At 42.8% G+C, this 230,686-nt stretch carries 208 protein-coding genes and 1 tRNA gene (2 of these 209 running past the window's edge); 63 read left to right on the top strand and 146 right to left on the bottom strand.

Features of this window, described 5'->3' with window-relative positions; genetic code table 11:
* The 20 genes from der to serB all read right to left on the bottom strand — a co-directional run.
* Nucleotides 1-1,371: the 5' portion of a ribosome biogenesis GTPase Der gene (der, locus tag QR722_RS05610; protein ID WP_286286067.1), read on the bottom strand. Its footprint begins 75 nt before the window's first position; only the first 1,371 of its 1,446 coding nucleotides appear in the window; its start codon is at nucleotides 1,369-1,371; its stop codon lies off the left edge, out of view.
* 118 nt (nucleotides 1,372-1,489) lie between these two features.
* Nucleotides 1,490-2,734, bottom strand: coding sequence for an outer membrane protein assembly factor BamB (gene bamB / locus QR722_RS05605; RefSeq protein WP_502872464.1), 1,245 nt, complete (start codon nucleotides 2,732-2,734; stop codon nucleotides 1,490-1,492).
* Nucleotide 2,735: 1 nt separating this feature from the next.
* Nucleotides 2,736-3,350: a YfgM family protein gene (locus QR722_RS05600; RefSeq protein ID WP_286286064.1), complete on the bottom strand. Its 615-nt coding sequence runs from the start codon at nucleotides 3,348-3,350 to the stop codon at nucleotides 2,736-2,738.
* 48 nt (nucleotides 3,351-3,398) lie between these two features.
* Nucleotides 3,399-4,676 carry a histidine--tRNA ligase gene (hisS, locus tag QR722_RS05595; protein WP_286286062.1) on the bottom strand — a complete coding sequence of 426 codons (1,278 nt, stop codon included), beginning with the start codon at nucleotides 4,674-4,676 and terminating at the stop codon, nucleotides 3,399-3,401.
* A 102-nt stretch (nucleotides 4,677-4,778) separates the two neighbouring features.
* Complete coding sequence (gene ispG, locus QR722_RS05590) at nucleotides 4,779-5,897, bottom strand: flavodoxin-dependent (E)-4-hydroxy-3-methylbut-2-enyl-diphosphate synthase (protein WP_286286059.1); 1,119 nt, start codon at nucleotides 5,895-5,897, stop codon at nucleotides 4,779-4,781.
* 15 nt (nucleotides 5,898-5,912) lie between these two features.
* Nucleotides 5,913-6,830, bottom strand: coding sequence for a RodZ domain-containing protein (locus QR722_RS05585; protein ID WP_286286058.1), 918 nt, complete (start codon nucleotides 6,828-6,830; stop codon nucleotides 5,913-5,915).
* A gap of 2 nt (nucleotides 6,831-6,832) precedes the next feature.
* A complete protein-coding gene (gene pilW, locus QR722_RS05580; protein WP_286286056.1) occupies nucleotides 6,833-8,002 on the bottom strand; it encodes a type IV pilus biogenesis/stability protein PilW in 1,170 nt (389 codons plus the stop codon).
* A 46-nt stretch (nucleotides 8,003-8,048) separates the two neighbouring features.
* Nucleotides 8,049-9,185: a dual-specificity RNA methyltransferase RlmN gene (gene rlmN, locus QR722_RS05575; protein ID WP_286286054.1), complete on the bottom strand. Its 1,137-nt coding sequence runs from the start codon at nucleotides 9,183-9,185 to the stop codon at nucleotides 8,049-8,051.
* Nucleotides 9,186-9,294: 109 nt separating this feature from the next.
* Complete coding sequence (gene ndk, locus QR722_RS05570) at nucleotides 9,295-9,726, bottom strand: nucleoside-diphosphate kinase (protein WP_286286052.1); 432 nt, start codon at nucleotides 9,724-9,726, stop codon at nucleotides 9,295-9,297.
* Nucleotides 9,727-9,905: 179 nt separating this feature from the next.
* Nucleotides 9,906-12,425: an esterase-like activity of phytase family protein gene (locus QR722_RS05565; protein WP_286286050.1), complete on the bottom strand. Its 2,520-nt coding sequence runs from the start codon at nucleotides 12,423-12,425 to the stop codon at nucleotides 9,906-9,908.
* Between the two features lie 360 nt (nucleotides 12,426-12,785).
* Nucleotides 12,786-13,124 carry an ISC system 2Fe-2S type ferredoxin gene (gene fdx, locus QR722_RS05560; RefSeq protein ID WP_286286048.1) on the bottom strand — a complete coding sequence of 113 codons (339 nt, stop codon included), beginning with the start codon at nucleotides 13,122-13,124 and terminating at the stop codon, nucleotides 12,786-12,788.
* Nucleotides 13,125-13,144: 20 nt separating this feature from the next.
* Nucleotides 13,145-15,010 (bottom strand): Fe-S protein assembly chaperone HscA, encoded by a 1,866-nt coding sequence (gene hscA / locus QR722_RS05555; protein WP_286286046.1) that lies wholly within the window; start codon nucleotides 15,008-15,010, stop codon nucleotides 13,145-13,147.
* Nucleotides 15,011-15,074: 64 nt separating this feature from the next.
* Nucleotides 15,075-15,602, bottom strand: a complete 528-nt coding sequence (hscB, locus tag QR722_RS05550; RefSeq protein ID WP_286286045.1) for a co-chaperone HscB — start codon at nucleotides 15,600-15,602, stop codon at nucleotides 15,075-15,077.
* 52 nt (nucleotides 15,603-15,654) lie between these two features.
* A complete protein-coding gene (gene iscA, locus QR722_RS05545; protein WP_286286043.1) occupies nucleotides 15,655-15,978 on the bottom strand; it encodes an iron-sulfur cluster assembly protein IscA in 324 nt (107 codons plus the stop codon).
* 20 nt (nucleotides 15,979-15,998) lie between these two features.
* On the bottom strand, nucleotides 15,999-16,385 hold the full coding sequence (gene iscU / locus QR722_RS05540; protein WP_286286041.1) for a Fe-S cluster assembly scaffold IscU: 387 nt from the start codon (nucleotides 16,383-16,385) through the stop codon (nucleotides 15,999-16,001).
* A gap of 87 nt (nucleotides 16,386-16,472) precedes the next feature.
* On the bottom strand, nucleotides 16,473-17,696 hold the full coding sequence (locus QR722_RS05535) for an IscS subfamily cysteine desulfurase (RefSeq protein WP_286286040.1): 1,224 nt from the start codon (nucleotides 17,694-17,696) through the stop codon (nucleotides 16,473-16,475).
* 12 nt (nucleotides 17,697-17,708) lie between these two features.
* A complete protein-coding gene (gene iscR, locus QR722_RS05530; protein WP_286286038.1) occupies nucleotides 17,709-18,197 on the bottom strand; it encodes a Fe-S cluster assembly transcriptional regulator IscR in 489 nt (162 codons plus the stop codon).
* Between the two features lie 116 nt (nucleotides 18,198-18,313).
* Complete coding sequence (gene cysE, locus QR722_RS05525) at nucleotides 18,314-19,123, bottom strand: serine O-acetyltransferase (protein ID WP_286286036.1); 810 nt, start codon at nucleotides 19,121-19,123, stop codon at nucleotides 18,314-18,316.
* Between the two features lie 2 nt (nucleotides 19,124-19,125).
* Nucleotides 19,126-19,875, bottom strand: a complete 750-nt coding sequence (trmJ, locus tag QR722_RS05520; RefSeq protein WP_286286034.1) for a tRNA (cytosine(32)/uridine(32)-2'-O)-methyltransferase TrmJ — start codon at nucleotides 19,873-19,875, stop codon at nucleotides 19,126-19,128.
* Nucleotides 19,876-19,950: 75 nt separating this feature from the next.
* Nucleotides 19,951-20,961 (bottom strand): phosphoserine phosphatase SerB, encoded by a 1,011-nt coding sequence (serB, locus tag QR722_RS05515; protein WP_286286031.1) that lies wholly within the window; start codon nucleotides 20,959-20,961, stop codon nucleotides 19,951-19,953.
* A gap of 204 nt (nucleotides 20,962-21,165) precedes the next feature.
* Between serB and QR722_RS05510 the strand changes: the two genes are divergently transcribed.
* Nucleotides 21,166-21,774 (top strand): AhpA/YtjB family protein, encoded by a 609-nt coding sequence (locus QR722_RS05510; RefSeq protein WP_286286028.1) that lies wholly within the window; start codon nucleotides 21,166-21,168, stop codon nucleotides 21,772-21,774.
* 490 nt (nucleotides 21,775-22,264) lie between these two features.
* Nucleotides 22,265-22,786, top strand: coding sequence for an outer membrane beta-barrel protein (locus QR722_RS05505; protein ID WP_286286026.1), 522 nt, complete (start codon nucleotides 22,265-22,267; stop codon nucleotides 22,784-22,786).
* Nucleotides 22,787-23,254: 468 nt separating this feature from the next.
* Here the strand turns inward: QR722_RS05505 and QR722_RS05500 are convergent, their stop codons facing one another.
* The 10 genes from QR722_RS05500 to rpoE all read right to left on the bottom strand — a co-directional run bounded on the left by QR722_RS05500 (nucleotide 23,255) and on the right by rpoE (nucleotide 31,985).
* Complete coding sequence (locus QR722_RS05500) at nucleotides 23,255-24,046, bottom strand: TatD family hydrolase (protein ID WP_286286024.1); 792 nt, start codon at nucleotides 24,044-24,046, stop codon at nucleotides 23,255-23,257.
* 34 nt (nucleotides 24,047-24,080) lie between these two features.
* The gene (pdxH, locus tag QR722_RS05495; RefSeq protein ID WP_286286022.1) at nucleotides 24,081-24,743 is read right to left on the bottom strand and encodes a pyridoxamine 5'-phosphate oxidase; all 663 of its coding nucleotides are present in this window, start codon (nucleotides 24,741-24,743) and stop codon (nucleotides 24,081-24,083) included.
* 16 nt (nucleotides 24,744-24,759) lie between these two features.
* Nucleotides 24,760-25,665, bottom strand: a complete 906-nt coding sequence (era, locus tag QR722_RS05490; protein ID WP_286286020.1) for a GTPase Era — start codon at nucleotides 25,663-25,665, stop codon at nucleotides 24,760-24,762.
* Entirely contained in the window at nucleotides 25,652-26,338 is a 687-nt protein-coding gene (gene rnc / locus QR722_RS05485; RefSeq protein WP_286286019.1) for a ribonuclease III, read from the bottom strand. The genes era and rnc overlap by 14 nt, the downstream gene beginning before the upstream one ends.
* Nucleotides 26,339-27,241 carry a signal peptidase I gene (gene lepB / locus QR722_RS05480; RefSeq protein ID WP_286286017.1) on the bottom strand — a complete coding sequence of 301 codons (903 nt, stop codon included), beginning with the start codon at nucleotides 27,239-27,241 and terminating at the stop codon, nucleotides 26,339-26,341.
* Nucleotides 27,242-29,038: a translation elongation factor 4 gene (gene lepA, locus QR722_RS05475; RefSeq protein ID WP_286286015.1), complete on the bottom strand. Its 1,797-nt coding sequence runs from the start codon at nucleotides 29,036-29,038 to the stop codon at nucleotides 27,242-27,244.
* Nucleotides 29,039-29,273: 235 nt separating this feature from the next.
* Nucleotides 29,274-29,750 (bottom strand): SoxR reducing system RseC family protein, encoded by a 477-nt coding sequence (locus QR722_RS05470; RefSeq protein WP_286286013.1) that lies wholly within the window; start codon nucleotides 29,748-29,750, stop codon nucleotides 29,274-29,276.
* A gap of 1 nt (nucleotide 29,751) precedes the next feature.
* Nucleotides 29,752-30,627: a MucB/RseB C-terminal domain-containing protein gene (locus QR722_RS05465; protein WP_286287567.1), complete on the bottom strand. Its 876-nt coding sequence runs from the start codon at nucleotides 30,625-30,627 to the stop codon at nucleotides 29,752-29,754.
* A 100-nt stretch (nucleotides 30,628-30,727) separates the two neighbouring features.
* Nucleotides 30,728-31,354: a sigma-E factor negative regulatory protein gene (locus tag QR722_RS05460; protein WP_286286011.1), complete on the bottom strand. Its 627-nt coding sequence runs from the start codon at nucleotides 31,352-31,354 to the stop codon at nucleotides 30,728-30,730.
* A 52-nt stretch (nucleotides 31,355-31,406) separates the two neighbouring features.
* Nucleotides 31,407-31,985, bottom strand: a complete 579-nt coding sequence (rpoE, locus tag QR722_RS05455) for an RNA polymerase sigma factor RpoE (RefSeq protein ID WP_286286008.1) — start codon at nucleotides 31,983-31,985, stop codon at nucleotides 31,407-31,409.
* Between the two features lie 187 nt (nucleotides 31,986-32,172).
* Here rpoE and nadB point away from each other — a divergent pair, with 187 nt between their 5' ends.
* Entirely contained in the window at nucleotides 32,173-33,792 is a 1,620-nt protein-coding gene (gene nadB, locus QR722_RS05450; RefSeq protein ID WP_286286006.1) for an L-aspartate oxidase, read from the top strand.
* Here the strand turns inward: nadB and QR722_RS05445 are convergent.
* Genes QR722_RS05445 through QR722_RS05435 form a run of 3 tightly spaced genes read right to left on the bottom strand, consistent with a single transcriptional unit; the run spans nucleotide 33,762 to nucleotide 35,342 of the window.
* Nucleotides 33,762-34,631, bottom strand: a complete 870-nt coding sequence (locus QR722_RS05445) for a MaoC/PaaZ C-terminal domain-containing protein (RefSeq protein WP_286286004.1) — start codon at nucleotides 34,629-34,631, stop codon at nucleotides 33,762-33,764. The genes nadB and QR722_RS05445 overlap by 31 nt on opposite strands.
* Nucleotides 34,632-34,657: 26 nt before the next feature.
* Nucleotides 34,658-35,104, bottom strand: coding sequence for a protein YgfX (locus QR722_RS05440; protein ID WP_286286002.1), 447 nt, complete (start codon nucleotides 35,102-35,104; stop codon nucleotides 34,658-34,660).
* The gene (locus QR722_RS05435; protein WP_286286000.1) at nucleotides 35,091-35,342 is read right to left on the bottom strand and encodes an FAD assembly factor SdhE; all 252 of its coding nucleotides are present in this window, start codon (nucleotides 35,340-35,342) and stop codon (nucleotides 35,091-35,093) included. The genes QR722_RS05440 and QR722_RS05435 overlap by 14 nt, the downstream gene beginning before the upstream one ends.
* Before the next feature lie 139 nt (nucleotides 35,343-35,481).
* On the opposite strand from QR722_RS05435, the gene ygfZ reads away from it, so the two are divergent.
* Complete coding sequence (ygfZ, locus tag QR722_RS05430) at nucleotides 35,482-36,429, top strand: tRNA-modifying protein YgfZ (RefSeq protein WP_286285998.1); 948 nt, start codon at nucleotides 35,482-35,484, stop codon at nucleotides 36,427-36,429.
* Between the two features lie 7 nt (nucleotides 36,430-36,436).
* The gene (locus tag QR722_RS05425) at nucleotides 36,437-36,922 is read left to right on the top strand and encodes an FKBP-type peptidyl-prolyl cis-trans isomerase (RefSeq protein WP_286285996.1); all 486 of its coding nucleotides are present in this window, start codon (nucleotides 36,437-36,439) and stop codon (nucleotides 36,920-36,922) included.
* A gap of 87 nt (nucleotides 36,923-37,009) precedes the next feature.
* Here the strand turns inward: QR722_RS05425 and QR722_RS05420 are convergent, their stop codons facing one another.
* On the bottom strand, nucleotides 37,010-37,348 hold the full coding sequence (locus QR722_RS05420; RefSeq protein WP_286285993.1) for a P-II family nitrogen regulator: 339 nt from the start codon (nucleotides 37,346-37,348) through the stop codon (nucleotides 37,010-37,012).
* Nucleotides 37,349-37,365: 17 nt separating this feature from the next.
* Nucleotides 37,366-38,196, bottom strand: coding sequence for an NAD(+) synthase (gene nadE / locus QR722_RS05415; RefSeq protein ID WP_286285990.1), 831 nt, complete (start codon nucleotides 38,194-38,196; stop codon nucleotides 37,366-37,368).
* 249 nt (nucleotides 38,197-38,445) lie between these two features.
* Between nadE and QR722_RS05410 the strand changes: the two genes are divergently transcribed.
* Nucleotides 38,446-38,994 (top strand): GspH/FimT family pseudopilin, encoded by a 549-nt coding sequence (locus QR722_RS05410; RefSeq protein WP_286285987.1) that lies wholly within the window; start codon nucleotides 38,446-38,448, stop codon nucleotides 38,992-38,994.
* 15 nt (nucleotides 38,995-39,009) lie between these two features.
* On the opposite strand, the gene QR722_RS05405 is transcribed toward QR722_RS05410, so the two are convergent.
* Nucleotides 39,010-39,273, bottom strand: a complete 264-nt coding sequence (locus QR722_RS05405; RefSeq protein WP_286285985.1) for a DUF3081 domain-containing protein — start codon at nucleotides 39,271-39,273, stop codon at nucleotides 39,010-39,012.
* A gap of 86 nt (nucleotides 39,274-39,359) precedes the next feature.
* Nucleotides 39,360-39,974: an outer membrane beta-barrel protein gene (locus QR722_RS05400; protein WP_286285982.1), complete on the bottom strand. Its 615-nt coding sequence runs from the start codon at nucleotides 39,972-39,974 to the stop codon at nucleotides 39,360-39,362.
* Between the two features lie 232 nt (nucleotides 39,975-40,206).
* Between QR722_RS05400 and QR722_RS05395 the strand changes: the two genes are divergently transcribed.
* The 4 genes from QR722_RS05395 to QR722_RS05380 all read left to right on the top strand — a co-directional run bounded on the left by QR722_RS05395 (nucleotide 40,207) and on the right by QR722_RS05380 (nucleotide 44,051).
* The gene (locus tag QR722_RS05395) at nucleotides 40,207-40,653 is read left to right on the top strand and encodes a hypothetical protein (RefSeq protein ID WP_286285980.1); all 447 of its coding nucleotides are present in this window, start codon (nucleotides 40,207-40,209) and stop codon (nucleotides 40,651-40,653) included.
* Nucleotides 40,654-40,679: 26 nt separating this feature from the next.
* A complete protein-coding gene (locus QR722_RS05390) occupies nucleotides 40,680-41,798 on the top strand; it encodes an S-(hydroxymethyl)glutathione dehydrogenase/class III alcohol dehydrogenase (protein ID WP_286285979.1) in 1,119 nt (372 codons plus the stop codon).
* Complete coding sequence (gene fghA / locus QR722_RS05385) at nucleotides 41,798-42,649, top strand: S-formylglutathione hydrolase (protein ID WP_286285978.1); 852 nt, start codon at nucleotides 41,798-41,800, stop codon at nucleotides 42,647-42,649. The genes QR722_RS05390 and fghA overlap by 1 nt, the downstream gene beginning before the upstream one ends.
* Nucleotides 42,650-43,025: 376 nt before the next feature.
* The gene (locus tag QR722_RS05380) at nucleotides 43,026-44,051 is read left to right on the top strand and encodes an IS110 family RNA-guided transposase (protein ID WP_286283064.1); all 1,026 of its coding nucleotides are present in this window, start codon (nucleotides 43,026-43,028) and stop codon (nucleotides 44,049-44,051) included.
* A gap of 514 nt (nucleotides 44,052-44,565) precedes the next feature.
* On the opposite strand, the gene QR722_RS05375 is transcribed toward QR722_RS05380, so the two are convergent.
* The 3 genes from QR722_RS05375 to QR722_RS05365 form a co-directional block, all read right to left on the bottom strand.
* Complete coding sequence (locus QR722_RS05375) at nucleotides 44,566-46,683, bottom strand: PQQ-dependent sugar dehydrogenase (protein ID WP_286285977.1); 2,118 nt, start codon at nucleotides 46,681-46,683, stop codon at nucleotides 44,566-44,568.
* A 135-nt stretch (nucleotides 46,684-46,818) separates the two neighbouring features.
* Nucleotides 46,819-47,664, bottom strand: a complete 846-nt coding sequence (locus QR722_RS05370; protein WP_286285976.1) for a hydrolase 1, exosortase A system-associated — start codon at nucleotides 47,662-47,664, stop codon at nucleotides 46,819-46,821.
* Nucleotides 47,661-48,452 carry an alpha/beta hydrolase family protein gene (locus QR722_RS05365; protein WP_286285975.1) on the bottom strand — a complete coding sequence of 264 codons (792 nt, stop codon included), beginning with the start codon at nucleotides 48,450-48,452 and terminating at the stop codon, nucleotides 47,661-47,663. Before QR722_RS05365 ends, QR722_RS05370 begins: the two co-directional genes overlap by 4 nt.
* A gap of 220 nt (nucleotides 48,453-48,672) precedes the next feature.
* Here QR722_RS05365 and QR722_RS05360 point away from each other — a divergent pair, with 220 nt between their 5' ends.
* The 9 genes from QR722_RS05360 to QR722_RS05320 all read left to right on the top strand — a co-directional run bounded on the left by QR722_RS05360 (nucleotide 48,673) and on the right by QR722_RS05320 (nucleotide 58,242).
* Nucleotides 48,673-49,830 (top strand): PLP-dependent aminotransferase family protein, encoded by a 1,158-nt coding sequence (locus QR722_RS05360; protein ID WP_286285974.1) that lies wholly within the window; start codon nucleotides 48,673-48,675, stop codon nucleotides 49,828-49,830.
* The gene (locus QR722_RS05355) at nucleotides 49,827-50,849 is read left to right on the top strand and encodes a GNAT family N-acetyltransferase (RefSeq protein WP_286285973.1); all 1,023 of its coding nucleotides are present in this window, start codon (nucleotides 49,827-49,829) and stop codon (nucleotides 50,847-50,849) included. Before QR722_RS05360 ends, QR722_RS05355 begins: the two co-directional genes overlap by 4 nt.
* Nucleotides 50,850-50,859: 10 nt before the next feature.
* Nucleotides 50,860-51,810 (top strand): glycosyltransferase family 2 protein, encoded by a 951-nt coding sequence (locus QR722_RS05350; RefSeq protein WP_286285972.1) that lies wholly within the window; start codon nucleotides 50,860-50,862, stop codon nucleotides 51,808-51,810.
* A 62-nt stretch (nucleotides 51,811-51,872) separates the two neighbouring features.
* Entirely contained in the window at nucleotides 51,873-52,838 is a 966-nt protein-coding gene (locus tag QR722_RS05345; protein ID WP_286285971.1) for a glycosyltransferase family 2 protein, read from the top strand.
* Nucleotides 52,839-52,868: 30 nt separating this feature from the next.
* A complete protein-coding gene (locus tag QR722_RS05340; protein WP_286285970.1) occupies nucleotides 52,869-54,125 on the top strand; it encodes a glycosyltransferase family 4 protein in 1,257 nt (418 codons plus the stop codon).
* On the top strand, nucleotides 54,115-55,086 hold the full coding sequence (locus QR722_RS05335; protein WP_286285969.1) for a glycosyltransferase: 972 nt from the start codon (nucleotides 54,115-54,117) through the stop codon (nucleotides 55,084-55,086). The genes QR722_RS05340 and QR722_RS05335 overlap by 11 nt, the downstream gene beginning before the upstream one ends.
* Nucleotides 55,086-56,198, top strand: coding sequence for a glycosyltransferase (locus tag QR722_RS05330; protein ID WP_286285968.1), 1,113 nt, complete (start codon nucleotides 55,086-55,088; stop codon nucleotides 56,196-56,198). Before QR722_RS05335 ends, QR722_RS05330 begins: the two co-directional genes overlap by 1 nt.
* Nucleotides 56,199-57,101 carry a sulfotransferase family protein gene (locus QR722_RS05325; protein ID WP_286285967.1) on the top strand — a complete coding sequence of 301 codons (903 nt, stop codon included), beginning with the start codon at nucleotides 56,199-56,201 and terminating at the stop codon, nucleotides 57,099-57,101. It begins immediately after the preceding gene.
* Nucleotides 57,076-58,242 (top strand): glycosyltransferase family 4 protein, encoded by a 1,167-nt coding sequence (locus QR722_RS05320; RefSeq protein WP_286285966.1) that lies wholly within the window; start codon nucleotides 57,076-57,078, stop codon nucleotides 58,240-58,242. The genes QR722_RS05325 and QR722_RS05320 overlap by 26 nt, the downstream gene beginning before the upstream one ends.
* 12 nt (nucleotides 58,243-58,254) lie before the next feature.
* Here the strand turns inward: QR722_RS05320 and QR722_RS05315 are convergent, their stop codons facing one another.
* Nucleotides 58,255-59,694 carry an oligosaccharide flippase family protein gene (locus QR722_RS05315; RefSeq protein ID WP_286285965.1) on the bottom strand — a complete coding sequence of 480 codons (1,440 nt, stop codon included), beginning with the start codon at nucleotides 59,692-59,694 and terminating at the stop codon, nucleotides 58,255-58,257.
* Between the two features lie 448 nt (nucleotides 59,695-60,142).
* On the opposite strand from QR722_RS05315, the gene QR722_RS05310 reads away from it, so the two are divergent.
* Complete coding sequence (locus QR722_RS05310) at nucleotides 60,143-61,603, top strand: hypothetical protein (RefSeq protein ID WP_286285964.1); 1,461 nt, start codon at nucleotides 60,143-60,145, stop codon at nucleotides 61,601-61,603.
* Here QR722_RS05310 and QR722_RS05305 read toward each other — a convergent pair.
* From QR722_RS05305 to QR722_RS05225, 17 genes are all read right to left on the bottom strand, one after another.
* A complete protein-coding gene (locus QR722_RS05305) occupies nucleotides 61,600-62,667 on the bottom strand; it encodes an acyltransferase family protein (protein ID WP_286285963.1) in 1,068 nt (355 codons plus the stop codon). The two genes, QR722_RS05310 and QR722_RS05305, sit on opposite strands and share 4 nt — an antisense overlap.
* 71 nt (nucleotides 62,668-62,738) lie before the next feature.
* On the bottom strand, nucleotides 62,739-63,671 hold the full coding sequence (locus QR722_RS05300; protein ID WP_286285962.1) for a polysaccharide deacetylase family protein: 933 nt from the start codon (nucleotides 63,669-63,671) through the stop codon (nucleotides 62,739-62,741).
* Complete coding sequence (locus QR722_RS05295; protein ID WP_286285961.1) at nucleotides 63,664-65,391, bottom strand: asparagine synthetase B family protein; 1,728 nt, start codon at nucleotides 65,389-65,391, stop codon at nucleotides 63,664-63,666. Before QR722_RS05295 ends, QR722_RS05300 begins: the two co-directional genes overlap by 8 nt.
* A 31-nt stretch (nucleotides 65,392-65,422) precedes the next feature.
* The gene (locus QR722_RS05290) at nucleotides 65,423-66,898 is read right to left on the bottom strand and encodes an oligosaccharide flippase family protein (protein ID WP_286285960.1); all 1,476 of its coding nucleotides are present in this window, start codon (nucleotides 66,896-66,898) and stop codon (nucleotides 65,423-65,425) included.
* On the bottom strand, nucleotides 66,891-67,880 hold the full coding sequence (locus QR722_RS05285) for a hypothetical protein (RefSeq protein WP_286285959.1): 990 nt from the start codon (nucleotides 67,878-67,880) through the stop codon (nucleotides 66,891-66,893). Before QR722_RS05285 ends, QR722_RS05290 begins: the two co-directional genes overlap by 8 nt.
* A 16-nt stretch (nucleotides 67,881-67,896) precedes the next feature.
* Nucleotides 67,897-68,589, bottom strand: a complete 693-nt coding sequence (locus tag QR722_RS05280) for a tetratricopeptide repeat protein (protein ID WP_286285958.1) — start codon at nucleotides 68,587-68,589, stop codon at nucleotides 67,897-67,899.
* 6 nt (nucleotides 68,590-68,595) lie between these two features.
* Nucleotides 68,596-69,936, bottom strand: a complete 1,341-nt coding sequence (locus tag QR722_RS05275; protein ID WP_286285957.1) for a putative O-glycosylation ligase, exosortase A system-associated — start codon at nucleotides 69,934-69,936, stop codon at nucleotides 68,596-68,598.
* A 79-nt stretch (nucleotides 69,937-70,015) separates the two neighbouring features.
* Nucleotides 70,016-71,374 carry a phenylacetate--CoA ligase family protein gene (locus QR722_RS05270; RefSeq protein WP_286285956.1) on the bottom strand — a complete coding sequence of 453 codons (1,359 nt, stop codon included), beginning with the start codon at nucleotides 71,372-71,374 and terminating at the stop codon, nucleotides 70,016-70,018.
* A gap of 15 nt (nucleotides 71,375-71,389) precedes the next feature.
* Nucleotides 71,390-72,589, bottom strand: a complete 1,200-nt coding sequence (locus QR722_RS05265; RefSeq protein ID WP_286285955.1) for a glycosyltransferase — start codon at nucleotides 72,587-72,589, stop codon at nucleotides 71,390-71,392.
* On the bottom strand, nucleotides 72,586-73,788 hold the full coding sequence (locus QR722_RS05260) for a TIGR04063 family PEP-CTERM/XrtA system glycosyltransferase (RefSeq protein ID WP_286287565.1): 1,203 nt from the start codon (nucleotides 73,786-73,788) through the stop codon (nucleotides 72,586-72,588). Before QR722_RS05260 ends, QR722_RS05265 begins: the two co-directional genes overlap by 4 nt.
* 12 nt (nucleotides 73,789-73,800) lie before the next feature.
* Entirely contained in the window at nucleotides 73,801-75,699 is a 1,899-nt protein-coding gene (locus QR722_RS05255; RefSeq protein WP_286285953.1) for an XrtA/PEP-CTERM system amidotransferase, read from the bottom strand.
* Between the two features lie 10 nt (nucleotides 75,700-75,709).
* Nucleotides 75,710-76,867 (bottom strand): TIGR03088 family PEP-CTERM/XrtA system glycosyltransferase, encoded by a 1,158-nt coding sequence (locus tag QR722_RS05250; RefSeq protein WP_286285951.1) that lies wholly within the window; start codon nucleotides 76,865-76,867, stop codon nucleotides 75,710-75,712.
* Complete coding sequence (gene xrtA / locus QR722_RS05245; protein ID WP_286285949.1) at nucleotides 76,857-78,302, bottom strand: exosortase A; 1,446 nt, start codon at nucleotides 78,300-78,302, stop codon at nucleotides 76,857-76,859. Before xrtA ends, QR722_RS05250 begins: the two co-directional genes overlap by 11 nt.
* Entirely contained in the window at nucleotides 78,302-79,495 is a 1,194-nt protein-coding gene (locus tag QR722_RS05240; protein WP_286285947.1) for a TIGR03087 family PEP-CTERM/XrtA system glycosyltransferase, read from the bottom strand. Before QR722_RS05240 ends, xrtA begins: the two co-directional genes overlap by 1 nt.
* A gap of 6 nt (nucleotides 79,496-79,501) precedes the next feature.
* Nucleotides 79,502-80,548, bottom strand: coding sequence for a FemAB family XrtA/PEP-CTERM system-associated protein (locus QR722_RS05235; RefSeq protein ID WP_286285945.1), 1,047 nt, complete (start codon nucleotides 80,546-80,548; stop codon nucleotides 79,502-79,504).
* Entirely contained in the window at nucleotides 80,548-81,360 is an 813-nt protein-coding gene (locus QR722_RS05230) for an XrtA system polysaccharide deacetylase (protein WP_286287563.1), read from the bottom strand. The genes QR722_RS05235 and QR722_RS05230 overlap by 1 nt, the downstream gene beginning before the upstream one ends.
* A 28-nt stretch (nucleotides 81,361-81,388) precedes the next feature.
* On the bottom strand, nucleotides 81,389-82,801 hold the full coding sequence (locus QR722_RS05225; RefSeq protein WP_286285943.1) for a TIGR03013 family XrtA/PEP-CTERM system glycosyltransferase: 1,413 nt from the start codon (nucleotides 82,799-82,801) through the stop codon (nucleotides 81,389-81,391).
* 157 nt (nucleotides 82,802-82,958) lie between these two features.
* Here QR722_RS05225 and QR722_RS05220 point away from each other — a divergent pair, with 157 nt between their 5' ends.
* From QR722_RS05220 to QR722_RS05205, 4 genes are read left to right on the top strand one after another with little or no spacing between them, the layout of a single operon-like run.
* Nucleotides 82,959-83,594: an XrtA/PEP-CTERM system exopolysaccharide export protein gene (locus tag QR722_RS05220; RefSeq protein ID WP_286285940.1), complete on the top strand. Its 636-nt coding sequence runs from the start codon at nucleotides 82,959-82,961 to the stop codon at nucleotides 83,592-83,594.
* Between the two features lie 43 nt (nucleotides 83,595-83,637).
* Nucleotides 83,638-85,242 carry an XrtA system polysaccharide chain length determinant gene (locus QR722_RS05215; RefSeq protein WP_286285938.1) on the top strand — a complete coding sequence of 535 codons (1,605 nt, stop codon included), beginning with the start codon at nucleotides 83,638-83,640 and terminating at the stop codon, nucleotides 85,240-85,242.
* Nucleotides 85,239-86,252, top strand: coding sequence for an XrtA-associated tyrosine autokinase (locus QR722_RS05210; RefSeq protein ID WP_286285936.1), 1,014 nt, complete (start codon nucleotides 85,239-85,241; stop codon nucleotides 86,250-86,252). Before QR722_RS05215 ends, QR722_RS05210 begins: the two co-directional genes overlap by 4 nt.
* On the top strand, nucleotides 86,200-87,882 hold the full coding sequence (locus tag QR722_RS05205) for a porin family protein (protein WP_286285934.1): 1,683 nt from the start codon (nucleotides 86,200-86,202) through the stop codon (nucleotides 87,880-87,882). Before QR722_RS05210 ends, QR722_RS05205 begins: the two co-directional genes overlap by 53 nt.
* Nucleotides 87,883-87,893: 11 nt before the next feature.
* On the opposite strand, the gene QR722_RS05200 is transcribed toward QR722_RS05205, so the two are convergent.
* Nucleotides 87,894-88,046: a hypothetical protein gene (locus tag QR722_RS05200; protein WP_286285932.1), complete on the bottom strand. Its 153-nt coding sequence runs from the start codon at nucleotides 88,044-88,046 to the stop codon at nucleotides 87,894-87,896.
* Nucleotides 88,047-88,205: 159 nt separating this feature from the next.
* A complete protein-coding gene (locus tag QR722_RS05195; protein WP_286285930.1) occupies nucleotides 88,206-89,285 on the bottom strand; it encodes an XrtA/PEP-CTERM system-associated ATPase in 1,080 nt (359 codons plus the stop codon).
* Nucleotides 89,286-89,586: 301 nt separating this feature from the next.
* Here QR722_RS05195 and QR722_RS05190 point away from each other — a divergent pair, with 301 nt between their 5' ends.
* On the top strand, nucleotides 89,587-90,429 hold the full coding sequence (locus QR722_RS05190) for a mechanosensitive ion channel family protein (RefSeq protein WP_286285928.1): 843 nt from the start codon (nucleotides 89,587-89,589) through the stop codon (nucleotides 90,427-90,429).
* 89 nt (nucleotides 90,430-90,518) lie between these two features.
* On the opposite strand, the gene hldE is transcribed toward QR722_RS05190, so the two are convergent.
* From hldE to QR722_RS05175, 3 genes are all read right to left on the bottom strand, one after another.
* The gene (gene hldE / locus QR722_RS05185; protein WP_286285927.1) at nucleotides 90,519-91,946 is read right to left on the bottom strand and encodes a bifunctional D-glycero-beta-D-manno-heptose-7-phosphate kinase/D-glycero-beta-D-manno-heptose 1-phosphate adenylyltransferase HldE; all 1,428 of its coding nucleotides are present in this window, start codon (nucleotides 91,944-91,946) and stop codon (nucleotides 90,519-90,521) included.
* A 100-nt stretch (nucleotides 91,947-92,046) separates the two neighbouring features.
* Complete coding sequence (gene trhA, locus QR722_RS05180; RefSeq protein WP_286285924.1) at nucleotides 92,047-92,706, bottom strand: PAQR family membrane homeostasis protein TrhA; 660 nt, start codon at nucleotides 92,704-92,706, stop codon at nucleotides 92,047-92,049.
* 221 nt (nucleotides 92,707-92,927) lie between these two features.
* Nucleotides 92,928-93,791 carry a PEP-CTERM sorting domain-containing protein gene (locus QR722_RS05175; protein WP_286285923.1) on the bottom strand — a complete coding sequence of 288 codons (864 nt, stop codon included), beginning with the start codon at nucleotides 93,789-93,791 and terminating at the stop codon, nucleotides 92,928-92,930.
* Between the two features lie 467 nt (nucleotides 93,792-94,258).
* Between QR722_RS05175 and QR722_RS05170 the strand changes: the two genes are divergently transcribed.
* The gene (locus QR722_RS05170) at nucleotides 94,259-94,585 is read left to right on the top strand and encodes a GIY-YIG nuclease family protein (protein ID WP_286285921.1); all 327 of its coding nucleotides are present in this window, start codon (nucleotides 94,259-94,261) and stop codon (nucleotides 94,583-94,585) included.
* A 26-nt stretch (nucleotides 94,586-94,611) separates the two neighbouring features.
* Here QR722_RS05170 and QR722_RS05165 read toward each other — a convergent pair whose 3' ends face one another.
* A complete protein-coding gene (locus tag QR722_RS05165) occupies nucleotides 94,612-95,514 on the bottom strand; it encodes a DUF350 domain-containing protein (RefSeq protein WP_286285918.1) in 903 nt (300 codons plus the stop codon).
* A gap of 120 nt (nucleotides 95,515-95,634) precedes the next feature.
* On the opposite strand from QR722_RS05165, the gene glnE reads away from it, so the two are divergent.
* Nucleotides 95,635-98,517 carry a bifunctional [glutamate--ammonia ligase]-adenylyl-L-tyrosine phosphorylase/[glutamate--ammonia-ligase] adenylyltransferase gene (gene glnE, locus QR722_RS05160; RefSeq protein ID WP_286285916.1) on the top strand — a complete coding sequence of 961 codons (2,883 nt, stop codon included), beginning with the start codon at nucleotides 95,635-95,637 and terminating at the stop codon, nucleotides 98,515-98,517.
* A 6-nt stretch (nucleotides 98,518-98,523) separates the two neighbouring features.
* Here glnE and QR722_RS05155 read toward each other — a convergent pair whose 3' ends face one another.
* On the bottom strand, nucleotides 98,524-99,132 hold the full coding sequence (locus QR722_RS05155) for a TcpQ domain-containing protein (RefSeq protein ID WP_286285914.1): 609 nt from the start codon (nucleotides 99,130-99,132) through the stop codon (nucleotides 98,524-98,526).
* 31 nt (nucleotides 99,133-99,163) lie between these two features.
* Entirely contained in the window at nucleotides 99,164-100,096 is a 933-nt protein-coding gene (gene lpxL, locus QR722_RS05150) for an LpxL/LpxP family Kdo(2)-lipid IV(A) lauroyl/palmitoleoyl acyltransferase (RefSeq protein ID WP_286285912.1), read from the bottom strand.
* Nucleotides 100,097-100,179: 83 nt separating this feature from the next.
* On the opposite strand from lpxL, the gene QR722_RS05145 reads away from it, so the two are divergent.
* On the top strand, nucleotides 100,180-103,731 hold the full coding sequence (locus QR722_RS05145; protein WP_286285911.1) for a PAS domain S-box protein: 3,552 nt from the start codon (nucleotides 100,180-100,182) through the stop codon (nucleotides 103,729-103,731).
* Between the two features lie 21 nt (nucleotides 103,732-103,752).
* Here QR722_RS05145 and arsB read toward each other — a convergent pair whose 3' ends face one another.
* The 5 genes from arsB to QR722_RS05120 all read right to left on the bottom strand — a co-directional run bounded on the left by arsB (nucleotide 103,753) and on the right by QR722_RS05120 (nucleotide 108,129).
* Nucleotides 103,753-104,769, bottom strand: coding sequence for an ACR3 family arsenite efflux transporter (gene arsB / locus QR722_RS05140; RefSeq protein WP_286285909.1), 1,017 nt, complete (start codon nucleotides 104,767-104,769; stop codon nucleotides 103,753-103,755).
* A 142-nt stretch (nucleotides 104,770-104,911) separates the two neighbouring features.
* Nucleotides 104,912-105,382: an arsenate reductase ArsC gene (locus QR722_RS05135; RefSeq protein WP_286285907.1), complete on the bottom strand. Its 471-nt coding sequence runs from the start codon at nucleotides 105,380-105,382 to the stop codon at nucleotides 104,912-104,914.
* A gap of 13 nt (nucleotides 105,383-105,395) precedes the next feature.
* Nucleotides 105,396-105,731: a metalloregulator ArsR/SmtB family transcription factor gene (locus tag QR722_RS05130; protein ID WP_286285905.1), complete on the bottom strand. Its 336-nt coding sequence runs from the start codon at nucleotides 105,729-105,731 to the stop codon at nucleotides 105,396-105,398.
* Between the two features lie 161 nt (nucleotides 105,732-105,892).
* The gene (locus tag QR722_RS05125; protein WP_286285902.1) at nucleotides 105,893-106,555 is read right to left on the bottom strand and encodes an acetyltransferase; all 663 of its coding nucleotides are present in this window, start codon (nucleotides 106,553-106,555) and stop codon (nucleotides 105,893-105,895) included.
* A 908-nt stretch (nucleotides 106,556-107,463) separates the two neighbouring features.
* Nucleotides 107,464-108,129, bottom strand: coding sequence for a GNAT family N-acetyltransferase (locus tag QR722_RS05120; protein WP_286285900.1), 666 nt, complete (start codon nucleotides 108,127-108,129; stop codon nucleotides 107,464-107,466).
* A 166-nt stretch (nucleotides 108,130-108,295) separates the two neighbouring features.
* Here QR722_RS05120 and QR722_RS05115 point away from each other — a divergent pair, with 166 nt between their 5' ends.
* Entirely contained in the window at nucleotides 108,296-108,526 is a 231-nt protein-coding gene (locus QR722_RS05115; RefSeq protein ID WP_286285898.1) for a DUF2789 family protein, read from the top strand.
* A 24-nt stretch (nucleotides 108,527-108,550) separates the two neighbouring features.
* On the opposite strand, the gene QR722_RS05110 is transcribed toward QR722_RS05115, so the two are convergent.
* On the bottom strand, nucleotides 108,551-108,913 hold the full coding sequence (locus QR722_RS05110) for a DUF3192 domain-containing protein (RefSeq protein WP_286285896.1): 363 nt from the start codon (nucleotides 108,911-108,913) through the stop codon (nucleotides 108,551-108,553).
* A gap of 158 nt (nucleotides 108,914-109,071) precedes the next feature.
* Between QR722_RS05110 and QR722_RS05105 the strand changes: the two genes are divergently transcribed.
* Nucleotides 109,072-109,389, top strand: a complete 318-nt coding sequence (locus QR722_RS05105) for a hypothetical protein (RefSeq protein WP_286285894.1) — start codon at nucleotides 109,072-109,074, stop codon at nucleotides 109,387-109,389.
* A gap of 1 nt (nucleotide 109,390) precedes the next feature.
* Here QR722_RS05105 and syd read toward each other — a convergent pair whose 3' ends face one another.
* Entirely contained in the window at nucleotides 109,391-109,933 is a 543-nt protein-coding gene (gene syd / locus QR722_RS05100; protein WP_286285892.1) for a SecY-interacting protein, read from the bottom strand.
* 57 nt (nucleotides 109,934-109,990) lie between these two features.
* Here syd and queF point away from each other — a divergent pair, with 57 nt between their 5' ends.
* The 6 genes from queF (at nucleotide 109,991) to QR722_RS05070 (ending at nucleotide 116,165) form a co-directional block, all read left to right on the top strand.
* Nucleotides 109,991-110,842 (top strand): NADPH-dependent 7-cyano-7-deazaguanine reductase QueF, encoded by an 852-nt coding sequence (gene queF, locus QR722_RS05095; protein WP_286285890.1) that lies wholly within the window; start codon nucleotides 109,991-109,993, stop codon nucleotides 110,840-110,842.
* A 19-nt stretch (nucleotides 110,843-110,861) separates the two neighbouring features.
* Nucleotides 110,862-112,220 (top strand): nucleotide 5'-monophosphate nucleosidase PpnN, encoded by a 1,359-nt coding sequence (gene ppnN, locus QR722_RS05090; protein ID WP_286285888.1) that lies wholly within the window; start codon nucleotides 110,862-110,864, stop codon nucleotides 112,218-112,220.
* A gap of 131 nt (nucleotides 112,221-112,351) precedes the next feature.
* Nucleotides 112,352-112,726, top strand: coding sequence for a DUF3192 domain-containing protein (locus tag QR722_RS05085; protein WP_286285886.1), 375 nt, complete (start codon nucleotides 112,352-112,354; stop codon nucleotides 112,724-112,726).
* 35 nt (nucleotides 112,727-112,761) lie between these two features.
* Entirely contained in the window at nucleotides 112,762-114,474 is a 1,713-nt protein-coding gene (locus QR722_RS05080) for a hypothetical protein (RefSeq protein WP_286285882.1), read from the top strand.
* Nucleotides 114,475-114,622: 148 nt separating this feature from the next.
* Complete coding sequence (locus QR722_RS05075) at nucleotides 114,623-115,630, top strand: isocitrate dehydrogenase (RefSeq protein ID WP_286285880.1); 1,008 nt, start codon at nucleotides 114,623-114,625, stop codon at nucleotides 115,628-115,630.
* Between the two features lie 214 nt (nucleotides 115,631-115,844).
* A complete protein-coding gene (locus QR722_RS05070; RefSeq protein ID WP_286285878.1) occupies nucleotides 115,845-116,165 on the top strand; it encodes a ComEA family DNA-binding protein in 321 nt (106 codons plus the stop codon).
* 94 nt (nucleotides 116,166-116,259) lie between these two features.
* On the opposite strand, the gene galU is transcribed toward QR722_RS05070, so the two are convergent.
* From galU to QR722_RS04990, 16 genes are all read right to left on the bottom strand, one after another.
* Nucleotides 116,260-117,153, bottom strand: coding sequence for a UTP--glucose-1-phosphate uridylyltransferase GalU (galU, locus tag QR722_RS05065; protein WP_286285876.1), 894 nt, complete (start codon nucleotides 117,151-117,153; stop codon nucleotides 116,260-116,262).
* Between the two features lies 1 nt (nucleotide 117,154).
* A complete protein-coding gene (locus QR722_RS05060) occupies nucleotides 117,155-118,495 on the bottom strand; it encodes a UDP-glucose dehydrogenase family protein (RefSeq protein WP_286285873.1) in 1,341 nt (446 codons plus the stop codon).
* 308 nt (nucleotides 118,496-118,803) lie between these two features.
* Nucleotides 118,804-120,744 (bottom strand): polysaccharide biosynthesis protein, encoded by a 1,941-nt coding sequence (locus tag QR722_RS05055; protein ID WP_286285870.1) that lies wholly within the window; start codon nucleotides 120,742-120,744, stop codon nucleotides 118,804-118,806.
* A 119-nt stretch (nucleotides 120,745-120,863) separates the two neighbouring features.
* On the bottom strand, nucleotides 120,864-121,421 hold the full coding sequence (locus tag QR722_RS05050; protein WP_286285867.1) for a sugar transferase: 558 nt from the start codon (nucleotides 121,419-121,421) through the stop codon (nucleotides 120,864-120,866).
* A gap of 13 nt (nucleotides 121,422-121,434) precedes the next feature.
* Complete coding sequence (locus QR722_RS05045) at nucleotides 121,435-122,373, bottom strand: UDP-glucose 4-epimerase family protein (protein WP_286285865.1); 939 nt, start codon at nucleotides 122,371-122,373, stop codon at nucleotides 121,435-121,437.
* Between the two features lie 57 nt (nucleotides 122,374-122,430).
* Nucleotides 122,431-123,609, bottom strand: a complete 1,179-nt coding sequence (locus tag QR722_RS05040) for a glycosyltransferase family 4 protein (RefSeq protein WP_286285864.1) — start codon at nucleotides 123,607-123,609, stop codon at nucleotides 122,431-122,433.
* A gap of 23 nt (nucleotides 123,610-123,632) precedes the next feature.
* Nucleotides 123,633-124,886, bottom strand: coding sequence for an O-antigen ligase family protein (locus QR722_RS05035; protein WP_286285860.1), 1,254 nt, complete (start codon nucleotides 124,884-124,886; stop codon nucleotides 123,633-123,635).
* Between the two features lie 9 nt (nucleotides 124,887-124,895).
* Nucleotides 124,896-125,945, bottom strand: coding sequence for a glycosyltransferase (locus QR722_RS05030; protein ID WP_286285859.1), 1,050 nt, complete (start codon nucleotides 125,943-125,945; stop codon nucleotides 124,896-124,898).
* Nucleotides 125,935-127,002: a glycosyltransferase family 4 protein gene (locus tag QR722_RS05025; protein WP_286285857.1), complete on the bottom strand. Its 1,068-nt coding sequence runs from the start codon at nucleotides 127,000-127,002 to the stop codon at nucleotides 125,935-125,937. The genes QR722_RS05030 and QR722_RS05025 overlap by 11 nt, the downstream gene beginning before the upstream one ends.
* The gene (locus QR722_RS05020) at nucleotides 126,999-128,138 is read right to left on the bottom strand and encodes a glycosyltransferase family 4 protein (RefSeq protein WP_286285855.1); all 1,140 of its coding nucleotides are present in this window, start codon (nucleotides 128,136-128,138) and stop codon (nucleotides 126,999-127,001) included. Before QR722_RS05020 ends, QR722_RS05025 begins: the two co-directional genes overlap by 4 nt.
* Nucleotides 128,131-129,309, bottom strand: coding sequence for a glycosyltransferase family 4 protein (locus QR722_RS05015; RefSeq protein ID WP_286285853.1), 1,179 nt, complete (start codon nucleotides 129,307-129,309; stop codon nucleotides 128,131-128,133). The genes QR722_RS05020 and QR722_RS05015 overlap by 8 nt, the downstream gene beginning before the upstream one ends.
* 1,154 nt (nucleotides 129,310-130,463) lie before the next feature.
* On the bottom strand, nucleotides 130,464-131,030 hold the full coding sequence (locus QR722_RS05010; RefSeq protein ID WP_286285851.1) for an acyltransferase: 567 nt from the start codon (nucleotides 131,028-131,030) through the stop codon (nucleotides 130,464-130,466).
* A gap of 10 nt (nucleotides 131,031-131,040) precedes the next feature.
* Entirely contained in the window at nucleotides 131,041-132,066 is a 1,026-nt protein-coding gene (locus tag QR722_RS05005) for an NAD-dependent epimerase/dehydratase family protein (RefSeq protein ID WP_286285849.1), read from the bottom strand.
* A gap of 42 nt (nucleotides 132,067-132,108) precedes the next feature.
* Nucleotides 132,109-133,374 carry a Vi polysaccharide biosynthesis UDP-N-acetylglucosamine C-6 dehydrogenase TviB gene (tviB, locus tag QR722_RS05000; RefSeq protein ID WP_286285847.1) on the bottom strand — a complete coding sequence of 422 codons (1,266 nt, stop codon included), beginning with the start codon at nucleotides 133,372-133,374 and terminating at the stop codon, nucleotides 132,109-132,111.
* A gap of 13 nt (nucleotides 133,375-133,387) precedes the next feature.
* Nucleotides 133,388-134,335 carry a Wzz/FepE/Etk N-terminal domain-containing protein gene (locus tag QR722_RS04995; protein ID WP_286285846.1) on the bottom strand — a complete coding sequence of 316 codons (948 nt, stop codon included), beginning with the start codon at nucleotides 134,333-134,335 and terminating at the stop codon, nucleotides 133,388-133,390.
* Nucleotides 134,336-134,376: 41 nt separating this feature from the next.
* A complete protein-coding gene (locus tag QR722_RS04990) occupies nucleotides 134,377-137,004 on the bottom strand; it encodes an SLBB domain-containing protein (protein WP_286285844.1) in 2,628 nt (875 codons plus the stop codon).
* Nucleotides 137,005-137,540: 536 nt separating this feature from the next.
* Between QR722_RS04990 and QR722_RS04985 the strand changes: the two genes are divergently transcribed.
* The 3 genes from QR722_RS04985 to galE all read left to right on the top strand — a co-directional run bounded on the left by QR722_RS04985 (nucleotide 137,541) and on the right by galE (nucleotide 140,540).
* Nucleotides 137,541-139,076, top strand: a complete 1,536-nt coding sequence (locus QR722_RS04985) for a peptide MFS transporter (protein ID WP_286285842.1) — start codon at nucleotides 137,541-137,543, stop codon at nucleotides 139,074-139,076.
* Nucleotides 139,077-139,215: 139 nt separating this feature from the next.
* Nucleotides 139,216-139,521 carry a DUF6170 family protein gene (locus QR722_RS04980; protein WP_286285840.1) on the top strand — a complete coding sequence of 102 codons (306 nt, stop codon included), beginning with the start codon at nucleotides 139,216-139,218 and terminating at the stop codon, nucleotides 139,519-139,521.
* Between the two features lie 2 nt (nucleotides 139,522-139,523).
* A complete protein-coding gene (gene galE / locus QR722_RS04975) occupies nucleotides 139,524-140,540 on the top strand; it encodes a UDP-glucose 4-epimerase GalE (protein ID WP_286285838.1) in 1,017 nt (338 codons plus the stop codon).
* Between the two features lie 96 nt (nucleotides 140,541-140,636).
* Here galE and cspE read toward each other — a convergent pair whose 3' ends face one another.
* A complete protein-coding gene (cspE, locus tag QR722_RS04970; RefSeq protein WP_286285836.1) occupies nucleotides 140,637-140,843 on the bottom strand; it encodes a transcription antiterminator/RNA stability regulator CspE in 207 nt (68 codons plus the stop codon).
* A 398-nt stretch (nucleotides 140,844-141,241) separates the two neighbouring features.
* Here cspE and QR722_RS04965 point away from each other — a divergent pair, with 398 nt between their 5' ends.
* The 3 genes from QR722_RS04965 to QR722_RS04955 are packed head-to-tail and all read left to right on the top strand — an operon-like array spanning nucleotide 141,242 to nucleotide 145,131.
* Nucleotides 141,242-141,613, top strand: a complete 372-nt coding sequence (locus QR722_RS04965) for a gamma-glutamylcyclotransferase family protein (protein ID WP_286285834.1) — start codon at nucleotides 141,242-141,244, stop codon at nucleotides 141,611-141,613.
* Complete coding sequence (gene pulA / locus QR722_RS04960) at nucleotides 141,610-144,420, top strand: pullulanase-type alpha-1,6-glucosidase (RefSeq protein ID WP_286285832.1); 2,811 nt, start codon at nucleotides 141,610-141,612, stop codon at nucleotides 144,418-144,420. Before QR722_RS04965 ends, pulA begins: the two co-directional genes overlap by 4 nt.
* Before the next feature lie 36 nt (nucleotides 144,421-144,456).
* Nucleotides 144,457-145,131 (top strand): YceH family protein, encoded by a 675-nt coding sequence (locus tag QR722_RS04955; RefSeq protein ID WP_286285830.1) that lies wholly within the window; start codon nucleotides 144,457-144,459, stop codon nucleotides 145,129-145,131.
* A gap of 20 nt (nucleotides 145,132-145,151) precedes the next feature.
* On the opposite strand, the gene QR722_RS04950 is transcribed toward QR722_RS04955, so the two are convergent.
* The gene (locus tag QR722_RS04950; RefSeq protein WP_286285828.1) at nucleotides 145,152-146,273 is read right to left on the bottom strand and encodes a glutathione S-transferase N-terminal domain-containing protein; all 1,122 of its coding nucleotides are present in this window, start codon (nucleotides 146,271-146,273) and stop codon (nucleotides 145,152-145,154) included.
* Nucleotides 146,274-146,314: 41 nt separating this feature from the next.
* Nucleotides 146,315-147,346 carry an alpha/beta hydrolase gene (locus tag QR722_RS04945; RefSeq protein ID WP_286285826.1) on the bottom strand — a complete coding sequence of 344 codons (1,032 nt, stop codon included), beginning with the start codon at nucleotides 147,344-147,346 and terminating at the stop codon, nucleotides 146,315-146,317.
* Between the two features lie 215 nt (nucleotides 147,347-147,561).
* Between QR722_RS04945 and QR722_RS04940 the strand changes: the two genes are divergently transcribed.
* Nucleotides 147,562-148,065 (top strand): prepilin-type N-terminal cleavage/methylation domain-containing protein, encoded by a 504-nt coding sequence (locus QR722_RS04940; protein ID WP_286285824.1) that lies wholly within the window; start codon nucleotides 147,562-147,564, stop codon nucleotides 148,063-148,065.
* Nucleotides 148,066-148,114: 49 nt separating this feature from the next.
* On the opposite strand, the gene QR722_RS04935 is transcribed toward QR722_RS04940, so the two are convergent.
* Together QR722_RS04935 and QR722_RS04930 are read right to left on the bottom strand one after the other, a co-directional pair.
* A complete protein-coding gene (locus QR722_RS04935; RefSeq protein ID WP_286285822.1) occupies nucleotides 148,115-149,566 on the bottom strand; it encodes a dihydrolipoyl dehydrogenase in 1,452 nt (483 codons plus the stop codon).
* A gap of 71 nt (nucleotides 149,567-149,637) precedes the next feature.
* The gene (locus QR722_RS04930) at nucleotides 149,638-150,384 is read right to left on the bottom strand and encodes a glutathione peroxidase (protein ID WP_286285819.1); all 747 of its coding nucleotides are present in this window, start codon (nucleotides 150,382-150,384) and stop codon (nucleotides 149,638-149,640) included.
* Between the two features lie 551 nt (nucleotides 150,385-150,935).
* Between QR722_RS04930 and asnB the strand changes: the two genes are divergently transcribed.
* Complete coding sequence (gene asnB, locus QR722_RS04925; protein ID WP_286285817.1) at nucleotides 150,936-152,603, top strand: asparagine synthase B; 1,668 nt, start codon at nucleotides 150,936-150,938, stop codon at nucleotides 152,601-152,603.
* A gap of 98 nt (nucleotides 152,604-152,701) precedes the next feature.
* Here the strand turns inward: asnB and QR722_RS04920 are convergent, their stop codons facing one another.
* The 3 genes from QR722_RS04920 to queE are packed head-to-tail and all read right to left on the bottom strand — an operon-like array spanning nucleotide 152,702 to nucleotide 154,662.
* On the bottom strand, nucleotides 152,702-153,544 hold the full coding sequence (locus QR722_RS04920; RefSeq protein WP_286285814.1) for a transporter substrate-binding domain-containing protein: 843 nt from the start codon (nucleotides 153,542-153,544) through the stop codon (nucleotides 152,702-152,704).
* Nucleotides 153,544-153,966 carry a DUF6841 family protein gene (locus tag QR722_RS04915; RefSeq protein WP_286285812.1) on the bottom strand — a complete coding sequence of 141 codons (423 nt, stop codon included), beginning with the start codon at nucleotides 153,964-153,966 and terminating at the stop codon, nucleotides 153,544-153,546. The genes QR722_RS04920 and QR722_RS04915 overlap by 1 nt, the downstream gene beginning before the upstream one ends.
* A 12-nt stretch (nucleotides 153,967-153,978) precedes the next feature.
* Nucleotides 153,979-154,662, bottom strand: coding sequence for a 7-carboxy-7-deazaguanine synthase QueE (queE, locus tag QR722_RS04910; RefSeq protein ID WP_286285810.1), 684 nt, complete (start codon nucleotides 154,660-154,662; stop codon nucleotides 153,979-153,981).
* A gap of 120 nt (nucleotides 154,663-154,782) precedes the next feature.
* Between queE and queC the strand changes: the two genes are divergently transcribed.
* Genes queC through hemW form a run of 3 tightly spaced genes read left to right on the top strand, consistent with a single transcriptional unit; the run spans nucleotide 154,783 to nucleotide 157,213 of the window.
* Nucleotides 154,783-155,439: a 7-cyano-7-deazaguanine synthase QueC gene (gene queC, locus QR722_RS04905; RefSeq protein WP_286285808.1), complete on the top strand. Its 657-nt coding sequence runs from the start codon at nucleotides 154,783-154,785 to the stop codon at nucleotides 155,437-155,439.
* A 26-nt stretch (nucleotides 155,440-155,465) separates the two neighbouring features.
* Nucleotides 155,466-156,077 (top strand): XTP/dITP diphosphatase, encoded by a 612-nt coding sequence (locus tag QR722_RS04900; protein ID WP_286285806.1) that lies wholly within the window; start codon nucleotides 155,466-155,468, stop codon nucleotides 156,075-156,077.
* Entirely contained in the window at nucleotides 156,074-157,213 is a 1,140-nt protein-coding gene (gene hemW, locus QR722_RS04895; RefSeq protein WP_286285804.1) for a radical SAM family heme chaperone HemW, read from the top strand. Before QR722_RS04900 ends, hemW begins: the two co-directional genes overlap by 4 nt.
* Nucleotides 157,214-157,229: 16 nt before the next feature.
* Here the strand turns inward: hemW and QR722_RS04890 are convergent, their stop codons facing one another.
* The 9 genes from QR722_RS04890 to QR722_RS04850 form a co-directional block, all read right to left on the bottom strand.
* Nucleotides 157,230-158,021: a YggN family protein gene (locus QR722_RS04890; protein WP_286285802.1), complete on the bottom strand. Its 792-nt coding sequence runs from the start codon at nucleotides 158,019-158,021 to the stop codon at nucleotides 157,230-157,232.
* A gap of 90 nt (nucleotides 158,022-158,111) precedes the next feature.
* Entirely contained in the window at nucleotides 158,112-158,615 is a 504-nt protein-coding gene (locus QR722_RS04885; RefSeq protein ID WP_286285800.1) for an Lcl C-terminal domain-containing protein, read from the bottom strand.
* A 1-nt stretch (nucleotide 158,616) separates the two neighbouring features.
* Nucleotides 158,617-160,242: an Lcl C-terminal domain-containing protein gene (locus QR722_RS04880; protein ID WP_286285798.1), complete on the bottom strand. Its 1,626-nt coding sequence runs from the start codon at nucleotides 160,240-160,242 to the stop codon at nucleotides 158,617-158,619.
* 146 nt (nucleotides 160,243-160,388) lie between these two features.
* Nucleotides 160,389-160,880 (bottom strand): PAS domain-containing protein, encoded by a 492-nt coding sequence (locus QR722_RS04875; protein ID WP_286285796.1) that lies wholly within the window; start codon nucleotides 160,878-160,880, stop codon nucleotides 160,389-160,391.
* 3 nt (nucleotides 160,881-160,883) lie between these two features.
* On the bottom strand, nucleotides 160,884-161,879 hold the full coding sequence (locus tag QR722_RS04870) for a response regulator (RefSeq protein ID WP_286285795.1): 996 nt from the start codon (nucleotides 161,877-161,879) through the stop codon (nucleotides 160,884-160,886).
* 225 nt (nucleotides 161,880-162,104) lie between these two features.
* Complete coding sequence (locus QR722_RS04865; protein ID WP_286285793.1) at nucleotides 162,105-162,803, bottom strand: LrgB family protein; 699 nt, start codon at nucleotides 162,801-162,803, stop codon at nucleotides 162,105-162,107.
* Nucleotides 162,793-163,152 carry a CidA/LrgA family protein gene (locus QR722_RS04860; protein WP_286285791.1) on the bottom strand — a complete coding sequence of 120 codons (360 nt, stop codon included), beginning with the start codon at nucleotides 163,150-163,152 and terminating at the stop codon, nucleotides 162,793-162,795. Before QR722_RS04860 ends, QR722_RS04865 begins: the two co-directional genes overlap by 11 nt.
* Before the next feature lie 293 nt (nucleotides 163,153-163,445).
* Nucleotides 163,446-163,769: a DUF3718 domain-containing protein gene (locus QR722_RS04855; protein ID WP_286285789.1), complete on the bottom strand. Its 324-nt coding sequence runs from the start codon at nucleotides 163,767-163,769 to the stop codon at nucleotides 163,446-163,448.
* A 313-nt stretch (nucleotides 163,770-164,082) separates the two neighbouring features.
* The gene (locus tag QR722_RS04850) at nucleotides 164,083-164,412 is read right to left on the bottom strand and encodes a hypothetical protein (protein ID WP_286285786.1); all 330 of its coding nucleotides are present in this window, start codon (nucleotides 164,410-164,412) and stop codon (nucleotides 164,083-164,085) included.
* Between the two features lie 370 nt (nucleotides 164,413-164,782).
* On the opposite strand from QR722_RS04850, the gene QR722_RS04845 reads away from it, so the two are divergent.
* Both QR722_RS04845 and QR722_RS04840 read left to right on the top strand, forming a co-directional pair.
* Nucleotides 164,783-166,195, top strand: a complete 1,413-nt coding sequence (locus tag QR722_RS04845; RefSeq protein ID WP_286285784.1) for a YdgA family protein — start codon at nucleotides 164,783-164,785, stop codon at nucleotides 166,193-166,195.
* A gap of 367 nt (nucleotides 166,196-166,562) precedes the next feature.
* Nucleotides 166,563-166,639 (top strand) — tRNA-Ile (locus tag QR722_RS04840).
* Nucleotides 166,640-166,740: 101 nt separating this feature from the next.
* Here the strand turns inward: QR722_RS04840 and QR722_RS04835 are convergent.
* From QR722_RS04835 to QR722_RS04780, 12 genes are all read right to left on the bottom strand, one after another.
* Nucleotides 166,741-167,328, bottom strand: a complete 588-nt coding sequence (locus tag QR722_RS04835; RefSeq protein WP_286285782.1) for a hypothetical protein — start codon at nucleotides 167,326-167,328, stop codon at nucleotides 166,741-166,743.
* An 83-nt stretch (nucleotides 167,329-167,411) separates the two neighbouring features.
* Nucleotides 167,412-167,639: a hypothetical protein gene (locus tag QR722_RS04830; protein WP_286285780.1), complete on the bottom strand. Its 228-nt coding sequence runs from the start codon at nucleotides 167,637-167,639 to the stop codon at nucleotides 167,412-167,414.
* Nucleotides 167,608-168,075 (bottom strand): hypothetical protein, encoded by a 468-nt coding sequence (locus tag QR722_RS04825; protein WP_286285777.1) that lies wholly within the window; start codon nucleotides 168,073-168,075, stop codon nucleotides 167,608-167,610. The genes QR722_RS04830 and QR722_RS04825 overlap by 32 nt, the downstream gene beginning before the upstream one ends.
* Nucleotides 168,072-168,323, bottom strand: a complete 252-nt coding sequence (locus QR722_RS04820; protein ID WP_286285775.1) for a hypothetical protein — start codon at nucleotides 168,321-168,323, stop codon at nucleotides 168,072-168,074. Before QR722_RS04820 ends, QR722_RS04825 begins: the two co-directional genes overlap by 4 nt.
* Nucleotides 168,323-168,793: a DUF5681 domain-containing protein gene (locus QR722_RS04815; protein WP_286285773.1), complete on the bottom strand. Its 471-nt coding sequence runs from the start codon at nucleotides 168,791-168,793 to the stop codon at nucleotides 168,323-168,325. Before QR722_RS04815 ends, QR722_RS04820 begins: the two co-directional genes overlap by 1 nt.
* Nucleotides 168,794-168,824: 31 nt before the next feature.
* Entirely contained in the window at nucleotides 168,825-169,556 is a 732-nt protein-coding gene (locus QR722_RS04810) for a hypothetical protein (protein ID WP_286285770.1), read from the bottom strand.
* Nucleotides 169,557-170,642: 1,086 nt separating this feature from the next.
* Entirely contained in the window at nucleotides 170,643-172,205 is a 1,563-nt protein-coding gene (locus QR722_RS04805; RefSeq protein ID WP_286285768.1) for a DUF3987 domain-containing protein, read from the bottom strand.
* Complete coding sequence (locus QR722_RS04800) at nucleotides 172,184-172,384, bottom strand: hypothetical protein (RefSeq protein WP_286285765.1); 201 nt, start codon at nucleotides 172,382-172,384, stop codon at nucleotides 172,184-172,186. Before QR722_RS04800 ends, QR722_RS04805 begins: the two co-directional genes overlap by 22 nt.
* A 7-nt stretch (nucleotides 172,385-172,391) precedes the next feature.
* The gene (locus QR722_RS04795) at nucleotides 172,392-172,601 is read right to left on the bottom strand and encodes a helix-turn-helix domain-containing protein (RefSeq protein ID WP_286285763.1); all 210 of its coding nucleotides are present in this window, start codon (nucleotides 172,599-172,601) and stop codon (nucleotides 172,392-172,394) included.
* 286 nt (nucleotides 172,602-172,887) lie between these two features.
* Nucleotides 172,888-174,171 (bottom strand): tyrosine-type recombinase/integrase, encoded by a 1,284-nt coding sequence (locus QR722_RS04790; protein ID WP_286285761.1) that lies wholly within the window; start codon nucleotides 174,169-174,171, stop codon nucleotides 172,888-172,890.
* Nucleotides 174,172-174,603: 432 nt separating this feature from the next.
* Nucleotides 174,604-176,535 (bottom strand): methyl-accepting chemotaxis protein, encoded by a 1,932-nt coding sequence (locus QR722_RS04785; RefSeq protein ID WP_286285759.1) that lies wholly within the window; start codon nucleotides 176,533-176,535, stop codon nucleotides 174,604-174,606.
* Nucleotides 176,536-177,084: 549 nt separating this feature from the next.
* Nucleotides 177,085-177,528 (bottom strand): hypothetical protein, encoded by a 444-nt coding sequence (locus QR722_RS04780; protein ID WP_286285757.1) that lies wholly within the window; start codon nucleotides 177,526-177,528, stop codon nucleotides 177,085-177,087.
* Between the two features lie 459 nt (nucleotides 177,529-177,987).
* On the opposite strand from QR722_RS04780, the gene QR722_RS04775 reads away from it, so the two are divergent.
* From QR722_RS04775 to QR722_RS04760, 4 genes are all read left to right on the top strand, one after another.
* Nucleotides 177,988-178,239, top strand: a complete 252-nt coding sequence (locus QR722_RS04775; protein ID WP_286285755.1) for an HP1242/YdcH family protein — start codon at nucleotides 177,988-177,990, stop codon at nucleotides 178,237-178,239.
* Nucleotides 178,240-178,273: 34 nt separating this feature from the next.
* The gene (locus tag QR722_RS04770; protein WP_286285752.1) at nucleotides 178,274-178,741 is read left to right on the top strand and encodes a hypothetical protein; all 468 of its coding nucleotides are present in this window, start codon (nucleotides 178,274-178,276) and stop codon (nucleotides 178,739-178,741) included.
* Nucleotides 178,742-179,074: 333 nt separating this feature from the next.
* Nucleotides 179,075-179,845: a class II aldolase/adducin family protein gene (locus tag QR722_RS04765; RefSeq protein WP_286285751.1), complete on the top strand. Its 771-nt coding sequence runs from the start codon at nucleotides 179,075-179,077 to the stop codon at nucleotides 179,843-179,845.
* A 31-nt stretch (nucleotides 179,846-179,876) separates the two neighbouring features.
* On the top strand, nucleotides 179,877-181,052 hold the full coding sequence (locus QR722_RS04760) for a mandelate racemase/muconate lactonizing enzyme family protein (protein WP_286285750.1): 1,176 nt from the start codon (nucleotides 179,877-179,879) through the stop codon (nucleotides 181,050-181,052).
* A gap of 2 nt (nucleotides 181,053-181,054) precedes the next feature.
* Here QR722_RS04760 and QR722_RS04755 read toward each other — a convergent pair whose 3' ends face one another.
* From QR722_RS04755 to QR722_RS04705, 11 genes are all read right to left on the bottom strand, one after another.
* The gene (locus QR722_RS04755; RefSeq protein ID WP_286285749.1) at nucleotides 181,055-181,936 is read right to left on the bottom strand and encodes an amidohydrolase family protein; all 882 of its coding nucleotides are present in this window, start codon (nucleotides 181,934-181,936) and stop codon (nucleotides 181,055-181,057) included.
* 59 nt (nucleotides 181,937-181,995) lie between these two features.
* On the bottom strand, nucleotides 181,996-182,733 hold the full coding sequence (locus QR722_RS04750) for an SDR family NAD(P)-dependent oxidoreductase (RefSeq protein WP_286285748.1): 738 nt from the start codon (nucleotides 182,731-182,733) through the stop codon (nucleotides 181,996-181,998).
* Nucleotides 182,734-183,077: 344 nt separating this feature from the next.
* The gene (locus QR722_RS04745) at nucleotides 183,078-184,043 is read right to left on the bottom strand and encodes a transposase (RefSeq protein WP_286285746.1); all 966 of its coding nucleotides are present in this window, start codon (nucleotides 184,041-184,043) and stop codon (nucleotides 183,078-183,080) included.
* Nucleotides 184,044-184,172: 129 nt separating this feature from the next.
* Nucleotides 184,173-184,616 carry a hypothetical protein gene (locus QR722_RS04740; RefSeq protein ID WP_286285744.1) on the bottom strand — a complete coding sequence of 148 codons (444 nt, stop codon included), beginning with the start codon at nucleotides 184,614-184,616 and terminating at the stop codon, nucleotides 184,173-184,175.
* 314 nt (nucleotides 184,617-184,930) lie between these two features.
* Nucleotides 184,931-186,424, bottom strand: coding sequence for an SLC13 family permease (locus QR722_RS04735; protein WP_286285740.1), 1,494 nt, complete (start codon nucleotides 186,422-186,424; stop codon nucleotides 184,931-184,933).
* Between the two features lie 3 nt (nucleotides 186,425-186,427).
* Nucleotides 186,428-187,327 (bottom strand): alpha/beta fold hydrolase, encoded by a 900-nt coding sequence (locus tag QR722_RS04730; protein ID WP_286285739.1) that lies wholly within the window; start codon nucleotides 187,325-187,327, stop codon nucleotides 186,428-186,430.
* A 64-nt stretch (nucleotides 187,328-187,391) separates the two neighbouring features.
* On the bottom strand, nucleotides 187,392-190,412 hold the full coding sequence (locus QR722_RS04725) for a TonB-dependent receptor domain-containing protein (protein WP_286285737.1): 3,021 nt from the start codon (nucleotides 190,410-190,412) through the stop codon (nucleotides 187,392-187,394).
* A gap of 412 nt (nucleotides 190,413-190,824) precedes the next feature.
* Complete coding sequence (locus tag QR722_RS04720; RefSeq protein WP_286285734.1) at nucleotides 190,825-192,171, bottom strand: sigma-54-dependent transcriptional regulator; 1,347 nt, start codon at nucleotides 192,169-192,171, stop codon at nucleotides 190,825-190,827.
* Nucleotides 192,168-193,952: a sensor histidine kinase gene (locus tag QR722_RS04715; protein WP_286285732.1), complete on the bottom strand. Its 1,785-nt coding sequence runs from the start codon at nucleotides 193,950-193,952 to the stop codon at nucleotides 192,168-192,170. Before QR722_RS04715 ends, QR722_RS04720 begins: the two co-directional genes overlap by 4 nt.
* A gap of 759 nt (nucleotides 193,953-194,711) precedes the next feature.
* Nucleotides 194,712-195,554, bottom strand: coding sequence for a substrate-binding periplasmic protein (locus tag QR722_RS04710; protein WP_286285730.1), 843 nt, complete (start codon nucleotides 195,552-195,554; stop codon nucleotides 194,712-194,714).
* A 151-nt stretch (nucleotides 195,555-195,705) separates the two neighbouring features.
* Nucleotides 195,706-198,108, bottom strand: a complete 2,403-nt coding sequence (locus tag QR722_RS04705; protein ID WP_286285728.1) for a hypothetical protein — start codon at nucleotides 198,106-198,108, stop codon at nucleotides 195,706-195,708.
* Between the two features lie 432 nt (nucleotides 198,109-198,540).
* On the opposite strand from QR722_RS04705, the gene QR722_RS04700 reads away from it, so the two are divergent.
* From QR722_RS04700 to QR722_RS04690, 3 genes are all read left to right on the top strand, one after another.
* A complete protein-coding gene (locus tag QR722_RS04700) occupies nucleotides 198,541-199,959 on the top strand; it encodes a TonB-dependent receptor (RefSeq protein WP_286285727.1) in 1,419 nt (472 codons plus the stop codon).
* A 212-nt stretch (nucleotides 199,960-200,171) separates the two neighbouring features.
* Nucleotides 200,172-201,539: an oxygen-independent coproporphyrinogen III oxidase gene (gene hemN, locus QR722_RS04695; protein ID WP_286285725.1), complete on the top strand. Its 1,368-nt coding sequence runs from the start codon at nucleotides 200,172-200,174 to the stop codon at nucleotides 201,537-201,539.
* An 83-nt stretch (nucleotides 201,540-201,622) separates the two neighbouring features.
* The gene (locus QR722_RS04690) at nucleotides 201,623-202,027 is read left to right on the top strand and encodes a hypothetical protein (RefSeq protein WP_286285723.1); all 405 of its coding nucleotides are present in this window, start codon (nucleotides 201,623-201,625) and stop codon (nucleotides 202,025-202,027) included.
* Nucleotides 202,028-202,114: 87 nt separating this feature from the next.
* On the opposite strand, the gene QR722_RS04685 is transcribed toward QR722_RS04690, so the two are convergent.
* From QR722_RS04685 to QR722_RS04655, 7 genes are all read right to left on the bottom strand, one after another.
* Nucleotides 202,115-203,452, bottom strand: coding sequence for a DUF58 domain-containing protein (locus tag QR722_RS04685; RefSeq protein WP_286285721.1), 1,338 nt, complete (start codon nucleotides 203,450-203,452; stop codon nucleotides 202,115-202,117).
* A complete protein-coding gene (locus tag QR722_RS04680; protein ID WP_286285719.1) occupies nucleotides 203,449-204,498 on the bottom strand; it encodes an AAA family ATPase in 1,050 nt (349 codons plus the stop codon). The genes QR722_RS04685 and QR722_RS04680 overlap by 4 nt, the downstream gene beginning before the upstream one ends.
* Complete coding sequence (locus QR722_RS04675; RefSeq protein ID WP_286285716.1) at nucleotides 204,495-205,682, bottom strand: DUF4350 domain-containing protein; 1,188 nt, start codon at nucleotides 205,680-205,682, stop codon at nucleotides 204,495-204,497. The genes QR722_RS04680 and QR722_RS04675 overlap by 4 nt, the downstream gene beginning before the upstream one ends.
* A complete protein-coding gene (locus QR722_RS04670) occupies nucleotides 205,679-207,238 on the bottom strand; it encodes a hypothetical protein (RefSeq protein ID WP_286285714.1) in 1,560 nt (519 codons plus the stop codon). The genes QR722_RS04675 and QR722_RS04670 overlap by 4 nt, the downstream gene beginning before the upstream one ends.
* On the bottom strand, nucleotides 207,225-208,184 hold the full coding sequence (locus QR722_RS04665) for a stage II sporulation protein M (protein WP_286285713.1): 960 nt from the start codon (nucleotides 208,182-208,184) through the stop codon (nucleotides 207,225-207,227). Before QR722_RS04665 ends, QR722_RS04670 begins: the two co-directional genes overlap by 14 nt.
* The gene (locus tag QR722_RS04660) at nucleotides 208,181-208,861 is read right to left on the bottom strand and encodes an RDD family protein (protein ID WP_286285710.1); all 681 of its coding nucleotides are present in this window, start codon (nucleotides 208,859-208,861) and stop codon (nucleotides 208,181-208,183) included. The genes QR722_RS04665 and QR722_RS04660 overlap by 4 nt, the downstream gene beginning before the upstream one ends.
* Nucleotides 208,862-209,021: 160 nt before the next feature.
* On the bottom strand, nucleotides 209,022-210,152 hold the full coding sequence (locus tag QR722_RS04655; RefSeq protein ID WP_286285708.1) for a M14 family metallopeptidase: 1,131 nt from the start codon (nucleotides 210,150-210,152) through the stop codon (nucleotides 209,022-209,024).
* 142 nt (nucleotides 210,153-210,294) lie between these two features.
* Between QR722_RS04655 and QR722_RS04650 the strand changes: the two genes are divergently transcribed.
* Nucleotides 210,295-211,743, top strand: a complete 1,449-nt coding sequence (locus QR722_RS04650) for a cryptochrome/photolyase family protein (protein WP_286285707.1) — start codon at nucleotides 210,295-210,297, stop codon at nucleotides 211,741-211,743.
* 481 nt (nucleotides 211,744-212,224) lie between these two features.
* Here QR722_RS04650 and QR722_RS04645 read toward each other — a convergent pair whose 3' ends face one another.
* Both QR722_RS04645 and QR722_RS04640 read right to left on the bottom strand, forming a co-directional pair.
* The gene (locus QR722_RS04645; RefSeq protein ID WP_286285705.1) at nucleotides 212,225-214,495 is read right to left on the bottom strand and encodes a YgiQ family radical SAM protein; all 2,271 of its coding nucleotides are present in this window, start codon (nucleotides 214,493-214,495) and stop codon (nucleotides 212,225-212,227) included.
* 250 nt (nucleotides 214,496-214,745) lie between these two features.
* The gene (locus tag QR722_RS04640) at nucleotides 214,746-214,937 is read right to left on the bottom strand and encodes a zinc ribbon domain-containing protein (protein ID WP_286285703.1); all 192 of its coding nucleotides are present in this window, start codon (nucleotides 214,935-214,937) and stop codon (nucleotides 214,746-214,748) included.
* Between the two features lie 137 nt (nucleotides 214,938-215,074).
* Between QR722_RS04640 and QR722_RS04635 the strand changes: the two genes are divergently transcribed.
* Together QR722_RS04635 and QR722_RS04630 are read left to right on the top strand one after the other, a co-directional pair.
* On the top strand, nucleotides 215,075-217,210 hold the full coding sequence (locus QR722_RS04635) for an exonuclease domain-containing protein (protein ID WP_286285700.1): 2,136 nt from the start codon (nucleotides 215,075-215,077) through the stop codon (nucleotides 217,208-217,210).
* A gap of 134 nt (nucleotides 217,211-217,344) precedes the next feature.
* Nucleotides 217,345-218,502 (top strand): ABC transporter substrate-binding protein, encoded by a 1,158-nt coding sequence (locus QR722_RS04630; RefSeq protein ID WP_286285698.1) that lies wholly within the window; start codon nucleotides 217,345-217,347, stop codon nucleotides 218,500-218,502.
* 1,030 nt (nucleotides 218,503-219,532) lie between these two features.
* Here the strand turns inward: QR722_RS04630 and bamJ are convergent.
* The 6 genes from bamJ to QR722_RS04600 form a co-directional block, all read right to left on the bottom strand.
* Complete coding sequence (gene bamJ / locus QR722_RS04625; protein WP_286285696.1) at nucleotides 219,533-220,003, bottom strand: BamJ family beta-barrel-assembly machinery protein; 471 nt, start codon at nucleotides 220,001-220,003, stop codon at nucleotides 219,533-219,535.
* Nucleotides 220,004-220,116: 113 nt separating this feature from the next.
* On the bottom strand, nucleotides 220,117-220,278 hold the full coding sequence (locus tag QR722_RS04620; protein WP_286287561.1) for a LytTR family DNA-binding domain-containing protein: 162 nt from the start codon (nucleotides 220,276-220,278) through the stop codon (nucleotides 220,117-220,119).
* A gap of 101 nt (nucleotides 220,279-220,379) precedes the next feature.
* Nucleotides 220,380-220,916: a LytR/AlgR family response regulator transcription factor gene (locus tag QR722_RS04615; protein ID WP_286285694.1), complete on the bottom strand. Its 537-nt coding sequence runs from the start codon at nucleotides 220,914-220,916 to the stop codon at nucleotides 220,380-220,382.
* Entirely contained in the window at nucleotides 220,913-221,956 is a 1,044-nt protein-coding gene (locus tag QR722_RS04610) for a sensor histidine kinase (RefSeq protein ID WP_286285692.1), read from the bottom strand. The genes QR722_RS04615 and QR722_RS04610 overlap by 4 nt, the downstream gene beginning before the upstream one ends.
* A 68-nt stretch (nucleotides 221,957-222,024) precedes the next feature.
* On the bottom strand, nucleotides 222,025-223,884 hold the full coding sequence (locus tag QR722_RS04605; RefSeq protein ID WP_286285690.1) for a CIA30 family protein: 1,860 nt from the start codon (nucleotides 223,882-223,884) through the stop codon (nucleotides 222,025-222,027).
* Nucleotides 223,884-224,069: a hypothetical protein gene (locus QR722_RS04600; RefSeq protein WP_286285688.1), complete on the bottom strand. Its 186-nt coding sequence runs from the start codon at nucleotides 224,067-224,069 to the stop codon at nucleotides 223,884-223,886. Before QR722_RS04600 ends, QR722_RS04605 begins: the two co-directional genes overlap by 1 nt.
* 323 nt (nucleotides 224,070-224,392) lie before the next feature.
* Here QR722_RS04600 and QR722_RS04595 point away from each other — a divergent pair, with 323 nt between their 5' ends.
* The gene (locus tag QR722_RS04595) at nucleotides 224,393-225,010 is read left to right on the top strand and encodes a LysE family translocator (protein ID WP_286285687.1); all 618 of its coding nucleotides are present in this window, start codon (nucleotides 224,393-224,395) and stop codon (nucleotides 225,008-225,010) included.
* Between the two features lie 122 nt (nucleotides 225,011-225,132).
* On the top strand, nucleotides 225,133-226,158 hold the full coding sequence (locus tag QR722_RS04590) for a DNA topoisomerase IB (protein WP_286285686.1): 1,026 nt from the start codon (nucleotides 225,133-225,135) through the stop codon (nucleotides 226,156-226,158).
* Between the two features lie 89 nt (nucleotides 226,159-226,247).
* Here QR722_RS04590 and kynU read toward each other — a convergent pair whose 3' ends face one another.
* Nucleotides 226,248-227,501, bottom strand: a complete 1,254-nt coding sequence (gene kynU, locus QR722_RS04585) for a kynureninase (protein WP_286285683.1) — start codon at nucleotides 227,499-227,501, stop codon at nucleotides 226,248-226,250.
* On the bottom strand, nucleotides 227,491-228,348 hold the full coding sequence (locus QR722_RS04580) for an alpha/beta hydrolase family protein (protein ID WP_286285681.1): 858 nt from the start codon (nucleotides 228,346-228,348) through the stop codon (nucleotides 227,491-227,493). The genes kynU and QR722_RS04580 overlap by 11 nt, the downstream gene beginning before the upstream one ends.
* Nucleotides 228,349-228,671: 323 nt before the next feature.
* On the opposite strand from QR722_RS04580, the gene QR722_RS04575 reads away from it, so the two are divergent.
* On the top strand, nucleotides 228,672-229,712 hold the full coding sequence (locus QR722_RS04575) for an efflux RND transporter periplasmic adaptor subunit (protein WP_286285679.1): 1,041 nt from the start codon (nucleotides 228,672-228,674) through the stop codon (nucleotides 229,710-229,712).
* A gap of 2 nt (nucleotides 229,713-229,714) precedes the next feature.
* A protein-coding gene (locus QR722_RS04570; RefSeq protein ID WP_286285677.1) for an efflux RND transporter permease subunit crosses the window boundary here: on the top strand, nucleotides 229,715-230,686 show its start. Its footprint extends 2,139 nt past the window's final position; the window shows 972 of its 3,111 coding nt (coding positions 1-972); its start codon is at nucleotides 229,715-229,717; the stop codon falls past the right edge of the window.

Raw genomic sequence — 230,686 nt, 5'->3', positions numbered from 1 at the left:
TTCAAATGGGTTAGCGCCTTCACGGAATACTATTCGAATTGGCGTGCCCATTGTTTGCAGCGACTTACGGTAGTAATTCATCATATAACGCTTGTAAGCATCCGGTAAATCTTCAACTTGGTTACCGTGAATAATGATAACCGGCGGGTTATAACCGCCCGCATGGGCGTATTTCATCTTCACTCTACGACTGCGAACCATTGGTGGTTGGTGATCATCTTGTGCCATCTCCATGATACGAGTCAACATTGAGGTATTGATCCGTTTAGTGGCAGAAGCATAGGCTTCCTGCACCGACTCGAATAAGTGACCTACGCCAGTACCATGCAAAGCAGAGATAAAGTGGATACGGGCGAAATCAACAAAGCCTAAACGACGATCGAGTTCGCGCTTAATCTCTTCTTTAACATCTTTATTTAAGCCATCCCATTTATTCACCGCAATGACCAAAGAACGACCGGCATTTAACACGAAGCCTAGCAAACTCAAATCTTGCTCACTGATCCCTTCACGGGCATCAATACACAGCAATACTACGTTGGCTTCTTCGATCGCTTGTAGGGTTTTGATAATTGAGAATTTCTCAACCGCATCTGCCACTCTTTTACGTTTGCGCACACCTGCTGTATCAATCAGGACGTACTCACGACCATCGCGCTCCATCGGAATGAAAATACTATCGCGAGTGGTGCCTGGCATATCGAATACAACTACCCGCTCTTCCCCAAGGATACGATTGGTCAGGGTAGATTTACCCACATTGGGTTTACCGACTATGGCAAGTTTAATCGGTAGACTCTGCAGCCTTTCAAGCTGGGCATCAGCGTCTTCATCATCATCATTACGCACCGCTTCGGGAATATGCATATCCGGAAATAAAGCTTCTAGTGGCTGCATTGAGCGTTCCAATAACTGGGTTACGCCTCGTCCATGGGTGGCAGCTATTTGCGAGATTTCGCCCAATCCAAGCGAATAGAATTCTGCACTTTCGCTGTCACCATCAATCCCATCAACTTTGTTTGCCACCAGATAAACGGTTTTTTCTTGCTTACGTAAATGGTTAGCGATGGCCATATCATCAGGTGTTAACCCTGCGCGAGCATCAACCAGAAAGAGAACCACATCGGCTTCATCTATGGCCAATAACGACTGTTCCGCCATTTCCGCATCGATGCCTTGTTCATCACCGCTTATCCCACCAGTATCAACAACGATAAATTGCAGCCCCTCATACTTTGCCTGACCATATTTACGGTCACGGGTCAGTCCAGGATAGTCCGCCACCAAGGCGTCACGAGTATTCGTTAAACGGTTGAACAAGGTAGATTTGCCGACATTAGGTCTGCCGACAAGGGCAACAACAGGTAACATATATTTTTTCCATCAAAAACAAGGACGGCTCAAACGTTCTTATCGACCGTTGAGCCGTCTTTAAATATAGCGTCTATTTTGACTATAACCTAACCAAAATCAGGCTATTTAATCTAGACTAAAGAGCAGGTACCTCAATGGCTACCAATTCGCCATCACGGGTCTGTGCATATAATTTATTGCCGTTGGTCACTGGCTCAACATAGATACCTTCATCCTCGTCGTCACCACCAATATCCATACGAGCTACAATTTGTCCATCAGATTGATTCATCCAATGTAGGTAACCATATTTGTCGCCTACCACGACATAATCTCCAATGGGCTCAGGAGCGGTCAAGTTACGCTTTTTAAGGGCACTTTGACTCCACAGCTCTACCCCATTTCGGCGATCAATACTGTACATATTACTGTTTACATCAGTCACATAAAGGCTATTACCCGCCACGCCAATCCGGCGATACGAATTGTATTCTCGTTTCCAGATAATTCGACCGGTACGCAATTCCACTGATGCTAGCGTACCGTCAAATGAGATCACATAAATAATACCGGCCAACACGACTGGCTCACTATCGATATCAACAATACGTTCTAATTCTGTCGCGCCAGAGGGGGCAGAAATGGTTTCTTCCCAAGCGGTTTGACCGCTGGCTAGAATATTTACCACTAATTTACCTGTCGCAGTACCTACGATTGCGCCACCATTAACCGCTACAGGGGTTGAAATACCGCGTAAGCTTAGGGCTGGCACGTCGGAATCATAACTCCAAAGTTGCTCACCTGTGGTTGCATTTAACGCAAACAAGGTACCAGAGCCTGTGTTAACCACCACAACTTGCTCATCTACTGCTGGCGGGGCTATCACTTCGCCGCGAACTTTCACCCGCCACTTGGTTTCACCCGTATTGGCATCCAAAGCAAAAACCTCGCCGTCTTCAGTACCGAAAAAAACGGTTTCGTAACTGATGGTCAAGCCACCGGAGATTTTAGCTGAAATGCCTGATGACCATATATTACTGATGAAGCTAAACCAACTATCATTGGGATAGGTAGCCAAGTCACGCTTCCAGATTTCTTTACCGCTAGTTTCATCAAAAGCAGCAACTGTGCCTTGTCGACTGGCGGCATAAACCTTATCGTAAGCTAAAGCAGGACGTAATCGTGAGTAATAAAAATCTACCCCACCGGATAAATCCTGGCTCCAGATTCGTTTCGCTTCAAATTGCGCTTCAATTGGTTTTAGGGTGCGAATTTCAAGTTCTTCATCATCGGTAAACCAGCCTGATATAGTTGAACAACCGCCTAAAGACAAGACTGCAATCAGCACTAGCCCTTTGGTCCAGCTTAGTGTTGAAAACATATTACCCATTGGCAGCAACCGACAAATCATCCAGTTTCATTTTAACTAACTGATTGTTAGCGTCCGCCGCTAAAGATTCATTATAGGCTTTACGAGCGTCTTCAATTTTTTGTTGATTAACATACACGTCACCCTTGATCTCAGCCACTTGACTGACGAAAGATTCTTGGGCGATAAGCGCTAATGTTGCTAGTGCTTTATCATACTCTTTCAAATCAATCTGGATACGGGCTAAGCGCAGATTGGCGACGCTTTTTATCGCAGCATCGCTGGCATTATCTGCTACAAAAGACAGTTGCTTAGATGCTTCGACTAAATCTTTATTGTCCACGGCAAGTTTTGCTAACTGTAAAGCTGTTAACACCGAGTAACCACCAGTATGAGAATCAACAAAAGCTTTCGCATCAGCGGTATTATCAGCACTTAGGGTTAATAGCACATTTTCGTATGCCTTTGATGCACTCTCTTTCTCGGCAAGTTGTGTGTCGTTATACCAACGCCAGCCATACAGACCACCAATACCTAGCACTACGCCCGCGGCTATGGCCAAACCGTTTTCTTTCCAAAAACGTTTAATCGCTTCGACTTGTTGATCTTCTGTAACGAACTGTTCCATTGTATTTTTCCTCGTACAACACACGCCAATCAGGGCGCGTAAAATCTTTTAATTAAAATAATTTTCGATAAAGGCGATTAATTCGTGACGAACAATTGATACCTGAGGCTTATCCTCACGTAAAAATTTGATCACCACAACTTGTTCATTTATTTCGTTTTCGCCTAACACCAACACGATAGGAGCGCCGCTTTTATCAGCCCGCTTCATTTGTTTTTTAAGGTTCCCACCACCACAATGAGTTTGAACACGCAGTGCTGGAAGTGAATCTCTTAGTTCCTCAGACAATTTCATGGCGTAAAGTTCCGCCGACTCGCCCAAGGAGGTAACATAAACATTAACAGTATCAGGTACCGCTGAGGTCAAATCTAAGGTTTGCAGCATCAGCACTAGTCGCTCAATGCCCATAGCAAAACCAACTGCAGGACTGGGTTTGCCGCCTAACTGCTCAACTAAGCCGTCATAACGTCCGCCTGCACAAACGGTTCCTTGGGTGCCAAGACTATCGGTAACCCACTCAAATACAGTGCGATTATAATAATCTAAACCTCTGACCAAGCTTGGGTTAATTCGGTAAGCTACACCTAGTTGGTCAAGCTTGCTGCATAGACCTTCAAAATGCTGCTTAGATTCGGCATCTAAATGGTCTATTAATTTCGGCGCATCCAAAATGACAGCTTGTACGTCCGGGTTTTTACTGTCTAATACCCGCAGTGGATTGGTCTCTAGGCGCCTGATACTATCTTCATCTAACTGGTCCTTGCGGTCGCGCAGATAAGCTGTCAACAGCTCGCGATAGTGTGCTCTAGCCGCATTGGAACCTAAAGAATTAAGTTCCAGCGTCACATGTTCGCTGATACCAAATTGCTTCCAAAGACGAGCAGATAACATGATCACTTCAGCGTCAATGTCTGGTCCTTCGATACCGAAGGTTTCAATACCAAATTGATGAAATTGACGATAGCGGCCTTTTTGTGGGCGCTCATGGCGAAACATCGGACCCATATACCAAATGCGCTGTTGCTGATTATAAATTAAACCGTGCTCGTTACCCGCCCGCACACAGCTTGCTGTATTTTCCGGACGCAGGGTTAAGCTGTCACCGTTGCGATCAGCAAAGGTGTACATTTCTTTCTCAACAATATCAGTTACTTCACCGATAGAACGCTTAAAAAGATCCGTGCTTTCGACAACAGGCGTGCGCAGTTCTTGATAACCGTAGCCGGCAACAACCTGACGAATTTGATTTTCGACCCATTGCCATAAACCGGAATCAGTTGGCAGACAGTCGTTCATACCGCGAACGGCTTGAATTTGTTTGGTCACGTATTGAGTTCTCTAAAATCGTTTTTTCGCCACATTGGCGTTTAAAAAAAGCCCCGTATTATAGGGGCTTTGATTGCATTGATACAAGCTTAAGCTGGTTTTTTATCCCAGCTGCTTGATCGCAATTTTGCGCTTTTCATCCAACTGAGAAGCTTTAGCGCGTATGCGTTTTTCCAATTGGTCGACAAGATCATCATTTGAAAGACGTTCTTTTTGACGTTTACCGTCTAAATAAAAGCCGCTCATGTTGCGCGCTCCAGTCAATCCTAAATCAGACACTTCGGCCTCTCCAGGACCGTTGACCACACAACCAATGATAGATACATCCATTGGCGTTAAAATATCTTCTACCCGCTGTTCCAGCGCGTTGACTGTGCTGATAACATCAAACTCTTGTCGTGAACAACTAGGACAAGCAATGAAGTTTATCCCTCTGGAGCGAATGCGTAATGACTTTAGAATATCAAAGCCTACTTTGATTTCCTCTATGGGGTCGGCGGCAAGAGAAATACGTATGGTATCTCCGATTCCTTCTGCTAATAACATCCCTAATCCCACTGCACTTTTTACAGCGCCAGAGCGGAAACCGCCCGCCTCAGTGATCCCTAAATGCAAAGGTTGATCGATTCGTTTTGCCAATTCACGGTAGGCCCCAACGGCTAGGAACACATCAGAAGCTTTAACGCTGACTTTAAACTGATCAAAATTCAGTTTATCTAGAATATCAACATGACGCATGGCGGATTCAACCAGAGCCTCGGGTGTTGGTTCACCGTATTTTTCCTGTAACTCTTTTTCTAAAGAGCCTCCATTGACGCCAATGCGGATGGGAATGTTGTTATCCTTGGCACAATCCACCACGCTGCGAACACGATCCATACTACCAATATTACCAGGGTTAATGCGCAGGCAATCCACCCCGTATTCAGCTACTTTCAGGGCGATACGATAGTCAAAATGAATATCGGCAATCAGCGGAACACTAACCTGTTGTTTAATTAATTTAAACGCTTCAGCCGCCTCCATAGTCGGAACCGATACCCGCACAATCTCACCACCCACGGCTACAATACGATTAATTTGAGCAACAGTTGCGGCTACATCTGTGGTGTGTGTATTAGTCATGGATTGCACAGCAATAGGCGCGCCGTCACCGATAGGCACCGAACCCACGTTAATGCGAGTTGATTTACGTCTGATAATTGGAGACTCGGAAAACATTACACTTACCTTTAACTATTGTGTGAAGGGTAGAGAAAATTTAGCAGTCTGACCCGCTTCAATGCTGGATAAATCGACCTCAACACCATCATAACTAATTTTGACTACTTCAGGAGCACCTAGCGTCACCTCAAAGGGACTGACACCTGAAACTGTCATCACCCGACCAGATTTTTTAACACCATAAGCAATAGCTTCACCAGTTGCGTCAGTAAGATTCATCCAGCAGTTGTCAGAAAACTCAAATACCAATTCAATTACTTGTCCTTCCGTATCAGCATCTTGGCTAACCGCTTCTTGTTCGATAACTGGTTGCGCTGTTGATTCGGCCTCAATCATCTCGACGGTCTCATCCACAAATTCTTGTTGTGTATTTTGACCGCTAACAATTAAATCGTCAGGGGTTGGCTCAAGTGTCGTATCTTGTCCTTGAGCATCATCTTGTGCCGTTCGAAGTGTAGCGGTATCTGATGCTTTGACTGTGTTTTTTGCTACGCTAACACCTGTAGAACTGACTTCACTAGAATCTTGTTGTACCCACCAAATCACGATTAAGGCAATCAGCACAGCGACTATCACATAGGTCAACATCATCAAGCGATCATCATTCGCTTGTTTTGCCACCCGCTTTGAGAAACTCTGCAATTTAGCTGGCTCTTTTTGCTGTATATGCTGGCCAGCCAATGCTTCTAACACTACGTCTTCAGGCACGTTGACTTGTTTGGCATACAACTTCAAATACCCTTTAGTGAAGGTCATTGATATGGTTGTGTCATATTCATCCGTTTCTAAGGCTAAAATATTAATGACCTTAAGGTGCAATTTATTCGCTATGTCCGCTGCCGATAACCCAAGCTTTTCTCTTGCTTCTTTTAAGATAGCACCAGGACCTTTAACTTTAACTTGTTGTTGTTCTTGTTGTTCGTCCGTCATCACTACTCTACCGTTTCTGGATCCACGACAATCAGTCGCTTACCTACATAAATTGCAGCACTATCCTGCAAATCATTCCATTCCACTAATCGTTGTATTTTCACGTTATATTTTAACGAAATGCGATATAAATTCTCGCCTTTCTGGACAACATGAAATTGTGTGGCTTCATTTTCTTTGTTTGTTACTTTGCCTGCTGGCTGTTTTACCAATTCCGGTTGTTGCTGATCAGACTGAGCGACAACACCTGGCTCTGGCGCTACATTATTCAGTTGCGCTGCCGCGGGGTTCCCAGTTGCATCAGGCTGATTATCAACCTTTTCATCTTGTTGATCAATTTCAGCCGTTTCGGGTTTAAGCTGTTTGGATATTTTAGCTGTACTTGACGGTACTGTGAACTGCTGGCGGTTCTTAATATAGGATAATGTCCTTTGATGAGTGGGATACATGGCGATTAACATGTCGCCATAACCTTTGGCTAAATCGGCATTACCCAAAGCATTTTCAATATTTACTGACATCCACAATGTCTCAGCCGAGACATTAGAAATTTTTTCTAAACGACGCAAATTCTGCTTAGCTTCGGACCATTGTTGCTGTTGCATTTGTAACTGAATAAGTAACAATAATGCTTGCGAACGCGATGGTTGATGGTTCAAGGCGCTTTGCAAATACTCCATTGCATCATCTACCTGCCCTTGACTTTGACTACACAATGCCAAATTTTCATAGGTCTCAGCAGTGGAGATATAATTGTCACTATTTACCGCTTTTAAAAAATACTTTTTGGCTTGCTGATACTGCCCCTGCTGACATAAAAATGCACCATAAGAGTTGGCAATATCGGGATTATTTGGTGCGAAAGCTAAAGCTTTTTGAAATGCTTCACTGGCCAACTCAGTTTCATCAACCCGCTGATAATAATAAGCAATACCATAATGAGCATCAGCCAATCTGGGGGCAAACTGCAAGGCTTTATCTAAATTAAATTTGGCCTGACTAAAATTGCCATTTTTTAAATAGGTTAATCCCAATGAAATCCTATTTTTAGCAGCCACTACAGGATCAAAGTCATCACTGTCTTTGAATCCGTCAGGTAGGGGCTCACTGACACAGGCAGAGAGAAAAATTAGGGCGATGATAAAAAAACTGCGCATAAAACTCACTTGCATAAAGTCCTCTTAGTGCATGCTAACTGCTTGTTCAGCACTTATCCAACTAGTTGGACATTTTTACTGAAATTTGTTCACCCTTTTGCTGTTTTTTTAACAATCTTTTCGTGCGATCAACCACTTCGCCGACTAATTGACCACATGCGGCGTCAATATCATCTCCTCGCGTCTTACGCACTACTACCGTAAAACCATATTCCATTAGCACTTTTGAAAAGCGATCGATACGTGAATTACTTGAACAGGTATACGGAGAACCCGGATAAGGGTTGAATGGAATAAGGTTTATCTTACATGGCGTTTCTTTTAGCACTTTGGCTAATTCATGGGCCTGTTCCATGCTGTCATTGATACCGTTGAGCATCACGTATTCTACCGTGACCCGTCCTTGGTTAGCATTTGATTTGGCTAAATAACGACGCACACCGGCCAAAAACTCTTCAATTGGGTATTTTTTGTTTACCGGCACCAACACGTCACGCAACTCATCATTAGGAGCGTGCAATGAAATGGCTAACGCTACGTCAATCATATCACCGAGTTTATCCAGTGCAGGGACCACGCCAGAGGTACTCAAGGTGACACGGCGTTTGGATAATCCAAAGCCGAAATCGTCTAGCATGATATCCATTGCTGGCACTACATTTTTCAAATTAAGCAGCGGCTCGCCCATTCCCATCATTACCACATTAGTAATCGGACGCTTAGCGGTGTCTTTGGATAAGCCGATGGTAGTGGCCACTCGCCACACTTGACCGATAATCTCACCCACTGTGAGGTTACGATTGAAACCTTGTTGAGCAGTTGAACAAAAAGTACATTCAAGTGCGCAACCCACCTGAGACGATACACACAAGGTCGCGCGGTCAGTTTCAGGGATCCAGACTGTTTCAACTTCCTGTCCACCAGCCAGCTTGAGGGCGAATTTAATCGTTCCGTCAGTTGCATTTTGCTGATAAGCAATTTCAGGCGCGGTGATCACGCATTTGGCTTTGAGTTTTTCTCTGAGAACTTTATTGAGGTTCGTCATGTTGTCAAAGTCTGATTCGCCTTGCTGATAGATCCATTTCATTAGCTGATCAGCACGAAATGGCTTCTCACCAATAGAATCGAAGAATTCACGCAAACCCTGACGATTAAAATCTAACAAATTGATTTTAGCAGGTTGACTCATAACAGACATAAAACGATTTACCTCAAATAAACAAACAACAGATTGTACAATTTTCGAGCAGTTATTACTACGACAAAAGGGGAGCTAAGCTCCCCTTTGCGTATTATCTAAATAATACTTATCGAGTACGTGGGCAAATTTCTTCTTCAGAGAAGAAATATGCGATCTCACGTGCAGCAGATTCTGGTGCATCAGAACCATGAACTGCGTTTTCGTCGATAGAAGCTGCGTAATCAGCACGAAGTGTTCCAGCTAGCGCATCAGTAGGGTTAGTTGCACCCATGATTTCACGGTTGCGTAACACTGCGTTTTCGCCTTCAAGAACCTGAACCATTACAGGACCAGATGTCATGAAAGAAACCAAAGCGCCAAAGAAAGGACGTTCGCTGTGTTCAGCGTAGAAACCTTCAGCTTGTTCTTTGCTCAGGTGAACCATTTTAGAGGCAACGATGCGCAGACCAGCGGACTCGAAACGATTGTAGATAGCACCGATAACATTTTTTGCTACAGCGTCAGGTTTGATAATGGAAAAAGTACGTTCTAAGGCCATTTACAGGTCTCCGGTTCATAAAATATAAAGTTGATAAAATTTTCGCGCGGATTATAGCAAAAACCAGCGCAAAACCTAATTAATCTGACGTTAATTACAGATTAATTTGTTATACCAAAAAACAAGCCCGTAAATTTACTGGGCTTGTTTGAGCTCTACGTCACTATAATGGGTTTGGATTATTGGATATTGCCCAAATTAATCAATTGTATTTCACCGCTGTTATCATCGACGCCATCATTGTCATTGACAATAATCGCTTCCCCATTAATGGTCACTGCTAGGCCCTCTATTTTTTCGTAGACTAGACCATTTGGCGCTTGCAAATCTGTCATCAAGTCACGGATCAAGCTTTTACGCAGCAAATCCCCCTCTGCGGCTCCGTTAATATCTATGGCATAAATACGTTTTATCGCAGCATCTGGCCCGCCCTGATTATCTCTTTCAAGTACCCAAAATTTGCCATTCCCCATTGAGGCAATGTCTGACAAACCGACCCAACCACCGTTTTGGGATTCAACCATATCCAGGGGGTAAAACAAGAAGCTCCAGCTTTGCGCTAACTGGTCATACACACCGATACGTAAGGAGTCATCACCACTCCACACCCGTTGGAAGGCAACATATACTTTACCGTCATAATCAGCCACCCCTTCGAAACCAAAACGGATTTGTTTCCCGTTGATATCTTCAGGTAAGGTGATAGCCTGTTGGATAACGCCACTGGCATCGGTTTTAAATAGTAGGTTCAAGCTATTCACTGGGCGCTCATCATCTCCCAAAGTACCCGCGCCTTCAGAAGCAATCCAAAAGCCCCCGTCGCTGGCTTGAGCAATACCTTCAGGATCAATATTCACTGTCTTGTCAGGGTTAATCATCGCGGCTAAATCAGCTTCATCAAAGACTCCAATGCGACTAACGTGATCGTCTGCCACTGTGCTATCGGCTAGCGCAACTGTTGTCAGTCCTGCGAACACATCATTTTCGTCTTTGATATTGATTTCACCAGTTAATACCGCTGGGGTTTGCCCCACATCAATAGCAAATATACGATTGCTCTTATAGAAGCTGTCTTCTATGGAATAAACCAAGTCTGCCTTTTGCCTGTCAGCAGCTAATCCCGACAATGCAGAAAACGGAATCGGTGTGCCGTTGGTTCGATCGACCGAGACTAAGGTAGGATATTGAGGCCGGCTCTGGGTGTAGTTATATATATTTACAACCGAGCGCAATTTATCACCTCTATCATCCGCTTCACTGGCTACCACTAACAAGTTTCTAGACGGAATGGCTAGCGATCCTTCAGGTGCGGCACCTGCAGGTAACACTTGTTTAAATTTCGGTTTAGTTAAATCGGCAACATCATACACAAAGACTAAGCTCGAGCGTTCTGAATTGACAAACAAATAGCGTTCATCTCCAAATACCCCAAACTCAGCATTTTCAGGTTCGTTACCCTTATTACCAGAGCGTTCATCAGGATAATGACCCACACGGGCGGTTTGGTGCTCCAAGAAGTTGCCTGCAGCATAAATCACCTGCCCGTGGGTATTAAATACGGTAAAGCCTCGCCCGCCGCCATTTAGATCGCCTTCATCGGCGGTTGCAAAGTACTCTGTGGATAACCAAGTCACACCGTCAGGTTCTCGTAACATCTCACTTACTGATTCGGTCTGAGAGATTAATGCGCCCTCTTCTGTATTATCTACTAAGTTCAAATTAACTGTTCCAGCGCTAAAGTGATTTACGATTGAACCGTCAGTTAAATCAACCAATACTATGTGGTTGTTCTCTTGCAGAGTAATTACCGCAATATTGTCGCTATTGATATCCACGAATTCAGGCTCCGGATCATCAGGGTATAAATCGGCAATACCGGTTAATGCTACAGTCGAAGTAGCCCAGCTGTCTGGTGAACCGTTTAGCGTCACAATCTGAAGGTTTCCAGCAGGCAATTGAGGCGGAGATCCATCACTTAAGTCTTCGTCACGCTCATTTTCTATCACCACCGCAGCATAAAGCCCATCAGGACTCACTGCGACAGAATCAGGCTGACCACTTAGGTCTATGTTCGCCACTATCGTCAGAGTTGAAATCTCTACCACTTCCAATGAACCGGCAACATTGATGAAGTCTGCGGAACGATTCACCCCCACCAAGGCATAATCGCCTTTGACAGACACTGAAGTTGGCTCACCGGGCAAGGCCAATGTTCCCATGGCAATAGGATTAGCCGGATCATTGATATTAACAAAACCAATTTGCTGATTAGGGCTATCAGAATAAATCAACATAGTGCCATCAGCATTGGCAGCCACAATTTCAGCGGAAGTTTCAGTGTTGTCATCACAGGTAGCGTCGATTTGCTGACACACTGGAAATACAGCGATACGATTGAAATGTTTATTTTGCTCCAATTGAGTTGTGGCACATAGGACGGTGCTTTGTGTCACTTCTGAATCTGCTAATACAGCATCCCCATCATGGTCTAGACCAGATGCGATTTCAGTTCCACCTTGGAAACATTGTGCGTCACCGCTAAACAAAGTTGTTTGACGCACCAGACTCACTATACCTGGAGTACCCTGTGTTCCATTCGCTCCTGCAGCACCATCTTCACCATCATCCATACATCCTGATAATCCCAATGGAACGGCAAATGCCAAGCTAAGCAAACTTAAACCTTTTTTTATTCTCATGTTTTATGCCTTTATATTTTAAGGGGAGTTGACTCTTGAGCAGTAAGACAAAGATGTTGACGTTTTTAAGTGACTGTTAATGGACAATTCAGTGACAGTTTATTTGCAGTTTCATGGCGTAATTAAGACATTTAAGTGGATAGCAGACTTATTGGCTGTCCATGCTAAATACGGTGGGTGTCCATGCAAAATAATGCTAAATACGGTGGGTGTCCATGCAAAATACACGGTGGCTGTCCATGCTAAATACGTTGGCTGTCCATGCTAAATACGGTGGGTGTCCTCATAAGAGAGAACGATTAGATAATAAAAAAGGCACGGTAAGGTGCCTTTAGAATTTGCTAGCAAGAAGCTTAAAAACTAATGGCCTTCGCTCACTTGATTGACGGTATATTTGGGTATTTCTACCACCAAATCTTCGTCTTGAATAATCGCTTGGCAGCCTAGTCGAGAGTCTGGCTCTAAACCCCAAGCCTTGTCCAACATATCTTCTTCTAGCTCATCACCTTCAGGAAGCGAATCTAGACCTTCGCGGATCAAAACATGGCAGGTTGTGCAGGCACACACTTTCTCGCAAGCATGTTCGATGCCAATCCCATTTTGCAACGCTACATCTAACACGGATGTGCCTTTTTTACCTTCCAATACCGCGCCATCAGGGCACAGTTCAGCATGGGGTAAAAATATAACTTGTGGCATTTTATGATCCTCTTAAATCGTTATAATTCGTTGACTGAGTGACCCGCCAACGCCTTGTGAATAGATTTGTCCATTCGCCTTGCCGCGAATTCTTGGCTAATATTATCGACTTGTTCTATAGCCGCTTTTATTGCTGCTATATCATCTTGATTAGCTAACACAAGCATTTGAGCCATAGCATACTCAAGGGCGTTTAATTCTTCTGTACTGAGCAAATCTGCGCCATCTTTTTGTAACGCGCTGGTAAGTGACTCAGCTACCCTAGCCGCTTCTACCTGCTGCTCTTTTAACATCCTAGCTTGCATATCTTGCTGGGCATTTTCCATTGAAGATTTGAGCATGTTGGCAACTTCATCTTCTTCCAGCCCATAAGAAGGTTTAACCTGGATCTCGGCTTTAACACCAGAGGATTTTTCCATTGCGGTGACGCTTAATAAACCGTCTGCATCTACTTGGAAAGTCACACGGATATGCGCTGCACCAGCCGTCATCGGCGGAATTCCAGTCAAATTAAACTTCGCCAGCGAACGACAGTCTTTAATCAGTTCCCGTTCACCTTGTAACACATGCACCATCATCGCAGTTTGGCCATCTTTGAAGGTAGTGAATTCCTGTGCCTTGGCAACGGGAATTGTGGTATTGCGTTGAATTATTTTCTCAGTCAACCCGCCCATGGTCTCTATCCCAAGGGATAAAGGCAACACATCTAGCAACAGCATTTCGCTGTCAGGTTTATTGCCAGCTAGAATATCGGCTTGAATCGCAGCACCAATAGCGACCACTTTATCAGGATCAATCGAGGTCAATGGCATTTTGCCAAAGAACTGCCCGACTTCCGTACGCACCGTTGGCACCCGTGTTGAACCGCCCACCATCACAACCTGCAGTACTTCATCTAACTCAATTTCGGCATCTTTTACTGCACGCTTACACGCTCGCAGAGTCTTCTTAATCAATGGGGCAATCATGGCTTCAAATTTCAATGCGCTAATAACCACATTGTGCACTTGACCCTGATCATCGGTAAAACTTACTTCGGCTGCCGAATCAGAACTCAATGCTTCTTTAGCAGCTTTGGCATCATCTAACAAACGACGACGTAAGTGGATTGAAATTTCATTAGGGAGATTAGCCTGCAGGCAAATATGCTCGAATATTAGCTGATCAAAGTCATCTCCTCCTAACGCCGTGTCACCACCGGTAGACAATACTTCAAACACGCCCTTTGATAAGCGTAAAATGGAAATATCAAAGGTACCTCCACCTAAATCATAAATGGCAATAACGCCCTCTTGACCTGAATCTAAACCATAGGCAATAGCCGCAGCTGTGGGCTCGTTTAACAAGCGCAAAACATGCAAGCCGGCCAATTGTGCGGCGTCTTTGGTGCTTTGACGTTGACCATCGTCAAAGTAAGCAGGCACTGTTACTACCGCACCCGTCAATTCATCACCTAGGGTTTGCTCTGCGCGTAGCTTGAGGGTCGCTAAAATATCTGCTGAGACTTGAATAGGATTAACCCAGCGATTAGCTACCTGCATGCTGACATTTGGAGTGCTGGAATCAAATATATAGGGCAAGTTAGGATAATGTTGCTGAATATCTTGTAAACTTCGGCCGAGTAAGCGTTTCACTGAAACAATAGTGTTAGCGGGGTCTAAATTGGCAGATTGTTTAGCCTCTTCTCCAACATCAATACCACTGTCGCTGTAGTGCACTACCGATGGCAATATGGCGCGCCCTTTGTTGTCGACTAAGGTTTCAGCTTTACCGCTTATCACTGAAGCAACTAATGAATTGGTTGTTCCTAAATCGATACCAACAGCGAGTTTGCGTTGATGAGGGGCAGCGGCTTGTCCTGGTTCTGCAATTTGGAGTAGTGCCATATTCAAATATTACCTGTCATTATTTATACGCTTATCTTGTCTCTTACCTTGCCGCTGATTGGCTTTAGTAATCAAATAGCGCATCTTCTTTTAATTCAATTTCTTTTTTCATTTTTTCCAAAAACTTAAGTTTACGCACTTCCATGGCGGCGTTTTTATCTGCTTCGGCATTCTGCTGATTCAGTAACGACTCTAGTCTGCTAAAATGTTGTTTAGTTTGCGCAGCGATTTGGAGCTCTAAAGCTGCTAATGCGCGCTCTGGCTCTGATGCTTTTTCAATTTCATGCAATTCTTCGCGCCATTCCATTTGTTGCATCAAAAATTGACTGTCTTGCATAGTCTGGGTTTCGTGCTGCAACTCAAGGCCGCGTAGTTCGAGCAAATGCTCGGCACGGCTAAGTGGTTTTTTGAGGACTTGATAACCGTCATTGACTTGCGCATTTTTTTGAACTGCTAGCAGTTTTTCTTTACCACCAGCAGCTGAAAATTTATCAGGGTGAGTTACTTGTGCAAGAGATTGGTAGGTTGCAGACAACACAGCCATGTCGATATGGAACTGTTGAGGCAAACCAAAAAGTGCAAAAAAATTCATCAAGAGTCTTTAAATTTTGTTGTGAAGAAGGCAACTGGATTGACGGCAAAAGTTAAACATTAAAACTTTCACCGCAACCACATTCCCCATTAGCATTAGGGTTGTTGAATAAAAAGCCTTCATTCAGGCCTTCTTTTGCAAAGTCCAACTCGGTGCCATCAAGGTAAACCAAACTCTTACCATCAATAATGATTTTTATACCATTGTCTTCAAAAACCTGATCATCAGGATTGGCTTCATCAACAAATTCCAATACGTAAGCCAAACCTGAGCATCCCGTGGTTTTTACCCCTAGACGCAAACCCAGTCCCGAACCGCGATTGGTAAGAAAGCTACGTGCTCGTTGTGCGGCTGCATCAGATACTTTAATTCCCAAAACTGGCTCCTCGTCGATACTTAAGCGTTGCTGTGTTTTGACTTGTAGTCTTCTACTGCTGCTTTGATTGCATCTTCAGCCAAGATCGAACAGTGAATTTTCACTGGTGGCAATGCTAACTCTTCAGCAATATCGGTATTCTTAATGGTGACGGCTTCGTCTAGGGTTTTGCCTTTAACCCATTCAGTAACCAATGAGCTAGAAGCAATAGCAGAACCACAACCATAAGTTTTGAATTTAGCATCTTCGATAATACCGTTTTCACCCACTTTCAATTGCAGTTTCATTACGTCACCGCACGCAGGTGCACCTACCATGCCAGTAGCGATACTTGGATCATTCTTATCAAAACCACCTACGTTACGAGGGTTTTCATAATGATCGATAACTTTTTCACTGTAAGCCATGTTACTTACCTCTTTCATTGCGCCAAGGCGCGTTAAACTCAAAAATACTCAATTCTAGCAATGCTTGTTAAGCATTTAACCTGTCAACTAGTGGTGAACCCATTCTACTTTGCTCAGGTCCACACCATCTTTAAACATATCCCAAAGCGGTGACATTTCGCGTAATTTACCAATCGCGTTTAGCACTACTTTGATGACATGGTCGATTTCTTCTTCGGTGGTAAAACGACCGATAGTGAAACGAATTGAACTGTGTGCAAGCTCATCATTTAGGCCTAACGCTCGCAGCACATAAGACGGTTCAAGGCTCGCTGAAGTACAAGCAGAGCCTGACGAAACCGCCATATCTTTCAGTGCCATTATCAGCGACTCACCTTCAACATAAGCGAAGCTAATATTAAGATTTGCTGCCACACGGTGCTCAAGATCACCGTTTAAATAAACTTCTTCCATATCTTTTAGGCCATTCCAAAGACGATCACGCAATTTTAAAATACGTGCGTTTTCTTCGGCCATTTCTTCTTTTGCAATTCTAAAGGCTTCACCCATACCAACGATTTGATGGGTTGCCAAGGTACCAGAACGCATACCACGCTCATGTCCGCCACCGTGCATTTGCGCTTCTAAGCGAACACGAGGTTTACGACGTACATATAATGCGCCTATCCCTTTTGGACCATAGGTTTTATGGCCTGAAAAAGACATCATATCGACTTTAAGCGTCTGTAAATCGATTTCTACTTTACCGGTACTCTGAGCAGCATCAACATGAAACAACACTTTCTTATCACGACATATCTCGCCAATCGCAGCAATATCTTGGATCACGCCGATTTCATTATTCACATGCATGATACTTACAAGCACAGTATCAGGTCGAAGATTGTCTTCAAATTCAGCTAAATCCAGCAAGCCATTTGGCTTAGGATCCATGTATGTCACTTCAAAACCTTCACGCTCTAGTTGACGACAAGCGTCAAGTACTGCTTTGTGTTCAGTTTTAAGGGTAATAATATGCTTACCCTTTTTAGCATAAAAGTGCGCAGCACCTTTAATTGCCAAGTTATTCGATTCTGTTGCACCCGAGGTAAATACGATTTCACGTGGGTCAGCGTTAACCAATTCAGCCACTTGGTTCCGGGCAATATCTACTGCTTCTTCTGCATGCCAGCCAAATTTATGTGACCTAGATGCCGGATTACCGAAATTCCCTTCTAGCGTTAAGCATTCTATCATCTTCTGTGCAACACGCGGGTCAACCGGCGTTGTAGATGAATAGTCAAGGTAAATAGGTAAATTAATATTGCTCATTGCTTGCTCCACTTACAGTTGCAAACTGATTTCAATTTCGTTTGCAACAATATGATTAAGTTGTTTATTTCTGTCTTGTCGACCGGCAACTGTTTTTACGTCTTGTTGGGCCATAAGTTCACCTAAGGTGATACCATTTAGAAAAAGGCTGATCCGTTCACTCAAATCTTGCCATAGACTATGGGTAAGACAACGCTCCCCGCCTTGGCAATCTGAGTTGCCCTGACAACGTGTTGCATCCACGGATTCGTCTACCGCTTTAATAACCTCGCCAACCGCAATTTCTTCGGCTGCACGTCCAAGTTTATAACCACCACCGGGTCCACGGACACTTTGTACCAACTGCTCTTTTCTCAAGCGAGAAAACAGTTGTTCAAGATATGAAAGTGAAATTTCCTGTCGCTCGGAGATATCTGCCAATGACACTGGGCCTCTGCGAGAATGCAAAGCAACATCTAGCATAGCAGTGACGGCATATCGGCCTTTGGAAGTAAGTTTCATATAGAACACCCATAAACAAGATAGGCGTAATTGTCACATACCCTACTAAAACAGTCAAGTATTTAACCCAGTAAAACAGTCAAGTATTATTGACTGTTTTACTGGGTTAACTCCGTTCAAATGCTTGGGTCAAAAGCTTCTCTGTTCCTTTGCATGTCATCTACTAAGCCTGAATCCTGGAAGGTTTCCAGATTGATTGAAGGCAAAGATTTTCCACACACATCGCCGCCCATAGCGTTGATAGATTTACACATTTCCTCAACTTTGGTATCGATAAGATGCACATGATCTAACATGATACCAATAGCATTGGCGACTGGATCTGGATTGTCCGGCGCAACCGCATAGGCGTCAAACCCATATTTGCGCGCGATTTTATCACGATGTTGATGTTTATCCTGATCTTTTTGTTCTTTTTGCATCACAATTCGGCCGGGAATCCCTATCACAGTAGCATTTTCAGGTACGTCTTTAACCACCACCGAATTTGAGCCGACTTTAGCGCCTTTATGCATAGTAATTGGACCAAGTACCTTAGCACCCGCTCCTACCACAACATTGTCCTCTAAGGTTGGATGTCGTTTACCACCATTCCAACTTGTGCCGCCAAGGGTCACTCCGTGGTACAAGGTAACGTCATTACCAATTTCAGCGGTTTCGCCGATCACGACCCCCATACCATGATCAATAAAGAACCTACGGCCCAAGGTGGCGCCGGGATGAATTTCAATTCCCGTCATCCAACGAGAGAATGTAGAAATACAGCGCCCTAGCAATTTCCAATTAGCCTGCCAAAGACGGTGCGCCAGCCGATGCATCCAGATAGCATGCAGACCTGGATAATTCAAAAGCACTTCTAAGGTTGTGCGGGCAGCGGGATCGCGATGGAAGACACTTTGAATATCTTCTTTCATTCTCTCAAACATAGTTAATCTTTACTTGTGATCGATTTATCAATGGACGCCAAAATCCCACGCAATATATTTAACTCTTGGGTTTCAGGTCTAGCCCGATTGAATAAACGCCTTAATTTAGTCATCACCATACCCGGATGTTTAGGAATGATGAAATTCGTTTTTGAAAGGGTTTGTTCCAAATGACTATAAAAACGCTCAAGTTCTTCTGCCAATGGGTACTCATTTTGCTCTTCGGACAATTCAGTTTGGTGTAACCAAGCCATACGAATCTCATAACATAGCGTTTGTACCGCGGCTGCCAAATTCAAAGAACTGTATTCAGGATTGGCTGGAATACACACATGAAAATGACATTGCTGTAATTCTTCATTGCTTAAACCGTTATTTTCACGGCCAAAAACCAAGGCTACAGGATACTTTTGCACCTCAGCAACGAGCTTTTCACCGCAGCTTCGTGGCTCAAGCATCGGCCAGGATAAAGTGCGAGAACGGGCGCTGGTGCCAACGACTAAACCACAGTCAGCTACAGCCTCCTCTAATGTGTCGACAATTTTAGCATTAGCCAACACATCCCCTGCTCCTGCGGCCAGAGCACTAGCTTTTCCATCAGGCTTATCAACAGGGTTAACCAGAATAAGCTGGCTCAGGCCCATGGTTTTCATCGCCCGTGCGGTGGAACCAATGTTGCCAGTATGAGATGTATTGACAAGCACAATGCGAACATTGGCCAAATCAGATTTTTGCGTTTGTTGAACAGTCATAGTATACATTTCTACTGTTTTAAAAAGATAAGAGTGTACCGACGTATGATAACATAAAGCCGCGTACCTATAGTATTAAGAGTCAGTGCTTAGATACGCTAGCAATGTGTCAGCACTGCTAAAGCGCACTGCCGCATCAGCTTGTTGACGCACAATAGGTTTTGCATGATAGGCTACGCCCAAACCTGCCTGCCCCATCATCACCAAGTCATTTGCACCATCGCCCAAGGCAATAGTTTGAGCAATATCAATTTCGTACTGTGTAGCCAATTGCAACAAAGTATCCGCTTTCGTTTGTGCATTAACAATATCACCTAAGACCCTACCGGTTAGTCGTTGCTGCTTTATTTCCAACTGGTTCGATATACAAAAGTCCAAGCCTAAGCGGTCTTTTAAGTAATCGGCAAAAAAGGTAAACCCACCCGATGCGATAGCAAGTTTCCAATTTGCTTGCTTTAACCGATGTAAAAGCGGGCTTATTCCGGGATTGATCGGTAAACCATCTCTAACGGTTTGCAAAATTGCTTCATCAGCACCGGTTAAACATTTCACCCGACTAATTAGACTCTGTGCGAAATCTAACTTACCTTGCATAGCCAGCTCGGTAACTTCCGAAACTTGCTCTCCGACCCCTGCCAATTTAGCGATCTCATCAATACACTCAATACCGATGACCGTACTATCCATATCCATGACCAACAGGCCGGGCTTGGCCAGCGTTGGACGCTTAGTTAATAGCGCAATTTCTGCATGGGTCGCTATTGCAGTAAACTCTATTTGACTGGCAAGTTGCTGGGGCGACAAGATTTTAATTTTTGCTTCAATGGCGAAACCGGTACTGATTTCATTACCCCGTGAATAACTTATGATCTCAATATGTGCAGCTAAATGACGTTGAACTTGCCCTAATGTCTCAACATTTAAGCCTTCGCCAAATATGATCAAGTGAGCATCGAAATCAATAGCAGACTCAACCAATTCAAGTTGATAACCTTGCGGCAATGCAAAACACACATCTCTGCGGCACAAGTTAGTTAAATACCCAGCGGAACAATATTCAGAAATGGTTAAATCGGTGGTTGGCACGGCGAACTCAGCTCGTATTTGCTAAAGATGGGGGATTCTACCCAATTCCTGCCACTCTGCAAAATCCAGTCTGGTATAAGTTAATAAAAAAGTCACTGTTAAAGAAAATTAAGCCAAGTAAGTTGTTACAGCAATTGGCACTTAACTCCTGATGCTACCAAGTATCACTTGGCAAATTGACTGTTATGACTTATGTTTGCCTGCATGGATATGTTAAAAAATGGCGTACTCGAGAGCCACCCAAACAGACCGAGTAACTATTCTATTTTAAAACGCATAATCAACCTAGTCTTGGTTATAGCCACGGCTGCTTTTTGCGTTAATTTGTGGTTGCTGAACACAGGGCAAGCGCAAGCTTGGTACGAGAAACAATCTGGCCAAATGGGCAAAAGTTTATCATCCTACGCGGCCAAAATGATTGCCATCCCATTGGGACAACAAGACCATGATGAAATTAAAAACCAACTGAATCTCCTTCTGCACGACCCCTACGTAACTGGAGCGGCCGTGTTTGATCAGCAAGGGAAGATTATTGATAGCACCGAACAAAACAGCTCCATTTTAAGCCATTTTTTATTGTCACAAGACATTCCACTCGTATTTATTGCCGAAATTAAAAATGACGATAAAGTAATCGGATATTTACGTTTGATTTTAGCAGAGAAAGAAGTGATGTTATTGCATGATGAATATCAACTGCAATTGTATAAACAACTACTAGCGTTAATGATGTTGGCAGGCTTTGCTGGCTTATTAGTAACTCGCGCTTATTATAAGTTTCGTTTTAGAAATCACCAAAAGCAAGCTCGATAACTCCCCTCCAATTAGCTATCCATTAGGCTTTATAGTGAAAATGACGACAGTTTTCGGCCAGTTGCGAAGGTTGCCGTCAAAGGTCATTTTATAGGCTAGCATTCATCACTGACTCCAATATTTATTGGCCGTTAGGGGCTTGGCTTCGTAGTCCATCGATAGGTGGATAGCTAGGTGGACAGCCATGATTACTTTGAATATAAAATGTTTGTCGACCGAATAGCCAAAATAAATCTGATGGGTGTCTTGGTAAAACATCTTCGTAAACAATATCAAGCGAAAAGGGGAAACTGGGAGTGGGTGTCCTGATAAAAGGGAATTACGTGGACAGCCATCATTACTTTTTGCAGTCGGTCAAAAAGTAAGTCGGAGTGAGACGGAAACTAAATCATTATTTTGTTATGGTTGAGTTGCTTTTTGGTAGCAGGTTAATTAAAGTCCCGCAAGTGGCGACGTAGCCACTTTTTACTACTTAAGTATAAGGGATTTCATGAATAAGATTTTCAAAGGGCTAGCAATCGCTAGTTTATTAGCGGCCTCTTCTATGGCAAGCGCAAATGGCTGGAACTTCGGTGGTGGCTACGCAAACTACATGGAAGATGGAGATGGAGCTGACATTAGTTTAGGGGTTATCTATGCTACTGCTGGTTATACTTACGAATCAGGTTCAATGACGTTTATGCCGAGCCTACGTCTGGGTACAGGTATATCTGACGATAACGTATCTATATACGGTGTTAATGTTAATGTCGAAATCGATTCGCTCGTTGTGGCTAGCATCCGTGGTCAATACAACGTAACAGAAGACTTTGGTGTTTTCTTACAACCTAGCTACGGTCGCTTAGAAGCAACAGCCAGTGCAGGCGGGTTTAGTGAAACTGCTGATGATTGGGAGTTTGGTTTTGGTGGTGGTGCAACCTTTAAGGTTTCTGAAACTACTTCAATTGAAGCGATATACGAATCCTTTGATGAGGCTGATGTCTTCTCTGCTGGCATTCGAATGACGTTTTAAGCTCCAAAGGTGGCGGTACTTCACCGTCACCCTTGATATTGCTAGTCAGGCAACGAATATCACATCATCTTCCGGTTCCTCCCTCTACCACTCCTCTTTATAAGCATTAATTAGCATTGGCGTTGTTACCACAAAATAACGTGGACCAAAATAACGCAAAATAACGTGGACAGCCATCGTTAAATATTTCATATATGTGAATTTTGAAGCAGATTTCTCGAGCGAATTAGAATGGGTGTCCTTATAAAAAGAGGTGACTTGACGAGCGAGTTAGAGTGGGTGTCCTGATTAGAATACGAGAGCAAAATAACGTGGACAGCCATCGTTAAATATTTCATATATGTGAATTTTGAAGCAGATTTCTCGAGCGAATTAGAATGGGTGTCCTTATAAAAAGAGGTGACTTGACGAGCGAGTTAGAGTGGGTGTCCTGATTAGAATACGAGCGAGTAAGAGTGGGTGTCCTGATTAGAAGAGCCAATCAACACTAAGGTTTATGCCAAATAACTGCTGCACATTTTGGTCGGTTTGCAAGCTCACTTGTTCGATATCGATACCTTTGAGGCTGGCTATTACTTTCGCGATTTGCGGCAAATACTCGGGGCTATTGCGCTCACCCTGCGCACCAAATAACGGCATGTCAGGGGCATCGGTTTCTAATAAAATAGTGGATAGAGGAATACGTTTTATAACGTCACGGGTCTTACTCGCCCGCTCATAGGTTATAGTACCACCCACTCCTAACTTGAAACCAAGTTCAATATAAGTGCACGCCTGCTGATAGCTACCGGAAAAAGCATGGATAACACCGCCATATCCAAATTTACAGTGTTTGATGGACTGTATTAATGCGTTATGAGAATTGCGATGATGTAAAATAACCGGTAGGTGATGCTGTTGTGCTATATGCAATTGTTGCTCGAAGAAATGCAATTGACGTTTTTTCACGGCTTCTGTTTTTTCGAAAAAATCCAGACCTATTTCACCTACAGCGACTACTTTTTTGGCCTGTTGTGACAGCAAATGTTGTAAAACGTCCAAATCGTTGTCACTAGCCGATTGCAAGAAATATGGGTGAAGACCCAATGCAAAATGTAAATTTGTATGTTGCTCACATAAGGCTATAAGATTTGGCCATTGGCTGGCCTGCGTCCCTGGAATAATAATATCTGAGATGCCAAGTGACTGGCTACGCTGCATTACTGCGTTGCGATCTCGATCAAATGCAGCAAAGTCCAAATGACAGTGGCTATCTATCACTTTGAACGGCCTTGCCTAGTAATCTGATTGCTGATTAAGGCATCAAACGTTGAATTTGCCACTGCTGCTCTTCTGCTAAGTAAGGCTGATTCACATCGCGCTGGTAAATAAAGCGATTATGTAAACGATGTTGCCCCCCCTGCCAAAACTCAATTTCATGGGGAACTACACGATAGCCTCCCCAGAACTTAGGAAGTGGGATTTCCCCAGCGGCGAATTTCTCTTTCATTTCAGCTAATTTGCCCAATAGCATCTGGCGCGTAGAAATAGGCTGGCTTTGTTTTGACGCCCAAGCGGCTAGCTGACTTTCTTTGGGACGGGAAAAGAAATACGCGGCCACTTCGGTAGTTGCCAAAGGTTCTGCCACTCCGCAAACCTTGACCTGACGTTCCATGAAGTGCCAAGGGAAGTGTAAGGATATTTTATTATTCAGTGCCAACTCCCCAGCCTTGCGACTAGACAAATTGGTGTAAAAAACAAAACCACGTTGGTCAACATCTTTAAGTAACACTATACGTTGAGATGGCTGGCCATCCGCCGATACGGTGGCAATGGTCATGGCGGTTGGATCAGGCGCGCCCGAATCGATCACTACCTTCAGCCACTCCTCAAACTGACAAATAGGATTGTCTTCTAAATCTTCTCTGCGCAGTTCAGCTAAATTATAATCGCGTCTTAGATCCTGAAGATTTTTCATTTGTGTGCCTTAGTTGCTAGTAATTATCACCGTAGCCGAGACTTCTTAACGCTCGTTCGTCATCTGCCCAGCCTGACTTCACTTTCACCCACAACTCCAAAAAGACTTTGTTGTCAAAAAGGTTTTCCATGTCTTTACGTGCTTCAGCACCGATAGTTTTCAGGCGTTGCCCGCCCTTACCTATTACCATACGTTTTTGAGTTTCTCGCTCTACCAAGATCAACCCGTTGATACGATACACACCATTGTCGGCCATCAAGAACTGTTCGATTTCAACCGTTACTGAATAGGGTAATTCATCACCGGTAAAGCGCATTAACTTTTCACGCACTATCTCGGCTGCCATAAAACGACTCGAACGGTCAGTGATATAATCTTCTGGGAAGTAAAACTCACTTTCCGGTAGGCTCGCATGCACCAAATCGCGTAATTCGTCGACATTACGCCCTAGCTTAGCCGAAATAGGCATAATTTTTTCAAAATCATGTTGTTCCTGCAACCATTGTAAATGGGTCATCAGGTCGGTCTTGTCTTTTACGTTGTCACTCTTATTGACTATTAGCCAACAGGGTAATCCGGATTGTTTTACTTTACCCAATACCATTTGGTCATCTTCAGTCCACTTCGTCCCTTCAACCAAAAATAGGATCAAGCCTACTTCCGCCAGAGAGCTGGACGCGGCTCGATTCATTAATCGATTTATCGCACGCTTTTCTTCGACGTGCAGTCCTGGTGTATCGACAAAGATAGCTTGATGATCACCTTCGGTATCAATCCCCATGATCCGATGGCGGGTGGTTTGCGGCTTACGTGAGGTTATACTGACTTTCTGGCCTAAAAGTTTATTTAACAAGGTTGATTTTCCGACATTGGGTCGGCCAACAATCGCAACCATGCCGCAAAACGTATTAGTTTGCGTCATTGAGTATCTCCAAAGCAGATTTTGCTGCTTGTTGTTCAGCCTTGCGTCGCGAGCTACCAGTGCCCAACACAACGTCCGCTAAATTTGTTACAGAACATTCAACCACGAACAATTGATCATGGTCTTTACCTTGTATTTCACGCACGGTGTATTCCGGTAAGGGTAATTGTCGACCCTGCAGGAATTCTTGCAACTGAGTTTTATTGTCTTTCGGGTGAGCCCCGGGATCCAAATCATTAATTCGACTTTGAAACCAATTCAAGATGAGTTTTTGACACACTTCATAGCCGGACTCTAGATAAATCGCGCCTATGATAGCTTCAACTGCGTCGGCCAAAATTGAACTGCGACGGAATCCACCACTTTTGAGCTCGCCAGAACCCAATTGCAGCACATCACCTAACTCGAATTCTCGGCCCATTACCGCTAGCGTTTCGCCTTTTACCAGCGTCGAGCGCATGCGCGTTAGTTTACCTTCAGGTTGTTGCGGAAAGCGCTTGAACAACTCTTCTGCGATAATCATTCCAAGTACTGCATCGCCCAAATACTCGAGCCGTTCATTATGTTGTTTTTGAAAACTACGGTGCGTCAGCGCTAATGTAAGATTCGCAGCATCTTTGAATTGATAACCAATTCGCTTGTATAAAGCAGTATATTTAAAATCAGCGATCATTTATTCAATGCCACCTACGCGCCCGAAGCGAACACCTGTTGGGATCCAGCCGGGTAATATGCTATCGGCTGAACGTTCAAATTCAAAACTGATCCAAATGGCGACAGCTTTGCCAACCAAATTTTCATCTGGTACAAAACCCCAGAAGCGACCATCTTCACTGTTGTCTCGGTTATCACCCATCACAAAGTAATGACCTTGAGGCACAATCCATTCATTTATTTTGGTATTCGCCTGAGGATGGTAACGAGTTATGTCATCTACTTTTCGAGGATAATTCAATATCTTGTGATTGACCTCTCCCATCTGCTCTGAAAATTCATTTATTGCAGTTTTGCGACCTTGATGAACATATTGACCTATAAATTCACGCTCTACTTTGTATTCCTGCGGGCAAGTTTGGCCATCCGTACAGGCTGGTTTGATGAATAGCTCTTTGCCGGAATATGTGATGGTATCACCGGGCAGACCAATCACACGTTTAATGTAATCTAGGCTAGGGTCATCAGGAAATTTAAACACAACCACGTCACCGCGTTCAGGTGCACCTGTCTCTATAAATTTATAACGGGCGACAGGGTCTTTCAAACCATAAGAGAATTTTTCAACCAAGATAAAATCCCCAACTAGCAGAGTCGGCATCATCGAACCTGAAGGGATTTGAAACGGCTCATACAGGAATGAGCGTAATATCAACACAAATGCGATCACCGGGAAAATTTGCTGAGCGGTATCGACCACATAAGGAAGCGGCAATTCAGTTCCTTTAGCCAAAGGTTGACCGCCGTTTGCAAGGGCAAATTTATCACGGCGCTTTGGCGCGAATATTTTGGCATCTATCAGCCAAATCAGGCCTGACACTACCGTCAAAACCACCAAAAAAATTGAAAAGTAATTTGCCATTTATTTTCCTACCTTGAGTACTGCTAAAAATGCATCCTGAGGTAATTCCACATTACCCACTTGCTTCATGCGTTTTTTCCCTGCTTTTTGCTTCTGCAATAACTTTTTCTTACGGCTTACATCACCGCCATAACACTTGGCGATAACATTTTTACGCAACTGCTTAACGGTACTGCGCGCCACAACATGATTACCAATCGAGGCCTGTATGGCAATATCAAACATCTGTCTTGGGATGAGTTCACGTAGTTTTTCGACCAATTCACGTCCACGACTTTGAGAATGATCTTTGTGGGTGATAACAGCCAAGGCATCCACTCGCTCTCCATTGATCAGGATGTCCAAACGCACCATGTCTGCTGGATTGAATTTAATAAAATTATAATCCAGTGACGCGAAGCCACGGCTGGTTGATTTCAATCGGTCGAAGAAGTCCATTACCACTTCTGCCATTGGCAGCTCGTATGTAACCGCTACTTGTTTACCGTGATAGGTCATGTTGGTCTGCACACCACGTTTTTCGATACATAATGTGATGACATTACCAAGATATTCCTGAGGCACCAAAATATGCGCTTCTACAATAGGTTCCCGAATTTCTTCGATATCATTGATAGGTGGCAATTTGGATGGATTATCGACTTTAAGGGTTTCACCTTTGGTGGTTACCACTTCATACACTACCGTTGGAGCGGTAGTGATCAGATCTAAATCGTATTCACGCTCTAATCGTTCCTGGATGATTTCCATGTGCAACATGCCAAGGAATCCAATACGGAACCCAAAACCTAGTGCTGATGAGCTTTCTGGCTCATAAAATAATGAAGCATCATTTAGGGTTAGCTTCGCCAAGGCATCTCGGAAGTCTTCGTATTCATCAGAACTAACCGGAAACAAGCCAGCATAAACCTGTGGTTTGATTTTTTGGAAACCAGGAAGAGCTTTATCAGCCGGCGCTTTCGCCAGCGTGATAGTATCTCCCACCGGGGCACCTTGAATCTCTTTAATACCGGCGACGATATAACCTACTTCACCGGTTTTCAGCTGACCGGTTTTAGTTTGTTTTGGAGTAAAGATACCCACATCATCTACCTGATGCACAACACCATTAGACATGATTTGGATTTTGTCTTTAGCGTTCAAACTACCCTGCATCACCCGCACTAGGGATACAACACCTTGATAGTTGTCAAACCAAGAGTCGACAATCAAGGCTTTCAATGGCGCATCAGGATCACCTTCAGGTGGCGGTACGCGATTTACAATCACTTCTAGCACGTCTTCGATACCCACGCCGGTTTTAGCCGAACAGCGCACCGCGTCAACTGCATCTATGCCAACTATGTCTTCGATTTCTTCTGCAACACGGTCTGGATCAGCCTGAGGTAAGTCAATTTTATTTAGGATCGGCACCACTTCCATGTCCAAATCAATTGCTGTGTAACAATTGGCCAGTGTTTGCGCTTCTACTCCCTGACCAGCATCAACCACCAGCAATGCTCCTTCACAAGCGGCTAGCGAGCGAGACACTTCGTAAGTAAAATCTACGTGGCCTGGCGTATCAATGAAGTTTAACTGGTAGGTTTCGCCATTTTTTGCGGTGTAATTCAGGGTTACACTTTGCGCTTTAATGGTAATACCACGCTCGCGCTCGATATCCATGGAGTCCAATACCTGTTCAGACATTTCACGGGAGGTCAAGCCACCACAATGTTGAATGAGGCGATCTGACAAGGTCGACTTACCATGATCGATATGGGCAATGATTGAGAAGTTCCGAATGTGCTTATGTTGCATAGTAATTTGATTGGTACCTACAGCAAGGTCCGATGTCTCAATTACTGCTGCTGAGACAAGGACAAGTCAAATATAAATTTGCGGGGATTTTACAGTGTTATTGGCCACAATGCGATATTGTTCTATACATAAGCCAGTTTGATTGACAATCATTGAGTATTTTTTACGATTAAGCGGTTATTCTGGCCCGTTGGCACTCTAATCAGGCGCGGTGTTCCCATAGTGACTAACTCTGTTAGCTGTGTTTGACTGGGATCAGATCGTCTTCAGCTGGGAGTATCGCCAGTAATTTGGGTTGAAACTTATGTTCAGGATCTTGATTGGCTCGGCTTTTGACCCACATAAAGGCAAGAAAGGTTGCCACAAAGGTAAATCCAATCACCCACAACTCACTGGTAAGTTCAAATTGAGGTAATAACGCTTGGCTGCCTAATGCGGCTAGGAGCATCACTATCAAAGGTAATAAATAGACCAATGCCGATGCACCCAATAGTTGATGTTCTTCAATGCCAAGTTTGACGCGCTGTCCCACTTTAGTCACTTGATGACAGCGTAAAATTAACCGCTCTTTTTTCGGCGCAAACGCTTTGGCTACCACACCAGTGCCGCAATTATCTTGCGCTTGGCAAGAGCCACAGGTAGTTTTTATTTCGGTTTCAACCCAGATATGATCTTTGTCGACTGCCGTTATCACACCGATTTCTTCAATCATGTTATCTCACCAACGATACGGAAGACGCAATAGCATTCGCGGTATTCGCGGGGATCTTACCTATCACAGTGACCAAAACTTGTCCTTGGATACTCGAGTAATAAATATCGGCACCAAAGTTCGCTAAAATATCATTCTTCGCTACGGCCGCTCGTTGTAAATAAATAGACACATCCACTAGGCCGTCACTTAACATCATATATTCCAAAGGGCCACCGTTATCCGGTAATTGACGAATACTGTGCTTGACCTGTTTCATTCCAACCGGGATGAAATTTATTTTCCAATTCTGGGCTACCTCGGCTGGCTTAGGTAACTGAATAATATCTGGCAATGGTACGTCTTGGATGCGAGTAAAGTACTCATCAGGCTGCTCTGTCACTTCAAGTTCAGTCACTTGAATTTGCTCTATTTTTTGACCATCAAAATCAATCATACTAATTTTCAATGGAAGAGCGGTGGTTTGGTCCAGCCAAAGATTGTAACCAAAACGACTCTTATCTTTACTTAACATTCTAATTTGCTGCGCCGCTCGGCCCGAGATACGGCTTTTACCAACCACCACAAAATCATAAATGCCCATTAGCGAAATAGGCGCTGCTAATAGATGATGAGGCAAGGGTCCTAATATATAGCCAGAAGCTAGACTGTAAGCTGGGCGATGAGATTCAAAATAACTGACCTTATTGCCAATTCGAATCACTTCACGGCCGGGTCCATTTAAATGATCCAATTGTTCCATTTCGATCCCGTCTTGGCTAACAGCATGTCGCCAAACGTAGGGTTGTGGATCGCTGCCACTTTTGGTTTGGATAAAGGATACTTTGTAGTTCAGGCTTTTCTGCGAATCAGACATTTTGTTGAGCCAAGACTCCACTGACAGATCTTGCTCTGCAATATCTTGACTGTGGGCAGTTAAACTAACTACACATAAAATAACAATTCCGGTGCGAAAACACCGGAAAGAGGAGAAAAAATTACTCAGGGAGGTTCTCACGTTCTTGACTTACTTCAGGTTGACCATTGATGGATTCAGTTACTTCAGCGCTTTGGTCGGGCAAAAAACGTTGGCTGTCTTTCAATAACACCTGTTCCATATGATCGTTAAAGTAAGCATTAATTCGGCGCTGTTGATCACGCACACTTACACTGGGTAATGCACGGGTCTCTTCTAATTCAAGACTAACTGGCGACAAACCGCCCTGAATACCAAATAAAGATGCAGGGGCTGGATTAAATATTTGCTGCTCCGGTTGCTCATTGAACTGTTGAACACCAATTACCACAGCGACTGCAACTGATGCGGCAATAGCTAACTGACCGCTGGAACGCATCAATGGAACCACGTTACTGACAACTGGCAGATCGCGCCATGTACGTTTAGGTGCCAAAATTGCCGGCTCATTCTCTAACGCAAGAGCGATAGAAGCGCTAATATCAAAATCAGCGTTCTGGGGCATTTCCTTACGCAATCCTTGACGAATAAGATGGTAACGTTGCCATTTAGCAGACATTTCCACATCACTCACCAATGAGGCGACTATCTTGTCGTCTTGCGTTTCACCATCAACAAATGCTGACAGATTTTCATGCTTGTGCGTCATATAGGATTCCTGAATTAACGCTAATTTCTCAACATTTACTTAAAAATGTCATCTATCTTTGTAGCAACGGGTTGAGCACCTTATCGATAGCTTCCCGCGCTCTGAATATTCTTGACCGTACTGTACCAACAGGACAGTCCATTACATTCGCAATATCTTCATAACTTAATCCTTCTAATTCGCGCAGCGTGATCGCCATGCGCAAGTCTTCGGGTAATTTATCTAGTGCATCAAACAGCACTTTTTCTAACTCGTCAGACATGAGACTGCGTTCAGGAGAGTTTTGTTCCTTTAACGCATCACTTCCGTCATAAAAATCTGCATCTTCCGCATCAACATCACTGGCTGGCGGCTTTCGGCTCTGCGAAACCAAGTAGTTTTTTGCACTGTTTACCGCTATTCGGTATAACCAAGTGTAAAACGCACTCTCGCCTCTAAAGTTTGGCAATGCCCGGTACGCTTTAATAAACGCTTCCTGGGTAACATCTGCTACATCACCTGAATTCTTCACATAACGAGAGACCAGATGCGCAACTTTATGCTGGTACTTGGTGACCAACAAACCAAACGCGTTTTTATCTCCACGCTGAACTTTTTCAACGATTTGCTGATCTGTTAACTGCTCGCTCATTCGAGCCTTCTCTCCTAAAACATATACTTCTACGGCTCATGCAAGCACATAAGTAGACTGCACATTTATAATTAAGTTCGATTTAATTTGAATTAATCTCAGATTAACCAACAAAGGCTTGTTTTCACACGCCTTCAATTCCATTAGTATTGCCAATTCAAACAACCACATTCGGGTATTGTACTCTATGAGCTCTACTGTTGAACATCGCTGTGACGTGTTAATTATTGGAAGCGGCGCAGCTGGTCTTAGTCTCGCTTTGAAATTAGCCGAACAATTCAACGTAATAGTACTGAGCAAGAGCACTTTGTCGGAAGGCTCAACCCGCTATGCGCAAGGCGGTATAGCGGCTGTATTCGATGAAGATGACTCGATTGAATCTCATGTATTAGATACCCTTGAAGCAGGCGCAGGATTGTGTGACGAAGAAGCCGTACGGTATACCGCGACCCAAGCTAAGAGTTGCTTGCAGTGGTTAATTAATTTCGGCGTGCCCTTTGATCAAGAAAAAGATGCGCAAGGTAACAACCGCTTTCATCTGACCCGTGAAGGCGGTCACAGCCATAGACGAATTTTACACGCAGCCGATGCAACCGGACAGGCGGTTCAAACGACTTTGCAAGAAGCAGTACAACAACATCCGAATATTCATTTATTTGAACGCTACAATGCCATTGACCTGATTAAGCATGAAAGTGCTAAAAATCAGTGTTTAGGGGCTTATGTATGGAATCGTAAACTTGAACATGTTGAGGTTATCCGCAGCCGATTTACCGCACTAGCCACCGGCGGTGCCAGTAAGGTGTATCAATATACCTCCAATCCAGACGTGTCTAGTGGTGATGGCATTGCCATGGCGTGGCGCGCGGGTTGTTCCATTGCCAATATGGAATTTAATCAATTTCACCCCACTTGCCTATTTCATCCTGAAGCGAAGAACTTTTTGATCTCAGAAGCATTGCGCGGCGAAGGCGCCTTTTTATGTCACGCAGATGGCACTAAATTCATGCATAAATTTGATCACCGTGGCGATCTAGCCCCCAGAGATATAGTTGCCCGCGCGATAGATTTCGAAATGAAGCGCTTGGGAGCCGATTGCATGTATTTGGATATCAGCCATAAATCCACAGACTTCATTGTTAAGCACTTTCCAAATATCTATAGCAAATGTCGAACATTGGGAATTGACATCACTCGGCAACCGATCCCGGTAGTGCCAGCTGCACATTATACCTGCGGTGGGGTCAAAACAGACTTTAATGCCAAGACTGACATAGACAATTTATATGCCATTGGCGAAGTGGCTTACACGGGTTTGCACGGCGCAAATCGGATGGCCAGTAACTCTTTATTAGAATGCGTTGTATTTGCCCATTCCGCTGCTCAGCATATTATCGATAACGCCGATAAAGCTCATTTTGAACAAAGCATTCCCGCATGGGATGAAAGCCAAGTCGGCAATTCCGATGAAGAGGTTGTGATTCAGCATAACTGGCACGAACTCAGATTATTTATGTGGGACTACGTGGGCATTGTTCGCACCACAAAACGCTTGGAGCGAGCATTGCGCAGAATCGAATTGCTCAAATTGGAAATTCATGACTATTACGCCAATTTTAGAGTCAGTAACAATTTACTCGAATTACGTAACCTAGTGGCCGTGGCCGAATTAATTGTATTGTGTGCCATGCAGCGCAAAGAAAGTCGCGGATTACACTACACCCTTGATTACCCTGATAGTTTAGAAAATCCACAAGTGACTGTGATACCAGGTCGTCAGCCAAATGTTAAACTCGCTGATAAGTGAAGTACGCAGACCCGTTGATTGGTTAAGTTAAACAGTATTTCATTGGGCTTTTGACGCTGATGCATCACGACGTGACTGGGCAGTAGCAAGGGTTTGACAAAACTGACCTGGCAACTGAATGGCTGTGCAAGATGGTCGGATAATTCCGACAAACAACGAGCCTTACTCCACATTCCATGGGCTATTGCATGTTTAAAGCCAAACAACCGTGCTGTTATGTCAGTTAGATGGATCAAATTAAAATCCCCTGACACTTTTGCATATTTGCGGCCAATATCAGCTCCAACAACCCACTGCGCAGCGACCTCAGGCAAATCGTCAATGTCAGCACCTTGTGCCTTCTTAGCACTTTTGATCGAATGATCTATGGCCAGAAATTGACTCGTCGATTGCCATACAATCTGATCATTCAGCATAAACTGGCTTTCAATGGTGAAACTAATCCCTTTGGGGTGTCGTAGAAATGTCCCAAAACCACTGACTAACCGCCCTTTCGCTTGCGTATTTATTGGTGCATTTTGCCGAATTTCATTTGTTAAATGAACCAGCCCTAATAAGGCAAAGGGAAAGCTTTCATGCAACATTAATTGCATGTGTTGTTTGAATGCTAAAAGGTGAAAGTAACAAGGGTGCAAGGTTTCGCTCAACCCACGCTCGTCGATTTCACCTGACCAGTTCACTAACTGGTGATAACGGTCAATGTGGTCCTTTTTTAAATCCTCAACAGAATGACTGATACTATGCTCAGATTGCGGTAATAACGCCGATTCAAATACCCATCGTCGGTTCCGTTTTAATCCAGCTTTTAGCAATATTAACAGTGGGTTATTTGACGACACCTGCCCCCCTTCCTATAGATTATTGACTAAATTGATTGTGGTGTGCAGTGGATGCGGTAAATGGTTCTACACAAGCGTCTAAAATCCCCATCCTGCATTTGATCTTTGGCCAACCATATCCGCTTTTTACGTTTGCTGTCATGTTTATCGACCAGCACCAAGCAGGCTAAAAAGCCTAACACTTTGCTGTTGGTGTGAATTTGCCAAGCGCACATACCATAAGGGCTGATTGGACTCCACCTGCCCTCATCGTCAAGCATGAACACGCCACTAACTTGCTGCGTCAGCGCGCGCTTAAATAAGTAAAATAATAATCCGAACAATGCCACAGATGCACCAACTTGCAGACCCACTTGGGCTGCGAGAATATTGTCTTGCCAACACCAAATTGAAACTAACAAAACGGCGCCCCAACTTATTTCAAGTAGTGGCAATATGCGACTAGCGGTTAATTCAATTCTATACTTTGACACGATCGAGTACGAATTTTACCATTTGCGCCAACTCTGGATCGTCGCATTTCTGATGTCCCATAAACCATGCGAACAAATCGGGATCATCACAAGTGAGTAGTCGTTCAAATACTAACTGCTGGGACTCGTCCAATTGATCAAAGGCCTGATCAACAAACGGCATAAAAAGGACGTCGAGCTCTAGCATCCCTCTGCGGCATGCCCACTTCAGTCTTGACACTCTTTTTCGATCAAACATTGTTGCTCCTGAATTTTCACTGTATTTCCGAATTTAAACACTACGGAAAAATGTCGAAAGTAGTTTGAATACTTGCTTCCAACAGGTAAGACCCCATAATACAGGCCAATAGTTATAGATTAACAAGGTAGAGACAATTATGCAGTCTAGTTTTAACCCGTCTGACAACCTTTTGTGCGAATTAACCCAATTGGGGATAATATCTGTCACTGGCCCAGATGCAATTAGTTATCTTCAGGGCAAGCTGACGGTAGATGTAGCAAAGTTGCCTGAAGACTTCGTGCAACTTGGCTGTCATTGTGATTTCAAAGGCAAAACCTGGAATATTTTTTACACCCTTAAATCCGACCAACAAATCGAATTACTTTGTCATCAGCAAAGTTTAACCGATTCCTTAGCGGAGCTTAAAAAGTATGGGGTATTTTCCAAAGCGGAATTTGCCGATACCTCTGCCGATTGGCAAATTTTTGGGGTGGTGGGTGAATCTGCCCAAACCGTCCTAGCCAACCAATTCGGCACTTTACCCACGGATAATTTAGCGACTTGCACCAACGAGCTAGGCCGCGTGATAAGGCTTGACTCACCGGTCACCCGCTATCTAGTGATCGCCAAAGCCGAGCTGGCAGCAAAATTGGGACAGGCGCTGGGGCAATACACTCAAAGCGAACAGTTTTGGGAAGCATTAGATATTCAAGCCGGGATTGCTAACATTCAGACTGCGACCTCAGCAGAGTTTGTCCCGCAGATGATGAACATGCAGGCTCTTGGCGCAATTAGCTTTGACAAGGGCTGCTATATGGGCCAAGAAGTGGTTGCCCGTACTAAATATTTGGGCAAGAACAAACGTGCCGCTTTCATCCTCAAATCTGATACCGCAGCCGATCTAAAAGCCGGAGATATGCTCGAAGCTCAAGTGGGCGAAAATTGGCGAAGAAGCGGAACCGTGCTGCGCTGTGCTATGCTAGAAAAGCAAACATGGGTATTAGCCGTGTTACCCAATGACACCCAAAGGTCACAAATTTTACGCAGCAAAGACAATCCTGAACAACAGTTTGTCGTACAACCTTTACCCTACACATTAGATTAGGAAACTTATGTTAATTTCTGAAAACACAGTCGTCACCATGCATTTTACCGTGAGTACCACCGATGGTACTCAGATTGACACTTCTAAAGAGTCAGAGCCCATGGTGTTTTTACAAGGTAGCCAATACTTGATTAAGGGACTGGAAGATGCATTGGAAGGTCGCCAGCAGGGTGACAAATTTGAATTAGAAATAGCCCCAGAGCTTGCCTACGGAGAACGTCAAGACACCTTAGTACAAATGGTGCCTAAAAGTATGTTTGACGGTATGGATTTAGAGGTCGGTATGACCTTTCGCGCTACCACCGATGAAGGTGAGCAATCCGTGATGATCATTGATGAAACTGACGATGAAGTGGTAGTCGATGGAAATCATCCGCTGTCAGGCGTGCATCTAAAATTTGATGTTGAAATTCTTGATGTGCGTGCTGCCACAGAAGAAGAGATTGCCCATGGTCACCCCCATGGTGCAGGTGGTTGCGGTCACACCCACTAAGCTAGCGCTTAATTAGTTATTTGAAGCTCGACGAGATAGCCATTAGGTCACAGATTTTGTGAACTAATGGCTGTTTATCTCACCGATTTACACCGCTTCTTCGTCTTCTTCACCGGTGCGAATTCTGATCACTCGCTCTACTTGAGTAACGAATATCTTACCATCGCCAATTTTGCCAGTGTGAGCCGCCGCTAATATCACTTCTATGGCACGTTCTACCATGTCATCACCCGTGACGATTTCGATCTTCACTTTTGGTAAAAAGTCTACTTGATACTCCGCTCCACGATACAATTCAGTGTGGCCTTTTTGTCGCCCAAACCCTTTTACTTCTGTGACTGTCATACCTGACACGCCAATTTCAGATAAGGCTTCGCGGACATCATCCATTTTAAACGGCTTAACTATCGCTTCAATTTTTTTCATTGATTATCCTTAAAATTTTAACTGTATATAGTTGGAATAGCGGCCCGCTTGTGATGGGTCTTGCGATAAATATCAATTAACTTTTGTTCGATACTGCTATCAACAGGCTTATTTTCGAGAAAATCGTCTATTTGATCATAGGTGATACCCAGCGCAGCCTCATCCGTTTTTTGTGGTGACAAAGATTCCAAATCCGCGGTAGGTGCTTTTTCCACCAAATGGTCAGGCGCACCTAGATGTCTGGCAATCTGTTTCACTTGGCGCTTATTTAAGCCAAAAAGCGGGGCTAAATCACAAGCTCCATCACCAAATTTGGTATAAAACCCAGTAATATTTTCGGCTGAATGATCGGTGCCGAGCACCAATGCATCTAATAGACCGGCAATTTCATACTGGATCACCATACGGGTACGAGCTTTAACATTACCCTTAACAAAATCAAGCTTAGTGGCATCATCCACCAACAAACCCGCTGTTTGCATGGCTTGGATAGTTTGCTGATGTACCGCATCTGCGCCCGGCTGAACATTAACTGACATGGTATGATTGGGTTGAATGAAATCAATACTGGCTTGGGCGTCATCTTCGTCAGCCTGCACATCATAAGGCAAACGCACTGCAACAAATTGATACGCATCGCCGGTTTTTTCTATTAAGTTATTGACGGCTAATTGCGCAATTCGACCAAGAGTACAAGAATCAATACCGCCACTGATACCCAAAACCAAGGTTTTTAATCCCGATGATTTAAGATGTTGCTGAATAAATTCAATTCTACGCCTGATTTCAAATTCCGCTCCAATCTCTTGTAACACCTGCATTTCCGCCAAAATAGCTTGTTTGTGCATCTTTAATCTCGTTTATATTGGTTTATCAGTTAAAAATAAATTAGGTAAATAACTATCACTTTTTGGTACATCAAAGCAATCAAACTTGCTTGTAGCGTTATTTGCTTTATAACATTTAGCACAAATACATACGCAACTTTTTATCAATTTGCGCTACCTTTAGCTGTATAAACTGCAAACATATTGTTTGCCAGGTTACTATATTCAGTAGTGACACAAAATTTGAGTATATTGTCAGTGTCAAAAAACATGTATTTTTCACAACGAGGCGTCACCTTAGTCGAGTTAATGATTGGCCTCGCTATAGTGGCAATCGTTCTCATCGTTGCTGTCCCAGCGGCACAGAGCATCATCATTAAAAATCGAATAGTTGCTGAAATAAATGAAATCAGTGGCGTGATTCAATTTGCACGTGCTAATGCCATTGATGAACAATTAAATACTATTGTGTGTCCGACCAGCGATTTTTCAACCTGCAGTTCGAATTGGGATCAGGCAAAAATGGTTTTTGGCGACGAAGATGCTGATGGCGCCAGAGGCGACGACGAGGAACTTTTAGTTGCTACCTCGTTAATCTCAGCTTCTAACTACGTCGCCGGACCAGCCGCCGTTATTCAGTTTCAAGGCAATGGCTCAGCTAATGCCCAAACCACACTAATAATATGTCACAACAATAAGCAAGCCGCTTATGCCCGAGCACTAACGGTGAGTCCACAAGGTAGAGTCAGAGTCAGCCGTGATGTTAATAAAGATGGCGTGCACGAAAACGACAGTGGAAACCCATTAAGCTGCCCATAACTCCTTGAAATAAACTTATTCGTCCTCGATTTTGCTGATCGTCTCTAGTTTTTTGTGAAATTGCTGCAAATGCTCTTCTTTTTCATAATCAAAGTGATATTGATTATGAAACCCGTAACGTAATTTGACGTGGGCATCTTCGATAAACAAGGTGTAGCCGTCATGATCGGTAAAGGCCTTAACACCTTCCAATGAATAAACACCATCCACTAGTTTGCCGTGTTCGCGGATTTTCTCGAAAACCGCCAACAGAAATCGGCTGTCCAATTCGTTTTTCATACTTTACTCCAATATTCTTATCTGTTTGATACTGAATTAGTAGGCATCACGATCTATAAATCTTGCCCTGTGCGAAACACAAACGCCTAAAAGTTGTATCTCAGGCCCAAATACGCAGCGTTATTAGAAAAATCATGCTCGCCTTTGACGTGCTCTACTTCGGCTCTTAACATGAAGTGGACACCTAGATAGAAATCGAAGCCTACGCCAATCACCCCAGCTAATACTGCTTCGTCATATTCACATAAAGTGTAATCTTCACCTGAGGAAAGGGTGAAGGGACGAACTTCGCCAAATTCGCACTGGCTAGATTCAGTTAGGTTTTGACCTTCAATATCAACTTTCATTACACCAAGTCGATAAAATAACTCTCCCATGTTGCCGGATGCTTTGCCTAGCACTGATGCGACAATAGCGTCTGCGGTGAGACCAAATTCCGCTTGTTCAAGTGAGTCTTGAGTGCTGGGCAGTTCGATTAATAAGTCTTGACCAGATAGTTGTTGATAGCCGAACTCAGCATACCATTGTCGATGGAACTGATAACCCAAGGCGAATTTGTAAGCCCCGCTTTCACTATCATTGGTTTGGAAATCAGACTTGCCGAATCCGCCACTGATCACGCCATAAAGGTTGTCGGCTGCCAAAGAAGAGGTGGAAGCGGACAAGCCGCCAAGCACCAATAATACCTGCAGTATTTTCACACAAATTCCTTTGTATATAGTTAGGTTACAAGAAACAAATACTATCCCATAAGCCAAAGTGAAGTAAGAGCTTGGAAGATGTTTCTGCGAGATATTAATTTCCATTCAGGTTAACTATAGTTAAGGCTTAGCAATCATAACAATCTATATTGAGCAAATGACATTATTACCCCATTCCTGATGCTAAAGGTTTTATCCCAAGACGCTTTACAGTATGCTGGTCACCATGCCAATGAATACACCAGAAACGACGTATTTTTTATCACGTATGCCACAAATTAAACCCTTGTTAAAATTTTTTACCGCTACTCTTATAGTAGGACAGCTGGCCGGCTGCAACTCGTCAAATGAGTCCCTTTTACAAATCCGGCATAGCTTTGAAGCTAATAAAACCAGTACACCACAACAATTTAAAATTTTAATGACCTGGTTTGTGCCACCGTCCGTATTGTTTGGTAGCGAACGAAATTCTATTGTCGAAAATATGGGGTTATCCACTCGGCCCCATGTTAATCGCTCGCTGAGCATCGACAATGAAAGGCGTTTGAAATTGGAAGATATTGCCATCAAACGACTGGAAAGCGAATTAGCGGCCAACCAGATGTGCGATGATGGATATAAAATTAATCATACCAAGTGGTTAGAACGCTCAATACAGTTTATCGGTAGCTGTTCTTAATCAACTAAAATAGGAGAATCAGTAGAATGCAAACCATTAAAACTCGTGCCGCAGTTGCATGGGAAGCAGGAAAGCCCCTAAGCATTGAAGAAGTAGATTTGATGCCGCCGCAAAAAGGTGAGGTGTTAGTCAAAATTATCGCCACTGGCGTTTGCCATACTGATGCTTACACATTGTCGGGTGATGATCCTGAAGGCATATTCCCAGCCATACTCGGTCACGAAGGCGCCGGTATCGTTGAAGCCGTAGGCGAAGGTGTGACCTTAGTTGAGGTTGGCGACCATGTCATTCCCTTATACACACCAGAGTGTGGAAAATGTAAATTCTGTTTGTCCGGAAAAACCAATTTATGCCAAGCCATTCGAGAAACTCAGGGCAAGGGCCTAATGCCTGACGGTACCACGCGTTTCTCTAAAAACGGGCAACCTATTTATCATTATATGGGCACCTCGACTTTTGCCGAGCACACTGTTGTACCAGAGATTGCCTTAGCCAAAATTCCAAAAGATGCACCACTTGAAAAAGTCTGCCTACTTGGATGTGGTGTCACCACAGGTATGGGCGCCGTAACTAATGCAGCCAAAGTAAAAGAAGGCGATACCGTTGCGGTATTTGGCTTAGGGGGTATAGGTCTGTCGGTTTTGATCGGTGCAAAGATGGCCAAAGCTGGCCGAATCATTGCAATTGATATTAATGAAGACAAATTTGAGACCGCTAAGCAATTAGGCGCGACAGATACTGTCAACCCGAAAGACTACGACAAACCAATTCAAGAAGTGATTGTTGAAATGACTGAAGGCGGTGTTGATTACTCGTTTGAGTGTATTGGTAACGTTAATGTGATGCGCTCAGCGCTGGAGTGTTGCCATAAAGGTTGGGGTGAGTCGGTGATTATCGGTGTGGCTGGAGCGGGTCAGGAAATCTCTACTCGTCCCTTCCAACTTGTGACCGGTAGAGTCTGGCGCGGTACAGCATTCGGTGGGGTCAAAGGCCGCAGTCAACTACCCGAATATGTACAACGTTATATGGACGGAGAATTTGAGCTCGACACCTTCATTACCCATACCATGGGCTTAGAAGACATCAATGAAGCCTTCGATCTTATGCACCAAGGTAAATCTATCCGCACGGTGGTGCATTTCTAATGAGTGGCTTACAATTAATTTCATCTACCGGTAGTTTTGGTGGCAAGCAACAACGCTACCAACATCACTCTGACGTTCTTAATTGCAATATGCACGTGAGCGTATATTTACCACCTCAAGTATCCAGCGGAAACCGCTTACCCGTGGTGTATTGGTTAAGCGGCTTGACTTGTACAGATGAGAACTTTGTCACCAAAGCAGGCGCTCATCGCATTGCTGCGGAACTGGGTCTTATACTTGTCGCACCTGATACTAGCCCTCGTGGCGATGATGTAGCGGATGATGAAGGATATGACCTGGGTAAAGGTGCAGGTTTTTATGTAAATGCAACCCAAGCACCGTGGCAATCCCATTATCGAATGTATGACTACATCGTTGATGAGCTGCCAGATCTGGTTAATCGCAGCTTTCAATGTAAGTCTAAAGCAGCCCTTGCTGGCCATTCTATGGGGGGCCATGGCTCGCTGGTCTTAGGATTGTCTAATATGCAGCGTTACACCTCGATTTCTGCCTTTGCACCTATCGTCAATCCTATAAATTGCCCTTGGGGACAAAAAGCCCTCACAGCATATTTGGGGGAAGACCAAAAACAATGGCAACAATATGATGCATGCACCTTACTTGAGCAGCAAGGCAATTTCTTACAGTTACCAATATTAATAGACCAGGGCTTGGACGATGACTTTTTGGATAGCCAAAAGCTCACCCGCCCCTTTGATGACTTGGTCAAAAAAATGAAATATCCTGCTCAGATTAACTACCACCAAGGTTATGACCATAGTTACTATTTTATCGCCACTATGATTGAATCTCACTTAAGATTCCATCACAGGTACCTGATAAACCAATAGTGACCTAAGGTAATGTCCTTCAGTGTGAACTAAACACCTGAATACCACAAAAACAAAAGCCATCAGTTTAATTATAAGCTGATGGCTTTTTAGTTTTATAAGATTTTTATAGTGTGACTTTGCGGTAATTTACGGTGGGTGTCGGAATGACGTGAATTACGGGATGAATTACGGGACACCCATCATTGAATTACGTGGATGAATTACGTGGAGGATGAATTACGTGGACACCCATCTTAAAAACAATCAATTTCTTACATGGACAGGCACCACTCCGTCTTTCTCATGGGTGATGAGATGGACGCTCCCCAATACGGCGTCAATGCGCCAAAATAGTAGTTCTTAAACAAGACTATTTACATAGGGAACGTCCAATATGAAGCTTAAAACAATTACCATCGATTTGGCAAAGACTGTATTTCAAGTGTGCGGAGTAAATGAACATATTAAACCGCAATTTAATAAGAAATTAAAACGGACTGAGCTACTTGATTTTATGCGCCAACAACCACCTACGTTGGTGGTGATGGAAGCCTGTTATTCATCGCATTACTGGGGGCGTGAAATTGCTAAATTAGGTCATGATACCAAGCTTATACCAGCCCAACATGTCACGCCTTTTGTGCGAGGCAACAAGAATGACCATAACGATGCTTTTGCCATAGCAGAAGCCAGCCAGCGCTCACATATCCGCTTTGTCCCCGTAAAATCTGAGCAACAGCAAGAAATTAATTGCTTGCATCGAATTCGAGAGCGCTTAATTAGAAACAAAACGGCCCTGAGTAACCAGATACGCGGGTTGTTAAGTGAATTTGGGGTAATATTTCCTTGTGGCCACGTGGCCTTGTGTGCAGGATTAGCCCAAGTAATTGATAGCGAACAACGCAGTAACCAGTTGAGAACCATGATGCGCGCGTTAAAGGCAGAATATGAAGACACACGCTCTCGCATCAAGGCCATTGAGCAGCAATTGCATCACTTTGTTAATAACAGTGAAAGTGGCAAAATATTGCTCAGCATCCCAGGGATTGGTTTCATTAATGCCTCAGCGTTTTTAGCCGCCATTGATAAAGGCCAGGCGTTTAATAATCCCAAAGAATTTGCCGTGTGGTTAGGGCTGACGCCTAAACAACACGCCTCAGGCAATATCAGTAAGATGGGCGGCATTACCAAACGCGGAGACCGTTATTTACGTAAACAACTGGTACATGGTGCGCGGTCTGTCGTGAGTCGTGCCGCGCAAAGAACTGATCCGTTATCACTGTGGGCCACTAAACTTCGCGTTACCAAGCCGTTTAATAAAGTGGCAGTCGCCGTCGCCCATCGTTTAGCACGTTTAATCTGGATATTGCTCACACGTCAGGAGCACTATCGCGTTACGTCCTCACAAGTGAGCGCATAACATGAATCACTTTACGTTATCCCTGTCGAGCTCAATTCCGTGTAGGACAAAGGCACCAAGCCTGTGTGGGTGTTGTGGAAGGCAAGACACGGGATAACACTTACTTTACCTACCCCGCTTAGTCATAAAATGATGAAGAAAACGGTCTACCTACCTCATCAAAGCCAGACTTAGACACGGATAACAATCCGACTGGGTGTTTTTAGGCGATAAGGTTCGGAGTTCATCAGAGGCCAGCGTTGATTAAACCAACGCTAATAAAGAGCCTGAATATATGTCAGAACTAAGCCATTTTAGACTGCCTTCAAGACAACAGACTAGCGGTAATAGAATAGTAAAAACGTAATTCGTGCAGAAAATCAGCACGAAGGGGCAATTAGTACGTTGACATCAGGGGAGCGTCCATATATGTCTATTTAAATATTAACGGTGGGTGTCCATATAAAAAAGCCACTCAATATTATTGAATGGCTTTTAATTGTGTAGCATCACCTTTATTAGTGACGCTTTTTAATTAATGGGAGTGATGTTGATCCGGTAGTGATTCCAAATAAGTTACCAAGTGGTCGATTTCTTTGGGTTTTAGGAAACCTCCCCACGGCGGCATCATTGGGCTTTTATCCACGGCCATGCCGCCTTCAACGATAATTTTATGAATTTGCTCAGAACTAGTATTGTGATGATATAAAGGTGAGGTGAAATCTGGCAATGGCACACCCAGCAATGCCGAGTCTGGCCCATTACCATCTCCTTTCACACCATGACAACGTCCACAATTCACCGCAAACATGGCGGCTGTAGCCTTAGGATCATAACCATCCGGAGTATCATCTTTTTCCTCTCTGAATACATTTGCTTGGTCCGCTCGAACAAGATGAAGTACCTCGCCGCTAGGCTCAGACGCAGCACCTAGCGTGGTCACAATAATTTTACCATCGTTTAATTGCACAACGGAGCTAATACCGCGCTGGGCATATTGGTTGGCTCGGGCAATCAACTCTACTTCTTCAACTTGCTGTTTATCCGAATCCATCACGAAAATTTTGGCCGAATAGTTATCTGCAAATACGTATTTGTCCTTCAAACTGGGATAGGCATCTGAGCGATTTACAATACCTCCGATTACGGCGCGATCGTAGGCATTGTGCTCATAGGTATAGACTGGGCCTTGCTCGGGTAAATTAAGGTTTTCCCATCCTTCCACACCACTCTCTTTGCGCCCTTCGACTACGGGAAATTGGTAGTGCTTGCCAATCTCGATCCTGTTCACTTCCTCCCAAATTGTCGAGCCAATATCGCCCAGCCATAAAGCATTGGTTTGCGAGTCAAACTTAAACCGGAAGGGGTTGCGTAAGCCCAATGCATAGTATTCATTGCGAATAGCGTCATTGTCGAAAAACGGATTATCTTTGGGAATATAATAGTTCTGTGCCGTACCATATTCGAAAGGTTTATCTATTGGTACACTGCGAGTGGGGTCCATGTCCACATCGATACGTAAAATAGCGGAACGAAACACCTCTGCAGACGTTGTAGCCTCAGGCGGGTGAACCCCCTCACCTAAGCCAATATATAGAAAGCCGTCTTGCCCAAACTCCAATGAGCCGCCATTGTGAAATCCAGACTTATTTCTCACTAATTCGAATAAAATCATCTCAGAGGCAGTATTAACCGACGCATCTGCGGAGGTTAATTCAAACCGTGATATTCGGTTGTATTGCTGTTTCTCCGCCCGTGTATCTGTGTAGTACAAATAAAGGTAAGACTTAGATGCTTGAGGATCAGCAAAATCAGGATGGAATGCAAATCCTAGCGCGCCGTTTTCCATTTCAACTTCACCCATACTCGCCGAGACATCGATAACAACCTGTGCTTCTATGCTATCGGTAGAGGACACTTTTAGAATTCGTCCGCCGCGTTCTAGGATAAAAAGCGACTCATCATCACCAGGCGCCTGTCTAACCAATAATGGCTGCGCAAATTTCAAGTTGGGTAAGTAGTTACGAAAGCCCCAATTCGATGTTTCAACAGGGTTAAACCAAATACGAACTTGAGTGATCACATTGGCAATATCACGGTTGCTGGTGAAGGCTTTCCCCATCACCAATGGCACCAAAAAGTAAATCAGCGCTAACAGACCTGTGATGCTGAATAAGCGCGTAAACATCGCACCAATACCACCGAACAGGCCAGCAAAGATACCATTGCCAAAAGCGAGGCGACTAAACAGCACATACGCCAAGACATAAAACGCAGAGGCAAATAAGCCAATCGCCGCAATCAATTGTGGATCGTAGTTTATGGTGGTGGCTAAGAATAAATATAGAGATGCCGTGGTATAGGCGTATAAAAACCAGATATATTCGTTGGCAAAGCGCTGCTTAGACACAAATGCACTGCTGCCGTTACGCCAATACGCCAAACCGATTTGCAGGGCATAAGTGATTACAAATATCTTCACTATTTGCCACATATCGCTATGGCTGACGTACACATCAGGAAGATGCAGTACCGACTTGGGAATTATCGAAAAGTGCTGAGTGAATCGATAACTTAATACCACAGTCACGGCGATAATAAGCAATTGGATCAGCGCACTGATGGCAAAAATCTTACTACTTTTTTGAGTCACAATAAATCCTGTTTTTATGTGTATGGGCGGTTCGATTTACCTTGAACCAACTTCAATTCGATTAGGCTACTATATTGCCAGCCAAGTACGAAAAAATGCAATTAAATTCCGTCATTTACCAATCATACACAAAGCTCAAATTGAATCGCTAACCTGTTTTACAAACTGCACGGTAATGTTTTCAACCTGTTGTTTGAACACCTTGCTGGAAAACGTATGATCAGCTCGCTCGATTCTATGGATTTGGCTTTGTGGTGATTTTAAGACTTTCCAGTTTTTGTTGGCTAATGTTTGCTGTTCAAACTCTTTGGCGGTCAAATCAACACCACTTAGCAATAAACAGATCTTGCCTTTGAAAGCAGCAAGCCCCGCTTGCATTCTAGATTGGTAACTGTCTTGTTGCTGTGCATGACTGGTCACGCTGTCTTGCACGAAACCTTTTGCATCGCCAAGACTCGAGGCGACATTGACCTTTCCTTTGAATAGTTTCAACCAAAAATCTTTCGACAACAGTCGCTGAATATAATAATACTTAAGCATGGTTTTACCCATAGCGGCATCACTTCGAAGCCATGGATTTAATAATAAAATACCGGCCACGCGGGGATCTTTAACGGCATAGATCATGGCGGCAGACGCTGCATCGCATAAGCCCCAAATCACTATTTTATTTACACCTAATTGCTCGCATAGCACATCGCTCGCGGCGGCAATATCATCGCAAATGTTATCAAAGGTTTTTTTATCGCCGCTGCTGTCGCCCATTCCACTGTAATCAAAACGCATCGACGGAATGCCTTGCTTTGCCAAAGCACGGGACAGTTGTACAAATTGGCGATGACTTCCAACCCGATACTGAGGCCCTCCCACAACGAGTAAAACAGCTACTTTTGCCTGCTCTTCCCCATGATGAACAATGCCCATTAAGCGATTATCACCGCATGAAAACACCACCGGTGTTTCAGTATTAGTAGCACTCATGCATTGTCCTCCAATGCGTCTAATGTGGGTTGATGCAAATGGGCTTGGACAAAAATCTCAGGTATCTGCCAAAACGCACTACCTTCAAGACAACCTAATTTCAAGTTACTCTGACCCCAATGTTTGGTTTGTATGGTCACGGCGGGGGAAATGGAATTACTGGCTAACTCCAACCAGTGTATGGGGAAATTAACACTCAATTTTTTGGGGATTTCTAAGCCATCAATACTTTCTAATAAGGTAGAAGTGATTTCATAACCGCCCACTTCAGTATTATTTCCGGCTAGAATACTGTCTCGCCAATTAGTTTTGGTTTCACCTTGGATCATTGAGCTTGCTTGCTTTAGGCGCAAAAACTGAGTCATGAACTGCTTGCCTTTGCTAACCGGCTTCCACAGCAACAATTTGTCTATGGTTAGGATTTGATTGATTTGTTCAAGTTGTTGAAACATTAATAATGCACCAAATCGCACACCCCAAAGGGTAATACTACTGGTGCCCTGCAGCTTAAGCCAAGACACGCAGTCAATAATATTTTGTTGCCAGATACCTGCATCGACCTGCTCTATATTACCTTCGCTATCACCACAGCCAGCGTAGTCTAGTACATAAACACAATAACCGTGCTGAACTAAGAACTGCGCTTGTTTGGCAATGATCGCACGACACAAATTCATTTCTTCGAATACCGATGGCAACAGTAAGATAGTGTTATCCGAACGGTGTTGACCGAACTGGCTAACGAACAGTTTTTTATCGCCCGACGGAAAAAAATGGCCACTTATCACGATGCAATTCCACTACTGATTAAAAAATTTTGCGTAGCATATCTTAATCCGCTTTTGTGCGCATTAGCTGCTGTGGTTTTAAGCCTTATCCTAGCTGACTATTTTAGCTATTTTAGCCATGTTAACCGTAGCAATTTAACTGAATTTGCCCTAGCATATGGGCTGATAAGTTAGGGAATCACGGCATCTCATGGAGAGGCCCTTAAGTCTGAAGAGGCACATGGCAGTTAAATTTTTACCACCCATTGCAAATGCAAGTCAGTTTCCGGTACCTATCGTTACCGCAACACCCAAATTTCGGCTAAAAGACTTACGCTTATTTCGGCCCCGCCGTGATTTCATGTCTAAAGCTATTTTCACTCGTAACGGGCGTGGCGCGATTGGTATCGCTGGCAATACCTTAAAAAAACCGGGCAAAAATGTAATATTGATCCCAGCATATCATTGCCCGGCTTTAGTTGAGCCCTTTATCTGGCTTGATTACGAGGTGCGCTTTTATCCCGTGCAGGCAGATTTGTCAGTCGATTTAGCGTTACTAGATGCTGCTTTTGCGACAGAAGACGTGACTCATTGCGTGGTCGTCAGATATTTTGGCTTTGGGCAAAACAATGATCAGGTAATTGAATATCTACATTCCAAGCCGGTGGAAATCATCGAAGATTGCGCCCATTCAATGTTTCGTTTTGTGCAGCATTTTGATCCTCAATTGACACCTGCATTAGATGTAAGTGCCAGTATTTGCAGCATTAACAAGATATTACCGAGCATAGACGGCGGTGCACTTTATTTAAAAACTCCTTTTGAGGCGAAGTTGGATCAGGTTGGTGTGTCGGAGGAAGCTAAGGCTTGCGCCTTTCTATTCGGTATTCCCCAGTTCGTCGACAAACTAAAATCTAAATTCAGTGCCACCAAGTCGTCCCCGCAGCCAGAAACACTCTCAGAGCAGGTTGCCCAAGATGACGGTCACCTACGCTATTTTCAACCGGTTGATTTAATCTCAGCCAGTTATCGACATACTAAAGAAATTTTCTGTCGCAGCTATTTATCTGAAGTGAAGCAAAAACGCCGAAACAACTTTATATACTTGGTTGATAAAATTGATAACCCAAAAGTCGGTCAGGCGTTATTTAAAACATTAAATGATGATGTGCCTTACGTAGTGCCATTTTTACTCGAAGATCAAGTGCACTTTCATACTATCCGCAAGCGGGGTATCCAAATTTTACGTTGGGAAGAGGTGGCAATCAGTGACTGTCCAGTGAGTCAGGCTTATCGTTCTCGTTTAATTCAAATTCCTTGTCACCAGCAACTTAATCAATCTCAACTGGATTTCATGGTAGACACTATCAACCAACTTACCCCTCAGGATGCACTATGAATTGGTTAGTATTCCCTTGTTCTGAATTTCCTGCTCATCAATCAGCTTGGGCTAAGTTGAATCGTGACACTATGAACTTGGCATTTTTTGAGCCTGAATTTGTTGGCGGCTTAATTGAACATTTTTTTTCTGGCGATGAACAGTTTGTTCTAGCAACACATAACGACAAATTGGTTATGGCAGGCTTTTTCAAGCCACTTGGAAAAGGACGATGGGCCACCGCAATGCCTTCTCAGTGCCCATTAGGATTGTTTTTACATCGTGATAAAGATGTTGGTGAAGAGCACATGAGCCAGCTGTGCAGTGCACTGCCAGGCAAAGTCTTGATGCTCGACATGTTACAAATGGACAGTAAATTTAGCCAGTTTAGCCCACCCAGCGCATTTGAAAAAATGCCTTACATCACCACTGGAAATCGCCCCATACCCGATGATTTTGATGTTTTTTTTAAGTCTCTCGGCAAAAACATGAGGCAGAACTACAATAAAGTGATAAACCGTGCAGCTCGGGCTGACGACATCCTGTCATTTCAAAAAGTCAGTAAGCCAGAACAGGTTAAACAAGCTATTCTAAAATACGGTGAAATTGAAAGCAGTGGTTGGAAAAATGATCAAGGAACCGCAATTTCGCCTGACAACACTCAAGGTAAATTCTATCAACAGGCTTTAAGTGAACTAGCCGAAAAGGGTAAAGCCTGCTGCTGGTATTACTTGATTAATCAACAAATTGTGGCTGTTGATTTGTGTATTCAACAAGATGATTGTCTGATTATCCTAAAAACCACTTACAATGAAGAATTTAATAAGCAGTCTCCAGCGCTGATGCTTAAAATTGAAATGATTAAGTATTATTCTGAGCATATCGCTAGCGAAAAAATTCGCAATATTGAATTTTACGGCAAAGCGATGGAGTGGCATAAGCGCTTAGACTCGACGTTGCGAGAAATTGAACATGTAACTTATTACCCCAACGCACTCGCCAAGGGCGTGATTAATTTAGTTAAGAAAATTAAAGGTTAACTGACGCTTTATGAAGCATATGATTTCGGTGGTTATCCCCTTCTATCAGCGTTCCTCTGGTTTACTCGTCAGAGCCTTAGAAAGTGTGGGTAAACAAACGTTATTCGATTCTATTGAAGAAATTATTGTAGTAGACGATGGCTCGCCCATTGCCGGCCATAGCGAGTTAGCTCAATTAGAGGGTAATAAAACATTATTGACTAAAGTTAAGCTTTTAGAAAAACCAAATGGTGGGGTTGCCTCGGCGCGCAATAGCGGTATTGAGGCTGTCACTCCAACGGTTAAATTTATAGCTTTACTCGACCCTGATGATGAATGGTTGGAAGATCACCTAGCATTAGCCATGCAGGCAATGTCAATCGGCAGCGATTTTCATTTCAGCAACTTCACTCATATTGGTCAAACCGTTGGCGCTTTTGAGCGCGCCGGTTATATAGAGCCGTCCCAGCACGTCCAATTAGATAATCAACATAATTACCAATATACTGGTGATATTGTCAGGCAAATTACCACGGCGAACGTAATTGGCGCGTCTTCGGTTATTTATGACCGGCAAAAGCACGCCGAAAATCGCTTCAAAGAAAACTTCCGCTTTGCCGGGGAGGACTACCTAATGTGGTTAGATATTACCCGTGATAGTCAAATAATTACCTTCACGAGCAAAATCACCACCCGTTGTGGTGAGGGGATCAACTTATTTTCCGGGGCAAAATGGGGCACCATGCACCTCAGCAAGCGTCTTTTTGATGAAATAAACTATCGTTACTATTTACTCAATAATGTCACTATGAGCAAAGCAAACAGGGATAGAGTCAAGGAAATGTTGTACGACAACCGAAAGGCATACTTAGGCAATTTCCTATCTATGCTAAAAAGGCTTAAACTATCGGCAATTCGATTATTTTTTCAACACCTAAATAAAAAGGCATTTCGCAAAGTACTTTTCAAGCAATGTGAGTAGTGCTTAGCACCCTAAGCAATGATAGATCGTCAGAATTTTTTAAATATGAACAGGAAGGTCGCTTGAAACTAATTGTACAAATACCGTGTTACAACGAAGAACACACTTTACCGGCTACCTTCAATGATATTCCTAAAACCATTGAAGGCATAGACAGCGTCGAAATCATGATTATTGATGACGGCTCCAAAGACCAAACCATCGAGGTCGCCAAAAAGCTTGGCGTGGATCACATCATCGTTAATAAAAACAACCGTGGTTTAGCGCGCACCTTTCGCAAAGGCATAGATGAGTGTTTAAAACGCGGTGCAGATATCATTGTCAATACCGATGGTGACAACCAATATGCGGGTTGGGACATCCCTAAATTGATCCAGCCTATCCTCGACGGCAGTGCTGATGTTGTAGTTGGAGATAGAAAAACCGCTCAAATTAACCATTTTTCACCATTTAAAAAGTTCCTACAACGCCTCGGCAGCTTTGTGGTGCGCCAACTATCCGGAGTAGACGTACCTGACGCGGTAAGCGGGTTCAGAGCCTATAGTCGTGACGCAGCACTGCAACTTAATATCGTATCGCCTTTCAGTTACACCATAGAAGCCTTGATCCAAGCTGGTAAGAAGCATATGGCCGTTACCTCAGTGCCAGTTGAAACCAATGAAAAAACCCGCGAGTCACGCCTTTTTACCAGTATCCCAAAATTCATTGAGCGCCAACTAACCACCATAGTGCGCATGTACACCATGTACCAACCGCTCAAAGTGTTCTTCTTTATCAGCCTGATTTTAACCACCCTAGGTCTTATTCCGATTATTCGCTTCATGTATTTCTATTTTACCGGCGACGGTGGCGGCCACATTCAATCCCTGATAATCGGTGGCACGCTAACCGTTCTGGGTTTTATTACTTTTTTGATCGCCTTATTGGCCGATTTGATCAACTTCAATCGTCACTTAGTTGAGCAAACATTAGAGAAAGTGCGGAGAATGGAGCTCGAAATGCAATCGCAAAAGCGGGACAAAGATTAACTTTCTAGGTCCAGGGATGAATTGCTAAATATGACAACTCGAATTTTAATCTGTGCGTCTACATTTCCACGTTATCAAGGTGATGGCATGGTTGATTTTGTTTGGCAACAGGCACGCTACTTAAAAAAACACTACCCTGATTTTGATGTGCATGTTCTAGTGCCACATGCACCAGAGGCGAGTCAATATGAAGTTTGGGAAGGAGTCCATATACACCGCTATAAGTACTTCAAGCCTGAGTCTTTTCAAACTCTTGTTTATCCGGCAATTTGGCCAAATATCAAAGAAAAACCGCTACGCTTATTTCAAGTACCTTTTTTATTGGCTGCTTGTTACTTCGCGACTCGTAGGATTGTACAGCAATATAAAATTGACTTGATATACTCCCATTGGTTTACTCCGCAGGGACTGATGTGTAACCGTGTTGCAAACCAATTTTCGATTCCCCATACGTTAACGTCTCACGCTGCTGATATCACTATTTTGCGCAAAATCCCCTTTCTAGGCAATTATTTAGTGCGTAAAATTCTCCCCCAATTTAAAGCTATATCGTTCGCAGGCAGCAGGGGAAGAAATCAAGCCCTAGACTTTTTCGACTCAAATACCCGCGACGAAATTGAAGTTAAGTCGACCGTGCTGCCAATGGGAGTAGATCTGAACTTGCCAGATTGTTCCGCAGATGAAAACCAGCAAGTAAATGATGGGAAACTACGATTAGTATTTGTTGGCCGCTTGGCCGAAAAAAAGGGCGTAACCTATCTACTTCATGCGATGGCGGATGTGCTTAACAAAGGTATTCCTGTCCAACTAGACTTGTTGGGTGACGGCCCTTTACTTGGTGATATAAAACAACAGGTCAACGCCCTTAACTTATCCAATTCCGTAAAGTTTCATGGATTCGTAAATGGACAAGACAAATTTCGTGTTTTAAGCCAAGCAGATCTATTTGTTTTGCCATCAATCGTTACGGCCGATGGTGACGCTGAGGGCTTACCAGTTAGTTTGCTTGAGGCGATGTCTGCTGGGATGTTGTGTTGTGCTTCAGATGAATCAGGCGCCCCTGATATTATCGAAGATGGCAAGACAGCAATATTATTTAAAGCCAAGAGCAGCGAAGCTTTAGCGAATGTTATTCAACAAGTCAGTTTGATGGATAATACAAGTCGAGCGGCTATAGCAAACAATGCAAAAGCCGCAGGCATTGAGTTTTTGTGGGACAACATGATCCATAAACATGCAGCGTATTTAATCACCCCTTTTATTGGTTTAGACCGCCGTGACCAATAATCTTAACCCAAAGCCACCTATAGTTTCCGTTGTAATGGCATGCTATCGAGAACCCTTAGATTGGTTCGGGGCAGCAGTAGATTCAATTCTGGCACAGACCTTAGCAGACTTTGAATTCATCATAGTTTTGGATGACCCAAATAACCTATCTATACGAGAATATCTGTATCAGAAACAGCTTAGTGATGGGCGAATAGTCATTATTGAAAATGCCAGCAATCTTGGTTTGGCAAAATCTTTAATGAAGGGAATTGAGCAATCAACAGGTGCTTTTATCGCCAGAATGGATGCCGATGATGTTGCCTATCAGGAACGACTGAAAGTTCAATATCAGTTCTTATTGGCAAATCAGCAGGTAGGCTTGGTGGGCAGTGCCATAGAAAATATAGATGAACTGGGCAATGTGCTTGGCAAACAATATTTTCAGTCAGATTATGCGCTGATGAAAAAGATGATCCCCTATTGCTCTGTGGCATGTCATCCCACTTGGATGTTTACCAAGCAAGCCTACGACAAAATTAAAGGCTATCGTAATTTATCTACGGCGCAAGATTATGACTTTTTATATAGATTAATTGATGCCGAAATTGAAATTCATAACTTGCCAGTCGCACTACTCCAATACCGTATTCATAATGCTAGTATCACCAGTGGTATGAGCCTAAAACGCTACAAAATAAGGCGCTATATCCATAAGCTACATCATGATCGAGTTCGCCAAGGTCATGACCATTTTTGTGAACAAGAACTGCAACATTTTATTGACCAAGCCTCACCCAATAAGTTGGTGAGCAAACTGCTTACCCAACTAAGACAATCCGAACAAAGCAACAGCCCAATGAAGTATGTGATCCTGCCATGTTTGGCCATACTATCGAATGACATTCGCCAGCGGATCACCGACCACTTAAAACTAAAGTTGCTGCTTGCCAAGCACACTAAATCTCAGGACTTGTCATAATGCAGTTAACCGGTAGTAGAAAGAAAAAACTGTGTTTTGTCAGTAGCACCCTCTCAAAAGGCGGCGCCGAGCGAGCGCTGAGTAATCTTCTGTGCAATATGGATAGAGAGAATTTAGAGATTACTGTTTTATTATTGAATCAGGTAGTGACTTACCCTGTACCTGATGATGTTAAATTAGTTGACTTGCAAAAGCGCTCCGCGGTGTATCTTCCTTGGTGCTTTTTGCTATTGATAAAAAACTTGCTCCAGATAAAGCCAGACATCCTCATCAGTGTTTGGTCATTTCCGAGCCTGCTTACCGGGTTAGCGCTGAAACTGTGCCGATTAAAAACGAGCTGGGTTGTGCGAGTAGCGAACAACCCAGCTAACCAAGAGGATGATTGGCGAAAAAAGATCTTCTATTGGCTGTATCAACACGCTACTGCTTACATCGTCCTATGTGATGAATTAAAAGATAACTTTGTCGATTTCTATCCCTATGCAGCTGGTAAAACCTATATGATACGCAATGGTTTCAACATTGATGTTCTGGTTGATAAGGCTAGTGATACCAGCGTTGAAACCCCAGCCAATGGATCATACTTAGTATCCGTTGGCTCTCTAACCCAGCAAAAACGCTACGACATTTTGATAGAGGCCTATGCGTTATTGAGCCCAGACAAACAAATCCCATTACTTATTTTAGGTGACGGACCATTACGTAAAGAATTAGAGCAACAAGCTCATGGATTAGGAATAGCAGACAAAATACGCTTCAAAGGATTTGTCACTAATCCTTATCCTTATGTTTCCAACGCTAAGGCTTTTGTTCTAAACAGCGATTATGAAGGACTGTGCAACGCAGCAATAGAGGCCCAATGTTTGGGCGTCCCTGCCGTGATTACAAATTGCCCTACGGGTAATAAAGAGATTGTAGAGCACGGCGTGACGGGTTACCTAGTGGCAACTCAATCGCCATCAGAAATGGCCTGCGGTATTACAGCCCTAATCAACCTTTCAGAAAATGATTATGCCAGCATGAAAACCAACGCTACCAAATTAGTAGGTGAAAAGTATCGTATTGAACGATCAGTCAAAAGCCTCAACACACTTATTACGGACCTAAATTAGATGAGCTCGTTAGCAAGATATCCAAATTTATATATTGTCGGTGCACCAAAATCCGGTACGACAGCAATGGCGCGACATTTGATGGCGCACCCAGATATTTACACACCATTGCAGAAGGAGTTCACTTTTTTTGGCAAAGATCTTGTTCGTTATGCTGAATTAATTAATGAAAAATCCTACCTTAATTGGTTTAAAGAATGGGATGATGAAACTTACGCGTTGGATGCATCACCAACCTATTTGTATTCAGAATCCGCACCATATGAATTTTTAGAAAAATCGCCAGATTCTAAAGTTGTCATTATGCTAAGGAACCCTGTAGAAGTAGCCTATTCAATGTTCTACGAGGCAAAATTCAGTACTCGTGAAGTAGTAAATACTTTTGAAGAAGCATGGGATCTGGAACCATCGAGAATAACTGGGGATAATATTCCTAAAAATGCTAGATTGGAATATACAACTAGATACCAAAGTCTTGGATTATATTGTGATCATGTAGAACATTATTTGAAGGTTATGGGTAAGGAAAATGTTCACATCATATGGTTTGATGATTTCAAAAATAATAATAAAGCAAGTTACACCGGACTATTAGATTTTTTAGGCTTACCTCATATTTGTCCAGCCGAATTTCAAGTACACAACCCAAGCAAGGTAGCAAGATCTGCAAAGCTTACTCATTTTGTTACTACTCCCCCCAAATGGATGGGTACGATTGGTAGCTTATTTCTACCAAAAGCGACACGATGGAAAATTAGGAATTACGTTAGGTTAAAAAACATGAAAAAAGTCGAGAAGCCACGGATAGATCCTGCTACCAAAGCAATGCTCCAGAATCATTATAGTGGTGATGTCAAAAGACTCGAAAAACTGCTCAATGTCAACCTTGAACATTGGTATTAAACAATCGTCAAATGAAAACAGAAAGAACAAAATCTTGAAAAATGTCCTGTTAATAACTTATCAGTACCCGCCTGAGGTTGGTGGCGCGGGTTCAGTGGCTCGGGATATTGCTCGACTAATTCAGCATGAGTGCAATCTTACCCTAGTGACCTTAGATAAAGGTCATCTCATAGAAGAAACATTTCCTATAATACAAGCAGATACGGCATGGCCTTTCAGGTTTTTAGGCTTTTGGAAAACGCTACGTGAGCTAAACCTAGACCAGTTTGACGATATTATTGTCAATGATACAGGGGCAAGTTTAGTGGCTGCACGATATTTCCCGGCACATATAAAAGCTAAATGCTGGGTATACTTACACGGTAGCGAACCAGAGAATATTTATATTAAACCTGAACCCATATTTAGATTGCTCGGCTTCAAGAAAAAATATACTCAATTACTGGAACACTGCAAACACATCATCGCAGTCAGTGACTACATGAAGCACAAATTTGTTTCGATGACACAATTATCTCATTTAACAGAGAAAATTGTAGTTATTACGAATGGTATAGATGAATCCATGTTTTCACCTTTGAAAGTAGACTTGCGTGAAAAATATAACGTTAAAACGGATACTAGAATTTTGTTATCGGTTAGTCGTTTAACTACAAAAAAAGGCTATGTGCGCAAACTACACTTGTTTAAAAAGTTATGTGAAAAACAGCCATTATTCTGGATTGTCATTGGGAATGGGCCATTTGTAGATGAGTTTAAATCTCACGTTGAGAGACATAACTTGCAAAGTTCGGTATTGATACTTCAAGGGTTAGAGCGGAAACAACTTGTAGATTATTATTCTGGCGCGGATTTATTTTGGCTTTTATCCGAGTATGATGAATCATTTGGTTTGGTCTATCTAGAAGCTAATTTCTGTGGCTGTGCGGTTGTAGGTAACCGCAAAGGCGGAGTTCCCTATCTCATAAATGAAGGTGTAAATGGTTTTACAGTGAGCGAATCTGATGATCAAGAAGCCCTGACAAAAATGATTCAAGCACTCACCCCCAACACATTTAACTCAGAGAAAATAATTCAGTCTGTTAAGAATTACTCAATTCAAAAAACAAAATCGAGCCTGTTAGACTTACTTAAACAGTAATATATATCTGAGTTAAAACTTTAACTTAGAAAATCTGTATTTGACAGATTTTCGCTCTTTTGAATTCAGCCCTACAAACCATAAAATTATAATTGAACACATCCCTCCAACCAACATAGCAATTTCAGTTTGCTCAATACTCACGCCAAACCAATATATCAGTGCAAATATACCTAATAGCATAGCAGGCACCACAAGGGCGTCTTTGATTGATATTACAAGCTCTCTGGTTAAGAAAATCACACCTATTGACGCTGAAACTAAGAAAGCTGCTTGCAGACTAAATATAGCGCCCGCTAAACCATATTGTGCAACAAACCAAGGTAAGCTCAATACCAAGGTGGCTGCACCCAAAAGGTTAGTAATTAATACCTTTACGTTGTGCTCTAGTGAAATTTGAACACTATTTAGTAAATTAGTAAGTGTCGCGGGTATTAGCACCAGCATCATCAGTGCTAAGTAATGACCTGCTAAAATGAACTTGTGACCAAACGCTAAAACAAGTAGTTTTTCACCGAACAATGAAGACGCAATGTATAGAAAAATTCCGAATATGCATGACACATAGATAGCTATTCGACTGAACAAATTCAAATTATTACGATTGCTTGAAGCGGATCGGCTCAAGGCTGGCAAGGCTGCGCTTGTTATTGATGAAAATAAAGCAATGATGACAATAAACAATTGAATCAACAGCGAAAAATTACCTAAATCGCTGGCAGAACTAAACGATCTTTTTACCAACACAATTGGACCGTAAAATAGGAATTGCCCCGCAAAAACAGCTATCGCAAGAGGAAACAGACCTACTACAGTTGAAATCATCAGCTTCGGATGCCAAAGAAGAGATACTTTCTGCAGATTTTTATTGGCCAGATAGACACTTACTAAACCTTGAGCGATCTGAGCAAAGGCATGAACAACGGCAACTAATAATATGTTCTCAGTCAATATCGCAACAACAATACTAATTGCTATCTCACAAGGTTTAAAAACTCGTTCTATCTTAAAAACTAATTGAGTTGACTCAAATGCTTGAAACATTTGGTTTGCCCACATAACCATAGCTTTTCCGATCAAGGCAAAGGAAAAAACCAGCAACAGTGACGCAATAAAACTATTTTCGGCGACTATTAAACCAGTTAACATTGAAATGGCCGCCACCGCCAAGACTGCTACAATCCGAATTGTAGCTACTAGATTCACTATCTGCGAAGTGTTGGCATTCCTTTTTCCCACTTCCCTGGATAACATGGCGCCCAACCCAAGACCGGTAAGGGGCAAGAACATCAAATACCAAGATTGCCCGTATGTATAAAGCCCATATAGCTCAGCACCCAGAAGCCTAGCTAAAATGAGCATATAAACGAAACGCAATCCTTGCGACATTAGTAATGCCATATATAAATATTTTGCATTACTAAGAATTTTTAATGCCCCAGCTTTTGACACTCTTTCCCTCTCAATATTGTGATTACATAGATATAAATTGTGTGCAAATCTAACACTTTATTCTGTTAAAGTGTAACGAGATGAAGATTAAACAAAGTTAAAAAATTAATATCATAAGAAAAGCTTTTTGAATCGAGTTAATCAGGTTTGAGTTAACTCTTATTAATGGTATTTTGACCAGAATTATTTATCTAACGGATTAGATTAGTGACGAAAATCTCAAAATTCAAAGCACACAGAAATGGTCTCAGTGCGTTATCCACAAACAGTGTGGTACTCAAGCCGTTGAAATGGAAAATAAATGTTTAGGGCTACAACAGTGGTAAAAAAACCATCATCAATTCAAATTATTATGCTCTTGATCATAAGTGCCATATTGCTATTTACCATCCCTTCTCTCTGGCTTCAATATCCTGACTCTGGCATATACTTGGGAACCGCAACCAATATGTTGCAGCATCAGGAGTATTGGTTCAATTTCCAGCCTAATTTGCAGTATTATCCCGGTACATCAATAGCAATTATGTTGCCTTTAGCATTGTTTGGCGAAGATTTCTGGTTCCTACAAGGTTTTATTGGTGTTATCTCAATACTCGGAATATGGATAATCAGCCGCTATTTTTCAGTCGAAAAATACGGTGTGATTGGTTTTTTCACTCCATTTTTCGTGCTCACTAGTAGCATTTTCATGCTCTATTTTTATGCGCTTATTTCTGACTCGTTATTCTTAACCGTTTCCATGGCTGCATTATTGTGCTGGCGGAAATATGATATGAGCGGGCAACGTAAATTTTTATTCCTGTGTTGTGCCCTTGTAGCCTTCTCGTCACTAGTGCGCTTGCAGGGCTTATTCTTTTGCGCTGCACTAGGTTTGGCGCTGCTTATCCATGCTTTTCAGCACAACCGCGACACACTCAAACTATCTATATCGAAAATGCTGGTCATAGGCGGATTGGTTTGTTTACCTTTTATACTTTGGACAGCTAGGAATTATTTTGCTCATACCCCTGATACGTTTAATATGGCCAACGGTTACTTTTTTGGTTTAAAAGGGTTAAGCATCTACGCTAAGGGCTTACCTGGCGATGCGTCAGCCGAGAGTGTCGAAGCTGCTTGGCAGTTTCCATTATTACGTACCAGTATGTTTTTCGGCGCTCTGTTTGAGTCATGGTATGGCGGTTTGAGTACCCTAAACCGCCACGTCATAACAGTCGTTATGCTCGTTTTAGTAGCTTTGGGATTAGGGCCTTGGGCAAAACGAGCAAATAAATTAGAGTTACTTTATGTTGGACTGTCTATGGCGTTCATTGGTAAAGATATATTACTGACTAAAACATTACACATCGTATATCGCTATTGGATACCTATGCTGCCTTTCATAATAGTGATGATGGGATTTGGTATATATAAATGCGTCAACTTTGCTTGGTTAGGAAAGTTAAAACGCCCTGCTCAAACAGGAGCATTATTACTCGTTAGTGCATTGTTGGTGTTGGCCTCACCTAATTTACTTAGGCATGTTGAGCAAACAGACAAGTTTCGAGATGAATCCTCAGCAATAAGTGCTCTAAAAGGCTTTGTAGATATAGAAATCCCCAAGAACGCTGTAGTCGCAACTGTGGACTGGGGCGTATTACCCCACACATTGCAACGCCGTTCTATCCCATTACTTAATGACCCGAACAACCAGCAAAGTATCGAGCGCATGTTGAAGTACAATACCGAGTATTTGGTCACCTTTGGCAAATTTGCTCGTATGAATGATCCTGCACTAAACATGGTTGATAGATTTCCTAAGGTATTCAACAAGATATTTGAGACATACACACAGCAGCCTAATACTGCGATAGAGATATACAGAGTAGATTTAGCCCAACTTAATGAGCATTTTATCAGAGAAGGCAACTAACAATCTTTCTGCCATTTCCTTTTAAGTTTAGTTATAGGTCTCTCGAATAAATGAAAGGAAATAGGTACTGTAATCACCAACAATACCAAACCAATCTCTTGGGAAATCGGCCACGTTTGACCTGCTGCTCTATATGGCCCCGTGGCAAGATAAAAACCTTGATACATATAAATACCATATGAGACTTCACCTAAGTAATTTAAAGGCCGAAACTCTAATACTCTAACCAGCAAGGAACTTTGATTGAGAAAAATCCAAGCAATACAAATGGCTAACCCAACCCCTCTTATATAAACGGAAGGTAAATATTGCAATTTAGGCAGCCAAAGAGCACATTGCCATAGCAGTAGGCCCAATATTAGAAGCCAGGAAGATGCTAAAATCCTTTCGACACTTTTTCTTCTGACACTTGATGAAATTGCTAATGCGAGTATACAGCCATAAGCGATATTCGCCCCTGCAATGAATGAAAAACGTCCAATGAAAAATGATTGACGTACATACTCAATAGATTGCAACACAATATTGGAGATTATCGAAATCCCAATAAACATCACTAAATATTTTACTAATTTGGAAGGGTATTTAGCCATAGTGATAAAAACAAATGGCCATATCAGATAGAAGTGCTCTTCAACAGCTAGCGACCAAGTATGACCTAATACAGATGAATACCACTCTTTCGGTATAAAATTGTAGATGTAAAATATTGAAAATAAGATTGACTCACCATTGGTTACACCAGAACCAAAAAAGTGCAGAATACCAATGAGAAAAACCACTAGGAAATAAAGCGGGAATATCCGCAGAGTTCTACGCAAGTAAAAATTATATAGGGATACTGTCCCAGTTCTATGGTATTCCTTTACTAATAGATAAGTAATTAAGAAACCGCTAAGAATAAAAAATGCCTGCACACCGGCACTACCATCGAAGCTTTGGATTAATTCCCGCGATATATAGTTGTGATGTTCTAAAAATCGATAGGCACCAATATGGGTAAACACTACAGTTAGGGCTGCCAATGCTCTAATCCCATTAAATCCCTTTATTTTGGAGATCATTGGTGCTCCTTCGGTAAATAAGTTATAGATTATTTAGTAACGACTAAATATAAAACATGTCGAAATTCATGCTAAATTGTTAAGCGGCTTTTCACCAACCTAGCATGAAACTTCCATGCTGAGCTATCCCAGGGGGTGAATCGTTTGAGTCTGAGTAAATCGTCACCGGGTGATGATGTACCCCAATCGGTGACAACGGCTGTTTCATAACCGGCTTTTTTCACCAACTCGACGGTCTCGTCGGTTAAATCTTTACCGTAAGAGCCATTGGGGTATGCGAAGTGCTTAACCGGTTTGCCGGTCCACTGCTCTAATTGAGCTTTGCAGCGACTGACTTCATCAAATTGTTGTTCGGGTGACAGCACTTTTAGGATCGGGTGATTAACCGTATGCCCACCTATCTCAACCCCGCAATCGGCGAGTTGTTTAACTTGCTGGGCATTCATCATTCTTGGTGTAGGTTCGGCTAGGTTGTTGTCATCATAAAGCTTCTGAACCCCTGCTAGGCGTTCATCAATCGGCAAATATTTAAGACGCATTAATTGCGCTGCGGCTAACTGGTTACGCTTTTCCCAATCTCCTAGCGTGACGCTTTCGCCTTCTATGATTAAAGAGCTCAATTGTGCATCGTTGAACAAATCCAACACTCGGTCATTCCACATATCGGCACCTTCGGTAAAGGCAGTTGCCACGTATACAGTCGCCGGTATCTTATATTTAGCGAGAATGGGTTGAGCAACAGTTAAGTTGTTTAAGTAGCCATCATCAAAGGTGACACAGATAGCCTTGTCAGGTAGCTTGCCCTGCTCAAGATACTTAGCCGCATCGGTTAAACTGATCGGTGTGAAGTAGCGACTGATTAACGCCATATGCCAATCAAACACCTCTGCCGTCACTTCATAGGGCCGCATAGGGTCGAACGCTTCTAGCACTTGGTGATAGATTAATATACTGAGTTTATTGCCGCTCAGTAAGCTATTAGCAACGCTTAATAGACTATGCACTAAAATCTGCTGCCTCTTTTTGTAACCACAGCTCTAACACCACCATGATCCAGATAAGCTCACCAAAATAGCCGGTATGCACGCTGTTGTGAGCGTCCATTGCCTGTTCGATCAAACTGGCATTGACAATATTACGCTGCTTAAATTGATTCAACGTGGTGATGGTTAACTCTTTGAGCGCTGCGTTTTCTTTCATCCACACCCCAAACGGCAAACCAAAACCATGCTTGCTTTTGCTCAAAGTTTCATCGGCGAGGAAGCCTTTACAGGACTTTTTATAGAAGTCGCGCAGCTCACCCCCGGGCAATTTCTCATCGGCAGGGATAGTGCAACTAAAATCAACTAGTTGTTTATCTAGCAGCGGGAAACGTACTTCTACACCGGCCAATTCACACATTTTGTTGACTTTAACCAGATCGTTATCAGCAAGGGTGAATTTCCAATCTAGATAGAGCATTCCATCAACTGGATGCTTACTTTTACATTCGTCAAAACGCTGTTTTAGTTGCTGCTCGGGAACATGGGTGTCAACCTGAGCCAGAAAAGCCGCTGGAAAAATATTCTCCACACCTAACTGATTAACAAAATTATGGGTTTGCAAGCGAGCTGGCAAAGGCACTCGTGCCTGATTCAAATAACTGGCAACCTTTTGCAAGCCGGGAATTTTGCGGGTCAGTCCGTTGTTGAACAGTATGTTGCTGATATCGCCTAGCGCACTGGGTAAACGGTTATAGTGCTCGAACACTTTTTGTTTGGCATAACGTTCATTACCAGCAAACAGTTCATCACCACCGTCTCCAGCCAAGAGCACTTCAATGCCTGCATTTTTGGCAAAGGTAGCACAAAAATAAGCGGCCATCGCCGATGAGTTACCAAAGGGCTCATCAAAGTACTGGGCCACCTTAACAAATTCTTTCTCTGCTTCTTCCGGCTTCAAATACAACACCTTGTGGTCGGTGTTAAAATGCTTAGCGGTTAGCAGTGCATATTCGGTTTCATCATAGCCTTCTACTTCAAAGCCAATTGAAAAGGTTCTGGCCTGCTGTGGCTGATTTTTGGCTAACATACCCGCCACGGTAGAACTATCTAGCCCACCGCTTAAAAACGCGCCCACCTGACCAGTAGCGTGAGAATCCACCGCATGCTCAATGGTATCTAAACACTGTTTTAAGGCGGCAGGTTTATCGGCTAATGCAGTACTGAATTCAGGCGAATATAACAGCTCTGCCCGTGGTTGACCGGCCTCGATATGCACGGCTTTACCCGGTTCAAGTTTATAGCTATTAAGATAAATAGTCGTTGGGGCTGGAATACAGTGGAAATAAATGTAGTTGTACAATGCCTGCTTGTTAATTTCAACAGACACATCTTCACGGGCTTTGATGTGTTTAAGTGATGAGCTCACAAACACTTTTCCATCGTCTACATGGTAATAGCAGGGTGTCGCACCAATATGATCGCCAAGCAAGGTCAGGGGCTGATTGCTCAATTGAATCGCCATCCAATACTGGCCACTTAAACGAGCGTAGAAAGAATCCAAAGAATCGGCCACGATCAGCGCGCCTAATAGGGTTTCAGCGTCTGCCGGTTTGTCATCAATAAAGCTATAACCGTGCAATACCAAAGTGCCGCGTTCATCATCAACCATTTGAGTATTACCACTCAAATCGATATACCCTTGCTTACCGCCAATTTGTGAAATTTGCTGCCACTGTGTCATTGTTTGCACACCTTCCCGCCTTTAAACTTTTCTATGGTTGAGATTTACGGAGCATACCTGCTCCAGGAATTTTATCAAACACCGCACCTTCTAACGAATCTGTGGGTCTACCGCGCACAATATACAGTAATATCAATGACAGCGCGTATACCAACGCCCCGCAAACAACTTTTAAAATCAACATAATAAATAGTGGCCAACTCAGGGCCGGAAAGTAGTAAATCGATAATGCCATTAAGGCCGCTGAAAGCAATGCTGGCCACCAGCTATGTAAAATTTTGAACAGAGATAATTCCAAAGCACGGCTTATACTTATCAAGATAACCGGTAGCACCGCAAGAACACTCCAAAATAGCGCTTGGGGCAAGTCTTTTACATCGAAATATATCAGGGTGATAGCAATGGTTGAAAGCAAGACTAGATTTCGAAACCACATCAAGCCATTCGACAAGGATTCGCGCTCCATCATCACCAAAAACTGTTCACTGAAAAACATCATCATGCCGCCAATCATGGCGTATAAACTAAACCACGCTAACATTGGCGTCACACTTAACCATTTATCACCTAGCAACACAGCAACGAACTCAGGCGCCACCAGCGACAAGCCCACACCTACAGGCAAGAACACATAAACCGCAGCGGCAAAGGTGGTTAATAATATAGCTTTAAAATTAGCACTTTCTCGCAGCACGGAAAGATTCGGGATCAGTCCTCTTATTACTGGCATCAACAGTTCTTTGGTGAATAGACCCGCTAAATTCACCGCAATATGATACAGCCCCAAAAATTCTGCCGATGCTACCCGCCCTACTACGGCTACATCAGCTTGATTATTGATATAACGGCCAATACTCAAAGGTACGGTAGATTTAGAATACTTCAATAAATCCCGCCAATTGTATAGGCTAAGTTTAGGACGATAAGGGTGAACCCAGTAGCTAATCAAGCAGCCTGCAACAGAGGATATCAATTGGCCAAACACCAATGCCCAAAAGCTTTGCAAATACCAAGCAAAGAAAATAGTTGAGGCTAGGTAAATTAAACGGGTGTAAAGGGTGAGCACAAAATCCACTTTGAAGTTCATTTGTTTTTGCGCAATGAACACCCCAAAGTTGTTTAGTCCTTGAATAATTCGTACTAGCGCCAAACAATAAATAACTTCAGTCAGCACCGGTTGTGCGTAAAAATCGGCTATCCATGGTGCAGCTATCAGTAAAGGGATCGCCACACAAAAAGCTTGAATGATCCCCACTGTCCAAGCCGTATTAAATACCCGCTCATCATGCTCTTTGTAGCGTAATATATATAGATTCAAGCCCGCTTGAGTCATAGACTCTAACAGAGCAACCACTATGGTTGCCATGGCAATAATACCAAAATCAGCCGGCGTCAGCAGTCTAGCCAGTACAATAGTACTGACCATCCCAATAAGCTTTGAGCTCCATTTTGACAGAATCGACCAAATTATGCTGAATAGCGTATTGGTCCTAACCACATCATTCATAGTTAAATGGCATGATGCCGTAAATGGCGTCGATCGTCCCTTCTGGTGAGGTGTATATTCTCTCCACTTTGCGGGTTTTAATATTTAATGCCACCACTAGTGAGTTATTACCCGAAGAGTATTTAAAGTTGCCTTTGCTAAGAAACTTTATTTTTGACTTAAGGTTGGTTTTACGTAATTTTGAATAACCGATATAAAAAATATCACCGTCTATGTGTAATCCACGACACCAGCCCATAGGGCGATTCAATGCATTCCCAAAGGGGTCAAAGGTTTCAATCACTTGGCGTTTTGCCGGATCACAAAACACTAAAGCACCATCGACGCGGGTAAAGACTAATTTGTCACCCCAGCAAATACCATCGTGAACACTTACATCAGCGCCCATGCTAATATCAATTCGGTCAGTTGGATCAGCAAGGTTTACTGCATCTTCTTGAGTACAGCGAGTTGCCCAAAGCTGTTCACCCACCTTGAACACGTAATTAGGGTGGCTGTCATGGGGACGCGTGGAATGCACTAGACGGTAATCAGTATTTTGGTCAAATCGATGCCAAGGATCTTTACCCTGAGTATTGATAATCCGCTTAATCGCGCCCGTGTTGATGGCCATTACCACCACGTTATCTAGCCCGGTTGAAGAGGCGACTAATTCATTATCAATCACATGCACAGAATGAATATTGTGAAAACAAGGATGAGAATAGACACTTTTCAGCTGTAAATCAGGCAAACTATATTGGTGAACTTCAGTGTCAGTTGGTAGCCAAAGCGTATCCCCTACCACACTCCCTGCAGTAAATTGCAAATTTGGGTTTTCAGCCGGATAGTGCTCCCCTCCCTCTTCCTTTGCCAGTATGGTTTCAAATTCTCCACTGTCTAAGTCCAATTTAACTAGGCTGGCTTTGCCATAGTATTTGCCTTCGCCCAATTCAAACCCATTGGCGCGCAAGCAACCTCCTGACAACAATAATTTAGCCACTACCCTTACTCCTGAGTTATTGTGCTTTTTCTAATTCGGCAATTTTATTTTTTAGTCCCGCCAACGGATATCCCATGGCATAGGCTTTTTCAGCAAACTTTTTGGCATTCGGCAAATCATTTACCTCTGTATAGGCTAAACCGACGTTATAAGCCACTTCGGCAGATTCCGGCGCTAAATCCCAAGCTTTTAGAAATTTCTCCAGTGATTGCTGGTACTGACCTTTTCGATGATGATAAATACCCCAAGTTAAATAGGTAGAGGCATCTTTAGTATAAATCCGCGCTGCTCTTTCAAAAAAACATCCTGCATCGTATTTGGGCTCTTCGGTGTCCATGCGCTGGCGAAACGTCGGCGAATTATTCCATTCATGCTCATATCGTGCATAGGCATCCAGCGCAACAGGATGATTAGGAATAGAACCCAGTACAAATAGCAAATCGCCGGGCTGCTTACTGGTATTCCCTTCCACCAGACGCCTTACTTTTTTAGTGAAATGTGCTGACTCTACTAAGTACAGTAAGCCTCCACGATAAGTACCAGTGCTTTGTCTCGTTTCCGCCGCATAGTAATCAAATGGCTTACCACGACGCCAGCCCATCTTCATACAATCTGCCGCCGCAAAGGCCTCAGCAACGGGAAATAAGCACAAGGCTAGCAAACTTCCTAGTTTAATAATTTTGAAAAATTCGATGTTTAATTTGATCATACAAACTCATATATTCCGATTTTGATTCTTTTGAACACTCAAGGCCATATCTGCGCTCAACGCGACTTTCTTACGTACTATATGTATAGAGATTGCGCTAACCAGTCCGACTATCGTATAAAACAGATCGAAATACGCCAAGCTTACATTCCCGCCGGTAATACAGTATCCAACCAAGGTTAATGTCAATGCGTTAGATAAATCCACCAACCACTGCTCTTTATTATTGATTGCCCACTTTCTATTCTTAAAGTTAACCCTAATGGTGCTGAGCATTATCATCAAGAAAATAAACAAACCAGCAAAGCCGTGATCCCCCAACACTTGCATATAAATATTATGCGCCGCCTTGGCCCCCAAATCTTTGGGGATTTCGGGGGTTTCTATTGGCCCAAAATGTGGCGTCATCGGGGCATAATAATTCCATAGAGATTGATCTTTCACCGCGTGGAATCCCCCACCGGTCAAGGGGTAGTCCATGGCGATTAAAGTAGAGATTTTCCACGCCCACAGCCTACCAATAAAAGAGCCATCTTTTTGTGCTGCGGTACTTACAGTATTTTGTCGCTCTTTCCACTCCCCTGGTGCAAACGCAAAGAACAGCGGTATCGCGATTGCCGCCAGCACACCGTACAACATTTTGCGCTTAGAGCCCCACCAAAACACGGCGCCTAAAATCAATAGACCAATAAATCCACCGCGGGAATAGGTACCTATTATGGCCAAGATATTAAGCGCGACTAATATATTTAGCCCCTTTCTGACCATCACATTTTTTGTCACGCTAATTAAGTAAAGAATTAACGGAATACACATATTGATGGCCACGGCCAAGTCGTTACGGTCTTGGATAATACCGGCTTTGCCCGTGATCCTGTGACTTCCGCCAGACAACATAAACTTAACTGCCTCCATAGCAGCATAGGACGAAATAGCCAAAACTATGGCCCAAACCAAGGTATCTACATGTAGGCGACGATAAATAGTCAGGGTGACGAACAAATACAACAGGATCACTTTGATAAATTGATCCCAATATTCCCACACATAAAAAGAGAAAGAAGTCTGGTTAAACGCAGTGGTAAGCAGTGTCCAACAGGCAAACAGGATCACCCAGAAACTCAGAGTATCCAGTTTCCACGATTTGTATTTTTGCACAAATAGATAGGATAAGGCGGTGATAACTACTATGGTCAAATTCAGGCGGAAACTACTGGAGAAACCATATGCCCATTTAGCCGGAGCGGTTAAGGCAATCCAAACCCAAGCTGCGAGGCCTAAATAAGGCCGTTTAAAGCTGTAGTACACCGCAACAAATAAGAAACCAACCAGTAACAGATCGCGCATTAATCTTCTTCCTGATTACTGGACCACCAGAATACGTAGCATATTGCGCCGATATCAATCATCAAATACAAACTGTCAATCATGTCAGACTTACCTTGCTAATTACATATCGATATTTACCCGATTTTTCTGGGGCAATTTCAGCTACTGACTCTACACTTATTTCAACTTGTTGGCCCAATCGAGCCTTAAATCCTGCACAGATAATATCATGCATCTGTTGATCCACCTCGCCCGTTTTCGACACTACTTGCACATGAGTGTGTTGTTGGGTTTCCTGCACTATTTTAAACGCTTCTACTGACTCCATATCTCTTAGAATGTAAATCAATGACAGGCCATGCAAAATAGTACCGTCAGCTGCAACCACAAAATCAGTACTGCGCCCTTCGATGGCCTCAAGCATGGGTAAATTACGCCCACACCCGCAGGTTTTATCTGACATGACTGCGATGTCGCCGGTGCGATAACGGACAAATGGAAATTCAGAGGTGCCCATGTGGGTCACTACAATTTCACCAGATTGTCCGGCTGGTAGAGGATTCCCTTGTGGATCGATAATTTCTACTACCATGTCTTCAAAAGACAAATGCATGCCGCCTTGGGGACATTGATGAGCGATAAATCCAGCGTCTCTGCCGCCATAACCATTAGCAACCGGGCAACCAAACACGGCTTCAATATTTTCTCGCTGATAAGGATACAAGCGCTCGGATGTGACAAAGGCGACTTTAATCCCTAAATTGTCCATGCGTATGCCCTTTTTCTTGGCGGTTTTCGCCAACAAATCAAACACTGAAGGGTAACCGAATAACATTTTTGGTTTGGATTGCACTATGGTATCTAAAAATGATTGAAGCTTGGCTTCAGTCATATCAAATGCTGGAATTAATTCAGAGCGAAATAGGCTGTCACGGACCAAACGTACCCGATCCTGGGCTCCGAGTTCAATAGGTGAGCCCCACGCGACAATTTCTTTATCGCCGATATCTACATCCCACCAGCGAGTGGCGCGCCACTTTTCGGCCACGTCATGGGAAACGCGCTCATTTCCCAACAAAAAAATCAGCGGTTGACCGCTGGAGCCACCCGTATTAAAGCGTGACAACTCACCAGCAATATCAGATTTCAGCTGCTCAAAGTTATCCGAAATAGTGTTTTTGTCGAGAAAGGGTAACTTAACCAAATCAGCAGGTGTTTGAATATCATCAGGGCTTAGACCCAGGCCATCAAATAACTGGCGATAATAAGGAACGTGTTGATAAATCTTCTGGATAAAATCCTGCAGTCGCTGGGCCTGGTTATTTTTCAGTGTCTCTCGGTCCAGCCATTGGCTGGCTTCGAGTGATTTGCGGATCGCCACAGTGTCATGTTTTTTCAGTTTCTCATGTAACGGAAACAAAACCTTAGATACGAGTTTGGTATATAGACTGCCCATAGTGACGACTTACTCCTATCCTTGCTGCAATGTGAAAAAGATATCGCGAAGCTTTTGCATGCGATTATCCCAGTGGTTTGCCTGTGCATAGTCTTTAATAACGACCTCATCCCACTCCTTAGTCAATGCATCAGCAATGGCGTGCTGGAGTTTTTCATGATCATCAAACGGCACTATAGTGCCGACTTGTGGATTGGCTATTACCTCTTTATTCCCACCCACATCAGTGGCAACAACAGGTGTACCACAAGCCATGCTTTCAAGAATAACATTAGCCCAACCTTCATTGGCGGTGGATAACACGAATACATCCGCGGCTGATAACGGCACACTGAGTTGTTCAGGGGGTAATGACCCCAAGAATTTAACCCGATCGCTCAGACCTAGGGCACTGGCTTGCTGGCGTAGTTCCTGTTCAATATTGCCCTCGGCGCTGGCACCGCCGACTATCAAATATACCAGATTTGGGTGGATTTGAAGTAGCTCTGGCATACAGGCAATCACCCGATGAAAGCCTTTACGTTTGACCAAACCACCTACGGTAATCATCACCTTTGCATCCGCGCTGATATTTAAGTCTTTGCGGGCGTCTAACTTAGGTAACGGATTAAATTTTTGCGTATCAACACCATTGCCCACTACGGTAAATTTGCGTTCATCAGCACCTAAACCAACAGCAAGTTGTTTCAAAGATTCTGACACACAAATCATGTGATCGGCTTGTTGCCAGGCTTGCAGCAACAATGGCTTTTTATCTTGATCTAAACTGTGAGAAAGCTCGGTTCCTCGTAAGGTAATCGTCACTGGTTTGCCCAGTTTCTGACCCGCTTGGCTCGCCGCCAACCCATCAGGATAAGTGAAGTGGCTATCAATTACGTCAATGGGATTCTCTGCGTCGAGTTTCTTTAGCACTTTGTATATAGCGCCCGCCATCATTTGCCCATCGAGCTTACGCAATATGCCTGGGATAGAGAAAAAGCGCGGATAGTGCACCTTAATGCCATTTTGAATTTCGAGCTCAGCTGGCATAGGCCTATAATTGGGTTTAAAGAGACTGATCAAGCCCTGCCCAGGAAACCATGGCACCGGGCTCACCACTTCTATATCGGCAAATTGGGTGGCTCGAAACATTCTTTCCCGCACAAACAAACCCGACTGTTTGCGCACTGAGCTGGGAAACAGTGAACTGACCACCACAATTCTTAGCCGTTTCATTTTGACTTGCTCATCAAAGAGTCATAGATCCCTTGATAATTGGCCACAGAATTTTTCCAGTTACGCACGTCAGTAACAAATTTGCGCCCTTGTTGGATCATCTCTGGCCAACTATCGCGATTCTGCAAAATATCGATAGCGGCACTGGCTAAGGATTCAGGCTTGCCACTTTCGAACAACCAGCCGGTTTTACCGTTTTCGATCAATTCTTTATGGCCGCCTACATCGGACGCCAACACAAGCTTACCTTGCGCCATTGCCTCTAAAGGTTTCAGTGGTGTCACCAACTCAGTTAAACGCATAGGTTTGCGCGGATAGATTAGTAAGTCCACTAAGCTATAGTAACGCCCCACCTCCCCATGAGGTACACGGCCCGGCATGATCACATAATTTTGCAGACCTAAGTGTTGAATTTGTGCCTTTAAATTGGCTTCTTGCGGGCCGCCTCCCACTAATAGGAACATTGCATTGGGCAGGGTTTTTAATATTTCGGGCATAGATTGTACGATTAGATCCAGGCCTTCATAACCATAAAAAGAGCCTAAAAAGCCTAAAACCACTTTGTCGTTTAATTGATACTGACTTTCTAATGCTGCGTCACGCTGGTTTATAATTTCGAACTGCTCTATGTTTACCGCATTTGGTATTACCGTTATCTTGCTATCCGCAATGCCTCTAGAGCGCAGGTCTTGTCTTAACCCTTCACAAATGGTGGTGACCGCATCGGCGCGCTTGACCACAAAGGTCTCCATTTTTCGAGTTAGCCGATAACGTAAGTCATCTTCTTTACAGGTACCGTGATCAACCGCGGCATCTTCCCAAAAGGCACGAATTTCATACACCAAGGGTAAGCCGGTTTTCTTGGCAGCTTTAAGTGCTGCCAGTCCATTTAGAGCTGGGGAATGGGCATGTAAAATATCTGGTTTTTCTTGTTCAATGGCTTCCAACAACCGATCTCTTAGCGGGTTAACCAATGATAACTGATTCAATACCGGTAATTTGCTGGACCATCCCTTTGGCGGTGTAGTGCGATAAAAGGTTAATCCATCAACTTCTTCAATGGCGGATTCACATGCGCCTTGCTTAGCGCTGGTCACGTGACAGGTTTCCCAGCCTCTTGCCCGTTGCTGATTTAAAATCGAGCGAGTACGAAAGGTGTAGCCGCTATGCAGCGGAATTGAATGATCCAAGATATGCATGATCTTCACGAGTTACTGCACCTTCTGCTGGCGTAAAAAGGCTTCAAACATCATCAAGGTCCACAAAGATGCACTATTGTCTCGACGACCAGAAACATGGTCATCTATCAGACGTCTTAAACGGGTTGGGTTAAAATAGCCTGATTCCGTCATTTGCTTAGATAAAACGCCATCATACAAACGTTCTTTAAGGGGACCACGAAACCAAGTTGCCAAAGGTACGGCAAAGCCCATTTTCTTTCGGTACAACACATCATGGGGCAAATGCGGCTCTAAGGCTTTCTTGAAAGACAATTTACCTACACCATTGGCGAGGTTTTTGTTGGTAGGTACATTAAACGCCCATTCAACAAATTTGTGATCAATAATAGGTACTCGAACTTCTAGAGAATGTGCCATGGACGCACGATCGACTTTAGTCAGAATATCACCAACCAAATAGGTTTTCATATCAATATATTGAGCGATCTTCGTTTCGTCTAAATGCTTTACTTTGTCACCATGTTTGCGAAACACTTCCAGCGAAGAGTAGCCATTCAAGCTGTCTTTATAATCCTGCGAAAATAACTTGGCACGGTCATCAGAGCGTAGAATACTCATGGTGTTGTGATAGCCTTCAACTGTGTCCATCGCCATAGATTGAAAGGTAGTTTTGGCCCGCAAAAACTTAGGCGCCCAATCGGCTTTAGGGTACAACTTGCCCAAGGGACCAAACAACGGCTTGCGTAATCCTAGAGGTAACAGGTTACGAATTTTCTCTTCTGCCTGATGCATGCGATAACGGCTGTAGCCAGCAAAGAGCTCATCACCGCCGTCCCCAGACAAAGCCACCGTAACGTGCTTGCGGGCTAGTTGACACACTCTGTAGGTCGGAATCGCTGAACTATCGGCATAAGGCTCATCGTACAAGTTAGCCAGTTGGTCAACTAAATCAAAATCATCTTGCCCCACCACTTCTACCCGATGATTGGTTTTGTATCGATCCGCAACCATCTGGGCATATTCGGTTTCGTTAAATTCTTTGACATCAAAGCCAATCGCGCAGGTATTCACCGGATCCGTTTGCAATTGGGACATCATGGCAACAACGGCACTGGAGTCTACCCCGCCGGATAAAAACGAACCAAGAGGCACATCGGCAACCATGCGAATATCAACTGCTTCTTTAAAGCGCTCTATCAGTTGCTGATCAATTTCACTTTGTTCAAGAGGATGCTCATAACCCACAGGCACATCCCAATATTCCTTAGTGCTGGCTAGGCCTTTATCACCTTTGTGCAATGTAAGGGTATGACCTGGTTCCATTTTATAAGCGTGATGATAGATAGTGTGCGGCTCTGGCACATAGCCTAAACTAAAATAATCTTCGATGGTGGTGTTACGTAGGGTTTTGTCAAAACCAGGATGAGCGGTAATAACCTTGAGCTCTGAGCCAAAAATAAACTCGCCGCTGGGCAGTAAACTGTAGAAGAACGGTTTAATGCCCAGTCGATCCCGTGCAATAAATAAGGTTTCTTTTTGTCTGTCCCAAATCGCAAAGGCAAACATGCCTCGTAACTTGTGCACACAATCTTCGCCCCACTCCAAATAAGCATTTAGAATGGTTTCTGTGTCGCCGTGAGTATTAAATGTGTACCCTTTGGCGGTGAGTTCTTTGTGCAGCTCTTTGTAGTTGTAGATTTCACCATTGAATACTACGCAAGCTCGTTTATCGGCACTCAACATAGGTTGAGGGCTACCTTCCAAATCAATAATAGATAAACGGCGATGGGCTAAAGCCACGCCGGGATCGAAAAAGTAATCGCCTGCATCTGGGCCGCGGTGAATTTGTCTATCATTCATTTGTGCGATCAAATTTGGATCTATATTGGTTTGATCAGACAAATGAAAAATGCCGGCTATTCCACACATGTTCTATTCCTTATCCACTAATGGCCTGATAAAGCTGATGATATTTATTCACCATGGTATCTATACTGAAATTTGTAACGCAATGATTGCGCACTAACTCACTATTTTTATTAAGTATTTCATTACGTTCTGTCGGCCCTTCAGCCAGATAAATTGACATTGCTTGACTAAGCGCCGCTACATCATTCACTTTGACTAAATGGCTGGCAGCCAAGCTGGGTTCAATAAGCTCTGGGTTGCCACCTACGGCAGTGGCTATCACAGGTAACCCACTAGCGGATGCTTCCAAAATGGTATTTGAGATCCCTTCTGCAAGGGAAGGCAAAACGAAAACGTGCATGCAATTCATCAACTGGGCTACATCGTCTCTATTTCCAGCAAAGTATACTTGCTGAGTTAGATTGGCTTGCTCAATACGTTTTTGTAATGCGCTCATCAACACGCCATCGCCTACAATTACTAATCTTAATCGATGAGCCTGTTGAGGATGCGACTGAGCTAAGTGAATAAAACCTTCGACTAAAAAGGTTTGGTTTTTCACCTCAGCTAATCGTCCCACCGTGCCGAATATAATTGCATCTGCTTGGACAAAATCATTCGGCAAACAATCTACATTGGCCGACTGGGGCTTAAAAATATCAATATCTACGCCATTACAAATATGCTTGATATCGTCTTCATTCACATGAATGGTGTCACGTAGGTAGTCATAGGCCTCCGCAGAAAGCGCTACGTATTTATGAATATAGGTGCGCATAAACCGACGTAGCATCTGATACTTTTTATTGGAGCCATGCATGTCGTTGACATCCCAGCCATGCTCTCCATGAATTCGATAAGGCACTTTACACCACCACCCTACTAACTGATTTTCCAAAGTAGCGGTATTGCGGGTATGCAAAATATCCGGCTTTAATTTTTTCAGTAATTTACGTAAGGCGAAAAATATTGTCACATCGTTGCCGTCGCGCTTGGCCAAATCGAAAAAACTGACATTGTCGGTCTTTATCCGTTGGCAAAAAGCCTCGCTATACCCTTTTAGGGTCACGATAGTATGCTGGTACTGCGCGCAGTCGAGTCTATTGATTAAATTAACCACACCATTTTCCAATCCACCGGTGTCAAACCGGTAGATAATGTGCATGATATGAGTAACCTTATTGGTCATTCAACAACGCCTTTAAATCTTGATTAAACAGCGCACTTGCTTGTTTTTCCAATTGTTCAAAATCACTATCGCGCTCAGTTACCGGCACTGAAATCATCAAGATAAAAGCATTTTGTGGCTGACCAAGCAGCGCTTGAATAGCTTGTACCAACTTAATTTCCAACGACTTATGGGTGATATGCCAAGGCGTTACATAGGCGTAGGCAAGCAACCGCTTATTGCCATAATTATCGATAATTTCCAACATTCTAAAGCGTTCATTGGCGTCATCAGATACGATTGACCATGTTTCAATGTTATATAATTTATTGCGACCGTTTATTAGCTCAACGTCCTGCAAGTTGGCGTTGTAATAAGCATAATAGTAATCCGTTCCGTCTTGGTTGCCACTAATTACAGTAGTCGGATTATGAAATATCGGTAACCAACGCTGATCAGCAATGGGTTTTTGCACACTGAAGATTTGTGCCATATCAGGTTGCACGTTACTGACTTGATGCTTGAATGCTTGCTTGTAGCCGAATCCCACCACCAAAACAATAGCTAGCACTACGCCGGGTTTGAGCAGCTTGGCAAAATTCACCTTAGGCCCATTAGGATTTACTTGGGAAACTTTTGCCGGTATGGGATCAGCCCAGCGTCCACCAAGGGTAAACATCACCAAGATAACCACACCAAAGAATAACCAACCGTAAATCAAATGATCTACACCTGTGGCGTATTTCATGTCAGACAAATGAGCGATCATGACTATGCCATAAGCTCGAATACCGTTCGCCACTAGCGGCAGCACTATGGAAAAAGCAATAAATATCAGGCGCTTTTTGATGCCGTTATAGTTTAAATAAGCGAACAAGGTTCCTAAGGTAAAAGATGCTATTAAATAGCGAATACCTGAACAGGCCACTGCAACTTCAAATAATCCCCCCGGAATCGCGATATACAAACCTTCACGATATACAGGAATACCGGTAAGTTGAATCGCCATCACCGTAATGTTTGCTGTGAGTTCTTGTAATTGCGGGATCAAAAACTCCCCCGCTGGCACGCTAAACATCCAGAAAAAACTGGTAAACAACAGAATACGCGCCACTTCTCGCCCCATTAAGCACCAAATAAGCATGGGTAACATGGCAAATGTTGCCAGTTGTTCGATTACTAGCACCTGGGCCATACTGCCAAACAACCACACAAACAAGGTCGCGGCGATAAATAGCACAGCCAACAACGAGGGTTTAATCTGTGCGTTATTCAGTTTAGCCCACTTGAGCTTAATCAAATAAATGCAAATAGGTAGGATAATAAAGCAATGGGCGAAGGTTTCAGAGCGATACCAAATGGCAACCGTTGACTGGATGCTGCTATAAAATAGCACCGCCCATAGGGCGAAAATAGCCACTAAATATTTAAAAATACTACTTTTTAAAAATGTCATTATGAATTCCTGAACAATAATGGCAGACCTTTTAAGGTGGCTGTCCACTTTAGATTTTCCATAATCCACAAACGGTTTTCATACGCATCTTGCGGAGCCTCTAGGTACTGACAAACCTGCTCGCAAAACTCTTCAGGATCATCGGTAATTTTTATATTTTCAGAACGTGCGTCTATACCTTCAATTGCCATATGTGTAGCAATCACAGGTTTGGCCATTGAAAGCGCTTCTAATACTTTGTTCTGTATTCCCCTAGCGATTTGCAAGGGTGCCACAGTGACAAGTGACTGGGCAATATAGGGTCGCACATCTTTCACCCGACCAGTGACCACTATACCGTTATTGCCGTTTAAGGCCTTGATGTCACTAGTAGGGTTTCCTCCTACCACATAAAATTGCGCCTTGGGATGGCGTTGTCGCACTAATGGCCAAACAAATTTCACAAACCAGCTTACCGCGTCCACGTTTGCCCAATAGTCCATGGCACCGGTAAAGACCACATCAACCTGTTCATTTTCTAAGGGTTCAAAATTACTATCCGGGTCAAAAAAAGCAGTATCTACGCCGTTTAACATACCTTGAATGCGACCATGCACCTCAGGTCCAATTTGCTGTTTAAAAAGTGCAGCCTCTGGATCAGAAACAAACAGTGAATGGGCCGATTGAGCAGCAACGTTATTCTCAAAGCGCTGCAACTTTCGGTGTTCACGGGCATAAACCCACTTGGCCAGACCTTTCTTGTTTTCTGCGTATTGACGCCACTTATCAGAATCTACATCAACAAAATCAACCACTTGGTGCAGCTTATCTAAATGTTCAGAGGTAAACATAGCCATTACAGAAGAGTATATAAATGCTTGGCTAATACCTTGCTGTTGAATGGTTTTATCTACCCACTTTTGCATTTTAGTGGATTGGTAATATTGCTCAGATATGGATTTTCCCATCAAAAAAGCACTTAACCCTTTAACTTTGCAGGTTAATTTATTTTGATTGAGCAAAAACACTTGTTGGCAATATTCTTCGAGTTTATCGGCAAATTGCCAATCATAAGGATCATCAACAAAGCTACCCAAATAAATATCAAAATGCTGGCTCAATACTTTGAGCATATTAAACGAGCGGATTTTATCGCCTTTATTCGGAGGAAATGGGATCCGATGAGATAAAAATAACAACGCTGGTTTTGACATCTGCAATCAGCCTAAATACTTAGATAGAAAAGGCCCAATTCTGCGACTCAACCACACTGGTAATTTCTGCCACATTTTAATAAAGAACTGATATTTTGGATTATTCGGGCTCAGATTAGGTAACTCAGTGGCATTGACCAAATGAAAATGGTAATGCAAAGGAATGGGCTCCATACCCCAGCTACGTTTGTATTTGAATGCGCCAGAATCATTTTTACTGCGGCCGAAATCAAAATAATTGCAGGCTTTATTGTCCTTGGCATGACACATCAATTGATAATACATGTAGTCATTGCTCTTTGATGCTCTGGCTTCGAACAATCCGCCGCCGTAAAAAGGCAGCACCTGATCTTTGTAATAGAAACTCAGCACCGAAGATAGCGCTTTATCGTTTTGCTGCACCGTAAGCACATCACAACGCTCGCCAAATTCCTCTTGCAGCGCAGCAAAGTAACGCTTAGGAAATACTGGGGTGCCTAAATTTCGTACGCTTTCAGAGTATACTTCGTAGGCGGTGGACGTATCATTATCGACCCTAAAGCTTAAGTCGTTTTTAAGGGAATGGCGGATAACCGCTCGCTGTTTCTTTTTCACATTTGCTAAGATTTGCTCATGATCTTCGGCCAATTCGCAACCAAAGGTTGAGTGGGCACACTTCTGTGTAAGTTGCGGGTTATTGCGGGCAAATGGATAACGTAATTCTAAATAATCGACCCCAAGTGCGTGGGCTTTTTCAATCGCCTGTTGTTCCAAAAACAACATAACCTCTTCAGAATCAGCGGCAACGCCACCATTCATACAAAAAGGAGTGGATATTAATGCATGTCCAAATAAGCGACTTTTTTGTTCAACTAGAGGTAATACACCAACGATTTTTTGATCTTCGGTGGCGTAGATATAATGGCAAGGGTGTTGATAAACGTTCTCAATAACCCGTTTCCAGCCTGATAAATGAAAAAACGTCCCGTTCTGTACAGTATCAACAAAGGCGTCCCACTGTTGATTCTGTTCAACGCTGTCGCCAAGACTACAAACCTGGTATTGCTCCGTCACTACGCTACTCCGTATACATCTTTCATGGTCGACCAATTAAAATCTGTTAATAAACGCTCAAGCTTTCCCTCAGTACGATGCAGATTCACATAGTGTCTGAAGCGGGATTTTAGCGGGGCGTTTGTCAACCTAGGTTGATCAGCGTCGATCTCCCAAGGGTGAAAATAAAATGAGTAAGGTTGCCGTTCTTCACGCAAATAGCGATTAATCAGCATTTGCGTCATTTTATATGGATACAATCGAAAATAACCGCCGCCACCGATTGGGATCTGTCTGCCAAGCAATTTTAAAGTGGGAATAGGGATTTCAATAATTTTTTCAGGACGTTCGTAAGCAAAACGAGGCCAGTCGGGCGTACCATACAAATCATGTTTAACCGGATAGGTACTAGAGCTATATTTAAAGCCTAATTCGGCCAATACTTCAAACGCCCATTCATTGTCATAGCCGATAGAGAAGCTAGGCGCGCGATAGCCGCTTAACTTTTCCCCTATCAAATCTTCAAGATGATTCTTTGAACGAGTAACGTCGTCGATTAACTCCTGACGACTTTGTTTATAAGCCCGCTTGTGAGCATAGCCATGGCTAGCAATTTCATGGCCCTGAGCATGAATATCTTTGATAAGCTGAGGGTACAATTCAGCCACCCAACCCAGCACAAAAAATGTAGATTTGACCTCGGCTTTAGCAAATAAATCTAGCAATCTCCGGGTATTAAAATCCACTCTTGGCTTATATTGGCTCCATTGATCAGGGTTGATAATAGAGTCGAAGGCTGAGACATGAAAAAAATCTTCCACATCAACTGTCATTGCATTTAATGCAGAATTCTTTTCCACTCTAGCGCCCTTTTCCAAATAATACGACTTCCACTGTTCGAATAAATATTAACATGTCGAGCATTAAACTTTGATGCTTAACGTAATATAGATCGAATTTAAGCTTTTCCATTGAGTCTTCGACACTGGCGCCATAAGGATAATTTAACTGAGCCCATCCCGCTAAGCCAGGCTTAACGTTGTGGCGCTGATTATAGTATGGTATTTCGCGAATAAGCTGTTCGACAAATTGCGGGCGTTCTGGCCGGGGCCCAATGAATGCCATTTCGCCTTTGAAGATATTAAACAATTGGGGCAATTCATCGATGCGATATTTACGAATAAAATGGCCTATACGAGTAACCCTATCGTCATCTTTACTTGCCCACTTGGCACCATCTTTCTCCGCATCAGGTCGCATACTGCGGAATTTTTTAATCTTGAATAGTTTACCGTTTAACCCTACACGCTCTTGTTCATAGAACACCGAGGTACCTGTTCGTCTGCCATCATCTAAATAAATAATCAGAGAAGTCAGTAACATAAATGGCCAGGTGAAAAATAACACCGCAAATGCAACCAGCGCATTGATCCCGTATTCAAGAATGTCACGAAGGTAGTTTTGTGAGTTGAAGCCATTCGAATAAACCACCCAACTCGGATACATCAAATTAACCACTATCTGGCCGGTTTCTCGCTCCATGAAGTCAAGCAAATCGGTAATTTCAACCCCTCGCAAACGACAATCAAACAGCACTTCTATAGGCAAGGTACCACGGCGCTGGTCACAGGCAATAATGATTTCATCAATTTCATTATCGATTACATAGTTACGAAACTTTTCATCAATTTTGACGTGAACCAATCTTTCATTGCGAATACCATCTTCTCGGTTATCGCCAGGAATGGGGATGAAACCCAGTAGATCGAACCCCAGTCTGTCGACATCTCGACGCATGCGCTTTTCAATTATCGCCGCGCGCTCCCCCGCACCAATGACCACGATCCGCGTTCGGCCTAAGCCGAGCAAACCTAATCTATTGGTAAAGTAACGGAAGGTAACCAAGGATAAGATCACCACTCCCGATGCCACAGGCAGGAAGTAGGTATGCATACTCAATGAAGCCATAAAGGTGCTAGTTATCACCTCCAAGACAAAATAGGTTAGCGCTAAGCTGACGAAGATACGGCGGATTATGCCACGGAAAGTTTCCCGCAGCTTTGCCTCGTATAAGCCAACCGAAAGAGAAAACACCAAGACTAAAAAGGTCATCAGTGAAATATTGGCGGCAAGCTTCATGAAACTGGGTGATTCAATCTCTAAAAAGCTGACGATTAAAAAGTTTGCCAAGTACGCTGCATAGGAAACTATAACAGCTTCTGCTAAAACTAACGCATTTGACCTTTTATTCTGTTTGTTATTGGTCGCTGCCATTAACGCTTACCTGTGGATTTTTTTGACAAATTTATCATATGCTAAACGAATCTTTTGAGATAGACTAACTTTTCTGGTCAGCCATTATAGAGATTAAAACGCTCGGGTAAATGGCAGATTTGCTACATTTGTTTCTGTTTGGATAGGAAAGACATATATGAAAGCAAGTAGAATAGCGCAATTATTGGTTGTAATTGCTGCATTAGGGACCATCGCGGCATGCTCCAGCTCTAGTGGTTCCTTACCACAAGCAACAACAAGAGCGTCGTTAACTACCAATATAGATGACTACAGTTATTTAATTGGCCCAGGTGACAGTTTATCCATTTTTGTTTGGAGAAATCCGGATGTGTCAGGTTCATTCCTAGTACGTCCCGACGGTATGATAACAACCTCTTTGGTTGAAGACATTCCAGTTTCAGGCAAAACCCCAACCGCTCTAGCCCGTGATCTAGAACAGGAATTGGGCAAATACATTCGGGATCCAATTGTGACTGTGAGTGTCACAGGCTTTAACGGTCCTTTTAGTGAGCAAGTCCGAGTTATCGGTGAAGCTTCATCTCCTCGCGCTATTAGTTACAGTGAAGATATGACCCTGCTTGATCTTATGATCCGTGTCGGCGGTTTGACTGAATTTGCTGACGGTGACGACGCAAAATTGATTAGAGTAGTTGAAGGTGAGCAACGGGAATACTCCGTGCGACTTAATTCATTAATCAAGGAAGGCAATATTGCAGATAATGTAGATATTCTGCCGGGCGACATATTGATTATTCCAGAAGCGTGGTTCTAGGCCACGTTCTTTTTGTAAGTAAAAAGGTTCAGAAGAAGTATCTATGTTAGGAATTCAGGAAGCTATAGAACAAGCCCTCACCTATGTGAAGGGTGTATGGATAAAAAAACGCTATATTATCATTTCAACTTGGTTGATTTGCCCAATTGGCTGGGCTTATGTCGCCAGTTTACCTGACCAATATGCTTCGTCGGCCAGATTATTTGTTGATACCAGCAGCTTGTTACGCCCGTTATTACGGGGCCTTGCGGTTTATAACAACCCAAGTGAACAAGTTAATCTGGTAGCAAGAACCTTGCTCAGCCGACCTAACTTAGAAAAAATTGCTCGCGAAGCTGATTTAGATATTACGGTGACGACTCAGGCCGAAATGGATGAGCTAATCAATGAGATGCGCAAAGGCATTAAGTTGAACAGTACCGCCGAACAGAATATCTACAACATAAGCTACAATTCCCAATCTCCTGAATTGGCTCAAAAAATTGTCCAGATCACGTTAAATGAATTTGTTGAATCATCTTTAGGCAGTAATCGCCAAAGCAGTGACTCAGCGGAAGAATTTATTAATCGTCAGATAGAAGAGTATGAGCAACGCCTAGAAGAAGCTGAGCAACGCTTAGCAGAATTTAAGGTCAGCCGAATTGACCGTGCGCCGGGCTCAAGTCGCGACTATTACAGTCAACTGCAACGTCAGGTCAGTGATTTACAAGCAACTGAATTACGACTGTTGGAGTTAACTTCACAACTCAATGCTGCCAAGGCTCAATTGGTCGGTGAAGCCCCTGTGTTTGGTCTTGCTGCACCTGATTCCAGAGTGGCCCCGTCCGTTAATACACGCTACGACAATCGAATTGCCGCATTAGAAAGTAGAATTGATGAACTACTGATTCAATATACCGAATTGCACCCCGAAGTGGTTAAAACTAAAGGGATGCTGGATAATCTGTATGATGAGCGTGAACAGCATATTAAAAGCCTAACTGATGTGGCTGAAGAAACTGGCTCCTACAGCCAATTTGGCAATCTTAATCAGAATCCGGTTTATCAAGAGTTAAAGCTTACCGTTGCCCAATATGAAAGCCAAATCGCTCAATTGACGGTGCGCGCCACCCAAACCCGCGCCAAAATTAACGAATTAGAACGCATTGTTGACCTAGTTCCGCAAATCGAAGCTGAAGCACAGGGCTTAAACCGTGACTACGAAATTACTCGGGATAAATACCTAGAGTTAATCGGTCGTCGTGAGCAAGCTGAGCTGTCTCGTAAAGCAGAAGCTACCTCTGATGATGTTCAGTTTCGTGTAATCGATCCCCCTACTCTACCAACTAAACCCTCGGGTCCGAATCGTATACTATACTATTCAATGATCCTATTTGTAGGCTTTGGCGCAGGATTAGGTATCGCATTCTTGGTCAGCCAAGTAAATCCTGTGGTATTAAGCCCAAGTCAACTTGTGGGTAATTTCGGTATTCCGGTATTTGGTAAAGTGTCCCATATCAATGCACAAGAAATTGCCAAAGTGGATAGACGAAGGATGCTGGTATTTGCGGCATCAAGTTTAGCCATAGTATTTATTTTCATCGGGCTGGTTTATGCAGATATTGCATACGGTAGGCTTCCTATTTATCTTTTGGAGAACTTGATATGAGTACGATAGAAAAGGCGCTTCAAAAGAATAAGGCGCTTAAAACCGAGAATGAAAAAAAGAACACCTTAGAAGCAGCAGACGAAAAAGCTAAACAGTTAGCGGCTCAGCAAGAGCTTGCCAACCAAGCCACTGAGGCCGAAAGTGTGGCAAGTGCCACCACTGAAAGCGTTGAAGTGAATAGGGCAAAAGGCGAGGATATAGCGGTTGGCTCAGTGCAGCAACCGCCTGAATCCACTGTCCCCTTGCCGGATCCTCTTGTGTCTCACGATCAAGAAGCTAATCGGAAGTTTATTCCACTGACCAATATTCAAAAAGATGGCTTTGTGTCTAATTTAGGCCGAAATACTATCAATGAAGAATACCGTGCGATAAAACGTAAAGTACTCAGCAACGCCTTCGGTCCATTGTCTAAAACACTAACCAATGCCAATATCGTAATGGTCACCAGTCCTAATCCAAACGAAGGCAAAACCTTTACAGCGATTAATCTGGCATTGAGTATTGCTCTTGAACAAGACAAAACAGTTTTATTAGTGGATGCTGACGTACTTCGTCCTAGCGTGATGAAGACCATTGACCAACCTTTCGAAAATGGCTTAATGGAATATCTGTTGGGCGAAATAGATGATTTGAGTGAAGTGATCCATCACACCAGCTTAGACACTTTAAGAATTATTCCCGCAGGTAAGTCACATCACCTTTCGACCGAGCTACTTGCTAGTGAAAAAATGCTCGAGTCTGTTAGTGAATTCGCCCATAGATATCCTGACCGTGTAGTTATTATTGATAGCCCACCACTGTTGGGTATCAATGAAACTGCCATTTTAGCCAATTTAGCTGGCCAAGCCGTAGTGGTTGTGCAAGAGGGTAAAACCTCCCTTAATCGCGTCGCTCAAGCGGTTGATCATCTCAATCCGGACATGGCTAAAGGTTTCGTCATCAATAAGGCTAAACAAAGTGGCAGTCAAAACTCAGGTTATTACGGCTATTATTACGGAAGTGATGACTAACGTTGTTAAAAGGGACTTCAGTTTGAACAAAAACCTACTTTGCATTTCTGCTTTACTAGCGCTGCCTGTGGCAGCGGGTGAAATAGATTATAGTGCCAATCTGAATACATCATATGTAAATGTCTCCAGTGAAACGGGAGTGTCAAACTCTCGTTCTTCGGACACTTTTTCTGTCAGCCCAAATTTAGGGGTGACTTACACCGCAAAGCGTCTCTCCGCTGCCGTGAATGCCAGCCATCGTTATCTTGACAGACATATTTCAAATTCAAATCCCGATGCGATTGTAAATAGTAATCAGAGCAACTACACCAGTTATAACTTTAACGCCAATGCTATGGCTATAGAGCATGTACTTAGTTTTAATGTGCGAGGGGCGCAATCCTATCGAAGCACAGACGTACTAGATACATTAGTGACAGATGAAATATTTAATTCTCAACAATTAGCCAAAACTCAGCGCTCCAGTGCTGGGTTTGTGTTTACTTTGCCCAATCCTGATTATTTCGCGTTAAGCCTATCAGGCAATGTAGCTGAAGTTGACAGTGATAGAAGTGTATCTGGCAATACCCCTCTGAATAGCACAAATACCAATTATTCGGCAGTATTAAGGCAAGGTGACGAAATTAACCGGGTTAGTTGGGACATCTCGGCCAATTATTCAGACAGCGATGGTACAGGGCGCAATGACGTTATTTCTGAGACTGTAGATGGTCGCTTTTATGTTGGCTTAATAAATGATTTTAGATTGGTTACAACTGGTCGCCAGGAGAAGAATGAATTTAAGTCACAACAGGTAGAAGGCACTCGAGTACTGGAATATAACAGTTATGGTGCAGGTCTATCTTGGGCTCCACACCCTTCAAGATACATAGATGTAACCTACAATGTGTCTAATAAACAAGAGGGTGAGCAGGATAAATTCATTGGCATGCGCTTCAACTGGCAGTTTTCATCGCGAACTTCTGCTTCGGGTAACTTAAGTCGACGTTTTTTCGGTACCAGCAAAGAGTTAACCGTAGAACATAACATGCGTAAACTGCGCACTAGCATTAGCTACCAAGAAGATTTCACCACCTACTCTCGCTTGGTTGCAGGTGACACTGTTTTCGGTATTTTTGTCTGTCCAAGTGGCGCAGAAGATTTGTCTCTGTGCTATCAACCTGACTCACTAGATTACGAGTTAGGGGCTGGCGAACAATTTAATGCCTTTGATTTCACCCTTCCAGAGCTTAGTGAAGAAGCGATTTTACGAAAAACTTTAATGATTAACACCGGCTATGAGTTTCGCAGAATTCGCGCGAACTTAACCATTCGAGATACACAAACTGACTTTGTAGAATCAAATAGAACCCAGTCAACCTTCAGTACGAATTTATCCCTTAGTATGCGGTTTGGGAGACGCTCATCGGTTTCTTGGAGTAATAATTACTCTCAAGTAGCTCGTGATGTGGAAGGAGTGGGCAGTGATGATGATAAAACTTGGACGAGCTCGTTAAACTATCGTTATCAGGTAACACAAAGATTTTCTACTCGGATAGGCTTACAGTTTACCGAGCGGGACTCTCCAGTGTTAAGCCGAGATTTCTCATCGACAAGATTCACAATCAATGCGCAGTATCGTTTTAAATAAGCTCATGTTATTTAATAGTAATACAGTGCACTAATAATGAAGAGCACGCCCAAAAACATCAGGCTTTCTTTAATGTATTTACCAGGAAAGTAAGCCTGACGTCGATTTTTTCCACGCTCAATTAATTGACTGCCACTTTGCGTTACTGCTTTAAATCGTCTCATGCTACACCTACCAAGTTTATTCGGTAAACTTTATACCCGCAAAAAGTTAGAGCGGATCACTTCCAAATAGTTCATATTTTATTCAACAAATATAACTATCGGCAGATTTATAATATTTATTAGCTAAATCAATTAATTAAAAAACGCTAAACAGAAAGGTTAATCATCCGATTTCAATCTTACATAGGTTTTATATTTTTTCTTCAATAAATTGTCTATGTAACGGGTCAATTTAATCTTATGGCTGATGGCATTATCTAACGCATCAGTTAATTCATTCAACATGGTCTTATAATATTGCACATCTTTGACCCGCCCATCAGGTGTCATTTCTGACATCACACCCGCCGCTTCTGGGGCTAGCTGTGGATCAGCTTGGGGCTGTCCTGCAGCGGGTAAAGGCGTGGTACCTGTTCCCTCTTCAGGTCTAAACATCTCTTCAGATACTTCAGCGGTAACATTGTCTACGGCTTGCTCATCGAGAATTTTTAAATCTTCTAGGAATCCATATAGCAATATCCTATCCATCAAGGTGTTGATCCGTCGTGGTACACCATTGGTAAATCGGTAAATCTTGGCAAAAGCGCCATCGGTAAAAAGAGAGTCGTTGACTAGACCTGCATGGTGCAAACGATACTCAATGTATTCTTTGCATTCATCAGCCGTTAAGGGGGCCAAGTGGCAAGACGCTACTATCCGTTGTCTGAACTGCTCCATGTTAGGGGCGCGTAGAATCGGCTGCAGCTCTTCCTGACCGAGTAAAAAGCTCTGCAGAAGTGGTTTACCCTTTTCTTGGAAATTGGACAGCATTCGCAATTCTTCAATGGTTTCCAAAGGCAGGTTTTGCGCCTCATCTACAATCAATAAGGCCCTGCGTCCCGTTTGGTGTAATTGAAATAAATAGGTTTCAAGGTCCTTTAAAATATCCGCTTTGGTTTTATTCAAGGTGTTTATTTCAAATTTACTCGCGACCATTTTGACCAGTTCATCAGGCGACAATTTAGGGGTTACGATTTGCGCCGCGACTATGTCATCTTCAATATCGTTTAGCAGACTATTGGCAATGGTGGTTTTTCCGGTCCCGATATCACCGGTAATAACAATAAAACCTTCCGCCTGTGACAAGCCATATTGCAAATACGACATGGCCCTTTTATGCCATTTACTGGCAAAAAAGAAGCTAGGATCAGGCGTGAGCTGAAAAGGTTTCGATGTTAATCCATAATATTGTTTATACATTGCGTAATGTCACCCTGCGTGCCTTTAATAATCTAAGGAGCGTAGCTTAACGAGGAGCGAGTCTGTGCGCAAATATAATGCTTTAAAAAAAACCAATAATTCGCCCCATACCATCGGATTATTTAGACCAAAGTATAGTGCTAAGAGCAAATCATCACGCTAATCTCCGGCAACATTGGTATATACTTGGACATGGCTGAGCTATGCACACGTCGGCTTACGTTCTGTCTGACGGTCACCGGTTGCTTGAGCTTTTCCCGCTAGATAACCAAACCAGTTTTAATTACATAAAGGCAATAAAATGGACGAGACCCTGCAACAAGGTTCGGACACGATCGAAATGATCACCGAAAAAAGTATTGAATTAGGCATGACCTACGGGCCAAAACTGCTATTAGCCATTGTCATTCTGTTCCTCGGATTTTGGATGATAGGCGTAATGCTCAAAGGCGTCGATAAAGCATTGGATGGGGCTAAAATTGATGTCACCCTGAGCAAGTTTCTGCACAGTATTATCAGTGTTATTTTAAAATTAATGTTGATTATCGTGTTTGCCTCTATGATTGGGGTTGAGACGGCTTCGCTTATCGCTATGCTGGGTGCGGCTGGGCTTGCCATTGGCCTAGCATTGCAGGGTAGTTTGGCCAATTTCGCAGGCGGCGTATTGATCCTGCTCTTTAAACCTTTCAAAGCCGGAGACGTTATTGAATCCCAAGGGTTCTTGGGCCGCGTCAAAGAGATCCAGATTTTCAACACTATTATTCTTACATTAGACAATAAGCGTGTGGTGATCCCCAATTCACTGTTATCAAATGGCTGCGTAACTAACCTGTTTTGCGAAGAAAAACGACGCGTCGATGTGACCTTTGGCATCAGTTATGGCGATGATATCAAGAAAGTTAAAGCAATTTTGCGGGAGATTATTACTGCGGATGAGCGGGTTTTAGAAGAGCCTGGCTTCGAGATATTTGTCTCTGCCCATGCCGATAGCTCGATAAACATTTTAACCCGTAGTTGGGTGAAGAGTGAGCATTATTGGGCGGTGCATTATGACTTATTTGAAAAAGTAAAATATGCATTTGATGAAAATGACATCACTATCCCATTCCCACAACGGGATGTTCATGTGTTTCAAGGGAAATAGAAACGCGTATCTAATATATAAGTAAAAATTGCAATCCTGAACTTAGTTAAATCAGACTAAGTTCAGGCTTTATTTGCTTTCGCTGCTGTTTATCTATCTGTCCCTTCAACAATATTCTTAATAATACTGCTTGTTGAAACGCCATCTTCAAAGTTCAGTACTTTGACATCACCACCGTTAGCGATGACCTGCTTGCCTCCCGCAATTTGATGGATTTGATAGTCTCCGCCTTTAACTAGTATATCAGGCAATATTTCACTTATTAGCCTCTCTGGTGTGTCTTCATCAAACTCTACCACCCAATATACTGAGGCTAAAGCTGCAAGTACCGACATACGTCGAGACACATTATTAACTGGTCTGCCAGGCCCTTTTAACGCCCGTACTGATTGATCAGAGTTAACCGCCACAATTAACTTATCTCCCAAGGTACTGGCATTTTGTAGATAGGACACATGTCCGGCGTGTAAAATATCGAAACAACCATTGGTCATAACCACCTTTTCACCTCGACGCTTGGCACTTTCCACCGCTATGGCGAGCTGTTGCTGGGTCATGACGCCTCGACCAAACTGACTAACATGACCAACGGCCTCACTGAGTTCGGTGAAGCTGACGGTGGAAGTTCCCAACTTACCTACGACTATACTTGCTGCTGCGTTCGCCAAAGCACTGGCATCAGTTAAACTGCACCCAGAGGCCAACGCCACCGCTAAGGTAGAAATCACTGTATCCCCTGCTCCAGTGACGTCATACACTTCTTTCGCTTTGGCAGGCAAGTGCACTTCATCTTGGTCTTTTTGCAACAAGGTCATGCCCTTCTCAGAGCGGGTTACTAGCAATGCTTGTAAATCGAGACGGCTGATCATTGCATTTGCATGTGAAACCAGTGTGGTTTCATCGGCACACTCGCCAACGATAGTTTCAAATTCACCCATATTAGGTGTAAGCAAAGTGGCCCCTGCGTACTTTTCAAAATCACTACCTTTGGGATCCACGATCACAGGTACATTATGTTGCTTGGCTAACTGAATTAAAGGCTGGATATCACTAAGCGCCCCTTTGGCGTAGTCAGATAATATCACCAAGTCAGCATCTTTTAGTTGTTGGGCGAAACGCTCTTGCATTGGAGTTTTGTCAACCCCAGCAAAGCTCTTTTCAAAGTCTAAGCGGATCAATTGTTGATTGCGACTCAGTACCCGCAATTTGGTAATAGTGTCGAAACCAGGCGTGTAACAAAAATCACAGACGACCCCCAAAGAGGAGAGTCTTTGCTGCAAAATCTGCGCAGACTCATCTTGACCGGTTAGACCAATCAAAGTGACATTGGCACCTAACGCAGCAGCATTCATCGCCACGTTGGCTGCACCACCAGGACGGTCCTCGATATTTTGAATGGCTACGATAGGAACAGGCGCCTCTGGAGAGATCCTGCCTGTGGGGCCAGTCCAGTATCGATCTAACATTACATCGCCGACCACCAGAATTCTGGAGGCGGAAAAATCAGGTAACTTCATTGAGTCATTCCGTTTAAATAACTGTATTGCGTTGAATTATACCAACAATAATGAAATTTGCGCGGCTAAGTTAGAACTGCTGAATTGTTAAACAACTGAATTAAATCACGAAATAATAAATAGCATAGTAATGACAAGCGCAGCCTGCAATAACGAATAAATGCCAAATAGCATGGGTAAATTTCACAGCTTTTTGCATGTAGAATATTACCCCGATACTAAAGCATAGGCCTCCCGCCACAAGCAATAACAAACCATAGCCAGCAACGGACTGATACAGAGGATAGATCAGAATAACCGCCAACCAGCCCATAACCAAGTAAGTCACAAGGGACAGCTTGGGGAAGCGGTGCTGGGCAAAACATTTAAATATCACCCCGAACAAGGCGATTGACCATATTACAGCAATGGATGTCCAGCCAATCCAACCTCCGATGCTCACGGCCAAAAAAGGGGTATAAGTGCCTGCAATCAACACATAGATGGCGCTATGATCAACTAGCTTAAAAAAACCTTTAGCCTTTAGTCCGGTGACAGAATGATAAATGGTTGATGAGAAAAACATGATGGTTAAACTGGCCCCATATATAGCAGACGAGGCCATCGCAACAGTCGAATCACTGCGCATAAGCAGATACACCGTACCCACTATGGAAAATATCAGGCCCAATCCATGACTCACTGCATTCATCACTTCTTCTAACAGGGTATAGCCTTTTACAGGTAAGGCGGATTGTGTAGATAGATCTTTGTTCGACACTTGTGTCTTCTCATGGATTATTAACTAACAGGACCTAAGTGTAATTATTCAGCGTACACTTGTACACTGAAATTCGATTTTTAATCAAAGTTAGTTTGAGTTTGGAGTTTAACTAATATTTAGTGATATCTAAGTGCTGGGTCTATTTATAAACAGACTCAGTATAAAAAAGGGGCTGTTAAAATCACAGCCCCTTTATGCTTATCAGTTAACATTATAAATTAACTTTTTTTGCGTGACGCCATACGAAATCCAAATAAGCCTAATGCTAGCACCGCAAGGGTAGATGGCTCAGGCATTGGAATTCCCGGATTTTGGCATTCAGGCAAGTTAGGGTTTTGACCGCAACCAGGAGGAAGGGATTCACCAGCTAACAAGAACGAACGAATATTTTCCAGTGCAAGAGCTTCATCACTCGATATACCCGAGAGCCAATCAATATCGCTGATTGTTACAATACGACCAGCATTGTTAACTAGATCGGACGTTGCATAGGCTACCCCAATATTGAAGCCATCAGCAGCTACCTGAGCAGCAAATACTTTTGCAGGATCAGAAACAAACAACTGTCCTGGTGCATCTATATCAAAAGTAGTATTACGAATATCATTTGGTCCAACTAATATTGTAGTGTCAGGTGTTAAAAAAGTACCTGTAGCATTAGAAGGGGAATCTCCTGCGCCACCGAACATCATGGCGGTGTCACCGGTAAGTTCGATAAAAATACTTTGCACCCAATCGTTGTGAGTTTCACAACAAGGTCGCTCAGTTTGTCCGTAGAAGCCACCACCGCCGTTAACAAAATTAATAACGTTTTGCGCAACTGCCACGCCTGGATTCGATAAAAACCCTCCATCCCAAACGACATCGAAAGCCGACATGTCAGTAGGTGCACCACCCCAGCTATTAATAACCGTTAATGTATCACCAAAGGTATTTTCAAATAAATCAGTCCATCCCCCAGAGCTTAATCGCCCACCTTCATCTACTACTAATATTGCAGCTGCGGAGGCTAGGCTAGATGATAACGCTAGCGTTCCTGCCAAAAGCAAAGAGCTAATATTTTTTACTATTTTTTTATTCATTTATTTATCTCCCTATACTGTGAATACAACGATAGTTACTTTCATAACTACGAATTGAGTAAAATACACCTTTACTGTTCAATTATTAAGCAATTGTAATGCCGTATTATAATATTCTTAGATTATCAGCTAGTTGCGAATTCATGACTGGCCAGTAAAGTAGAATATGTAAAATATCCTGACAGTTAAGCTTGATTTTATTCTCTCGCCTTGGAGTGTTAACTCCTTAAAATTATCTGCTGTAGTGGCGGCACTATTACATTTCCCAGCAGACCGGCTTGGGCAGATAATACTAATTATCTTAGGTTACAGGGCTAAACCGCCCTCTAATAAACAGTTACATTACAGGGCAGAAAGTGACTAAAACGTCGAAGACAAGTTAAAAGCATCCATTTCTTCACTAGTAATATCACTTGGCAAACTGATAAAATTCGCCACTTTGCTGTGACTCAATGGAGATAACTGATTTGAAAGCAAAGAGTTGGACTCTGTACATGGTTGAAAATAAGCTAGGCAGTCTTTACACCGGAATTTGTACTGATTTGGAGCGACGATTTTCTGAGCATAGTAGTAACGGTAAGTTATGTGCACGAGCCCTAAAAGGTAAGGGCCCTTTGTCGTTAAAGTTTGCCGCTAAGGTTGGCTCTCACTCACAAGCTTTGAAGATTGAACTGTGGTTAAAAAAACAGGCTCGCCAACACAAATTAAGCATTGTTGCCGGTACACAGGCATTGCCCATCGAGCATCAAGCTTATGCTGCTGAAGAATTAAAACGCATCCAACAACAGCAATAAGGTGTCTATATGGCTTGGTCGCTTATCTAAATCACCAGACCTCTTACAATCAGCGCTACCCCAACACTCAACGCCATTTCGATGCTCGCCACGCCTACATTGTGTTGCTGATAAACCTCTTGAGCGATATTCAATCCGGCCAACACTAAGCGTTTAGCAACCCAGACTAATAAGACTAAAAGTATATTGAAGGCCATACCTATAATTAACCAACCGGTGAGATTGCTTACATAGCCAACTGGATTATAGATCAGCATGTTGCTGGCCGCTGACACCACAATAGCAGTGCCGAGCAAATGCCCAGAGTGCTGAATAGCCAGCGCCATTTGACCTTTGGTCAACGAGCGTTGAAACGAGCCACTTTGATTGCCATCTTTGAAACGACGCTCATAAATACGAGTGGTGGAAAGCAAAATCGCTTGAGTGACGATAAAACCGGAAAAGATCGCAAAAAGCGCATTAGCATCTGTGCCCTTAACCCAAGACATTATGCTACTGATGATAAGCGCGGTAGCTATTGAGCTTGCAGAATCGACCAATGCTATCCCTGTATTTCGATCTTTAATTAATGCTTCTTTGTCGAGCCGATGAAGAATGATTTTATCATGTAAAATACGGCCAACTTTGATTAGCAGTAAACCAACCAATCCGTACAGCAATACACTTAACGCCGCTGCCACATAATCGGTTTGATCAGCATTCGCCGCGGCGGCAGACAATACGATACATAGTGCCAGCATTCTGCCTGCAACACTGACTCCAAAGGCAAAGTTATCTTGTGCACAAAGCTCATCAGAGGTGCTAACTGAGGCCATTTTCCCAGAGATTAAACGCAGCGTAAATAATAAGCTGATGGTGATGACAATATCGATGACAAGGAAATACCAAAGATCAGTTGAGCGCGGTATTAAATTAACTAACGCTTCCATAAACAGTCGGTCCAGAATGATTTAACAAAATTGAATAGTATTTGGCTAATATATCATTGATTGTATGCCGGTATGATATAGCATTAAAAAAAGATGATCACCTAAGGTAAAATAAATACGATGACAAACGCGGTTTCTCAACTCAATGCAAAAACTGAATTTTATTGGCAACGTCTGATTGAAAAATGCCCTCAGTGGAACAACGAGTCGAGCCAATCACAATCCTTGAAAACCGTGTTAGGGCTAAGCGACTTTATTGCCGAGCGTCTATTATCCGATCCCAAGCTAATCGATCCCCTATTGACCATTGCCGAAACCCAAGTCAACCCTGATGATTATGCTCAGCTGTTAAATACACAGATTACCCCCCTTTCCTCCCAAGATGAGCTAATGGCCAATTTAAGGCGCTTCAGAAACCTTCATATGATGGCGCTAGCTTATAAAGATTTACTCAACTTGCAGACCATTGAGCAATCCCTTTTACACACATCCAATCTGGCCGATGCATTGATTTGTGGCGCCTATAATTGGCTATATAAGCATCTTTGCGAGCGCTATGGACAGCCCATGGGAGAATTTGGACCTCAGCCATTATTGATTTTAGGCATGGGAAAGTTAGGCGGCGAAGAATTAAACTTTTCCTCTGACATCGATCTCATATTCTGCTATCCCGCCAATGGTGAAATAAGCGGGCAACGCAAGCCCATCGAACATCAACAGTTTTTCACCAAACTCGCGCAACGCTTGATCAACGTATTGCACGAAACCACTCAAGACGGCCGAGTTTTTAGAGTAGATATGCGCCTGCGCCCGTTTGGCGAAAGCGGGCCACTGGTGATGCACATGGCAGCTTTTGAAGATTATTATCAAGAACAAGGACGGGAATGGGAGCGTTATGCCATGGTGAAGGCCAGAGTGCTAAATGATAAAAGTGCTTACTCGGACGAGCTCAAGGCAATACTAAAACCCTTTGTATACCGACGCTACATCGATTACGGAGCGGTAGACTCGTTACGTGAAATGAAGTCTCTTATCACTCAAGAAGTGAGACGTCGTGGCCTAACTAACAATATAAAATTGGGCGCAGGCGGTATTCGCGAAGTGGAGTTTATCGCGCAAAGTTTTCAGTTGATAAAGGGTGGACGTGAGCCCCGTTTGCAGAAAACCAGTTTACTCAAATCGATGCAGACCTTAGCTGAGCTTGAGCTTTTGCCGGAGGATGACAAAAACACCCTCATCACCAGTTACTTATTCTTACGAAAAGTTGAACATTGTTTGCAGCAGTTCGATGATCAACAAACCCAAGTGTTGCCGGAAGACGAGTTAGACCAACAAAGGTTATGTGCAGTAATGGGATACGCCGACTATGCTCAATTTAACACCCAACTGGCAGAGCATACCCAAACTATTAACCAACATTTTCAATTATTGATAGGCGGCTCTGCAGACTCTGAGGATGATAATGAAAGTCTCGATAATAGTGATTTTCAAGATGCGTGGTTATTGCCCTTTACGGCTGAGGAAATTCAACCATTACTTAGCAAGCATGTCGCTGAGCAAGAAGCCATCGAAATAGCCGAACTGATAATCAGTTTTAAGCAGTTTATGAATAAAAAGCGGCCATCGGCAAAAGCCGAAAATGCAGTGAATTTATTGATCCCACAAGTCTTGCATCACATTTCACAAAGCTATGCACAGCATCAGCCAGAAAATCCAACCAGCCCAGCCCTTTCATTTGCCCGTGTCCTAGCGGTTTTACAAGCTGTTTTACTGCGCACCACTTACCTTCAATTACTATTGGAAAACCGTGGCGCACTGAAACAGTTAATTCGACTATGCCATGCTAGCCCATGGATAGCGGAGCAAATTGCCCGCTATCCGATACTGCTTGATGAGTTACTCAACCCGGTTCATCTTTATCATCCCACTGATTTACATGAATATGCACCGGAGTTACGCCAAGCATTGCTACGAGTTGAGCCGGACGATTTAGAATTACAAATGGAAACCTTGCGCCAATTTAAGCAAATTCAACAGCTTAAAATTGCTGCGGCGGATGTCACTGGTGCATTGCCGGTCATGCAGGTGAGTGATCACTTAACCTACTTGGCTGAGTCAATTATTAGCGAAGTCGTTAATATGGCGTGGCAACAAATGAAGCAAAAGTACGGAATTCCTCAAGGCACCTCAGATCAAGACAAGAAATTCGCTGTCGTGGCCTACGGTAAATTAGGGGGAATTGAACTGGGCTATGGCTCAGACTTAGATCTGGTGTTATTACATGATTGTCCGTCGTCGAGCATGACAGACGGCAACAAATCCGTTGAGTCTGGGCAGTTTTACACCAAACTGGCGCAACGCATCATGCATCTGTTTATGACTAAAACCCCGTCAGGTCAACTGTATGAATTGGATATGCGCTTGCGCCCTTCCGGTAATGCCGGGTTGTTAGTCTGTCCCATTCAAGCTTTTGAGCGCTACCAGCTAGACCAAGCCTGGACATGGGAACATCAAGCCTTGGTCAGAACTCGTTTGGTTTATGCCACTGTTGAACTTATCAATAAATTTGATGAAATACGTCACACAGTGCTGAGTAAAAACAGAGTAGAGGCGGATCTAAAACAACAAGTGGAGGATATGCGAACGAAAATGCGCAGCCATTTAAACAAAGGTAATCAGCAATGGCTGGATGTTAAGCAAGATACCGGAACCATCACCGATATTGAATTTCTAGTCCAATACTGGGTACTGGCCTACACTTTTGAGTTTAATCAACTTAGTCGCTGGTCTGACAATGTTCGCATATTAGAAGATTTAGAAATGGCTGGGGTGATTGATAATCTAACCTTAACCCAGCTAAAAGCAGCCTATTTAGACTACCGGAACAGCGCACACAGACAAGCCTTGTTGGGCAAAGATAACTTGATATCACGAGATCAATTTAGTGATCACCAACAAAATGTATCAACTATTTGGAATCAAACTTTCTTGCCAAATCAATGAGCAAGCTTATAACAGAGTACAGTTTTCTAAAATGTACTCTGTTATATTTTCAGTAATAATCAATGAACGCTGCTTTGGACAGATGAAAGCCTGCACCTCACCTTCAAAACTACCATCAATAGCCCTGGCAATTTTAGCCAATGAACCTGCCACTGTGTTATCCAATTGAAATTGGTTCTTGATGATAAAGTCTTTATCCAATTCCCATAGAAGCTGCATCCCTTCAGATTGTGCAAAATTAGTAATGGCTTCTCTTACTGTACTTCCGGCCCGAAAACTGCGGTATTTGTGCTCACCTACCCAGCGATTCGATATTGGATTCTGAATACTTTCCATATTCTTTAAACGGTTATCCAAAGGAACTTTAGAGGGGTTGACAGTCATCACAAAATCACCGATATCATCCTCAAAGGGTTTGCTCGAAGACATCCGATAAGCAGCATAAAATTCAGACATACCTTGCGAAACACTTTTCTGCTGTGATTCACCTTCAGGCTTAGGGCTGGACATATTAAATTGCTGCAAGTTCAGCAACACCGCAGCAATAATAATCAGCGCTAACGCTAGCCCGATGTGCCTTGCCCAAAACAGAAAGTTAGAAGTTCGTTTGCTCATTACTACTCAAGCCCCAATATGTGCTTATCTATTAATCATATAACGAAGGATCGCTGTCATTCGGCCGTGTTTTAAACCGTTTGTGCATCCATAAATATTGTTCAGGAGCGATTTCAACCATTTCTTCAATCGCTTTATTTATTCGCGCTATATCTAGTTTATCGTCACCTGAGGGGAAAGACTTAAGCCCAGGCAAATATTTTACTTTATAGCCATCTTTGGTGCGCAGTGGAACTATGAATACCGTTTCGCAATTAGCCTCTTTGGCAAACAGCAAGGTGCCTTTAGTGGTTGCCACCTCAGGTACGGCAAAAAAGGGGACGAACTCACTGCGATTTTTGCCGTAATCTTGATCCGGCAGATAGAAACAGACTTCTTGCTGATCAAGGGCCTCAATCAAACCTTTAACGTTGCGCTTATGGATCATATATTTATTTGATCGAGCACGGCCTCGGTACTGCATATACTCCATAAGCGGATTATTGTGCTTACGGTAGAATGCTACTGAGGGATGCTGCAATCCAGCCACCCGGCAGGCCATTTCCAGGTTCATATTATGTATTGCTAAACCTAATACTCCCTTGCCCTTGTCCAAAATAGCTTGCACATGCTCATAACCTTCAACTTCACTCAAGGCCCGAACTCGCCAATTTGGCCACCACCAGCCCATACTGGTTTCTAATATCGCCATACCCGCATGCTCAACATTGGCGTCAAGTAGTTCAGTTATCTGCTGTTGACTTTTTTCTGGGAAACACAGTTCAAGGTTACGCTTAGCCACCAGCACACGCTTCTTGGCCAATTTAGTCAATATCCAACCCAGTCCCTTGCCAATATATAATTGCACTTTGAATGGCAACCATGAAATAAAATATAAAACACCTATACTCAACCATATAGGCCAATACTGTGGCATTAGGAATGACAATTTAAATGGCGGGGCTTCTACCCGAGATTGTGACAAACGATTATCTCTACTAAACAATTTGAGGTATTGTAATTAACAAATCGATTAGTTACCAATTTGTAAAGCTGTTGGAATAGTAAATGAGCAAAGAATTAGACAATAGTTTGCCCGTACGGGGAGAGTTTCAAGATCCATTCTTGCGCAATAGCTCTATTCCTATGCTCAGTTGTGACCGCAAAGGCCAGACCTGTTTTATCAATGCTGCAGCCTGTAAGTTACTTGGCATACAACAGCAAAACTCAGTTGGGCATAGTTTTTTGCACTTTTTCAACAACAAAGCTATCCGCCAACAGCTTACCAGCATCCTCACGCATCCGCCTATCACGGCGTCTGTAAACCTTGAAGATAGCAACCCTGTCAAACTAACCGATGCAAAGGACAACACGCACTATGTATCGGTAGTCATTGATCCTATTGATAATATTCAAGGTTGCACAGCTTTGATTAGCTTGCTGCCCGCGCAGATACTGCACGCAGAAAAGCGGAAAAACACCAATTTACTGGAACGCTATAAAATTGCGGTTCAATCTGGAATTGGTGTCTGGCAGTACGACTTCTCAACCCAATTGCTGACTTGGGACGAACAAATGTGTCGTCTTTATGAACTTGACCAGAGCCAATTTAGTGGCGATTTGAGTGACTGGAGCGATTACATTCAGATCGAAGATCGTGAAATGGCACTGAATGAATTTAACCAAGCAAAAAATAAAGATGATTGTTACGAAGCCACTTTCAGCATAACCACCGCCAAAGGCAACGAAAAATACCTGCAATCAGTGGGAAGGGTGATCCGTGACAGTCATGGCGAGTTGATTTTCAGCGGTATTTGTTACGATCTTACCAACCAGTTTAATACCCAACGTAAACTTCAAGAAAGCATGGCGAAAAACGCATTTCTTGCCAGTGTGGTGCAAGAAACCGACAATTCCATCATTATTTTCACTCCCGAGCTCAAAATTCGCTGGGCCAACCCGGCTTTTACCGAAATAAGTGGTTACAGCTTTGAAGAGGCTATTGGAAGAACGCCTTTAGAATTGCTAAGTGGCCCACTAACAGATAAATCGACCATTGAAGCATTAGGTCTGTCGGTTAAAGAACAGCGGGGATTTAATTGCGAAATAGTCAATTATGCTAAAAACGGTACTCCATATTGGATAAGATTAAGCACCCAGCCGCTACTGGAAGATGGGGAATTAAAAGGTTTTGTTGCCATTGAAAGCAATATAACCAAGCAAAAAGAATCAGAATTACAGTTGTTGAAAACCAACAATCTGAAAAAAACCATATTAAACAGCACCAATCAGATCATTATTGCTACGGATTTGGATGGCCAGATTCTGACCTTTAATAAAGTGGCCGAAAAATTACTCGGGTATCAGGCAGATGCGGTAATTTCACAAACCACACCAGAATTATTTTTCCAACGCCAAGCCTTAGTCGCCCATGCACAGATCATCAGTCTCAAAGTAGACAAAGCCATAGATGCAGATATTCGAGCTATCACCTATTTGGCCAGTACCGGCATAGCGGAAGAATACGAAAGTGTATTTGAACATAAAAACGGCCACCACTTCCCAGTGCAACTTACCGTTACGCCCATTACTAGTGGTAAAGACATTGAAGGCTTTCTGTTGGTCGCCAGAGATATCTCTGAGCTTAGAGGCATTGAAGCGGAGAAAGAGCGCAGTACTTTCTTACTCGAAGCCACAGGCAGAATTGCGCAACTTGGAGGATGGGAATTTGATGTTCAAAAAGACACTCTTTTCTGGACCCAAGAGGTATTTCGCATCCATGAATTACCTGTTGGTGGTGAGGTCGAAGTAGACAAAGCCATAAACTATTACGTTGAGCATGACAGGGCAACATTACAAAGTGCGTTAAATGACGCTATAGAACACGGAGCTTCATTTGACCTGACTCTGCAGTTTGTTACTGCAAAAAACAATCTTCGCTGGGTTCGCTCAGCGGGTTATCCGGAAAAACGCGATGATGGCTCAGTTGTCATTCGAGGCGCGTTCCAAGATATAACCAATCTAAAAGCCGCCGAGGAAAACGCCAAAGAAGCCAGTCGGGCCAAAAGTGAGTTCTTAGCCAACATGAGTCACGAGATACGCACGCCTATCAATGGCATTATCGGTATGAACGACTTACTGTTAAATTCTCCCTTAAACGAAGAGCAGCGGCATTATGCCCAATTGGCACAAAGTAGTGGAAATTCGTTGCTAGTGCTGATTAATGACATATTGGATTTTTCTAAAATTGAAGCCGGCAAACTTGAAATTGAAAGTATCGACTTCGATTTACACGATATGCTCAACACCTTCATAGATACCTTTACCATTCGTGCCGATGATAAAAATTTACAATTAGTATTTGAAATGCAAGATTCTGTGCCCCGCTGGATCAAAGCTGACCCTGGCAGAATAAGGCAAGTACTGACTAACTTAACTAGTAACGCTTTAAAATTTACCCATCGTGGTAAGGTCGTAATTAAAGTGAATTGCGTGGAAAATAACAAACTGTATTTTTGTATCCAGGATACCGGAATTGGTATTCCTCAAGAGAAACAAATCCATCTCTTCAAAAAATTCAATCAACTAGATACCTCTACCACCCGTAAATTTGGCGGCTCAGGCTTAGGTCTATCCATTTCTAAGCAACTGGTAAAACTAATGGAAGGTGAAATTGGCTTAAATAGCGAGTGGCACAAGGGCGCTGAGTTTTGGTTTTACATACGCTATCAACCGGCTGAACATACCCACACTCCGTCAAACGACATCTTTAGTCGCAAAGAATTGGCTAGTTTACGTATTTTGTTGGTGGATGATAATGCTGAACAGCGTAAATTTCTGAACTCTATTCTTAGCGCTAGAAATATCGAAGTAGTAGAAACCACTAGTGCGCCTCAGGCGTTAAAGACACTTCGTGAGCCGCTAAATAAGCCGATAAACGTAGCAATTATAAATGCTGAACTCAAAGGTATTAATGGCGCTGAACTGGCTAAGGCTATCAAAAACGATGAAAGATTCGCAGGGGTAAAATTAATAGTACTTGCCCCCAATGGTCAAAAAGGTGATGCTAAAAAATACCAACAGGTAGGTTTTGATGCTTACTTTAGTGCGCCAGTTAAGCCGTTAGACTTAATCAACTCCATTGTGCTGGTGTCCAATCGCACTAGCATCCAAAGCCGCTCTGTTAAGCAGTCATTTGATTTGATTACTCGTCACAATGCATCCCATTCTGACGCAGATATCGCACGCGTTCTGCTGGTTGAAGACAATCCAATCAATCAGACCGTTGCCTTCGCGATGCTAAAAAATATGGGGTGCCATGTGGAGTTGGCATCGAATGGATTAGAAGCTATCGAGCAACTCAATAATGCCACTAAGGCTTTCGACCTCGTCCTAATGGATTGTCAAATGCCGATTATGGATGGCTACGAGGCAAGCCGCAAAATTCGCGCAGCACAACAGGCTAATTTCGATCCCAATATTCCCATAGTGGCGCTGACAGCAAATGCCATGAAAGGTGATGAAGAAAAATGCGTAATTGCCGGTATGGATGGCTACCTGACCAAACCTATCATTGCTGAAGAGCTGCAAAAAGGCTTGGCCAAGTGGCTAAAGAAATAACTTGTTAAAAAGCTAAGTCTATTAAGTAAACCAATGCTTGGTACGATTGGTAAAAGCCACTAATGAGAGCATCACAGGTACTTCCACTAAGACTCCAACCACTGTGGCTAGCGCCGCCCCTGAATGCAGGCCAAATAGTGATATAGCAACAGCCACTGCCAGCTCGAAAAAGTTTGAGGTGCCTATCATACAGGCAGGCCCCGCCACGTTATGGGGCAATTTCATCCGCTTCGCAATCCAATAGGCAATGGCAAAAATACCATAAGTTTGGATCAATAGTGGAATAGCAATCAGTACAATGGCTTCAGGTTGAGCCAAGATAGTTTCGGATTGGAAACCGAATAAAAGTACCACTGTCGCTAACAGGCCGACTATTGACCATGGCTTCATCTTGGCCAGAAAACCATTTAGCTTGGAATGATCATCTGCTCGGTCCAGCACTTTACGGGTGATAACACCTGCCACCAAAGGCACCACAACGTAAAGCACTACTGACAACAATAGTGTATCCCATGGCACAGTGATATCCGTTACACCCAGCAACAGTCCTGCAATAGGCGCAAAGGCAAAGATCATGATGATATCGTTAATAGACACCTGAACCAGTGTGTAGTTAGCGTCACCTTTGACCAGTTGACTCCAGACAAACACCATCGCAGTGCAAGGCGCCACGCCCAATAAAATCATCCCCGCAATATATTCATTTGCAGTTTGCGGGTCGACCCAATCGGCAAATATTCCTTTAAAAAACAACCAACCCAACAATGCCATGGTGAATGGCTTAACCAACCAGTTGATGATCAAGGTTAGTATCAGGCCTTTGGGCTTTTTGCCAACATCTTTGATTGAAGAAAAATCTATTTGTACCATCATCGGGTAAATCATCAACCAAATGAGGCCAGCGATAACTAAATTGACGTGGGCAAATTCCCAGCCAGAAATTAACGAAAAAAACTCCGGTGCAATGCTTCCAATCACGATTCCAACGGCAATGGCTATTGCCACCCAAACTGAAAGATAACGCTCAAATAATCCCATTTATTGTTCCTATAAACCTACGTTGACTAAGCCGTTGCCCAGCAAGCTATTGCATTGTGTGATCTAAGATAACAACCGATTAAAGATTGTTGCTTTATTCTCATTAGATGAGCTGTATGCTTACCCCAGATATATTTGCAGATTAATTCGCGCCAACCTCTGCCAAGGCAGTCCGTAAAGCATCCCCCTTTAATTGTTTATTGGCAATAGCTTTAAGATCTTCTACTCTAGCTGCGATTTCGCTTATGCATGCCAAGAATGCTTGATGTTTCTGTTCATCTGTCCCTGTTATTTTGGATGGATCACTTAGTCCCCAATGCACCTTAATACTCTGAGTGAAATATAACGGGCAAGTCTCCCCTGCCGCGGAATCACACACAGTGATCACCACATCAGGATTGAACTGCTCGAAATCATCCCATGACTGGCTTGATAACCCATCAATAGCATAGCCTGTTTCTTGCAAGTATCTAAGTGACAAGGGATGTACTTGCCCAGCGGGCTGACTACCAGCGCTTCTAGCAACAATAAGCCCAGCTGCATTTTGGTTGGTTATTGCTTCTGACAAAATACTGCGGCAGCGGTTATGGGTACAGATGTATAATATTTTCATGTTAGTTCCTATATTAGCTGCAGGCAGAGGCTGCCAATTTTGACGCTCTCAATCGTTGTAAAGGGCCAGAAAAATAGTCAGGGTTATGTTTGGCGGTATCCCTTATCACCTTATGGGCCCATTGCGGCAAGTCTGGATGCAACTTGTAATAAACCCACTTGCCGCGACGCTCATCTAACAATATTCCGCACCTACGCAGCTGAGCCAAGTGCCTTGAGGTTCGGGGTTGGTCAAGCTCGAGTGCTTGCATTAAATCACAAACGCATGCCTCTTCTACTTCAGATACGAGCAACAAAGACTTCAGACGGGAAACATCGGCAAGACACTTATAAAATTTACAGGGATCCATCAATAACACATAACATTTTCGACATATGTGAAATATTGCATATGAAAATATAAACGTCAAGGTTGGAATTCAACCTTAGGGCAATTAGCTAAATGATAATATTTTGCACAGCTGCCGATTCTTAACCTTAGATAGCGCTACACAATCCACAACATCACCAATCAAAGATATTTGTCTCCTTCCTTGCGACTTCGGACCGGCAGCGCTGGTGACCCATAAGCCACAACAAATGACTCTATAGGTTTGTTAACTAACGAGCCCGCACCGATCACGGTGTGTTCACCAATATGAATCCCATGTATAACAATCGCGCCAATACTTATAGCTGAATATTGGCCTATATGGCAATTACCACCAGCCGTAGAGCCTGGTGCTAGACTGGCAAAGTCATGCAATATTGAATCATGATCAAGTGAACAATTAGTGTTTAGGATGCAAAATCGTCCAATAGATGAACATGGGTTAATGGATGCCCCCGCCATGATCACTGTGCCTTCTCCTATTGAAACCTCAGTTCCAATAGATGCATTAGGGTGGATCGTGGATACGAATGGAAGATCCGGACACAGGTCTTTAATGGCAGCGACAACTTTAGCCCGCACAAAATTATCGCCAATAGCGACAATCGCACCATCAATGCCATATCTCTTTATTAACCCCGGTAACTCCTGTTCCTTTCCAATAACTGGGTAGCCCAGCGTTTCTTCACCAACACTTCGGGATTGATCTAATAATCCGGCGATTTTATATTTACCCTCTTTTTGCACGATGTCGATGATGACTTTTGCATGGCCCGAAGAGCCGACAATTACAACTGAGTTCATGTTAATGGGGTACCTAATTTGGATGCAGAAAAAATTATCTTTATATATTGCAACATACTCATTCGAGCATAAAGAAGAATGATTACTTTTTGTTGGATTGATGCATTGCTAAATATTAACTTTACCAGCGCTATGCTTGTACCTTCAGTTCCGCTGCTGGCGAAGCTAAATGTTTTTGACTGACAGTCTTAGGGAATCATTAAGCTCTATCAAATAGGCAAATACCCTAAACAGCGGTGGAGCTTACTGAACTATGAGCAAAAACTTCAAATAAAGCGATATTTATAATTACGGCTTTAAAACGAGAAAAGGCGTGGCAGTTTGCACTGTCACACCTTAAAATTTTGAGCATCCCTCTCAGCTATCCTTCGCTACTAGATCGTCCCAAGTTACATCCTTATACGCCCCTTTCCTTCTAATCTCACTCATCCTAAGTGAGTCATTCGTCCTGAATGTGTCCCTTTCCATTAATCCTTGTTTAACTGCACATCCTAACGTACAGTATTTCTCATCCTGAGATTGTCCTAGTCTATCCCTAATGCGATCCTCGCATTCGTCCTTGATTTAACTTCCATATTTCTGCTCTTCATGAGCGTACTTGTTCATCCAATGAATGTGTCCGTGGGCTATCCTTATGTCTTCCTGACCCGTCGTATTTCCCTGTGACGCCATTAAAGATATAGGAAATTATTTTTCGCGCCATAGTAAAAAATGGATTTTTTTACGCACGCATTATACTAAAGTCTAATTCCTACTAAATAATACATATATAACAATGCGTTATTCTATTTGGTACGCCTTGTAGTAAGCCTTTATTCCGTCATTCACCTACACACTTGTAAGAGATTTCGCACATAAAAAAGCGCGCTTATCGCACGCCGTGATTTTAGGAGTTACCACTGGGTAGGTTAACCTGCAGGGAGTGAATTAATCTTCGGTCGTGGTCTGAACATAATTTGACCATTAATATGTGCAACTTTAAGTTCTTCCACATTTTCATATTCACCATCAGCAAAGAACGACAAACATTTGGGCAAGGTCACATACACACCTACACCTTCACTGTCAGGCTCTTCTAACATCACGCTGTCAATTGCACTCATCAAAACGTGGCCCAAGCCTCGGTGTTGATGATCAGGATGAACCCCTATAAAAGACAACATATGGTAAGTTTTATGAGGAATATGCTCCCGCACTCGTTGTTCCTTTTCTACCATTTGCCGGGTGCCTAGAAACCCAGCAGTGAGTAACATTTTAAGTCGCCAATGCCAAAAGCGTCCAGGTGCAAAAGCACTATTGGGACTAATCAAACAAGCCACTGCGAGTAAACGCCCTTGTTCAAATAATCCAATCATGGGTTGTTTTGCCGTCCAAAATGCGTTCAGCTCTTCACGAATTGCCCCCCTTAAACGAGACTCATAGCCTTCCCTTTCAGCTTCAAATATATCCAAAAATAAAGGATCATCATGATAAGCTTGATAGAGTATGGAAGCGGCTATTTTTAAATCTTCCGCAGCCAGATAAACCGCCTTGATTTGTTCTAATGGGTTTAAGTGTTCAGCAGTATTGGACATAATTGGCTCTCGGTTACTTTTTAGCTACTCTACCTAAATTTTAACCGCATGTTAACAAGTTGTTAATGTTAATTATTTTAGGCATACCGTATGGGATGTGAAAAAACCTGTATACTCAATATGGCACTTATAAAGACGACAATCAAAAATAAGGAGAAGTTCAACTATGTTAGCTGACAATCTTTCTATGCAAGACCTATTTATGCAATTAGGTTTGGATCATGACGAAGAGTCGATGGAAGCATTTTTTGAGGCCCACGCAGGCTTAGATCCTGCGACTAGATTAGAAGACGCGTCCTTTTGGTCTGAATCACAGGCTACTTTTATTCGTTCCGAATGGGCAGAAGATGCCGAGTGGGCCGAACTGATCGACCAACTCAACATCCGTTTGAGATAATTAGTTCAAATCTAGGTTGGGGTGTTAGAGCGTATTATACGCAGCTTCGCCCCAGCCAATTAGCAAACCGTTCTTGAACACCAAAGGTGTACATTCATCTTTAGTGGTGACGCTGTCTCCCTTGACTCGTTGAGTGCGATAAAACAACACTTGAATTTCGTCATCTTGCTGTTGATGCAACTCACTAAAATCAGGCGTTCCCATCCGATTTCTGATGCTTTTAATCGTCGAGTTTGTAGTCAAATTAGCAATGTAACTACGGTTATTCTGTTCCTTTTTTTCCCAGTCAGAGTGATAGGATGAATCACCATCTCCGTCTACCGAGATAACACAACCACTCAGGGCGATGGGTAAAATAAAGGCGACTGCAAGTAACGATTTTTTCATTATTATTCCTTTTCAAAAATGTCAGTGTTTAATTAACTGTGATCTATACAAATATAAGGCCAACTTTTAAGATTTTGATTTTAAACAATATTTTTTAAAGTAAATAATAACTTACTTTGATAATATGCGTTATTCACTAAAATTTAGCGGTTTTCATCATGTCTCAAAACCTCAGTTACATCGTCAACCTGTGCCGTAAGATACAGTCGAACGGGCAAAAGCCCTCAGTGGCCCTCATTAAAAAATCCGCCAATAGACCCTTGCCGTTGCCCGAAATTATAGGTGTGCTAAGACGTTGGAATGATGCTCCCCAGCAATTTGCCGATATTAAGCTAGATGAAGTCGAGCATGAAGCGCCATCAGTCCCGCCCGACATTCAGCTTACTGCACTGAGCCAGCGGGTTGACCAGCTGGAAAAACAACTAGAAAACCTGCTGCAACAAGTGCAAGTTTTAAACTCAAAACCAGCAGATTAGGTTAAATCCGAGGCTGCAGTTGTTGTAAGAATTCAACTAGATTTTCAGCCAAGACTTCAGTTGGCTCCAAACCCACTTGTTCCAACATCACGCGGCCAGAGGCATTATCGATGGATATGAAAAAATCATCTTCGTCAGTCACGGCAAAAAATAAGGTTTCGGGTTGCTTCAAACGCCGCTTCATTAATACGTGGCCAATCAGGTTTTGCTGAAGTCTTTCAAAATCAGCTTGATTCCATGGCAATAACAGCTGTAAGTTTCCTCTTGGAGTCTTGGCATTGAGATTTTCACTCCAGTAACAGGTAAAATACTCGCTTAGTTGCGGGTTTACTTTAAGATCCAGCGCTTGCTCAAAATCTGTTAGGGTGGCATGCTGATTTTGGCGAACCGGCAACCAAGGGACCCATTCATCTTGCTCTCCTTGTTGCTGATAACAGGGAGATGGCCAGTTTTGGTCAAATTGAAGCACCATAGGCTGGGATGCATCGTGATGGGCTTGGATATAATCGGTTACAAATCTATCTAGTGCTGAATGAATTCCCACAGGCTACACTCTCTTATAATTCAAATTTTTAAACAGTTTATCTATTGAGACCTTTAAATGACAAAACTTTCCGGTGATAAGCCCGAAAAAAATAATATCCTCGCGCAGCTTTCCTTGGGGAAAGCAGTTGAATATGCTCAAACTTATGCGCCTGAGCTCCTGCAAGCTGTCCCCCGCAGTCTAAGCCGTGACGAAATCGGCTTGACTGGCGAGCTACCTTTTTGGGGAGAGGATTTATGGAATGGCTACGAGTTATCCTGGCTCAACAGTAAAGGCAAACCGCAAGTGGCAATGTTACGCTGTACCGTACCCTTCGATACGCCAAATTTGATCGAATCGAAAAGCTTTAAGCTGTATTTGAATAGCTTTAACCAAACTCGACTGCCCTCTAGCCACGAATTACATCGTCGTCTAAAAAACGACCTATCTGCTTGTGCGGGCGGAGCGGTAAAAGTTGAGGTGATCCTGCCTGCACAATTTTCTCAACAACCCATAGCCGATCTTGCCGGTAAATGTATTGATGAACTAGATATCGAGATAGACGCATATCAATTATCACCCCAATCTTTAACTACACTTCCAGCACAAGTGACAGAAACCCTGATGAGCAACCTGCTCAAATCTAATTGCCTGATCACTAACCAACCGGATTGGGCCAGCGTGATGATAAAATACCAAGGTAATCAAATTGAGCGTGAAAGCTTACTGCGATACTTAATTTCATTCCGCATGCACAACGAATTCCATGAACAATGCGTTGAACGCATTTTCACTGACATCAAACAATATTGTAAACCTGACAAACTCACGGTCTATGCACGTTATACCAGACGTGGCGGCTTGGATATCAATCCCTTTAGAAGTGATTTTGAGCACGATTACGACACCGCTCGTCAGGCGCGCCAGTAACCTATCAAGAGGTATAAATATGACATCGATTCAACTCAATCCAGTAGGCACGCTTTCCCAGTTATCCCAATTTGAAGTGGACAAACTCAAGCAGTCTGTGGACGGGGAATTATATAATCTATTTAGAAATTGCTGCTTGGCCGTGCTTAATTCTGGGGTAGAAGAAGATAATTATGAAGAAATGTTCGAACCCTACCAAGATTTTTCAGTCAATTTAATTCGCCGCGAGCGTGGGGTGAAGATTGAATTAATTAATCCTCCAGCAGTGGCCTTTGTAGACGGCAAGTTGATCAAAGGTGTGCATGAACATTTGTTTGCTGTGCTGCGTGATATTTTACATATGGCGGATAAATATCACTTTGACGAAGGCGAGATTTCTGAATCCCGTCAACTGACAGATATTGTATTTGACATGCTGCGCCATGCAGAAGTTATCAAAGTAGGCAGTGATCCCAACATGGTGGTCTGCTGGGGTGGACATTCTATTGGTGAAATTGAATACACCTATACGAAGAAAGTCGGCTATCAACTGGGCTTGCGCGAAATGAACATTTGCACTGGCTGCGGACCCGGTGCAATGAAAGGGCCAATGAAAGGCGCAGCTATAGGGCACGCCAAGCAACGGTATTCTCAGGGCAGGTACTTAGGGATCTCTGAGCCTTCAATTATCGCTGCCGAGCCACCAAACGCCATCGTCAATGAACTGGTTATCATGCCCGATATCGAAAAACGTTTAGAGGCATTTGTCAGAATAGCCCACGCTATCGTTATTTTTCCCGGCGGGGTTGGTACGGCGGAAGAATTATTGTATTTACTAGGTGTAATGCTGCATGAAAATAATCGTAAGCAGGTACTGCCGATTATCTTAACCGGTCCGGTGCACTGTAAGGAATATTTTGAATCGATCGATAAATTCGTCGGTGCCACCTTAGGCGCAGAGGCCCAAGCTTTGTATGAAATTATTATTGATGACCCTGAAAAAGTCGCCCAAACCATCAAGCGCAAGCAGGAATCGGTTAGTGCCCATCGCCGCGAAAAAGGTGACTCTTATCTATTCAATTGGTCGTTGAGTATAGAGCCGGAATTTCAAAAACCCTTTATTCCAACTCATCAATCAATGCAGGCCCTTAATCTCCATTTCACCCAGCCTAAAGCTGAACTTGCCGCCGCGCTACGTCAGGCATTTTCTGGCATTGTGGCGGGTAATGTGAAAGCCGAAGGGATCAAACAGATCCGCCAGCATGGCCCTTTTACCATCAATGGTGACAGTAAGCTGATGGCTATGCTAGACACACTGTTGGAGTCATTTGTTGCGCAACAACGGATGAAATTGCCAGGCAGTCAATACAGCCCGTGCTATCAGGTTGAAACGCTCTAAACTAAATAAAAAGGGCTTTATTCGGCAAATAAACCCCTTTTCGCGATCAGTGGTCTTTTATCGGGCCACTAATTTCATTACCATAGCGGTATTAATATTTGTACTGTTAACTACGGATCGTCAGCTCAATTATGAACAGCAAAGTTGTTAAACGAATAGGCCTTGGGGTCTTACTCTATATAAGCTTCGTTGTGGTATTAGTCATATACAACCCTGACGATACGTCAAAAATGGGCTGGGAAGACCGCCAAGAATTTAATACGGTGCAAATAGCCAAGTTAGAAATGGGCACGCCACGTGATGCTATTTTAGAATTAATGGGTCCACCTGATATCAGCGAAGCCAAAAAAATGGATGACGGCTACGTGCAAGTGCTGTTCTATCGCACTCAGCATAAACAATCTGATGGCATCACCACCCAAGACGAATGCACTCCACTATTATTTGAAGACAACACCTTGGTCGCTTGGGGCGATGGCACCTATCAAGCCTATTTGAACCGTTAATGTCGTCAAACAATTTTAAGGATTGATGCGCCTCTATGCCTATCAATACCGTTGCCAAAACATTTAATACACTAGCGCAGCATATTGATGCCTATGACCCTAACTCGCTCAACAGTGACAAAATCAGCAAGACGCTTAAATTAAGTGAGCAATTTTTAGCGGGTTTTAAACAGTTCCCTGATGTGTTCGTGGCGCAAACCCAACTGTATAAATCCAAAAATAGCTTTACCCATAATCTTGCATTCAATAGCTTGGCATATTGCTCGTTATTGTGTCAGCAACTTAAAATTAATGATCTGTGTTGTCAGCAATTATTGAGTGCAATCATTAGCCTCTACGCTGAACGCAATCAGCAGTTGATTGACTATTACATTGAACAAGGCACTACTCCCACCTCGTTTAAACACATCAAACTGCTCAAGATGTTAGCCAGCGTAAATCAGCAAACTTGGCTGAATGCCTATTCTGTTGCCCGTTACTTATTTATTGGTAGCATCTCTTTGGGGAAATGGCCTCAAACCCTGAGCAAGATCCAACGAGTCGTGTATCTTGCTCATTATCTCGCGGTAGCCAGTACTTCCCATCAGCGTTTTAAAGCACGTCCTTTCGGAGAGGTGATGAAAAATGCAGTGCAGTCTTGCCCTCCGACGTGGCTAGAAATGCTCAGTGTATTAATTGATTACCCTAGCTTGATCCCGCCTGGCAGTTTACTCAAGACCCAAAATAACACCTCAGGAATGGTCTTGAGCGTGTCTGACAACCGTGTATTGATCGCCCAATTAGCCTCTGGCGAACGTCAACAACCCTTGTTACTGCGTATCGAAAAGCAAAACATCAAGCGAATCTCTGCGCCCCAAGGGGTCAATGGCTTTAACCAAATGCTGAATTGGTGGAATGACGCGTGGCTATTGGAGCGAGACGAGTTTTCGCCTCCCAAGGATGACTATTTTGCCTTGGATAAACCCCCAATGGTGTTATTGGAAGTGCAGGAACAATTAAACAGCGGTGACGTTGATATTGACAAACTTGCAATGAAAATCAGTGATGAGCCCGCTTTTGGGGACTATCTCAAAGCCACTGCCACCTTGTCAAACCGTCATAAGCAACCGGTCAATCAAGTTAAACATGGATTAATGATGCATGGCTATGAGCGCACCAACAACATGCTGATTGAACTTGCGTTGCTGTTACGACTAAACCAGAGTTACTTTCCACTCCAGCAAAACTTTACCCAATTCACCAAGCTCACTTGCGCCATTGCCGCCAGCATTGCCAGCTTAGGTAACACTGTTATTGCCCAGCAGGCGTCGAATTTAGCTTGCTTTACTTGCAGCGGACTATTCACTCAGCCCAGCTTGAAAACACGCACTCAGTGGACGACAGGTACAGCAGATTTTTTCGACATCAGAACGCTGTTTGACTTTAGCAATGCACAAAACCTATTAACCCACCCTTTGAAGTTGTGTAAGGCCTGGCAACAACCCAGTATTTTTACCCAAGCGATCAGCAGTCATATGCTGTTGCCGGATCTGAATGATCAGGAAAAGTTGACCAAAACACTGGCGGTAATTATCGGATTGAGCCTCATAATAGCGCGACAATGCTTTTTTGGCGAAGAGATAACCTGCAGTAATTCAACTACTTACCAGCAACAAGCGCTGGCGTTTTTAGGCTTGACTGAGTTGGATAGCATCACTTTACAACAGCAAGGCCTGGCTAACAGCCATTGTTACTGGGAACTGCCCTGACATAAAAATCGACTTTTTTACCTAGACAGCCATTCATATGGCGTTATCCGTGGTAAAAAGACTGAAAAAATGGTATAAAGCCGCCCTAAAATTTTAAGCCATCGCCGCAGCATGAACTAAGCTGTGGGTATACCGAATAGGAAAGACTATGACACAACAACGCATAACCGTTATTAAAGGCGACGGGATCGGTCCAGATATCGTAGATTCAGCACTTCAAATACTCGACAAAGTAGGCTGTGATTTCGCCTATGATTTTGCCGATGCAGGTTTGATGGCGTTGGAAAATCACGGTGAGTTGTTGCCTCAGGAAACCCTGGATCTTATTGAAAAAAACAAGGTAACGTTAAAAGGACCATTAACGACGCCAGTAGGGGAAGGCTTTACCTCTATCAATGTAAGCCTACGTAAGAAATTTCAATTGTACGCCAACATTCGTCCGGTTTTATCTTTTAAAGGGACTAAAGCCCGTTACGAAGATATCGATATTATTACCGTACGTGAAAACACCGAAGGTATGTATTCTGGCTTAGGCCAAGTCGTTTCAGCAGACGGCACAGAAGCCGAAGCCATGAGTAAAATTACTCGTGAAGGTGCTGAGCGTATCGTTACTTTCGCCTATGAGCTTGCTCGTCGCGAAGGCCGTAAAAAAGTCACAGCCGTGCATAAAGCTAACATTTTAAAATCCACTTCTGGTTTGTTTTTGAAAGTAGCCCGTGAGATTGCTGACAAATATCCAGATATTGAATCAACAGAGATGATTGTGGATAACACCTGCATGCAGTTGGTGATGAACCCGCATCAGTTTGACGTGATCGTGACAACCAATTTATTCGGTGACATCTTGTCTGATCTTTGTGCTGGTTTGGTGGGCGGTTTGGGCATGGCGCCTGGTGCTAACATCGGTAAAGATTGTGCAATTTTTGAAGCCGTTCATGGCTCAGCGCCTGATATTGCTGGTAAAAATTTGGCAAACCCTACGTCTGTAATTTTGGCATCTATTCAAATGCTAGAATATTTACAGATGAGTGATAAAGCCGAAAAAATCCGTGAAGCCCTCAAAGACGTGATCGAATCAGGTGACCGCACTACTCGTGATTTGGGTGGCGTACATGGTACTACTGACTTCACGCAAGCGGTATTAGAGCGTCTATAAGCGTAAGTCATATAAATGTTTTCTAAAGCCCACTTCGGTGGGCTTTTTTTATAGGCGGAGTATGTCCCCTGCAACATCTTCAAGCTTCTCCAAGCCCCCCAGTAAGAAAAACTAGACTTTACATTACCCTGAGCTAGATCTACTTTTAGATTGTGCTCACACAGCACGCATGGAATAGAACCACCATTAACAACTATGAGAAAGGAGAATCTCAATGAAAAAGTACTTACCTACCCTAATCGTTGCCTGTGCCATTTATGTAGCGAGTGCGCCAGCACTGCAAGCGCAAACTCTGCAGCAGAAAATTCAGACCGCAAAAACTCAATTGAAAGCCGATACGCAGAAGATCAATGTGAATACAGCTGATGCATCACAACTTCAGGCGTTACCTGGAATTGGCGCCAAAAAGGCTGCTCAAATCGTCGCCTATCGAGAACAAAACGGTCAGTTCTCAACCTTGCAAGATTTGACAAACGTTAAAGGGATTGGCACCAGAATGGTTGAAAAGCTGCAAGATGCCGCCTCGGTAAAATGAAAAAAGACACCTAATTAACTAGCCAATTAATGATCGTTACATCAGCTTTGGCCGCGTTAATTGGGTGCCTTTATGTCAAGCTTAGAAAAGCGAACTACTTAACGATATCTTTCAAAAACGCCATGAAATCATCGCCGATTTCTTTGTGACGCAATGCATATTCCACATTGGCCTTCATATAGCCAAGCTTACTGCCACAGTCGTGGCTTTTGCCAGTCATGTAATAGGCATCAACCTGCTCTTCACTCATCATAGCAACGATGGCATCAGTCAGTTGAATTTCTTCGCCAGCCCCTGGTGGTGTGTATTCCAGCGCGTCCCAAATTTTTTCTGACAACACATAACGGCCAACTACAGCCAAATTAGAAGGCGCTTCATCCACCGGCGGCTTTTCGACCATTTGGAAAATTTTGGTAGACTCTCCCGCACTCAATTCGTGGCCTTCAAGATCAACCACACCGTACTTGCTAACATCTTCCTCGGGAACCGCTTCAACCATAATTTGACTGACACGGGTGGTATTGAATTTAGCCACCATATCAGCCAGATTGTCTTTCTTAGGGTTACACGCAGCATCATCAATAATTACATCAGGCAAGACCACTGCAAAAGGATTATCACCCACCATAGGACGTGCACATAAAATCGCATGGCCCAGGCCTTTAGCGACGCCTTGGCGCACGTGCATAATAGTCACATCTTTTGGACATATGGCTTGCACATCATCTAACAACTGACGCTTAACCCGTTTCTCCAGAGTCGCTTCAAGCTCAAAACTAGTATCAAAGTGGTTCTCGATACTGTTTTTACTGGCATGGGTGACTAGAATAATTTCTTTGATGCCCGCCGCGACACATTCGGCCACGACATATTGGATCAAAGGCTTGTCTACAACCGGTAACATTTCTTTCGGAATAGCCTTAGTGGCTGGCAACATTCTGGTGCCTAATCCCGCAACTGGTATAACTGCTTTTTTTACCTGACTCATATTAACTTTCCTTAACTGATAAACCACGACCTATAGCGTAGTAATGCAATCCGTATTCCTGCATTAAAGACGGTTCGAATAAGTTACGTCCATCAAATAACAATGGCTCGGTTAATTTCTGCTTAATCAAATCAAAATCTGGGGCTCTGAAAGCTTGCCATTCTGTGCATATAACCAAGAAATCAGCACCATCTAGGGCGGCTTCTTTAGTGCCCATCAAACGTAAGTCTGTGCGCCCATTATAGATACGCTGAGTTTCTTCCATCGCTTCTGGATCGTATGCCTGCACCGTGGCTCCGGCATCCCATAAACTTTCCATTAAGACTCTACTGGAGGCTTCACGCATATCATCGGTATTAGGCTTAAACGACAAGCCCCAAAGGGCAACGGTCTTACCTTTTAGATCACCATTAAAATGAGCAGAGATATAACTGAATAATTTTTCTTTCTGCTTATAGTTAACTGCTTCAACTGCTTCTAGAATTTTAGCGGTGTAGCCAGCCTGACTTGCACTACGAGCGAGCGCTTGCACATCTTTGGGGAAACATGAACCGCCATAGCCGCAACCAGGGTAAATAAACTGATAACCGATACGAGGATCAGAGCCGATTCCACGGCGCACGTTCTCAATGTCTGCACCAAAGACTTCAGCCAGATTAGACATTTCGTTCATAAAACTGATTTTGGTGGCAAGCATGCAGTTGGCCGCGTATTTGGTCAGCTCGGCGCTGCGAATATCCATCACTATGATTTTGTCGTGATTACGGTTAAATGGAGAATACAGCTCTCTGAGCTTTTTCTCAGCAGATTTACTGTTAGTACCTATAATAATGCGATCAGGCCGCATACAGTCATTGACCGCCGCACCTTCTTTAAGAAACTCAGGATTAGATACCACATCAAAGGTAACTGACTTATCTAACGACGTTAATGTATCAGCAATACGAGCCTGAACTTTATCTGCAGTCCCCACAGGCACAGTAGATTTGTTGATAACAATTTTATGTGAATGCATATGCTCAGCAATAGTTTTAGCCACCGCTAATACATATTTCAAGTCTGCTGAACCATCTTCATCTGGCGGCGTACCGACCGCAATAAAGATCACATCACCATGATCTACGCCTACTTTGGCATCTGTGGTAAATTTCACCCGACCCGCTTCAAAATTAGACGTAACAAGGGGCGTCAACCCTGGTTCATAAATAGGAATAATTCCCTTCTCAAGATTATCGACCTTATTCTGATCCACATCGATGCAAACTACATCATGGCCCACTTCCGCAAGCACCGCGGCTTGCACAAGTCCAACATAACCAATTCCGAAAACGGTGACCTTCATAGTCGAATGTTCCTTTAAATTTTAGTACAGGGTGTTCATCGATAATAAACAGAATCGTACATCAAGAAGACGCTCAGTTCCATTATTGAACACCGTAACAGCTAATAAATATACTTAAATTCAATCAAGTAAGTTAACCGATTGGTTTAAACACTTTGAGGGTTGCAGAGGCTAGTAAATGAGGTATAAAAAGGTTGAGCACAAAATTAAATTGGCTCAACCTGTTATTTAACAATGTAAATTAGCAGAATAATTCTCAATGAACGAGACTGCTACGCAGAAACGACTAAATCACTTGCACGCCAGTGCTAAGATCGAGTTGGTAAGGCAACCACTTTTTCGTTCATACTGTTGTCTTGATGGTCTTGTAACCATACTAAGTCACAAATACCGTCACTGGGGTTAAATCCTGTTGGTGCTGTCAGTAATATCTCACGGATCACTTCTTGGTCATATGCGTGACAAGCCATTTCCAATCTTTCTAGAATTGGCTTTAAGTTATCCCAAGTCAACATACTTTCGTGAGCTGTCATGATACGCTCGTGTGCTGTGCCGCTTACATCATCACCAATAAGTAACTCTTCATAGAGTTTCTCGCCTGGACGCATTCCAGTAAATTTAACCGCTATATCACCATCGGGGTTGTTATCATCTTTAGGCTTCAGCCCGCATAGGTGGATCATTTTATAGGCTAGATCAACGATTTTAACTGGGGCTCCCATATCAAGTACAAACACATCACCGCCCTCTCCCATGGCTCCAGCTTGTATAACCAACTGAGAAGCCTCGGGTATAGTCATAAAAAAGCGGGTGATTTCTGGGTGAGTAACGGTAACTGGCCCGCCATTGTCAATTTGATTGCGGAATAAAGGTACTACTGAGCCTGATGAACCTAATACATTACCAAACCTAACCATACAGAAACGAGTGCTGTGGCTTTCTTCATCCAATGCTTGTAATACCAACTCAGCCATGCGCTTAGTCGCCCCCATTACATTGGTGGGGCGGACGGCTTTATCCGTTGATATCAATACGAAAGTTTCAACTTTAGCTGCTATAGCGGCGCGAGCCGTATAATAGGTACCAAAAACGTTATTTCTTACCCCTTCGACCACATTCTGCTCTACCAAGGGTACATGCTTATAAGCTGCCGCATGGTAAACGGTTTGAACCTTAAATGACTGCATCACCGCTAAAACATGTTTTTCACGCTGTACCGTACCTTGCGTGGGTAAGATCTCAACGTTACACCCCAGCGCTGCGGCTTTTATTTTCAATTCTTTATCGATGGTGTAAAGACTGTATTCAGAAATTTCGAATAACACTAACTTTTTTGGTGAAAACTTAAGAATTTGACGACAAAGCTCCGAGCCTATAGATCCGCCAGCGCCAGTCACCATCACGACCTTACCCTTAATGTTTGCTGACATAAGATTCTCTCGTGGAGCCACAGCATCCCTTCCGAGTAAATCTTCGACTTCGACCTGCTTAACATCAGAATAGAGTTTATCACCACTGACCAAATCGCTAGTAGATGGAATAGTTAGTACTTGTACGGCTAATGGCTCTAGGGTTAACAATATTTGCTTACGACGCGAACGGGGGGCACTTGGAATGGCCAATAACACTTTAGTGGCACCGTATTCGCGCACTAACTTGCGGATGATAGACGGAGAGTGCACGTGTACACCTTGTATAACCGTGCCGTGTAAGGTTGGGTCATCATCGACAAAGGCAATGGCCTTATATTCATAGCTTTGAGCCAAGGAGGTAACTAATTGTCGACCACTCACCCCTGCGCCGTAAATAATCACTTTTTCGCCGACACTTTTAATTTGATGTCCAAAAGCCACCCGCACCATTACTCGAGCGCCACCGATAAATACCATGGCAAAGGCAGCATAAATAATGGGCACAGTACGAGGTAAGCTTAAGCCACCATAATAAGCAGTTAACACAATTGTCAGCGTAGAAATAACAACGCCAGAAACGATAGCGGTCAAGGCTTGCAAGCCTAAATAACGCAGTACCGCTCGATACAATCCTAGTTTAGCAAATACAAAAATACTTGCAGTACAGATAATTGGTAAAAACAACCAATAACGAGAATCAAACACCACGGCAAAGCTATCAAGCCTAACGGCCAGAGCACCAAAAAATGACACTATGATAATAAGCGTATCAATTGCAACACTAACAACCCGCTTCTGGGCTCTGGGCAGCCGAAACAGTATTTGCATAAAATCCATTTATTCCTCCATAATATTGCAATAGATTATAACTTAAAAACAAACTTTGATCCCAAGACCATCAGATTATCTGATAGGGTTTTGGCTTTACAATCAAAAAAGATAGATAATTTAGATAGTTAGTTTGGATTAACCCGGTCACCCGCTCCCTTACCAACTACGGTCATTATTATATACTTGAAGTAATTAGTAACGGTAAGATTATTCAGCATTTTTTCATCTGTTTCCGCCAGTAATTCTGGAGTCGACATATCAATATCATTAACCTGAGCTAAACCTGTAATACCAGGGCGCTCCTTAAATACCCCTCTTTTATCTCGAGCGTCAGTTAACTCTTGCTGGTTAAACAAGCCAGGCCTTGGACCAACTAAGCTCATTTCACCTTTAAGTACATTCCATAGTTGCGGCAGCTCATCTAGCTTAGTGCGGCGCAAAAAACGTCCGAAAGGGGTAATGGCTGAAGCACTCGCTAAGTGACTGGCTACTGAAACCGTATCAACTTTCATCGTTCTAAACTTAACTAAAGTGAAAGGTTTCTTATTCCTGCCGACTCGCACTTGCTTAAAAATTGGAGAGCCAGTATCGAATAGGCCGATGATAAATAAAGCTATAAATACAGGAAAGCCGAAAAGCAAACCCATAAGAGAAAAAACAATATCAAAAAAACGCATTAACATATAAAAGACAACTCTATTTGTAAAAACAACGACGAATTCCTTCGGAGAAGGAGATTGGGGGTGACCAGTTTAACACTTTTTTTGTATGCTCTATATCAACTTGCAAAGATCCAAACAGACGCTCTACAACAGCACCTTTTCCAAGAATATTAGCAGCAAACTGCATTAGAGCGACAGGCACAGGAATTAACCGATTTGGGCGGCCAGCAGCACTAGACATTTCACAAAGTAGCTCGGCAGTGGATACATCATGCTCATCGCTAACAAGAAAGGTTTGATTAGCTGCTTTGGGGTGGTCAATACAGGTTACAATTAAGTCTACTAGATTATCAACAGAGACTAGACTTCGCTTATTTCTTGTAACACCGCCTAGCGGTAATGGAACACCTTTTTTGACCCATTTAAGCATAGACGCAAAATTACCTTTGACGCCTGGACCATAAACTAGCGGGGGACGAATTATGACCACTTCCATACCCGTATTCTCTGCTATATCGCGTAAACCAACTTCTGCTTCATATTTGCTTAATCCGTATGGGTCAGTTGGTATAAACTGATCGGCTGCTCTAAACGGATAATCATGTTCTGTAGATTCACCATTTACTTTAATCGAGCTTATAAATATAAAACGTTTGACACCTGCTGCTGCCGCCTGCTTCGCCAAGTTAATAGTACCGTAGGTGTTTACCTCTCTAAATTCATCAAGTGGATTTGACGAGCTATCATTCATAACGTGCACTCGAGCAGCACAGTGAATAACTACATCAGTTCCGCTAACTGCGTTTGAAAAGTCAGTTTGAGATGTTAAATCCCCTTGGAAAAATTCAGAACGTAATGTATTAGGCTTTGTGCGACCATAAACTGATAAAGACACTAGCGAGGGTAAACTATCTAAAATAGCGCCACCGAGAAATCCCGTAGCACCGGTTAACAAAATAGACCTACGACCCATTATTTTTTCCTACAGTTAATTAAGGTAACAGAAAATTAATTCGCGATGTTAATTAGGCTAGAGAATAGTATTGCACTTAGGACGTACTTTATAAAAAAGGCCGGCATAAATGTCATAGGTTGTATTAACAACATTCTCAATAGAGTATTTTTCTTGGGCCATTAATCTTCCGTTTCGACCAAACGAAATTCTTAGTTCCTTGTTGTTTATTAAAGTCTCTATCGCATCGGCAAGCTTTTCGGTATTTTTTACTGGAACTAAAAGCCCTGTAACATGATCCACTATAGCTTCATTACATCCGACGGTATCCGTAGTAACAACTGCTCTACCTGCAGCGGCAGCTTCAAGTAGTGTTTTTGGCATACCTTCCCTATATGACGGTAGACAAACAATATCGCATTCTTCATAGATAGCAGCCATATCCTGCACATGACCATACCACTCAACCACCCCTTCATTGACCCAGCGATTTACAGCTTCAGGGCTTACAGAAGTTGGGTTTGCAGCCCCTGCGGAACCAACTAATACAAATCGCCAAGTGATACCTTTATTTCTAAGCAGTCGGGCAGCATCAACAAATTCGCATAAGCCTTTATCTACCAATAACCGAGCAGGAAAAACCACAACTCTTTTTCCTTCTTCTAATATATGGTTGTATTTTTCTAGATGAACACCCGACCCTTGTATAATTTTTACCGACTCCGGTGCCACTCCCTTTTTGTTAGAAAAGTAGTTAAAATCATATGAATTTTGAACAATAATGACTTTATTCTTGTGGGAGAGTATAAAGGCTGTCACTTTATCGATTGCCCATACTAATGCCCGTTTGAGAGCCCCCCCTTTAGAAGTATACAAATAGCCCATACCGGACACAGCTAATACTAAGCATTTTATACCGGCTAGCCGAGCCGCAAGACCACCGTATATCATACCCTTGGGTGTTACCGTATGCACTAAATCTGGTTTATCTTTAACCAAAATATAAAAGAGTTGTAAAAAACCAATTAACTCGAAAATTACATTTTTACCTATAGGGTTAAATTTAAGTTTAGCGAAAGGGATATCTAACTCATTTAATTTTTTTATGGCAGGTAATTCCATTACATCCCCGCCGGAGTTGCCAAATAATACTTTAACTTGCCATCCGAGCTCTTTAGCTCGTTTTGCAAGTTCTAATCGGTGCGAAACAAAAAATGCTCCTTGGTTAACCACAAAATATATTTTTTTGTTTTTCATAAATTAATTTTACTTCTTAACACTCAGTTTAATGTTTGTAATGGCATGATTTTCACAAGACGATTTTTCATTTTTTTTAGGGTTCTGTCATTGAAGTAAAGTAACCAAGGAAGCAGGAAAAAGAACCAACTGAATGCGGTATTTAAATTATTGTGTGCCAAAGAAAATATAAACATTCCAAACCAACAAGGAAAAAGGCTATCAACTCCAAATCCTTTATTTTTTTTGATAAGTAAAGCAGTTTTCAACAGAAAAAATATCACTAAAGCAAAAGAGACTAAACCTAGCTCAGCCATGATTCTTAACAGATCATTGTGCGTTACGCGCCTATCTTGTTCAGAAGCGTCAATAGTTCCGTGTTCCAATACAATTTTATCAACATCAGAAGAGTAGTTAGAAAACTCGGAAATAAATCGGCCCCATCCAACACCAGCAAAGGGATTCTCCAGCGCCATAGAAATTGCAATCTTGGCGAATATGAGCCGTTCGGCATCACTACCTCCGGTTTCGCTGCTGCTGAATCTTGTTAATCCAGAAAATAAAAGCAGACCAACAAGCACGACCCCAACACTCAAGTAGGCAAACATTTTAGCTAGACTGGCCTGTTTATATACAATCCATACCATATAGGCTAGCGGAAATACCAAGGCTGCTCGTGAGCCGGAAATAATTATGGCAACCGTCATTATAAATAAACTAACCCACCTAAACTTTCGGGGAAAATAACACAAAACCGGAACCCAACCTACTCCGATAAATAATGCGAAATAGTTTGGATTCGCAAAAGTGGCTTCTATTCTAGAGGTCGTAACACCTAAAACATATTCGACTATTCCAAAGCATGCAGTCAAAAACGCCAACTCACCTATAAAACGCAGTATTAAAATCAGATCACGGTTGTCTTTTAGCGTAATTAACAAAAAGCTTAATACACTGATTACTACTAGATAATTGATGAATTGACTCTTTGCGTCATTGTCAAAGGGCGCAAAAAGAAGCGATGCCAAGATAAGAAAAAGGAATACTAGTGGAAACAACAGAATTTTATGGAATGACTTTTTTTGAACAACCAAAATTAAGAAAAAACCAGCAATAAAAACTTGGATGAGTTGATGGAGCTCTCTGAAAATCAAACTGAAATTTTGTGAAAAGCACACAATACTAGTAAAAAAAAGGGCACAAATTTTTAAATTGGTTGACTTATTTTGTATACAAAAACGCCCCCACAGCAAGATAAAAAATGGGGGGGCGATCAAATTTATAAAATCTTCTGGCATAATTTAAGTCTAATTCAATAATTTGTTGTAAACATCAATATGCGCTTCAACCATAGATTCTAAACTGTAGCTTTCTAATACTTTGGCATGTAAATTTTTGCCGCGGTCGATTGCTTCATCATAATTAACAGAAACATAATCCATCATTTTGGCGAAGCCCGTTAACTCACATAAATACCCACACTCACCTCCTAATAACTCAGGAATAGCACCCACAGGTGTAGCTATTACTGGAAGGCCGATAGCCCCTGCTTCTAATAACACCATAGGCAGCCCTTCCCAAAGAGATGGCAACACGAGACAGTCAGATACAGATAGCACATTCTGAACGTCATTGATAACGCCCAATAGCTGCACCCTATCTCCAACCTCATACTTTCTTATTGCTTCAATAACATCATCACGAAGATAACCATCGCCTGCTAGCAGTAATTTTGTATTTCTGTTTTGTAGTTGTGAAAATATTTTTATCAACCCAATAGGGTTTTTTGGTTCTTCAAGTCGCCCTAAAAATAGAAATGTTTTATCCTGTATCTTGTCATCACGCAGCGAATAACGACTAACTTTTACAGAGTTTTTAATTATTCGGGTTATTTTAGCATTCATTGAAGGGTGTTGTTTAACACTAAAAATGACATCTGCTGCCCTAAACAATTTGGTACTGGTGATAACTAACTTACGGAGCCCACTAAAACCACTAGCAGAGTGACTTGTAAAAACGATTTTCAACTTAGGCTTAAACACTTTCATAATTAATGCAAAGACAAGTGCATGAAACATATGAGCATGAATTATATTAACTTTATTCTTTTCAATATACTTTTTTAAACGCAGAATTGTTCTCAAAAATGAAAGTGGATTTTTATTTAAATTTAAATTATTAAACTGAAAAGGAAAACTTCCATATTGCTCCTTTAATCGACAATCATGGTTGAGCGCAATTACATGTGCATCAATAGCGTTATTTATCATAGCTTTTGAAAGTTCAACGACCACTCTTTCAGCGCCACCCACACCCAACCCAGTAATTAGTTGCAAAACAGCAGGTTTATAGTTCATCTTTCATCCAGCTTGTAATTTGACTCGCGACATTTTTCCATGAAAATAATTGAGAGTTCGCTCTAGCAGCGTCTGAAATCTCTTTCATCATTTCATTATTTTCCAATAGCATATTTATTAAGTTTACATACTTGGATGTTTCAAATGTTTTTAAAACGAAACCTTCCTTCTCATTCGCAAAAATTGAAGAAAAGTCATTCGAATTTGAAGTAATAACGACGTTTCCGGAAGCCATAGCTTCTAACATAGATGTGGGAGTCCCCTCCGATAACGACGTCATCAAAAAAATTGAGGAGGACTTCATTAAGTTTGCTACTTGTGCATAGTCTAAATTACCCATTAGCGAAACATTTAATATATTTCTTTCGGCCAACAAATCTTTTATCTTATCAAAAAGTGGGCCATCACCAACTAAACAAAATTTCAAGTGAGGTAACTTATCAGCAATGTCAACTATCAACTTATGATTTTTAACTTCTACGAAAGAACCTACACTAATCACATCTATTTCTTTCTGTTGACTGTTAAGTTTGTCAACAATGTAGAAACTTTCATCAACACCGCTTGTACGCCAATAAGATTTACTAACTATATTTTTCTTTAAAAAATTAACATCTTCCAAGCCAGTACAATAAACTACATCAATTGAGCTACTAACAAATTTATATATCAGTCTTGATAAATAGCTCTTGGGAATCTGCCCATGAATCGACCCCATAACGACTCGAGCCTTACTAACACGCTTAATTAGTTTAGCAAAGAAAAAAGCGCTCCATGCTCCATGAATATGTATTACATCGTAGGTAAGTTTATTCTTCCTGATCTTTTGGCTTAAGCGTAGATAGAATATGAGGTCCCGGAGGCTCTGTGGCCTAACTTTTCTAAGGCTAAAACTGAATTTTAATTTAATGTCATGTGATGAAACAGCTAGTCCGTCAGAAAAAGCGAGTGTTACATCGTGGCCTTGCTTAATCTGCTCTTCAGACAACCTTAATATATGCTTTTCCATTCCCCCAGGATTTGGAGGTAAAAAAGGGTATATTCTAAGAATTTTCATGAGCTAATTTCAGTTGCCATTACTGCTTTTCGATACATATTGAAAACGTGATTCCACTCAAACTTTTCCACAATTATACTACGTGCATTTACACCCAGAATGTTCCGAAAAGATTCATTTGAAATGGTTTTTCGCAGGCATTTCTCAAGGTTGACTCTATATGGAAGGTTAATTAGCATAGCATTAACATTATCCTCAATAACACCTTCCACATATCCAACATTAGTCGCTAAAACAGGCAATCCCGCCGCCATGGCCTCTAAAATTGCCCGAGGCACGCCCTCAGAAACTGAATAGTGTACATATATATCATTTTTAGCCAGTTCTAGAGATAATTGTTCATGAGACAAATTTTCTAATATTTTCAGGCCAGTGAGATCACCATTATTTTTGGCAATCATATTGTATGATTCTTTCAAATCACCAGAGCCAACGATTGTTAAATGAAATTTAATCCCTGTCTGGTATAGATCTTTTAGAAGGTTTTCATGGTTTTTAAGTTTGGAAAATCTACCGACTGTAATTATATTTACAATTCCATTTTCTATGTGATAAGAGTTTTTAACATGTTTAAAAATTTGTAGATTAACTCTGTTTGGTATAATTAAAATTTTGCTGCCCAAGGTCCCGTAAACATCCTCAATATAGGATGTCATTGTCTGGGATAGGCTACGTATTGTATTTGCTCTGTTAAAAGTAAATCTAGTTAAAAGGTAAAAAAATCTATACTTCATTTGTGAAAGAAAACTATTACCTAACCTTTTAAAATAGTGCTCTCCATGAATCTCAACAAATAATGTATAGTCAAACATGCCTTTAAAAATGGCCGCTACAAACCCTCCGAGAACCGGACATTGAGCAACAACATTCGTAGGCCTGTAACGGGTAAAATAAACGGGAAGAATAAAACTTAATAAGAAAAACACGAACTGCCTTGAGCCAAAAGATGGAATTAAATGCAGATGTAAATTGTCTTCTTTTGTATAGCTAAATGACATATCAGTAGAACGCGCTACAATATGATATTCATCAAAACCTTTTGCTAACTCTTTCCAAATAACTTTTGAATGATGTTCGGTCGGTAATTTAGGATACTGGTTAGCACTTATGTGCATTGCTCTTGTTGGCTTACTCAAAAATAACCTCTTTGTACATTCCAGCTATACGTTCTGTTGCAAACCGCTCAACATGATTTCTATTTTCTCGGGCAATTGCACTGCCTAGTTCTTCATCGCTGATCAAATGGATTAGATTCGCTATAAAGGCTCCAACATCGTCTTTATCTGAGATGAATTTTGTCTGCAGAAGCCCTACCAATTGATTAGTTCCGCCGGCGTCAGTACTTACGATTGGCAAAGATGAAGCCATGGCTTCTAATACAACACGGGGAAACCCCTCGTTGTATGTAGGATGGATAAAAACATCGCCTATCTTATATAAGTCCTGAATTACAGAATTGGGAACATCTCCAAGAAATAAACAATTTTGGTATACATCAAATTTTTTAGCTAAGCTCTTTATCGACGACAATTCAGCGCCAGCACCAGCAATAACAACGAAAACATTTTCCATTTTCCCAGCGAGTTTCATTTCGTTTAAACAATGAGGGAAATACATCGTTGTTTTTCTAACAGGAGAAAGTCTATGAACAAGCAATAGAATTTTAGTGTCTAGGGCCAAATTATTCTTGAGTAGAAACTCACTTCTCATTGCCTGTTTCTTTTCCGCATTTACTTCGAAACGAGCTATATCTATATCGTTGTAGAGCAGCCTTATTTTATTTCTTTTTACACCGGCTACATTTGCATAATAGTCGACCATTGATTCAGGGCCGGTAACGAAGTAGTCAACTAGGTATCTAGCTAATCGGCTAGGTAAATAAGAAGTCAAATACCACTTAATTTTTTTAGCATTTAATGGTCGCTCTAAATCCCATTCTAATGTAGTACCGCTTTGCCAAAAATATGTTCTACCACCAAACATTTTATTAGAAATAGCGGCTACTATTGCAGTAGTGCTTGCAATCCTTACATAGCTACGATTGAACCCTTTGGCATTCAAGTCTTTTAATTTCAAAAACAATTCAATAAAACGGCCTATTTTTCCATTTTTATTCAAAACAGTTACAGAGATGTTTTTTTGAATGAAAGTCGGAATATCAGATGCTTTTTCAATTAGCAATACAATATCAACACCCTGCTTAGCCATCTCTTCCAAAAGATTTAAGACGTGAAAGAAATGCGATGATTCATTCTTTGAATAACTATTCAGAATATATATTAATTTTTTATTTTTAGGTGAAGTCATCGATCTTATCCGTATTGTAGTATGACATTATTAAATATAGAACCATTGCATTGTTAACCAATAGGAAAGAGTACGCACCTAATGCAAAATTGATATTGTCCGTATGCAAAATAACACTGAAGATCATGAATGATATCAGTGAAATCACCATAGATAAATTTAAAGGCCTAGTCTTAAACCGCCTTAACAGTTTAGCTCGCAGGGAAATAGTAATTGATATAGGGTAAACTAAAAAAGAAACTACAACTAAATGCCAAATACTCACACCAACAGTAAGATAAAAGTAAATGAAACCTACAATAATAATCATAGTTTGACAGATGGGTGAAACAATAAGAATTAAGTTGTTCGGGGACTTTTTCACAAATTCCCTATTCAGTAACAAAGACTCTAATGTTCTCAAAAAACTGACTCCAAATACTAGGCATTTTTGATATAATGCAAAAATCCCCAGAACCTCTTTAGATACAAAAGGTGCTAATATTAGTGCGAGTGAATTGTCATAGAACTTTTTTAATACTGAATTCAAATAATACCCTTTGACAATAGGGATAGATGCCAACATGAATTTCCTTAATCTTTTAAAAGTTACCATTTTAAATGACTTGTTATAAATGTTGAATACAATGAAAAACATAACTAACACAAAGAACAACTGTATAATAGTGTAGCAAATAAGCAATTCTTTAATGGTCCACTCGCTGTTGGAAATTAAATATAAAATGGTACATTTTGAAATTGAAATTAAAATTTGAATTGTCAGGTATATATCTAACCTAGCTTTCGCTTGAAATAGCACATCAAATAAATTTGTCATCCCTAGAGCGCAGCAATAAGCAATAAAAAATAAAGAAACTATTCCTTGCTCTGAAAAATATAAGAAACAATATAATGATGCTAATATAACAATTGGGATCTGAATATAAATATAAAAAGAAACGACTAAATCAAAAAGTCCTTTTTTATCCTGAATTCTTAAACAGGTAAATGTAGGAGGAAGAATAACTTGTATCAAGAGTATTATAGATACTATTGCTGATAACAAATAAAATTCGCCCAATAATGTAATCGATATATTTTTTATGATTAAAAAAGTAACTAAGAAAGCGAAAGCTGAATTGACTATGTTAAGCATAGACTGAGAAGCTAATTTTTTAAGCATTGTCTTTGGTTACAAATATCTTTGAATGGGCAAAAGTTCGGTATACAAATTTATCTTGTGCTTTTAATTCTTCGTATTTCTCAGCATCTCTGAATTTTACCGGCTTAGCGGGGTTACCCACAGCAATGGCTCCTGCAGGTATGCTCTTACTTACTATTGAACCCGCTCCAATAACAGCGCCCTCACCTATCTCTACCCCAGGTAAAATAATGACATTTCTTCCTATCCAAACGTATTCATTTATTTTTACTTCTGCGCAAATCATTTTATTATCAAACGGAAGTGCACCTAAAGTTGGACCGTCAAAATAATGTGTTCGGCTATAAATGATTACACCAGGTGCTGTAATAACACCTTTACCGATTACTATATTGCCCGCACCATCAAAATCAGCTCCAGGTCCAATATTGACATCATCACCAAGAAAGATGTTTTGAGGGTAAGAAAAGTTACTTTTTAAGGATTTAAACTGGGTGTTTGTCCCTACAGCCCCAAATCTTAATTTTCGATATTTAAGAAAGCAAATGAAAGCTAATAAATAGCGTTTAATGTATCTCATAAGTCACACGTTAGTTTGAAATGAATTTAATATACCAAGGCATAGCCAAGTCTATCCCTGATGCAATAGTGTACTCTGGCTGGTAACCCAATGCCTTGCGGGCTTTACTTATATCAGCTTGAGAGTGCCTCACGTCACCGGCTCGAAAATCACGATAAATAGGTTGATTCTTATTACTAACGCCGTTTTGGTTTAAAGCTGATTGAATGGAATAATACAATTCATTTAGCGTTGTTCTATCACCTACAGCAACGTTATAAATATTGTCTTTTGCATCGTCCGGCGCAGTCGCGGCAAGTATATTCATTTGGACAGTATTTTCTATAAAGCAAAAGTCTCTACTTGTTTCACCATCACCATTAATAAACACGTCTTCGCCTTTGATCATCGATGCTGTCCATTTAGGTATTACCGCAGCATATGCTCCATCAGGGTCTTGTCTTTTACCGAAAACGTTGAAATAACGTAATCCTATCGTTTTAAATCCATAGGTACGTGAAAAAACATTTGCATATAATTCGTTAACGTATTTAGTAACTGCATAAGGCGAAAGCGGATTACCAATATTTTCTTCCACTTTAGGTAGGGCTGGATGGTCTCCATAGGTAGAACTACTCGCAGCATAGGTGAAGCTTTTAACACCGGCTTCTTTAGCTGCTTGTAGCATATTCAGAAAACCGGTGACATTTGCTGAATTGGTTGTAATTGGGTCGGCAATAGAGCGAGGAACCGAGCCAAGGGCTGCTTGGTGCAATACATAGTCAACATTCTGTAGAGCCTGTTCACAAGCACTATAATCACGAATGTCGCCCTCAATAAAAGTGAAATTTTCCCATTGGTAATCAGTTACTAATTTTTTCACTTCATCTAGGTTATGTTGATGGCCGGTAGCAAAATTATCTAAACCTATTACTTTTTGGTCTAAACCTAGTAAAGTCTCCAATAAATTGGAACCAATGAAGCCAGCTACACCTGTAATTAGCCAGGTTTTGGGTGCTTCTAGCAACTTATCTTTAACTAAATCAAATTGTGACATGTATTTAATAACCCATTAATGTTGAATGTATATATCTTTAAATTACAGACGCATGTCTACATCGTCTTTAGGAAGAATGTATTTTAGGTCATAAAGAACATGGCTTGCTTTACCAAAATTGCGAATTGTCTCCACACCCAACTGCTTAAACTCATTATGACCCACAGCTAGAATAATCCCGTCGTAGTAATCTTTTTGGGGAGACTTGACTACTGATAAGCCATATTCTCTTTCTGCTTCTTCATTAGAGCACCAAGGGTCATATATATCAGCATGAATATTGTATTCACTCAATTCTGAGATAATATCAACAACTTTAGTATTTCGAAGGTCTGGACAATTTTCTTTAAATGTTAGTCCCATTACTAGAACATTAGAGCCCTCAACCTGGATTCGTTTCTTCATCATACGTTTGACTAACTGTGAGACTACATAAGCGCCCATCCCATCATTAAGTCTTCTACCGGCCAATATCATTTCCGGATGATAGCCAACAGATTCTGCTTTGTGAGTTAAATAGTATGGATCTACTCCAATACAATGCCCTCCAACTAAACCAGGTCTAAATGGTAGAAAATTCCATTTAGTTCCAGCAGCTTCCAGTACTTCTAAAGTATCTATATTTAATTTGTTAAATATAATTGAAAGCTCGTTAATTAATGCAATATTGACATCTCGCTGGGTGTTCTCAATAACCTTTGCAGCCTCTGCAACTCTAATTGAAGACGCTTTAAAGGTACCTGCTGTGATAACCGATTTATATAGGGCGTCTACTTTATCAGCTATCTCTGGGGTTGAGCCTGAAGTAACCTTTAAGATGTTGGTGACTCGATGTTCTTTATCACCTGGATTAATCCGTTCTGGCGAATAGCCAGCAAAGAAATCTCTATTGAATTCCAACCCTGATACTCTCTCTAACTCAGGAATACAAACTTCTTCCGTAGCACCAGGGTATACTGTAGATTCATAAACCACTATATCACCTTGAGCAATTACCTCACCAAGCATTTGGCTAGCTTTAACAAGAGGGGTTAAATCAGGTTGTTTATGTCTATCAATTGGTGTCGGTACCGTAACTATATAAATATTTGCTTCAACTAAATCTGATTTATTAGAGCTGAAAGTTAGATTTGTTGCTGCTGCTAAATGTTCAGCCTCTACTTCTAAAGTCCGATCATAGCCTGTTTGTAATTCAGTGATTCGATTAATATCAATATCAAAACCAATTACATTAAACTTTTTTCCGAATTCTACTGCTAATGGAAGTCCTACGTACCCCAACCCAATTATAGCTATCTTATATTCCATATTTAACTCAATTCTATTTTTTAAAAAAGTGACGAATGAAAATTATGAGTAACCCCAAAATGAATCCCATCAGCGTTCCCAAGATGCACATGAAGGCCCGCCGAGGTTTGGATTTTTCTTCAGCAACCATTGCAGGTACAACGGTTTTTATTAAATACTCATCACTTACTTCAGCTAGCATTAATGTTTGAGTCTGCGCTTCAATCATATTGTAAAAAACTGACTTCATTTCATTAATATTTGTTGTTTCAATTTTAGATTTCAAATATTCAATATTTTTTCTTGATTCTTGCATGTCATATTGCTGATAAAGTAAATTAATATCGGCTTTCAATAAATTTACCCATTCATAAGCTATTTGTGGTGAATAGTGTTCAACTGCAATTGTCAACATACCTGTTTTGGGGTCATTTGAAATAGACAACATTGTTTTTAATTTTCGATAAGTTTTCCAGCTTGTCGGTTCGTTATTTCCAATCCATGCTTTAGTTTCAGGATTATAGATATCTTCATTGTAAATTAATTCATTTTTAGACGCATCCCAGCCTTTAACTGCCACAATAATGGCCTTTAAGTTATGGTCAGCAACAAACTTATTTAAGAATGGCCAACTAATTAACCTTTCTACAGCTTGATCAATTCTACTGCTTTCGTTGCCACCCAAATTCACGCCAGCTAACGACGCTAAACCGCCAAATTGTGAAGCTAGCCCTCCAAGACTTCCTTTGCCATCATTCTGAGACGGTACTAAAAGCATTTCAGATTTGTAACTATTAGGAATACTCAATGCATATAAGACTGAACACACCGCAAAAAATACGGTCATTAAAATAATTAACCATTTACCCTTTAAAACTATATTCCAGATTTCAAGGAGGTTTATTTCATCAACCTTTGAAGATTCTGGCATTTGTTCCTGCGGTACAAGAATGTATTGAACATCTTTATTATTTGAATCCATATTTATATTTTCACCGTATCTTCATTAAGTATCCACAGAACTTACAGGCGACCGATCGCAACTAACGCAATGGCTGATTGATAGAAAATCTGTGTTACGGTTTGCCATAAGCCTAGTCGCTCGTAGTTCACCACATCACGGGGTACTACGATTGTGTCTCCGGCTTCTAAATTTACTGACTCACCGCTATACCAAAAATTGTTATCGGGGATTTGTACCGAACCATTGGCTTTAACGATATAGATTTTACTTTGATCGGCACGTTCGGTTAGGCCACCGGAGCGATCAATGTATTCATCAAGGGTAATGGTTTCTTCTAAGATGTGGGTTGTTGGCACAAATACCTCGCCTACTACTGAAACAGAAGGAGAGATACTTGGCACATAGAGTTTGTCGCCATCTTTTAACTGTATGTCAGCCACATCATCCCCACCGACTACGCCAGCTAGGTCAATAACTAATCGACCTACAGGCTCAACCGATAGCAGCTCATCTAAGATGACTTTAGCATCCTGATAATCGACAGTTTTTACATTCTGACTGCCTGACACATTACTGGTAATAATTTGCTGGCGTAACTCTTCAACCGTTTTGTCTAAGTTGGCTATTTCGCGCTCTTTTAGCTCTTCACGGGTAAAGATAGCCGCTCTAACGCTGGCCTCGGTAGTGAAGCCTCCTGCGCGTTTGATAATTTGTGCCAAAGTTTCGTTTTTCTTAATCTGGTAAGTACCTGGGAAAACCACTTCGCCGACCAACTCAACTTTACGATTGTCATACCAATCAGGAGTGCGCATAACATTCAAGGTATCTTTACTAACCAGTGGCTGATTAGCCGTAACATTACCTAATAATGCATCGACTAAATCAATATTGATATGTTGCACATTAAAGGTGCCATTAACATCTACTTGGGTGCGAGACAGTTCGGCTTTTTTTACGAAGGCTGACTCAACCAAGCCACCAGCGGCCTTAATTAAATCGGCTACTCTACCAGCCTGAGAGATTGGATAAATGCCTGGGTAACGCACTTGGCCGGTAATTTCAGCTAGTTTAACCGGGTGATTAATGGTGCCTTCATCTTTTAAGCGAGCAATAATCGGCGCGAGTAAGCGTTTCCGGGAAAACTGCTGTGTATCTTTGAGTAATAATTGTTTCTCGGTAAAAGAGGCAGCTTCTACATTTTGTAAATAATTAGCCTGCTCGGTTTTTATATCATCTTGGGCTTCTTTTAATTCACCTTCGGTAACTTGTTTTTCAATAGTTTTGGCTTCATCACGACCGAAGCGATTAAACAGGGTAATTTGATCAAAACGCTGCAAAGCAAAATCTAGCGAGCCATCCAGCACTTTTCTGGGTTCAAACTGAATAACTTCACTTTGTTCGGCGAATTTGTCACGTCGGACAACCAAAGCATAATCCAAATCGGTGCCATTAAGCAGCCCGTTGTTTTTGATAACTGAGGCCAAAGTTAGACTGGGTTTCCACTGCATCAACCCAGGGGTAGCATAAGCACCAGCCACCACTATTGCGTTGGAAAACTCATCATTAGCATCGGGAATATTAATGTAATCACCATTAACCAAAGACATAGGTTTAGTGGTGCTGCTTATCAAATCAATGGTTTTTACTTCTAGGCCTGCTTGGGGTGTTTTGCGAGCAATTTGGATCATATCAACCGCGCCACTAGGTAAAGCACCACCAGCGATTGAGATTAAATCTTGTAGCGTTTCATTTGCTTTTGCTTCATAAATAGCTGGCCTTCTGACATTGCCATCAATACTGACTAGTTTTTGCACTGTAGGAATAAATATCACATCCCCTTGTTGCAAGCGCTTGTCATTTTCAGTATTACCAAACACCAATAAATCATAAAGATCGAAGGTAACAACGGTTTTACCTGCTCGTTTTAATTGAATATTTCGCAGTGAACCAATTTCATTCACTCCTCCGCTGGCAAAAAGGGCGTGCGTGATAGTAGACAACGAGCTCAGCGTAAATGCGCCCGGGCGGTATGCTTCGCCCACCATATACACCTGAATAGTGCGAAGTTTACCCATAGTGATATGGGGCGTAACACCTATCACTTGCTGGCTATATTTTTCGGTTAACTGAGTTTTAAACTCATGATAGGTCAGCCCAACAACAGACATGGGGCCTAAATCGGGCACTTGAATACTGCCTTCGTTGTTGACAAAAAGCTCGAACTCGCCGGTTTCTTTTCCAAAAAGTTGTACATTTACACTATCACCCGGGCCCATCACATAATCGGCAGGCACTGGGGTGTTGGCTGAAGGGGCGAAGGAAATCTGCTCTTGCATATCTTCAGGTGTGGCGAACAGACTGTAGCCAAATGGTTTGAGCTCTGCTGTCAGCTCTTTGGCGGCACTTTGTTCGGCTAATTGCTTAGAGATGTCTTTTTCGTTTACATCTCTTTGAACCTGATAATCATCTTCAGACTGCTCATTCGGGTTTGAGCCATCTTTAGAGCCTAACTTAAAATCAGCAATATTAACCCCAAGCTGCTTAGCCAGTGCTTCTTGCTGCGCTTTGGGCATATTCTTGAACTGTTGAATTTGTTGCGGGGTTGGGCTGAATGCTTGCCCGTAGGCTGGGTTGCCAAGTACAAAAGTTAACAACAATACAACTTGGATTTTAAACTTTTTTAACATGCTGCTATCCCTAAGTAACTAAAGCCTAGTACGTTCGTTCCCATCCCTAACGAATGGGCGCGCATAATACCGGAATCGTGTAAAAAATTAAACCGCTAATTTAAACCAATTCAATTGAGTAATTATTCATTCTGGTTACGCCCAACATTTCTATACAAAACCTCGCCAAGTGGCAGCAGCTGGGGTATTACCTTGAGTGAATTTCAAACAATCTCAGTATTCGAACAAGTCAACACAGCGATGCGGTTTGTTCATTCTAACGCCTTATTTATGGCTTTATAAATTATTGTTTAATGTTCATTAATCTAAGTGAATTAGTATTACGTTAAATATAAGACGAAATTGAACTCTATTTGCTCAAATATCCAGCATTAATTTAACACTTTCTTGTTTTCATGTCATAGCTCTAGTATAAACAGGGCGTTTAAACGTTTATGCTCATCATATTGAGTCAAACAAAATAATAATTACAAAAAAAGAAGTTCGGTTAACAAAGAGTGCCAAATCTCTTTAAGAACTCACCTAAGGCAGCAACAATGAATTCAAAAACACCTGATTTTCTCGGCCATCCTGGTGGCCTGCAAACACTATTTTTTACTGAGATGTGGGAGCGCATGAGCTACTATGGAATGCGTGCTCTGCTTGTATTGTTCATGACCGCAAGCATTCAAGAGCAAGGCTTAGGGGTTTCCGTAGCCTCAGCTACCGCTATATATGGTTTATACACCGGTTTCGTTTATTTTATGGGGTTACCCGGCGGCTGGATAGCTGACCGTTTGATCGGTGGGCAAAAAGCCGTCTGGTATGGCGGTCTGACCATAATGGCCGGGCACGTAGTACTCGCCATCCCTAGCAATTACACTTTCTTCGTCGGCTTGATCCTTGTGGTTTTAGGTACAGGTCTACTTAAACCCAATATTGGTGCAATGGTTGGACAATTGTACAGCGCCCAAGATAGCCGTCGTGATGCTGGGTATACATTGTATTATATGGGCATTAATATCGGCTCGGTAATCGGCTACGGCGTATGTGGTTATCTTCAGGTTGAGATGGGCTATCACTGGGCATTTGGTGCCGCGGCTGTTGGTATGGGCGTAGGTCTTATTCAGTACCGCGCGACCTTGCATAAATTAGATGGGGCTGGTGAAAAACCAATTCTGGTTATGTCTCCAAAGGCTCAAAAAACCAGTTGGAGTGTCATTGGTGCCTTCTTATTGGCCGTTGTGGTGGTAGCTTTTCTGATGATTTCGGGCCAACTAGCTTTTGATCCTGTCACCGTTGCCCAATACACTGCGTTGTTGATCACTGCTGTTTTCTTAGCTTATTATGCCAGCGTTTTCCTTTTCGGAAATTTGAGTCCTGATGAAAAACGCAGTTTAGGTGCGTTGTTTTTGGTTTGTATCGCATCTATTTGCTTTTGGGCAGGGTTTGAACAAGCGGGCTCTTCATTAAACCTATTTGGACGAGACTACACAGATCGCATCGTCGGAACATTTGAAATTCCAACGGCTTGGTTCCAATCTGCAAACTCGATCTTCATCATATTATTATCACCATTTTTCGCTGCATTGTGGGTTAACCTAGGTAAACGCATGATAACTCCTTCTTATGGTATCAAATGCGCGATTGGCTTGATCATCATGGCAACCGGCTTCATTGTGATGTTTTTCGCAGCTCAGCTTGCCGCAAGTGGCTTAAAGGTTGCTCCTTACTGGTTAGTTGCTACTTACTTCTTACACACCGTAGGTGAGTTATGCTTGAGTCCAGTAGCATTGAGTGCTGTAAGTAAGTTGTCACCCAAACGTTTTGCTGGCCAAATGATGGGTGTTTTTGTTCTAACCTACTCTATTGGTAACGTAGTTGCAGGTTTACTCGCGGGTAACTTTGACCCAGAGAATGTCGATCAAATGCCTAACCTGTACTTACAAATTGCCTTTTTCAGTATCGCTATTGGTATTGTCATTGCCTTGTTTACCTTGAAAACAAGAAAGTGGGAAAAGCTCGCCAACAATTTTACTGACGAAGTTACCCCAGCTCAAAAGGGTGAGGCTAAGCCGCAACCTGAATATTAATAGTTCGGACAACAGTTTTACTTTCGAGTAAACGATTTAAAATAACGCCCCAAGTCAAAAGCATTTGATTTGGGGCGTTTTTATTTTCGTTTGTTTGTATAATAAGCGCAGTTTAATAATTTAATTCTAAGGTATTGATGTGAAGTTTTATTTTTCCACCCGACAGATCCCCCAATTACAGGGCTTAACTATGCCGCAACGTATGGAAAAGCTGCGGGTAGCTGAAAATAAATTAACCGCACCAGAAAAAATGTTACTCAACATTTGTAAGTTGTTAGTTATCGTACCGGTTTTCGTCTTTATTTTACGCTCAGCTGAAAACTGGTATAGCCTAATTTGGGCCGGGTTATTCATACTCGCCTATCCATTTTTTCTAAAACCATTTCAGTACAGCCTAAGCGCGAAATATTTATCTGAGCAAACACCACAACAAGGAGAGGATTGAAGATGTCGACGATTTTAGTCACAGGCGGAGCAGGTTACATTGGCAGCCATACCGTATTACAGTTATTGGAAGCGGGCAAACAGGTCATAGTATTGGATAACCTGTGCAATTCATCTGCAGAATCCCTTAAGCGGGTTGAACAGCTCAGCAATAAAACCGTCACCTTTATCCAAGGTGATATTCAAGATGCCACATTGCTAGACAAAATATTCTCCGAGCATACTATCGAATCAGTTATCCATTTCGCGGGGCTAAAAGCCGTAGGAGAATCCGTTGCCAAACCACTGGCATATTACCGCAATAATGTTTATGGCACCCTAACCCTGTGCGAAGCCATGCAGCGTAACAATGTAAAAAATATTGTTTTTAGCTCTTCTGCCACTGTATATGGTGATCCAACTTCGCTGCCCTTACATGAGGGTATGCCGACAGGCTCTCCAACCAATCCCTACGGACAATCCAAATTAATGGTTGAGTTGCTGCTACGCGATCTTTATCAGTCTGACAATAGCTGGAACATAGTGATATTACGTTACTTCAACCCGGTAGGCGCACACCCTTCTGGCCGAATCGGTGAGGATCCAAATGGCATACCGAATAACCTAATGCCCTTTATTACTCAGGTAGCAACGGGTAAACGTGACGTTTTATCAGTGTTTGGTGACGACTATGACACCGCAGATGGCACCGGCGTGCGAGACTACATTCATGTGGAAGACCTTGCCAATGGTCATCTAAAAGCCTTGGATAAATTAAAACAGAGTCTTGGTTTAGCCATTTATAATCTTGGTACTGGGCAAGGATATAGCGTGCTGGATATGGTCAAAGCGTTCGAGCAACAAAGTGGTCAAGCTGTTCCGTATAAAATTGTGCCGCGCAGAAGTGGCGATATTGCCGCTTGTTATGCAGATCCGCAACTGGCCAAATCTGAACTGGGCTGGAGCGCTGAAAAAGGATTAGAGCAAATGTGCCGCGACTCATGGAATTGGCAATCAAATAATCCTAATGGCTACAAATAGCCTCAAGCCGCAAGCTAGATGACTTAAACAGAACATAAAAAAAACGCCGGCAATTCAAATTACCGGCGTTTTGTTTTAAATTCTTTGCAGTGCTAACTAGATAGTAACGTTAGCTGCTTGCGGGCCTTTTTGACCTTGCTCAATCTCGAAAGACACTTTCTGGCCTTCGTTCAACGTTTTGTAACCTTCGATAGTAATTGCACGGAAGTGAACAAACACGTCAGCGCCGCCGTCGTCAGGTGTAATAAAGCCAAAGCCTTTGTCTGCGTTGAACCATTTAACAGTTCCAGTAGTTTTAGACATAATAAAATCCTAATTTTCTTTGAATTAAATAGCGCATGCACGCCAGTGTAGCTGTGTAGAACGAAATGTACGATGCATGTTACTAATAGAAAATATCCAAAACGAACTGGTAAAACAGATGCATAGAAATTCTTAAGTACAATGTAAATATCGTCTGTGGTACAAGCTAATTAATAGATTAGCAGATAATTTCCCTTAGTATATAAATTTTCTTATATTTTTCATCTAATTGGATCTAAATCAGTAATTTCAAATAACCATAAAAATGTCATTAGTCTGTCACAATAATCTGTATATTTGACGTCGCAAATACCTACTAAGGTGTTGCGATTGTGTATGGAAAAAGGTTTACTAGCGGCTCTTTTAAGCCGATGAATCGACCCGCACGGAATAGCAACATGGCGCATAAATTATTTTCTTACGGCACCTTGCAATATCCTCAAGTCCAAATCAATACCTTTGGACGCTTGCTAGACACCCAGGCTGCTGAAATCTGCGGCTATCGACTTGAGCAAGTAGAGATAACCGATCCGGCAGTTTTAGCCGCAAGTGGTCAACAATTTCATCCTATTTTGGTTGCCACCAACAATGAACGAGACCAAGTAAAAGGCGTAGTGGTAGATTTGACTGACAACGAGCTTGTCCAAGCAGACGCTTATGAAGTTGATGATTACCGCCGTATTGAAGTTACATTGCGACACGGGCAAAAAGCCTGGTGTTATGTCGCAGTCGAGCATACTGAACTTCCAGCTCTAAAGGCCTTTGAATGACATCAATGATAAAAATACCGTTACTCTTCGCCGCAACTTTATTAAGTCTTTCAGGTTGTAAAAATACACAAGTTGAACACCGCACTGGCAGTATAAATTTAGCCATACCCATTTCCTTGTCACAACAAGATATGGCAGCTCACTGGCTAACGCCATCATTGCTGGTGTCGCCGCACAAATTAGATAATCCCAAGCTACTGGTACAAGCACAGGGGCGGATAGACGATAGTGGACAAATTGACCAACACCTCCTGTTACAGCCCTCTCCTTTACCTAGCTGGGTAGCGACGCAATATCCCCACTTGAAAGGGTTTTATGCTTATCAATTCACCCAAGCAAATGAACGCGAGTCTGTAAAAGCTATTTTGAAACAACAAGTGGCCCTACTAGGACAAATTGCTGACACCAAACAGACCCAATTGTCTTGGGTGCAAAGCGCGAAACTCATCGACTGGCTTTATACTTCATCAGGGGATGATGCAGATGAAGTCACTGACTATGGCGCAGTGGTGAGTGGTGAGCAGACTCAGTTTACCCTTTGGGCACCTACTGCTAGAAAAGTTACCCTAAGACTGTTTAGCCAAAATAAACTTCCCCTAGAACACGGTATTATCCCGTTAGTTGAAGACACTCACAGCGGAGTGTGGCGAGTCAGCACTGGGCGTGCTTCCCATGGCACCTACTACCAATATGAGATTGAGGTATATCATCCGGCAACCCAAAAAATAGAAACACTGTTGGTAACCGACCCCTACTCCCTAGGATTATCCACTAACAGTGTTTACTCTCAGGTGGTGGATCTGAATCATGTAGATACCCAGCCTGCTGATTGGCAGCAGCATAAAGTGCCACAAGTTTCTGCGGCAGAAAAATTAGTGATTTATGAAACCCATATCCGCGATTTCAGTGCCGCTGATCAGACCTTAACAGATCCTGCCGTGGCCGGAAAATATGCGGCTTTTAGTCAAACCCACAGTGCCTCAATTACTCATCTTAAAGCGCTCAAGGCGGCTGGACTGAATACGATTCATTTACTGCCAAGCTATGATATTTCCACAGTTGATGAGCGAACTGACAGGGTCATTGGCCTACAAGACTCGCTGCAAGCTATCTGCGCTAAAGTAGATTTAACTTTCTGTCAGCAAAATTACGATCCGGCAATAACGCTGCAACAGTTGTTGCAATCCTTCGCCACCCAATCGCCAGACGCCCAAGCTGTTGTAGAACAAATTCGCGCCTTGGATGGATTTAACTGGGGTTATGATCCCTATCATTACACTGTGCCTGAAGGCAGTTATGCGTTAAACCCTGAAGGTGTTTCCCGTATCGTCGAATTTAGAGCCATGGTCCAGCGCCTGCACCAACTTGGCTTTAGAGTCATTATGGATGTGGTCTATAACCATACTTATGCGGCGGGTATCGCGGACAAGTCAGTATTAGACAAAATCGTCCCCAACTACTACCACAGGCTTCACCCCATCAGTGGCAACATAGAACAATCCACCTGCTGCAATAACACCGCCACCGAACATAACATGATGGCCAAGCTGATGACTGATTCTTTGGTTGTGTGGGCCAAAGACTACAAGATCGACGGCTTTCGTTTTGATTTAATGGGTCATCAACCCAAATCGGTGATGCATTCCGCAAGGGCTGCCGTGCAGGCAGTGGATCCAGATACCTATTTTTACGGTGAAGGCTGGAATTTTGGTGAAGTGGCCAACAATGCCCAATTCATTCAAGCTTCGCAGTTAGAGTTGGCCGGAACCGAAATCGGGACCTTTACCGACAGGTTACGGGACGCCATTCGAGGCGGTTCGTCTTTTGTTTCAGCAGATGACATTCGCCGTGGTCAAGGCTTGGGAAATGGTTTGTATACCCAACCAAACGAGCTTCAAAGCAGTTTGACCCCACAACAGATAAAGGCTGAGTATTTACTTTCGATGGATCAAGCACGCATCGGTTTAGTGGCTAATTTGGCCGATTATCCCCTTGAAAATGCGGCTGGCGCGCAGGTTTTTGGCCGCGATATAGATTACGGCGGCGCACCGACGGGCTATGCCTTGGATCCAGCCGATAGCATCAATTACGTATCGAAACACGACAACCAAACCTTGTGGGACAACAACCAATATCGCATTGCCAATGAGGTTTCCACCGATGAGCGGGTGCGCATGCAGATACTGTCGCTGGCTTACCCCTTGATGGCCCAAGGCATTCCGTTTATCCATATGGGCAGTGAATTGCTGCGCTCAAAATCTTTTTTGCGCGACAGCTATGACTATGGCGACTGGTTTAACCAAGTGGATTTCTCTAAGCAAACTAACAACTATAATGTTGGCCTGCCCCCAGCGGATAAAGATCAGCAAAACTGGCCGTTAATCACCCGCCTGCTTGAACAAAATGGCGGACGTGATCAGGTCAAGCCTGAGCATATTCAGCAAGCGGCTGAGATGTTTATGGATCTATTATTTATTCGCACCTCAAGCCCTTTGTTTAGCCTTACCAGTGATGAGCAAATCATCCAACGAATAAAATTTCATAATACCGGCCCTGACCAACAACCCGGTCTCATTGTCATGAGTATGGATGACACAGGCGCACAGAGCCTTGATAAAACTTATAGCAAATTACTGGTGGTATTCAACAACAGTGCACAAGCACGTTCTTTTGAGTTTGCCGGAGCCGAACAATACCGATTGCACCCTCGTCAAAGCTCAGGTGCCGATGATGTGGTTAAGCGTTCTCGAACCAGCCCAAATAATATCACTGTATCGCCATTAACCGTGGCGGTGTTTGTTCAATAATTCGTCGTGAAATAATAGTTTCGCAAAGGAGTCTTTATGTTAGTGCAATTAACCCCCCTGCAATGCCGAGTAATAGGTGTACTGCTGGAAAAAGAGATCACCACACCTGATCAATATCCTTTGTCGCTCAACGGTCTTACCCTTGGCTGTAACCAAAAGAGCAACCGAGAGCCGGTGCTGAGTTTGTCTGAGTCAGAAGTGCAAGATGTTCTAGACGAGCTAAAAGAAATGAAGCTGGTTAATGAGCAAACCGGCTTTGGCAGCCGAGTGGTGAAGTACAAGCACCGCTTCTGCAATACCGAATTTGGCGACTTAAAGCTCTCCCGTCAGCAGCTCGCCATAACCTGCGTGATGTTGCTGCGGGGTGCGCAAACACCAGGTGAGCTGCGGACCCGCACCAATCGCTTAGCAGAGTTTGCTAATGTAACTGAGGTCGAACAGGTTTTAGACTATATGCAGAGCCTAAATGGTGAGTGCTTAGTAGCTAAGTTACCCCGCGAGCCGGGTAAACGAGATGCGCGCTACATGCACTTATTTTCCGGAGAGCCTCAAATCAATACGGCCGAATCTATTCAATCATCGGCTTCTCAGATGAGTTCGCCTGACTCAGGTGCTAGCCATCCGCTGCAAGCCAGAGTGGAGACTTTAGAAAACGAATTAGCTGAACTCAAGGCGCAATTTAATCAGCTAAAAGAACAGCTTGGTGCTTAGTCTCAGATTGGTCGCTACGTCTAAGTATTAGCGACGCTAGCCACATATAAGCGGTTATTAACTCGTTTAAGGGATTTTTCAAATACCGGCAGTTCGATACGCAATCCGAACTGCTCGTGCATCATTTGCTGGACACTGGCTTTTTCAGGGGCAGACAAGGACAGGTACAACTCGAGGATGCGCTGAAACTTCCAAGCGTGAAAGCTCATCACTGCGCGCTGCTCAGTGACGCCACCGATAGTAAATGAGTGCTTACCTAGACTACGGGGCAATGAATGCGTGTCTGGATGGGCTGAGAACCATTCTTGTGTCCTCGCAACACTGCTTAATAACACTGGCCAAAATTCGCTAAAAATTCGTTTAAGCAATGGCAGCAAGGTCTCTGGGATCTCGTCATTATCAAGCCAATCACCTACTTCAACTATGGGTGAGTTCAAGCGTTCAACCCATCTAGCAACATTAGGTGCAATAGATTTCATCAACTGGCCTGAAGCAGGGTCGCGGTACAAATGAGCATACAAGGGTCCAAACAAACCAAAATCTCCGATACACGGCCGCGACCCCAATAAATAGTCATGCTCGTAAAAGTGTTTATCTAATTCGGCTAACACATGATTTTCATACCAATCTTCAATGGCCGGAATGCTCTTTGTGGTTATGCCAAGTAAGGGCACGAAAGCTTGAAATTTAGCGGCTAATTTCTTACCTAGAAAGCGTCGAATAAATTTAGGCATGGAGGGAGCCACCACCCGACCGAACTCTTCATAGATAAACGGAAAGTTGTCTTTATTCCAGCGATAATGCATGGCAGGAATGACCAGCCACTCGTCTGCCCATATCTCAAATACAGCCGCTATTATTTTCTGTTTGGGGCCATTTGGCAGCACTGCGCGCTTGGTAAATCGTGTTTCTAGGGCGGCAATTATCTCACTGGTATCTTGAATATATTGCCCCTGAGGGGTTTTCACTACTGGAATAAATTTGACTCCAGTATTGGGCACAATAATATTTTTATACACCTTTAGGGTAGCAAGCTGCTCGGTAAACGGAATTTGCTTGAAACTCAAATACGCTCGCGCTTTGCCGGTATACAAAGATACCGGCGCACCATACAACACAAACTGTTGATTCGGATCAGTCATTCAATCCAACTGCTTCAATTGCACCGACGTTCGCAAAACCGCTAACCCTGTTGCGCTAATTTACCCAAGTACTGCAACATACTTTGGATCATTTGTGCATGACGAGGATTTGCTTTAGGTACTTTGCAAGGCTCGGATGCATCAACTTGCGAAGCATCATAGTTCATCTCGATTAACTGACTGTCACTGACCACCAAATCTGCATGACAGACGTCATAATCGGCTTCAATAAAGAAGGTTGAATTGGCACCTTTATTGTTCTCTAGTAACTCCTTGACCCCACGAATAGGCGTTGTCTTATCGGCCTGTGAGTGGGCACTAAATATGGGAACATTGAGCTCTTTTCCTTGAGCTAGCTTGTCTCTCACATCAAAAATCAACTCGGTCAGCATAAAGGCTGAATGCTTGGCGACACTGGGATACTTATACGGGTTCGGTCCTTGGGTTGCATAGCTCCAATCCAATACTTTGGCTAACAGTTTGATGCCCCAGATACCGGCCATACCCTCCACTGACTCATCGAGTGCTAGAGCACCGGAAAACAGTAAAAGACCGTCCACGTTATTGTTATGGTCTAAAACGTACTGCGCAGCCAATGCCCCTCCGGTAGAGAAGCCACCAATATACACATGTGGGCTTTGAGACTGAGCAAATGCCATCACTTCATTGACGTGCGCGGTCCAGCGTTTTGCCAAGTCGCCATCTTCCATGTCATCGTCAGCGTCTAGTTTTCCATGCCCCGGCAGCAGCGCCACTATCACTGTGTAACCCAGATTATGAATAGCAGGTGCAATAGAGCGAAAGAAAAAGGGTGAATCACTCAAGCCGTGAAACAATACTACCGTGGTATCTGTGGGTTTGCCGTGGTGATAAACATAAGGGCCATTGCCCTCATTTTTCAATGCCGCAGAACACACTGTAAGGATAGATTTTTGCTGATGCTGACACGGCTGAACACTGCCCAACTCAGTAGCGTAAAATTGTTTAAAGGGATCTAACCATCCCAAGTCATCGGCAAAGGCGCTAAATGAGCTAATTAAACCCAAGGCAAGAAGAGCAACGAATTGTTTCATAAGCATAAACTATTGATCTGAAAAAATTCACTATAAACAGACCAGGCAAACTTGGCTACGACTTTATCAATCAGGTTGAATAATAGTTATACCGACCAACCTTTGAGCTTGACTGATGAAATCAAAGTTAATCCTTCTATATCGCAAGTATTTTCAATGGTTTAATAATCTGTGATACTACAATATAAAGATGTAGTAATGGTCAGGTTGTCATTTTGAAAAATAGTAGTAGTGGTTTTACCCTAATAGAATTAATCATTGTCATAGTCATTTTAGGAGTGTTAGCTGTTGTTGCCGCTCCGCGATTTGTCGATTTCACTAGTGATGCTAGAAAAGCGGCTTTTACCGCCACAGCGGCCGCTTTTCGTGAAGGGGTGAATCAGGTTCATCTTGCATGGTTAGTGCGCGGTAAAGGTGTTGCGGTACAAAACTTTCTACCTATCGCAGATCCTAATGTAGGCGGCGCATTAACCGTAAATAGCGCTGGATACCCTGCCGACACTCGCGGTGTGAGTCGAACCCTCAATAGTGAAGATGACTGTCTTGACGTTTGGCGAGCCGTACTTGATAGCTTTAGCTCAGGTGTGGGCAATGATGACGCTGAAGCCTACAGCGCCGAATATGTTGCAGAAGGTAAATGTATTTATTCCCTAAAAGCGGATCTCAACAAAAATGTAACTTACGACTCCAATACTGGTGAGATAGGCATAAACGACTAGGCTCCAATTGGGTTGGAGCCTAGTTAAAGCTCAAGCAATACTAATTAGCCTAAGCACCTGGGCCACATTCGATACAATGCTCAACAATAGCAGGTCCAAAGCGCAAGTTAGCATATACATCCCGCAATGCCGTGCGCAGCCCTTCTTCAATCACCGGATGATAAAATGGCATATCGAGCATTTGTTGCACGGTCATTTTGGCTTGAACGGCCCAAGCTAATAGATGGGCAATATGCTCCGCTGCCGGTCCTATCATTTCAGCGCCCAAGAACAAGCCTGTGCCCTGCTCAGCGTAAACCCGCAGCATGCCTTTATTTTTAAGTATCACGCGACTGCGGCCCTGATTTTCAAAAGACACTTCGCCGCTTGCAAAGCAATCGCAGCTTCCATAGCGTTCCATGACATTACTATGTGTCATGCCGATCATGGCGATTTGTGGATCGGAAAACACCACAGAGATAGGCGTGCGTCTCAAACCGGCTTTAGCGAAATCACCCCGTCCTGCGTTGTCTCCTGCGATCTTACCTTGGTCGGTCGCCTCGTGCAGTAATGGCAACATATTACTGGCATCACCGGCGATGAAAATATTACTTTGACCAGCCTGCATGGTAAATGGGTCGGCAAGGGGCACACCAAATTGATCTAACTGCAAATCTGTATTTTGTATATCAAGATTATCTACATTGGGTCGCCGCCCAGTAGCTGCCAGCAAATAATCAAAAGACTCTTCAACTAGCTCGCCACTTGTATTTCTATACGTTAAGGCAACGCCTTCATCATTGTTGGCAATGCTGACATCTTTTGTTTGGGTGTCTAAGTAATACTCAGCTGCAAATATCTCAGTAGCCTTTTGTTTGATAGCCGGGTCGGTTAACGGGCCAATGGATCCGCCAATCCCGAAAACTTTGGTTTTGACGCCTAACCGATGCAATGCCTGTCCAAGCTCCAGACCAATAACACCAGGCCCGAACACCGCCACTGACTTGGGCAAGTCTTGCCAATTAAATACGTCATCATTAACGATTAAACGCTCACCCGCAGCTTCGAAAAATCCAGGATAGACAGGACGTGAGCCGGTTGCAATCACTATACGTTTGGCACTAATTCGCGTGTGTTGATCCACCTGCAGGGTGTGGTTGTCGATAAATTTTGCCTGCCCTTTGATTTTGTCTTGCTCGGGAAACTGCTCCACTGTCTCAACCACAAAACCGCTAAAACGGTCGCGTTCGTCCCGGACTCGTTGCATCACCGCTTTACCATCAATTTGCACACCTCCTAGTGGAGATACGCCGAACGGACTGGCAGTGCTCATATCGTGAGCCCGCTCTGCTGCTGCTATTAACAATTTACTCGGCATACATCCGACTCGCGCACAAGTTGTGCCGTAGCTGCCACTTTCGATCAAAAGAACCTTGTCGGTATGCTTTTTGGCCGCACGATAGGCCCCCATTCCGGCGGTGCCTGCCCCTATAATCGCTACATCTGTTACTAACGTCTTCATCTCATACTCCAGACACAAAAAAGGGGTAACGAATCACCCCTAGGTATTGTTTTGTTCAGCCTAACAAATTGTTACTTGAAATAGGCCGCTAATTCTTCGCTTCCGCCTATGTGCTTACCGCCGATAAAGACCTGCGGCACAGTGTCACGGCCGGTCATAGCTTTTAACGACGTTAAGGTTGCGCCTGCACCTAATACTATCTCTTCATAGGCAAGGCCTTTGTCTTTTAGCAAGGCTTTGGCCTTAGCACAAAAAGAGCAACCAGGCTTAGTAAACAATGAGATAGCTTCTGGCTTAAGGGCTTCTGGTGCAACGTATGCAAGCATGGTATCCGCGTCAGACACTTCAAAGGGGTCACCGGCTTTGTCAGGTTCGATAAACATTTTGTCTACAACACCGTCTTTCACTAACATCGAATAGCGCCAGCTGCGTTTGCCAAAACCTAAATCGGCTTTATCAACGAGCAAGCCCATACCATCGGTAAATTCACCGTTGCCGTCAGGGATCAAGGTGACATTGTCACTTTCTTGATCAGCAGCCCAAGCGTTCATCACAAAGGTGTCATTCACAGACATACAAATGATCTCATCTACGCCATTTTGCTTAAAGGTCCTGGCCAATTCATTGTAACGAGGTAAATGAGTTGACGAACATGTTGGTGTAAAGGCACCAGGCAATGAGAAAACCACTACGGTTTTACCAGCAAACAACTCATCACTAGTAATATTGACCCACTCGTCATTCCTGCGTGTACGAAAGGTTACCGACGGAACTTTTTGGCCGGATTTATCTGCAAAGTTTGGATTAGCTTGTGTCATGTGTTTCTCCGTGTAAGTTAATTTTGAATCATATGTGCTTAATTCGATGAAGCAAGTATAGACAATATAATTAATTTTAAAAACTAATTAATACAAATCATTCTAATCTAATATTAAGATTAAAAAGGATTGATGTATCAACTTTCTCGGGTTGCCTGATTAAATACATGGACTTGCAGCAGTGAATGTAGCTTTTGTCCGTTTCACTTCATTTGCCTTTCTAAGGGCAAATAGTTAGTCGACTATGCAGGTTGAAACCTAGCACATGGCTAATATACAGACATTAAATTCATATGTTATACACAATATAGCATCCCAATATGCTCTGTTTTCAAGGGATTAAAGGCAATTAGTTGGGCGAAAAGCAGCTTAACTGAAAAAAAGTTACATTTTACCCTTGCAATTTTCCCGCATACTGGCAAATTCAAGGTGTGGAAAAGGATGAATATCATCGCAAACCCGCCAAAATTGAAAAATTATTTCAGATTAGCCTTGGGTTTACCTTTACCTATCACTTTAATCACAATCTGTATTAAGAGAGAAAATTCTTTATGTGTGGAATATTCGGCATTCTGGATATCAAAACTGATGTTTCAGAACTTAGGACGCAAGCGTTAGAGCTTTCCAAATTACTTCGCCATCGTGGCCCTGACTGGTCAGGTATTTGGAACAATAATAGCGCTATATTGAGTCACGAACGCTTGGCGATCGTAGATGTAGATAATGGTGCGCAACCTTTAATTAGCCGAAATAATAATCTTGTTTTGGCGGTAAATGGTGAAATATATAATCACAAAGCCTTAGAAGAAGGTTTAGCAAACCCATATGATTTTAAAACCAAATCGGATTGTGAAGTCATTCTGCCTTTGTACCAAGAAAAAGGTGTCGAGTTTATCGATGACTTACAAGGTATGTTTGCCTTCATCTTGTATGATCAAGAACAAGATGCCTATCTGATAGCCCGTGACCATATTGGTATTATTCCCCTGTACACTGGCTATGATGAACACGGTAACTTTTATGTTGCCTCAGAAATGAAAGCCCTAGTGCCGGTTTGTAAAACCGTGCAAGAATTCCCCCCCGGCCACTATTTGTGGAGTAAAACCGGTAAGTTAACCAAGTATTACAAACGTGACTGGATGGAATATGACGCCGTTAAAGACAACCCAACAAATCTTGAACAATTAAAAGAAGCATTTGAAAAGTCAGTCAAATCACACCTCATGTCTGACGTACCCTACGCGGTATTGTTATCCGGTGGCCTAGATTCGTCATTGGTATCTGCGGTAGCTGCTAAATATGTGGCAAAGCGCGTTGAAGACGGTGATAAGTCAGATGCATGGTGGCCAAGACTGCATTCTTTCGCAGTAGGCCTAGAAGGCGCTCCAGATTTGATCGCCGCCAAAAAAGTCGCGGACATGATAGGTACTGTGCATCATGAGATCCACTTTACTATTCAAGAAGGCATCGACGCTATCCGCGACGTTATCTACTATCTTGAAACCTATGACACCACTACCATTCGCGCTGCGACACCAATGTATTTGATGAGCCGCAAAATCAAAGCGATGGGGATCAAAATGGTCTTATCTGGTGAAGGTGCCGATGAAATATTTGGTGGTTACTTGTATTTCCACAAAGCACCCAATGCCAAAGAATTCCATGAAGAAACCGTACGTAAACTAGACCGCTTACATATGTTCGATTGTGCCAGAGCTAATAAATCAACCTCTGCTTGGGGCGTAGAAGCTCGCGTGCCTTTCTTGGACAAAGAGTTTATGGATGTAGCAATGCGCTTAAATCCACAAGACAAGATGTGTTTAGATGGCAAGATGGAAAAATGGATCTTGCGTAAGGCCTTCGACAATGGCGAATACTTACCGGCAGAGGTGCTGTGGCGTCAAAAAGAACAGTTTGGTGATGGCGTTGGATATTCGTGGATTGATTCAATTAAAGAATATGTCGATGTACAAGTTACCGACCAACAACTTGCCAGTGCTGATTTCCGCTTCCCGATAAATACGCCGGATACTAAAGAAGGTTATTTTTATCGGAGCATTTTTGAAAGTTACTTCCCGCAAGAAAGTGCTGCACATTGTGTACCTGGTGGTAAATCTATCGCCTGTAGTACAGTGGAAGCACTAGAGTGGGATGAAAGCTTCAAGAATATGGCCGACCCGTCTGGACGTTCCGTTATCGGCGTGCACGGTAAGGCTTAACCAAAGCTAACCAATACTAAAAGCCGCTGCAACTGTAGCGGCTTTTTTATGAGCGTTAATGACACTTATATTACGAGGCTAACCAGATAAGCGTTGGGTTAATACCAAAGCTCTTTGCGACCTATTGGGGTCTTTTCTGGCAGCAATGGATTCTCTATTTCAAAGAAAAACCGCTTACCCATATTAGTGCGCTTCAGCGTATCGGTAAATTCCGTTCTAAAAAGCTCATCAAACTTTCCATTGGCGATGGCTTTTTCCAAACCGTCTTCAAGAATACGCGCTAAAATTTTGTTATTCTTGTTCACAAAGAAGTACATTGCAGTGGGATAGCGAACCCCAAGAGTGGATTCCACCACGATTGATTGATCCAGATTTCCGCTATCATATTCTGGCCAAACCTCGACTAACGAGCGAGGTAAAAAATCGCCTTGCTTTTGGCTCAACATGGTGAACAAACCTTTGTAGGTTTTTGAAGTGTAAACATCAAATCCATTGGATTGTAAAATCTTGGTATCCGGCCAGTCAAAGCCCTGTATCGGTTTATACTTAATCAAGCTCTGCAAATTATTGATATTTTGAAATTCTTTACTTCTATTTTGCTTAATTAAGAAGACTCGCCAACCTATCAGACCTTTATAAATGGGGATGCGGATAGGTAGTAAACGCTCTTCCCTATCTTTATCTGTCATGCTCCAAACCACATTGACAGTTCGATTGTCGGCCAACTGTTTCAAAGCCTTGTCTTGCAGCATGATTTTTTCAGTAGGGACAAGTTGGTAGTTCACCCCAGTTTGATCTAACGCCAACGCAATTAATTTAACTGGATATTCGGTACGATGATCGGCTTCGCCCAGTGGCCTTGGAAAGGTAATGATCCACGTCGCCGCTAATAAGTTGCCGCTTATCAACAATAGTACAAGCCCAAACACCAATTTTTTCATCACTTATCCTCTAATTGCTGCAGCAGTTTGCTGATGATTTTTTGATCATCATCAAGCACTGCAACGATTATTTTAAGCTTTTTGTGCTTATTAAGCTGCAATGTGAAGGAGCAATAGCAACTAAATAGCAACTGGCTATCTTTATCATATAAAGACCATCTCACATTGACGAATCGTACCGTATCAGACAAGCGCATGGACTGATTAATAGTGGGCTCATGGCGGGTCACTCCACCGTTTTGTAAGGCCAATAGCAACTTAGTGTTGAACTGATGGACCGCTTTAAGACTACTGCAAACTTGTTTTTTATCATCGGAGACGAACACCATTGGGTTCTTCGAGAAAGACGTCATTTCATCTGCCGCGGCTTGATCCATGGCAGTGGCGTATAGTCTGAAAAATTCTTCGATATTATCTACCATGTGACCGTCCTTTTATTCAATCCCGATAAATTTATGGGTTTGCAATGACAATCGCCAGTTGTGGGCGATGCAGGTTTTCACCGCCAATTCGGTGGCCCGTTTTTGTTGACTAATGGGTTGCAAATACACCAAAGGAGGTGGAGTTTGCGTAGCCCACTTTAGCAAGTTTTCAAGATCGGCAATATGTTTTTCCATGGCAATTGGATGTTTGATTTCATTGGCCCGCAAAATCGCATCTTGACGCACATCAAACCCGCCTTTCATATCAACTTTTGGCGATACCGTGACCCAAGTGTTATCTAGTACCTTGATTTCGAATGTACCACTGGTTTCCACAGATACATTATAGTCGTTATCATCAAGCACCCTGCATAATGGTCGCAAATCGTACATGCAAGGCTCGCCGCCGGTGAGAATTACATTATTGGCGGTGTAACCCTGTTGTTTGAATAATTCTATAAGTTGCTCTGGGGTGCTCGAAAACCAATTTTCGGATTCAAAGTTTTGTGCCATCACCGTATCAGTTGTGGTTTGAAATTGCTCATCTAGGGTCCAAGTGTGCTTAGTATCGCACCATGAGCAACCAACAGGGCAACCTTGCAAGCGCACGAAAATTGAGGGAACGCCGGTCAATGCACCCTCACCTTGAATCGACTCAAACACTTCATTTATTTTGTATTGAATAGGGGTTTGCAAAAATACATCCTAAAATTTATTGAAATAGCATTAGCACTTCTTCGGGCCAAACGTCATAATTTACCCTAATTGACCCAACAGTTCGTTGGAATATATCCAGATTATAGAGAAGCGAGACAAATGTCACAAAAGGTAGTGGTAATTTTTTCAGGCGGCATGGATTCATTTACCGTGTTAAATAAAGTTGTTCGTCAGGGTTATGACGTTTTTGCTCTGTCTTTTAATTATGGTCAGCGACATAGCAAAGAACTTAATTATGCCGCCAACGTGTGTAAAAACCTAGGTGTTCAGCATAAAATAGTCGACATATCAGCAATTAATGAACTGATCGGCGGCTCGTCCTTGACCTCAGACATCGAGGTGCCCGAGGGGCACTACGAACAAGAAAGCATGAAGCAAACCGTAGTCCCCAATCGCAACATGATTTTGCTCTCGATGGCGGTAGGCTACGCTGTGTCCTTGGAGGCTAGCAAAGTATTCTATGGGGCCCACTCTGGTGATCATGCAATTTACCCTGATTGCCGTCCGGAGTTTGTGCACAAAATGAATGATGTGTGCGCCATTGCCAATTATGAAGCCGTTGAAATTGACTGCCCATATTTAGATGTGACAAAAATTGATATTCTAACCGACGGGATCAAGATGGGCTTAGATTATGCGCAAACTTGGACCTGCTATAACGGTAGAGAAAAAGCCTGTGGGAAATGCGGAGCTTGTCAGGAACGTTTAGAGGCGTTTAGCATGAACAACGTGATTGACCCACTAGAATACGAATAACATATAGCAGCAATTATAGGTACAACGTGAAACAAAAAATCGTCTTAGCCACAGGTAACCAAGGCAAAGTAAAAGAATTTGCCCGCATGCTGCAAGATTTCCCGTATGAGGTGATCCCCCAGAGTGAGTTCTCGGTGCCAGAAGCGCCGGAAACCGGTACCACCTTCGTCGAAAACGCAATTATTAAAGCTCGCAACGCCGCAAAAGTAACCGGCTTACCAGCTATCGCTGACGATTCAGGATTAGCGGTTGATGCCTTAGGCGGCGCCCCTGGAGTCTATTCATCCCGTTATGCTGGAGTGAATGCCAGTGATAAAGACAATCTGAATAAATTACTGCTTAACATGGCGGATATTCCTGAGGCATCAAGGGCAGCGCGCTTTTTGTGCGTCATCGTGTTTATGCAATCGGCGGACGATCCCACTCCCATAATTTGTCAGGGTGAGTGGCATGGACATATAGCAATGACTGAGCGCGGTGAAGATGGCTTTGGTTATGATCCGGTATTTTGGGTGTCCTCCCAAAATCAAACTGCGGCGCAGCTTACTGCCGAGGTTAAAAACCGCTTGAGTCATCGCGGCAAAGCGATGAAAGTGTTAATCGACAAGCTTAGTGAAAAGCTGGGATACCTAGATTGATAGCACCGCCTTTATCGTTATATGTACATATTCCTTGGTGCGTGCAAAAATGCCCCTATTGTGACTTTAACTCTCATGGTATGAAGCAAGCCATTCCTGAACAGGAATATGTGAGTCATCTGCTTAGCGATCTAGAAAACGACGCTTTAAAAATTGGTCAGCGTCAAATCAATACCATTTTCATTGGTGGCGGCACACCCAGTTTGCTCAGTGAGTCGGCCATGACACGCTTACTTGACGGTATAAAGCAAAGGGTTAATCTCAAAGCCGATGCCGAAATCACCATGGAAGCCAATCCAGGTACTCTTGAAAGTGAAAAATTTAGCGGCTTTAGACGCGCCGGCGTTAACCGTATCTCCATTGGTGTCCAAAGTTTTCAAGCTGAAAAACTAGCTGCCCTAGGACGTATTCACGATGGCAAACAGGCCAGTGCAGCGGCAGGCTATGCTCGAGATGCCCAATTACCGAGCTTCAATTTAGATTTAATGCATGGGCTGCCAAATCAAAGTATCGAAGATGCTTTGAACGATATAAAAAAAGCTATCAGTCAGCATCCCCCGCATTTATCTTGGTATCAGTTAACCATTGAACCCAATACCCAGTTTCACTCCAAGCCCCCTACTCTGCCCGATGATGACATCTTGTGGGACATTCAAGAGCAAGGTCAAATCCTTTTGGAGCAAGCTGGGTATCGGCAATATGAAATCAGTGCATATAGCCTTGAAGGCCATCAGTGCCAACATAATTTAAATTACTGGCGTTTTGGTGACTATTTGGGAATTGGTTGCGGCGCCCATGGTAAAATCAGCGATGTGGCAACGGGCAAAATTATCCGTACCGAAAAAGTCAAACATCCCCGTGGTTACATGGATTTAAGTAAAGACTACTTGTTGAAACAATGGCAGGTTGAAGAAGACGATTTACCCTTTGAGTTTTTCATGAATAGATTGCGCTTACTTGAGCCTTGCCCAAAAGATGACTATGCCAAATTGACCGGTTTACCATTGGGAAGCGAGATCCTTGCTAACCTACAACGGGCGATTGATAAGGGTCTGCTCAGTGATGAGCCTAATCATTGGCAACTAACAGCGCTAGGCAAACGTTATCTAAATAGCCTGCTGGAAACATTAGTGTGAGTTTTTTGCTTGAGGTTTACTTAACCTCAAGCAACTCACTGTTAGACGTAGTGATCACATTGATATCACGTAGTTGAGGTACCGCATCGCGTAGCCGATCTTCTGTTTTATCCAACAAATGCATTTTATTGCAAAACCAGCGAGCTTTTTTACGCAAGGTTAGTGCCTTGGGCCCAACTTGCAAATCAATATCCAGACCCATCTGTTCAATACGTTGCGACAGATCTTCCATTTTTTGTTCCGTTTCTTCACTGGCACCGTCAGTTAAGCCACCTATGGCTGATAGCACCCCTCCTACCGAGGTACTGATAGCCTGTTCAATTTGCTCTTCGATTTCGCGGTCGACCAAATCATCGACATTTTCCAATCGACCAGGCCCCATGTAGAAATTTTCATTTGCGTGAATAAACTTTTCTTTTACTCGTCTTTGCACCCGTTGCAGCGACGACTGCAATTTTTCATAACTTTGATGATCGGTACCCACTAAGCCTTTATAGACGTGTTCCACAGTGTCTACCGCTAACTCGACGCCGTCGGTAGCGAGAATGATCATCTTAGGCACCACATAGTGAATTCCGCTGGCCAACTCTTCTAAATCACGTTGTTGCGCATCATCAAGCTCAACTACATTCCCTAGAACAATAAGCTGTTTGGTGCCGTTAATTTGGTAGAGGGTGCGACTTTGATCGATAATTCGGATCTGGCGATCATTAACCACCAAGCCGTATTTTAAATCAACATCACACTTTAGATCCGCTACCGATTGCAACGAATATAATAACGAACATAACAACAACACAAAACGCATGAATGCTTACCCTGGCTAAGTTATCGAGTATTGTGGACCTTATTTTCTGGCTTGAAAAGGGACGACAAGACCAGCACGATAAAATTCAGGTTAATCGGCAGTACGTACCAACCTAACAAATACAAATAAGTTTTTCTGTTTAATAGAGTTACTACTATTAAAAAATGCTACCACCCATGCCCGCTGTGCATCACTTAAGCTAGGGGTGGATGTCCAAAAATCATCCGAAGGTGTATTGGGAAATAGCACTTCATTGATGGCAGGTCTAACGCATCGACGCTCAGTCAAGGTGGCTAATTCTTTTACATTCGGCAAGCGCCAGCCATCTAAATCGGCAAATTCAAAACCGTGTGCCTGTTGCAGGGCTTGTTGCCAATTAAGAGCATCAGCGTCACCTTGGCAGTTACCATTGAACCAAGTTTGACCTAGACTGCACTGCATCCACATTAATCCTGTAGTGTTATCGGTAATGGTACCGTTACCGTTATTTGAAAAGTCACTGGTGGGAGTGGTTTCGGGGGAATCGGATAAACAGGTTTGCGCTGCTAGCATGGTGCTAAACGCACAGCATATCAACAATAGTAAAGTACGCATATTAGCGCCCTCCTCTGACTAGTCGTACTTTGGACAAGGTCGCTTTATTCAAGAAATTATCGTTACCAGTGGTAAAATCAATCGCCCAAGCGTTTTGCGCCACATCTTCGGATACGCCATCAGCGCTAGGTTGACTGGTCCAATACCATAACGGTGTGGTCACAAAGTCATTGGTATTTGGGAAATAGCCCAAATCAATTTTAGTGCCTGTGACGTTACCGAAATGTACCAAAGACAGCAGTTCATCAAGGGTCGGTAGACGCCAATCATAAAAATTACATAAGCCTTGTGCATTGACTGCTGCGACAAAACCGCTGGTGTCGCAAGTGTTATTGGCACAGGTCAATCCGACAGAGCCTACAGAGCCTTCGAATCCGCCGCTGTTTTCGGATTGATACCAAGAGAACTCGTGCTCCGCACCATGTAAGCTGCTATCGGCTGTTTTCACTTCCCAGACTAATCCAGTAGTGTTGTCTCGCACACAGCTCCAAGGCTCAGCGGTATCGTCCTGCTCGTCGCCAATTTCATCAAGGCGAGTATAGTCAAATCCTTGCTCACCCCGACCGGCTTTCTCCAGCAAACTATTTTCACTGATAATATCTCGGCCACGTTGTCCATCTTGCCCTGGATAATCGGCCTGATGGGCTGAACTGTTCTCGCTTAAGGTTGCTTGTATGGTTACACCTGTATCATTAATCGCCAAGATGGGTAAAGGCTTGATCCTGACCCGAACACTGTCGCTTACCTCATTGCCAAAGGTGTCCGTTACCTGCAAAGTAAAAGTGACCGTTTGGGTTTGCGCCACACTGGGGGCAATGGCAAAGGTCTTTTGTGCGCTAGCATTGCCGATCTCAGGCACAAGTTCTGAATCATTTAACCAAAAATAGTTAAGTGGCCTGCCCGCTGGAATGCTAGTGCTCGCCTGACCAGTGAGCAAAATCATTTCACCAGGATAAACTTGATGATCCACTCCCGCATCAACCACCGGCTGTGTTTGACTTGCACTGAGGATATCCAAGGAAATACTCACACTATCGCTGGCCTGTTCTTGATCAGTAACCATCAACTCAAAGCTTAATTGATTAGAATCGTCTAAAATAGGAGTGATAAACGCAATACTGTCACCATCTAAACTGACATTATCCAGCACGCTGGTTCCGGCAGTTTGTTGCCACCGATATGCCGTAATCGGGTTAAGCGTATCCTCTGCATCCGCGTCATTACTGGCACTGCCATCTAAAATAACTTCAATACCTGCAGGGTAACGACCTTGTACTGTTTGGGTTGGTTGGCTAACGGTAACGACTGCATTGGGTGCTGCATTAACTGGTTGAACCTGGATCTGTACTGAATCTGAGCCTTGGTTGCCACTTTGATCTGTCACCAACAGCGTCAAAATGTAGGTTAAGGTTTCCGTTGTAGTAGGAGCTACAAAAGTGGCTTGGGGTGCATTCTGATCGCTTTGCGTAATAGCGATAGCCGGAGAGGCGCTCCAAGAATATAGCAGTGTGTCGCTGGTGCCTGTCGCTGTGCCACTCAAAACAACCGTGCTTTGTTCATTTACGCTTTGATTGGCCCCAGCGCTTACAAAGACTAGAGGGTCAGGTTGGTCCGTGTCGCTATCCAACGAACCACCTGAGCACGACATCATCACTATTGAAATCAGACTGACTGACAGAATACGAACTAACTGCTTTGGGATAGTGTTGCACATAGGGTCAAATTATAAATCGGTAAATGCATTATTACAGCAAGTTGTGTACCAGTAATGAATTACCAATTTGGATTCTTTTCCAGATGTTCGCTGACTTTCACTTGTAGTGCTTCTAATTTTTTCTTGTGTTCTGCTACATCGGTCACATCGTAAATCATCATACAAATATTGTCGACCTGACCCGTGGCACTAGCCAAAGCCGACAAAGTAATGTTCTGATACATATAATCTTCACTGCCAGTGATGGGGCGGTAATTTGGAAACTTAAATAAAAATGGTCGCTGCTCCCAAGTCATAAATGCACGGGTGCGTAAATCGAAAACAGGTTGGGCTTTGCGCTTAAACCAGCTTTCACTGATATCTGGGAATAGCTCGAACAAAGTTTTATTCTGCACCTGACTGGGCAGCAGCCCGCTATGGCTTTCCATAAAACCATTCCAAACCTTAACTTGATACTGCTCATTTAGCACTACTATGCCTACATCTACAGTTTGGACCATATCCATCATCCAATGGAATTCAGCCATATCATCGCTGTTGGTATGACTCATGGCTTAATCCTCTAACAAATGAGATAGTTTGTAATTCATTACTTTCATTGATTCCTCAGTGAAAAGCAGTACCAAATCACACTGCACATTATATCCTTCTAACCCATAACTTAACTCAATGGCCAGAGTTCTTCGCCATTTTGCTTTGTTGTTAGAAATCAACTCAGACACACTGCGATGCTGGCCTAAAACAACAGGGTGACCTTGGCTGAAGTTAACATCAAGTTGATTGGCTAACCCGCGCAAACAGGTACCGATCAAGATGTTTGCCGCATCCATCAGCAGTTCAAGCTGAACCTGATCATCAACCTCTTCATGGATATCCATGATTTTAGCCACATCACCAAAGCTGGAATCACTGAGAATAAATAAAGCTTCACCCGATACGCCGGCGCCTAGAAAGCCCTGGCAAATCCCCGACACTGTGTCTTTATCTTCGATATCTTGCAACATCATATGCAGCTCAGATACTTCAATTAAATTCACATTCGGAATGGGGAGTTTGACAAATACATTGAGTATGCGGGCAAGGTGATCTCCCGCCTGGCCCATGGCTATATTGGTGATTTCTTGATAACAATCACGAATATCCGCCGGTAAAGCAGCTGAATCAATTTGTTCTTCTTCAACTTCAGCACCAATTAAATTGTGTTTAACAAGCACAGCATGAACCTGATCAGGGCTCACCGGTTTTTCAATAAATTCAAGAGCACCCAACGCTTTTACACGCTCATGCGCGCTAGGTTGAATGTCACCAGAAATGACGATGACTTTAGATGAGAGTTTCTTTTTCTGAATCGCTTTTAGTGTTTCATAGCCATCCATAATAGGCATATTTAGGTCAAGAAACATCAATTGACCTTTGCCTTCTTCGATTGCAGCGACAGCTTCTTGCCCATGTTTAGCAAAATGCACGGCCACTTCCCAATCTTGCGGAAGACATTTAGCAACTTGTTTACGAGCGACCATTGAATCGTCGCATATCAACACTGAAAACATATGAGCCTGTTTAGTTTATCGTACTGGAATAATTTTACTAACGTACACAAGTATATGTACATAACGCTTTTTTTGCTCAATGCATGTAAACAACATTGACAGAGAATTAATAAATAGCAGTTCTTACCTAAAACACCAAATTGAAATACTACATTTATCCACTTATTCTATCGACTGCTAGGGCCAAATCTTTATTGTGCCACTAGGTTATAGCTTTTCAGATTGCTATCCAACCACGAAAAAGATAATCGGCAATGTAGTAGCCGTTATGATGCCATTGATACACAACGCCAAAGTCGCAAACCCCATAGTTGTTTCCCCCATTTCCGATGATTTTGCCACACCGATTGCATGGGCGGCTGTCCCTAGGGCCAAACCAATGTGAACCGCCGATTTAGCGTTAACAATAGCAAAAACCAGCGGTGCGACTACCACGCCAAGAATACCGGTCAATACCACCATAACAGCAGCTAATGATGGGTGTCCACCAATTATCGCGGAGGTTTCTATTGCCAAAGGTGTAGTGATAGATTTGGTTGAAACCGTAGCAATCCAGCTACTGTCTAGACCGAAAATCCAAAATATCAATACAGCACTTAGTGGAGCCACTATTCCACCGGCAACTATGGGTAATAGCAATCGCCAGCCTATTTTTCTCAACAGACGCAACTGATGAAACAAAGGCACGGCAAGTGCCACTGTTGCTGGTGCGATCAAGCCACTTAACACTAAGGTATATGAAAGGTACTGCTCAACTTCAACGGCGGCTACCAATAGCAGCAGATAGGTTACCGAGCAGGTGGTGATGATGGGATGAAGCACGCTAGTCTGACGGCTGAATCGATAGAATCTCAGTGCCAAAATGTACACCCCAATAGTCACGCCCATCCACAGTATTGAGTTGAGTACAAAATTAATCGTCATGATGATGCTCAATAGAAAGTTTCTTAGCCACTAATAATGTCACTAAAAGGCTAATAATAGTGCTGACTAACAGGGTAAATATGACCAGTACACCATATTGGAGGATTTGCTGTTTGAACATCACCACTGAAAGGGTGACAGGCACAAAGAACAACGCCATATACCGCAGCAGAAAACCACTTGCTTTGACCAAATCCTTCGGGACTTTTTTAGCCACTAAGAAAATACAGAACAGAATAAGTAAACCTAATAACGATGAGGGTAGTGGCAAAGCAAAATATTTGACCAACCACCCGTTTGAGTAGGTGAACCCCAATAATACACAGAAAAATAAGGCGACTCGCAACATAGTGATACTCTAAAGAAATTTGGACAATTGCTGTATTTACACACTATAAGGGGCGGGCGTTTTGCGCAACAAAAAAAGAGGCTGTGTTATGCAACAAGCAGCCTCGTATTTATCCAGGAAACAATACATATTAGCTAAATATGTATTCGCCGGTTCACTACGCCGACGTAACTAGCATAGTACTCACTCCCTGTATTCATAGACTATTGTGATGAACGCACCTGCTTGTGGGATAAATGCGCAGAAAAGCTATTTAAGCTGGTTAGTAGTCTTTATCTCATGATTCCAATCACTTAACGCTTGGCTAGCATGCCTTTGTGATCTATGTATGCTCGTTTGGCAAGATAACCAGCCGTGACGTCGGCCTGATGCATCAAAGCAAACTTAAATGCAGATTTCCCATTGCATTTAAGCCCGCGGGCCACCGTTTTATAACTCATGTTGCTGTGCTTGATTGCACGGTGTAATTGAAACTGATTATTGCTTTTAAGTGCATGACATATTTTGACTAGCTTAGCTTCTGTAGATTGATCCAGGCTTGCCATTGCATTGTTACCGATTAATGCAACAAACAGACAACTCGCGGTAAACACCCTTCTAACACTGAATATTTTCATCTTAATTTCCACCTGTTGTTTAATGTTCCTAATGTTCGAATAAACCTAACGTACATCGAACCTGGTAAAAGTTAGTTAAATAGTCCGGAAAATGAGAGTGGTAATCGCTTAGCAACCGTTAGATGAGACGGATCGATAAAGTCCCTAATTGATAGGATAAACTACCCTACTGAGCAGTTGCTTGGCGCAGATTTCACATATTTTGTAACAAGCAGGCGTGCAGCACGAGTTTAAATAGTTAGCTGAATGGTTTTTACCGAGGATTTAGGAAGTTTACCAAAAGTGACTAGATTGCCACTTTTGGTATAGCAGATTAGAAGGCGTTGTCTTGGTGCACCTTAATGAACAAAGAAGTACCCAATTTGCTGTAGTCGACTTTATATTCTTTACCATTTAGGGTTTGCACGAAAAGCAGAGTCTTTTCATCACCAAATACTTCCGACAAAGTGACGTCAACCAACTCCATATCCATCAACTTAGCATCACGCTTATTCTCAGGTATTTTACCCGTATATTCTTTCAATGCTTTATGGGTTACAAGAACTGGCGGATTGTCTTCCCCATTTAAAATAAGTAGATCAAATTTTCTAATTTTATGAATGATGGTATTTCTGCCACTAACCAAAAATGGTTTTTCTGTCATGAGAATCTCCGCACTTGGCTCTTGCCAACTATATTAATATTGTAGTTGCACCCACGCGCAACGTCATCTTCGGTGAAGATAACAAAGTTTGTGAAATGTTGCATCCCAATTTTCATTTGTTAATAAAATAGCTAACTCAACGTTTTTAATATTATTTTTGATACCAGCCCATCTGCGGCATGTTAATTTACCCAACCTGCAAGCTGTAGTGACCTTTTATAATCTAAAGGGCTGATTATCGTCAGTTTCCTTGTATTAGTCTGTATGTCATACTACTGGGCTGCCGGAGCGAAGTTGCCCGCAATCTCCAATTAGTCTGCATACATACCGTTATTTCGGATGTTTTGTGTTTTACCAAGGAAGTATTTATATGAAAAAACGTTATTTGATTGCAGCCTTAGTTGTAGCTGCCGTTTTAGTATTACCTAAAATAATTTCAATGCAAGTCGCTAAATCTGTTACCAATTACGCCGCGCAAGTTAATCAGGTTCAAGGTTATATGGCCGAAGTAACAGAGTTTAATGAAGGCTGGTTTAGTTCAAAGGGTAAAATCAAGCTCACCGTAGACATGGCGAAACTTGCACCAGATATGGACCTAACTCAAGAACAACAAAAACCCGAATTAATTTTGTCCTTTAACTCCTACCATGGCCCTATATTCTTCAGTGAATCTTTTGGCTTAGGTCTGGCCAAGTGGTCGCTGATATATTCAGGCGAAACCCTGCGTCAAAAGCTTGTTTGGGATGCTGCACGCCCGTTTTATCAAGTGCTTGTAGAACATAGTTTGTTCGGTGGCACAGAATTACAAGATTCCGTTGCGGCATTTATCGCGCAAAAAAGTGATGGCACTCGAGAAATAACTTTTACCGGTTATGTAGGAGAAGGTGATGATTCAACCGGTACCTTCAAATACAAAGGCACTTCCGATGCATTTAAAGCCAGCGCTGAAACCGGTGTGTTTGACGTAACCGATTTAGCCCTAGTAATGGAAGTTGATGGTGACATAGTTAAAGCCATGAATGGGGAATTGTTAGATTCACTTCTGGGCTTCATGATAGGTGACATCACTTTTGCTAAAGTCGGTCAAGATAAGCCCGAATTTAGCATAGAAAACTTCAATATATTTGTTTCATCCAAATTAGATGATGAAGAAGCGTTCGCTACTATGAACCAAGAAATTCATATTGGTAATGTCGAGGCCCAAGGGTATAGCGCTAAGAGTCTTAATCTCGAATTAGAAATAAACCAGATTAGCGTGCCATTTTTAAAAGCGTATCAAGAATTTGCGCGCAATATGTCTAGTTTTTCAGAAGTTGAAATACAGCAAAAAAGTTTAGAGTTTTTACGAACCAATGCTTTGGATCTGCTGCAAGGCAATCCAGAAATAAACATTACCGACTTGTCTGCCAAGCTCCCTGAAGGGGAATTGAAAGCCCACAGCAAAAATAAGTTAGTTGGCATTGACGCTGTTCCCGCGGCGCCAGCAGACCCAAAATTTTGGTTGGATCATACGGTTTCTGACACTAATATCGTTATTGATAAAGCCCTTGCCATCAAGATGGCGGTTTTTTATATGACCAATCAATTTGCACAAAACCCGCAAACCGTAGGCATGTCCAAAGAAGATATTGCCGCTATTGTTGAGCAACAAGCGCCAATGTTCATCGAACAGCTTCAAGTACAAGGTTTAATGGTCGACAAGGGTGATAAATACGAATCAAATCTAATCGTAAAAGACGGCCAAGTATTGTTAAATGGCACAGCGATGCCACTACCTTACTAACCCCCACGTACCCAGAAATATAATGAAAATATGAGAAGCAGTGATTCGTCACTGCTTTTTAATTTGCCTAGCAAACAAATCATTGTGTGATTTTTCAGCAAACAACCAATTTCAGCGCACAAACTGATGACAACTTATTTAAAACTGCTTATACTGCGCACCGCTCTGTAAATGATGTCCACCCAAATTTGCAGACAACACTTCTAAATGGCCCAATAGCTCAGTTGGTTAGAGCATCCGACTCATAATAGAATGTGCTAAGAGGTCAGTTAGCGATGCAAACGCTATAAAAACAACCGCTTACAGCTTGTAAGCAAAGCAGCATTGAAACGCATGTAACTTATATGTAAGCTGCTAAAACAGTTTCGGCCCTATAGCTCAGTTGGTTAGAGCATCCGACTCATAATCGGCAGGTCCCCCGTTCAAGTCGGGGTGGGGCCACCACATTAAGCCCTTGAACCGCATGGTTTGAGGGCTTTTTTCATTTGAGGGGCATAGAAAGTAGATGCTTACATCCGATTACTTAGTGGGAAGAGCAACTATTTTTACACCTTGATCTTGATTCTTTTTGCCATCCCTTTGGGCAGCTCCACTTCTACACGTTCCTGATGATCCCAGAAGAAACGGTACTCGTCCTGCCACTGATCTGCGACAGACTTCAAGAAGTGGTTTCTGTTATGACTGCTCGTGTACTCACACGGCTTTGCAATGCTCTTTTTTCCTAGCTGTTCATCTATGACAGCTTTAAGATACGCAACATTGAAAATTTTTACGGCTGCTCTTTTCCGTAAACGCTCCGCAATTGAGTTACTCTTTCGGTTGCATAGCGACAGAATTACTCCATCCCCTTGGTAAAAATCTTTTATATAATTTGCAGGGAATTCCTGCCGGACATTTCCACACTCAAAGACTGATGCTCCAACTGTCACATTTTGCACATTATTGGCTACATATATAGCTGGATTCATTTGATCTATCGGATGCGTTGACTCATAGATTAAGTTCTCATCGGGAGTATAGATTCCATCCCTATCCATTCGTTTGTACACACTTGCAGGATTTAAAGGGATTTTGCCGCCATTAACCCAAGCGTCAACCCACTCAGGCCAAGTTAAATATAAATATTTTTCCAATCCCTTTACCCCTTAATCTTCAGCCAGAATACCTTGTAGATATTGGGGTATATTTTTACATCAAAAGGGCGGAAAAAAAATATTTAGCGACTCGCCACAACTTCCAGCTTAGGCAAGCGGCCATAATCGGGTGGTGTATCGAGCTTGATATTATCTTTTAGAATACCTTGCATCTGGCTTGCTAACTCGCCCCATTCGTCAACAGAAACGAGGCGAGGAAACATAGCCACAGGTCGGAGCGTCTGGATCTTACGCTCTCGTTCTAACTGATCGATTCGCTTAGTGTAACTGCTCGGAATTCTTGTTCTCATATGCTGCCTCATTTTCTAAGCGGGCGATAATATCAACTCGCACATGACTGTCGGGATGGTGCTGGGCTATGAACTCAAGCGCCCCGAATTCTGAGTTGAGATAGCCCTTTTCGTAAGTGCTAACGGCTGCGGCTGGCACTTTGCACAAGATCACCTCAGCTTTAATATTCTCGTCCAAATGCTCTTCAAGCAAGTGGTAGGCGTTATCGCCAGAGCCTGCACCAATAACCACACAATACCCATCTTCGCGCTGAACAAAGTAAACGCGCTCAAGGTTGTTATCCTCATGGTGAATTAGCTGGCCTCCATCCGCATACCCTTGGGTCATTTTCGCTTTATTTAACACCTCGGAAAACTGAGGATAAATAACTTTGAAAGGCTTCATGCCTGCGGTTGGTATCCGCACTTGCTTAAACGTGTTCTTATCAAATTTCATGATATGTCGCTCCTGAATTGCTGTTGTGTTATTGAGGGGTCGTAAACGCCAATTACTTCCCCTCGACCTTTGAATGTATGCAGCTCGCCTGATTCAAGGCGTACTACTGTGGTCAGCCCGTTGGTTTGCTTGATTGTTTCAAATGCTTTGGTTTGGGACTTTACTACGCGATATTTAGGTGCTGGCAATATCGGCTCAAACTCGTCATATCCAGCCCATTCATATTTTGTTTCAAGTGTGTCACCCATTAGCTTGCCTCCAATGCCGCAAGTCGCGCCTCGATCTCGTCCATCTGACGGATAGCGCCGAGAGCACCAATTGCCTCAATGATTCGCTTTGCGTTGTCTGGTGATATTTCGCCGTCTGCGGTAGCTGCTAGAACTTGCTCAACCTGCTGCGCCAGTGGCGCACTTGGATCAAGGTCAAACTGAACCTTTTCCGATTGCGCGGCTAGCGTGGGCATTACACGCGCTAATACCAGCGATGCTGCTTGTAGGTCGCCTTCCTTGGCTTTGGCTACCACCACATTTGCAATTTCGTGAGCATCGTTTAGCAGCGCCTGAGTCACTTTATGGCGCTTATCAACAATGCCTTTTGGCCTGCCGCTAGGGTTAGGACTGCTCATGCCCTTACGCCAGTTCGGATTCCCCGTTTTAGGTGTATCTGGATCTGGCTTCCAATTCTGTTTCCAGTCTGGTTCTGCTTTAGTCGTTGTCATAGTTGAACCCTTTGATTACATCAGCTATCCATCAATCCTGTGCAGGCGCGAATTCTTTAAGGATCAACGCTGCTTCCGCTTCGCTACTAACCGCTTTTAGTTTTGCAATCTCCAGCTTGTTAGCTCCAACAGCTCGTTCCATCTCCTGAAACAGTACTGGCTTGACTCGTTCCAACTTGTCGCGCACTTGTTTCATCAGCTCAACGCGCTGCGCCATTTCAGGGTTGTTCTTGGAGTGATAATTACGAGTGATGTGCTGCTGCTCCAAGTCGCTCATGCCGCTCAAATATGATGGAGCGCCAAGTACAGACTTGAGGGTCTTTTCATCACCTCGCTCTAATGCTTCGCCAAGGAACTTGACTCGTTCGCCTGCCGTCATTGATTTAAGATGCGCCCGAATCTCACTAGCCACATTGCCGATACCCGCATATTCCTCAAGCGGCTTGCTGAGTTGTAGCTCACTGTGGTCAATGCCTTTCGTTAATTGATTCCAGCTCGACTCAAACATTCTTTGAAGCTGATCCATGTACTTGTCTGCCATTTGTGCAGCCATAAGCACACGCGCCTTAGGTGTACGGCTTTCATCAAGCGCCAATTTCATGCGAGCTTCCATTACATGCTCAACCGCCTGATATGCGCTATCTACTGCGGTAACTGAATGCTGTAGGTACGCTTTGTGTTCCTCATATCCTGCAATGCCTGTGATATTTGCAGGGTGCAGCGAGGGACTAACTGTTGTCTTTAATTCGGTGCTCTTAGCCATTTTGGTGCTCCTTTGGGTGTGAGTAGTTACTTACTGCTTACTAAGCTAAGACAAAACAAAAAACACCTACAAAAATATTTTTTAAAAACAATTCACTATCAAATAAAAACAAAATTAGCCCATATAACTAGGCGTTATTCGTTCGGTAATTTGCACGTTATCAACGAAAGTCGTTGCCGCTCATCGGAGATGCGTCTTAGCGTATGCCTGTCATAAATACAAACAGGAGCAACGACAATGAGCGCAGACACTTACACCACTAAGAGATCAGCCCAATCAGCAGCACGCCGCCTTCACGGCAAAGACTACGCGAATAGGTATGAAGTGCAGGAGACCGAACTAGGCTCAGGTCAGTGGGTGATTCTTGATAAGCCAGTAACCACAGCACAACCCACACGAGAAGAGCGCAACGGCGTGAAGCGTCCAGCATCGGGCGGCCTTTGCGCTGCCGTGTGGGACTACCTCGATACTCACCCAAACTGCACAGCCAAGCAGGTGCGCGAGGCTGCAACCGCCAACGGGTGGAATGTCAATAATGCAATGTGCGAGCTGTACACTTGGCGCAAGTTCATGGGTATAAGCGGACGTGTGACAGCTTGACCACAATAAATCGCGTTAAACCGCATTAAAGGGAGCATTAAATAGAGTGACTCCCTTTTTTATTGAATAAATACAACCGTTTGCCGCTATTTCTCGGCTAAAATTAAAAATTAAAAGACCCTAAGCAAAATTAGCCTAATAGCATTTGGGCTTATATGAACAACAAGACATAGGGGTATATTTTAATTTTTAATTTATTTAATTTCTTCTCTATATCCCTTGCACAACAACCACTTAGCCAGACTACCTCATTAAAAACCGCCTTTAATACTGTAAAAACTCGCTGTAACCGCTTGTAGGCCGCTACACATGCTCACCGCCGTATTGCTACTGAGCACTGCACGATCTCGGCCTGTGCCGCCGCTGTGTGCCCGTAGTTGGCGAACTGCAACTGTGGTAAAGGCTTTATGTTCCCGCTCACAAAAGCAGAGCCGCTATGACTCTGCTTATATGGTATGAGGAGGGAGGCCGTACCCTCACCCCACCTCAATCAAGGGTTAGCACTCTGAAGCAGCGACCATGAAAGCCGTATTGCTCAACAAGTGCATCTTTCGATATTTCCATCAAGTTGCCGTTGTCGATCAGGTTTTTAATAGTGGCGTCAATCGCTACTGTGTGACCTTGCGGGTGAGAGTTGAATGCCTGATTGTTATTGCCGATTCGCTTCTGAATATATGCACGAGGCAAAACACCATTTTCAATCATGCGCGGATCAACCTTATAGCTAGCTGATACCTTGCCCCTAATATAGTCAGTCATTATCTTTTTGATTTTCAGGGAGCGAGCATCATCCGTCTTGCCAACATCCCCTGATTCTTTACGATCAACGAATGCTGCTATGTCGCGCCTGATCAGTTCGATTGCCCACTTAGCGTGGTTATTGAATATCATCGGGTGTGCTGGGTTATCAGCAATCGCTAGTAGGCTGGCAATCTTATAAGCCTTGATAGCTGCACGGGTGTAGACCTGCCGTTCTGATTCATCCTCTATTCGATCCGCGGCCTTACCGCACTCGTCCTCGAAAGCCTGTAGTCGTTGCTCCGTGCTGTCACTTCCATACTGAACCCTGATTTGATATTCAGGTGTATGAATAGCAGCTTGATAGGGTAACGCTCGCCGAATAATACCTTGCCAGTGTGTTAGCTCACTTGGGTTTAGATGATATTGCCGATGCCCTCTATTCGGTGTTTTCCAGTTCCCTTCATACATGATGACGTTAAACCTTGATAAGAAGCCATCCTCCATCATGTCGGCAGTCAGTGACTCCGTAAACGTCCCCGGCGTTGTCTCACCAAGGAACGATAATGCAGGCCACTTCACACCGTTCTTGTTCTTCTCAGCGTTGCTGTACTCCATACCATCGAGCCAGTCTTTACCGTAAGACTTTGTCATCACTGTGCGAAGCTCCTGCATCGGTGCATCTTTGGCGTTAGCCATTCGGCGCAACTTTCTCCCGAACTCACCTTGCAGATTGAGAAAACCGGGATTATCAAGAAGCCGCTTTTGCAAAGCAGGCCCACTGGCGAAGTCCACAGCTTGAACAAAGTAGCGAGCCTCTGGGATTCCGCTAAGGTCAATCATGGCAGCAATGCCTTCGTGAATTGCTTCCTTACCTAGCCCGCTCTTAGCCACAAGAATAATGTGAAGCGCACAGTCCTTCCCTGACGGAATGGCAAATGCTCTGCCACAAACTCCAGCTAGAAGACCAAGCGTTGCAGCTATAGCAATTTCAGACGCTGGCTGATAGCTACCTTGAAGGATTGCATTTGCCAAGACTCCAGCGAAGCCAGGCGGAGGGTTGTCAAGTGTGTAAGATGGTTTAGTCCCTGCCAGAAATTCGTCCATGATTTGCTGGTCTTGTGCGGCCTGCTGCCTGTGGTCAAAGTTAGCCAATAGGTTAGCCACGATCGGCTGCATTTCAGCGGCTACAGCTCCCCAGTGTTCGCTATTGTGCTGCCTGTGCAGCTCTGCAAACTCTGCTTCAGTACGCTCCCGAAAGTTATCTAGCTTTGCCTCTGACGGCTGTCCTATAGTGTTGTTGCTTGGCATTTGAATCGCTCCTGTCGAGTAAAAGGCTGCTGGAACACGCCACCGCATTGTGAAAACAGTGCGATCCAGCGGCCTTTTTTCTTGATTGGCTTACAGGTGCAGTTACTCGACTCGTTCTGGGCAACGGTAAAGGGTTGGCACACTTCTAAAAAAGATGAACTGAACATAGTCTGTGACATACTTGGTTCAGTAAGTTTGCAGGTTTTGGTGGCTGGTTCCTGTGCGTGCTTGCTGCTCTAGGTACTCAACTAGATCAGCTTCGGCATAGCGCACCAGCTTTCCTACTTTGCGGAATTTCGGCCCGACTTTTCGATAGCGCCACTGTTCGAGTGTGCCTTTCTTGCCTTCGGGACCAAAGATGAATTTTGCGGCTTGTTCTGTGGTTAAGAGGTTCATGGGTTCACCCTTCTTGAACTGCCACACCACCACAAACGAAAAAGGCAGTGCAGCGAAACTGACAACCCTTTTCTTGGTTGTCCGATTTCCGCGACACTGCCCATGCTATGTGTAGAACCCAGTCAAACCGCTGAGGCGGCTATTGCGTCACGCTCAACTGGGTAGCGAAAGCTATTTACGCTTATTAACTTATATGCTCTTCAACGTACTTGCAAGCAATTTCAACAAAACAGCCGTTAATTATCAATCACTTACAAGCACCTGTTAGGTTATTGCAACACCTGCTCTAAGCCTTCATCGGGATTACATTCTCACCTTTTGAAGCTGCTCGCGCTATACCGCCTTGCTTCTCTATCCATTCCCCGATTTTTTGCATTGCAGGCATCAAGACGGATGGGTCAGGGTTGTTGGCGTAGTTCTGCCCATGCACATCACTGGCTAAGTGATTGAGTAGCTGTCTGCGCTTATCCGAATCAACGCCCACAAGCTGCGCAATATCTTCAAAGGTTCGGCGTAGTGCGTGCGGGTGCAAATGTACGCCCGCCACCTCAGACACCTTTTTAAATAACGCCCGAGGATCACTCAGATAACCCTTGTTACCGCGCATGGCAGGAAAGACATAATCATTTCCCTTAAAGCGTCCTTCATAACGGCGAGTCAATACCTCATGCAGTGCGGAGCCAATCGGTAGTGTTATCGGGTTATGGTTCTTGGTCTCATCAAGGTGGAATGTTGGCACTTTGTCATCGAGCTTTACATGCTTCCAAGTTAGCTTGCAGGCTTCCGATACTCGGCAGCCCGTTAGCAGCATGAACGCGATCAAATCGGCACTGATGCAAGTTGTGGTTATATGGTGGTCAGGGTTGCTGTGCTCTTGTAGCATCAACCACACAGAGCCAATCTTGTCTTTTGGTACACGACTGGCGCGAGCCTTCTCAGGGTTCCACTGTACAAGACCGCCTTTCTTGAACATCTGCGAAACTGGGTTGACTGGCAGAATCGGATAAGTGCCGTCAGCAGTGGCGTTCTTCTCACGCGCCCAGTTAAGCAATGCTCGAAGGTTACGAAATGATTGATTCGTTTGAATTGGTGCGGACTTTGATAATTCGCGGAATTTCTTGATACAAGCGTCACGAGTAATAGTGACCACAGGTTTATCCGCCCAGTCGGAAAACGTACCTTCAACACACCTCCTGATGTCTTCCTTGCTGGTAGGACGCAACGGTCCATTCTTGGTGCGCTTGTGCAGTATGTAATCTTCCATGACCTCGCGTAAGGATTCACTTTGAGCCTTGAGTTTTTTCTTCTCAACTTGTGGGTCTTTCCCGTCATACATTTCGAGGAGCTTAGCTTGTGCTCGCTTCCGCGCTTCATCAGCGGCTAATAGCTCAAACGGCCCCAATGTGTAACGGCGGGTCTTTCCGTGAACTCGTCCTTGTACGATCCAACTCTTTGCACCTGCTGAGGTAATGCGCAGGCCGAAGCCTTTGGTTTCGCTGTCCCAATGAAAGACCTGTCCCTTGTCGGTAGGGATCGGGAGGCTTTTGACTTTTGTGTTGGTGAGTTTCATTGCTGCCCCTCCTGTGCTGGGTACACATAAACAGGGCTTGTGGTTACAATATTCATATCGGCGTGCTCCTAAACTAGAACGTCGGTCACGCGGTCGGGACTGTTGGCGCAGTCGCCGGCCGCAGCTATTTCATGCTTACAAATAAGTCATGTAAGCAGTAGTGTAAGCAATCTACCTTGAACTGTAAAATAGCACGTAGTATTAAAAATGACCGCAAACCGCTGATTTATATATGGTCATGCGCTTACATAGAAGCGTGTAGAAGCTGGTATTACACCAGTACGAATAACTCATAATCGGCAGGTCCCCTGTTCAAGTCAGGGTTGGGCCACCATTTTTAAAGACTTTGCAAGTGCATCTGCGACCTAAACAATACAAAGTAAATCAGTCGTGTAGTTGTTCAATCATCAAGTAATTTTAGAGCCTTATTTCCTAAACCTTAAATTGGTTCACCATATCTTGTAACTCTGCTGCAAGTTTCGCCAACTCATCACTAGCTATTGCGGCTTGATTTGCTCCCACAACTGATAATTTACTAATCTCGCTGATGTTCAATATATTTCGATTCACTTCTTTTGCTACTGCACTTTGCTCTTCTGCTGCGGTGGCAATTTGAGTATTCATATCTCTAATAAGCGCCACTGAATGTGTAATCGCTTCTATTGAGTTGCCCGCATTCTCGGCTAAAGATACACTGCTGCTAGCTTTAGAACGACTGTCGTTCATCGCATTAACTGCAGAGCGAGAGCCCCCTTGTAAATCTTCGATCATTTTCTGAATTTCTTCCGTGGACTTCTGCGTTTTGCTGGCCAACGAGCGAACTTCATCTGCCACCACGGCGAACCCTCTACCTTGCTCACCGGCTCTGGCGGCTTCAATAGCTGCATTTAGCGCTAATAAATTTGTTTGTTCAGCTATTCCCTTGATGACATCTAGAACAGAACCTATGCGATCGCTATCGCGCTCCAATTGAGTAATCACATTGGCTGCAGAATCAACCTCCGCTGCTAAGCTCTCAATGGAGCTCATTGTTTTACCTACTACGATTTTTCCGTCAGCTGAGGCGCTATCTGCATTCCCAGCAGCTACAGACGCTTCGGTGGTATGACGAGCCACTTCATTGACAGTTGATTCCATTTCGTTCATGGCAGTTACTACTTGGCTAGTGTCAGATTGTTGCTGACTAGTATTTCTCTTGGTTTCGTCCATTATTTTTGACAATTCTTCCGCCGCAGATGAGAGCTGAAGGGTTGCACGAGCGACCTGACTTACAATTTTATGTACTCTTTCAGCAAAAGCATTAAAGGCCTGAGATAATTGGCTAATTTCATTACTTCCTTCGACATTGAGTCTACGGGTTAAATCTCCATCTCCTTCTGCGATTTCATTCATGGTTGCAACAGTCAGATCAAGTGGTCTAGTAATTTGGCGAGCTATGAATAAGGCGACGGCCAGGCCAATCAGAATAGACACTATACCTACGATTATTGCGGTGTTACGCGCACTGGATATGGCTTTTGCATACTGGCTACGGTCCATACCAATTTCCAGTACGCCAATGGTTTTACCTTCATAATCACTAATTTTGTAACCATAAACAGCCAACTCTAGATCACCATATTCTCTTTCGACTAAGACTGGATTATTGAGTGCCTGCTGCAATTCATCGGGACTTAGCAGCGTGGCATTTTGTACCGTAGAGCCAAATTTTTTGAAACCATCGGAGTTTTTTAAATATAAGGAAATATCGACATTATATTTACGTTTGAAATTTTCAAAAAATGGCTGCCCGAATGACATCCCAAATTCTACAGAGCCGACATGTTGTCCCTTATAACTAACAGGTGATATACCTCTAATACCAAGGCCTGCCACTCCTTTTTCTAACCCTACAATTACTGCTTTATTTCTGTTTGATTCGACCACTGTGTTACGAAAAGAAGATAAATCATCGCCAAATTTTTCAGGTTTATGTAGGCGTAGGAAAGAGGTAGCCGGTGGGAGATGATATTGAAATTGACGGGCACTAAAATCAGTTTTCACTGACTTATAAGCAGGAACTAACATCTCAGCGAGTTCGTCTCTTTGACCATTGGCAAATTTTTCGTTCAGCACATCTATATGAGCTACAAAAGTTGCTAAGGCACTGGCAATACGCCCCTCAGAGCCGATTTCAACTTCTGCACTGGTAAATAAACTTGCTAATTTTTGCTGCTCGGCATCTTCGACTATTGAAGTAGCGGTAGATATCATTAGAGGTGTATTAACTAATGTCACTAATATCAATACAACCGAAATCCCAAGTACCAATAAGTGTCCAATATTCAGGTTTTTAAACATCGCAGCGCCTCGTTCATATTCCATTAGAAATAAGTTTCATGAAAAACAACAGACCATATTCATCAATTAACAGCAATTAACAGCAGTAGGCAGTTGATGTGCTAGTTAGATCGGTATCAAAAAATAATTTAACCTTGAACAAATATAGCTGTTCATTAAATATCTGCATACTCAATATCTTCAGGCATTCGAGGTACGCGTCTACTAAGTTTATACAATATTTTCATTTTTGGAGTATTTTTACTCTACAGCAACTTTTTGATAATTATCAATTAAAGCCGGCTCCCTTTAAAAATAAGGTGTGAAAGTAAGGAAGTGCAAATACAAATAGCATGGACAGCCATAAAAAAATAAGGTGGACAGGCATCACTAACACTAGTATTTATGATTTTATAATCAACATGTAATTCCAGCTTTAAGCAAGGAAAATTGATTTTACACGGGAGAAAACAGCCCACGCCACCCTCAATTTTAACATTATCGAGTGTTAATTTGATTGGGAAATCTTAAAGAGGTCGAAAACTGTGCGACAGTCAACCTACTAAAATTATTAGTAGGTTGGTATCTGATTTATTAATTTGTTGTATCTGTCTGTTCAGAAGTTTTTGGGGTATCTACTGGTGTAACGGCCTCAGCACTTTGTTTTGTGTTGGTAGAGCAGTTTTTTCTACTAAATTGTGTATTTGCGGCTTCATATTTGCCTTTAAGCAAAGCATAGTCTGCTTGCAGAGCACCATCGCCACCTTCAAGAAATAACAATGCGGGCCAAAATAAAACTAATCCTATCCCCATTTGCATAGAATCGTTGGAAGCCTCTTTATCTACTTGACCAGTAATTGTATTTACTCTGGTAGAAATGTCCGTAATCTCTGCTTGAAGTGTAGGACAGTCGAGACTAGCGTATTCATTTGGTGATACATAAGTCGCAGGAATATCTTTTGATTTGCTTGCACACCCACTAATGGCTAAGGTTGAACAAAAGGCTAAAGCTATAAAATTATTTCTTTTTCTGAACATTATGAAGTGATTCCTTATATTACTTCTTCTTATTATTACTCTACCATGAGTAGAAAATTACAAAGTGGAGCATATTACATTAAAATTAGTGTTGCAAGCCCATGAATTATAGAGGTTTTAAGCGAACAGCGAATTGTGGAATAACATTTAAATAGGCCTTTTTAACCTTAAGAATATTGCTCACCATCCTTCACTCAATATGAAATAGCATGGACAGCCACCACAAATTCTATAAGTTTCCACTTCTTTGTGTTGCTGTAGATAATAAATGCAGGATGTAGTGGCACAGGAAGGTTTTCGAACCAAGTTTTAAATGCCCTTAAAGCAATGCATTAATTCTGCGACAATAATTGTTTGATACATCTTTCACGAAAAATATGATTTGGATCAATAAATCAATCCCTAAGAGCCGCATAATGTATTTTTAAAATAGTATTTGATAAATAAGGCTCATCTTCTATGCAATTGGAAAAACATACGTTACTCAAAGACTTTCCAGATCATCACCACACTATTCGCCACCTAAAAATGAACGATAATCATTTTGCTAAATTGTTTGACCAATATCATGAGTTAGATAGCGAAATACACCATTTAGAGGAAGAAAACGCGCCAGTGGCTGACGACTACTTAGAGTCACTCAAAAAGCGTCGTCTCAATTTGAAGGATCAATTGTTTAGCATGATCCAAAAAACCGAAAGTGAACTTTGATTTCAAGTAGTCAATTAATTAAGGATTCTGTTAGATGAAAATGCCAATGAGCAAAATACTATTAACCATTTGTTTTTTGCTAGTTGGCCTTTGCAGTATTGTGGGATGTAGCAACCAACTGTCGGAATCTATCCGCAAAGTGACTTACCCTCCTGAATTCAAGTACGTTGAACCTGCTGAACTGCGTTCAAATATGGCTAGACTTGCCCAGCAAATGCGTATTTTAGATAGCGCGCTAGCTCTGAATACTGAAGAACAATTGAACGGAGCAGAGCTGCAGCAAGAGCAAGTTATGACTGCATTGCATAATATCGAAAGAATCGCGTCTAAATTGCAAGCCGGCGATGCTGGAGCTAGTCACCCATTTTTACAGGATTTCATGCGAGATTTTGTTAGCAAAGTAGACGAAGCGCGGGTTGCAGCTTCTTTGCAAGAACCTCGTTTCTATTTCGCCGGAAAACTAGCGGGTGGCTGCGTCAATTGCCACAAAATAAATCGCTAATCTAGTTTATTCAAGTCTGCTAGGTTCGAGTTTAATGGCTACTATGTGGACTAACTAATGTGTGGACAGGCATTCCTAACCGCCAAATCATTTCAAGAATTATTGCGCGGACATCACAAACTGTTCCCTTCAGTGGAGCCTAGAGTACTTTAGAAGACCACAGATCTTGTTAGCTTAAGCAACTGAAGCGCTAGTTAAATTCCACAGCGTCATGCCTACTTTATGTTTCAGACCTTTCTTCAGCCAAATACTCTCAAAGGATAGATTTACCTGCTTGAAAGGCATGATATGATTAGATTTTTAAATATTCTGCGAGTATGAGGCAGCTCAAATATGTATGAAATACCACAGGTCGATTTACGACATATTGTGTCTAAAACAGAGTGGCAAACCCGCATAGAATTAGCCGCATGTTACAGGCTAATGGTGATCCATGGATGGGACGATCTAATTCATACCCACATCTCAGCGCGTATCCCCGGTACTGACGAGTTACTAATCAATGCATTTGGACTAGCCTTTGAAGAAGTGACAGCCTCAAATCTGGTAAAGATTGATGTTGAAGGGAACATCTTGGATCTCGATTGTCCTTTTGAAATAAACCCCGCCGGTTTCACAATTCATAGCGCAGTGCACAAGGCTAGGCATGACGAGCAATGTGCTTTGCACCTGCATCATACCGATGCCATTGCGGTGGCAAGTTGCCAGCAGGGACTTTTACCTTATAGCCAATATGCAGCATTTGCACTGGCTAGTATTAGCTACCATAGTTATGAAGGGTTGGCGGTTAACCATGATGAAATTAAACGCTTGCAAGACGATCTAGGTGATGCCAATTTTATGTTATTGCGCAATCATGGTGCGCTTACCATGGGCAAAACCATTGGCGATGCATTCATGCACATGTACGATTTAATTCGAGCGTGTGAAATTCAAGTCAAGCTGCTACATAGTACTGACCAGATTGTTCGAGTAGATCAATCTGTGATCGAGGGCATCAAGGGGCAAGCCAAAATTGTACATACAGGGTTAACCGGAGGGCAAAAGGCGTGGCCTGCGATGATGCGCAGAGTGAAACGCCAGCACCCAGATTTTGACCATTAATTTATGAACCTTTTTAGATAAGTTGCAAATAATGAAAATAACTCACGTAGAGATCTTCGATATTCATTGCCCTGAACGTCCACCTTGGAACCCGATTTTCGTGCGTATCCATACTGATGAAGGCATCCATGGTGTCGGCGAGGCGGGATTAGCCTACGATTGGGGACACAGTGCGGCTGCGGCCATGATCAAAGAAATCGCAGAAGCCGTATTAATAGGTTTTGACCCGTTCAAAACTGAATTATTGTGGTCAAGAATGTTACGGGAGAGTTTTTGGGGACTAGGTGGAGGCCCCGTTCTTTATTCTGCGATGAGTGCGATTGATACCGCATTGTGGGATATTAAAGGAAAAGCTCTAAATGTCCCGGTCTACCAACTGTTAGGCGGAAAAACTAACGATAATTTGCGTACCTATGCGAGCCAACTTCAGTTTGATTGGAGCCAAGATTGCGTAAAAATGCTGACGCCTGCGGACTACGCCAGAGCGGCTGCCAAAGCGATGGCCGAAGGATATGACGCCGTTAAAGTTGACCCTATAGTGTACGATGAAAATGGTGATTCAAGTTTTGATCGCACCAAGCTATTTACTCCAAAACAAATGAAGCTTTTTGGCGATAGGTTACGTGCTATTCGCACCGAAGTCGGCGATGAAGTAGATATTATTTTCGAAGCTCACTCACTTATGGGCTGTGCATCTGCAATTCAAATGGGCAAGATCGTTGAAGAAGTGGGCTGCATGATGTTTGAAGAGCCCGTCAATTACCTAAACTCTGCTGTACATAAAAAAGTTGCAGAAAACGTAAATGTACCTATCGCAGGGGGTGAGCGACTTTATCATAGATGGGACGTGCGCCCCTATTTTGAAGATCAGTCTATCGATGTCCTGCAGCCAGACGTGGGTTTGTGTGGTGGTTTTACCGAAGCAAAAAAAGTCTGCGACTATGCAGATGTGTATGACATTCGTATTCAAGCACACGTGTGTGGAGGCCCTGTTGCAACAGCGGCTGCTTTGCAACTAGAAGCTGCTATTCCCAATTTTTTGATCCATGAACACCACACCTACGCTATCAAATATTGGAATCGGGAGCTGTGCATTCAAGATTATCAGCCTGAGAATGGCATATTTAAAGTACCTGACCTACCTGGCATTGGTATTGAGCTAAACGATGAAATAATTAAGCGCTCACCTCATCTAACTGTGAAATAAACTCAGTGAGTATTGAATTTATAAAGCTTAAATGCATTGTCGTGACAAACCACTTTTGGTGAAAGACCAACATGTTGGGCAACTTGAATCACGGTTGTCCAATATGTTTGGTAATCCATTGTTAATAGGCATAAAGGAAAGTTACTTGCGAACATTACACGTGACTGTCCATAGACCGATTTAAGAAAAGTAAGCGGCTGTATTAAGTGGTTTTGGGTGTAGTTAGCATTAGTCATTTCCCATCCTGAACATTTGACATGAGCATTGGTGCCCTCAGCTAATCGCCTCATTGCATTCTGCCAAAGCGAATATTCGCTAGCCTGCGTTAAATTTTCAGCTTGAATAGGTGCAAAGCCAGCATGATTTAATACGAGTTTGATATCAGAATAAAAGGCAAATACTTTAATTACTTTTTCAATTGTGGTTGGACTAAACACTGTAATTTGTAGTTCGAAATTACATTTTAGACGATTTAAATCAGCTAGGTTTTTCTTTGCATTTCGATGTGACAATATGTCAATTGTCTGCTCATTGAATATGTGCCGGAAGCCCACACAACTGTCGTACTGTAACTGTTCTTTTAGACTGTGTTTAAAGTCATTAGAAGAAAGGGTAAGGTCTAAACTACCAATGGTTCTCACAGGCAGTGTGCGTCGCTGTTCGATATTAGCAATCTCTAACCAAGGTTTGGGGTTATTAAAGCCGGCTTCAATATGAACATACCCGACCAGGGACAAGGGTGATTTAACTATCAATGACGAGTCACAGAAGCTTTGACTAATATTAGCCTTATCTTGCCAAAATTGAGTTTTTAGCCAAGTGTATTCACCTTTTTCCAAATCAAATAAATGGATATGAGGATCGATGATATCAAGATGCTGCATTGATTAACTGTATCCCTTTCCTTTCATTATTTTTATCAATATTAATTGAGTCATTTTGACTATTGCGTAGTATATCCACCGTCAATACTTTGAAGGCTGCCTGTAATGAAACTAGCTTCTTGACTTGCCAAAAACCATGCAAAAGCGGCTACCTCCTCAGGTTGGCCGATACGATTGAGCGGCTGCAAAGCAGCTTCCTCTTGATGCGTTATAATAGTGTCAGCTCCAGACTGCTGACAATAATTATCAATAGCTTGGTGATACAGCGGTGTTTCAATTGTGCCTGGACACAATGCATTGGCTCTGACGTTAAACTTTGCGTAATCCAGTGCGGTCGTTTTTGCCATAGAAGCTAGTGCATGCTTTGACAAGTTGTATGCAAATGAATTGGGTTTGCCGATGATGGCTTGATCAGAAGCAATATAGATGATTACTCCATTTTTTGCAGCCTTCATACTCGGTAAAACGGCGCGGGTAACTGAATAAGCTCCTTTGACATTCAAATTGAATAAATCCAAAAGATCTTGTTCGCTGGTCTGTTCAATATTCGCTGAAACATGTTTACCAGCATTTGAAATGAGCACGTCTATAGTCTGTGCGCTGCATATATCTAAGAGCACTTTAGTAACTGAGCCATGATCGGTAACATCGCACTTTATATTTTTGAGATTATGGCTATTGCTATCGACATCTTTTATATCAAGATTAAAGACCTGATAGCCCCCCGCCAAAAATTTATTAACGATGGCCAACCCGATACCAGAAGAGCCCCCAGTAATGACTAGAGTTTTATTCATTTTTATTGAGTACGTTTTTTAAATGTGCTGAGATTATGCGGAAAATATTCAAATTATACTAGTACGTCCGTAATTGATCGCAATAGCACGCAATAGCATGGACCAATAGCATGGACAGGCATCGCTAAATCGCAATAGCATGGACAGGCATCGCTAAATTACAAGTAACGCAAATAATATAGACATGCATCGTTATATTATTATATTTAAGAAGGGAACGTGCTCCACTTAGCCGCTACTTGTTGCGTTCAGCTTTGGGGATGATGGACGCAAATAATCGCCAATTAGTATTGAAATATCTTTATTGATTGCGAGCGACCTACTGGCCGTGATTTAACTGATAATTAAGCTATGCGTTTAGGTGCATTGATCCGCATACGATGAGTGTTAATTTTGAATCTTTCCAGCGAGTCTCTTTGACCTGCTGCGATACTAAAAGTGGCTTCAAACCATTGGCTATAGGTTAGCCACTCTTTAGGATTCATATTTAGTTGCTTAAAAATAGGAACAAGTTTAAGGGGGATTAAAGACTGCACAATTGATTGCTGGTATTGAGCTGTCGCTCTTAACAGTTTAATGTACTCAGACAGCTCAATATGTATACCGTCCTTTAGGTTTGGTTGTAGGCTTTTGGTAAAGGGTTTTAAGCCTTTGGTATGTCTGCCATTCTTCAAATCCTGGATTCTAACCTTAATACTGGTATGAGCTGAAGTTTCAAGTGTTTTGGAAATATTGGCGCGTATCGGATTCAAATCTACATATACCATACATGCAGCTAGCGCTTCTTCATCGAGCAAGGCTTGCGATTTAAATCGCCCTTCCCAAAAATGTCCCGTGCAATCATCTTCCAAATTAGCCCTTCGTGCTATAGGTTCATTGAGCTCCCGCATGAACCAACTTACATCAAACAAGCGTTGCCTGTAAGTTTTGATGGCAGACGTTATTGACCTGAGTTCTACATCATTTAAATTTTGTGGATTATCTATGAACTCTTGTGCTAACAATGTGATTTTATGTATTTTCTGCCATTGCAATAATACATCTATGTCATTTAGAGCCAGGGCCTTTTCTTTATTGACACATAGAACTACATGAGTGTGATTACTCATTACAGCGAAAGCATATAGGTCTATACAAAAGACAGTAGACAAAAACAACAGTCTGTCTTCAACCCACTGCCTTCGATGCTCAAATGTTTTGCCGCTAAATTTATCTTTTCCACAAAGAAAAGCACGGCGCACACACTGGGAGACACAATGATAATAAGGGGTTTCAGCTAAACAAATTAATCGTTTCCTGGGTAAAGGCATGCCAAAAATCCATTTGCGCGATATTTAATCAATATTCTAGCGGTTAAAGGGATCGTTACCAGCAAATTAGGTCTAGTATTAAGTACAGTTTTCATTGTTCTTTAAGCGACAACCAAAACGATTACTAGTTTAAATAAAATTACAGTTTTCTATAAACTTATTTAATTCGGCTTGATCCAGCAAAAATCCTTTACTCATAAGCCACAGTCGCGCGGGTTCTACCTCATCAAAAAACTCATGTAGCAAATTAGCCGCACTATAAGCCTCACTTAATTGATGCTTAATAGTGTTTCGAATGTCAGTTTTTCTAATGACAATACTAAGGGCTTCGAGGCCCTTTTCTTTGCGTATTTTAGTATGTTTGTCAAAGAGCTTATAAGCTGATGGGGGCATGATACTTTCACCAACTAAGTAGCTGAATTGTGCCCATGGTCTATTCTGGTCGATACTACTAATGATCTGTCCTAGCTCCTTAGCTCCCATGTAGAGTGTTTCGTCATTCCATGGTCCACGGCCCATAAATAACACTACTTGGCCTATGCGACCAACTGCATAATCACCATGCTGCTGCAAGTTTGGTTCCTTAAGATTTAATTTCTTTCAGTTACGTAACGTAATACACGCCCAAGCGAATTTTAATTTGAGTTAATCTGCCACTAAAATATAGCAACCATTTTCAGTGAATAAAACCTCTATTATTGGTAATTAATTTCGGACTGAAGGAGGTGCGAACCGAGTACGGCTATGCAACAGGTAAAGCGTTTGATGATTATTTAAACTCCACCATCGTTTTCAATTACATTAAATGGAAAGTGGTCCTAAAAGACTGCTAAAAATATACGACGTATGTATATTTTTAGCAGTGGCTGTCCATGCTAAAACGTAGATTACATGCCCTTAAATACTAGTGGAGCGATAAATACCGACACTAGCGTAACCAATCCAATGCATAATATATTTAAAATGAATCCTGCTTTTGCCATTTGCGGGATGCTAATGTAGCCAGATGAAAAGACGATAGCATTTGGGGGCGTTGCAACTGGTAGCATAAAAGCACAACTCGCCGCCAAGGTTACGGGCACGACCAAACTCATTGGAGAGCCGCCCATCTCTAGAGCGATCACAGCAACAACCGGCAAAAACGTAGCGGCCGTGGCCAAATTACTGGTTAGTTCAGTTAAAAATATGACTAATGCAGTAGCACTTAACACTAGCACAACCATGCCAAACACATTTAAGCTGACTAAGCTTTCTCCAAGCCACTGGGCTAAACCAGAAGAAGATACAGCGGCTGCCAGGCTCAACCCACCGCCGAACAACAGTAAAATGCCCCAAGGTATATCCTTCATATCAGGCCAATCCATTAGTGCAGTCTGCTTTGTTGTTCCAGATGGAATAACGAACAGACTCACCGCCGCAAATATTGCAATACCGGCATCTGATAAGCCATCGACTTCGAACCATTTTGCAATCAAAGGTCTGGTCATCCAAAAAAATGCAGTCAGCGCGAACACAATGCCCACGCGCCATTCTGCAGAACTAACTTGACCAAGATTTTTTCGCTGCTGAATCAAGCGTAGTTTGGCTTCTTGGGGTGTTTTAAAACTCACTGGATAAACCCATCGGGTCAATGACAACCAAGCGACCGGCAAAAGCACTACCGTCAACGGAATACCAACCAACATCCATTTTGCAAAATCGATTTGCATGCCGTAAGTTTCGTTCATGAAAGCCGCTAAAAATGCATTAGGTGGTGTTCCGACTAAGGTGGCCATTCCCCCAATCGTGGCTGCATAGGCTATGCCCAACAACAATGAAAGCTGAAAATTACGTTTCTCCTGGTCAGAAATATATTGCTCACCAGAATCAAGGGTCGACACAATTGACAGCGCTATGGGCAAAAGCATCATAGTGGTGGATGTGTTCGTCATCCACATACTCAAAATTGCACTGACTAGCATAAAACCCAATATAATCGAGCGTGCGCCCATACCGACAAAACTCAAGATGAAATAAGCAATACGGCGATGCAATCCAGATTTTTGAACCGCTGCAGCCAAAATAAAGCCACCTAGAAATAGATAGATAGTAGGGTTTGCATAAGGGGCAGCAGCTTCTTTTAAGGATAAAATCCCTAGGGGCTCAAACAACACCAAAGGGATGAGTGAAGTGGCGGGAACAGGCACCGCCTCTGTTGACCACCAAACAGCCATCCAAATTCCGACAGCCGCGGTTAGCCATCCAACTTTTGCCAGATCCATAGGCGTGGGGATTAAAATAAAAAGTACAAAAAGAATTGGTCCTAACAATAGCCCTACATTTTGGTAGGTTTCGCGCCCATTTTTATTGTCGATAGGAGGTAATGCAGAGTTAGCAGACACGATTTATAATTCCTTAATCAACTGAGGGAAAAGATACTTAAAAGCATGAGGTACAATTTTAGTACTGTTATGACCTACATCTTGGACAATCTCCAGCTTCCATGTTGGCTTAATATTCTTTTGAGCCGCTGTATTTATTGCTGCTGAATAGAAACTCAGCCCTCGAGAAAATACACTCAATCCTTGCTCCCGGGCTCTTTGGCTGTTACTCAATGGTTTTGTTCTTGGGCCAATATCCTGATCTGCTAACATGAAGATTAAGGGTGTTTGTAACCAGTCCTCCACATTTTTGCTGTTAAAAGTGCTGGATTTTAGTCCAAACGGAAATGTTATTTGTTCATCGGGGAACGTGAAAAAGGCAGCATTTGCCGACACTGCGCGGCTCACGGGGGCATTAGGTCTGGTTAACATATATAAATGAACAAACCCTCCACCTGCAGAATGCCCATACAAGGCGAAGGTTTTTTGTTGGGAGTGAAACGCTTCAACAAAATCATTGAAAACCAACTCAGGCACCGAAAAAAACTGTCTATTCTCACCTTGTTTGCGACCTGTATGATCAAATATGCCCCCCATATTGTATTCATACTCCGACTGACAGGTTTTCAAGCTGCAGCCTATCGCCAATACAATGAAGTTGTGCTTAAGGGCCAATTGATGCCATTGATCTCGGTAGTTATCTGCGTTTCTTTTAGCGCCAGGTACAACCAATAGTATAGGTGTGTCGGCATTGGCAGTTGGAGGAACCGTAAAATTGACTGATACCTTACCGCCATCCCATTTAGAAAATATATATTTTCCTTTTACATTATCTTGCCATGGCAGGTTTTTTTCAGTCGCTGAAACTAAATTAGACATAGCAGCCAAAAAGACCATCGCCACCAGAAAACTAAACTTATACATAGAAAATCTCTTGTTTATTTTGATGGGCAACCCTAAGGATTACCCATCAAATTATTAGTGGTTGTTAAAAGCTTGCGCGGACATCTAGGTATGCATAACGTCCATAATCTTGATGTGCATCATTGAAAAATCCAAATGATTCAGCCGCCAACGGAGCGCGCTTATCGGTAAGATTCTTCACACCTATCCTGAAGCGTGTATTTACATCATTAATATCAGTCCGATAATCAACAGTAGCATCAAACGTGGTCATAGCTGGTATAACATAGCGAGTACCATCGTCCAGCGTCAGCACGCTTTGATAAAAACTACCAATCCGATAGCCAGCTAAAGACGCACCAAACTCTTCTCCGCGCCACGTCATACGCAAGCTATGCTTCTGTTTTTGATTGCCGTCGCGACCGACTAAATCTGCGAAACCGTTAACTGGATAACTAGTAGGGATCAAACCGTCGCTTTGTGCATCAACAAGTGTCGAAGCTACACCACCAGCCTGTTGTTCAAACTTATCTAAAAATGACCCATTATAGTCAATTTTAAAGCGGCCTAAGTCGGTAGAGATGTCGTAGTAGATACCAAGATCATGGCCTGAAACGGTACGCTTATCCAAGTTTGCGTATTGATCATTAATGTAATTGATATTACCTGCAGGACAAATACCTGCATTTTGATAATAGCTAGCTTCATCCTCATCAGCTTCAATACGGGTAATGGCTGGATTAAATTGTGCTCCTTCACAATTGGCAGTACCTTGCTCAATACGGTTAAGCAAATCTAGTAAAGTGTGATTTTCTTCTCCAAATAAGCCAATCGTGTTTTCTTTTTTAATCGACCAATAATCTAGCGTAATAGCCAGACCATCTAAAGGCTCGAAAACAATACCGATAGAGGTGTTGTCAGATTTTTCAGGCTCTAATTCGTCGCTACCTTGTGCTATACGCTGAAGCGAATAATTACAATCCAACACATCTTGGCCTGGATCTCCGCCATATTCAGCGGCATATAAGCAGGCGTAGTCAGTTCGAGTTTGAGTACGAGCGACAATTTCTTCATTTATGGTAACAAGATTCGGCGCTCTAAAAGCTTGTGACCATGAGCCTCTTAACAATAACGGCTCGACAGGCCGCCAACCGAAGGCAAACTTACCAACTGTGGTGTCTCCCACATCTGAGAAATCTTCATAACGCAAAGCCACTTGCACATCTAAAGAATCCAATACGGGTATTTGTAACTCGGCAAATAGTGACGATACATCCCGTTTACCAGAATTATCTGGCGTCGGACTAGAATTCACCACGTCTGACACAAATGGATAGGTATCGCCCTCGGCATCGGTAAATTGAATAGTGCCATCCAAACGTGGATCACGATCATCGACAAATGATTCTTGTCGATATTCATATCCCGCCACGAAGCCAACGTAGCCTGCAGGAAGCTCGTATAAACCGCTATTTGAAAACTTCACATCGAAGGTTTTTAGCTCAGTTTCACTGATGCGCGATACACTAATTTGAGCACGCTCTATATTTGAATTTACACCCGCGCTGAATGGATTGTATGCGGCTTCGGTAGTATCATTAAGGGCCTCTTGCATTAGCAAGTTTGACACTCGATTATGAGTCACGTCTTGCTTTTTATCCTTCGACCATGAAATCGCTGTTTCCCAATCCCAATCGCCATAATAACCTCGTAAGCCCTGCAGGAGACGGAATGTTTTGCCATCGTTATCCACCTGTCGTGGTACCTCTGCAAAACGATAATTGTCGATCTGCAACGCTAAACCTTCGCAAGGTACATCATCTCCAATGACCTCATCGGGTAGACGATTAACTGAGCCACAAGGTCCAAATGGGTTGTAATAGTTGTCTGCGGCAACAACCAATTTGGAGGACGAGAAGGATGTTGTCGGATGTCGTGTAAGGTTAGTATCTGACTTATAGCCCATCATCTCAGTAAAGGCTTCCCAGCCGTTGTCGAATGTATGGTTGATATTAATAAATACATTGGCGCGGCTTAGTTCAGAAGCCAAGTCACGATTTTGATTTACATTGAAGCGAATAGTGCCTTGGCCATCTTCAGCTGCACATAAACCATTACCTAGCTCCCATGAACAACGAGAATCACCTGATGGATAAGTTTCAAATTCTCCAGCATTATCAACTATATCGTTAGCACGCAAGCTGTGACCTGAAGAAAGTCGTTCAACAACATCGAACTGACCATACAATGAATTAGCACTGGTATTATCAAACTCAGAATGCCCGTACCAAGGAGAGTCAGTTGACAATCGTTCGGTAAAATCAGAGTTACCCCAGCGAGGATCATCCTGAGAATTAACCCTATCACGTTGATAATAATTAAATATTACGCCAACGTTAGTATTTCCACCATTGAAATCCTTCCCCCAGTGCATCGACAGAGTTTGGTCGTCTCTGGGAAGGTTTTCGTATTCTTGCCACTTCACACGAATATCAAAGCCAGTGAAGTCGTTAGGAGTAACCGTATTCACTACACCCGCAACAGCATCTGCACCATAAATAGCTGACGCACCATCACGTAAGACTTCGACCCGTTTAGCACCATAGATTGGGATAGTTTGTGAATTTACTGTGTTAACAGGCACAAAACTGCCGCCGACTTCTTCGGTTTGAAAACCGGCTGAATTGACCATTCGTCTGCCATTAAGAAGCACTAAGGTGTTACCTGTTCCAATATTACGCAAGTTAAATGCGCCTACATCGCCGCGGGCAGCGTTGACTCCCCCACTGATATTGCCTGCCTCATTAAAAAAGTTTTGACCATTTTCTGGGATAAGACGCAATAATTCTTCACCCGAATCTACCCCCATAATGTCAATATCTTCACCATCAAGTTGAGACATTGCTAATGCCTCGCTGATTTCGGCACCTTTTATCTGAGAGCCTAAAACCGATATTTTTTCTAAATTTCCCGAGTTATTTTGTTGATTTTGGTTATTCGACTGGGCGATGCTTGGGAGTGAAAAAGAACTTGCTAATACGAAGCAACATAGGGATTTGGGCAAAGTGTATTTATTTCTAATCCCATGGGTTATCAAATTTATCATTGTTTTATACCTTTGGTATTCAGTGTGTCCTGTTAGCTGGAACTGTTAGTGTTAATGAAACCAAGAAAATCATCTTTCAAAAACTTTTTAACAGCTATCACATAACTGCAACAACTTTGCCACAATTCAAAAAATCAAATTTATCTAAAACAATCAATATGTTATAGCAAAATCTAAAATTGATATGATTCTTTTCAGTCTCAAACGGGTGGGAGTTGACACCTGATAAAAATACAAATGGATGGAAGTCCACCCGTTTTCTAAAATTGCATGGACCAAATAAATTGCATGGACAGCCACTCTTAGTAAAATTGCATGGACAGCCACTCTTAGAAATTGCATGGACAGACACTCTTAGTAACTATTAATATTGCTACTCACGAAGTACTCCCGTGAGCAGCCAATTATTCGTTTACTGCTTGTAATCATCCTTTTCGAGGCCGTATTTTCGCATCTTATCGTATAGCGTCTTTCTAGGTAGACCGAGCTGTTGCTGCACGTCTACTAGCCGTCCTTCGTTAGCGAGCAACGCTTCTTGCAGCACGCTGGTCTCATAGTGGGCAACTTTTTCAACTAATGACATTTCAGCTTTACCGTTAGTAAGAGATTCAGCACTATCAAGTACTGATACTCCCCCCATCAACACAAACCGTTCGGCGGTATTGCGCAACTCTCGGATATTGCCCGGCCAGCTATGCATTTTAAGGTGGTAAATCTGCTCCGCAGTTAGTTTGGGGGTATCGGTGTTAAAACGGGTACTCGCCATTGCCGCGAAATGTTGAAAAAGTAGCGAAATATCCTCTTTCCTTTCTCGCAAAGGAGGAATTTCAATATTGATCACATTGAGTCGATAATAGAGATCTTCTCGAAACTCACCTCTGCCGACTAATTCGAGCAAATCCACCTTCGCTGCCGCAACAAAACGGATAGTGAGATCTACTTGCTTGTTGCTGCCGAGAGGTTCAATACGTCTTTCCTCCAAAACACGAAGCAACTTAATCTGCAACGCCATTGGCATGCTTTCAATTTCATCTAGAAAAAATGTACCGCCATTGGCATATTCAATTTTGCCCACTCGACGCTTTTGGGCACTGGTAAACGCACCAGCTTCAAATCCAAATAACTCACTTTCAATCATGCTTTCAGGAATAGCACCACAGTTGATTGCGACGAAGTTTTCATTATGTCTAGTGCTGTTGTAATGCAGATACCTAGCGACTAAGTCTTTACCGGAACCTGTCTCTCCCTTGATCAGTACATCAGCAGGTATATCTTTTACATGAGTCAGTACTCTGCGTAATTCTTTAATTTTTGCGGTATTCCCCAGTATCCGTGGGCCAGCCACGCCTTGCGCTGAAAGCTCATTTTTGAGCTCTCTGTTTTCTAATACTAACGCACGTTTCTCACCCGCCCGCTTTAGGACGTCTAAGATATGCTCATTTGAAAAGGGCTTTTCGATAAAATCATAGGCCCCTAGGCGCATTGCTTCTACCGCGGTGGATATATCACCATGGCCAGTCAACATAACAATCGGAAGTTCAGAATCAATTTTCAGGGCACTTTTTAAAAATGCAATTCCATCCATGCCTGGCATATTGATATCGCTGAGAATAACTCCGGGCCAGTTCGGTTCCAATATTTCCAGCGCCTTGCGCGCATCGGTAAAAGTGGTTGGCAGATAATCTTCAAGCTCTAACAGTTGGGATAGTGAATGCAGTATTGCTGATTCATCATCAACAATTATAATAGGTAAAGTCATATTTTATTATCTTCTTTGAAACGCGCAAGAATCACGGTAAATACAGCGCCGTTGACTGCGCCATTACTAGCCCCAATGGTACCTCCGAAAGATTCAACAATGCGTTTTGATATAGTTAAGCCTAATCCCAAGCCCTGCCCTTTGGTGGTATAAAACGGCTCAAAAACATGCTCAATTACACCCTGAGGGAATCCCGGGCCATTGTCCGCCACGCTGATAGTAACTAAGTTTTGATCATGCTCGACTTTAATATCGATTGCTGGGATGTCGGTATCCACACAAGCTTGCAGGGCGTTGTTAAGAAGATTAACCAGGACTTGCTCCAATGGAACGGATTCGGCCAAAACTTGAATTCCTGCTAATTTCCCCTCAACATCAAGCTTAACCCCTATTTTCTGCATTTTTGCATCTAAGATTGATAGCGACGCTGATAGGATTTCTTGAATACAAACAGGTCCCATTTTGCCGACAGATTTGCGTGCAAACAATTTATATTGTCCAACGATTTTTGCCATCATCTTGTTGAGCTTTAAGATCTCCTGAGCATTATGTTCCAAATTGTCCAGTTTCCCTTTTGACACCATCATCAGTAATGTTTCGGTATAAGTTCGCATCGCCGTCAATGGTTGATTCAGTTCATGATTAATACTTGCTGACATTTCGCCAAGCAACGCCAACTTGCCGGCTTGGATCAATTCAAACTGAGTTTCTTTTAGTATTTTTTCGGTCTGCTTTTGCTTATCAATAATACTGATTAATTGATTGTTCGATTGACGAAGCTCGGTTGTGCGAGTCTCAACACGGTGCTCAAGCTCTTCGTTTATCGCTGCTAGTTGTTTCTGCGCATCGACTGTTCTTCGCCAATAAAAACTCACAAGGTAAAACAACACGAAAAATACCGTAGCAACTGCCAAACTCCAAAAAACAATCTGGTTGATCATATTGACCGGAGTAAGCGCAAAAAGACGCCAGCCTACAGGACTCATATCTTTGTGGGTTTGATAAAAAGATTTTGAACTACCTTTGAATGGTAAATAGAATTTTTTACTGTTGAGAACATCGCTATTATTGGCAAAATCGGTTAATTGTTGAATCGGCATGCCATCATATTGGCGCTGCTCAATGAGTTGTTGCTCAACGTCAACCGGCAAACTCGCAAGTGCTTTGTAGTTCCACTCCGCTTGAGAGCCATAAAACACCACGCCGTATATGTCTGTAAGTAAAAACTCTAGTCCCTGCCCTGACCACCCATCTTCAATTGCAGTGAGGGATACTTTAATGACTAATACCCCTAAGACTTCATCGTCTCTGCGAACGGGTTGGGAAAAGTAGTAGCCACGCTGCTTAGAAACCGTACCCAAGGCAAAGTAACTTCCTTCATTGCCCATCATCGCCTGCTGAAAATAGGGTCTAAAGTGATAATCGCTACCCACAAAGCTATTTGCTTGGTCCCAATTGCTCGAGGCTATGGTGACACCAGTTGCGTCAATCAAATATACGGCCTCACTAGACAACGAATTATTGTAGCGGGCCAATAACAGGTTGGCGTCTTGATCAATCTCAGGGGTTGTTTTTAATAACGCAGTCTCAATAACCGGGTGCAAGGTCAAAACTTTCGGCAGGGTTCGATATTTGTCTAATTCGATTTCAAGCCGTGCAGAAACCTCGGTTAGCATGCGATTTGACTTGGATTCTAGATAAGATTTACCTTCCTGCACTGCGATAATTGCCACAAGACCAACACATAAAATCCATATACCGAGCACTGAAAGTAAACGCAATAGAACACAACCTTTGGGGTTAACACCCTATGTCAGAAAAACATTAAAACAGACTTGTTAATTGGAATGCGCAGGAAAACCAGCGGTTCAATGGCTCGAGTTTATACCACTTTATCAAATCAAAAAAAACAACTATGGGATGCCCGTCAACCCGCAAAGTCGCCCTCCACTGCCCAAACAAGTGTCATCCCTAAGCATTCCCGCACAGGTAGGGATAGTCGCTATTGCAGAGTAAATTAGGTGAAATTGAATATTTAGTGCATTTAGTCAGCAGCAAGTTTTGCAAAGGTGCTGGGCGATATCATTAGGGACGGCGCTACTAATTTATCTTAACGCTCTATTCGCCCAGTTGGCGATGGTGATACCGGCGCCAGTAGCATTTTGTCCTTGAGATGGAACGTCGTGCTCAACATCAACGAGCAAAAATGTAAACGGCTAGAAATAGACGTTTGAATAACCTAAGTGGGCCTGTGATTAGCCCTGCGGGAATACGGTTTAGCGCAGTGGTGTTCAACAACAATATTGCTTGAACACTGCAAACACACTTGTATTTAAGACAAGTAATGTTTGCAGCTTCCTATGTCCCTAGTGAACCTGATTATCCAGTATTGAATTAATTTGGGAAAAACTGAAAGCCAGCACCCTAATTTTCGGTTCATTATTAGGGGCTAGCCAACCCAGTATTTAGATCCTCCAATGGGGGTTAGGTCCCAGCAGGAGATTAGTGTTCAGCAAAAAATAATACATCAAACTTTGCGTTTAAAGACTGTATTTTCCCATAAGTTCTTTATAGCCGGTGCTGCTTCTAAATTCAGATAACTTATGATTAAACTCGTCCACTTTTTGTTCCTCAACACTATCCTTGCTAAACATCACGTATATTTCGCCCGTTTTAATCGTAAAACCATGAGGAGTAATGTACTGACTTAGACCTTTTCTACGCAGCATAGATGCCCCAACGAAACTATCTTCTAAGAAGCCATCAATATCTTGATCAAGTAACCTCGCAATATTTAGCTCGCCCATAATGCCACTGACAAATTGTTTTGATGTGGCGCTTCCGTCAAGCAAGATAGAGATCCTCGGACCATAAAAGTAGTCACTGACAACTCCTATTTTACTGCCGTTGGCAATGAAATCATCAAGATCTGAATAACTAGCGCGTTTTTGATCATCTTTACGTATATATAGCGAAAACTCCTCACTGCGATAAGGCTCACTAAAAAACGCATACTCTTCTCTGGGTTGGGTTTTCGAGGCACCGAGTAAAATGTCAACCTGGCCTTGTTTAAGATCCTCCAACAGCATCACCCAAGTACCTTGTTTAAATTCAATACTGCATCCCATGTTACTTAGCACAGTGGTAATGAGCTCGACGTCTAAGCCCCTAACACGGTTATCTACGTCAACGTATTGGTAGGGCTCCCATACGTCAAATCCAAGAATATAAGAACATTGGGGATCAACGGGCGTAGATTGCCCTAGGGGTTGAGTCGTAATGGCGGGATTTTGCTCAGCATTGACGGATTGCTTAGACTCTGGACTACAAGCAATCAGAGCAAGTGAACTAACTACTACTAACACCAAATAACATGTTTTCATAATATGTGTGTCCTAGTTTATGAACTATAAAGTGTAAGACACATTTTTGATTTTGCTAGAGCAGTCTCATTCAGGGTGCAATATTTGCCCTTATATGGCCAAAATATTAAATTAAATCATACTCTTGTTAAACTGATTATTTGAGGGTAATTTATTTTTGGTGAAACAGGTCTGTGATTTCAACAATTTCAATTACGCCTTTTACATCTGTTATACGTTCTCGAAGGTCTTTGTATTTGTGCTTTGCGAAACGATTGATATAACTAAGCTCATCACTGTAATAACGTTTAAATTCGTCAGGCGCGGAAATAGCCTTTAATTCAAACACCCTAGCGGTGCGCTTCTTCACTTGAGAAACTCGTATCGCATTGTGCAACTCAACTTTGTCTAGCCCCTCTAACGGCAACAATCGCATTTTGCCGATATAAGGGATCCCCTCTTTCTCAGCAATTGAAAGAACCAACAATGCAACCTGTTGGCTTTTTTGCTGCTCAGCTTCTTGCAATAATTTTTTCAATCCCTGATTGATCGTATTATCATAAAACCAATCTCTAATATGGGCTGCCAGTTGTTCAGAGGTGACTGGATTGCCGAACATTGAGAAACGTTGATCGGTATTGGCAATAACAGATAACGATAACTGATTTTTGAAAGTCGACGTAAATAGCTGGCAGTTGCGAGCATTGGAGGAAAACACATTGCGCAACATCCGATTCAAGCCATAGACTTCGTTTTCTTTGCCAATAGCAGTTAGTTCTTCTAATTTGCTGCGAATATAGGCGGTAAAAAACTCTCTGCCATCATGATTAGCTATACCTCGATTGCTTAAGCGAAGCATATTTCTATCGCAACCTATGACATAATAAGAGCATCGACTCAAAGTATATAACGTTGTCCGTTGGGCAAAATTGTCGAAGCCTATCTCAACTTTGGTGTTGGGTTTTATATCGAGATTCTTCTCCATTTTCACGCATAAACCCAAGGAAGATACATCGATAGTAATGCCTGATACATTTTCACCTTTGCGGAACAAGGTAATTTTAGTTTTCAACGCGAAGCGATCTTCTACTCGTAAGTCTAAGGTCTCCGCTTTAATCAAGCGTAAATCGTCAATTCCATTATTGGCATTCGGGGTAAACACATGTTTTGGGTTGACTGAGTAAGTTTCTGTAGACCAATCGATCAAATCCAATGCATTGTTCAAGACAGGTGTGAAGTTATAAATAGACTGATTCTTTTCCAGCAGTTTACGGGCTTTTGATGAACTACGATAAATCCGTTCGGTGCCATATTCCTGCTGCGCTTCACTGGGAATGGTAGATGTCCTAAATGCTTCAGAACGATTGACTTGGGCTTTAGTGACTTTGAATAATCTCGCTCCTTTAGTCTTGGCAAAACGCTGAACCGCCGCTAGATTATCGGCTTGTCCATCAAGAATGCAATGAAAAAATATGGTTTGCTGATTGTCGTTTTTTTTGCCTCTGGCGACAAAAAGATAGCAATATGGATGAGCACTTAAATAGTTGGATATATCCATCTTACTAAGCAGTGCATCGCTATAATTTTTACCATTCACATCAAATAAATGAATATTTTCAAGGGAATGATCATTACCGAAGGATTGGCTAACGGTCTTATTATCATCCACAAATAACCCAAAGCTATCAGTGGTAGTGACAAAAAACTGCTCATACCCTTTGGCGATGCAGGCGTCATATATGGTATCTAAGTCAACCTTGTATTTGTGCTTGTGGCTGAAAATAAGATTTTTAGTATACTTCTGAAACTCTTCATTTTTTTCGATATCTGCCAATTTTAAAGCACAGTCAAACTTTTTCAGTTTGAGGTTGTAGGAACAATGCATGACTTCATAAGTGATAAGACTTTGTTTGAAGAGTAATTCCTTTTCCAAGTCATCAAAGGAAATAGCGACAAAGTCACCCCGTTTGAGCATCACTTTACTGCGCACTTTCAAGGCGGTCTTACTAATATTAGAGGTCACTATTTCAAAGTGTTGATCAGAGACTAATCGAGCAGGATCAAAATCCCGCTCAACGATATCTACATTAAGTTTGTATAAAGAACAGGATATCGCCAAATTCATGCGCTCTTCTGAGCGTTCAAATATTTGGCTAAAATCTACCGTCTCGATAGTCTTAGTCGACAGTTGCTGCTGGGTCGCTAATGCATCTTTGTTTTCTTCGAAATAGCGCTTCACTTGCTCATAAGCGCCGATTGTATAATGGTTAGCGTAACGGTGGATCTCATTTTCTAACAAGCCTAAAGACGCCTTGTCTAGGAAATGGGTAATGCCTGCCACTTCCACTTTTGCGGTTTCTAATTCATCGACTTTATAGCGTAAATCGATGGTGCGATCACAAACAGTCCACAAACGCGAAATTTCCGTTTTCAAAGAAACCACAGTCTTATCGTCCAAGCCTTTTAATAAACTGTTACTTTCAACCAGCTTAATAAAACGACTTAGGGGTACATAACGAATTTTGGCAATAATTGCATCCAACTCGTCTCTTGTAATTTTCGCGTTGCTTTCCATTTGGACTATCTACTACCTTTCGAAATCATATTGATCACAGTAATGGTTATACCCTCAATCTAAAGTTCAACCCTAGCAAATTCAAGAACTAATCGCATTAAATTGCCTTCAACAGGCGATTCGTCCATTAATGGCCATATATTTACCCTCACACGATAAATGACTCAGTGATCCGCCAGTGATTTTTCGCCATGGATTGCCCATTTGACTGCATCACTGTCTATCTTATTCGTATTGGACTAAAAGCCAATAAGTAACGCAGAGCTTTATTTAATAAAATGAATTGGAATGACATGGTCTAATTAAATGAAAAACGCTAGTTTGAATGCTTCCTAAGTTGCTCATCAATCAGAATGGGATTAATTACCCTGTACCCCAAAAGCACTTTGTTCTAATATTGCTCAAACGCCCACTTAAGAAGACAAGATATCCATGGATAAACAAGTCAGTTCCCGCACTACCAGTCAAAAAGCCCTTAGAATTAATTTAGATGAAAAGAAGTACGGCACCATTGTTGAAATTGGTGCGGGTCAAGAAGTGGCGAGACAGTTTTTTATTGCCGGCGCCGCGGCGGGGACCATTGCAAAAACCATGTCGGCATACGACATGTTGTTTTCCGATGCTATTTATGGCGTACAGGAAGACGGGCGCTATGTCAGCAAAGCCCGCGTACAAGCGATGATGGAACAGGAATTTGACTTGGTAGTGGATCGTGTGGGCTCGATTCGTTCGAAAAGCTCTCGTTATTTTGCCTACGCTGCAACCGTCGCAGCCAAGAGCTTTGGGCGTAAAAATGAATGTCATGCTTGGGTTGGGATCCGTATTCAGATGTATCCAGGCGCTGAGCCATCAGAAATCACCGTGCATGTGCGCATGTTCGATGACAATGCTGAAGCCCAACAACAGGCATTGGGCGTACTCGGGGTGAACTTGATATATGCCTCCTACTTCTATTTCGAAGATCCTAAAATGATCATCGACTCTTTGACTGACAATATGAAACCCAACCGCATCGAAATCGACTCGATTGATTTCCGCGGTCCGTATTTTGAAGACGTTGACAACCGCGCCATCAATTTACATTTGATCCGTAGTTGGAAAACACGAGCCGTCATGTTCCGTCCCGATGGTTCCGTTGCTGTGCCCTCTGAGGTTCTTTATAAGAAGAATGTATTAACTATTCGAGGTTCATTTCGGCCGGTGACTAAGCTCAATGTGGACATGATTGAACAAGGTCAAAACTCTTTTTATACCCTAAATGGTGTGGACAAAAACAATACTGCGGTGATCGCAGAGATTTCATTAAACGATGCACAAGGGAATGATGCTCGGGTACCTGAGAAAGACATAGTTGCTCGGGTCCAACTGCTTAATTCATTAGGATATAGCGTGATGGTGTCGGATTACACCCGTTACTTCTCTTTGCGGGCATACTTCAGGCAGTATACCCAACTGCAAATTGGCATAGTGGTTGGCATGGTCAATATTAAGCAAATTTTTGATGAAGATTCATATCGTGGCGTGGAAGGTGGAATTTTAGAGGGTTTTGGCAAACTATTTCCGGATAATACTCGATTGTTTATCTATCCAGAGCTTGACGACAAAGGTGAATTAAGTGACTTTACCGGGGTAAAAGTCCAAGAGCACTTGCGGTTTTTGTATCGACATTTGCTTGAAAATGGATTCTTAACTGGGATCGAGTGCAGCGATCCTGGATTATTTTCCATTTATTCTCGGGAAATTCTTAAACAGCTTCCCCATGGTCGCGGAGGGTGGGAAAAGTCAGTGCCAGAATCCGTAGCCGAACAAATTATTACTAATCGTTTCTTTGGCTATAAAGCCAAGCGCTAACCATGCTATGGTTGCGCACCGCCAATTAGGGTGCGCAACCAGTGCCTCACTATTTACTCATGTGTTCTAGCGCTGCCTTCTCAATACTTTTCTAGTGAAACGACCATGTGGTGCGCAAAATTAGATATCTTTGCGCTTGATCAATAAAGCCGATTTAAACCTTCCCTATACTAACTTTCAATATATACATTCAGCTAGGCATTGAAGGCATCATGAACATCACAGAATTCTTTGAACCAAACCTTGTGAAAAAATACGATTCCAATGGGCCAAGGTACACTTCGTATCCAACGGCACTGTCGTTTCACGATTCCTTTGTAAATGATGATGTGATAAAGGCTTTAAAGACCACTCCAAACAATAAGGCGTCATTGTATTTCCATATCCCCTTCTGCCATAGCTTATGTTACTACTGTGCTTGTAATAAAATTGTCACTCGTCACAGCGAAAAAGCCGATGAGTATCTGCAGTTCCTGTTTGAAGAAATGAGTAATCGGCAGTCTCTATTGAGTCGCCACAAAGTGCAGCAAGTCCACCTAGGGGGCGGTACGCCGAGCTTTTTGACGATACAGCAACTCACCAACTTCATAGCACATTTACATCGCACGTTTAGCATAGAGCAGGATGCGGAAATTAGTATTGAAATTGATCCACGCAACCTACCTCTAGACTATATTAATCACTTGTCTAATATAGGTTTTAACCGGATTAGTATTGGAGTACAAGATATTGATCCTAAGGTGCAAAAAGCAATTAATAGAGTTCAATCCACTGACTTCATTCATGCCTTAGTTGACCGTGTAAAAGAGATTGGCATGGGCTCTGTTAATCTTGACCTTATCTATGGTTTGCCTCATCAAAGTTTGACTGCTTTCGCACAGACTCTTGATAGGGTGATCGAAATGGATGCAGACCGTATCTCTTTGTTTAATTATGCGCATATGCCAGATAGGTTTGCCGCACAACGCAAAATCCGTGATCACTGGTTACCTAGCACAGAACAAAAGCTTGAACTTATGCAAATGGCGATTGAGCGCTTGTTACTAGCCGGATATGTAATGATTGGCATGGATCACTTTGCTAAACCAAGTGATGAGCTAGCTGTTGCACAGGCACAAGGTAAATTGCATCGTAACTTCCAAGGTTATACCACGCATTCCCACTGTGACTTAGTCGGGTTCGGCGTCTCTTCAATTAGTCATATAGGTGATATCTTCAGCCAAAATCGCAAAGATCTGCAGGGTTATTATGCCAATATTCGAGAAGCAGGTAATGCAGTTTGTAGAGGAGTGAAATTAACCGTAGATGACCAAATCCGCGGCTATGTAATCGGTCAACTTATGTGCAACCTCTCGGTTAACAAAACTCGAGTTAATCAGCTGTTTGATATTGAATTTGACCATTACTTCGAGCAAAGCTTGAACGCTTTACAACCCTTTATCACAGATGGCTTGATTGAAAACGGCAAACAACAGATCCACGTATCAGCCAGAGCACGCTTTTTGATCCGCAGCATCTGTATGTCCTTTGATGCCCATATAAATTTGCAGAATACACAACGCTATTCTAGAGTAATGTGATTGGTCATGTTTTGTTGATACCCTCATACCGGTGAGGAGGGACTATATTTTCCCAAACTTTTTGACCGCAGCCAGAGGTATGAATGAATCAAAGAAACTTTCCCGTTCATGGCAATTTGAAGTTGTCGACACAAGATCAAATATTAGTCATAGAAGGACATGGCCCCGCTAATTTGGAAATGGTCCTGCTTTATCAAAAAGAGGTCATGGCCTATCGGCAAAAAATCATGCACTCTCCCTGGGCGAGCATCGTTTTGTTATCTGGCGAGCCATTAGTGCCGCCTGAAGCTAAATTGATTTTTGTAGAAACCATCAAGCAGGCTAAAATCATGGGGCTGAAGGCAACCGCTGTGGTATTAATAGATGTAGAATATATCAGCACAGTAAAGCAGTTCTGGAGCGAAATATATACCCAAAGCGATATCAGTCACGGCTTCTTTGAGTCTGAACAAGAAGCCCTAAGCTGGTTAAATACTAAGTTAGGCTAAATTGGTGATTGCCCTCGCCTTGGAGGATAACTATATATGGTCAGATTTTATAAGTACTCTGCCGACATGTCCTAGCTCAAAAATGGCTTATAACAATCCCGCTTTTTTCACACTTAAGTAGGTATTTAGTACACTTGGAGTCAAATGATGTGCGGGCCCGTGAATGCACATCACGCCGTTGTGTCGCAAGCGCTGCATGTTTTGCTCAATGGATGTTTTTAGTTTAATCGCCGAGGCATAACTAAGCGCATCATCGAAATTTTCAACCTGCTGGGATTCAATCTGTTGGTATATCGGCTCTTCAATACTGATCACAGCAACAAGATGCTTGGCTTTTAATAACTGAACCGCTTTGAGCAGATCAGCAAAATCTTCATCACGCAAACAACTCACTAATAAGATAAGCGCCCGTTTGGGCTGTTTTAGCAACAACTCTTGCGCAGCAGCCAGATAGTCACTGGCAATTTTTTGCGGATACAAATCATAAAAGTGATTCATCACTCGCCCAACATTTTTCGCTCCGCGCACATGACTTAACCAACGTGATTCACTACCGAAGCTTTGCAGACTGAGGTTATCACCATTTTTCAATGCGGTATAAGACAACATTATTAGCGAATTGAGGGCGTGATCAAAATAGCTAAGTTCATCATCTTGTACTCGCATGCGTCGACCAGAGTCGAGCATTATAATCACGTGTTGGTTTTTCTCTTCTTGGTACTCTTTGGATATCAATTTATTAAAACGACTGGTGGCACGCCAATCAATCTGGCGAATACTCTCCCCTTCGCGATAATCTCGCAGTTGCATAAAATCCATGCCACTGCCTCGTTTGTTGAATTTTTTAAGTCCTGCCTGAGTTAGATTAACACTGCCTTGTAAGCCAGCTAGATCTGATATTGCATTAAAATTGGGGAAGACTTTATGCTCGCTATGGTGCGCTATCAACCAGCTGAATTGCCAGAATCCAAGTCGCGATCTAATGACAACCTCGGTAGCCGGAATAAGCGACTTGCCCCGTTGAGTAGGTGTGATGCTATATTCAAATTCAGCTATCTGACCAGGTGCCAGTGCACATTTATGGGGAAGGCGTGGGCTAATCCAATGTTCGGGAATATGTTCAATGCATTCGATATCAAGCTCGAATGGACCTCGATTTGCTAAAGCGACACTCACCTTTTGCGCGACATGGACTGAAAGGTTGGTGGGAATATCACGCTTGACCGCTATCCAAGGCTGCCTTCGACTATTAAATAAGTCATAACACAGAACCCCCAATAGTACGCTGGCAAAAGCCAAGGGGACTGCACTCAACTGATGCAGTCCGTTCCAAATAACCAACAACGGGAAAAGTAACGCAAATACGCATAAGAAACCGACGGTATGGATTAAGCGTCGAGCCGGACGCAGAGCTATTCGTTTCATTGTCGGGGTGCTTCAGCCTGCTGTAAAATCTCATTTAACACGCTTTCTGGGCTAGAACCGGCTATTTCACGTTCAGCAGACAATATAATGCGATGACGCAACACTGGCATAAGCATATCTTTGACATGATCCGGTGTAACAAAACCCTGCCCTTCACATAGCGCTTTCACCTTGGCTGCTTGGACCAGAGCAATACTGGCTCGGATCCCAGCACCATGGGCGATACCGTCCCACACACGAGTAGTACGGACCAAACCAACAGCATATTCAATTACTTTATCATCGATCAATACTTTGCTGGCCAACTCACGCAATTCAATAGCATCTTGCTTACTGAGTACTGCCTCTATGTGAGTGCTGACTATACCGGTTTGCTTTTCGGTATTGAGTTTGGTTAGTGCAATTTCATCGTCAGGCTCAGGATAGCTGACCAGCACTTTTAACATAAAGCGGTCCAGTTCAGCTTCTGGCAGAGGATAGGTACCTTCGTTATCGATGGGGTTCTGGGTGGCGAGCACCATAAAGGGGGTTTCCAGCGGCATACTTTGACCATCGATGGTGATCTGATATTCCTGCATCACCTCCAGAAGTGCTGCTTGTGTCTTGGCTGGTGCTCGGTTAATTTCATCGGCCAATAATAAGTGGGTAAATGCTGGGCCTTTACGCACTGTAAATTTGCCCGAAGCCATATCCAACATTGAATGGCCGGTAACATCGGCTGGCATCAAATCAGGCGTGAACTGCACCCGTTTGTAATCCAACGCAATGCTCTTTGCTAAGGCTCGAATAAGCAATGTTTTGCCTAAGCCCGGAACGCCCTCCAGCAACACATGTCCACCAGCAATAAAGGCAATGATGACTTGTTCTACCACTTCATTTTGACCAATCAACACTTTTTGAACGTTTGCTTTGAGGGCGCTGATTTGCTCGCTGGCACGGGCAAGGATTGCATCATCTAGCACCTCTGAGGGGGTATACTCTGGCTGAACACTTTCATCTGGTACCGGTGGCGACATGGTGGAGCTTTCTAATTCTGAATCATTCATATCATTTTCCTGAGCGTCTGCAAGCTCGCTATTCTTTGAGTAAACTGGGTTTCATTTAATTTGTTCTGGTTGAACATAAGCAGGTCTATGGTTTCACTTGGCCAGTGGCTAATAGCACTAAGTTGAGCAATAATCTCGCTCTTGTGTGCGCCTTTGCTAGACGGGCGTTTCTTAGCCAATTCAACTAAAATTGCTTGGCGAACGACAGCTTGTAAGCTCAACTGTTTGTCAGTTCGCCAATAAAATTCACCGGCCGCTTTGATGTGCATTGAAAAGGGCGAGTACCGGTGTTCATCAATATTTAACACCGGACCAATTCGCACTGCTGCCCGCCACATAAGTAAGATTAACAGGCAAATAGCCAACCAAATAAAGAATGGTGAATAGTTATATAACAATGAAAACCAATGAGGCAATTCTTTGGCAGTAAAGAAATAAACATGCGGTGAGCTTCCGGCTAACTCGATCAGTAGCGCGACATTATCTTCTTCTGCGATCTGTTGGTTATCCCAGATGTAGGCGTCAGTCATTAGGGTTATCAAACCATTTCCTGAATCCATCTGGGCAAATGTTACACCCTGTTCGTCCCCTGCGGTGTAAAAAATGTTGTCGCTTTGCGGCAGATTTAGTCGATATGTGTTCTCTAAATTGATCATCATGACCTGATCATCTTGATTGATAATCTCGGTTGCATAGGGATATATATTAGATTCGGCAAAATCATCTGAATCCTTCCAAATCACCCCTAAACCCAGTTGTTTAATCAATGCATTAGCTCTAAACCCGTCATCCTCAGTTGTCGCATTTAAAGCGAGGATCAGGTGACCACCATTTTCTACCCACTCCAGCAATTTGTCTGATAATGCTTGCGACAGGGCAATTTCACCTTCACTGAATATAATGGTGTCTTTATTTTGAGGGTAAACACCGGCTGTAGATTGCCCATACAATAGCCGGTAATCATTCAATAAAGTGACTTTTTTACCATCTTCTTCAAGTAGATATTTGGCTGCTAAATAGGGTTCTTTACGCGCTTCTTCGGAAAATCCCGTGAAACTTTTTTGCTCGTAGATTTCGACGTTTTTGTAAACATACCCAGCCAAAATTAAACCCATCAGGGTTAAAATCACCATTACAGTGTAACGTTGGTAATGGCTAACGGGTTTGAGGTTTGCTGATGTCATGCAACCGCCTGCGATGCACTAAATAATGATTTCCATTGTTCGCTAAGCTGCTGCATTTTACTTAGCTGTGGCCATTGATGAGCCCAAGCAAGTTTCACCCAGGTATCAATCAAACTGTGCATGTATTCACTTCGCTCACCAACAATACTTTGCTTGATAACGTTTAAACATTCACGTTCAGTCATCGACTTGGTCAGCGGGAGAGCTTGTTGTTTGCTTATTTCCATCAAGCTAGTGATCAACATTAGTGACAATAACTGTCGATAAGCCCCCCTTGCCATTAGCTGATCCATTTCGCTGGCGGGATCATCGGGTAAGTCATCACCTTGATATGCTTGGCTAAAAGACATCATACTCATGGGCTCAGAGGTATCTGCTTTACCACTAGGCGTAAACAGTGAACGAATGTGGTCTCTAAAAAAATAGATTAAGGCGACCAAGAGACCACCGAAAACCAACCATAAAACCAGCTCTGATATGGCTGAAACGATTTTCATTATGGATGTTAGCCATGGCCAAAATTCGCTGTCTTTGGATTCTTCCACTTGTTCAGGAGCCTCTTCAATCCAGCGCAATTTTTTAACGGTTTCCTCGCTACTGAACGGTGGATTAGCTAGAATCCTCTCGATCCTGATTTCAGATTCAAACTCAATGTTATCGACGTCTCTGGGCTTGCTATCCTTTAACTGGGTATTATTTAACAAATCAGTCACTACGCTGTCTGAACCTGCGGTTTCATCTGCTAACGCTTGATGCTGCGGAAAACCGCTTAAACATACTAGCAAGGTGACTGCAGCCAATGTAGAAATGGCCTTACCTCGTATTCCCTTTGGCTGTTTTTGGATTAACTTTTTAAAGCTAAGCTCAATGTCCCATGCTTCCAAAGTGATCCGCCTATTCAAATATGCAGCGAAGCTACCACTGATATAAAACGGTGCAACCATAGCGTATACCAGATACAAGAAGATATTGAAAAGCAACGAAATCTGCCCATCTTCACTGGAGAATATCTGCCAGAAATTGATATCAATGCCTTGCGGCACTATGAAACCCACCAAGGCAACCAGGCCCATAAACAAGAAGCTTTCCCAGTGCACACAAATGATTGTCCACCAAGCGGAATTGTCATCTGTGGTGCGATGTAACACATTGAGTCGGTTGGCACGTTTTACTCCAGTAAGTCCTTCCAACTGGGCGACTGCCAAGTTAAAGCCACGTGCTGGAGACAAGCGACGCCAGGTCAGTGTGGTAAACCAATCCTTTTTCAGCTCTGCAGGCCATGCTCTGAGTGCTTGCTTAATCGATATTCTTTCGCCAAATACTGCTCGACTTAAAATATACAATAAACCTTTTTCATATAATGGCTTGCACCACCAAAAAATCAACATACCCCAGGTCAAATCCCAAGCGTTTAACAACACAAATAATGGCAAAGTAACGACTAACCAAAAACCGATTAACGAGCGCCACCAAGTTACCGCCATTCGACACCCAAGGTCGAAAGAGCTCCAACTGCTTCGTGGCTTTATTTCTATTGCGATATTATCTAGCTGCATGCTTGTCCCTAGGGAAAATATACAACAATATCCATATCCAAAAACCAGCCCCGACTAGATACTTGACCACATTAGGGATAGTTTGGCTGCTCGACCAGAAAGCCTCTATGAAAGCCGCTACCACCAGCATCAAAAATGCCCCAAAGATCACCGGGAATGCCAGTTTAGACGCCCTTTTAAGCGCAGATAATCGTGACAGTTGGCCCGGTCGAAGTAAATGCATACCGATGACGCCACCAGCTGCGGCAGATAACACAATGGCAGTAAGCTCAAATGCGCCGTGGGTGACCACAAATGAAAAGAAGGTTGATGAGTAGCCAATATTGACGATATGTCCACTCACGGCCCCCAAGAAAATCGCATTGAACACCACAAAATATAAGCTACCGAAGCCTAAAATGAGGCCTCCCACGAAACATTGGAAAGCAATGGAAATATTATTTTGGATATAATGGCCAAACATCAAAAAATCGCTATCGGAGGCGCGCTCTTTGCCAAAGTGCTCTGATGCAGGGTCATACATACTTTCTAAACTCGTGACTTGAGAGTTTGGCATAACATTCCAAACAAAATCCGGCTCAATGATAGTCACAGTAAATGTTAGCAAGGCAACGCCGTAAAATAGGATGTGCGCCCAAATTACATAGGCCCTTAATGCTCGCAGATGGGCTGGAAAGTCGTAACGTAAAAACTGCCATAACGGAGTCACAAGCCGATTACTGGGTTTGTATAGATACTGCTGGCCCTGAACCAACATTTCATTTAAACGAGTAACAATTGCCGGACTATAATTGCGGCTTTTGGCCAACGCCAAATCATGGCTAAGTTGACGGTAAAGATGAGGAATATCAATATCACCTAGCGCAATATTATTGGGATCTTTGATTGCTTCGCTGAACAACTTCCAGTCCGATTGACGCTGAGTGACAAAATCTTGCTGTTTCATGATTTACCAATCAGCCCCGCTGCGACAGACTTCAATTTAATCACCCCTTCATCTCCTTGAGCGTCCACAAGTTCAGACAAAATATTGGCTAGTTCCTGCTGACGTTGTTTGCTAAGGGTTTTACTACGCTCGGCAAATGAGATGATTGCATTTTGTGCTTCTGTATCTAATGGCAATTCTAGATTGAGTGCTTTTTCATAACTAAAATGATGACTGACGGTAGGCTTCTGGCGATAAACCACCATACTACCGGCTAATATATCGCCCAAACGTTTCGAGTTGTGGGTGAGCACCATACAGATCCCACCTATGAAATAAAAAGATGGCAAAAAATCGATAGCGCGAAATAAATTGCGGGTCAAAGAACCGGAAAGCGTAATGGGTAAACCATTGTCATACACAACTGCCAAACCGAAGGCTTTTTTGCCTGGCGTGTCGCCTTTAAGAATTTCAAAAACCACCGGGTATAACCATTCCACAAAGAAGTAAATGATCAACATCATCCCTACTCCCATTTGGCCCAGGTAACCCAGTATCATAGCCGCAGCGGCTAATATCACTAAACGTATCAATAAATCGTAAACAAAGGCCGCGGTTCTAACCCCAATTCCAGCAGGTGTTATTTGGATATCGATCCCCTCTGCGGTTTCGAGCTGAATTTGATTGTCGATGGGCAATTTAGTATTTCCTCGTTGTCATAAGAGGATCTGCCGAAAACGCACAACTAAATTGGTTGGGAGAGGTTAACAAAATGATATTACTTCCTTGTACTATATGTGCCTTGAGCACAACAACTAACCATGAGTATGCCAGAAGGGATCCCTGAGTAAAGCACTTTTATGTTGCTTCAGTGAGCAAAAAGAAATGGGTGAAACACTTATACAATTGCGTGCCACTGAGTACAGATGCCGATGGGAAATGTAAAATAGGGATCAGATCGCAAGGCGCAGTGATGGTTTCAGTTGCTCTTTCATTCTCCAATTCATCTACATTTAAAATCTTGGCTAAGGGTTGGCCTTCCTTGAGGTAACTACCAGGCTTAGCCATATATTCCACAATGCCCCCTTGACGGGTGTAAAGAATTTTATAGTTTTCTAATGTCACGGCCACCCGCTGCATGTTCTTCGGCTGATAATCGGCCTCGACCAGACAGTGTTTGGCATTGAGGTAAGATAAGATGCTACTTGCATCGTATTTGCCCTCATCAAAATCAATCACTTCTTGGCTGCCCATTTCTAAGGTAAAAGCCTCGACATTTAAATCAACATCAACGCCAGTTTTGCAGGCCAACAGTTTCTGTAAGGTCCACCAGTGACAAAATGTTGCTTCATCCAATGCTCCAGCAAACTTGTTAGGAATAAGTATCACATGGGGAATATTAAACAGTGAGGCGGATGCTTTTGCATATTCGGGCACATAGATATGTCGGGTCGACACTGGACCATTGTGGATATCAATCACGATGTCTGCATCAAACGCCAGTTGTTGTAACTTGAGATTCAGTTGCTGAGCCAGCCCCAATCCCCAAGTACTATTCAAACGTTCATCGATTTTTTGTTTAATCGCTTGGCGAAAGCGATCTTTCATAGCGGCTAGTGGTTCATCATCCGCGACTGTTAGTGCGAATTGTTCAACCAATTCGGAATCGAAATAATATCCTCGATTCCAGTTTGTACCATTAACAGGGTCAAAGCGACCTAGGGTATATTCTCCAGCTTTGATATTGGTTCCTACTGGATTGCAATTGGGCACTAAGGTAATTTCACCAAATATTTGTTGTGTTTTTAAGATTTGAATCAGGTGATAAATTACGACGTTGCCTTGGACTTCGGCACCGTGAATTGAACTTTGAATATAAACTTTAGGACCTGGTTGGCTGCCTTTAAATCGATACAGGGGCACATTCATATTGCGACCGGAGGCATTTTGCGCCACGACTAAATATTCTTTAGAAAACTGATTGTGCACCGCTGTACTTCTCTTAAACTGATATTACTAATTAAGAGTTATACCGATTTTTGAACGATTGTACAAAAGGTCAATGGATCCAATTCCATTAAAAGCGAGTAAACATATTATTGCCCACACGGGTCACAATGGAACAGCAACTTTGAATAAACAGATCAACATCATGTGGTTTCGACAGGACCTGCGGTTACGGGACAACCCCGCATTGCGCGAAGCCTGTTCGGATGGAAGCACGATCGCCCTATACATTCTAGATGATAAAAATCCACAACAATATGCAATGGGCGAAGCCAGCAAATGGTGGTTGCATCACTCCTTGGAGGCCCTCAACAAATCATTAGATGGCAAGTTGCACATTCGTAAAGGTGATCCACACACTATTTTAACTGAGTTAATTGACAAGACTGGGGCCGCCAAAGTCGTGTGGAATCGCTGCTATGAGCCATGGCAAATTAAGCGCGACAAAGGGATCAAGCAGCAACTCAAACAACAGGATGTGCTAGTCAGAAGCTTCAACGGCAGTTTATTGTGGGAACCGTGGGAGATCATGAATAAGGCAGGGTCGGTTTATAAGGTTTTTACGCCATATTATCGCAAAGGCTGCCTTCAAGCGCCGTCCCCACGGTCACCGGTTGATGCGCCTAAAGATTGCCAATATGAATATCTACCGGAGCTTGATCAGTCGCTGGATAATTTACAATTAATTCCCCAAATTGAGTGGTATCAAGCTTTTCCCAACCATTGTCAGCCCGGCGAAGAAGGAGCTGCAAATAACCTAAGTCACTTTTTATCCGAACCGGTAGCCAGTTACAAAGAGGCACGAGATGTACCATCAAAACAGGGAACTTCTCGTCTTTCTGGCCATTTACATTTCGGTGAAATATCTCCTCACCAAGTCTGGTACGCAGCCCTAAATAAGTATGCTGGCAGTATGGAAAATCCAGACCTAGATTGTTTTTTAAGTGAATTAGGCTGGCGAGAATTTAGCCACTATTTACTATTTCATTTCCCCACCCTGCCTGAGAAAAATTACAATTCAACATTTGATTCATATCAGTGGCGCGATGAAAACAGCGATCTTGTTTGTTGGCAGCAAGGCCAGACAGGCGTACCTATTGTCGATGCGGGCATGCGCGAGTTATGGCAAACCGGTTACATGCATAATAGAGTCCGCATGGTTGTTGGATCTTATCTAGTCAAAAATCTGCAAACCCATTGGCAACATGGCGAGCGCTGGTTTTGGGACTGCCTCGTCGATGCTGACTTAGCAGCTAACAGTGCAAGCTGGCAATGGGTTGCGGGCTCTGGGGCCGATGCATCACCATTTTTCCGTATTTTCAATCCTGTGACTCAGGGTGAACGCTTCGATAGTCAAGGCATTTACGTACGCAAATATTGCCCAGAGCTGGACGGTCTTCCTGATAAATATATTCACAAACCTTGGGAAGCCCCAGCAGATATATTGGCTAAAGCCAATCTGGTCCTTGGCAAACACTATCCGAAACCGCTGGTCGACCTAAAGGTTTCTCGACAACAGGCATTGGACGCCTATGCCAATGCTAAAGATAGTCAGCCCTCCCAGCCTAGTTGAGTACTTAATACCAAACCAGATGAGACTAGTTTGCTAGTTCTGGAATACCCCACCGCTAGTTATAATTCAACGCTTATATGCAGTAGCCCTAAGATAGGGTTACTGGTGGAAACCTCACCATATTAAGAGTTAGTGATGGCTGTCCATGTAAACTCGGTGATGTCCATGTAAACTCGAATTTTATAGGTGGCTGTCCACGCTAAAAGAGCACTGGAATATCCCACCGCTAGTTATAATTCAACGCTTATATGCAGTAGCCCTAAGATAGGGTTACTTGTGGAAGCCTCACCATATTAAGAGTTAGTGATGGCTGTCCATGTAAACTCGGTGATGTCCATGTAAACTCGAATTTTATGGGTGGCTGTCCACGCTAAAAGAGCAGAGTTAGTGGTGGCTGTCCACGTTAAAAGTACAAGCACAAAAAAAGGCAGGATGATGAGATCAGTCCTGCCTTGATGTATTTGCTTAAAGTTTAGGTTGGTTATTTATCCCGTTTTTTGCGACTTTTCTTTAATGCATCCGCAGCCACTTTGTTATGAGGCTGATTGTCACTAAAACGGGTTAAACCTTGTTGGGCTTTTTGCTTGGTTGAGCTTTCACCTTTGCCTTTTGCAATAGCTTTGTTACGTGAGCGACGAGCATATTCTTTATGATCTTTGCCACTTAATTCAGCGCGGCTTTCTGCTGGCACCAAATGCTTAGCGCCACTGCCAATCAAATAAGCTTTGCCCATATCTTTCAATGCTTGGCGGATTACCGGCCAGTTTGCAGGATCATGATAGCGTAAAAATGCACGATGTAAGCGACGATGTATTTCACCTTTGGGCACTGTCACCATTTCACTTTTATGATTGACCTTATGTATCGGATTTTTGTTGGTGTGGTACATAGTTGTAGCGTTGGCCATAGGCGAAGGATAGAAGTTTTGCACTTGGTCAAGCTTGAAGTTGCGCTCTTTCAACCACATTGCCAAATTCACCATGTCCATGTCTTCGGTCCCTGGGTGGGCCGAAATGAAATACGGGATCAAATATTGGTCTTTGCCCGCTTCTTTAGTGTACTTATCGAACAATACTTTAAAGCGATCGTAGGTGCCCATGCCTGGCTTCATCATTTTATCTAAAGGCGCTTTTTCAGTATGCTCAGGCGCTATTTTTAAATACCCTCCAACATGGTGAGTAACCAGTTCCCGAACGTAATTGGGATCTTCGATGGCCAAATCGTAACGCACTCCTGAGGCAATCAATACCTTCTTGACCCCCTCCACTTTACGCGCCTTGCGATACAACTCCACCGTTGGAGTCTGGTCAGTGTCTAAGTGACCACAAATATCCGGCCATACACATGAAAGACGACGACAAGTTTGCTCGGCTTTGGCACTTTTGCAGCGCAGTTTGTACATGTTGGCGGTGGGTCCGCCTAAATCTGAAATCACCCCAGTGAAACCTGGGACTTTATCGCGGATTTGTTCAATTTCACGAATGATGGAATCTTCTGAACGGCTCTGAATTACCCGACCTTCATGTTCGGTAATAGAACAAAAAGTACAACCACCAAAACATCCTCGCATGATGTTGACCGACGTTTTTATCATGTCATAGGCAGGAATTTTAGCCTTGCCGTAACTTGGATGGGGAACTCGTGCATAAGGTAAATCAAACACAGCATCCATCTCTTCAGTCTCTAGGGGAAACGCCGGAGGGTTGATCCAAACTATACGATCACCATGTCGCTGCGCTAACGCTCTGGCACAACCGGGATTGGTTTCCTGATGCAGAATTCTAGAGGTATGCGCATAATGGGTTTTTTCTGCCCGCACAACATCATATGGCGGTAACAATACGTAGGTCTTTTCCCAAGGTTTACGTCTTTGGGTCTTAGAGGTAAAGGGCTGAACTACAATAGGTTTAGCTAGTTGCGCTTCACCAACAGGGCTCTGCTCGGTGTCACCTACTGCACACTTGTCTTCGATGTAATCGTAAGGGCTAGTGATAGGTTCGATTTTTCCAATCACATCCACGTGAGTGGAATCCACGCCTTGCCATCCTGGCAATGGCTCTTTTCGCAATACAGCCGTGCCGCGCACATCTTGCAAATCAGCCAGGGTTTCACCGGCAGCAAAGCGATGAGCAATTTCCAATAAAGGTCGCTCAGCATTACCAAACATCAACATGTCGGCTTTTGAATCAAACAATACAGACCGACGGACTTTGTCGGACCAATAGTCGTAATGGGCTATGCGTCTAAGGCTGGCCTCTATTCCACCTATGATGACTGGTTTTTTATAGGCCTCTTTACAACGTTGAGTATAAACCGTCACAGCGCGATCTGGACGCTTACCCCCTTCATTGTTGGGCGTGTAGGCATCATCATGACGTAATTTACGATCTGCGGTATAGCGGTTAATCATAGAGTCCATGTTCCCGGCGGTTACACCGAAGAACAGATTGGGTTCACCCAATTTCATGAAATCTTTTTTACTGGTCCAGTCGGGCTGAGCAATAATTCCCACTCTAAAGCCTTGAGACTCAAGTACCCTGCCGATGACAGACATGCCAAAGCTAGGATGATCGACATAGGCGTCACCGGTCACAATGATGATATCGCAGCTATCCCAGCCTAGTTGATCCATTTCTTTGCGCGACATCGGCAAAAATGGCGCCGGGCCAAAGCACTCAGCCCAATATTTAGGATAGGAAAATAGCCCGCGTTCGGCTTTCATTCGCTCGACGGGCTTACGCATCACGGTCATCACTTACACCACTTATTCATTAGGGTCAAAATTTCGCGGGATTATAGCAGATTTTTACTCCTAACAAGAGCATTATCGTAGGCTCTGTTACAAGTACATCTGCGGTTAATTTTTAGTTAACGGAATCAGCAATTTTTCACATGTCCAAAATTATTCGCAGAGGCGCATATTCGTCACTATTCTCACTTATTTGGTGTGAATGCTATCCGTTAAAGTCCATCTATCAATAGTCATTTTTGTCTCACGGTATTTATTCGTCATCTCGTTTGGCGATAACTTCAATTCCAAATCCATTGTCAATCACCAATACTTCTATAGGTTGGCAGCATATCTGACAGTCGACGATTTGTTGTTGGCCAATATCATTAGCCTCATCAATTTCTAAGTCGTTAATTGTCATGCAATAGGGACATTCAAAACTCTCCGCAGAACTTAAACTCATTATGACTCCTTTTGTGGGTGAGTGAAATTATACGCGCGAATCGCAAAAGTGGATTTTCACAATCGACAAAAAATACTGACTGGATATACAGTGGTATTTATTTTAAAATACCGCTCAGACTAGTCGATGGATATCACATGAGAGTATTACCCAGCAAATATTATCTAGCCCATTTTCTGGAGTTTATCGAATTTATCTCGGGCCCTTGTGCGCATCTACTCGATGAACAAGATCGCCACTTCATTCAAATGTTTAATCAACTAGAAGAAGACGCGAAATGCTTATTTGTTCGTGGTCAAAGTCGTAAATCGCCGGTCATTAAGACGGCTTCGCTGTATTACGAAGAGCTCACTAACATTGAACACCATTTGTCTGAATTGCAACTTCAGGGCTTTTACAACTCTATTGGGCCGCAGCATTTTGAACAAGTCTTATTGCATTTAACCAAGGCCGAAATTGCACAAGTTCTAACCTTGGCAGGGGTCAGTTTTAAGCATAGCAGCCAGAAAATTCAATTATTAGAATCCGCATTGGAATTCGCCGAATTTGAGCATCTATTCAATCTTTGTCAGCCTGATAACTTGTTGTATAGAGGTTTCGATGAACAGCTAAATTATTTCCTGTTTTTATTTTTTGGAGACTTAAACAGTGGTTTGCAAAAGTTTTCTATGCGTGACTTAGGCATTATGCAAACCAAACGCGGAGTGAGTAACGACATTGCGCGGTTTGATTTTATTGATGAGGCTAAAAGTGCTTATTTTTATGCTCAGCAACTGCGTAATCTTGGTAATTTATCGACTCAACAACTCATCCATTGTGCGCATCAGCGAGACAACTTCCCGTCGCCCCACGGTACGCTAGCTAATATCTACGCTGATCGCTTACTATTTCAACTTGGTAAAAAATTACTGCCCATAGAATCCAAGCTGGCATTAGAGATACTGGGTGCATCTAGTGAGCCACAGGCTCAAGAAAAGGTCATCAGAGAGCGCTACAAACTAGGTCATAAAGATTGGGTTAAATCCCAACTAGAAAACATTATAGACCAACCTGAAAGTGAAACATTATTGGCATTTGCCGAAGACTTTTTGGCGCGTAAATTTGGTCAAAAACGTACCAGTGAATTAACCGATATGTTGCGAGAAAAGGCACAGCGACTGCAAATAGATGAAATATATTCAGATTCCGTAGAAAATGGAGTGAAATTATTCTATCAAAAACGAGGGAAACAAGTTTTCCGTACTGAAAATCGACTCTGGCGGGCCTTATTTGGATTAGTTTTCTGGGAAGAGCTATTTGAAATAGACAACGCTGCCCTGGTGACCGAGTTCGATCACAAACCTCAATCTATTTCTCACAACTGTTTTTATACAACTTTCGAGCAAGCTATTGAAACACGCCTATATCGAATGACCAGCAATGAAATGGCTTTTAAGCAGGTCAGTAAAATTATGCTAGAAAAATACGCTACTCCTAATGGCATATTTCGTTGGCACAAATCACTGCTAGAAGTATTAGCAGTATTTTTTGACCACGTTGATATAGAAGATTTAAAGCTACATTTGCGTACCATGGCGCAAGATTTCAGAACCTTCGGAGACGGTTATCCGGATCTAATGGTGGTCGATGAGCAGGGCTTGCGATTTGAAGAAATCAAAGCGCCCGGTGATCAACTGCGTAAAAACCAGCTTTTAACTATTAAACAACTTCGTAAGGCTCAATTTAACGTAGCTGTCACTCAAGTTGAATGGTTTCTTGATCCTAATCAAGTCTATGCGGTAGTCGATATCGAAACCACGGGAGGTCGAGCAAACGGCCACCGTATAACCGAAATAGGCATCGCTAAGGTAGTCGGTGGTAAGGTTATTGATACTTGGCAAACCTTACTTAATCCGCAGCGCCATATACCACACAAAATCACTCAATTAACTGGCATCAGCAATGACATGGTAGCGGATGCGCCATTATTTGTGGAAGTGGCTGACAAATTAAGGGATTATTTATCCGATTGCGTATTTGTAGCGCATAATGTGAACTTTGATTACGGATTTATTCGCACTGAATTTGAACGCTTAGAGCAAAACTTCAGGATGCCAAAACTGTGCACAGTAAGAGAAATGCGTAAAGCCGTACCGGGACTTCCATCGTACTCTTTGGCCAATCTCACCCGTCATTTTGACATCGACATGACACAACATCACCGTGCCCTATCAGATGCACAAGCCGCTGCAGAACTTTTATTTATTATAAATCGGCACAGACATGCTAACTAATTGTAAAACCGAATATTTTCTAGTATTAACCGACTTATTAGACTAACTCGATGAAATTCCTGACAGATTAAATTTACCTACCAGATCTTTACGTTTTTTTGCTTTTATCTAAGAATCTGGTATATCTTTCCAATATGAAAATTATTTTATTATTGTTGCTAGTGCTGGGCGTCCAAAATGCAGTTTTTGCAGATGAGCAGGCGACGCCTAAAAACGTCCCCCTGAATGCTTTATTATTTATCCATGCTGACCCTGGATTTCCTTTTTATGACAGTACGGTTTTGTATGCAAAAAGTGCAGCCCAGGCACTGAATATAAAATTACAAGTAGAATATATTCCTAAAAGATTGCGAGACCGATTCGGCGTAACCCAATTCAAAAGTAGCTTTATTGATTCTCTGACTACTCCCCCTGACATTGTGATTAGTCCACTTGCGTTTGGTGCTGAAGAAAAATTTCTCACCATTTTAGCTGAGCGAAAAATCCCGTTCATTTCATTCAACACTTATCTGTCCAACACTGACTTTGCTCGACTGGGCAAACCCCGTGAGCGTTTTCCCCTGTGGTTGGCCCATCTCGCCCCCAATGACGATTTAGCCGGAGCCATGTTAGCCAGTGACCTAATTACGCGAGCTACGCGCATAAAACAGTGTGAACAGCGAGCCTGCAATATAAATTTGTTCGCGTTTACTGGATTAAAATACACCTCTGCGAGTTCCCATAGAGTTGACGGTTTGTTATCTATCACTGAGCCGAACAAGCAAGTCACTCTCCTGAACACGGTAGATGCTCAATGGAGTCAGAATGTAGTAAGAGGCTTCATGCCAACTGTCCTGTCCCGACACAATGATGTTGATGTTTTTTGGGCCGCCAGCGACATTATGGCCTTCGGTATTATCGAAGGATTGAAGGCCTATGATAAAAAACTGCAAACCAATCCTATTATTGGCAGTATCGATTGGTCACCGGATAGCATTGATCTCATTAGACAGCAGCAATTAAGTGTAAGCTACGGGGGCCATTTTATGGAAGCAGGTTGGGCGCTGTTGATGTATTTTGACTATCTGGCTGGACATGATTTTGCGGGCCATACAGGCACTATATTAAGCACCCAAATGGCCGCAATGGATCAAGATAACATTGCACAAATCGGTGATTTCCTCGCTGCGCCAAACTGGTCTGAAAGCCAATTTAAAAAGCTCAGCATGAGTTTAAATCCGGCCAACAAAAGATACCACTTTAACCCTTTAGATATTGTTAAAGCACAGATTGCAGAGAATGTTGCCAACTGAATTAATCAGATTCACTATCAGCACGGCTGGCAATCTTAGGGACCAGTAAAAATAAAGGGGACAAGGAAGTAAAATCTCAAATATATTTTAATATTAGTTATTGGGTTATTGACAAGCGCTTGCGCGGCTAAGCAAACTAATATTCCTTATACCGATATCAAAGAAAAGGTTTTTTCGCTAGAGCCAATAGTACTTGATGTAACTACACTGTCTTTTGACCAAATAGACAGCCAAACCAACACGCTGAATAGATACATTGGCAGTTATCCCCCTCGTTTCTACAATGAATAGAACTGCAAAATGTCTTTACAAAATGACTTATATTGGTGTCTGAGGCTGAAGCTTATAATAAGGTAAATACAAACACTGAGCAGTCGCTATATCTACTTGCAGAGTTATATCGCCCAGGACATAATCTGGATCTAAAAGGCAGCGCCGAGAAAGCTATGCAGAACCTTGAATCATGCGTAAAACCGTATGAAAATTCAATCCAGTGTAATTTTTCTGCTAGTTACTTTTATCGTTCTATTGGCGTGGAATATTTAGATAGAGCAGCAAAAAGTCTATCGGTGTTAAAAGCATCACTTCAGCCCAAACCTCAACCAAGAAGTTGAGGCAGGCTCGGTATTCTTATATCTATACCGTCAGAATATTGCCTTGGCAAAACAGCAAATCGACCTATTTATCCACAACTTTCCAAATTCGCCCAGAGCACAAGCTTTCACAAACATAAAAGATAGTAAAGGCGACACTATTGAATGGCAGCAGCAATAATGGTTAACGTTTCTTAGGAAGGTTAATAGCTGTCCTTGTAACGGTTTCTAGAGTGGCTGTCCATGTAGCAGGATTAGGATAGTTTCAAGTTACTCTGACCCTCTTGATACTGTTTCAAGTTACTCTGACCCTCTTGATAGACCCTCTTGATACTCTTGATACTCTTGATACTTGATACTCTTGATAGGAAATTTAAAAACGTAAATGAAGCCCCAAAGCAGGCCACCAACTATCCTATTAATGGGCATAGACGTAACTAGAGGATCTGTAAAAGTTCAACTTCAAAAATAAGCAAAGAACCTGGGGTAATCTTCCCAGCAGCTCTATTGCCATACCCCAAATCAGATGGAATGAAGAATTTAAATTTATCTCCAACCACCATCAATTGAACCCCTTCGGTCCAACCGCTTATGACTTGATTAAGCGGAAAGCTGATAGGTTCTCCACGATCGACTGAGCTATCAAATACAGTTCCATCTAACAAGGTGCCGTGGTAATGCACTTTGACTGTTGAACTGGCTTTGGGGTGAACATCTCCCTCACCTTTTTGTAGTACTTGATATTGCAAGCCAGAAGCCGTTTCTTGCACACCCTCTTTAGCTTGGTTTTTTATCAAGAAATCTTTTCCTATGGCTATATTTTCAAGCGCAATCTTTTTACTATTTGAATTTCTAGTGAAATAAAATACAGCTAGTGCAATGACTACAGCCAAAACGATAAATTTCATAATTCGTCCTATTAAATTGAGACTTGGGACAATATTCGCTCCGGCAACGCTGTCCTGTAGAATATTAAAAAGTGATGAACCGGTGATCTAATAGTGCTTGGGTTTTAGTTAAATTATAGGTTTAATAATTGTTTTAATTTGTCCGCACCCGCTCTACTGGTACTGAGTTCTGTTTTGTCTTTGTCATTCATAATAATCATTAATTTCCCATTAAACCAGCGCTGAATTTCCTTTATTTTATCGACATTAATCAAATAGCTACGGTGGATACGAATAAATTGCGAAGGCTCTAATGATTGCTCAAGAAAATCCAGCTTCTCAGAAATATAGTGCTCAGCTATTCCATCCCATGCTAAACAATTACCTTGAGCAGACTTTATAAAACCAAGTCTTTTGGCGACAGTATAGTCATACGTTCACCATTTTTACTGACCAAACGTCTGAGCGGTATACTAGCATTACTTGGGGCACTGGCAGAAAATTCTCGGCTTTGCTCGACTTGAATTGCAGAAAAAAGCTGTTGCTTGGCTTTATCTATTGCATCTTTTAAACGGGCTAGCGGAAAGGGTTTCAGTAGGTAGTCAGTGGAAGATTTCTCAAAGGCTTGTATCGCGTATTGGTCATAAGCGGTTGTAAAGATAATAAGCGGCTTGTAGTCGAGCAAACTTAACAGATCCATACCGCTAATTTCGGGCATCTGAATATCAAGCAAAACCAAATCAGGCTCTTGTTCATTTATCAGCACCACAGCTTCTTTCCCCGTCGTGGCAAACCCTACCACCTCTACATCATTTATCAGGCTCAGTTGATGAGCAAGTTTAACTCTAGCTGGTTTTTCATCATCAGCAAAAATTACCCGTATTTTTGTCGATGCATGGCTTGCTCCAGGTTTGTCTGAAATTGAATGACTCATAATGCCATCTCGACCTTAACTGTAGCGCCACAAAGACTTTCGTTGGCATTATTAAACAAGCTGACTTTCCCACTGGGTAGTTGCTGCACTCGTTGTTGCAAGTTTCTCATCCCCACTCCCTTGCCGTGACCTTTTGTTAATACTTCATCGGTAAAACCGCAACCATTATCACTGACCGAAATAGTTAACAGTTGACCTCCATTTAATGAGCTTGTTTCGACCTTAACAGTGATAGACAAGTGGGTTTGATCAGCATTGTGCTTAATCGCATTTTCAACAATGGGTTGCAGAATAAGCGGTGGAACTTGGGTGTTTAATAGAGCTTTAGGAATATCAAACACCACTACAAGCCTATCACCAAATCGCGCTTTTTCGATATTGAGGTATTTATGAATAATATCTATTTCTTGTTGCAACGAGACACTTTTAGCCTCCCCCGTTTCTAATGAATAACGCAATATATCGGCCAATTCATGCAGCACTTCATCGGCTAAGTCCGGGTTGCTGTGAATATATGCCGATATAGTATTTAAACTATTGAACATAAAGTGCGGATTTAATTGATATCTTAAAGTTTGTAACTGCGCTTGCTTTCTAGCCTGTTTTTCTTGAGATATCTTTGCTCTACTTTCAAAATAACGAGAAATAAAATAAATGGGGGTTGCCCATGAAAGCCCACCAAAGAATATAAAAGCGCCCATCGACGATGCACCAAAGGCTAGCTGAAGTAAATAATCGGTAATCAACAAACCAAGGCTTAAGCACCCCACGGCAATGAACCACTCGATAAGGGTATTTGTCACCCCCTTAATTCGTAACGCGAAAATTACATACGCAGCCAGCCAAACAGGTAGCCAGTAAAAGCAGACAAACCAAATACTGGTTGCCAATAGTGTATCCAATGAAATAGACGACACGCCAGATAAAACCAACCCAGCGGTAAATATGAGGTCAACAATAAGCAAGGTAAAAAAACTGTATTTATAGAATGGGTGACTTAACATGCTCATCTCAAATGTAATACGTTGGGAAGTAAACATAAAAGCATCAAAATCAGCTAGTTGGATACTTTTACTTTCAGCATAAATTATCTTATTAGGTTATCAAATTAGAAATAACTTATTTCACTTATTTCAAGGCTGTTGGCATTGCTAGCAATTTCCTGACCTGACATGGTGCGCCAAACAAAACTTATTCCAGTCAACTTGTTGGCCGACCATTGTATGGGGCTGCCAAAGCCAAACTGCTTTAATTGATCGAAGTGCACTTCAAGGGTACGCCACTCTTGGCTTGGTGCAAGTGTGCTTGAAAAGTGATCCCAGTCGACTACGTCACTATGATAAACCGAAATACCGAAAGGAATTTTAGAGCCCCGATAGGTTATCTTAACGCCTTTAAATCGAGAGGCATCTACTGGATTGTCAAACAAAAGCTGCCCGCCTGCCCATGCGCCAAAACCACCTGGCTTGCCTAAATGAGTGGTTATGGTTAAGACTTTATCTTGTTTCGATATACTGGCTTTAGACTGTCCTCCCATCATGGAGTCGCTAATTTCTTGCCACTGAATTTCGTCGGCAAAATCATCTATCACTTTGGCTGATTTCAATCCAACAACTTCCTCAGCATTACAGGCTTCACCATAGGGAGTAACTGCTTTGTTTTGCTCAACTAAACGCTCTCTGTTAACCAATTTTCCCGATTTATACACCCCATGAATATTTTTTAGTTGCGATAGATCCTTAATGGGGTCACGTTCGAGCAGAATAAAACTTGCCTCAAAACCTTTTTTCAATTGACCAATATCAGATTGTTGGATTATTTTTGCGGCATCAACAGTAGCTGCGTTAATGACCTGAGCTGGGGTTAATCCGGATTCATGCAGCGCTTGTATTTCATTGTGAAGTGCCGTGCCGTGCAAAGTATAAGGGTTACCCGCATCTGAGCCCGCCCCAATTACGATACCTGCTTGGGATAGCAACCTAATATTCTGATAAGCTAATTGACGGTTTTGCCAAGCAATGTCTTTCCATTTAGGTGGCGGTGGTACCTCATCGAACAAACAGCCTTTGAGTTTTTGCGGCACGGCTTCAAGTAAGGCACTATCGCTGCTTACAGCTTGACTAGCTTTTTCAGCACTATGGTTATGGTACACAGCAAGGGTTGGAATATAGGCAACTTTGTGTTTCACCATCAATTCAATAAATTCATCGTCAATTAATTCAATATTAATTCCATGAGCTAATGCGGTTGCCCCAGCTCTTATTGCCCTTTTGCCATCCGCCAGGGTGGATACATGTATAAAGTAAGGCAGTCCAGCGGCTTTGGAGCGTTTCCCTAACTCGCTAAGTTGGTTGTCAGTTAACGATGCACCATGGCCGCCAAAAGTCTCGATAACCGCTTTGGTAACATGCGGGTTGCGGGCCATATGCTGCTGCCACAGACGTTCTATTGCGGCATCATCGGTTACTTCTAATGCCGAGCCACCGAATTGTGTTCCGTGTCCGCCGGGATTAGTAAATAATGCCCCAGCGTAAAAAAAATTAGGTGAGAGCGTACTTTGTGCTAATTGCTTTGCTTCATTGAGGGTTTGATCAACCGAAAATAAGTCAACAATGTTGGTTACACCCAAATATAAGTTTGAGTTAAAGTGAGATGTCACTGGTAAGTATTGAAACGCTTTTCCATAATTACTGCCAGATGCACCAAGATGAACATGAAGATCAATCAAGCCAGGTATCGCGTAATTATTATTTGCATCAACAATAGCGTCAGCATTTTTTGATTTGGCGCTGCTGCTCGCAATTTCGGTTATTTTACCATCGTCGATGTACAAAGTACTGGGTTGGCTAAAGCTTTGGCTCTGTGATTGGTATAGACGTATGTTGTCGACACGCAAATCAATAGCTTGCGCATTAAAACAGCTAAAAACACTTACTAAGCTCGCAATTCCTAATGATAATTTATTCATTATTTGCTCTCCTGTTCGCTGTCCGCTCGATTAAACAAAACAAAAAGCCCGAATAAAACAACATTCAAAATTAACATATTGGTATAAGGCTGGCTTGTGGGCAGCAAATTTATGCCCAATACATAGGTTAAAACCGATTGGACGAATAGGGTTACACTGGCTGTTTTCGCTATTGCTTTGATCATCTTGGGTTCCTTGCTTAGATTTATAACGTTAAGGTCGCTTGACTAGATGACCTTACCTGGTGGCGCCTTGGTTTTAGATGTGACTAATTTAGAGGCATAAAACAAGCTTGTCGGTTGCTTATTGCTGAACTGACATTATTTGAGGTTGAACCGACATAAAGTTGAAATTTGTTTTAGGTCGCGTAAGCATTGATACATCGCTATCAGGTCTAGCAGATTTTAGATAAAAATTGGCAACCGTAACTTTAGCAAACTGAAGTATTTAGCTTTTGAGAAAAAATTAAGTAAACTAGGCCGCTATTTTCTCACTCTGACATAGCAACATGCCTGATTGGTCGATCCTCGCCGTATTTATCCCTACCTTTTTCTTCGTATCCATCACTCCAGGATTGTGTATGACCTTGGCCTTGACTCTGGGCATGAGTGTGGGCCTGCGCCGGACCCTATGGATGATGTTAGGTGAGGTCATAGGTGTGGCGTTAGTCGCGATAGCTGCTGTAGTCGGGGTGGCATCCTTGATGTTAAATTTCCCGCAGATATTTAATGTCCTTAAATGGGTCGGCGGTGCCTACTTAGCCTATATAGGCATCAAAATGTGGCGGGCTAAAAGCCAGCACCTTGAAGTCGCACGCCTGGTGACCCCACCAAACAATTTGAATTTGATATCACAGGGGTTTGTCACTGCCATCGCCAATCCCAAAGGCTGGGCATTTATGATTTCACTATTACCGCCATTTTTAACTTTATCTAAACCTATGGCCCCCCAACTGGCTGTATTGGTGGGTATCATCATGTGCAGTGAATTTATTTGCATGCTGGCCTATGCCACTGGCGGCAAGTGGCTTAGGCACTTTTTAAACCGCGGTGATAACCTGCGCTGGCTAAATCGAATAGCGGGGGGTTTATTGATCTGTGTGGGGGCATGGCTAGCATTAGGTTAAGTATACAATTAGTATTGGGTTTGGCCCCTTTTCCCGCAACTGAACAGTCTGGCTAAACATCCAAACTCATTAAACGCGCGTAGATCAAGGTATCTTTTCCAGCCATTTCCGAGTAGGTAATAATGGATAGCAATCAACCAAGCACTGGCTTTATATTTCGAAAACGTTGGGGCAAGGGTTTTCAATATTTTGATACCAACAACCGCAAGGTTACTAACCGTCAGCGTTTAAATCGTATTCGATCGCTCACCATTCCGCCAATGTGGGAAGATGTACTGATCGCTACCGATACACAAGCGAAAGTGCAGGCAACGGGACGAGATGACAAGGGTCGGAAACAATATATTTATAGTGAACAATGGCAACTAGCACAACAAGGGATCAAATTTGAACGTCTAGTTAGTTTCGCACAAGCCTTGCCCAAGCTTCGGAAAACCTGCACAGACCTATTATCAAATAAACAATGGTCGCCAAGTAATGTTATAGCTCTGATGATCCTAATTCTCGATCACACTGGCATTCGCATTGGTAACAAACGCTATTCACAACACAATAACACCTATGGGCTATCCACTCTTCGTCGCAAGCATATTGTCGACAACCAACAAGGGTTGGAGTTTCAGTTTGTTGGCAAAAGTGGCAAAGATCGTAGCGTTAAAATTGATGATGAACACCTAGCAAATTTGATTGATTTAGCCAGCCAACAGCCCGGTTATCAGATATTCAGATATAAAAATATCGCTAATCAATGGTCCGATGTCAGTTGTGATGAAGTGAATGCTTTTATAAAGGCCGAAATGGGCGAGGAATTCAGTTGTAAAGACTTTCGAACATGGACAGGCACATGTTTGGCAGTTGAGTATTACTGTGAATTAATTCAGCAGGCTGTTCATAACCCAAAAAAGAAAAAGCTAAAGAAAAACCAATTACACAGAAACACTACCACCAAGGTAATCAAAATGGTGGCAAAATCTCTGGGTAACACACCTGCAATTTGTAAACAGTACTACATTCATCCCAAGGTGCTTCTCAGTATCGATGAACAACGAATTGATCCCAGTACAGTATGTGATGTCAGCTTCGATAAAGCGGAGACTGGACACAGTGCCGCAGAAAAACAAGTACTTAAAATACTCTCGTCTAACTAAACAGTAAAATTGAAAGTTAAGCCTTTGGCCCGTTACTCAATTCAGTCTTGCTTATATGAGGTTCGCTGGGAGAGTAAATCCAATTGTGGTTATGTCACACTTAGACGAGCTTGGAAACGTGCCTGGGTATAGATTTTCTGCTGCATAATATCAGCCAGTATCAGGGTGGCATTGTGCACGTCACAGAAGCTCACATATAAAGGTGCAAAGCCAAGTCTAAGTATATCTGGCGAACGGAAATCACCAATCACCCCATGGCCAATTAAGGCTTGGCAGATAGCGTAGGCGTCTGGGTGAGCCAGTGCAAATTGACTTCCTCGCTCTTGTGCATTCATTGGTGATGCCGCTGTAAATAAGTCAAACAAGTTGTAGTGATGCAAACACTGGACAAAGAAATCGCCAAGCTGTACTGACTTTTCACGAATGGCGGACATGCTGGTTTTGGTAAAAATACTCAATGCAGCATCCAAGACGCTCATAGACAGGATCGCCGGTGTACCACTTAAACATTGATTCATTCCCTCAGCGGCATGATAATCCGCTGAAAAAGAAAAGGGTGTCTTGTGACCCATCCACCCTGTCAGTGGTTGCTGGAAAGCGTCTTGATGGCGCTGCGCAATATAGATAAATGCTGGTGCGCCAGGTCCACCATTGAGGTATTTGTAACCACAGCCTAGGGCAAAATCAGCTTCACAATCATCAAGATGAAGATCCAGCACCCCAGCACTGTGGGCTAAATCCCAAATAACCAAAATGCCTTTGTCGTGGGCTAGTTTGGTGAGTCTTTGCATATCATGGATCACACCACTTCTAAAATTAACGTGGGTGAGTAATAGCACGGCCACATTTTCAGATAATGACGCCTCGATTGCATTTTCCTCCACCAGCTCCAGTTGGCATTTAGCTGCTCCTAATAGCCCTTGCAAACCTTGCACCATATACAGATCAGTGGGAAAGTTATCCGCTTGTGAAACCACCTTGTGGCGACCTCGTTGCATCATTAATGCTCCACTTAACAGCTTAAATAAATTGACTGAGATCGAATCACAACAAATAGTTTGACCCGGTTCAGCGCCAATTAGACCACCGATAGATTCACCCACTTTGCGGGGCAAGTCTATCCACTGATGCTTATTCCAACTGGTGATCAAATCCCTTCCCCACTGTTGCTCTACAACTTCTCGCGCTCTTTGACGAGCAATCTTGGGTAGTGCACCCAACGAGTTGCCATCTAGGTAAATGGTATCCTCAGGAAGATCAAAATCATCTTTTATCATGCGCAGCGGGTCAGCAGCATCTAGTTGGTTAGCCTGCAACTGCATATCGCTATTTTCAACGGTCATATTTTTGAGTCTCTAACTGGCTTGATTGAGCATTTAGGGTTGTAACTAAGGTGTCAAAAGCTGTGCTTTGTGGATGTAAAAAGTCGAAATGGCCCGCATCGGGAATGATCACCGACCGCCCCGTTGGCTGGATACTTTGACTGAGAGGCACTATGCTATCAGCCGAACCATGTAACAGCACGCTGTGAGTGAAAGACTTTGCGGTTGCCAGATCATAAGCAGCAGGCATTTGTGCAAAGCTGCCCCCCATGAATTTAGGCACGGCTTGTTGGCAACTATTTTCGCCAGCGCCGTACTTGGCCACATCCGTTATTGCGGCCAAACCTATAGCGTGAATACTGCCGTTTCGCTTATCGGCTGCTAACGTGGCCAAATGCCCGCCAGCGGAATGGCCGACCACAAATACTTGCTGTGGATCAAAGGGCTCTTGAGTCTGATTTAATATAAAATCGATTCCAGCTTGCACATCTAAAAACGCCCCTGGCCAGTTGCCTCCTTCATCGCCTGCGCGACGATACTCTAGGCTCCACACAAGATAACCTTGTTTGGCAAGTGCGCTGGTAAGTGCAAAACTGTGATCAATACCGTACGCGTTGAGCCAACACCCCCCGTGGACAAAGATGACCAGTGGCGAGGCTTCATTGTCACTTGTGTTAAGGGGTCTCCACAACTTGCCGTATTGATATTTATCGTTACCATATGCCAAGGTCAAATCGGCATCCTCATAGGGCAATTCGAGAATTGATTTATAACTCACATTGGTCAGGGGTAGTTTGCTCGGCTGAGCGCATAGACCTGCGCTAACAACAAAAAATATTGAGGCTAGAAAATGGTATAGGTTGAGCATAGTAAGTCATGATAACAAAAGGAAATTATTACTATCTTAAAGGTGAATAAGGATCACTACCAGCGCAACAGTTAATTGCTTTAAAGTTTGAGACTTCAGCTAAATAGGAAGGCAAAAATAGTTTAATAGACCAAGTGATAAAACCGTGTATCTTTTTCTAACTTCATCATTATAAAGTCTGCCGGTCCGATAATTATTGAAATCGGGTCTAGATTAAACAGCTTTGCACTATCTTTACATTTTACATGTTTCTATTGTAGTCGGATTGATCGAAAATGCCGTTTCCCAAGTAATAATTTCATATCTTAATTAGTTGAAAACAAATGAAAATTCTAAATCCTACTTACATCATGTTAGTGGCCTTGATGGGTTTAACATTAAATTCAAAAAGTTATGCTCAGTCCCGTCCTGATTCTGGACCGACAAAAGTCATTACAGAGCCACTCAAATTTGAATCCCTGGAAACCACGGTTGAAGCAGTGGGTACGGCAGAAGCATTGAAATCTGTAAATGTTTACCCTGCAACTGCTGACAAAGTGATTGAAACTAACTTTACACCAGGCCACTGGGTCGAAAAAGGCCAAGTGCTGCTCAAGCTCGATTCACGCCGTCAAACGGCTGCGCTTAAGCGTAGTCAGATTATGCTTAAGGACGCAAAACGGAATTTGTTGCGCTTGCAGCAAAGCAGCGATGGTGGTGCAGTTGCACAAAGCGCTTTAGACGCAGCTAAAATATCTCAGGAACTTGCAGAAGTATCGGTTATCGATGCGCAAACCGATTTAGAAGACCGAGTTTTGATCGCGCCTTTTAGCGGCTATGTGGGGCTTTCAGATATAGAGGTTGGTGACAGGATCACCACTCAAACTATGGTCACCACGTTGGATGATAGAAGTCGCTTGTTCGTCAACTTCAGTGCACCTGAATCTTCGTTGGCAGCAGTGACAACGAATAGTCGTGTTGTACTTCAACCTTGGTCAGATAGAAACATCAAGCTCGATGCTAAAGTTAGCCAAGTAGACTCTAGACTCGATATCGAAAATCGCACAATTCGAGTGCGGGCAGAGTTAGATAACAAACAAGATGTGTTTCGCCCAGGTATGAGTTTTCGAGTAAATTTAATTATGCAGGGGCAGGAATACGCAGCCATCCCTGAGTCTGGGCTTTCATGGGGTCCATCAGGTGCCTATGTGTGGAAAGTTATTGGCAATAAAGCCACCAAAGTCCCGGTCAATATTAAACAACGATTGCGCGGAAGAGTGTTAGTAGAGGGTGACTTACTTCCCGCCGATACCATTATTGTTGAAGGTATCCAGCGCTTACGACCCGGCCAAGAAATTCAAGCACAACCGAATAAGAGTGACTAATAATGAGCCTGCAAACTTCGTCTGCCACGTCATCAACGCAAACCCATCCAACTGACGATCTCCCCTCTCTCTCAGTACGGCGTCCGGTATTGATAGTGGTAATTAACTTATTGATCATGATCGCAGGCTTAGCTGCACTCAATGGCTTGGAGGTAAGAGAGTTACCTGATGTTGATCGGCCTAGACTAACGGTTACTGCAAGCTTTCCCGGCGGTTCACCAGAAACGGTAGACACCGAGGTGACCAGTCGATTGGAAGGTGCCATAGCGCGTGTCAGTGGTGTAACCTCTATTCGCGCACAAAGCGAGGAAGGCTTCTCTCGTACTGTGGTTGAATTTCGTCCAGGCATTGATCTTGAGGATGCTGCCAATGAGACACGAGAAGCCATAAGTCGTGTGCAACGGGACTTGCCAGATGATATAGAACGACTATCGATAATTAAAGCAGACAACGATGCTCAAGCTGTTGTCAGTCTAGCGGTGTCAAGTAGCTCCCTAAATATGGAAGCGATGACCGATGTAGTAGAGACAGACCTTGCTCCTATGTTCTTAAGTATACCTGGGGTGGCGGACGTTCGGCTGAACGGCGATCGTGAACGAGTTTTAAGAGTCACCCTTGATCCTTTACGACTTACCAGCTTCGGCCTTTCAGTTACCGATGTTGCTGATGCATTGCGCTTAGCGCCTTTTGATGTCCCAGCAGGTAGCCTGCGCTCCACCGATCAAACCTTGATAGTTCGTGCAGACGCTACATCGGTAACCGCATTAGATGTAGAGAATATTATTATCCGCGGCAATACCCGAATTGGTGACGTAGCGAACGTCTTTTTCGGGCCAGCGGATGCCCAAAGTCTGGTGCGCCTAGATGGCACGCCTGTCATCGGTCTAGGTATTTTGCGACAAGCCAGTTCAAACACTATTGAAATCTCTGACGAGGTTTTAGCCATGGTAAACGATTTGCGGCAGCGCTTTCCT

The sequence above is a fragment of the Aliiglaciecola sp. LCG003 genome (assembly GCF_030316135.1).
Taxonomy (GTDB): Bacteria; Pseudomonadota; Gammaproteobacteria; order Enterobacterales; family Alteromonadaceae; genus Aliiglaciecola.
The sequence above is the reverse complement of the archived record's forward strand: the minus strand, read 5'-3'. Positions and strand labels throughout refer to the sequence as shown.

Excerpts from the sequence above, each read along its gene's own strand:
- QR722_RS05210 (WP_286285936.1), top strand. The coding sequence starts at position 85,239 with ATGAGTACGATAGAAAAGGCGCTTCAAAAGAATAAGGCGCTTAAAACC.
- QR722_RS04875 (WP_286285796.1), bottom strand. The coding sequence starts at position 160,880 with ATGAGTCATACCAACAGCGATGATATGGCTGAATTCCATTGGATGATG.
- QR722_RS04595 (WP_286285687.1), top strand. The coding sequence starts at position 224,393 with ATGCCTGATTGGTCGATCCTCGCCGTATTTATCCCTACCTTTTTCTTC.
- QR722_RS05060 (WP_286285873.1), bottom strand. The coding sequence starts at position 118,495 with ATGAAGGTCACCGTTTTCGGAATTGGTTATGTTGGACTTGTGCAAGCC.
- QR722_RS05035 (WP_286285860.1), bottom strand. The coding sequence starts at position 124,886 with ATGCCAGAAGATTTTATAAATTTGATCGCCCCCCCATTTTTTATCTTG.
- rpoE (WP_286286008.1), bottom strand. The coding sequence starts at position 31,985 with ATGAGCGAGCAGTTAACAGATCAGCAAATCGTTGAAAAAGTTCAGCGT.
- QR722_RS05360 (WP_286285974.1), top strand. The coding sequence starts at position 48,673 with ATGGCAGTTAAATTTTTACCACCCATTGCAAATGCAAGTCAGTTTCCG.
- hemN (WP_286285725.1), top strand. The coding sequence starts at position 200,172 with ATGAACATCACAGAATTCTTTGAACCAAACCTTGTGAAAAAATACGAT.
- QR722_RS04845 (WP_286285784.1), top strand. The coding sequence starts at position 164,783 with ATGAAAAAACGTTATTTGATTGCAGCCTTAGTTGTAGCTGCCGTTTTA.
- cysE (WP_286286036.1), bottom strand. The coding sequence starts at position 19,123 with ATGTTTGAGAGAATGAAAGAAGATATTCAAAGTGTCTTCCATCGCGAT.
- QR722_RS05220 (WP_286285940.1), top strand. The coding sequence starts at position 82,959 with ATGAAAGCAAGTAGAATAGCGCAATTATTGGTTGTAATTGCTGCATTA.
- QR722_RS04785 (WP_286285759.1), bottom strand. The coding sequence starts at position 176,535 with ATGGAATATGAACGAGGCGCTGCGATGTTTAAAAACCTGAATATTGGA.
- galU (WP_286285876.1), bottom strand. The coding sequence starts at position 117,153 with ATGAGTCAGGTAAAAAAAGCAGTTATACCAGTTGCGGGATTAGGCACC.
- QR722_RS05075 (WP_286285880.1), top strand. The coding sequence starts at position 114,623 with ATGACACAACAACGCATAACCGTTATTAAAGGCGACGGGATCGGTCCA.
- QR722_RS05025 (WP_286285857.1), bottom strand. The coding sequence starts at position 127,002 with ATGAAAATTCTTAGAATATACCCTTTTTTACCTCCAAATCCTGGGGGA.
- QR722_RS04825 (WP_286285777.1), bottom strand. The coding sequence starts at position 168,075 with ATGAAATTTGATAAGAACACGTTTAAGCAAGTGCGGATACCAACCGCA.
- QR722_RS05115 (WP_286285898.1), top strand. The coding sequence starts at position 108,296 with ATGTTAGCTGACAATCTTTCTATGCAAGACCTATTTATGCAATTAGGT.
- QR722_RS05005 (WP_286285849.1), bottom strand. The coding sequence starts at position 132,066 with ATGTCACAATTTGATTTAGTTAAAGATAAGTTGCTAGAAGCACCCAAA.
- QR722_RS04755 (WP_286285749.1), bottom strand. The coding sequence starts at position 181,936 with ATGCAGCATCTTGATATCATCGATCCTCATATCCATTTATTTGATTTG.
- QR722_RS04985 (WP_286285842.1), top strand. The coding sequence starts at position 137,541 with ATGAATTCAAAAACACCTGATTTTCTCGGCCATCCTGGTGGCCTGCAA.
- QR722_RS05370 (WP_286285976.1), bottom strand. The coding sequence starts at position 47,664 with ATGAGTGCTACTAATACTGAAACACCGGTGGTGTTTTCATGCGGTGAT.
- fdx (WP_286286048.1), bottom strand. The coding sequence starts at position 13,124 with ATGCCACAAGTTATATTTTTACCCCATGCTGAACTGTGCCCTGATGGC.
- QR722_RS05290 (WP_286285960.1), bottom strand. The coding sequence starts at position 66,898 with ATGAATGATGTGGTTAGGACCAATACGCTATTCAGCATAATTTGGTCG.
- QR722_RS05240 (WP_286285947.1), bottom strand. The coding sequence starts at position 79,495 with ATGTCAAAACCAGCGTTGTTATTTTTATCTCATCGGATCCCATTTCCT.
- rnc (WP_286286019.1), bottom strand. The coding sequence starts at position 26,338 with ATGATCGCTGATTTTAAATATACTGCTTTATACAAGCGAATTGGTTAT.
- QR722_RS05470 (WP_286286013.1), bottom strand. The coding sequence starts at position 29,750 with ATGATTGAAGAAATCGGTGTGATAACGGCAGTCGACAAAGATCATATC.
- QR722_RS04935 (WP_286285822.1), bottom strand. The coding sequence starts at position 149,566 with ATGAAGACGTTAGTAACAGATGTAGCGATTATAGGGGCAGGCACCGCC.
- glnE (WP_286285916.1), top strand. The coding sequence starts at position 95,635 with ATGACAAACGCGGTTTCTCAACTCAATGCAAAAACTGAATTTTATTGG.
- QR722_RS04705 (WP_286285728.1), bottom strand. The coding sequence starts at position 198,108 with ATGGAAAGCAACGCGAAAATTACAAGAGACGAGTTGGATGCAATTATT.
- QR722_RS04855 (WP_286285789.1), bottom strand. The coding sequence starts at position 163,769 with ATGAAAATATTCAGTGTTAGAAGGGTGTTTACCGCGAGTTGTCTGTTT.
- QR722_RS05425 (WP_286285996.1), top strand. The coding sequence starts at position 36,437 with ATGTTAATTTCTGAAAACACAGTCGTCACCATGCATTTTACCGTGAGT.
- QR722_RS04575 (WP_286285679.1), top strand. The coding sequence starts at position 228,672 with ATGAAAATTCTAAATCCTACTTACATCATGTTAGTGGCCTTGATGGGT.
- QR722_RS05585 (WP_286286058.1), bottom strand. The coding sequence starts at position 6,830 with ATGACGGACGAACAACAAGAACAACAACAAGTTAAAGTTAAAGGTCCT.
- QR722_RS05600 (WP_286286064.1), bottom strand. The coding sequence starts at position 3,350 with ATGGAACAGTTCGTTACAGAAGATCAACAAGTCGAAGCGATTAAACGT.
- QR722_RS05295 (WP_286285961.1), bottom strand. The coding sequence starts at position 65,391 with ATGACACAGTGGCAGCAAATTTCACAAATTGGCGGTAAGCAAGGGTAT.
- QR722_RS04780 (WP_286285757.1), bottom strand. The coding sequence starts at position 177,528 with ATGTTCAGAAAAAGAAATAATTTTATAGCTTTAGCCTTTTGTTCAACC.
- pdxH (WP_286286022.1), bottom strand. The coding sequence starts at position 24,743 with ATGAAAAATCTTCAGGATCTAAGACGCGATTATAATTTAGCTGAACTG.
- bamJ (WP_286285696.1), bottom strand. The coding sequence starts at position 220,003 with ATGAAATTTATCGTTTTGGCTGTAGTCATTGCACTAGCTGTATTTTAT.
- QR722_RS04770 (WP_286285752.1), top strand. The coding sequence starts at position 178,274 with ATGAAAATGCCAATGAGCAAAATACTATTAACCATTTGTTTTTTGCTA.
- QR722_RS05215 (WP_286285938.1), top strand. The coding sequence starts at position 83,638 with ATGTTAGGAATTCAGGAAGCTATAGAACAAGCCCTCACCTATGTGAAG.
- QR722_RS04645 (WP_286285705.1), bottom strand. The coding sequence starts at position 214,495 with ATGACCGTGATGCGTAAGCCCGTCGAGCGAATGAAAGCCGAACGCGGG.
- QR722_RS05200 (WP_286285932.1), bottom strand. The coding sequence starts at position 88,046 with ATGAGACGATTTAAAGCAGTAACGCAAAGTGGCAGTCAATTAATTGAG.
- QR722_RS04775 (WP_286285755.1), top strand. The coding sequence starts at position 177,988 with ATGCAATTGGAAAAACATACGTTACTCAAAGACTTTCCAGATCATCAC.
- QR722_RS05395 (WP_286285980.1), top strand. The coding sequence starts at position 40,207 with ATGAATACACCAGAAACGACGTATTTTTTATCACGTATGCCACAAATT.
- QR722_RS04700 (WP_286285727.1), top strand. The coding sequence starts at position 198,541 with ATGGATAAACAAGTCAGTTCCCGCACTACCAGTCAAAAAGCCCTTAGA.
- ndk (WP_286286052.1), bottom strand. The coding sequence starts at position 9,726 with ATGGCCTTAGAACGTACTTTTTCCATTATCAAACCTGACGCTGTAGCA.
- ygfZ (WP_286285998.1), top strand. The coding sequence starts at position 35,482 with ATGCAGTCTAGTTTTAACCCGTCTGACAACCTTTTGTGCGAATTAACC.
- QR722_RS04790 (WP_286285761.1), bottom strand. The coding sequence starts at position 174,171 with ATGAAACTCACCAACACAAAAGTCAAAAGCCTCCCGATCCCTACCGAC.
- QR722_RS05055 (WP_286285870.1), bottom strand. The coding sequence starts at position 120,744 with ATGGATTTTATGCAAATACTGTTTCGGCTGCCCAGAGCCCAGAAGCGG.
- bamB (WP_502872464.1), bottom strand. The coding sequence starts at position 2,734 with ATGTTTTCAACACTAAGCTGGACCAAAGGGCTAGTGCTGATTGCAGTC.
- QR722_RS04725 (WP_286285737.1), bottom strand. The coding sequence starts at position 190,412 with ATGATAAATTTGATAACCCATGGGATTAGAAATAAATACACTTTGCCC.
- QR722_RS04950 (WP_286285828.1), bottom strand. The coding sequence starts at position 146,273 with ATGACTGATCCGAATCAACAGTTTGTGTTGTATGGTGCGCCGGTATCT.
- QR722_RS04690 (WP_286285723.1), top strand. The coding sequence starts at position 201,623 with ATGAATCAAAGAAACTTTCCCGTTCATGGCAATTTGAAGTTGTCGACA.
- QR722_RS04760 (WP_286285750.1), top strand. The coding sequence starts at position 179,877 with ATGAAAATAACTCACGTAGAGATCTTCGATATTCATTGCCCTGAACGT.
- hscB (WP_286286045.1), bottom strand. The coding sequence starts at position 15,602 with ATGAATTTTTTTGCACTTTTTGGTTTGCCTCAACAGTTCCATATCGAC.
- QR722_RS05320 (WP_286285966.1), top strand. The coding sequence starts at position 57,076 with ATGTCAACCTTGAACATTGGTATTAAACAATCGTCAAATGAAAACAGA.
- QR722_RS05190 (WP_286285928.1), top strand. The coding sequence starts at position 89,587 with ATGGACGAGACCCTGCAACAAGGTTCGGACACGATCGAAATGATCACC.
- QR722_RS04730 (WP_286285739.1), bottom strand. The coding sequence starts at position 187,327 with ATGTATAAGTTTAGTTTTCTGGTGGCGATGGTCTTTTTGGCTGCTATG.
- QR722_RS05175 (WP_286285923.1), bottom strand. The coding sequence starts at position 93,791 with ATGAATAAAAAAATAGTAAAAAATATTAGCTCTTTGCTTTTGGCAGGA.
- QR722_RS04750 (WP_286285748.1), bottom strand. The coding sequence starts at position 182,733 with ATGAATAAAACTCTAGTCATTACTGGGGGCTCTTCTGGTATCGGGTTG.
- QR722_RS04920 (WP_286285814.1), bottom strand. The coding sequence starts at position 153,544 with ATGAAAAAATTGGTGTTTGGGCTTGTACTATTGTTGATAAGCGGCAAC.
- QR722_RS05250 (WP_286285951.1), bottom strand. The coding sequence starts at position 76,867 with ATGACCAATAAGGTTACTCATATCATGCACATTATCTACCGGTTTGAC.
- QR722_RS05045 (WP_286285865.1), bottom strand. The coding sequence starts at position 122,373 with ATGGGTCGTAGGTCTATTTTGTTAACCGGTGCTACGGGATTTCTCGGT.
- QR722_RS05015 (WP_286285853.1), bottom strand. The coding sequence starts at position 129,309 with ATGACTTCACCTAAAAATAAAAAATTAATATATATTCTGAATAGTTAT.
- QR722_RS04795 (WP_286285763.1), bottom strand. The coding sequence starts at position 172,601 with ATGAACCTCTTAACCACAGAACAAGCCGCAAAATTCATCTTTGGTCCC.
- QR722_RS05460 (WP_286286011.1), bottom strand. The coding sequence starts at position 31,354 with ATGACGCACAAGCATGAAAATCTGTCAGCATTTGTTGATGGTGAAACG.
- QR722_RS05420 (WP_286285993.1), bottom strand. The coding sequence starts at position 37,348 with ATGAAAAAAATTGAAGCGATAGTTAAGCCGTTTAAAATGGATGATGTC.
- rlmN (WP_286286054.1), bottom strand. The coding sequence starts at position 9,185 with ATGTCTGTTATGAGTCAACCTGCTAAAATCAATTTGTTAGATTTTAAT.
- QR722_RS04670 (WP_286285714.1), bottom strand. The coding sequence starts at position 207,238 with ATGCAGCTAGATAATATCGCAATAGAAATAAAGCCACGAAGCAGTTGG.
- QR722_RS05330 (WP_286285968.1), top strand. The coding sequence starts at position 55,086 with ATGCAGTTAACCGGTAGTAGAAAGAAAAAACTGTGTTTTGTCAGTAGC.
- pilW (WP_286286056.1), bottom strand. The coding sequence starts at position 8,002 with ATGCAAGTGAGTTTTATGCGCAGTTTTTTTATCATCGCCCTAATTTTT.
- QR722_RS05340 (WP_286285970.1), top strand. The coding sequence starts at position 52,869 with ATGACAACTCGAATTTTAATCTGTGCGTCTACATTTCCACGTTATCAA.
- cspE (WP_286285836.1), bottom strand. The coding sequence starts at position 140,843 with ATGTCTAAAACTACTGGAACTGTTAAATGGTTCAACGCAGACAAAGGC.
- QR722_RS04990 (WP_286285844.1), bottom strand. The coding sequence starts at position 137,004 with ATGTTAAAAAAGTTTAAAATCCAAGTTGTATTGTTGTTAACTTTTGTA.
- kynU (WP_286285683.1), bottom strand. The coding sequence starts at position 227,501 with ATGACCGTTGAAAATAGCGATATGCAGTTGCAGGCTAACCAACTAGAT.
- QR722_RS05225 (WP_286285943.1), bottom strand. The coding sequence starts at position 82,801 with ATGGCAGCGACCAATAACAAACAGAATAAAAGGTCAAATGCGTTAGTT.
- QR722_RS05155 (WP_286285914.1), bottom strand. The coding sequence starts at position 99,132 with ATGAGCAAACGAACTTCTAACTTTCTGTTTTGGGCAAGGCACATCGGG.
- QR722_RS05310 (WP_286285964.1), top strand. The coding sequence starts at position 60,143 with ATGTTGCAGCATCAGGAGTATTGGTTCAATTTCCAGCCTAATTTGCAG.
- era (WP_286286020.1), bottom strand. The coding sequence starts at position 25,665 with ATGACGCAAACTAATACGTTTTGCGGCATGGTTGCGATTGTTGGCCGA.
- asnB (WP_286285817.1), top strand. The coding sequence starts at position 150,936 with ATGTGTGGAATATTCGGCATTCTGGATATCAAAACTGATGTTTCAGAA.
- QR722_RS05030 (WP_286285859.1), bottom strand. The coding sequence starts at position 125,945 with ATGAACTATAAACCTGCTGTTTTGCAACTAATTACTGGGTTGGGTGTG.
- QR722_RS04965 (WP_286285834.1), top strand. The coding sequence starts at position 141,242 with ATGGCGCATAAATTATTTTCTTACGGCACCTTGCAATATCCTCAAGTC.
- QR722_RS04865 (WP_286285793.1), bottom strand. The coding sequence starts at position 162,803 with ATGACGATTAATTTTGTACTCAACTCAATACTGTGGATGGGCGTGACT.
- QR722_RS05265 (WP_286285955.1), bottom strand. The coding sequence starts at position 72,589 with ATGAAACGGCTAAGAATTGTGGTGGTCAGTTCACTGTTTCCCAGCTCA.
- QR722_RS05195 (WP_286285930.1), bottom strand. The coding sequence starts at position 89,285 with ATGTATAAACAATATTATGGATTAACATCGAAACCTTTTCAGCTCACG.
- QR722_RS05110 (WP_286285896.1), bottom strand. The coding sequence starts at position 108,913 with ATGAAAAAATCGTTACTTGCAGTCGCCTTTATTTTACCCATCGCCCTG.
- QR722_RS05040 (WP_286285864.1), bottom strand. The coding sequence starts at position 123,609 with ATGAAAAACAAAAAAATATATTTTGTGGTTAACCAAGGAGCATTTTTT.
- QR722_RS04995 (WP_286285846.1), bottom strand. The coding sequence starts at position 134,335 with ATGGATTCAAATAATAAAGATGTTCAATACATTCTTGTACCGCAGGAA.
- QR722_RS04830 (WP_286285780.1), bottom strand. The coding sequence starts at position 167,639 with ATGAGAACAAGAATTCCGAGCAGTTACACTAAGCGAATCGATCAGTTA.
- QR722_RS05380 (WP_286283064.1), top strand. The coding sequence starts at position 43,026 with ATGAAGCTTAAAACAATTACCATCGATTTGGCAAAGACTGTATTTCAA.
- nadB (WP_286286006.1), top strand. The coding sequence starts at position 32,173 with ATGAGCTCTACTGTTGAACATCGCTGTGACGTGTTAATTATTGGAAGC.
- QR722_RS04745 (WP_286285746.1), bottom strand. The coding sequence starts at position 184,043 with ATGCCTTTACCCAGGAAACGATTAATTTGTTTAGCTGAAACCCCTTAT.
- QR722_RS05125 (WP_286285902.1), bottom strand. The coding sequence starts at position 106,555 with ATGAACTCAGTTGTAATTGTCGGCTCTTCGGGCCATGCAAAAGTCATC.
- QR722_RS04890 (WP_286285802.1), bottom strand. The coding sequence starts at position 158,021 with ATGCGTTTTGTGTTGTTGTTATGTTCGTTATTATATTCGTTGCAATCG.
- QR722_RS04630 (WP_286285698.1), top strand. The coding sequence starts at position 217,345 with ATGAAAATTATTTTATTATTGTTGCTAGTGCTGGGCGTCCAAAATGCA.
- QR722_RS05270 (WP_286285956.1), bottom strand. The coding sequence starts at position 71,374 with ATGGGCAGTCTATATACCAAACTCGTATCTAAGGTTTTGTTTCCGTTA.
- pulA (WP_286285832.1), top strand. The coding sequence starts at position 141,610 with ATGACATCAATGATAAAAATACCGTTACTCTTCGCCGCAACTTTATTA.
- QR722_RS05325 (WP_286285967.1), top strand. The coding sequence starts at position 56,199 with ATGAGCTCGTTAGCAAGATATCCAAATTTATATATTGTCGGTGCACCA.
- QR722_RS05070 (WP_286285878.1), top strand. The coding sequence starts at position 115,845 with ATGAAAAAGTACTTACCTACCCTAATCGTTGCCTGTGCCATTTATGTA.
- QR722_RS04685 (WP_286285721.1), bottom strand. The coding sequence starts at position 203,452 with ATGAAACGAATAGCTCTGCGTCCGGCTCGACGCTTAATCCATACCGTC.
- QR722_RS04720 (WP_286285734.1), bottom strand. The coding sequence starts at position 192,171 with ATGACTTTACCTATTATAATTGTTGATGATGAATCAGCAATACTGCAT.
- QR722_RS05050 (WP_286285867.1), bottom strand. The coding sequence starts at position 121,421 with ATGTTAATGCGTTTTTTTGATATTGTTTTTTCTCTTATGGGTTTGCTT.
- queF (WP_286285890.1), top strand. The coding sequence starts at position 109,991 with ATGACAAAACTTTCCGGTGATAAGCCCGAAAAAAATAATATCCTCGCG.
- hldE (WP_286285927.1), bottom strand. The coding sequence starts at position 91,946 with ATGAAGTTACCTGATTTTTCCGCCTCCAGAATTCTGGTGGTCGGCGAT.
- QR722_RS04635 (WP_286285700.1), top strand. The coding sequence starts at position 215,075 with ATGAGAGTATTACCCAGCAAATATTATCTAGCCCATTTTCTGGAGTTT.
- QR722_RS04800 (WP_286285765.1), bottom strand. The coding sequence starts at position 172,384 with ATGTCACAGACTATGTTCAGTTCATCTTTTTTAGAAGTGTGCCAACCC.
- QR722_RS05085 (WP_286285886.1), top strand. The coding sequence starts at position 112,352 with ATGAACAGCAAAGTTGTTAAACGAATAGGCCTTGGGGTCTTACTCTAT.
- QR722_RS04765 (WP_286285751.1), top strand. The coding sequence starts at position 179,075 with ATGTATGAAATACCACAGGTCGATTTACGACATATTGTGTCTAAAACA.
- QR722_RS04665 (WP_286285713.1), bottom strand. The coding sequence starts at position 208,184 with ATGAAACAGCAAGATTTTGTCACTCAGCGTCAATCGGACTGGAAGTTG.
- QR722_RS04930 (WP_286285819.1), bottom strand. The coding sequence starts at position 150,384 with ATGACACAAGCTAATCCAAACTTTGCAGATAAATCCGGCCAAAAAGTT.
- QR722_RS05135 (WP_286285907.1), bottom strand. The coding sequence starts at position 105,382 with ATGAAAATATTATACATCTGTACCCATAACCGCTGCCGCAGTATTTTG.
- QR722_RS05120 (WP_286285900.1), bottom strand. The coding sequence starts at position 108,129 with ATGTCCAATACTGCTGAACACTTAAACCCATTAGAACAAATCAAGGCG.
- QR722_RS04710 (WP_286285730.1), bottom strand. The coding sequence starts at position 195,554 with ATGAAAACATGTTATTTGGTGTTAGTAGTAGTTAGTTCACTTGCTCTG.
- QR722_RS05355 (WP_286285973.1), top strand. The coding sequence starts at position 49,827 with ATGAATTGGTTAGTATTCCCTTGTTCTGAATTTCCTGCTCATCAATCA.
- QR722_RS05130 (WP_286285905.1), bottom strand. The coding sequence starts at position 105,731 with ATGGATCCCTGTAAATTTTATAAGTGTCTTGCCGATGTTTCCCGTCTG.
- QR722_RS05165 (WP_286285918.1), bottom strand. The coding sequence starts at position 95,514 with ATGGAAGCGTTAGTTAATTTAATACCGCGCTCAACTGATCTTTGGTAT.
- hscA (WP_286286046.1), bottom strand. The coding sequence starts at position 15,010 with ATGGCACTACTCCAAATTGCAGAACCAGGACAAGCCGCTGCCCCTCAT.
- ppnN (WP_286285888.1), top strand. The coding sequence starts at position 110,862 with ATGACATCGATTCAACTCAATCCAGTAGGCACGCTTTCCCAGTTATCC.
- QR722_RS04945 (WP_286285826.1), bottom strand. The coding sequence starts at position 147,346 with ATGAAACAATTCGTTGCTCTTCTTGCCTTGGGTTTAATTAGCTCATTT.
- lepB (WP_286286017.1), bottom strand. The coding sequence starts at position 27,241 with ATGGCAAATTACTTTTCAATTTTTTTGGTGGTTTTGACGGTAGTGTCA.
- QR722_RS05105 (WP_286285894.1), top strand. The coding sequence starts at position 109,072 with ATGTCTCAAAACCTCAGTTACATCGTCAACCTGTGCCGTAAGATACAG.
- QR722_RS04815 (WP_286285773.1), bottom strand. The coding sequence starts at position 168,793 with ATGACAACGACTAAAGCAGAACCAGACTGGAAACAGAATTGGAAGCCA.
- QR722_RS04680 (WP_286285719.1), bottom strand. The coding sequence starts at position 204,498 with ATGAATGATTCAGAATTAGAAAGCTCCACCATGTCGCCACCGGTACCA.
- QR722_RS05230 (WP_286287563.1), bottom strand. The coding sequence starts at position 81,360 with ATGACAGTTGATGTGGAAGATTTTTTTCATGTCTCAGCCTTCGACTCT.
- QR722_RS05565 (WP_286286050.1), bottom strand. The coding sequence starts at position 12,425 with ATGAGAATAAAAAAAGGTTTAAGTTTGCTTAGCTTGGCATTTGCCGTT.
- QR722_RS04870 (WP_286285795.1), bottom strand. The coding sequence starts at position 161,879 with ATGTTTTCAGTGTTGATATGCGACGATTCAATGGTCGCTCGTAAACAA.
- ispG (WP_286286059.1), bottom strand. The coding sequence starts at position 5,897 with ATGTTTTCCGAGTCTCCAATTATCAGACGTAAATCAACTCGCATTAAC.
- galE (WP_286285838.1), top strand. The coding sequence starts at position 139,524 with ATGTCGACGATTTTAGTCACAGGCGGAGCAGGTTACATTGGCAGCCAT.
- QR722_RS05505 (WP_286286026.1), top strand. The coding sequence starts at position 22,265 with ATGAATAAGATTTTCAAAGGGCTAGCAATCGCTAGTTTATTAGCGGCC.
- QR722_RS05535 (WP_286286040.1), bottom strand. The coding sequence starts at position 17,696 with ATGAGCAATATTAATTTACCTATTTACCTTGACTATTCATCTACAACG.
- arsB (WP_286285909.1), bottom strand. The coding sequence starts at position 104,769 with ATGGGATTATTTGAGCGTTATCTTTCAGTTTGGGTGGCAATAGCCATT.
- QR722_RS05510 (WP_286286028.1), top strand. The coding sequence starts at position 21,166 with ATGGATATGTTAAAAAATGGCGTACTCGAGAGCCACCCAAACAGACCG.
- lepA (WP_286286015.1), bottom strand. The coding sequence starts at position 29,038 with ATGCAACATAAGCACATTCGGAACTTCTCAATCATTGCCCATATCGAT.
- QR722_RS04850 (WP_286285786.1), bottom strand. The coding sequence starts at position 164,412 with ATGACAGAAAAACCATTTTTGGTTAGTGGCAGAAATACCATCATTCAT.
- xrtA (WP_286285949.1), bottom strand. The coding sequence starts at position 78,302 with ATGACATTTTTAAAAAGTAGTATTTTTAAATATTTAGTGGCTATTTTC.
- nadE (WP_286285990.1), bottom strand. The coding sequence starts at position 38,196 with ATGCACAAACAAGCTATTTTGGCGGAAATGCAGGTGTTACAAGAGATT.
- trmJ (WP_286286034.1), bottom strand. The coding sequence starts at position 19,875 with ATGACTGTTCAACAAACGCAAAAATCTGATTTGGCCAATGTTCGCATT.
- fghA (WP_286285978.1), top strand. The coding sequence starts at position 41,798 with ATGAGTGGCTTACAATTAATTTCATCTACCGGTAGTTTTGGTGGCAAG.
- QR722_RS04590 (WP_286285686.1), top strand. The coding sequence starts at position 225,133 with ATGGATAGCAATCAACCAAGCACTGGCTTTATATTTCGAAAACGTTGG.
- QR722_RS04610 (WP_286285692.1), bottom strand. The coding sequence starts at position 221,956 with ATGTTTACTTCCCAACGTATTACATTTGAGATGAGCATGTTAAGTCAC.
- QR722_RS05260 (WP_286287565.1), bottom strand. The coding sequence starts at position 73,788 with ATGCATATCTTGGATCATTCAATTCCGCTGCATAGCGGCTACACCTTT.
- QR722_RS04885 (WP_286285800.1), bottom strand. The coding sequence starts at position 158,615 with ATGCGTACTTTACTATTGTTGATATGCTGTGCGTTTAGCACCATGCTA.
- queC (WP_286285808.1), top strand. The coding sequence starts at position 154,783 with ATGTCACAAAAGGTAGTGGTAATTTTTTCAGGCGGCATGGATTCATTT.
- QR722_RS05305 (WP_286285963.1), bottom strand. The coding sequence starts at position 62,667 with ATGATCTCCAAAATAAAGGGATTTAATGGGATTAGAGCATTGGCAGCC.
- QR722_RS04955 (WP_286285830.1), top strand. The coding sequence starts at position 144,457 with ATGTTAGTGCAATTAACCCCCCTGCAATGCCGAGTAATAGGTGTACTG.
- iscU (WP_286286041.1), bottom strand. The coding sequence starts at position 16,385 with ATGGCTTACAGTGAAAAAGTTATCGATCATTATGAAAACCCTCGTAAC.
- QR722_RS04820 (WP_286285775.1), bottom strand. The coding sequence starts at position 168,323 with ATGGGTGACACACTTGAAACAAAATATGAATGGGCTGGATATGACGAG.
- iscR (WP_286286038.1), bottom strand. The coding sequence starts at position 18,197 with ATGAAACTTACTTCCAAAGGCCGATATGCCGTCACTGCTATGCTAGAT.
- QR722_RS05080 (WP_286285882.1), top strand. The coding sequence starts at position 112,762 with ATGCCTATCAATACCGTTGCCAAAACATTTAATACACTAGCGCAGCAT.
- QR722_RS05145 (WP_286285911.1), top strand. The coding sequence starts at position 100,180 with ATGAGCAAAGAATTAGACAATAGTTTGCCCGTACGGGGAGAGTTTCAA.
- QR722_RS05275 (WP_286285957.1), bottom strand. The coding sequence starts at position 69,936 with ATGCGCGATCTGTTACTGGTTGGTTTCTTATTTGTTGCGGTGTACTAC.
- QR722_RS05435 (WP_286286000.1), bottom strand. The coding sequence starts at position 35,342 with ATGTTTGATCGAAAAAGAGTGTCAAGACTGAAGTGGGCATGCCGCAGA.
- QR722_RS04675 (WP_286285716.1), bottom strand. The coding sequence starts at position 205,682 with ATGACATCAGCAAACCTCAAACCCGTTAGCCATTACCAACGTTACACT.
- QR722_RS04860 (WP_286285791.1), bottom strand. The coding sequence starts at position 163,152 with ATGTTGCGAGTCGCCTTATTTTTCTGTGTATTATTGGGGTTCACCTAC.
- QR722_RS05350 (WP_286285972.1), top strand. The coding sequence starts at position 50,860 with ATGAAGCATATGATTTCGGTGGTTATCCCCTTCTATCAGCGTTCCTCT.
- QR722_RS05010 (WP_286285851.1), bottom strand. The coding sequence starts at position 131,030 with ATGAGATACATTAAACGCTATTTATTAGCTTTCATTTGCTTTCTTAAA.
- QR722_RS04915 (WP_286285812.1), bottom strand. The coding sequence starts at position 153,966 with ATGGTAGATAATATCGAAGAATTTTTCAGACTATACGCCACTGCCATG.
- QR722_RS05255 (WP_286285953.1), bottom strand. The coding sequence starts at position 75,699 with ATGTGTGGAATAGCCGGCATTTTTCATTTGTCTGATCAAACCAATATA.
- QR722_RS05405 (WP_286285985.1), bottom strand. The coding sequence starts at position 39,273 with ATGAAAAACGAATTGGACAGCCGATTTCTGTTGGCGGTTTTCGAGAAA.
- QR722_RS05410 (WP_286285987.1), top strand. The coding sequence starts at position 38,446 with ATGTATTTTTCACAACGAGGCGTCACCTTAGTCGAGTTAATGATTGGC.
- QR722_RS05390 (WP_286285979.1), top strand. The coding sequence starts at position 40,680 with ATGCAAACCATTAAAACTCGTGCCGCAGTTGCATGGGAAGCAGGAAAG.
- QR722_RS04580 (WP_286285681.1), bottom strand. The coding sequence starts at position 228,348 with ATGCTCAACCTATACCATTTTCTAGCCTCAATATTTTTTGTTGTTAGC.
- QR722_RS04805 (WP_286285768.1), bottom strand. The coding sequence starts at position 172,205 with ATGCCAAGCAACAACACTATAGGACAGCCGTCAGAGGCAAAGCTAGAT.
- QR722_RS04810 (WP_286285770.1), bottom strand. The coding sequence starts at position 169,556 with ATGGCTAAGAGCACCGAATTAAAGACAACAGTTAGTCCCTCGCTGCAC.
- tviB (WP_286285847.1), bottom strand. The coding sequence starts at position 133,374 with ATGGAATATAAGATAGCTATAATTGGGTTGGGGTACGTAGGACTTCCA.
- QR722_RS05280 (WP_286285958.1), bottom strand. The coding sequence starts at position 68,589 with ATGATCAAATTAAACATCGAATTTTTCAAAATTATTAAACTAGGAAGT.
- QR722_RS04605 (WP_286285690.1), bottom strand. The coding sequence starts at position 223,884 with ATGAATAAATTATCATTAGGAATTGCGAGCTTAGTAAGTGTTTTTAGC.
- QR722_RS04615 (WP_286285694.1), bottom strand. The coding sequence starts at position 220,916 with ATGAGTCATTCAATTTCAGACAAACCTGGAGCAAGCCATGCATCGACA.
- QR722_RS04600 (WP_286285688.1), bottom strand. The coding sequence starts at position 224,069 with ATGATCAAAGCAATAGCGAAAACAGCCAGTGTAACCCTATTCGTCCAA.
- QR722_RS04640 (WP_286285703.1), bottom strand. The coding sequence starts at position 214,937 with ATGAGTTTAAGTTCTGCGGAGAGTTTTGAATGTCCCTATTGCATGACA.